This window comes from Novosphingobium sp. B 225 (assembly GCF_002198665.1).
Lineage (GTDB): Bacteria > Pseudomonadota > Alphaproteobacteria > Sphingomonadales > Sphingomonadaceae > Novosphingobium.
The window spans coordinates 57291-287976 of the sequence record NZ_MWLM01000064.1 but is presented as its reverse complement, the minus strand read 5'-3'; the positions used below and the strand labels follow the sequence as shown (position 1 = coordinate 287976).

The 230686-nt window shown below is 63.4% G+C and carries 196 protein-coding genes, 2 tRNA genes and 1 pseudogene (2 of these 199 only partly in view); 96 read left to right on the top strand and 103 right to left on the bottom strand.

What is annotated here, in order from left to right; all coding sequences use genetic code 11:
- The 8 genes and pseudogenes from MNBBLIKP_RS13750 to MNBBLIKP_RS13720 all read right to left on the bottom strand — a co-directional run.
- Positions 1-398: the 5' portion of a complex I 24 kDa subunit family protein gene (locus tag MNBBLIKP_RS13750; RefSeq protein ID WP_088310819.1), read on the bottom strand. The gene continues 271 nt to the left of window position 1, outside the view; only the first 398 of its 669 coding nucleotides appear in the window; its start codon is at positions 396-398; the stop codon falls past the left edge of the window.
- Positions 398-733: a nuclear transport factor 2 family protein gene (locus MNBBLIKP_RS13745; RefSeq protein WP_088310818.1), complete on the bottom strand. Its 336-nt coding sequence runs from the start codon at positions 731-733 to the stop codon at positions 398-400. The genes MNBBLIKP_RS13750 and MNBBLIKP_RS13745 overlap by 1 nt, the downstream gene beginning before the upstream one ends.
- Positions 726-854, bottom strand: coding sequence for a hypothetical protein (locus tag MNBBLIKP_RS18315; RefSeq protein ID WP_254913056.1), 129 nt, complete (start codon positions 852-854; stop codon positions 726-728). The genes MNBBLIKP_RS13745 and MNBBLIKP_RS18315 overlap by 8 nt, the downstream gene beginning before the upstream one ends.
- Positions 854-2065, bottom strand: a complete 1212-nt coding sequence (locus MNBBLIKP_RS13740; protein WP_088310817.1) for an NADH-quinone oxidoreductase subunit D — start codon at positions 2063-2065, stop codon at positions 854-856. The genes MNBBLIKP_RS18315 and MNBBLIKP_RS13740 overlap by 1 nt, the downstream gene beginning before the upstream one ends.
- 14 nt (positions 2066-2079) lie before the next feature.
- Positions 2080-2691, bottom strand: a pseudogene (locus tag MNBBLIKP_RS13735) (NADH-quinone oxidoreductase subunit C); the annotation flags it as partial.
- 106 nt (positions 2692-2797) lie between these two features.
- Complete coding sequence (locus MNBBLIKP_RS13730) at positions 2798-3355, bottom strand: NuoB/complex I 20 kDa subunit family protein (RefSeq protein WP_088310815.1); 558 nt, start codon at positions 3353-3355, stop codon at positions 2798-2800.
- A complete protein-coding gene (ndhC, locus tag MNBBLIKP_RS13725) occupies positions 3352-3726 on the bottom strand; it encodes an NADH-quinone oxidoreductase subunit A (RefSeq protein ID WP_088310814.1) in 375 nt (124 codons plus the stop codon). The genes MNBBLIKP_RS13730 and ndhC overlap by 4 nt, the downstream gene beginning before the upstream one ends.
- Positions 3727-4065: 339 nt before the next feature.
- Positions 4066-5499: a coniferyl aldehyde dehydrogenase gene (locus MNBBLIKP_RS13720; protein ID WP_088310813.1), complete on the bottom strand. Its 1434-nt coding sequence runs from the start codon at positions 5497-5499 to the stop codon at positions 4066-4068.
- A gap of 149 nt (positions 5500-5648) precedes the next feature.
- Here MNBBLIKP_RS13720 and MNBBLIKP_RS13715 point away from each other — a divergent pair, with 149 nt between their 5' ends.
- From MNBBLIKP_RS13715 to MNBBLIKP_RS13705, 3 genes are all read left to right on the top strand, one after another.
- Complete coding sequence (locus MNBBLIKP_RS13715; RefSeq protein ID WP_088310812.1) at positions 5649-6845, top strand: thiolase family protein; 1197 nt, start codon at positions 5649-5651, stop codon at positions 6843-6845.
- Positions 6846-6935: 90 nt separating this feature from the next.
- Positions 6936-7343: a hypothetical protein gene (locus MNBBLIKP_RS13710; RefSeq protein ID WP_088310811.1), complete on the top strand. Its 408-nt coding sequence runs from the start codon at positions 6936-6938 to the stop codon at positions 7341-7343.
- A 203-nt stretch (positions 7344-7546) separates the two neighbouring features.
- Positions 7547-7789, top strand: a complete 243-nt coding sequence (locus MNBBLIKP_RS13705) for a hypothetical protein (protein WP_088310810.1) — start codon at positions 7547-7549, stop codon at positions 7787-7789.
- A 24-nt stretch (positions 7790-7813) separates the two neighbouring features.
- Here MNBBLIKP_RS13705 and MNBBLIKP_RS13700 read toward each other — a convergent pair whose 3' ends face one another.
- A complete protein-coding gene (locus tag MNBBLIKP_RS13700; protein WP_088310809.1) occupies positions 7814-8287 on the bottom strand; it encodes an SH3 domain-containing protein in 474 nt (157 codons plus the stop codon).
- Positions 8288-8366: 79 nt separating this feature from the next.
- On the opposite strand from MNBBLIKP_RS13700, the gene MNBBLIKP_RS13695 reads away from it, so the two are divergent.
- From MNBBLIKP_RS13695 to MNBBLIKP_RS13685, 3 genes are all read left to right on the top strand, one after another.
- On the top strand, positions 8367-9386 hold the full coding sequence (locus MNBBLIKP_RS13695) for a 2-hydroxyacid dehydrogenase (RefSeq protein ID WP_088310808.1): 1020 nt from the start codon (positions 8367-8369) through the stop codon (positions 9384-9386).
- A 112-nt stretch (positions 9387-9498) separates the two neighbouring features.
- On the top strand, positions 9499-10803 hold the full coding sequence (locus MNBBLIKP_RS13690) for an ammonium transporter (protein ID WP_088310807.1): 1305 nt from the start codon (positions 9499-9501) through the stop codon (positions 10801-10803).
- Complete coding sequence (locus MNBBLIKP_RS13685; protein ID WP_176399778.1) at positions 10796-11302, top strand: DUF805 domain-containing protein; 507 nt, start codon at positions 10796-10798, stop codon at positions 11300-11302. Before MNBBLIKP_RS13690 ends, MNBBLIKP_RS13685 begins: the two co-directional genes overlap by 8 nt.
- On the opposite strand, the gene MNBBLIKP_RS13680 is transcribed toward MNBBLIKP_RS13685, so the two are convergent.
- From MNBBLIKP_RS13680 to MNBBLIKP_RS13650, 7 genes are all read right to left on the bottom strand, one after another.
- Positions 11299-11985 carry an esterase/lipase family protein gene (locus MNBBLIKP_RS13680; protein ID WP_088310805.1) on the bottom strand — a complete coding sequence of 229 codons (687 nt, stop codon included), beginning with the start codon at positions 11983-11985 and terminating at the stop codon, positions 11299-11301. The genes MNBBLIKP_RS13685 and MNBBLIKP_RS13680 overlap by 4 nt on opposite strands.
- Positions 11986-11998: 13 nt before the next feature.
- The gene (locus MNBBLIKP_RS13675; RefSeq protein ID WP_088310804.1) at positions 11999-13405 is read right to left on the bottom strand and encodes an NAD(P)H-dependent flavin oxidoreductase; all 1407 of its coding nucleotides are present in this window, start codon (positions 13403-13405) and stop codon (positions 11999-12001) included.
- Positions 13402-14115 carry a class I SAM-dependent methyltransferase gene (locus MNBBLIKP_RS13670; RefSeq protein WP_088310803.1) on the bottom strand — a complete coding sequence of 238 codons (714 nt, stop codon included), beginning with the start codon at positions 14113-14115 and terminating at the stop codon, positions 13402-13404. Before MNBBLIKP_RS13670 ends, MNBBLIKP_RS13675 begins: the two co-directional genes overlap by 4 nt.
- 17 nt (positions 14116-14132) lie before the next feature.
- On the bottom strand, positions 14133-15260 hold the full coding sequence (gene prfB, locus MNBBLIKP_RS13665) for a peptide chain release factor 2 (protein ID WP_088310802.1): 1128 nt from the start codon (positions 15258-15260) through the stop codon (positions 14133-14135).
- A 64-nt stretch (positions 15261-15324) separates the two neighbouring features.
- Positions 15325-15882, bottom strand: coding sequence for a peroxiredoxin (locus MNBBLIKP_RS13660; RefSeq protein WP_088310935.1), 558 nt, complete (start codon positions 15880-15882; stop codon positions 15325-15327).
- Positions 15883-15925: 43 nt separating this feature from the next.
- On the bottom strand, positions 15926-18487 hold the full coding sequence (locus tag MNBBLIKP_RS13655) for a penicillin-binding protein 1A (RefSeq protein ID WP_088310801.1): 2562 nt from the start codon (positions 18485-18487) through the stop codon (positions 15926-15928).
- Positions 18488-18523: 36 nt separating this feature from the next.
- Positions 18524-19405 (bottom strand): N-acetylmuramoyl-L-alanine amidase family protein, encoded by an 882-nt coding sequence (locus MNBBLIKP_RS13650; protein ID WP_088310800.1) that lies wholly within the window; start codon positions 19403-19405, stop codon positions 18524-18526.
- 494 nt (positions 19406-19899) lie between these two features.
- On the opposite strand from MNBBLIKP_RS13650, the gene MNBBLIKP_RS13645 reads away from it, so the two are divergent.
- The 3 genes from MNBBLIKP_RS13645 to MNBBLIKP_RS13635 all read left to right on the top strand — a co-directional run bounded on the left by MNBBLIKP_RS13645 (position 19900) and on the right by MNBBLIKP_RS13635 (position 24574).
- Complete coding sequence (locus MNBBLIKP_RS13645; RefSeq protein ID WP_088310799.1) at positions 19900-22602, top strand: Rne/Rng family ribonuclease; 2703 nt, start codon at positions 19900-19902, stop codon at positions 22600-22602.
- A gap of 10 nt (positions 22603-22612) precedes the next feature.
- The gene (locus tag MNBBLIKP_RS13640) at positions 22613-23593 is read left to right on the top strand and encodes an MBL fold metallo-hydrolase (RefSeq protein ID WP_088310798.1); all 981 of its coding nucleotides are present in this window, start codon (positions 22613-22615) and stop codon (positions 23591-23593) included.
- Between the two features lie 75 nt (positions 23594-23668).
- On the top strand, positions 23669-24574 hold the full coding sequence (locus MNBBLIKP_RS13635; RefSeq protein ID WP_088310797.1) for an SDR family NAD(P)-dependent oxidoreductase: 906 nt from the start codon (positions 23669-23671) through the stop codon (positions 24572-24574).
- A 6-nt stretch (positions 24575-24580) separates the two neighbouring features.
- On the opposite strand, the gene MNBBLIKP_RS13630 is transcribed toward MNBBLIKP_RS13635, so the two are convergent.
- Positions 24581-25213: a class I SAM-dependent methyltransferase gene (locus MNBBLIKP_RS13630; RefSeq protein WP_088310796.1), complete on the bottom strand. Its 633-nt coding sequence runs from the start codon at positions 25211-25213 to the stop codon at positions 24581-24583.
- Between the two features lie 321 nt (positions 25214-25534).
- Between MNBBLIKP_RS13630 and MNBBLIKP_RS13625 the strand changes: the two genes are divergently transcribed.
- The 5 genes from MNBBLIKP_RS13625 to zapE all read left to right on the top strand — a co-directional run bounded on the left by MNBBLIKP_RS13625 (position 25535) and on the right by zapE (position 30067).
- Entirely contained in the window at positions 25535-26989 is a 1455-nt protein-coding gene (locus tag MNBBLIKP_RS13625; RefSeq protein WP_088310795.1) for a carotenoid oxygenase family protein, read from the top strand.
- A gap of 87 nt (positions 26990-27076) precedes the next feature.
- Positions 27077-27601 (top strand): helix-turn-helix transcriptional regulator, encoded by a 525-nt coding sequence (locus MNBBLIKP_RS13620; RefSeq protein ID WP_088310794.1) that lies wholly within the window; start codon positions 27077-27079, stop codon positions 27599-27601.
- 98 nt (positions 27602-27699) lie between these two features.
- The gene (locus MNBBLIKP_RS13615) at positions 27700-28482 is read left to right on the top strand and encodes a succinate dehydrogenase iron-sulfur subunit (protein ID WP_088310793.1); all 783 of its coding nucleotides are present in this window, start codon (positions 27700-27702) and stop codon (positions 28480-28482) included.
- 2 nt (positions 28483-28484) lie between these two features.
- On the top strand, positions 28485-28949 hold the full coding sequence (locus MNBBLIKP_RS13610; protein WP_441339282.1) for a PaaI family thioesterase: 465 nt from the start codon (positions 28485-28487) through the stop codon (positions 28947-28949).
- Positions 28946-30067 carry a cell division protein ZapE gene (zapE, locus tag MNBBLIKP_RS13605; RefSeq protein WP_088310792.1) on the top strand — a complete coding sequence of 374 codons (1122 nt, stop codon included), beginning with the start codon at positions 28946-28948 and terminating at the stop codon, positions 30065-30067. Before MNBBLIKP_RS13610 ends, zapE begins: the two co-directional genes overlap by 4 nt.
- Here zapE and MNBBLIKP_RS13600 read toward each other — a convergent pair whose 3' ends face one another.
- A complete protein-coding gene (locus tag MNBBLIKP_RS13600) occupies positions 30068-32161 on the bottom strand; it encodes a TonB-dependent receptor (RefSeq protein WP_088310791.1) in 2094 nt (697 codons plus the stop codon). It abuts the gene before it with no gap.
- Between the two features lie 188 nt (positions 32162-32349).
- On the opposite strand from MNBBLIKP_RS13600, the gene MNBBLIKP_RS13595 reads away from it, so the two are divergent.
- Entirely contained in the window at positions 32350-33048 is a 699-nt protein-coding gene (locus MNBBLIKP_RS13595; RefSeq protein WP_088310790.1) for a pirin family protein, read from the top strand.
- Positions 33049-33322: 274 nt separating this feature from the next.
- Here the strand turns inward: MNBBLIKP_RS13595 and MNBBLIKP_RS13590 are convergent, their stop codons facing one another.
- The 13 genes from MNBBLIKP_RS13590 to MNBBLIKP_RS13530 all read right to left on the bottom strand — a co-directional run bounded on the left by MNBBLIKP_RS13590 (position 33323) and on the right by MNBBLIKP_RS13530 (position 51593).
- Positions 33323-35584, bottom strand: a complete 2262-nt coding sequence (locus MNBBLIKP_RS13590) for an EAL domain-containing protein (RefSeq protein ID WP_217896689.1) — start codon at positions 35582-35584, stop codon at positions 33323-33325.
- Positions 35585-35752: 168 nt separating this feature from the next.
- Entirely contained in the window at positions 35753-37648 is a 1896-nt protein-coding gene (locus MNBBLIKP_RS13585; RefSeq protein ID WP_088310788.1) for an XrtA/PEP-CTERM system amidotransferase, read from the bottom strand.
- Positions 37649-37659: 11 nt separating this feature from the next.
- Positions 37660-39216, bottom strand: a complete 1557-nt coding sequence (xrtA, locus tag MNBBLIKP_RS13580; RefSeq protein ID WP_088310787.1) for an exosortase A — start codon at positions 39214-39216, stop codon at positions 37660-37662.
- Positions 39206-40447 carry a TIGR03087 family PEP-CTERM/XrtA system glycosyltransferase gene (locus MNBBLIKP_RS13575; protein ID WP_088310786.1) on the bottom strand — a complete coding sequence of 414 codons (1242 nt, stop codon included), beginning with the start codon at positions 40445-40447 and terminating at the stop codon, positions 39206-39208. Before MNBBLIKP_RS13575 ends, xrtA begins: the two co-directional genes overlap by 11 nt.
- Positions 40444-41520, bottom strand: coding sequence for a FemAB family XrtA/PEP-CTERM system-associated protein (locus tag MNBBLIKP_RS13570; protein ID WP_088310785.1), 1077 nt, complete (start codon positions 41518-41520; stop codon positions 40444-40446). Before MNBBLIKP_RS13570 ends, MNBBLIKP_RS13575 begins: the two co-directional genes overlap by 4 nt.
- The gene (locus MNBBLIKP_RS13565) at positions 41517-42389 is read right to left on the bottom strand and encodes an XrtA system polysaccharide deacetylase (RefSeq protein ID WP_088310784.1); all 873 of its coding nucleotides are present in this window, start codon (positions 42387-42389) and stop codon (positions 41517-41519) included. Before MNBBLIKP_RS13565 ends, MNBBLIKP_RS13570 begins: the two co-directional genes overlap by 4 nt.
- A gap of 25 nt (positions 42390-42414) precedes the next feature.
- The gene (locus MNBBLIKP_RS13560; protein WP_088310783.1) at positions 42415-43608 is read right to left on the bottom strand and encodes an XrtA/PEP-CTERM system-associated ATPase; all 1194 of its coding nucleotides are present in this window, start codon (positions 43606-43608) and stop codon (positions 42415-42417) included.
- 20 nt (positions 43609-43628) lie between these two features.
- A complete protein-coding gene (locus tag MNBBLIKP_RS13555) occupies positions 43629-45374 on the bottom strand; it encodes a preprotein translocase subunit YajC (protein ID WP_088310782.1) in 1746 nt (581 codons plus the stop codon).
- A 2-nt stretch (positions 45375-45376) separates the two neighbouring features.
- Positions 45377-46471 (bottom strand): P-loop NTPase, encoded by a 1095-nt coding sequence (locus tag MNBBLIKP_RS13550; protein ID WP_088310781.1) that lies wholly within the window; start codon positions 46469-46471, stop codon positions 45377-45379.
- A 10-nt stretch (positions 46472-46481) separates the two neighbouring features.
- Positions 46482-48008, bottom strand: a complete 1527-nt coding sequence (locus MNBBLIKP_RS13545; RefSeq protein ID WP_088310780.1) for an XrtA system polysaccharide chain length determinant — start codon at positions 48006-48008, stop codon at positions 46482-46484.
- A gap of 22 nt (positions 48009-48030) precedes the next feature.
- Entirely contained in the window at positions 48031-48675 is a 645-nt protein-coding gene (locus tag MNBBLIKP_RS13540) for an XrtA/PEP-CTERM system exopolysaccharide export protein (protein WP_088310779.1), read from the bottom strand.
- 183 nt (positions 48676-48858) lie between these two features.
- Entirely contained in the window at positions 48859-50085 is a 1227-nt protein-coding gene (locus MNBBLIKP_RS13535; RefSeq protein ID WP_088310778.1) for a pyridoxal-dependent decarboxylase, exosortase A system-associated, read from the bottom strand.
- Positions 50082-51593, bottom strand: a complete 1512-nt coding sequence (locus tag MNBBLIKP_RS13530) for an AMP-binding protein (RefSeq protein WP_088310777.1) — start codon at positions 51591-51593, stop codon at positions 50082-50084. The genes MNBBLIKP_RS13535 and MNBBLIKP_RS13530 overlap by 4 nt, the downstream gene beginning before the upstream one ends.
- Positions 51594-51627: 34 nt before the next feature.
- Here MNBBLIKP_RS13530 and MNBBLIKP_RS13525 point away from each other — a divergent pair, with 34 nt between their 5' ends.
- The 4 genes from MNBBLIKP_RS13525 to MNBBLIKP_RS13510 are packed head-to-tail and all read left to right on the top strand — an operon-like array spanning position 51628 to position 54443.
- Positions 51628-52641: a GNAT family N-acetyltransferase gene (locus MNBBLIKP_RS13525; protein ID WP_088310776.1), complete on the top strand. Its 1014-nt coding sequence runs from the start codon at positions 51628-51630 to the stop codon at positions 52639-52641.
- A gap of 43 nt (positions 52642-52684) precedes the next feature.
- Entirely contained in the window at positions 52685-52948 is a 264-nt protein-coding gene (locus tag MNBBLIKP_RS13520) for an acyl carrier protein (RefSeq protein WP_088310775.1), read from the top strand.
- Positions 52945-53625: a hypothetical protein gene (locus MNBBLIKP_RS13515; protein ID WP_088310774.1), complete on the top strand. Its 681-nt coding sequence runs from the start codon at positions 52945-52947 to the stop codon at positions 53623-53625. Before MNBBLIKP_RS13520 ends, MNBBLIKP_RS13515 begins: the two co-directional genes overlap by 4 nt.
- Positions 53622-54443, top strand: a complete 822-nt coding sequence (locus MNBBLIKP_RS13510) for a hydrolase 1, exosortase A system-associated (RefSeq protein ID WP_088310773.1) — start codon at positions 53622-53624, stop codon at positions 54441-54443. The genes MNBBLIKP_RS13515 and MNBBLIKP_RS13510 overlap by 4 nt, the downstream gene beginning before the upstream one ends.
- A 115-nt stretch (positions 54444-54558) precedes the next feature.
- Here MNBBLIKP_RS13510 and trxB read toward each other — a convergent pair whose 3' ends face one another.
- Positions 54559-55509, bottom strand: coding sequence for a thioredoxin-disulfide reductase (gene trxB, locus MNBBLIKP_RS13505; protein ID WP_088310933.1), 951 nt, complete (start codon positions 55507-55509; stop codon positions 54559-54561).
- Between the two features lie 174 nt (positions 55510-55683).
- On the opposite strand from trxB, the gene MNBBLIKP_RS13500 reads away from it, so the two are divergent.
- Positions 55684-56406: a hypothetical protein gene (locus tag MNBBLIKP_RS13500; RefSeq protein WP_088310772.1), complete on the top strand. Its 723-nt coding sequence runs from the start codon at positions 55684-55686 to the stop codon at positions 56404-56406.
- A gap of 43 nt (positions 56407-56449) precedes the next feature.
- Positions 56450-57322 (top strand): alpha/beta fold hydrolase, encoded by an 873-nt coding sequence (locus MNBBLIKP_RS13495; RefSeq protein WP_088310771.1) that lies wholly within the window; start codon positions 56450-56452, stop codon positions 57320-57322.
- A 172-nt stretch (positions 57323-57494) separates the two neighbouring features.
- On the opposite strand, the gene MNBBLIKP_RS13490 is transcribed toward MNBBLIKP_RS13495, so the two are convergent.
- Both MNBBLIKP_RS13490 and MNBBLIKP_RS13485 read right to left on the bottom strand, forming a co-directional pair.
- Positions 57495-58271: a tyrosine-protein phosphatase gene (locus MNBBLIKP_RS13490; RefSeq protein WP_088310770.1), complete on the bottom strand. Its 777-nt coding sequence runs from the start codon at positions 58269-58271 to the stop codon at positions 57495-57497.
- A 49-nt stretch (positions 58272-58320) separates the two neighbouring features.
- Positions 58321-59187, bottom strand: a complete 867-nt coding sequence (locus tag MNBBLIKP_RS13485) for a LysR substrate-binding domain-containing protein (protein WP_441339281.1) — start codon at positions 59185-59187, stop codon at positions 58321-58323.
- 315 nt (positions 59188-59502) lie between these two features.
- Here MNBBLIKP_RS13485 and MNBBLIKP_RS13480 point away from each other — a divergent pair, with 315 nt between their 5' ends.
- The 7 genes from MNBBLIKP_RS13480 (at position 59503) to MNBBLIKP_RS13450 (ending at position 68376) form a co-directional block, all read left to right on the top strand.
- Complete coding sequence (locus tag MNBBLIKP_RS13480) at positions 59503-60762, top strand: PLP-dependent transferase (protein ID WP_088310768.1); 1260 nt, start codon at positions 59503-59505, stop codon at positions 60760-60762.
- Entirely contained in the window at positions 60759-62216 is a 1458-nt protein-coding gene (locus tag MNBBLIKP_RS13475) for an NAD(P)/FAD-dependent oxidoreductase (RefSeq protein WP_088310767.1), read from the top strand. Before MNBBLIKP_RS13480 ends, MNBBLIKP_RS13475 begins: the two co-directional genes overlap by 4 nt.
- On the top strand, positions 62213-63337 hold the full coding sequence (locus MNBBLIKP_RS13470) for an NAD(P)/FAD-dependent oxidoreductase (RefSeq protein WP_088310766.1): 1125 nt from the start codon (positions 62213-62215) through the stop codon (positions 63335-63337). Before MNBBLIKP_RS13475 ends, MNBBLIKP_RS13470 begins: the two co-directional genes overlap by 4 nt.
- 94 nt (positions 63338-63431) lie before the next feature.
- The gene (locus MNBBLIKP_RS13465) at positions 63432-64688 is read left to right on the top strand and encodes a sarcosine oxidase subunit beta family protein (RefSeq protein ID WP_088310932.1); all 1257 of its coding nucleotides are present in this window, start codon (positions 63432-63434) and stop codon (positions 64686-64688) included.
- 217 nt (positions 64689-64905) lie between these two features.
- A complete protein-coding gene (locus MNBBLIKP_RS13460) occupies positions 64906-65169 on the top strand; it encodes a sarcosine oxidase subunit delta (RefSeq protein ID WP_088310765.1) in 264 nt (87 codons plus the stop codon).
- Positions 65133-67916 carry a 2Fe-2S iron-sulfur cluster-binding protein gene (locus MNBBLIKP_RS13455; protein WP_088310764.1) on the top strand — a complete coding sequence of 928 codons (2784 nt, stop codon included), beginning with the start codon at positions 65133-65135 and terminating at the stop codon, positions 67914-67916. The genes MNBBLIKP_RS13460 and MNBBLIKP_RS13455 overlap by 37 nt, the downstream gene beginning before the upstream one ends.
- On the top strand, positions 67909-68376 hold the full coding sequence (locus MNBBLIKP_RS13450) for a hypothetical protein (RefSeq protein ID WP_176399776.1): 468 nt from the start codon (positions 67909-67911) through the stop codon (positions 68374-68376). Before MNBBLIKP_RS13455 ends, MNBBLIKP_RS13450 begins: the two co-directional genes overlap by 8 nt.
- On the opposite strand, the gene MNBBLIKP_RS13445 is transcribed toward MNBBLIKP_RS13450, so the two are convergent.
- The 9 genes from MNBBLIKP_RS13445 to MNBBLIKP_RS13405 all read right to left on the bottom strand — a co-directional run bounded on the left by MNBBLIKP_RS13445 (position 68351) and on the right by MNBBLIKP_RS13405 (position 79160).
- Positions 68351-68863: a sarcosine oxidase subunit gamma gene (locus tag MNBBLIKP_RS13445; RefSeq protein WP_088310762.1), complete on the bottom strand. Its 513-nt coding sequence runs from the start codon at positions 68861-68863 to the stop codon at positions 68351-68353. The two genes, MNBBLIKP_RS13450 and MNBBLIKP_RS13445, sit on opposite strands and share 26 nt — an antisense overlap.
- Complete coding sequence (locus MNBBLIKP_RS13440) at positions 68856-71717, bottom strand: 2Fe-2S iron-sulfur cluster-binding protein (protein WP_088310761.1); 2862 nt, start codon at positions 71715-71717, stop codon at positions 68856-68858. Before MNBBLIKP_RS13440 ends, MNBBLIKP_RS13445 begins: the two co-directional genes overlap by 8 nt.
- Positions 71714-71986 carry a sarcosine oxidase subunit delta gene (locus tag MNBBLIKP_RS13435; RefSeq protein ID WP_088310760.1) on the bottom strand — a complete coding sequence of 91 codons (273 nt, stop codon included), beginning with the start codon at positions 71984-71986 and terminating at the stop codon, positions 71714-71716. Before MNBBLIKP_RS13435 ends, MNBBLIKP_RS13440 begins: the two co-directional genes overlap by 4 nt.
- 1 nt (position 71987) lies before the next feature.
- Entirely contained in the window at positions 71988-73241 is a 1254-nt protein-coding gene (locus tag MNBBLIKP_RS13430; protein ID WP_088310759.1) for a sarcosine oxidase subunit beta family protein, read from the bottom strand.
- Positions 73238-73603 (bottom strand): cupin domain-containing protein, encoded by a 366-nt coding sequence (locus tag MNBBLIKP_RS13425; RefSeq protein WP_088310758.1) that lies wholly within the window; start codon positions 73601-73603, stop codon positions 73238-73240. The genes MNBBLIKP_RS13430 and MNBBLIKP_RS13425 overlap by 4 nt, the downstream gene beginning before the upstream one ends.
- A 4-nt stretch (positions 73604-73607) precedes the next feature.
- Positions 73608-76115 carry a GcvT family protein gene (locus tag MNBBLIKP_RS13420; protein ID WP_088310757.1) on the bottom strand — a complete coding sequence of 836 codons (2508 nt, stop codon included), beginning with the start codon at positions 76113-76115 and terminating at the stop codon, positions 73608-73610.
- 140 nt (positions 76116-76255) lie between these two features.
- Positions 76256-77293, bottom strand: a complete 1038-nt coding sequence (locus tag MNBBLIKP_RS13415; RefSeq protein ID WP_088310756.1) for an alcohol dehydrogenase family protein — start codon at positions 77291-77293, stop codon at positions 76256-76258.
- Between the two features lie 29 nt (positions 77294-77322).
- The gene (locus MNBBLIKP_RS13410) at positions 77323-78033 is read right to left on the bottom strand and encodes a class II aldolase/adducin family protein (protein WP_088310755.1); all 711 of its coding nucleotides are present in this window, start codon (positions 78031-78033) and stop codon (positions 77323-77325) included.
- A complete protein-coding gene (locus tag MNBBLIKP_RS13405; protein WP_088310754.1) occupies positions 78030-79160 on the bottom strand; it encodes a TauD/TfdA family dioxygenase in 1131 nt (376 codons plus the stop codon). The genes MNBBLIKP_RS13410 and MNBBLIKP_RS13405 overlap by 4 nt, the downstream gene beginning before the upstream one ends.
- A gap of 180 nt (positions 79161-79340) precedes the next feature.
- On the opposite strand from MNBBLIKP_RS13405, the gene MNBBLIKP_RS13400 reads away from it, so the two are divergent.
- The 3 genes from MNBBLIKP_RS13400 to MNBBLIKP_RS13390 are packed head-to-tail and all read left to right on the top strand — an operon-like array spanning position 79341 to position 82587.
- Positions 79341-80102 carry an SDR family NAD(P)-dependent oxidoreductase gene (locus tag MNBBLIKP_RS13400; protein ID WP_088310931.1) on the top strand — a complete coding sequence of 254 codons (762 nt, stop codon included), beginning with the start codon at positions 79341-79343 and terminating at the stop codon, positions 80100-80102.
- A 29-nt stretch (positions 80103-80131) separates the two neighbouring features.
- The gene (locus MNBBLIKP_RS13395; protein WP_088310753.1) at positions 80132-81085 is read left to right on the top strand and encodes an NAD(P)-dependent oxidoreductase; all 954 of its coding nucleotides are present in this window, start codon (positions 80132-80134) and stop codon (positions 81083-81085) included.
- A complete protein-coding gene (locus tag MNBBLIKP_RS13390) occupies positions 81082-82587 on the top strand; it encodes an aldehyde dehydrogenase family protein (protein WP_254913055.1) in 1506 nt (501 codons plus the stop codon). The genes MNBBLIKP_RS13395 and MNBBLIKP_RS13390 overlap by 4 nt, the downstream gene beginning before the upstream one ends.
- Position 82588: 1 nt before the next feature.
- On the opposite strand, the gene MNBBLIKP_RS13385 is transcribed toward MNBBLIKP_RS13390, so the two are convergent.
- The 6 genes from MNBBLIKP_RS13385 to MNBBLIKP_RS13360 form a co-directional block, all read right to left on the bottom strand.
- Positions 82589-84208 (bottom strand): GMC family oxidoreductase, encoded by a 1620-nt coding sequence (locus MNBBLIKP_RS13385; RefSeq protein ID WP_088310752.1) that lies wholly within the window; start codon positions 84206-84208, stop codon positions 82589-82591.
- Positions 84208-85395 (bottom strand): mandelate racemase/muconate lactonizing enzyme family protein, encoded by a 1188-nt coding sequence (locus tag MNBBLIKP_RS13380; protein WP_088310751.1) that lies wholly within the window; start codon positions 85393-85395, stop codon positions 84208-84210. The genes MNBBLIKP_RS13385 and MNBBLIKP_RS13380 overlap by 1 nt, the downstream gene beginning before the upstream one ends.
- The gene (locus MNBBLIKP_RS13375; RefSeq protein WP_088310750.1) at positions 85392-86825 is read right to left on the bottom strand and encodes an aldehyde dehydrogenase family protein; all 1434 of its coding nucleotides are present in this window, start codon (positions 86823-86825) and stop codon (positions 85392-85394) included. Before MNBBLIKP_RS13375 ends, MNBBLIKP_RS13380 begins: the two co-directional genes overlap by 4 nt.
- Positions 86818-88122, bottom strand: coding sequence for a spinster family MFS transporter (locus tag MNBBLIKP_RS13370; RefSeq protein WP_088310749.1), 1305 nt, complete (start codon positions 88120-88122; stop codon positions 86818-86820). Before MNBBLIKP_RS13370 ends, MNBBLIKP_RS13375 begins: the two co-directional genes overlap by 8 nt.
- Before the next feature lie 11 nt (positions 88123-88133).
- A complete protein-coding gene (locus MNBBLIKP_RS13365; RefSeq protein WP_088310748.1) occupies positions 88134-90158 on the bottom strand; it encodes a tetratricopeptide repeat-containing sulfotransferase family protein in 2025 nt (674 codons plus the stop codon).
- A 142-nt stretch (positions 90159-90300) separates the two neighbouring features.
- On the bottom strand, positions 90301-93078 hold the full coding sequence (locus MNBBLIKP_RS13360) for a TonB-dependent receptor (RefSeq protein ID WP_140420607.1): 2778 nt from the start codon (positions 93076-93078) through the stop codon (positions 90301-90303).
- Between the two features lie 310 nt (positions 93079-93388).
- Between MNBBLIKP_RS13360 and MNBBLIKP_RS13355 the strand changes: the two genes are divergently transcribed.
- The 7 genes from MNBBLIKP_RS13355 to MNBBLIKP_RS13325 are packed head-to-tail and all read left to right on the top strand — an operon-like array spanning position 93389 to position 101276.
- Positions 93389-93886 (top strand): prolyl-tRNA synthetase associated domain-containing protein, encoded by a 498-nt coding sequence (locus tag MNBBLIKP_RS13355; protein WP_088310746.1) that lies wholly within the window; start codon positions 93389-93391, stop codon positions 93884-93886.
- Positions 93883-95259 (top strand): L-serine ammonia-lyase, encoded by a 1377-nt coding sequence (locus MNBBLIKP_RS13350; protein ID WP_088310745.1) that lies wholly within the window; start codon positions 93883-93885, stop codon positions 95257-95259. The genes MNBBLIKP_RS13355 and MNBBLIKP_RS13350 overlap by 4 nt, the downstream gene beginning before the upstream one ends.
- Before the next feature lie 57 nt (positions 95260-95316).
- On the top strand, positions 95317-96231 hold the full coding sequence (locus tag MNBBLIKP_RS13345; protein WP_088310744.1) for a LysR family transcriptional regulator: 915 nt from the start codon (positions 95317-95319) through the stop codon (positions 96229-96231).
- A gap of 46 nt (positions 96232-96277) precedes the next feature.
- A complete protein-coding gene (locus MNBBLIKP_RS13340) occupies positions 96278-96700 on the top strand; it encodes an NAD(P)H-dependent oxidoreductase subunit E (RefSeq protein WP_088310743.1) in 423 nt (140 codons plus the stop codon).
- Positions 96697-98220, top strand: coding sequence for an NADH-ubiquinone oxidoreductase-F iron-sulfur binding region domain-containing protein (locus MNBBLIKP_RS13335; protein WP_088310742.1), 1524 nt, complete (start codon positions 96697-96699; stop codon positions 98218-98220). Before MNBBLIKP_RS13340 ends, MNBBLIKP_RS13335 begins: the two co-directional genes overlap by 4 nt.
- On the top strand, positions 98220-101063 hold the full coding sequence (gene fdhF / locus MNBBLIKP_RS13330) for a formate dehydrogenase subunit alpha (RefSeq protein WP_088310741.1): 2844 nt from the start codon (positions 98220-98222) through the stop codon (positions 101061-101063). Before MNBBLIKP_RS13335 ends, fdhF begins: the two co-directional genes overlap by 1 nt.
- A 6-nt stretch (positions 101064-101069) precedes the next feature.
- Positions 101070-101276 (top strand): formate dehydrogenase subunit delta, encoded by a 207-nt coding sequence (locus tag MNBBLIKP_RS13325; RefSeq protein WP_254913054.1) that lies wholly within the window; start codon positions 101070-101072, stop codon positions 101274-101276.
- On the opposite strand, the gene MNBBLIKP_RS13320 is transcribed toward MNBBLIKP_RS13325, so the two are convergent.
- Positions 101273-102259 (bottom strand): GlxA family transcriptional regulator, encoded by a 987-nt coding sequence (locus MNBBLIKP_RS13320; protein WP_217896688.1) that lies wholly within the window; start codon positions 102257-102259, stop codon positions 101273-101275. The genes MNBBLIKP_RS13325 and MNBBLIKP_RS13320 overlap by 4 nt on opposite strands.
- Positions 102260-102392: 133 nt before the next feature.
- Here MNBBLIKP_RS13320 and MNBBLIKP_RS13315 point away from each other — a divergent pair, with 133 nt between their 5' ends.
- The 10 genes from MNBBLIKP_RS13315 to MNBBLIKP_RS13270 all read left to right on the top strand — a co-directional run bounded on the left by MNBBLIKP_RS13315 (position 102393) and on the right by MNBBLIKP_RS13270 (position 113239).
- The gene (locus tag MNBBLIKP_RS13315; protein WP_088310740.1) at positions 102393-103079 is read left to right on the top strand and encodes a corrinoid protein; all 687 of its coding nucleotides are present in this window, start codon (positions 102393-102395) and stop codon (positions 103077-103079) included.
- Positions 103079-103792 (top strand): DUF1638 domain-containing protein, encoded by a 714-nt coding sequence (locus MNBBLIKP_RS13310; protein ID WP_088310739.1) that lies wholly within the window; start codon positions 103079-103081, stop codon positions 103790-103792. The genes MNBBLIKP_RS13315 and MNBBLIKP_RS13310 overlap by 1 nt, the downstream gene beginning before the upstream one ends.
- Positions 103785-104225, top strand: coding sequence for a methylenetetrahydrofolate reductase C-terminal domain-containing protein (locus MNBBLIKP_RS13305; RefSeq protein WP_088310738.1), 441 nt, complete (start codon positions 103785-103787; stop codon positions 104223-104225). The genes MNBBLIKP_RS13310 and MNBBLIKP_RS13305 overlap by 8 nt, the downstream gene beginning before the upstream one ends.
- Positions 104218-105249 carry a methylenetetrahydrofolate reductase gene (locus MNBBLIKP_RS13300; protein ID WP_088310737.1) on the top strand — a complete coding sequence of 344 codons (1032 nt, stop codon included), beginning with the start codon at positions 104218-104220 and terminating at the stop codon, positions 105247-105249. The genes MNBBLIKP_RS13305 and MNBBLIKP_RS13300 overlap by 8 nt, the downstream gene beginning before the upstream one ends.
- An 8-nt stretch (positions 105250-105257) precedes the next feature.
- Positions 105258-106163, top strand: coding sequence for a dihydropteroate synthase (locus tag MNBBLIKP_RS13295; protein WP_088310736.1), 906 nt, complete (start codon positions 105258-105260; stop codon positions 106161-106163).
- Positions 106156-106563, top strand: coding sequence for a GFA family protein (locus MNBBLIKP_RS13290; protein WP_176399774.1), 408 nt, complete (start codon positions 106156-106158; stop codon positions 106561-106563). Before MNBBLIKP_RS13295 ends, MNBBLIKP_RS13290 begins: the two co-directional genes overlap by 8 nt.
- Positions 106563-108533 carry an ASKHA domain-containing protein gene (locus MNBBLIKP_RS13285; protein WP_088310734.1) on the top strand — a complete coding sequence of 657 codons (1971 nt, stop codon included), beginning with the start codon at positions 106563-106565 and terminating at the stop codon, positions 108531-108533. Before MNBBLIKP_RS13290 ends, MNBBLIKP_RS13285 begins: the two co-directional genes overlap by 1 nt.
- Before the next feature lies 1 nt (position 108534).
- Positions 108535-110070 (top strand): trimethylamine methyltransferase family protein, encoded by a 1536-nt coding sequence (locus MNBBLIKP_RS13280; protein ID WP_088310733.1) that lies wholly within the window; start codon positions 108535-108537, stop codon positions 110068-110070.
- Positions 110071-110280: 210 nt separating this feature from the next.
- Positions 110281-111135, top strand: coding sequence for a bifunctional 5,10-methylenetetrahydrofolate dehydrogenase/5,10-methenyltetrahydrofolate cyclohydrolase (locus MNBBLIKP_RS13275; RefSeq protein ID WP_088310732.1), 855 nt, complete (start codon positions 110281-110283; stop codon positions 111133-111135).
- Positions 111136-111673: 538 nt separating this feature from the next.
- Positions 111674-113239, top strand: a complete 1566-nt coding sequence (locus MNBBLIKP_RS13270; RefSeq protein ID WP_088310731.1) for a BCCT family transporter — start codon at positions 111674-111676, stop codon at positions 113237-113239.
- Here MNBBLIKP_RS13270 and MNBBLIKP_RS13265 read toward each other — a convergent pair whose 3' ends face one another.
- Both MNBBLIKP_RS13265 and MNBBLIKP_RS13260 read right to left on the bottom strand, forming a co-directional pair.
- On the bottom strand, positions 113240-114859 hold the full coding sequence (locus MNBBLIKP_RS13265) for an APC family permease (protein ID WP_254913052.1): 1620 nt from the start codon (positions 114857-114859) through the stop codon (positions 113240-113242). It abuts the gene before it with no gap.
- 83 nt (positions 114860-114942) lie between these two features.
- Positions 114943-117390: a TonB-dependent receptor gene (locus MNBBLIKP_RS13260; RefSeq protein ID WP_254913051.1), complete on the bottom strand. Its 2448-nt coding sequence runs from the start codon at positions 117388-117390 to the stop codon at positions 114943-114945.
- Between the two features lie 354 nt (positions 117391-117744).
- On the opposite strand from MNBBLIKP_RS13260, the gene betB reads away from it, so the two are divergent.
- The 7 genes from betB to MNBBLIKP_RS13225 all read left to right on the top strand — a co-directional run bounded on the left by betB (position 117745) and on the right by MNBBLIKP_RS13225 (position 127910).
- Positions 117745-119775: a betaine-aldehyde dehydrogenase gene (gene betB / locus MNBBLIKP_RS13255; RefSeq protein ID WP_217896687.1), complete on the top strand. Its 2031-nt coding sequence runs from the start codon at positions 117745-117747 to the stop codon at positions 119773-119775.
- Positions 119762-121429, top strand: coding sequence for a choline dehydrogenase (gene betA, locus MNBBLIKP_RS13250; protein WP_088310727.1), 1668 nt, complete (start codon positions 119762-119764; stop codon positions 121427-121429). The genes betB and betA overlap by 14 nt, the downstream gene beginning before the upstream one ends.
- 38 nt (positions 121430-121467) lie before the next feature.
- On the top strand, positions 121468-122790 hold the full coding sequence (locus MNBBLIKP_RS13245) for an FAD-dependent oxidoreductase (RefSeq protein ID WP_217896686.1): 1323 nt from the start codon (positions 121468-121470) through the stop codon (positions 122788-122790).
- Positions 122791-122822: 32 nt separating this feature from the next.
- On the top strand, positions 122823-123230 hold the full coding sequence (locus MNBBLIKP_RS13240) for a GlcG/HbpS family heme-binding protein (RefSeq protein ID WP_088310725.1): 408 nt from the start codon (positions 122823-122825) through the stop codon (positions 123228-123230).
- Positions 123231-123330: 100 nt separating this feature from the next.
- Positions 123331-124314, top strand: a complete 984-nt coding sequence (locus tag MNBBLIKP_RS13235) for a LysR family transcriptional regulator (protein WP_140420606.1) — start codon at positions 123331-123333, stop codon at positions 124312-124314.
- A gap of 183 nt (positions 124315-124497) precedes the next feature.
- Positions 124498-126198, top strand: a complete 1701-nt coding sequence (locus tag MNBBLIKP_RS13230) for a formate--tetrahydrofolate ligase (RefSeq protein ID WP_088310723.1) — start codon at positions 124498-124500, stop codon at positions 126196-126198.
- A 128-nt stretch (positions 126199-126326) separates the two neighbouring features.
- Entirely contained in the window at positions 126327-127910 is a 1584-nt protein-coding gene (locus MNBBLIKP_RS13225) for a trimethylamine methyltransferase family protein (RefSeq protein ID WP_088310722.1), read from the top strand.
- Here the strand turns inward: MNBBLIKP_RS13225 and MNBBLIKP_RS13220 are convergent.
- Both MNBBLIKP_RS13220 and MNBBLIKP_RS13215 read right to left on the bottom strand, forming a co-directional pair.
- Positions 127904-129265 (bottom strand): peptide MFS transporter, encoded by a 1362-nt coding sequence (locus MNBBLIKP_RS13220; RefSeq protein ID WP_088310721.1) that lies wholly within the window; start codon positions 129263-129265, stop codon positions 127904-127906. The two genes, MNBBLIKP_RS13225 and MNBBLIKP_RS13220, sit on opposite strands and share 7 nt — an antisense overlap.
- A 67-nt stretch (positions 129266-129332) precedes the next feature.
- Positions 129333-130583, bottom strand: coding sequence for an MFS transporter (locus MNBBLIKP_RS13215; protein ID WP_254913050.1), 1251 nt, complete (start codon positions 130581-130583; stop codon positions 129333-129335).
- Between the two features lie 162 nt (positions 130584-130745).
- On the opposite strand from MNBBLIKP_RS13215, the gene MNBBLIKP_RS13210 reads away from it, so the two are divergent.
- A complete protein-coding gene (locus MNBBLIKP_RS13210; RefSeq protein ID WP_088310926.1) occupies positions 130746-131852 on the top strand; it encodes a TauD/TfdA family dioxygenase in 1107 nt (368 codons plus the stop codon).
- Between the two features lie 41 nt (positions 131853-131893).
- On the opposite strand, the gene MNBBLIKP_RS13205 is transcribed toward MNBBLIKP_RS13210, so the two are convergent.
- Genes MNBBLIKP_RS13205 through MNBBLIKP_RS13190 form a run of 4 tightly spaced genes read right to left on the bottom strand, consistent with a single transcriptional unit; the run spans position 131894 to position 136519 of the window.
- Positions 131894-132673 carry an enoyl-CoA hydratase-related protein gene (locus MNBBLIKP_RS13205; RefSeq protein ID WP_088310720.1) on the bottom strand — a complete coding sequence of 260 codons (780 nt, stop codon included), beginning with the start codon at positions 132671-132673 and terminating at the stop codon, positions 131894-131896.
- A gap of 5 nt (positions 132674-132678) precedes the next feature.
- Positions 132679-134763 (bottom strand): acetate--CoA ligase family protein, encoded by a 2085-nt coding sequence (locus MNBBLIKP_RS13200; protein WP_088310719.1) that lies wholly within the window; start codon positions 134761-134763, stop codon positions 132679-132681.
- Positions 134760-135911: an acyl-CoA dehydrogenase family protein gene (locus MNBBLIKP_RS13195; RefSeq protein ID WP_088310718.1), complete on the bottom strand. Its 1152-nt coding sequence runs from the start codon at positions 135909-135911 to the stop codon at positions 134760-134762. The genes MNBBLIKP_RS13200 and MNBBLIKP_RS13195 overlap by 4 nt, the downstream gene beginning before the upstream one ends.
- A complete protein-coding gene (locus MNBBLIKP_RS13190; RefSeq protein WP_217896685.1) occupies positions 135911-136519 on the bottom strand; it encodes a thioesterase family protein in 609 nt (202 codons plus the stop codon). Before MNBBLIKP_RS13190 ends, MNBBLIKP_RS13195 begins: the two co-directional genes overlap by 1 nt.
- Before the next feature lie 267 nt (positions 136520-136786).
- Here MNBBLIKP_RS13190 and MNBBLIKP_RS13185 point away from each other — a divergent pair, with 267 nt between their 5' ends.
- Positions 136787-139258 (top strand): TonB-dependent receptor, encoded by a 2472-nt coding sequence (locus MNBBLIKP_RS13185; protein WP_088310717.1) that lies wholly within the window; start codon positions 136787-136789, stop codon positions 139256-139258.
- 158 nt (positions 139259-139416) lie between these two features.
- Positions 139417-141375, top strand: a complete 1959-nt coding sequence (locus MNBBLIKP_RS13180) for a tetratricopeptide repeat-containing sulfotransferase family protein (RefSeq protein WP_254913049.1) — start codon at positions 139417-139419, stop codon at positions 141373-141375.
- 32 nt (positions 141376-141407) lie between these two features.
- Here the strand turns inward: MNBBLIKP_RS13180 and MNBBLIKP_RS13175 are convergent, their stop codons facing one another.
- From MNBBLIKP_RS13175 to MNBBLIKP_RS13160, 4 genes are read right to left on the bottom strand one after another with little or no spacing between them, the layout of a single operon-like run.
- On the bottom strand, positions 141408-142451 hold the full coding sequence (locus MNBBLIKP_RS13175) for an alpha/beta fold hydrolase (protein ID WP_140420605.1): 1044 nt from the start codon (positions 142449-142451) through the stop codon (positions 141408-141410).
- Entirely contained in the window at positions 142448-143857 is a 1410-nt protein-coding gene (locus MNBBLIKP_RS13170; RefSeq protein WP_088310715.1) for a purine-cytosine permease family protein, read from the bottom strand. Before MNBBLIKP_RS13170 ends, MNBBLIKP_RS13175 begins: the two co-directional genes overlap by 4 nt.
- 35 nt (positions 143858-143892) lie before the next feature.
- The gene (locus MNBBLIKP_RS13165; protein ID WP_088310714.1) at positions 143893-145365 is read right to left on the bottom strand and encodes a carnitine 3-dehydrogenase; all 1473 of its coding nucleotides are present in this window, start codon (positions 145363-145365) and stop codon (positions 143893-143895) included.
- A gap of 11 nt (positions 145366-145376) precedes the next feature.
- Positions 145377-146267, bottom strand: coding sequence for a 3-keto-5-aminohexanoate cleavage protein (locus tag MNBBLIKP_RS13160; protein ID WP_088310713.1), 891 nt, complete (start codon positions 146265-146267; stop codon positions 145377-145379).
- 104 nt (positions 146268-146371) lie between these two features.
- Here MNBBLIKP_RS13160 and MNBBLIKP_RS13155 point away from each other — a divergent pair, with 104 nt between their 5' ends.
- The gene (locus MNBBLIKP_RS13155) at positions 146372-147322 is read left to right on the top strand and encodes a GlxA family transcriptional regulator (protein WP_088310712.1); all 951 of its coding nucleotides are present in this window, start codon (positions 146372-146374) and stop codon (positions 147320-147322) included.
- A gap of 9 nt (positions 147323-147331) precedes the next feature.
- On the opposite strand, the gene MNBBLIKP_RS13150 is transcribed toward MNBBLIKP_RS13155, so the two are convergent.
- From MNBBLIKP_RS13150 to rfbF, 16 genes are all read right to left on the bottom strand, one after another.
- Positions 147332-148234: a homocysteine S-methyltransferase family protein gene (locus MNBBLIKP_RS13150; protein WP_088310711.1), complete on the bottom strand. Its 903-nt coding sequence runs from the start codon at positions 148232-148234 to the stop codon at positions 147332-147334.
- A gap of 38 nt (positions 148235-148272) precedes the next feature.
- On the bottom strand, positions 148273-149874 hold the full coding sequence (locus MNBBLIKP_RS13145; RefSeq protein WP_088310710.1) for an ArnT family glycosyltransferase: 1602 nt from the start codon (positions 149872-149874) through the stop codon (positions 148273-148275).
- Positions 149875-149981: 107 nt separating this feature from the next.
- Positions 149982-151019 carry an oxidoreductase gene (locus MNBBLIKP_RS13140; RefSeq protein WP_088310709.1) on the bottom strand — a complete coding sequence of 346 codons (1038 nt, stop codon included), beginning with the start codon at positions 151017-151019 and terminating at the stop codon, positions 149982-149984.
- 13 nt (positions 151020-151032) lie between these two features.
- Positions 151033-151929, bottom strand: a complete 897-nt coding sequence (locus MNBBLIKP_RS13135; RefSeq protein WP_088310708.1) for an SDR family oxidoreductase — start codon at positions 151927-151929, stop codon at positions 151033-151035.
- A 150-nt stretch (positions 151930-152079) separates the two neighbouring features.
- Positions 152080-153426, bottom strand: coding sequence for a glycosyltransferase family 87 protein (locus tag MNBBLIKP_RS13130; RefSeq protein WP_140420604.1), 1347 nt, complete (start codon positions 153424-153426; stop codon positions 152080-152082).
- A gap of 10 nt (positions 153427-153436) precedes the next feature.
- Positions 153437-153829 (bottom strand): GtrA family protein, encoded by a 393-nt coding sequence (locus MNBBLIKP_RS13125; protein ID WP_088310706.1) that lies wholly within the window; start codon positions 153827-153829, stop codon positions 153437-153439.
- A gap of 1 nt (position 153830) precedes the next feature.
- The gene (locus MNBBLIKP_RS13120) at positions 153831-154793 is read right to left on the bottom strand and encodes a glycosyltransferase family 2 protein (RefSeq protein ID WP_254913047.1); all 963 of its coding nucleotides are present in this window, start codon (positions 154791-154793) and stop codon (positions 153831-153833) included.
- Positions 154786-155877: a hypothetical protein gene (locus MNBBLIKP_RS13115; RefSeq protein WP_088310704.1), complete on the bottom strand. Its 1092-nt coding sequence runs from the start codon at positions 155875-155877 to the stop codon at positions 154786-154788. Before MNBBLIKP_RS13115 ends, MNBBLIKP_RS13120 begins: the two co-directional genes overlap by 8 nt.
- A gap of 8 nt (positions 155878-155885) precedes the next feature.
- Positions 155886-157811, bottom strand: coding sequence for an SLBB domain-containing protein (locus tag MNBBLIKP_RS13110; RefSeq protein WP_088310703.1), 1926 nt, complete (start codon positions 157809-157811; stop codon positions 155886-155888).
- A gap of 154 nt (positions 157812-157965) precedes the next feature.
- Complete coding sequence (locus tag MNBBLIKP_RS13105) at positions 157966-158631, bottom strand: HAD family hydrolase (protein WP_176399773.1); 666 nt, start codon at positions 158629-158631, stop codon at positions 157966-157968.
- A complete protein-coding gene (locus MNBBLIKP_RS13100; RefSeq protein ID WP_088310701.1) occupies positions 158628-160484 on the bottom strand; it encodes a thiamine pyrophosphate-binding protein in 1857 nt (618 codons plus the stop codon). The genes MNBBLIKP_RS13105 and MNBBLIKP_RS13100 overlap by 4 nt, the downstream gene beginning before the upstream one ends.
- A gap of 2 nt (positions 160485-160486) precedes the next feature.
- Positions 160487-161257 (bottom strand): aldolase/citrate lyase family protein, encoded by a 771-nt coding sequence (locus MNBBLIKP_RS13095; protein ID WP_217896684.1) that lies wholly within the window; start codon positions 161255-161257, stop codon positions 160487-160489.
- 85 nt (positions 161258-161342) lie between these two features.
- Entirely contained in the window at positions 161343-162293 is a 951-nt protein-coding gene (locus MNBBLIKP_RS13090) for an NAD-dependent epimerase/dehydratase family protein (protein ID WP_088310700.1), read from the bottom strand.
- Between the two features lie 18 nt (positions 162294-162311).
- Positions 162312-163670, bottom strand: coding sequence for a lipopolysaccharide biosynthesis protein RfbH (rfbH, locus tag MNBBLIKP_RS13085; protein ID WP_088310699.1), 1359 nt, complete (start codon positions 163668-163670; stop codon positions 162312-162314).
- On the bottom strand, positions 163667-164755 hold the full coding sequence (rfbG, locus tag MNBBLIKP_RS13080) for a CDP-glucose 4,6-dehydratase (protein ID WP_088310698.1): 1089 nt from the start codon (positions 164753-164755) through the stop codon (positions 163667-163669). The genes rfbH and rfbG overlap by 4 nt, the downstream gene beginning before the upstream one ends.
- Positions 164746-165543, bottom strand: a complete 798-nt coding sequence (gene rfbF / locus MNBBLIKP_RS13075; protein WP_441339280.1) for a glucose-1-phosphate cytidylyltransferase — start codon at positions 165541-165543, stop codon at positions 164746-164748. The genes rfbG and rfbF overlap by 10 nt, the downstream gene beginning before the upstream one ends.
- A gap of 402 nt (positions 165544-165945) precedes the next feature.
- Here rfbF and MNBBLIKP_RS13070 point away from each other — a divergent pair, with 402 nt between their 5' ends.
- Complete coding sequence (locus tag MNBBLIKP_RS13070; protein ID WP_088310697.1) at positions 165946-167274, top strand: HD-GYP domain-containing protein; 1329 nt, start codon at positions 165946-165948, stop codon at positions 167272-167274.
- A gap of 15 nt (positions 167275-167289) precedes the next feature.
- Here MNBBLIKP_RS13070 and MNBBLIKP_RS13065 read toward each other — a convergent pair whose 3' ends face one another.
- Entirely contained in the window at positions 167290-169176 is a 1887-nt protein-coding gene (locus tag MNBBLIKP_RS13065; RefSeq protein WP_088310696.1) for a CocE/NonD family hydrolase, read from the bottom strand.
- A gap of 96 nt (positions 169177-169272) precedes the next feature.
- Between MNBBLIKP_RS13065 and MNBBLIKP_RS13060 the strand changes: the two genes are divergently transcribed.
- The 9 genes from MNBBLIKP_RS13060 (at position 169273) to grxD (ending at position 175129) form a co-directional block, all read left to right on the top strand.
- Positions 169273-170250: a quinone oxidoreductase family protein gene (locus tag MNBBLIKP_RS13060; RefSeq protein WP_088310695.1), complete on the top strand. Its 978-nt coding sequence runs from the start codon at positions 169273-169275 to the stop codon at positions 170248-170250.
- A gap of 514 nt (positions 170251-170764) precedes the next feature.
- Positions 170765-171238 carry a DUF5063 domain-containing protein gene (locus MNBBLIKP_RS13055; protein ID WP_176399771.1) on the top strand — a complete coding sequence of 158 codons (474 nt, stop codon included), beginning with the start codon at positions 170765-170767 and terminating at the stop codon, positions 171236-171238.
- Between the two features lie 650 nt (positions 171239-171888).
- Complete coding sequence (locus MNBBLIKP_RS13050; protein ID WP_088310693.1) at positions 171889-172071, top strand: hypothetical protein; 183 nt, start codon at positions 171889-171891, stop codon at positions 172069-172071.
- On the top strand, positions 172071-172673 hold the full coding sequence (gene leuD, locus MNBBLIKP_RS13045; protein ID WP_088310692.1) for a 3-isopropylmalate dehydratase small subunit: 603 nt from the start codon (positions 172071-172073) through the stop codon (positions 172671-172673). Before MNBBLIKP_RS13050 ends, leuD begins: the two co-directional genes overlap by 1 nt.
- On the top strand, positions 172670-173668 hold the full coding sequence (locus MNBBLIKP_RS13040; protein ID WP_088310691.1) for an NADPH:quinone oxidoreductase family protein: 999 nt from the start codon (positions 172670-172672) through the stop codon (positions 173666-173668). Before leuD ends, MNBBLIKP_RS13040 begins: the two co-directional genes overlap by 4 nt.
- A gap of 38 nt (positions 173669-173706) precedes the next feature.
- Positions 173707-174195, top strand: a complete 489-nt coding sequence (locus MNBBLIKP_RS13035; protein ID WP_088310690.1) for a cytochrome c — start codon at positions 173707-173709, stop codon at positions 174193-174195.
- 30 nt (positions 174196-174225) lie between these two features.
- Positions 174226-174549, top strand: a complete 324-nt coding sequence (locus MNBBLIKP_RS13030; protein WP_088310689.1) for a DUF1476 domain-containing protein — start codon at positions 174226-174228, stop codon at positions 174547-174549.
- On the top strand, positions 174549-174782 hold the full coding sequence (locus MNBBLIKP_RS13025; RefSeq protein WP_088310688.1) for a BolA family protein: 234 nt from the start codon (positions 174549-174551) through the stop codon (positions 174780-174782). The genes MNBBLIKP_RS13030 and MNBBLIKP_RS13025 overlap by 1 nt, the downstream gene beginning before the upstream one ends.
- Before the next feature lie 23 nt (positions 174783-174805).
- Entirely contained in the window at positions 174806-175129 is a 324-nt protein-coding gene (grxD, locus tag MNBBLIKP_RS13020; RefSeq protein WP_088310687.1) for a Grx4 family monothiol glutaredoxin, read from the top strand.
- On the opposite strand, the gene MNBBLIKP_RS18310 is transcribed toward grxD, so the two are convergent.
- Positions 175113-175445 (bottom strand): EAL domain-containing protein, encoded by a 333-nt coding sequence (locus tag MNBBLIKP_RS18310; RefSeq protein ID WP_254913061.1) that lies wholly within the window; start codon positions 175443-175445, stop codon positions 175113-175115. The two genes, grxD and MNBBLIKP_RS18310, sit on opposite strands and share 17 nt — an antisense overlap.
- A gap of 15 nt (positions 175446-175460) precedes the next feature.
- On the opposite strand from MNBBLIKP_RS18310, the gene MNBBLIKP_RS18305 reads away from it, so the two are divergent.
- Positions 175461-175586: a hypothetical protein gene (locus tag MNBBLIKP_RS18305; RefSeq protein WP_254913064.1), complete on the top strand. Its 126-nt coding sequence runs from the start codon at positions 175461-175463 to the stop codon at positions 175584-175586.
- A gap of 525 nt (positions 175587-176111) precedes the next feature.
- On the top strand, positions 176112-176912 hold the full coding sequence (locus tag MNBBLIKP_RS13010; protein WP_176399769.1) for an NUDIX hydrolase: 801 nt from the start codon (positions 176112-176114) through the stop codon (positions 176910-176912).
- 381 nt (positions 176913-177293) lie between these two features.
- Here MNBBLIKP_RS13010 and MNBBLIKP_RS13005 read toward each other — a convergent pair.
- Positions 177294-177370: transfer RNA gene (locus tag MNBBLIKP_RS13005), tRNA-Arg, on the bottom strand.
- Positions 177371-177431: 61 nt separating this feature from the next.
- On the opposite strand from MNBBLIKP_RS13005, the gene MNBBLIKP_RS13000 reads away from it, so the two are divergent.
- Complete coding sequence (locus MNBBLIKP_RS13000; protein ID WP_088310685.1) at positions 177432-178154, top strand: queuosine precursor transporter; 723 nt, start codon at positions 177432-177434, stop codon at positions 178152-178154.
- A gap of 38 nt (positions 178155-178192) precedes the next feature.
- On the opposite strand, the gene MNBBLIKP_RS12995 is transcribed toward MNBBLIKP_RS13000, so the two are convergent.
- Together MNBBLIKP_RS12995 and MNBBLIKP_RS18090 are read right to left on the bottom strand one after the other, a co-directional pair.
- A complete protein-coding gene (locus MNBBLIKP_RS12995) occupies positions 178193-178411 on the bottom strand; it encodes a PspC domain-containing protein (protein ID WP_088310684.1) in 219 nt (72 codons plus the stop codon).
- Positions 178408-178560, bottom strand: a complete 153-nt coding sequence (locus MNBBLIKP_RS18090; protein ID WP_176399768.1) for a hypothetical protein — start codon at positions 178558-178560, stop codon at positions 178408-178410. The genes MNBBLIKP_RS12995 and MNBBLIKP_RS18090 overlap by 4 nt, the downstream gene beginning before the upstream one ends.
- A 220-nt stretch (positions 178561-178780) precedes the next feature.
- On the opposite strand from MNBBLIKP_RS18090, the gene recF reads away from it, so the two are divergent.
- On the top strand, positions 178781-179854 hold the full coding sequence (recF, locus tag MNBBLIKP_RS12990; RefSeq protein ID WP_088310683.1) for a DNA replication/repair protein RecF: 1074 nt from the start codon (positions 178781-178783) through the stop codon (positions 179852-179854).
- A 126-nt stretch (positions 179855-179980) separates the two neighbouring features.
- On the opposite strand, the gene MNBBLIKP_RS12985 is transcribed toward recF, so the two are convergent.
- Positions 179981-180522: arylesterase (locus MNBBLIKP_RS12985; RefSeq protein WP_369678919.1), on the bottom strand; the 542-nt coding region annotated here is incomplete at its 3' end.
- A 208-nt stretch (positions 180523-180730) separates the two neighbouring features.
- On the opposite strand from MNBBLIKP_RS12985, the gene MNBBLIKP_RS12980 reads away from it, so the two are divergent.
- Both MNBBLIKP_RS12980 and MNBBLIKP_RS12975 read left to right on the top strand, forming a co-directional pair.
- Entirely contained in the window at positions 180731-181420 is a 690-nt protein-coding gene (locus MNBBLIKP_RS12980) for an ABC transporter ATP-binding protein (protein WP_254913043.1), read from the top strand.
- Entirely contained in the window at positions 181417-183933 is a 2517-nt protein-coding gene (locus tag MNBBLIKP_RS12975) for an ABC transporter permease (protein ID WP_088310680.1), read from the top strand. The genes MNBBLIKP_RS12980 and MNBBLIKP_RS12975 overlap by 4 nt, the downstream gene beginning before the upstream one ends.
- A gap of 40 nt (positions 183934-183973) precedes the next feature.
- On the opposite strand, the gene MNBBLIKP_RS12970 is transcribed toward MNBBLIKP_RS12975, so the two are convergent.
- Complete coding sequence (locus MNBBLIKP_RS12970; protein ID WP_140420603.1) at positions 183974-184747, bottom strand: hypothetical protein; 774 nt, start codon at positions 184745-184747, stop codon at positions 183974-183976.
- A gap of 352 nt (positions 184748-185099) precedes the next feature.
- On the bottom strand, positions 185100-187634 hold the full coding sequence (locus tag MNBBLIKP_RS12965; RefSeq protein ID WP_254913042.1) for a TonB-dependent receptor: 2535 nt from the start codon (positions 187632-187634) through the stop codon (positions 185100-185102).
- Between the two features lie 234 nt (positions 187635-187868).
- Between MNBBLIKP_RS12965 and typA the strand changes: the two genes are divergently transcribed.
- From typA to MNBBLIKP_RS12945, 4 genes are all read left to right on the top strand, one after another.
- Positions 187869-189701, top strand: a complete 1833-nt coding sequence (gene typA / locus MNBBLIKP_RS12960) for a translational GTPase TypA (protein WP_088310678.1) — start codon at positions 187869-187871, stop codon at positions 189699-189701.
- Positions 189702-189893: 192 nt separating this feature from the next.
- Positions 189894-194126, top strand: a complete 4233-nt coding sequence (locus tag MNBBLIKP_RS12955; RefSeq protein ID WP_088310677.1) for an SIR2 family protein — start codon at positions 189894-189896, stop codon at positions 194124-194126.
- 415 nt (positions 194127-194541) lie between these two features.
- On the top strand, positions 194542-194967 hold the full coding sequence (locus MNBBLIKP_RS12950) for a hypothetical protein (protein WP_088310676.1): 426 nt from the start codon (positions 194542-194544) through the stop codon (positions 194965-194967).
- Between the two features lie 92 nt (positions 194968-195059).
- Positions 195060-196220 carry a glycosyltransferase family 4 protein gene (locus MNBBLIKP_RS12945; RefSeq protein ID WP_088310675.1) on the top strand — a complete coding sequence of 387 codons (1161 nt, stop codon included), beginning with the start codon at positions 195060-195062 and terminating at the stop codon, positions 196218-196220.
- Between the two features lies 1 nt (position 196221).
- Here the strand turns inward: MNBBLIKP_RS12945 and MNBBLIKP_RS12940 are convergent, their stop codons facing one another.
- From MNBBLIKP_RS12940 to MNBBLIKP_RS12930, 3 genes are all read right to left on the bottom strand, one after another.
- Positions 196222-196638 (bottom strand): hypothetical protein, encoded by a 417-nt coding sequence (locus tag MNBBLIKP_RS12940; protein WP_140420602.1) that lies wholly within the window; start codon positions 196636-196638, stop codon positions 196222-196224.
- A 74-nt stretch (positions 196639-196712) separates the two neighbouring features.
- Positions 196713-197030 (bottom strand): DUF2218 domain-containing protein, encoded by a 318-nt coding sequence (locus MNBBLIKP_RS12935; protein ID WP_088310673.1) that lies wholly within the window; start codon positions 197028-197030, stop codon positions 196713-196715.
- Positions 197027-197644, bottom strand: a complete 618-nt coding sequence (locus MNBBLIKP_RS12930) for a PadR family transcriptional regulator (protein ID WP_088310672.1) — start codon at positions 197642-197644, stop codon at positions 197027-197029. Before MNBBLIKP_RS12930 ends, MNBBLIKP_RS12935 begins: the two co-directional genes overlap by 4 nt.
- A 99-nt stretch (positions 197645-197743) precedes the next feature.
- Here MNBBLIKP_RS12930 and MNBBLIKP_RS12925 point away from each other — a divergent pair, with 99 nt between their 5' ends.
- The 5 genes from MNBBLIKP_RS12925 (at position 197744) to MNBBLIKP_RS12905 (ending at position 202886) form a co-directional block, all read left to right on the top strand.
- Entirely contained in the window at positions 197744-199069 is a 1326-nt protein-coding gene (locus tag MNBBLIKP_RS12925; protein ID WP_088310671.1) for a replication-associated recombination protein A, read from the top strand.
- A 2-nt stretch (positions 199070-199071) separates the two neighbouring features.
- Positions 199072-199842 (top strand): hypothetical protein, encoded by a 771-nt coding sequence (locus MNBBLIKP_RS12920; RefSeq protein WP_088310670.1) that lies wholly within the window; start codon positions 199072-199074, stop codon positions 199840-199842.
- Positions 199839-200705 carry a hypothetical protein gene (locus MNBBLIKP_RS12915; RefSeq protein WP_254913041.1) on the top strand — a complete coding sequence of 289 codons (867 nt, stop codon included), beginning with the start codon at positions 199839-199841 and terminating at the stop codon, positions 200703-200705. Before MNBBLIKP_RS12920 ends, MNBBLIKP_RS12915 begins: the two co-directional genes overlap by 4 nt.
- A gap of 24 nt (positions 200706-200729) precedes the next feature.
- Positions 200730-200805: transfer RNA gene (locus tag MNBBLIKP_RS12910), tRNA-Thr, on the top strand.
- Positions 200806-200858: 53 nt separating this feature from the next.
- Positions 200859-202886, top strand: coding sequence for an NADPH-dependent 2,4-dienoyl-CoA reductase (locus tag MNBBLIKP_RS12905; RefSeq protein ID WP_176399767.1), 2028 nt, complete (start codon positions 200859-200861; stop codon positions 202884-202886).
- 10 nt (positions 202887-202896) lie between these two features.
- Here MNBBLIKP_RS12905 and MNBBLIKP_RS12900 read toward each other — a convergent pair whose 3' ends face one another.
- Together MNBBLIKP_RS12900 and MNBBLIKP_RS12895 are read right to left on the bottom strand one after the other, a co-directional pair.
- Positions 202897-203439, bottom strand: coding sequence for a DUF3237 domain-containing protein (locus MNBBLIKP_RS12900; protein ID WP_088310667.1), 543 nt, complete (start codon positions 203437-203439; stop codon positions 202897-202899).
- Between the two features lie 11 nt (positions 203440-203450).
- The gene (locus MNBBLIKP_RS12895; RefSeq protein WP_088310666.1) at positions 203451-204848 is read right to left on the bottom strand and encodes an aldehyde dehydrogenase; all 1398 of its coding nucleotides are present in this window, start codon (positions 204846-204848) and stop codon (positions 203451-203453) included.
- A gap of 130 nt (positions 204849-204978) precedes the next feature.
- Between MNBBLIKP_RS12895 and MNBBLIKP_RS12890 the strand changes: the two genes are divergently transcribed.
- Genes MNBBLIKP_RS12890 through MNBBLIKP_RS12880 form a run of 3 tightly spaced genes read left to right on the top strand, consistent with a single transcriptional unit; the run spans position 204979 to position 208807 of the window.
- Positions 204979-206403 (top strand): hypothetical protein, encoded by a 1425-nt coding sequence (locus tag MNBBLIKP_RS12890; protein ID WP_088310665.1) that lies wholly within the window; start codon positions 204979-204981, stop codon positions 206401-206403.
- Positions 206400-207860 (top strand): acyl-CoA reductase, encoded by a 1461-nt coding sequence (locus MNBBLIKP_RS12885; RefSeq protein ID WP_088310664.1) that lies wholly within the window; start codon positions 206400-206402, stop codon positions 207858-207860. The genes MNBBLIKP_RS12890 and MNBBLIKP_RS12885 overlap by 4 nt, the downstream gene beginning before the upstream one ends.
- Positions 207857-208807 carry a helix-turn-helix transcriptional regulator gene (locus tag MNBBLIKP_RS12880; protein WP_088310663.1) on the top strand — a complete coding sequence of 317 codons (951 nt, stop codon included), beginning with the start codon at positions 207857-207859 and terminating at the stop codon, positions 208805-208807. Before MNBBLIKP_RS12885 ends, MNBBLIKP_RS12880 begins: the two co-directional genes overlap by 4 nt.
- On the opposite strand, the gene MNBBLIKP_RS12875 is transcribed toward MNBBLIKP_RS12880, so the two are convergent.
- Positions 208808-211093 carry an arylsulfatase gene (locus MNBBLIKP_RS12875; protein WP_254913040.1) on the bottom strand — a complete coding sequence of 762 codons (2286 nt, stop codon included), beginning with the start codon at positions 211091-211093 and terminating at the stop codon, positions 208808-208810.
- A gap of 204 nt (positions 211094-211297) precedes the next feature.
- Here MNBBLIKP_RS12875 and MNBBLIKP_RS12870 point away from each other — a divergent pair, with 204 nt between their 5' ends.
- The 4 genes from MNBBLIKP_RS12870 to MNBBLIKP_RS12855 all read left to right on the top strand — a co-directional run bounded on the left by MNBBLIKP_RS12870 (position 211298) and on the right by MNBBLIKP_RS12855 (position 215647).
- Entirely contained in the window at positions 211298-211909 is a 612-nt protein-coding gene (locus MNBBLIKP_RS12870) for a YceI family protein (RefSeq protein ID WP_176399766.1), read from the top strand.
- Positions 211910-211913: 4 nt separating this feature from the next.
- Positions 211914-213173, top strand: coding sequence for a YceI family protein (locus MNBBLIKP_RS12865; RefSeq protein WP_088310661.1), 1260 nt, complete (start codon positions 211914-211916; stop codon positions 213171-213173).
- Positions 213174-213259: 86 nt separating this feature from the next.
- On the top strand, positions 213260-214405 hold the full coding sequence (locus MNBBLIKP_RS12860; RefSeq protein ID WP_088310660.1) for an LLM class flavin-dependent oxidoreductase: 1146 nt from the start codon (positions 213260-213262) through the stop codon (positions 214403-214405).
- Positions 214406-214570: 165 nt separating this feature from the next.
- A complete protein-coding gene (locus tag MNBBLIKP_RS12855) occupies positions 214571-215647 on the top strand; it encodes a helix-turn-helix transcriptional regulator (RefSeq protein WP_088310659.1) in 1077 nt (358 codons plus the stop codon).
- On the opposite strand, the gene MNBBLIKP_RS12850 is transcribed toward MNBBLIKP_RS12855, so the two are convergent.
- Complete coding sequence (locus MNBBLIKP_RS12850; protein ID WP_088310658.1) at positions 215644-217113, bottom strand: flavin-containing monooxygenase; 1470 nt, start codon at positions 217111-217113, stop codon at positions 215644-215646. The genes MNBBLIKP_RS12855 and MNBBLIKP_RS12850 overlap by 4 nt on opposite strands.
- A gap of 135 nt (positions 217114-217248) precedes the next feature.
- On the opposite strand from MNBBLIKP_RS12850, the gene MNBBLIKP_RS12845 reads away from it, so the two are divergent.
- Both MNBBLIKP_RS12845 and MNBBLIKP_RS12840 read left to right on the top strand, forming a co-directional pair.
- Positions 217249-218019, top strand: a complete 771-nt coding sequence (locus tag MNBBLIKP_RS12845) for an SDR family NAD(P)-dependent oxidoreductase (RefSeq protein ID WP_088310919.1) — start codon at positions 217249-217251, stop codon at positions 218017-218019.
- The gene (locus MNBBLIKP_RS12840; RefSeq protein ID WP_254913039.1) at positions 218012-218569 is read left to right on the top strand and encodes a nuclear transport factor 2 family protein; all 558 of its coding nucleotides are present in this window, start codon (positions 218012-218014) and stop codon (positions 218567-218569) included. The genes MNBBLIKP_RS12845 and MNBBLIKP_RS12840 overlap by 8 nt, the downstream gene beginning before the upstream one ends.
- A 178-nt stretch (positions 218570-218747) precedes the next feature.
- On the opposite strand, the gene MNBBLIKP_RS12835 is transcribed toward MNBBLIKP_RS12840, so the two are convergent.
- Positions 218748-219176, bottom strand: a complete 429-nt coding sequence (locus MNBBLIKP_RS12835) for a nuclear transport factor 2 family protein (protein ID WP_088310657.1) — start codon at positions 219174-219176, stop codon at positions 218748-218750.
- Between the two features lie 123 nt (positions 219177-219299).
- Here MNBBLIKP_RS12835 and MNBBLIKP_RS12830 point away from each other — a divergent pair, with 123 nt between their 5' ends.
- The 3 genes from MNBBLIKP_RS12830 to MNBBLIKP_RS12820 are packed head-to-tail and all read left to right on the top strand — an operon-like array spanning position 219300 to position 222678.
- The gene (locus MNBBLIKP_RS12830; RefSeq protein WP_088310656.1) at positions 219300-220127 is read left to right on the top strand and encodes a sugar phosphate isomerase/epimerase family protein; all 828 of its coding nucleotides are present in this window, start codon (positions 219300-219302) and stop codon (positions 220125-220127) included.
- Positions 220124-222250, top strand: a complete 2127-nt coding sequence (locus tag MNBBLIKP_RS12825) for an oxidoreductase (RefSeq protein WP_088310655.1) — start codon at positions 220124-220126, stop codon at positions 222248-222250. Before MNBBLIKP_RS12830 ends, MNBBLIKP_RS12825 begins: the two co-directional genes overlap by 4 nt.
- Positions 222247-222678 (top strand): nuclear transport factor 2 family protein, encoded by a 432-nt coding sequence (locus tag MNBBLIKP_RS12820; RefSeq protein WP_088310654.1) that lies wholly within the window; start codon positions 222247-222249, stop codon positions 222676-222678. The genes MNBBLIKP_RS12825 and MNBBLIKP_RS12820 overlap by 4 nt, the downstream gene beginning before the upstream one ends.
- 155 nt (positions 222679-222833) lie before the next feature.
- Here MNBBLIKP_RS12820 and MNBBLIKP_RS12815 read toward each other — a convergent pair whose 3' ends face one another.
- The 9 genes from MNBBLIKP_RS12815 to MNBBLIKP_RS12775 form a co-directional block, all read right to left on the bottom strand.
- Positions 222834-224366, bottom strand: coding sequence for a FadD3 family acyl-CoA ligase (locus tag MNBBLIKP_RS12815; protein WP_088310653.1), 1533 nt, complete (start codon positions 224364-224366; stop codon positions 222834-222836).
- On the bottom strand, positions 224363-224737 hold the full coding sequence (locus MNBBLIKP_RS12810; RefSeq protein WP_088310652.1) for a nuclear transport factor 2 family protein: 375 nt from the start codon (positions 224735-224737) through the stop codon (positions 224363-224365). Before MNBBLIKP_RS12810 ends, MNBBLIKP_RS12815 begins: the two co-directional genes overlap by 4 nt.
- A gap of 1 nt (position 224738) precedes the next feature.
- A complete protein-coding gene (locus tag MNBBLIKP_RS12805; RefSeq protein WP_088310651.1) occupies positions 224739-225200 on the bottom strand; it encodes a MaoC family dehydratase in 462 nt (153 codons plus the stop codon).
- Positions 225201-225288: 88 nt separating this feature from the next.
- A complete protein-coding gene (locus MNBBLIKP_RS12800; protein ID WP_088310650.1) occupies positions 225289-226071 on the bottom strand; it encodes an SDR family oxidoreductase in 783 nt (260 codons plus the stop codon).
- A complete protein-coding gene (locus MNBBLIKP_RS12795; RefSeq protein WP_088310649.1) occupies positions 226068-227246 on the bottom strand; it encodes an acyl-CoA dehydrogenase family protein in 1179 nt (392 codons plus the stop codon). Before MNBBLIKP_RS12795 ends, MNBBLIKP_RS12800 begins: the two co-directional genes overlap by 4 nt.
- Positions 227243-228298, bottom strand: a complete 1056-nt coding sequence (locus MNBBLIKP_RS12790) for an acyl-CoA dehydrogenase family protein (protein ID WP_088310648.1) — start codon at positions 228296-228298, stop codon at positions 227243-227245. The genes MNBBLIKP_RS12795 and MNBBLIKP_RS12790 overlap by 4 nt, the downstream gene beginning before the upstream one ends.
- A complete protein-coding gene (locus tag MNBBLIKP_RS12785) occupies positions 228298-229203 on the bottom strand; it encodes an SDR family oxidoreductase (protein ID WP_088310647.1) in 906 nt (301 codons plus the stop codon). Before MNBBLIKP_RS12785 ends, MNBBLIKP_RS12790 begins: the two co-directional genes overlap by 1 nt.
- Positions 229203-230354 (bottom strand): acetyl-CoA C-acetyltransferase, encoded by a 1152-nt coding sequence (locus tag MNBBLIKP_RS12780; RefSeq protein WP_088310646.1) that lies wholly within the window; start codon positions 230352-230354, stop codon positions 229203-229205. Before MNBBLIKP_RS12780 ends, MNBBLIKP_RS12785 begins: the two co-directional genes overlap by 1 nt.
- An 8-nt stretch (positions 230355-230362) precedes the next feature.
- A protein-coding gene (locus MNBBLIKP_RS12775; RefSeq protein ID WP_088310645.1) for an acyl-CoA dehydrogenase family protein crosses the window boundary here: on the bottom strand, positions 230363-230686 show its 3' end. 657 nt of this gene lie beyond the right edge of the window; 324 of the gene's 981 nt are visible here — the last part of the coding sequence; the start codon falls outside the window, past its right edge; it ends in the stop codon at positions 230363-230365.

Here is a 230686-nt window from a genome sequence, read left to right as displayed (position 1 = left end):
TTGTGCATGCCCCGCGCCTTGCAGGCGGCCATGATGTCATCGCTGCCGCGCAGCATGCAGGGCGTGGTGCCGCAGACCTGCACGTGGAACCGGCCGACCGGCACCAGATTGTACATGGTGTAGAACGAGGCGACCTCGACCACGCGGATGATCGGCATGTCGAGGTACTTCGCGACATATTCCATCACCGGGATCGGCAGCCAGCCCTGGGTCTGGGTTTCCTCACCCACCTGGCGCTGGGCATAGTCGAGCAGCGCCATCACGGCCGAGCGCTGGCGCCCGGCAGGATAGCGCGCGATCGCCGCCTTGGCCTTGGTATCCCACGCCGCGTTGAAGGCAAAGCTGCCCCAGCGCGCGCGCAGTTCGGGGCTATCGGGTTCGAGATGACGATCAGCCATTAACGAATGAACTCCACGCGAGAGCACTTGTCGCCCTCGAACGAATAGACGGACATGACTTCGAACGGCTCGGAAGCGTTCGAGCGCCACACTTTTTCATGCAGCACGGCATAGTCGCCAAGGTGGTAGCCCTCGATGATCTCCGCACGGTTTTCCGGAAATTCCGCGAACATCGCCTTCAACCCGGCGCGCACGCCTTCCTTGCCATCGCGCAGCACCGCACCGCGATAGCTGGCTTCGCAGGCATCGTCGGTCATCAGCGCGACATAGGCGTCGGCATCCTGCGCGTTGTAGTGCGCGATCATCTGGGTGGCGATGGCGAGGCGGTCAGGCATTGCGCTTGCCTTTCCCAGGCACCTTGCGATCCGGCGGCGAATGGGCGCCATTAGAGATGAAGGCGAACAGAACGTGCAACGGCCAGGGCAAGCGCCGAGCCAAACTGACGAGTTTCATCATCACCGGTCACACTCCCCGAACACCACGTCGATCGCGCCGAGGATGGCGGTTGCGTCGGGGAGCATGTGGCCCTTGCACATGAAGTCCATCGCCTGAAGGTGGCTGAACGCGGTCGGGCGGATCTTGCAGCGGTACGGCTTGTTGCTGCCGTCGCTGACCAGATAGACGCCGAATTCACCCTTGGGGCTTTCGGTGGCGACATAGACTTCGCCAGCGGGCACGTGGAAGCCTTCGGTGTAGAGCTTGAAGTGGTGGATCAGGCTTTCCATCGACTGCTTCATTTCCGCGCGCTTGGGCGGCGAAACCTTGCGGTCGTCCGAAGCGACCGGGCCATCTGGCATTTCACGCAGGCACTGCTGGATTATCTTGGCGGATTGGCGCACTTCCTCCACCCGGACCATGAAGCGGTCATAGCAATCAGAGTTGGTGCCGACCGGGATTTCGAACTGCATCCGGTCATAGACGTCATAAGGCTGGCTCTTGCGCAGATCCCACGGGATGCCGGCGGCGCGGATCATCGGGCCGGAAAAGCCCCAGGCCAGCGCGTCTTCCTTGCTGACCTTGGCAATATCGACATTGCGCTGCTTGAAGATGCGGTTGTCGACCACCAGCGACATGGCGTCTTCGAACAGGGTCGGCATGCGCTTTTCCAGCCACACTCCGATATCGTCGAGCAGCGCCTGCGGGACGTCCTGATGGACCCCGCCGGGGCGGAACCACGCAGAGTGCATCCGCGCGCCGCTCGCACGTTCGAAGAAGTTGAGGCAGTCCTCGCGCACTTCGAACATCCACAGGTTCGGCGTCATCGCGCCGACATCCATCACGTGCGAACCCATGTTGAGCATGTGGTTGCAGATCCGGGTCAGCTCGGCAAACAGCACGCGCAGGTACTGGCCCCGCAGCGGCACTTCCAGATTGAGCAACTTTTCAATCGCCAGAACGTAGCTGTGCTCCATCCCGAGCGGCGAGCAATAGTCGAGCCGGTCGAAATAGGGCAGCGCCTGCAGGTAGGTCTTGTTTTCAATCAGCTTTTCGGTGCCGCGATGGAGCAGCCCGACGTGCGGATCGACCCGTTCGATGATTTCGCCATCGAGTTCCAGCACCATGCGCAGCACGCCGTGCGCCGCCGGGTGCTGAGGCCCGAAGTTGATCGTGTAGTTGGTGATGACTTCATCTCCGGTGGTCGGCGATTCTTCCAGGGTGAAGCTCACTTCTTGTCCCCTTCAGCTTTTTCGTCACCCGGCAGCACATAGTCCGCACCTTCCCACGGGCTCATGAAGTCGAACTGGCGCAGGTCCTGCGGCAGCTTGACCGGTTCATAGACCACGCGCTTGGCTTCCTCGGAATAGCGCAATTCAACATAGCCGGTCAGCGGGAAGTCCTTGCGGAAGGGGTGCCCTTCGAAGCCATAGTCGGTCAGGATCCGGCGGAGATCCGTGTTGCCTTCGAAAATCACGCCGTACATGTCGAACACTTCGCGCTCTAACCAGCCCGCGACCGGCCAGAGCGTGGTCACGGTCGGCACCGGAGTGCTTTCCGAGGCGGTGGTCTTGACGATCACGCGGTGGTTCTTTGTCACGCTGAGCAGCATGTAGACCACTTCGAAGCGTTCGGCCCGGTCGGGGTAATCGGCCCCGGCGATTTCCATCAGCTGCTGGTATTCGTGTTCATCGCGCAATTGCCGCAGCGCATTGGCGATTTCGGCGCGGGCCACGGTGAGTACGACTTCGCCGTGGGCCTCATGACCTGACACCAGCTTGCTGCCAAGCGCCTTGGTCAGCGCAGCGAGCACGCCCTCGTTCGAGGTGAAGCGGGGGGCGGAGTGGAGGACAGTCATTTGGAACCAACCTCCGTTCGTGTCGAGCGAAGTCGAGACACGCTGCGTCCAAGTGTCTCGACTTCGCTCGACACGAACGGCAAAGGGTGTGCAGGAAAATTCTGACTCATCGCTCAACCGTCCCGATCCGGCGGATCTTGCGCTGCAATTGCATCACGCCATAAAGCAGCGCTTCAGCCGTGGGGGGGCAGCCGGGCACATAAATGTCCACCGGCACGATCCGGTCACACCCGCGCACGACGCTGTAGCTGTAGTGGTAATAGCCGCCGCCATTGGCGCAGCTGCCCATCGAGATGACGTATTTGGGCTCTGACATCTGGTCATAGACCTTGCGCAGCGCCGGGGCCATCTTGTTGCACAGCGTGCCCGCCACGATCATCACATCCGATTGACGCGGAGAGGCGCGCGGGGCGACGCCGAAGCGTTCCATGTCGTACCGCGGCATGTTGACGTGGATCATCTCCACCGCGCAGCAGGCGAGGCCGAAGGTCATCCACCACAGGCTGCCGGTGCGCGCCCACTGAAACAGGTCTTCGGTGCTGGTGACGAGGAAGCCCTTGTCATGCACTTCGCTGTTAAGGTCGTTGAAAAAGCCCTGATCGGGCGGGACGATCCCCTGCCCCGACGAAATCGGCTGTCCGGCGCTGTTTACGAGCGTGCTCATTCCCAATCCAGCGCTCCCACTTTCCATGCATAGGCGAGGCCAATGGCCAGTTCCGCCAGGAATACCATCATTGCCAGCCAGCCGGCCCAGCCCACTTCCTTCAGGCTGACCGCCCAGGGAAACAGATAGGCCGCTTCCAGATCGAACACGATGAACAGGATCGCCACCAGATAGAAGCGTACGTCAAACTGGCTGCGCGGATCCTCAAACGCGGGGAAGCCGCATTCGTATTCGCTGTTCTTTTCCGCATTGGGCTGATGCGAACCCGTCAGGCGGGAAACCCCCATCGGCAGGAACACGAACAGCGATGACAGCGCGAACGCGATCCCCAAATAGATCAGGATCGGCAGGTATTGCGATAAATCGACCACGAACAGTGCCTTTCTGGGGCCGGAATCAGCCTTGCCAAGGGATGTGCGCGCCCTAGTCCCGGCAGGCCACGGGCGCAAGTGGGGGAAGCCCGCAATTCCGGTGAAATTTTCCTACAGGCCCGCGATCTGGTAAGACGATTCGCAGGTTCTTTCCAATTGTTGCGGCAGGCCGGCCAGACGGCAGGCTGCTACCCTTGTCCAGACCCCGGCCCAAGTCCGCTCGCCCATCGGTGGGTGACAAAGGTCACACAAGTGAAAACAGCGTTTTCGCGTGACCTTTGTGACCTTTGTGACCTTTGTGACCTTTGTGACCTTTGTGACCTTCGAAGGGCAGGTGCCCTACTTCTTCAGCTCGCGCTTCAGTGTGGCCTGAGTCTGCTTGCCATAGGGCGGCTTGAACCCGGACAGCTTGCCCACGTCCAGCCCGGCCTGACGATAGACCGCGCGGGCGTGGCTGAAGGTCTTGAACCCGTCCATCCCGTGGTAATTGCCCATGCCCGATGGTCCGACCCCGCCGAACGGCAGGTCTTCCATGGCGTTGTGGAACAGCACGTCGTTGACCGTGACCCCGCCCGAGATCGTCCGGCTCAGCACCTTCTGCTCCTCGACCTTGTCCTGCCCGAAGTAGTACAGCCCCAGCGGGCGGTCGTGGTCGTTCACATAATCGATCGCCTGATCGATCGAGTCATAGGTCATCACCGGCAGGATCGGACCAAAGATCTCTTCCTGCATCACTTTCATGTCCTCGGTGACGTTCCGGACTATGGTCAGCGGCATCTTGTTGCCATTGCTCGACTTGAAGTCCTCGCCCGCCGGGTTGACCTCGATCAGCTCGGCCCCCTTCTCTTTCGCGTCGGCCAGATAGCCCTGCAGCCGCTCAAAGTTCCGGCCGTTGACCACCGAGGTATAGTCATCGTTCGCCAGCAATGTGGGGTACATCGCCGCAACGCCCTTGCTGACGCTCTCGATCATTTCGCCTTCCTGATCCTTGGCGACCAGCAGGTAATCGGGGGCAAGGCAGATCTGCCCGGCGTTCATCATCTTGCCCATGGCGATCCGCTCACCGGCCTGGGCCTTGTTGGCGCTGCGGCCGATGAAGGTCGGGCTTTTGCCGCCCAGTTCCAGGGTCACCGGCACCAGATTGTCCGCCGCGGCGCGCATGATATGCTTGCCCACGCTGGTCGCCCCGGTGAAAATCAGGTGATCGAAGGCGAGCTTGCTGAACGCGGTGCCAACCTCGACCCCGCCGGTGAACACCGCCATTTCCGCTTCGGCGAAGTACTGCGGCACCAGTTCGGCAAACAGGTCGGCGACGCGCTCGGTGAATTCGCTCGGCTTGATCATCGCGCGGTTGCCGGCAGCCAGGATCCCGGCCATCGGCACCATGACCATGCCCACCGGGAAGTTCCACGGGGCGATCACTCCGACCACGCCCTTGGGCTGGTACATCACCTTGGCCTTGGCCCCGATCAGGCCAAGCGGGAACATCGGGCTGCGCTTGTCATCGCGGCTCCAGGCTTCGAAATGCTTGCGGGCATGCTTGAGCGCACTGACAGAAGGCATCACGTCGCTCATCAATGTCTGCTCGGTGCTGCGATGGCCAAAGTCCGCGCTGACCGCCTTGGCGAAGGCATCCTTGTGATCGACCAGCAGGGCAATCGCCCGATCGATCCGGTCACGCCGGACCGACATCGGTTCGGGCAAGGCAGCGGTAAAGGCAGCGCGCTGCGCATCAAGCACGGTCTGCAGGCGGGCAATTTCAGTATCGGACACGGCGTCCCCTCCGTTTTGATTTGCGACCTTGTTCCGCAGTTGCGTCCGCTTGGCAAGTCAAGCAGCGCGGCAACTGCGCGATTGCCAATGATGCAGTGCAGCATTATGCGTCGGCAGGACTCGCGCTTCCCTTACTGAAAGGCACTGTCATGGCCACGTTCTCCGCCGCCGATCCCGTCGTGATCCTGTCCTATGCCCGCACCCCGATGGGCGGCATGCAAGGCGCGCTGGCTGATGTTTCGGCGACCGACCTTGGTGCCACCGCGATCAAGGGTGCCGTGGCCCGCGCCGGGGTGGACGGGGCCGACGTAGAGCGTGTCTATATGGGCTGCGTGCTGCCCGCCGGGCTTGGTCAGGCCCCGGCCCGGCAGGCCACGATCAAGGCCGGGCTGCCCAAATCGGTCCAGGCGACCACGGTCAACAAGGTTTGCGGATCGGGTATGCAGACCCTGATCATGGGCGCAGAAGCGCTCGCTTCGGGCTCGATCGATCTGGTCGTTGCGGGCGGCATGGAAAGCATGACCAATGCGCCCTACTTGCTCAAAAAGCACCGCTCGGGCGCGCGGATCGGGCACGATACGGCCTATGACCACATGTTCCTTGACGGGCTGGAAGACGCCTATGAAGCCGGCCGCGCGATGGGCACTTTCGCGCAGGATACCGCAAATGCCTATCAACTGACGCGCGAGGCGCAGGACAGCTATTCGATCGAATCGCTGCGCCGCGCCCAGGCTGCGATCAGCGAAGGGGCTTTTGTTGACGAAGTGGTCCCGGTGACCGTGGTCAGCCGTGCGGGGGAAGTGGTGGTCGATACCGATGAGCAGCCCGGCAAGGGCCGCCCGGACAAGATCCCGACACTGAAGCCCGCCTTCGCCAAGGACGGCACGATCACCGCCGCCACCTCCAGCTCAATCAGCGACGGCGCTGCCGCGATGGTCCTGACCCGCCAGAGCGTTGCCACGGCCAAAGGCCTGACCCCGGTCGCCCGCGTGATCGCCATGGCCGCCCATGCGCAGGAACCCAAGGACTTCACTGTCGCCCCGGTCGGCGCGATCAACAAGGTGCTGGCCAAGGCCGGCTGGGCGATTGGCGATGTCGATCTGTTCGAAGTCAACGAAGCTTTCGCCTGCGTCGCGATGTTCGCGATGCACGACCTGGGCATCGATCATGGCAAGATCAACGTCCACGGCGGCGCAACCGCGCTGGGCCACCCGATCGGGGCGTCCGGTGCGCGGATCGTCACCACGCTGATCGCCGCGCTCAAGCGCCACGGCAAAACCAGGGGCATTGCCAGCCTGTGCATCGGCGGCGGCGAAGCGACTGCGGTGGCAGTTGAACTGGTCTGACGCCGCGCTTGTCGGGCACCGGTTGGGGTGATAACCTGCGTTTTGGCGCAAGCACGCCAAAACGCAGCCATAACAACAGGATGCCCGATCATGCGTAACAGCCTACTGATTGCCGCCCTTGCCGCGGCCACTGCCTTGTCCGGTTGCAGCAAATCCGCTGAGGAAGCCGCGCCCGCAGCCAGCGAAGCCGCGGCCAGCGATGCCGCTGCTCCCCAGGCCGCCGCGACCCTTGCCACGGGGACGTTTGAAGTGTTCGGTGCAGATGGCAAAGCGGTTGGATCAACCACGATCAATGCCGATGGCACCTATGTCGACGATGATGGCAAAGGCCACCGCGTCGCCGGGCTGGTCAAGCTGGTCGATGGCAAGACCTGCTTCGATCCGTCAGGCTCGGCCCCGGCGGAATGCTTTACCGACAGCGCTCCGGCAGCAGACGGCAGCTTCACCGCTACTGATGCCAAAGGCGCGGTGCTGACCATCCGGCCCAAGGCGAACTAGCGCCCGGCCCGCACCTGCCTGATCGTTCAGGGGGTGCGACAAATGGCGCAAATCCTGCGACAGTTTGAGACACGAATGCCAGTGAAACAGCCCGGCTGTTTCGCTGGCATTCATTTTTGCGGCCTTAATTCTGCTGCTGCGACCGGGCTCCCCCCTCCCTCGGCCCGGTCGCAAAATCGACATGACCCAGCAGGAGAACACCCATGAAGGCCAAGCTTATCGCCCTTGCAATCGTCGGCGGTCTGACTCTTCCGGTTGCCGCCCAGGCCCACACTACCCGCGCCGAGCTGCGCCGCGATCATGCCGCCGTCCAGCATGAAAAGCGCCAGCTGCACCGCGCCGTCGCCAACAAGAACTGGCATCGCGCCAAAGTGGAACGCCGTGAACTGGCCCGTGCCAAGCATGAATTGCGCGAAGACCGTCGCGACTTCCGCCGCACCCGTTAGAACGATCGGTGCCGGGCGAACCGATCAGGGTTCGCCCGCGCCCCACAGGCGGCTTTGCTCGACAAAGCCCTTGCGTTCCCCCACGGTGAACGCGCACCAGCCATTGCCGCACTCGCCCAGCCGGCCGGTTACCCCCGGCGCGAGCCGCCACAACAGCCTGGCCCCGCCATCGCCGCTTTCGCGCATGTCAGCCAGGCCTTTGCCCACTATATGACCGCCGCGCTGGCGGGTCAGGAAGCGCTGGTGGATCCAGCCCTGGGCCCCATCGGGATCCCGCACAAAGCGCCAGGCTTCCTTGAGCCGCAGAACCTTGAGCGGCAGATGCTGGCGGCGATAGACCCACAGGATATGATACTCTTCCCCCGGACCAACCCGCATGTTGACTTCATCGGGGCGGATCGAGGCCCAATAGGGTACTTTGGGGTCATCGGCTGCCCGCAGCGGCGCACAAAGCGCCAACGCGGCGAGCAGGACGGGCAATTTCAGGCGCAGTTGCATGAGTCGCTGTTACCCTTCGCACCCGCATCGGTTCAAGCCGCTTGACCGGCCCCCGGGCAAAGTCCTAGCGGATAAGCCAATGACCGTTGTCTCTGACACCCCCCTCGCCCGCCGCGTCCACGGCAAACCGCGCGTGGTCGTGACCCGTCACCTGATGCCGGCCGTAGAGGCGCGGATGCGGGAACTGTTCGACGCGGTGCTCAATCCCGCCGACTTGCCGCTGACCCGGTCAGACCTGATCGCCGCCATGCGCGAAGCAGACGTGCTGGTGCCCACCGTGACGGACCGGATCGACGCCGAAATGCTGGCCGAAGCCGGGGACCGGCTGGGCCTGATCGCCAATTTCGGGGCGGGAACCGAACATATTGACCTTGCCGCCGCCCGGTCCCGCAAGATTCTGGTCACCAATACCCCCGGGGTCTTTACCGACGATACTGCGGACCTGACGATGATGCTGATCCTGTCGGTCCCGCGCCGCTTGGGTGAAGGCAGCCGGCTGGTGCGCGATGGGCAATGGACCGGCTGGGCACCCTCGGCGCTGCTTGGCCGCTGCATCGGCGGCAAGCGGCTGGGGATTGTCGGCATGGGCCGGATCGGTCAGGCCGTGGCCCACCGGGCGCGGGCCTTTGGCATGGAAGTGGTCTATCACAACCGCCACCGCCTGCCCGCCAGCTTCGAAACCATGCTGGGCGCCCGCTATGAAGCCGATCTGGACCGGCTATTTGCCGAAGCGGACGTGCTGAGCCTGCATTGCCCGGCGGGCCCCGCCACACACCACGTGGTCAACACCGCGCGGCTCGCCATGATGAAGCAAGGCGCCTATCTGATCAACACCGCCCGTGGTGACCTGATTGACGAGGATGCGCTGATCAGCGCGCTGCAAAGCGGGCATCTGGGCGGGGCCGGGCTGGATGTCTATGCCCGCGAGCCCAAGGTTGATCCGCGGCTGATCGCGCTGCCCAATGTCATCACCCTGCCCCACCTTGGCAGCGCCACGCTGGAAGGGCGTGAGCATGCCGGGGAAAAGGTGATCGCCAATATCCGTTTCTGGGTCGATGGCCACCGCCCGCCCGATCAGGTGCTGGACGGCTGGGCATAATCCCGGATTGGCGCAACATCCGTTCGCGCTCCGGCTTGCCTAATATGCGATCATTGCTCTAAGCCGCCCGGCGAGGAATCGCCGCAAGAACGGCGTGGGGAGAAATCTACCGATGCGCAAACTGACCGCCCTTGGCCTGGCCGCCGTGGCCGCGCTGGCTCCGGCTGCCGCCCTTGCCCAGGACGCCGCCGTTGATGTGGCCGATACCGGCGATACCGCCTGGATCCTGATCTCGTCCGCGCTGGTGCTGATGATGACCATGCCAGGGCTGACGCTGTTCTATGGCGGGCTGGTGCGGGCCAAGAACTTTCTGGCCGTGCTGGTGCAGGTCGGCGCGATCGCCGCGGTGGCATCGATGATCTGGGTGATCTGCGGTTACACCATGGCTTTCGGCCACGTCACCAACGGCTGGCTGGGGGCGGGTAATGCCTGGATGCTGATCGATCTGGGCAATGTGCGCGAAGGGCTGACCGTTCCGGAAAGTTCGTTCGCGCTGTTCCAGCTAACCTTTGCCGCGATCACTCCGGCGCTGATGGCCGGTGCCTGGGTTGACCGTGCGCGGTTTGGCTGGGTTATCGCGTTTTGCGCGCTGTGGGGCCTGCTGGTCTATGCGCCGGTGGCGCACTGGGTCTGGGGCGGCGGCTGGCTGGCCAAGACCATGGGTACACTCGATTTTGCCGGCGGGATTGTGGTCCACACCACCGCGGGGATTTCCGCACTGGTCGCCGCCGCACTGCTCGGCAAGCGCCAGGGCTTTCCCCGCACGCTGATGCTGCCGCATGCGCCTTCGCTGACCATGGCAGGGGCAGCTTTGCTGTGGGTCGGCTGGTTCGGATTCAACGGCGGTTCGGCGCTGGCGGCAAACGACGATGCGGCGAGCGCGATCATCAACACGCACATGGGTGCCTGCGCGGCGGCGATGGTCTGGCTGCTGGTCGAACGGTTCACCGTGGGCAAGCCGACCAGCGTCGGTTTTGCGACCGGCGCGGTCGCGGGGCTGGCCACGATCACTCCGGCGGCGGGCTTTGTCTCGCCCGGTGCGGCTCTGCTGATCGGCGTGGTCGCGGCACTGGTCTGCTATCCGATGATCCAGATCGTCAAGGGCAAGCTCAAGATCGACGATTCGCTCGACGTATTCGCGGTCCATGGGGTGGGCGGCATGGTCGGCTCACTGCTGCTGGCGGTGTTCCTGTCGAGCGACCTTGGCGGCACCGGCTATGCCGAGGGCAAGACCATGATCTCGCAGTTGGCTGCACAGTTCATCGGCGTGGGCGTGGTCGCGGTCTGGTCGGCCGTCGCCACGGCGCTGATCGCCGTGCTGGTCAGCCTGGTCCTGCCGATGCGGGTCAGCGAAGACGACGAGCGTGAGGGGCTGGACCTGGCTAGCCATGGCGAACGGGCCTGGGAATTTGACTGAGCCGGAAGTGCAGGCCCGCGCGCCTGCCTATCCCGGCTTCATCCCCAGCCTGAAGCGCGTCCTGCGCGGAACGTTCCGCTTTTCCGGGCGGGCCCGCCGCACCGATCTGGCCGTCTATGCGGTGACCGCCTTGTGGCTCGTCCCGTTGCTGCTGTCATTGGGCGAACTGATCGCCGGACAGGATCTGCCGCGTGAAGCCGATCTGGGTCTTGGCGCTGTGCTTGCCCTGCCGTTCGCGTCGCTGTTCGTAAGGCGCTGCCACGATGGCGGGCGCAGCGGTCGCTGGGTGTGGTTATTGCTGCCCGGCCTGCTGCTGCCGCTGGTGCGGGGGATCATTGGCCTGAACGGCGGGATCGGGGCGAACCTGCAGCTGGACCGGCTGATCTGGCCGCTGGACTGGCTGGCAATCGCGACCAACCTTGGCGCAGTGGCGCTGTGCCTGATCCCGGGCAGTGCCGGAACCAACCGCTTTGGCGAGGATCCGCGCGAGACTGATTAGGCCAGGTGCTGTGCCAGCACTTGCCCGATCACCCGGATCGCCCGCGCAGATCGCGCGAAGTTGAGGTGGCGGCAATCGACCTCAACCTGCAGATCGCTTTCCCCTGCCAGCCCGCGCGCCGAGCTGGCGGACACGATCCCATCCCTGGCGGACCACAGCGCAATCGTGGTCACTGGCGGCTTGACCGGAATGTCGACTTGCAGCGGCGGGCGATCGACCGGATGGTCGTTGAGCAGCTCATAGATCCGCCAGGCATTGTTGGCGCGCGGATCGCCGGAAAAGGGGCTGCCCAGCGTCATCACCAGCCTGACCTCCGCAGGTGCCAGCTTGGCCACTTCGCGCGCGAAAATTCCGCCCAGGCTCCACCCGATCAGGCTGACCGGCTGACCATGCCGGTCGGCCAGAGAGCTGACCCGCAAGCACAAACGCTCCAACAGATCCGCCCGCGCGCCGTTGTTGCGACCCAGCTCCCAGCCATGCGCACGATAACCTGCGGCATTCAGCGAACGGCGCAACCGGACCGATGACATATCGGTGGTGAGATAGCCCGGCAGGACCATCACTGGGCGGCCCCCACCGGGCGGAACCGGCACCGCGCGCAGCAACGGGCTGGCCAGCAGCGCAGGTATCTGCAGCGCTTCCTGCGCCCACAATCCCAGGCTTGGCGGACCTGCTTCGCTCACCACCCGCAGCCGCTCAATCCCCGGTCAGGATCCGGTCGACCAGCTGCTTCACCGTGGGGGTGAAGTTGTTCGAATAGAACGGGTCGGTCTTGAAATTGAACGCCGCGTGGCCCGCGAACATCAGGTTCTCGTCTATCGGGCCGCCATGAGCGATTTCCTGCAAGGTCTTCTGGATGCAGAAGCTGCGCGGATCGGCGAGGTAGCCGGTCGAAAAATCGTCATGATCCTTCCACGCCGAAAACCCGCAGTGTGACAGGCAGCCCATGCATTCAGCCTGATCCTTGCGGATCAGCTCACGTTCTTCGGGAGTGACGAAGATCACCGTATCGTCGGGTGTGCGCAGCGCGCTGGTAAAGCCGGCATTGGCCCAGCCCCGCGCGCGTTCGCGATCCGCCGGAACAACCCAGAAGTTCTTGCCCTTGACGCCCACGTCCAGCTGCACAGTATGCTCACCCGCCTCAACCCGCGAATAGGGGATCTGCCGGTCCGAGCGTTCCTCAAGATTGCGCAGGAAGGGATTGCGCACCGCCGAGCTGTAGAAGCCAGTGGGGGAAAAGCGGTGGAGCAGGACATCGCCCGGTTCCAGCGTGCGCAAATGGTCTTTCCAGGGCTGCGGGATCGGGCTTTCCTGGGTCAACAGCGGGCGGGTGCCGAACTGGAACACGATCTGACCCAGTTCCGGATTGTCGATCCAGTCTTCCCAGTCACGCAGGAACCAAACGCCCCCGGCCATGACGATCGGCACGCTATCGGCAATCCCTTCGGCGCGCATGGTATCGCGCAGGGCCTTGACCCGGGGATAGGGATCCTGCGGCACGCGCGGATCCTCGGCGTTGGACAGGCCGTTGTGCCCGCCCGCCAGCCACGGGTCTTCATAGACCACCGCCGCCATCAGTTCGGCGACCTTGTGATAGGCCCGCTTCCACAGCGCGCGAAACGCGCGGGCAGAGCTGATGATCGGCAGGTAGTGGACGTTGAAGCGCGCCGCGATCTCGCTGAGCTTGTAGGGCATGCCTGCGCCGCAAGTGACGCCGGTGACCAGCCCCCGGGTGCGTTCCAGCACGCCTTCCAGAATCTGCTGTGCGCCGCCCATTTCCCACAGCACGTTGATATTGATCGCGCCATTGCCCCCGGCAATGTCATGCGCGCGCTGGACCTGTTCGACCCCGCCCCTGATCCCGAACTGGACCAATTGATCGTGCCGTTCCTTGCGGGTCAGCGCATCATAGATCTGGGGGACGATCTTGCCCTGGGGATCATAGCTGTCGGCATTGACCGCGCTGACCGTGCCGATGCCGCCCGCCGCCGCCCAGGCGCCAGAGCTGGCATGGTTGGAAACAGCCACACCCTTGCCGCCCTCAACCAGTGGCCACACTTCGCGACCACCATAGAGAATCGGCTTCAACCCCTTGAAACTCATTGCGTCCCCGTCTTTCCCTTGGCCGTATTGCACGGCTTGATCGCAGCAGGCTCCGGTCTCTCTCCGCTCGCCTCGAACTGCGCGTAATAGCCCTTCAGTTCGGGCTTACGGACAAATTCAGCCAAGCGAAAGCCCACCGCCTGAAATTCACAGAAAAGCAGCTCTGGCGGCATGCCATGCTGGTCGGTCGGCCGATCGGCATCGACCACGATCACTTGCCCGCCGGCGCGCAGTGCCGGGCGCAGCCGCCAGAGGAAGGCATAAGGTTCGCCGACTTCGTGGTACATGTGGACCAGAAAGATCCGGTCGAACGAATTGTCCGGCAGGCGCGGATCATCTGGCGTGCCGGTTTTGATCGAAACATTGTCGAGTCGATCACGCTCGACCCGCTGACCCAGCCGCTGGATCGCGCCCGGATCGATATCTTCGGCCAGCACCCGCCCCTTGGCACCCACGCGTTCGGCCAGGCGCACGGTGTAATAGCCCTCGCCCGCGCCGATATCGGCCACGGTGGTGCCTGCGCCGATCCGGGCCAGGTCCATCACGACCTTGGCTTCACCCAGATTGTCGCGCTGGTCTTCGCTGGCGAAATCGTTGCCGCCCAGCGCCGAAACCGGCCGCCAGGCGCGCGGGAACTGCCGCGAGGTTTCGGGCCGATCAGCGTCAGGAGTGGCCTGCTGACAGCCTGTCAGCGCCAGCACCAGTCCCATCGCGGCGGCCAGTGGCCTCAATCGACGTCCTCCACCTGCACCTTCTCGCCCGTCACGCGCTGCGCCAGCGCGGCGGCCATGAAAGGATCGAGTGCCCCGTCTAGCACATCGTCGGGCGAGGTCGAAGTGGTGCCAGTGCGCAAGTCCTTGACCAGCTGATACGGTTGGAGAACGTAGGAACGGATCTGGTGCCCCCAGCCGATTTCCGTCTTGGCCTGGTATTCCCCGCTCGCCTCCGCCTCGCGCTTGGCCAGCTCGGCTTCATAGAGCCGCGCTTTCAGCATGTTCATCGCGGTGGCGCGGTTCTTGTGCTGGCTGCGGTCATTCTGGCTGGCGGCGATGATCCCGGTCGGGATGTGGGTAATGCGCACCGCGGAATCGGTGGTGTTGACGTGCTGCCCGCCCGCCCCCGAAGCGCGGTAGGTATCGATCTTGAGGTCGGCCGGATTGATCTCGATGTCGATGTCATCGTCGATCACCGGATAGACCCAGACCGAACTGAAGCTGGTGTGGCGGCGCGCCGAACTGTCATAAGGGCTAATCCGGACCAGGCGGTGGACCCCGCTTTCGGTCTTGGCGTAACCATAGGCGTTTTCGCCCTTGATCAGCAGCGTCGCGCTTTTGATTCCGGCTTGTTCACCGGCGTGGTAATCGACCAGCTCAACCTTGTAGCCGTGCCGTTCCGCCCAGCGCGAATACATCCGCTGGAGCATTTCGGCCCAGTCCTGGCTCTCTGTCCCACCGGCCCCGGCGTGGACTTCAAGATAGGCGTCGTTGGCGTCGGCTTCGCCCGCCAGCAAGGCCTGCACCTTGTCAGCATCAGCGCGGTCAGCCAGTGCGGCCAGCGCGGCAAGGCCTTCGTTGACGGTGGCTTCATCGCCTTCCATCTCGCCCAGTTCGACATATTCGATCGCGTCGCCCATTTCCTGGGCGATCTGCTTCACCGTGCTGACCGAGGCATCCAGGCGGCGGCGTTCGCGCATGACGCTTTCCGCTTCCTTGGGATTGTCCCACAGCTTCGGGTCCTCGACCCGGGCGTTGAGTTCATCAAGGCGCCGCAGCGCGCGGTCCCACACAAGGAACTTGCGCACAAGTGCCAGCGCGGCTTCGATCCGATCAATATGGGCCTGCCCTTCGGCACGCATGGAAATTCTCCGCAAATCCGGGAGAACGGGCCCTAGCCGGATTGCCCCGAAAGTAAAGGGGCCCTCAGCCTCTTGGCTTGGCCTTCAGCGCACGAACTGCGGCAAGCGTCTGTTTGACATGGTCGCTATAGTCCATGTTCGAATAGACCAGCTTGATCCGCCCATCGCGGCCGATCACATAGCTGGTCCGCGATGTGATCGGCAGGACGGTGCCGTCAGGCTTCTTCAGCTGGACCTGATAGGCCTGGATGATCGCCGGGGTGGCGATGGCGACCGGAAACTTGTCACGGCAGTGCTCGGTCGAAAACTTCTTCTGGGTTTCCAGATCGTCTGCCGAAAGACCGATCACGGTGGCACCGGCCGATTGGAAATCACGCATCGCTTCGGCAAAGGCGTGCGCTTCGAGAGTGCAGCCCTGGGTAAAGCTTTTCGGGTAGAAATAGAGCACCACCGGCCCCTTGCGCAGCGCGGCGGCAAGGTTGAAGCCAAACGCCTTGCCCGCCAGCGCGCCCTGGGTGGCGAAATTCGGCGCGCGGGTGCCCAGCGGCAATTCAGCCTGGGTGGCTGCGGGAACGATCAGGGCGAAGGTTGCGGCGAGCGCGGCAAGCAGGGTGCGATTCATCTGCATCAGATGCGCCGAACCGCCCCTCTTGTCCAGCAGGCGGCTATTGGCTGATGATAGAGGTATCAGCGCTGATCGGAGGCGGCGCGTCATCGGCTTCGGTGCTGGCGGCCTCGCTGCTTTCAGCCTTCACTTTTGCCACCGAACCGCGCCGGATCGCGGCGATCAGCTGGTCACGCTGCGATGCCAGTTCATCCTGACGTGTGGTGCGCTTGGCTTCGCTATCCTGCTTGAAAGCTTCCCAGATCAGTGAGCTTTTGGGATCATCGCCGGGCGATCCGGCGAACACGCGCTTGCCGGTTACCCGGTCAACCTTGACCATATGCACCCCGGCCGGGGCTACGAACGGCACGTGGCTCCACCGGTCGCGGGTTTCCTGGACGAATTGCTTGAAGATCGGCGCGGCGAAAGTCCCGCCCTGGGCATAGCCGCCAAGCGAACGCGGCTGGTCATAGCCCAGATAGACCGCTCCGACGATGTCCTGCGATCCGCCTGCGAACCACACGTTGGTCGGGCCGGTGGTGGTCCCGGTCTTGCCGAACAGGGGCAGATCCAGATCCTTCAGCACAACCGCCGTCCCGCGGGTCACCACGCCTTCCAGCATGTGGACCACCTGATAGGCAGTGCGCGGATCCATCACCTGCTTGCCTCGCGCGGCGAGCCGCGGCATCGGCTTGCCATCCCATTCGGCCATATTGCATTTGTCGCAGCGGCGGCTGTCCGCCCGCCAGATCACCTTGCCGGTGCGATCCTGGACGAAATCAATCATGGTCGGTTCAAACTGCACCCCGTTGTTGGCCAGCGCGGAATAGGCGTTGGTCATCTGCAGCACGGTGGTTTCACCTGCCCCCAGCGCGAAAGCGAGGTACGGCGGATACTTGCCAATCCCGACCCGATTAATCGTATCGACCACATGGTCCATCCCGGCATCGTTGGCGATCCGCACCGTCATCAGGTTGCGGGACTGTTCCAGGCCCCAACGCATTGTGTGGTTGCCGCTGCCGCCACCGCCGCCGAAATTCTTGAAGCACTTCTGCCCGAATTTGGAGCCCTGATAGACGCAGAAAGTGCCGTCCAGCACTTCGCTTGCGGGGGTCATGCCGAAATCGAGGCCCGTGCCATAGACGAACGGCTTGATCGTCGATCCGGGCTGACGCATCGCCTGCGTGGCGCGGTTGAAGCTGCCCAACCCGGCATCGAACCCGCCCTGCATCGCCAGCACGCGGCCGCTATGCGGGCTCTGCACGACCATGCCGCCCGACACTTCGGGGATGATCTTGACCACCCAGGCATTGCCCTGCGGCGCGGCGGCGGTCACATCACCGGTGCGCAGCTGATCCGGCAGGCCGATCAGCGGAGCCTTGCTGCCATCAGCAAATCCAATCGTCGCCTGGTTGCCCGCGCGCTCAATCACCAGGCCGATCCGCCAGTTCTGATAATTGATTGATTTGTTCAGCGTCAGCAGCTGGCTCTGCCAGTTGTCCTTGTCGAGCTCGACATGCTCGATCGGGCCGTGCCACCCGCGCGCGCCGCCATAGCGCATGAAACCGCCGCGCAGCGCCGCTTGCGCCGCCTTCTGCAGTTGCGGATCAAGCGAAGTGCGCACCCACAGCCCGCCGGCATAGATGCTGTTCGGCCCGTCCTCGGCCTTTTCGCCATATTTGGCGATCAGGCGGCGGCGCACTTCCTCGACATAGTAGCCGACCGACGGATCATAGATCTCCGCGTGGCGCGGCTTGAGCCCGAGCGACTGAACCTTTGCCTGCCCCGCTTCGCCTGCCGAAATGTAGCCATTCTTGACCATCTGATCGAGCGCCCAGTTGCGCCGTTCCAGCGCCCGGACCGCGCCCTTTTCGCGGCCATAGGTTTCCGGTGCACGCGGCAGGATGGCCAGGAACGCAGCCTCATGCAGCTGCAGTTCGCCAACATCCTTGTCAAAATAGGCCCGCGCGGCGGCCTGTACGCCAAAGCTTTGCCGGCCAAGCGGAATTTCGTTGAGGTAGAGTTCAAGGATCTGCTGCTTGTTCAGCACGCTTTCGATCCGCCGCGCCAGGATCATTTCCTTGAACTTGCGGGTGATCGAATATTCGTTGCCGATCAGGATGTTCTTGGCAACCTGCTGGGTAATGGTCGACCCGCCCTTGGCGCGGGTCCCCGAACCCAATTTACCGACATAGTCCAGCACGGCCCCGGCCAGCCCGGTATAGTCCACCCCGCCATGGGTCCAGAAAGTCTTGTCCTCAGCCGAGAGATAGGCGTTGATCAGCGGCTTGGGCAAATCGACGAACCGCAGCTGCACCCGCCGTTCGCGGGCATAGGAATAGACAATCTCTCCATTCACGCCGCGCACCATGGTCGGCAGCGGCGGCTGATAGGTCAGCAGCGATTCGGCGGATGGCAGATTGCGGGTCACGAAGACCCACAGCAGCAGGTTGAACGCCACCAGCGCCGCCAGCAGATAACCGCCGATCCGGAACAGCTGGCTGGTCTGCCACTTGCCGCGCGCCCAGTCCCCCAGCGGGTGCTGCTTCAGCCAGGTCAGCACGCCGCCAGCCTCGCGGCGGATACGCAGGTGGACGGATTCTGGCGCGTCGGGATCGGTCATCACGGGCGCCGCACTAGCACGGGAAATCGCGTGTTCCTAGCCACCTGCACCGCCTTGTGAATGCCGCGCAAAGAAGGCGCGCACGGCATTGCCGACGATTGCGGCAAAGGTTGCGCGCCCTTGCGCAGATGAAAGCCGGGCCACGTCTGCGGGGTTGTTGATATAGCCGCTTTCAAACAGGACCGAGGCCAGATCGGGCGATTTCAGCACTGCAAACGCGGCGGATTGCTCGGACCTTTCGCGAAACGGCAGCCGCCCCTGCCCTTCGCGCAGGATCAGGCGGGCAAACTCTTCGGACCGGGCCTGGGTTTCGCGCTGCGACAGATCGACCAGGATTGCGCCAACGGCATCACTCTGTTCATCAATCCGCACGCCGTTGATCCGGTCTGCCGCGTTTTCGCGCGCGGCGATCTTTTCCGCCGCTTCATTGCTGCCTTTGGACGACAGGGTATAGACCGTCGCCCCGCTCGCCCCGCTGGCCGCCTCGGTGCTGTCGGCGTGGATCGAAATGAACAGGTCTGCGCCCAGTCGCCGCGCGATCGCTGAACGTTCAGGCAAGACCAGATAGGTATCGTCATCGCGGGTCATGGCGACACGCACGCCGCCTGCCTTCAGCAGATCGTCCCGCAGCGCCTTGGCGAGTGACAGGGTCAGATCTTTTTCGCGGAACGCCCCGGTGCCTGCCCCGGGATCCTTGCCACCGTGCCCCGCATCGATCACCACCAGCGGCCGTCCGGCATCGATCGGCCCCTGGATCTTAGGCAGTCCCAGCGCCGCATCGCCCTGGGGCAGATCAACCTTGATCACATAGTCATAGCCCCGCCCCGGCGCGCCAAAGGTGCGGTCCGCCGCAACCATCGCGGCGAACACCCCGATGGGGGCCAGAAACAACAGCAGGATGAGCAAGGCGCGACGCATTGGACCGCCTGCGTAGTTACCGCCGCGCCGATAGGCAATCCATTCGCTAACCGATGTCTATGGGTTCTTAGCAACTTGCCGCCGCTGCCAAGCAGTGCTAGCACCCCCTTCTACCGGGGCAATCCAAGCCTGCCATGCACTTATGCCGGCAGAGCAGAACAAGGCCTCCGGGGGAGAATTCCGGGCACAATCGCCCGGAGTCACACAGGTTGATGCTGGAATGAATAGTCTTTCGCCGTCCCATCTGTCGCAGCCCGAACGGGCCGTGGCAGTGCTGGCGGCCCCCGCGCGACACGCAAGGCCGCGCCTGTTCATTGCTGCAGACACGCACCACGCCGCCGTCGCGAATTTTCGCCCCGGCTTTTCCGATACTTCCGCTCGCACTGCCGGACCAGTTCCGGCCGCACGTGGATGTTCCGCACAGACCCGCGCCAGCCTGGCTGGTAACCGCTCTTTACAGACGGCACCCCGGCGGCGCGCACGGAGAATTTTAAATGAACCAGCGCATGCTAATCGATGCGCGCCACCAGGAAGAAACCCGGGTGGCGGTGCTCAAAGGCAACCGGATTGAAGAATTCGATTTTGAATCCGCCGAACACAAGCAAATCAAGGGTAACATCTACCTTGCCAAGGTAACCCGCGTCGAACCGTCGCTGCAGGCGGCATTCGTCGATTTCGGGGGCAATCGCCACGGCTTTCTGGCCTTCAGCGAAATCCATCCCGATTACTACCAGATCCCCAAGGAAGACCGTGAGGCCTTGCTGGCGGAAGAAGCCGCCCACGCCGAGGAAGAGGCTGCCCTGCGCGCCATCGCCGAGGGTGAGGAAGACTTCGTTGGCGACGACGAACTGGGCGAAAGCCTGGCCGATGACATGGCCGGAACCAGCCATGATCACCACGACGACGATTTCGGCGGCGTGACCGAGGTCGACACCGCCGAAAAGGACGAAGTCGCCACGATCGAGGACGGCCACGTCGAAGGTGCCTTTGATCATGACGGCGAAGAAGCCGCCGAAGGGGACAATGGCGAAGACGCGGGCAGCGATGACAATCGCCGCCGTGGCCGGGGCCGTCGCCGTCAGGGCGGCAACAAAGGTCACGCCAAGGAAGCCGACGAATTGCGCGCCAAGCGCATGGCGCTGCGCCGCCGTTACAAGATCCAGGACGTGATCCAGCGCCGCCAGGTGCTGCTGGTCCAGGTCGTCAAGGAAGAACGCGGCAACAAGGGCGCGGCGCTGACCACCTATCTCAGCCTCGCGGGTCGCTACTGCGTGCTGATGCCGAATTCGAGCCATGGCGGCGGGATCAGCCGCAAGATCAGCTCGGCCTCTGACCGCAAGCGGCTGAAGTCGATCATCTCGGAACTGGATCTGCCCAAGAGCATGGGCTGCATTGTCCGCACCGCCGGGCTTTCGCGCACCAAGACCGAGATCAAGCGTGACTTCGATTACCTTGCCCGGTTGTGGGACGAAATCCGCGAAAACACTCTGAAATCGGTCGCCCCGGCGCTGATCCATTCGGACAGCGACCTGATCAAGCGCGCGATCCGCGACATCTACAACCGCGACATCGAAGAAGTGGTGATCGAAGGCGAGCACGGCTACCGCGCCGCGCGTGACTTTATGAAGCTGCTGATGCCTAGCCACACCAAGAAGGTGAAGGCCTATGTCGATCCGGTGCCGCTGTTCCAGCGCTATGGCGCGGAAGACCAGCTGACGGCGATGTATGATCCGGTCGTCCAGCTGAAAAGCGGCGGCTATATCGTCATCAACCCGACCGAAGCCCTGGTTTCGATCGACATCAACTCGGGCCGTTCGACCAAGGAACACGGGATCGAGGCGACCGCGCTCAACACCAACCTCGAAGCCGCGCGCGAAATCGCCCGGCAGCTGCGCCTGCGCGATATGGCCGGGCTGGTGGTGATCGACTTTATCGACATGGAGTACAACTCCAACGTCCGTAAGGTCGAAAAGACGATGAAGGACGCGCTCAAGAACGATCGCGCCCGGATTCAGGTCGGCCGGATCTCCAGCTTCGGCCTGATGGAAATGAGCCGTCAGCGCCTTCGCACCGGCGTGCTCGAGGCGACCACCCGCGGCTGCCCGCACTGCGACGGCACCGGGCTGGTCCGCACTGCATCCAGCGCCGGCCTGTCCGCGCTGCGGCTGATCGAGGACGAGGCTGCCAAGGGCAAGGGCTCGATCATCTCGCTCTATGCCAGCACCGAAGCGGCAGTCTATCTGCTCAACGCCAAGCGTGCCGATCTCTCGGAAATCGAGGATCGCTATCACGTCCGCGTCGAAGTGCTGCCCGAAGGTGAGAACGAAGGCGCCAAGATGCGCGTCGGTTCGTCCGGCCCGCGCCCCGAATTCGCCCCGCGCTTCGAACCAATCACCTTTGCCGAGGAAGAGGATGACTTCGTCGAAGAGGACGAGGATGAATTCGAAACCGAGGCCGAACGCGAAGAACGCGAAGAACGCGGCGACGATGGCGAAGGCCGCGGCAAGCGCCGCCGCAAGCGTCGCCGCCGGGGCGGGCGTGATCGCGACGAGCGCGATGATCGCGGCGAGGCGCGCGAAGGCTCCGACGAAGGCGATGATGCCGGCGACGATGCCGATGAGGGCGAACGCGGCGAGGCTGAACGCAACGAAAGCGGTGAAGATGGCGAAGGACCGCGCAAGCGTCGCCGTCGTGGTCGCCGCCGGCGCGGTGGGCGTGGCCGCGGTGACGGCGAAGGCGAAGGCGGCAATGACGAACAGGCCGAAGCCGGTGACACTGATGGCGATGCCGAACCGGCCGGGACCGAAGCTCCCGCCACCGATGAAGCTCCGGCCAAGCCCAAGCGCGTCCGCAAGAAAAAGGCCGATGCCGATGCACCTGCCGAAGTGGTCGCCGTGGAAGTTCCGGCTGCTGATGCGGTGAGCGAAGAAGCCCCGGCCAAGCCCAAGCGCGTCCGCAAGAAGAAGGCCGATACCGAAGTAGCCGAAGCTCCGGCGGTGGAAGCACCTGTCGCTGAGGAAGCGCCTGTCGCTGAGGAAGCCCCGGCCAAGCCCAAGCGCGTGCGCAAGAAAAAGGCCGATGCCGAAGCTCCTGCGGAAGCAGTGGCGGAAGTCCCGGCGGACGACACCGCAGCTGATACCGACGCAGAAACTGGCCCCGCACGGCGCGGCTGGTGGCAGCGGACCTTTGGCGAATAAGACCTGCTGAATGCCTGAACCCGTCGCTGCTCCGGACCTGCGCCCTGCGCATCACCGGAGCGGCGGCGGGTTTCGCAATCCGCCCGGCAGCCCTCCGCGCCGGGCACGGCTGCGCCACTTCCTGAAATTCCTGCTGTGGGACATGCGGGTGGCCAAGCTGCCGCCGGTTCCCGCTGATCTGGCCCTGCCCGGCAAACCTGATCTTGCCGCATTGGTCGAAGGCGAATTGTGCTGGCTGGGCCATGCCTGTTTCGCGCTGCGGATCGGGGGCAAGTTGGTGCTGACAGATCCCTATCTCAGCCCGGTCGCCGGTCCGTTCGGACTGGGCCCCAAACGCTTCTTGCCCGCCGCGCTTGGTGCCGCCGAATTGCCCCGGTTCGACGCGATCGTGATCAGCCACAACCATTACGATCACATCGATACCAAAGCGCTACAGGCCTACCGCTGGCGTACGGAAACACCCGTCGTCTGCCCGCTGGGTGTCGGGGCCTTGCTGCGCCGGCAGGGTTACACCCAGATCACCGAGCTTGACTGGTGGCAGGATTGGTCGCTGGACGCTCTCACCGTCACCGCGCTGCCCGCCGTGCACTTTTCCGGGCGCGGGCCGTTTGATCGGGACAAGACCTTGTGGGCCAGCATGGCACTGACGGGCGGCGGGCGGAAGGTCTGGTTCGGGGGTGATACCGGCTATGGCGCGGTGTTCCGCGAAATAGGGCGCCGCGCTGGCCCGTTCGATCTCGCGCTGGTCGGCATCGGCGCCTACGAACCCCGCATCATCATGGAAGCCAGCCACACCACCCCGGAGGAGGCGGTCATGATCGCGCGAGACATCGGCGCGGCCAGGGCGCTGGGGATGCATTGGGGCAGCATCATGCTCACCCCGGAAGACCCGTTCGAGGCCCCAATCCGCTTTCGCCACGCCGCGCTGGAACAGCAATATGGCGAACAGAATGCCTGGATCCTGAAAGTGGGCGAAGTGCGTTCTTTCTAACAATCGGTAACAATGTCCTTGCGCAATCGGCCCCCTCCCGCCAAATTGCCGCCGGTCAATCTTTGGGAGAGCACCATGCAGGATTTCGCGGGCCAGGTGGCCTTCATCACCGGCGGCGCATCAGGCGCGGGACTGGGTCAGGCCAAGGTGTTTGGCCGCGCCGGGTGCAAGGTGGTGATCGCCGATATCCGCCAGGCCGCGATCGACAAGGCACTGACCGAACTGCGGGCCGAAGCGATCGAGGTCCACGGCATCGAGCTCGATATAACCGATCGCGCCGCCTACGCAGCAGCAGCCGACGAGGTAGAGCGAATCCACGGCCAGGCCCCCACCCTACTGTTCAACACTGCCGGCGTGAACAATTTCGGGCCGATCGAGAACACCACCTACGGCGATTTCGACTGGTTGATCGGGGTCAATCTGGGCGGGGTGGTCAACGGCATGATGACCTTCGTGCCGCGCATGATCGACAGCGGCAAGCCGTGCCACGTGGTCACGGTCGCTTCGCTTGGCGGGTTCACCGGATCGGCGTTGGCGGGCCCCTATTCCGCGGCCAAGGCAGCAGTGGTCAACCTGATGGAAGGGTACCGGCAGGGACTGGAGAAATACGGCATCGGCGTGTCGGTGGTCTGCCCGGCCAACATCAAGTCGAACATCGCCGAAGCCACCCTGACCCGCAGCGCCCAATATGGCGAGACCGGCTATGTCGAGGGGCCCGAGGCGATTGCCTCGCTCAATTCGATCTACCAGCACGGGATGGAACCCGAAGTGCTGGCCGCGCATGTCATGCAGGGGATCAGGGACAATGCGCTCTACATCATCCCCTACCCCGAAGTGAAAGACATGCTGGCCGGTCACTTCGCGCAGATCGTCGATGCGATCCCGCCGCTCGATACCGATCCAGAAGGCGCGCAGAAGCGCACCGAAGCGCTGATGGAATGGGCCCGGGGCGGCGCAAAGGTGTTCACGCCGGGGGCCTGAACCGGTCTAGCCGGTCTTCACCGCTTCACCCCATTCCATCCACCCGGCAAAGCGCGGCATTTTCGGGGCATAGCGCTGGCCCAGCACGTTCACGGCAAAACCCTGTTGCGCGACCGCACTGCTGACTGGACGGGTGAGGTGGCATCCACCCAGCACCTTCTTCCAATAAGGCTCGATCCGGGCCTGCCATTTCTGGACCCCGGGATCTGGTGCCTGTCCGTGCTCTGCATAAAGCAATCGTCCGCCGGGCTTCAGGATCCGCCGCAGCTCACGCAGGGTTTGCGCCGTGTCACAGACCGAGCACAGCGTGAAAGTACAGACCACTGTGTCAAAGCTTTCATCCTCAAACGGAATAGCCTCGCCAAATCCCTGACGCACGTCTGCCACCCAACCCTTCCTGGCCACGGCTTCACGGGTGTAGTCGAGGCCCTTGGCTGACGGATCCATGCCCGCGAATGACGTTACTTTTGCAGGATCATAGAGTTGCTGATTGATCCCGCCGCCGCAGCCAATCTCAAACACTTTACCACTCGCCAGCGGAACCACCTTTTCCCGCATCTTCATGATCGCCGGGCTGGAACAGGCGCACTGGATAAAGCGGGGCGCCAATTTTTCATCGTACCATTGCGCAAAACCCATGCTCGTCCCCTTCCCTGCCCCCGATTTTCGCGCCCATGTTGCCACAAAAATGGCCTGAGGGAAGCACGCATCGCGGATCGCCCAAACCAGGCATGACAGATGGCAGATGGCAGGCCGATTGTCCTGTCAGTCTGCTTGCCAGCGCCGCCGCCGGCCGGCCCACTCCTGCCACCGCCTTTCAGCAGATGGCCTCTGTCATGTCCCCGCCATCGGCATCGCTGCGTTCACCGCGATCGGATGCAAGGTTGATCGCGATCAAGGAGCGGACCTGCGAGCCATGCACAATGATAACAATTGTTATGAACGTGCTGAGAGGATTGTATGGCCCATTTCCCCGACTCCCCGCTGTTTTCCAGCGTTCTGCGCCTGATCCGGATGGAAGGTGATATCACCGATCTGGAAGTAGAAGGCGAAGTGCCTGCCCAGCTCAACGGCGCGTTCTATCGCGTCCACCCCGATCCGCAGTTCGCACCGAAATTTGCCGATGACCAGTTCTTCAACGGTGATGGCATGATCTCGATGTTCCGGTTTCATAATGGCCGCGTCGATTTCAAGCAGCGCTATGCCCAGACCGACAAATGGAAACTGGAACGCAACGCGGGCAAGGCGCTGTTCGGGGCCTATCGCAACCCTTTGACCGATGACGAAACAGTCAAAGGCCAGATCCGAGGCACCGCCAATACCAATGTACTGGTTCACGCCGGCAAGCTGTTCGCGATGAAGGAAGACAGCCCCTGCCTGCTGCTGGATCCCAACTCGCTGGAAACCGAGGGCTATACCGATTTCGGCGGAGATCTGGACATCCCCACTTTCACCGCCCACCCCAAGCTTGATCCAGATTCCGGCAATTTCTGCGGCTTTGGCTATTCGATCGCCGGACCGCTGACACGCGAGGCACGCTATTTCGAGATCGATCCGCAAGGGAAAGTGGTGCGTCAGGCCGATTTCCAGGTGCCCTATTACACGATGCTGCACGATTTCGCGATCACGGCGGACTATGCCGTTTTCAATGTCAGCCCCTACACGTCCGACTGGTCCGTGCTGGAACGCAACATGCCCCATTTTGTCTACCAGCGAGAGCTGCCGTTCTATCTGGGCGTGATGCGCCGCGATGGTGATGGCAGCGACATGCGCTGGTTCAAGCAGGAACCCAGTGTTTGCGGGTGCCACGTTATGAACGCGTTTCAGGACGGAACCAGTATCCATCTCGACCTGCCAGTCAGCAAGGTCACCTCACTGCCATTCTTTCCCGAGCTCGATCACCCCTGGAATCCCGAGGATTCGACCACCTGGCTCAGCCGCGTCACAGTCGATATGGCATCCAATTCGGACGAGATTACCAGCATCGCGCAGATCGGCGATGCACCCGGCGAATTCCCCCGGATTGATGACCGGATGGCGGGCAAACCCTATCGCCACGGCTGGCAGATTACCTATGATTTCGCCAAAACCTACAATGGCCCGCCGGGTCCGTTTGCAGGAGTGCTCAGCACGATCACCCATTACGATCTGGCCACAGGCAAGGAGACCAGCTGGTGGGCCGGCCCCGACAGCGCCTTTCAAGAGCCCTGCTTTATCCCGCGCGCACCGGATGCGGCCGAAGGCGATGGCTGGCTGGTGGCGCTGATTGACAATCACATCACCAACTATTCCGACCTATGCCTGTTTGAAGCCCTCAATCTTGCCAAAGGACCGGTTGCCAGGATCAAACTGCCGCTGCGCTTGCGCCAGGGGCTGCATGGCAACTGGGTTGATGGCGCACGGCTGGCGGCCTGAACCCGGCGCATGATAGTGGAACATACGGATCAAGTGATTGTCGGGCCACGGTTTCAGGGCTAGTCCTGAAACCGAGGCCTGATTCCCATGGCAACCCGATTGAGCGACCACGAGCCATTACCCCAGCTCACCACCAAGCAGCGTGAGGTGATGGCGCTTGTCGCGGACAATCGCACCAGCAAGGAAATTGCCGGGCTGCTGGGCATTTCCGAATCTGCCGTGAACCAGCGGATCGAAATGATCCGGACGCGCTTGGGCGGTATTCCGCGTGGTGAACTGGCCCGCCTTTACCGGCAGGAATTTGCCCGTAACCGCCAGATTTCCGGCACTTTTCCTCCGAACTGGCAGAAAATTCAGGTTCCCGAAAACGCCGAAACGGGCCAGACCGAAAGCGCGGAAAGTATCCCCGCAGTGGCTGTGTTCGGGTCGCAAACGGAAACCAGCCAAGGCGGGGATGGGTCGCAACTTTCCTCACCCTCGTACGTCCCGGGTGGGCCGGTTTGGCTCACCCGGGACCATCCATTGATGGGCTTCTTGCGCGCCGCAGCCATTGCGGTGATCGTCATCGCTGGCATGGTGATTGCGGCGCAAGTTACCCACATGATCAGTTGAGCGTGCTTTTCCCGCATAACCCCGCTTGCCCCCGCGCGCTGAATCGGTAAGGAGGGCCGCAAAGGGCGCTTCGCCCGGGCAGCGTATCAGGGACGGTCATGGCTTCATTCTCTCTCCCCGCGAACAGCAAGATCAACGGCAAAGGGCACCATCACGCCGCCGCCGGGGCCACGCGGGTCAAGAAGTTCACCGTCTATCGCTATGATCCCGACAGCGGTGAAAACCCGCGCTATGACACGTTCGAGATCGATCTGGACAATTGCGGGCCGATGGTGCTCGATGCGCTGATCAAGATGAAGTCGGAAATGGACCCGACACTGACCTTCCGCCGCTCGTGCCGCGAAGGGATCTGCGGGTCTTGCGCAATGAACATGAACGGCCGCAACGGCCTTGCCTGCACCATGGCGATCGAGGATCTTTCAGGCGACGTGCGGATCACTCCGCTGCCGCACATGGAAGTGATCAAGGACCTGGTTCCGGATTTCACCCATTTCTATGCCCAGTACGCTTCGATCCGGCCTTGGCTGCAAACGGTCAGCACCACCCCTTCGGGCAAGGAACGGCTGCAAAGCCCACAGCAGCGCGAAAAGCTGGACGGCCTGTACGAATGCATCCTGTGCGCCTGCTGCTCGACCAGCTGCCCGTCCTACTGGTGGAACAGTGACAAGTTCCTGGGCCCGGCGATCCTGCTGCAGGCCTATCGCTGGCTGGCCGACAGCCGCGACGAGATGACTGGTGAGCGGCTGGATGAGCTGGAAGATCCGTTCCGCCTGTACCGCTGCCACACGATCATGAACTGCGCCAATGTCTGCCCCAAGGGTCTGTCCCCGGCGCGTGCGATTGCCGAAATCAAGAAGATGCAGGCAGAACGGCACATCTGACCGTGGGCGAAACGCGCGGGTTTATCTACGAGCCGGACCCGGCCAACCCCGGCTGGTTCAAGTGGGAACTGGCCGATACCACCCGCTTCAACGCCCAGACGATGGGTTCGATGCTGGTCCGCGCCGATGCAGACGGTCGCTGCCGGCTGCGGATGTTTCCCGAACGCAAGCATTCCAACCTGCTCGATATGGTTCACGGCGCGGTCACTCTGGCTTTGATGGACATTTCCCTGTTCGCTGCGATGCGCACCCTGCTGGATGGCGATGCGGCCGGATCGGTCACCCTAGAACTGTCGAGCCAATTCATCGGCGCAGGCAAGCTGGGCGCACCACTTGATGCCGTGATTGAAGTGATGCGCGAAACCGGCAAGCTGGTGTTCATGCGCGGCACGGTGGTTCAGGGCGATGGTGACAGCCACCTCGTCGCCTCGTTCTCGGGGATCGTGCGCAAGCCGTCGCGCAAATGACGCGGATCATTGCCCGCTACGACGAACTGGTCGCAGCAGGTGAACTGCGCCCCGACCCGGAACAGCGCGCGGCGGCGGCGAAGCTGGATTTGTTGCAGCAGTGGCTAGAGACTCCGAGACCTAAGCGCCGTTGGTACACATACTGGATCGGCACACCTCCTACACCACCACCTGGTCGCGGCCTCTACTTGTGGGGCGGGGTCGGGCGCGGCAAATCGATGCTGATGGACTTGTTCCATGACTGTCTGGCCATCACGGAAAAGCGCCGCGCGCACTTCCACGCCTTCATGCTGGAAGTCCACGCGCGCCTGCGTGAAGCCCGCAAGAGCGAGAGCGGCGATCCGATCCCGCCCGTCGCCTCCGCGATTGCCGATGGGCTGCGAGTTCTGGCCTTCGACGAGATGGTGGTCAACAACAGCGCCGATGCGATGATCATGAGCCGGTTGTTCACCGCGCTGATCGAACGCCACGGCCTGGTGATCGTAACCACCAGCAACCGCGCGCCGTCAGAGCTCTACAAGGACGGGCTCAACCGCGAACACTTCCTGCCCTTCATCGCCCTGATTGAGCGCAAACTGGACGTGCTGGCGCTGAACGGCCCGGTCGATTACCGGCTTGAACGGCTGGCGGGGATGGATACCTGGCACACTCCGCTGGGCGATATGGCTACTGCGCAGGTGCGCGAAGCCTTCTTTCGCCTGACCGACTATCCGCCCGAGGACAGCGCCCACGTGCCCAGCGCCGAACTGGACGTGGGCGGCGGGCGGCTGTTGCATGTGCCCAAGAGCCTGAAGGGGGTGGCCGTGTTCAGCTTCAAGAAGCTGTGCGGCGAAGCGCGCGGGGCGCCGGATTACCTGACTGTGGCCCAGACCTATCACACCGTGATCCTGGTCGGCATTCCGTGCATGGGGCCTGAAAACCGCAACGAGGCCGCGCGCTTTGTCACGCTGATCGACGCGCTGTACGAACACAAGGTCAAGCTGCTGGCCGCCGCCGATGCCGAACCGGAAGACCTCTATGCCGCCGGGGATGGCCGCTTCGAATTTGGCCGCACGATCAGCCGCCTGATGGAAATGCAGAGCGCAGACTATCTCGCCGCCGGTCACGGCGAGCAATAGTCAGATCTCCAGCCGGGCGGTGAGGCGGATGTCGCGACCGGCCAGCGGGGCATAGTCCTTGAGGAAAGAGGCGTGGCGGCGGGCATTCACATCGAACAGGTTGTTCGCACTCAGGGTCAGGCTCAGGGGCCGCTCCTTGCCCCAGGGACGGAATACCAGTTCGGCATTGACCATCGTATAGCCCGGTATGCCCGTTTCGAACGGCGCGACCCGGCTCTGCCCGGTAACCCGCTCAACCTCGCCGCGCAGATCAAACATCGGCGACGATGCGGACAGCCCACCAAGCACCCGTAGTGCCGGAATGCGCGGCGCTGGACCATAGCCCGTGATGGTCGAATGGACAAAGTCAGCCAGGGCATCGGCCTTGATTGTCCATATCCCGGGGCGCAGCAGCACAGCGTCCCCTTGCACTTCAAACCCGTAGAGCCGCGCGTCGGCCTGGCTGATCTGATATTCCGGCAGACCATCTACGATCGCCCCGGTGCGCGCTTCATATATGAAGTTGCGGAACCAGGTGTAATAGGCCGACGCTTCCAGGTTATAATCCGACCCACTGCCACGCAGGATCAGTTCGGCACTGCGGGCCCGTTCCTTGCGCAGGCCCGGATCGCCCACTTCGAACGCCTCGGTCCCGGCATGCGGGCCATTGGCGAACAGCTCTTCCGCCGCCGGTGCGCGCTCGGCGCTCGACAAGTTGAGGCCCAGCATCCAACCCGGCGTCAGGGTATAGGCCGCGCCAAGCGAGCCGGAGAGCGAGTTGAACTGCCGCCCCCCATCCAGGAACTGCGGCTGCCCCGGCAGCGGCTTGGACGTAGCGCGGGTTCTTTCATAGCGGGCACCGGCTTCTAGCTTGAGCGGCCCGACGGTGTAGTTTTGAACTGTAAACAACCCCAGCTGCTGGGTATCGTTGCGCGGCAGGAAGGCTTCTTCACCCACCACGTTGAAGTCGCGCATCACGAATTGAGCGCCGCTGGCTCCCTGCCAACCGCCACGATCAGCCTGGCTCAATTCCAGCCGTGCTTCGATCCCCTTGCTGTAAAACGAAGTCCCGACCGCGCCATCAGGTTCCAGTTCGAAGTGGCTGTAGTTGCCATAGCCAAAACGGAAGGCAATATGCTGGAGGACCGACCCGCCAGTTTCCACTTCGGCACGCGCATCGATCCGATCTTGCCGCAACTTCAGTCGAGGGCCTTCCTGCCCCTGCCCCACTTGCGTTGCGAGCCGCACTGGAATGCCATAAGTGCTGTCATAGCGACTATAGGCCAAGCCGATATTCCCGCCTTCACCGATATAGGCCAGCCCTGCCCCCGCGGTCCATGTCCGACTCGCGCTGTTGGGCAGCTTGCCTTTGACCGCGGCATTGGCGGCGAAATCGATTTCAGGATCGGCATCGGGATCAAACGGCAACAAGCTCGATGCCAAGGCCTCAGCCCGGAGCGCCGGGGTCAATGCATAGCCCCCGATCCGCAGATCATCGGTTTTGAGGTAGCTGGCATCCGCATGGCCTACCCAGCCGCCGCCTAGCGGCACTTCAGCCGAAAGCCCGCCTGACCGCTCGTTCGCAGCCGAACCATAAGTCGCCATACCGCCCAGATGCAGCGCCTCATCCGGCACTTGTTCGGGAATGCGTCGATCGATCACGTTGACGACCCCGCCAATCGCGGAAGAGCCATACTGCAACGATTGCGGTCCGCGTAGCACTTCAATGCGCTGGGCCAGCAAGGGGTTGATCGCGCTGGCGTGGTCGGCCGAGGTATTCGACACGTCGATCGCGCCAATCCCGTTGCTCAGCACCCTCACCCGCTCACCCTGCAAACCGCGCAACACCGGGCGCGACGCACTGGGCCCGAATGAACTGGCCGAAACACCGGCGGTGTGCGCCAGCGTATCACCCAACGAGGGGCGGATCGCGGCGGTCAGGTTCTCGCCTCTCAGCACGGCCACGCCCGAAAGCGCATCCTGCCGCGAAACCTGGAGCGCGCCGGTTACCACGATCTCCTGATCATCGGCGGTATGGTAGTCAGCCTCTTGCGCCAAGGCCGGCTGGGCCAGAATCGAAACCAGGGCAGTGGAAATGAGCAGAGAGGGTCGCATTGGAACTCCAACAGGAAGCGAACAGGGCATCACCACCCCAGTGAATGGCGCTCTTAGCAGCAGGTATATAATGTTACAACATTACGTTTCAATAAACGATGCGATTCCCCGCAAGCCTTGAACCGTGCGTCGCATCCCCCATCTTTGGGCTATTCCGGCGTTCACACCCCGCCGAGGTGGAATAACCCATGATTGAAGTCAGGCCCTTCGCCAGCCTTGGCCATGCACAGCATGGCTGGCTGGATGCCACGCATCATTTCAGCTTTGCAGATTACCACGATCCGGCCCGCATGGGATGGGGCCGTCTGCGCGTGTGGAATGATGATGTGATCGCCCCGCAGAATGGATTTCCGCCGCATCCGCACCGCGACATGGAGATCATTACCTTCGTGCGTACCGGCGTGATTTCGCATCAGGACAGTCTGGGCAACAAGGGGCGCACAGCCGCAGGCAATGTTCAGGTCATGAGTGCTGGCACCGGCATCCGCCACAGCGAATACAATCTGGAGACTACCCCCACCACACTGTTCCAGATCTGGATACTGCCAGATGCGCCCGGCGGCGAATCAGGCTGGGGTCAGCGTGAATTCCCGCGAGCAGATCGTTTTGGCCGATGGACCGTGCTGGCAAGCAATAGGCCCGAAGCGGATCAGGCCCTTCCGATCCGCGCCGACGCCAATGTGCTGGCCGCATCGATCCCCGCCGGATCGCGGATCAGCCTGTCACCCGATCCCGCGCGCCATCAGTATCTGGTCGCCGCAAGTGGCCGCATCCTGGTCAATAGCATCTCTGCCACAGCGCGCGACGGGGTAGCGATCACCGGAGAAGCAACGCTGGTGGTTGAAGCGGCGGAAGATGCAGAAGTGGTGCTGGTTGATACGGCCTGATCGGCCAGAAACAGTGACTAGCGAACCAGACGAGGTCCAGACGCGCGAAGGGCTCGCAGTGGCTGCGAGCCCTTCTAGCACTACGCAATCGTTTATCCGGGTTATTAACCAACCCGATTCGGACCGTGCAGAGATTTCAACGAGTCCCCTTGCTTACGCAAGTCAACCCATTGAAATCAATGAAAAAGGTATGCCCAGACGCGAGAAAACATATCAGACTCCTGCGAGTGCGTGGAGCCCTGTATGTACTGCAAACAGTTTTGGTTAACAAGTTCTAAAGATTCACAGCCAGGCGTCCGGGTGTGCCAGCCTGGGACGTATCAAGCAGGTCAAGTAAGTCTTCAGGCCGCATCGGCCTGCCGATGTGATAGCCTTGCGCCAGATCACACTGCAGATCGCGCAGCACACCAAGCGTCACGATGTCCTCGATTCCCTCGGCTACGACTTCCTGACCAAGCGCATGGGCGAGGCCAATCACGCTTTCCACGATCAGCCGCTCGCGCTCGTCGGTGGTGATCGCCTGAATGAACCGGCGGTCGAGCTTGACCTCGTCACTGGGAATTTCGGCAAGATAGGCCAAACTTGCCTGCCCTGTGCCGAAATCGTCAATCGACAGGCGGAAACCCATGGCCCGCAGCGAAGCCAGATTGCGTTTGGCCTGCTCGCGATTGGTCATGCTGAAGGTTTCGGTCACTTCAAAAGTGATCAATCCGCAGTCTTCCAGCCTGGTTTCCCGCACGATGTCCGCAACCCGTTGAACCAGGGCGGGATGATCGACCATCCTGGCGGAGAGATTGACGCTGATCTGGAAAGGCCCCGCCACAGCGTTAAAATCGGCCAGCATGGCGATCGACTTTTCGAGAACCCAATAGGTAATTGCCTCGATCCGGCCGGCGCGTTCGGCTTGCAGGATGAAGGCGTCGGGCGGAATTACCCCGCGTTTCGGGTCATTCCAGCGAATCAGGGCTTCTGCACCGGAAAGCCGATTCGTGCGGAAATCGTATTGCGGCTGCAGGGCAAGCCAAATGTCGCCGTTGCGCAAACCTTCATCGATCCGGGCATGCAGCGACAGTTCCCATGAGCTTTCGGCCAGCCTCTGTTCGCCAAACTCTTCATAGAGCTTGCCCTTACCCTGTGCTTCCTGCGCGCTGGCAATCGCAGACTTGATCCGGCTCATCGGCTTGGCCTGGACGTTGCGATCGATCCCGAAATGCACATTGGTATCGAGCACGTGCCCACTGATCACCAGCGGGGAAGAAAACAACGCACGCAGACCTTCAAGGTGTTCAACCAAGCTATCGAGGGTTTGCGAATCCTCCAGCCAGACAAACAAGCCATTGTCATTGTCAAAGACCGCTCGGTCCCCGCCGCCAAATGACAGTCGGCGGGCTATTTGACGCGCGCAATCGCCGTGCAGCTCACGCGGCAGGCTGGCTAGAATCTGTTCGTACTGGTTGATCGAAACGGCAATCACATCTTTCGTCGGGGGGATGCCCCCGTCGGTCATCGCCGAGATGTTGGGCAGACCGGATGCGCTACTGGTCTGCTGCACCCGGTTGCGCCACTTATGGGAACTGCGCAGCGGCGCGTAAGCCAGGAAGGCGCAATAAGCCGGGCCGACCGAAATGATAACATTGGCTTCGCGCAGCACGCCGGGTAAAGCCAGCGAAACGGCAGCAAGCGCGCAATAGACAACCGCTCTGGCCTTCCAGTTGCGAACCCGTCTGGTTGCAAAGATCGTAACAAGCACCAAGGCAAGCAGCGGCAGCCAGCCTACATCCGATGGGTGACCCATCCGGAGGCCGTGGTACCCGGCGATGTCCACCAAGGCGGCTGGAACATCGCGGTGCCCGAAATAGCCCAGGACAGTATCCTGGTGCAGACTGGTATTCGTGATGAATACCCGCTTGCCGGTGAACGTTCCGGGACGCAGCCGTCCGGCCAGGACATCGCTGGCCGCCACAACTGGAACCGAATCAGGATCAAACCGGAAGTCCGGATAGATGTTCGCTGATGCGGGCAGCCTGGAATCGGCCGCAGAGACCGACGGATACTCCGCGATCTCGGTCCGGACACGGGCTTGGGCATGCTCTGCAAAGCCCAGGAAATTGACGGACCAGTTGGACACGGCAATCGGAGTTCCGGGGGGCGGCACGAACTTGTCAGTGATGACTGCAGAGTTGTTGAATTCAGCGTTGGGCTTGCTGCGCTTGACCAGCAAGACCTGCTTGCCTGCCTTTTTCAGCTCGGTGTTGAGCGCTGCATCGCCAGCCGGATCAAGATTGGCGCTACGCGGGCTGTCGAGATAGACCTGCTTGGCGCCATCATTGCGGACAAATTCAACCAACTTGGCCTGCAATCCGGTGGAAGATGACGCGGAACTGGCGGCGGCCAGATTACCATTGTCGAGTGACAGCAAGACAGTGCTGGTCGGGGCAGACTGGACCCGATTTTTGAACCACACATTCCAGTAGACATGGTCAAACGCCTGGAGCGACTGCGTCAGCACGCCCAGCAGAACGATGATCAAGGTCATCACCAGAGGAGATTTCAAATAGCTGCGCATCTACCCGTCTATGCTGTCGTTACCGATCAGCCCTAGCACCGCGATGGTTAAGGATGACTAAAGTAAGATACCTGCCCCGGGCGAAGACCGGCAGACTTGCGCGAGTCACGCATAGTCAAGCCGCTTTGGCAATTTTTCTCAGGAAATTCCAAGCTGTGCCAGAGACTTATCCAGCATAAGCAACTGCCATAGCATCCGCGAATGGTCAGCTCGGCCAGCGATGTGAGCTTCTGCCATGTCCGCCAGAACGCGGGAATCGAACCAACCGGTACGCGCCAGTGCAGTACTTGCCCCGATCCCGCGCGCAGCACTTGCAAGCGGGCCGCGGAACCATTGGGCAATCGGGGTCACAAAACCCTGTTTCTGCCGATAGAGGATCTCGTCCGGCAAATAGCGCTGCATGGTCTTCTTGAGCAGCCACTTGCCCTCGCCCCGCTTCAACCGCAGCGCTTCGGGCAAGGCGGCGGCAAATTCGACCAGGCGGTGATCGAGCAGCGGCTCGCGCGCTTCGAGGCTGACCGCCATGCTGGTGCGATCAACCTTGGTCAGGATATCGCCCGGCAGCCAGAACTTGATGTCGGCATATTGCGCCCGGTCAAGCCCGGAACGCGCCGGGGCGCGGCGCATCAGCTCTTCGAACGGTTGTTCGGCGCGGTAATCGCCGCGCAGGCGCAGGAACTCGACCGAATAGAGTGATTGCCTCAGTTCTGGCGGCAGCACACCAATCGCGCGGGCATAGCCCTGCTCGCTGGTCCCGGTGAGCGCCAGCAGGGTGGCCTTGGCGCGCAGCGGGCGCGGGGCCCAATCGGCCTTGGGATAGATCGCCCCCAACCCGCCCAGCAGCGGCCCGCGCAGCGCCTGCGGCATCAGGCCGCGCACCCGGTCTTCGCCATGCTGGAACTTGTGGCGGCGATAGCCGGCAAAAGCCTCGTCCGCGCCGTCGCCGGATAGCGCCACGGTCACCGTCTCGCGCGCCAGCTGGCACACCCGCCAGGTCGGCAAGGCCGAGGCATCGGCGAAAGGTTCGTCGAACATCGCCGCCAGCGTCTCGACATGCTCGAAATCGTCGGGCGAAACGGTGCGCGCGCGGTGATCGGTGGCGAAACGCCGCGCGATCTGTTCGGCATAGCTGGTCTCATCCAGCGCGCTGACATCGAACCCGATCGAGCAGGTCTTGACCGGCGAACCACTCGCCTCGGCCATCAGCGCAACTACGCTGGAGCTATCGACCCCGCCCGAAAGAAACGCCCCCAGCGGCACGTCCGAAACCATCCGCGAAGTAACCGCCTGACGCAGCAGGTGGAGCAATTCCGCCTCAAGGTCCGCCGCGCGCCCCTGCCGCCGTTCGGCGAAGGACACGTCCCACCACTGCACTGGCGCAGGCAGCGGCGCGTCATGGCGCAGCAATAGCGAATGACCAGCGGGCAGTTTGTGGACGCCCTGCAGAATCGAACGGTGATCGGGGACATAGCCCCAGGCGAGGTAATCCTCCACCGCCAGCGGATCGATCTCGCGCCGCAGCAGCGGGTGCGCGGTCAGGCCCTTGAGCTCTGAGGCGAAAGCAATACTGCCATCGCTGAGCGGGGCATAGAACAGCGGCTTCACGCCCATCCGGTCGCGCGCCAGGAACAGCGTCCGCTGGCCGAGGTCATAGATCGCGAAAGCGAACATGCCGTGGAGGCGCGGCAGGCAATCGGGGCCCCAGCGCTGCCACGCGGCCAGGATTACCTCGCTATCCCCATCGGTGTGGAATTCGGCCCCGCCGCCGCGCAGTTCTTCGCGCAGTTCGCGGAAATTGTAGATCTCGCCATTGAACACAAGCATGGCCCGGCCATCGGTGCTGGCCATCGGCTGGGGTGATCCGGCGACATCGATGATCGACAGGCGCAAATGCCCAAGGCCAACGCCCGGCGCTGTCCAGGTCCCCTGCCCATCCGGCCCGCGATGGGCCATGGCCGTGCACATCCGCTCCAACCGCGCCGGATCGACCGGCTTCGGAGTGGTCAGATGGAATATCCCGGCAATCCCACACATGGGTCCAGCGCCTAGCGAAGGCTGGCCATGCGGTCCATCCACGGCGCAAGTTCGCCGGTGGACAGCCGGAAGGCTTCAAGTGCGCGGGCCGGATCATGCCCGGGGCGGGCCTCGGCAGACAGGATCAGCATGGTCGTCGGCCGGGCGCGCAGCAACAGCCGGTCCGAGATATTGGTCAGCTTGAGCCGCGCGATGCTGCCGCCCAGCATGTCGCCGCTGCGGTACCACGTCTGAGCGATCCGCACGACTTTGCCTTGCGCGAGCAGCCGTTCAGAGCGCGCGGGCGGCGCCGGCGGACCATCGCCCTGCCACGACCAGTCACTGTCAGGCCGCAAGGTTCCTTCGCCAAACCCACCGGCTTCCTTGCCTTCATCCTGCGCCGAATAGAGCGCGACAAACACGTCCACTTCATTCCCCGCGGCATCGGCATAGCGGCCCAGCAATCGATGATCGGCCCCGCTCGCGCGCGGTTCCCACCAGACTTGCGGGCGGTAATCGACCCGCTGCCAGCCCGGCACTTCGGGCAGATATATCTGCTTCGGCAGCGGGGCAGAGAGCCCGTCTGCCGCACGGGCCCAGGCTTGTCCCCCCAGCACCAGCGCGCCGGTAATCAACAGGCCGCCAAGCACGGGAATACCCGATCTGGCCAGTCGGGCAAGGCGCGGGTCCGCATCAATCCGGGCCGCATCAATCATCGGATCATCGATCGCGCGGTCAAAAAAGCGCCATGACAGGCCCAGCACCGCCGCGATCACCACCGCGAAGAATATCCAGCCATAGATGATGTGATCGATCCCGGCGGCCTTTTCCACGCCGACATATTGCGCGGCAAAAATTGTCCCCCAGGCCCGCACCCCGTTCGCCAGGATCGGCGCGGCCAGGCACAGTGCCATAAAGGCAAGCCGCCGCCGCCAGGACTTGAAGCAAACATTGCAAACCAGCACACCCAGCGCGATCATCGCGATCAGGAACTTCACTCCCGAACAGGCCTCAGCCACTTCGAACAACCCGGCCGGGGTATCGATGAACACCCCGTCGATCTTGGCGGGAGTTCCACTCAAGTGAACCAGCGCGATCGTAATCTTGGCCGTGATCATCTGCAACAGAGGCACCAGTTCGTCCCCGAACGGCACCAGAAAGGCGCTGTAGCACAGCGGAAACCAAAGCCCTGCCCCCACTCGCGGCCCCAGTAGCAGCAGTGCAGTCGCAGGCAGCAGCGCAACCGCGCCGGTCTGGCGAAACAGGTCGAACCCGGCGAATGCGCCAAGGACCCAAACCAGCACGGCCCCGGCCACCAATACCAGCCCTGGCCACCAGGGATGCGGAGCAAGCTTGCGCAGTTCTGGCAAGCGCAGCCAGACCAGCCATCCCAGGATCGCAGGCACCAGCAGCACGTGGTTATAGGTCGAGCTATCCCACCACTGTGCGAACATCTTGCCCCAGTCCGCCGCAAACAGGGCGATCAGGGCAAGCCAGACACCGCCCAGCAACAACAGCGCGCGCCGCCACGGATCTGCGGCCAGCGCCGCCCGGGCTTCGCCCTCGGTCAGGATCGTTTCAGGCGGCATGGCGCGTTTTACTTGCGGGCCGCCCAAGCAGTTCGGGCAAAGGCGCGAGCATCGCGGCCCAGCTCATCTCGTCGACCACAAAGCGGCGGGCGCTATCACCGATACTGGCGCGCAGCTGTGGGCTGGCAGCCAGTTTGATCACCGCTTCGGCCAGTTCGGCATCACAATCGCAAACCAGAAAATCGCGCCCGTCCTGCGCCGCGATCCCCGTTGCCGCGCCGCTCGACAGGACCACAGGCAAGCGCATTGCCATGGCTTCCAGGACCTTGTTCTGAATGCCCCGGGCAATATCCAGCGGGACCAAGGCAAGATCGGCTCCGGCTAGCCAGCAACGGATATCTTCAACCGCACCCCAGACATGCACACCCTCTTGCCCGTCAAGCGCCATGAGAGCGGGGCCAGGATTGCGGCCGACGACGTGAAAGGTAGCGTCCGGGCAGGATTGCCGCACCAATGGCAGAATCGAGCGCGCAACGCGCAGCGCGGCATCGATATTTGGGGCATAGTCCATCTGACCGGTGAAGATCAGGCGTGGCCCCTGCTTGGCCAGCAGGCGCGGTTCAGGCAGCACGAGATCGGGGTCAAACGTGACTGCATCGATACCGTTACGCAAACCGCGCACGTCACAGCTTGCCCGATCTTCTGGTGAAAGCCGGGCCGCGAACAGCGCTGCTTCCTCTGGTGAAACGAGCAGGCTAACTTTGGCCCGGCGCGCCAGCTTCGCTTCTTCCGCGCGCAGCAGCCGGGCTTCGCGGGCATGGATCCAGCGCATCGGCCATGCCGATTTATCAGCATAGGCTTCGAACTTGGCGGAATCGACATCCACGAAATCAAACAGCACGCGGCCCTTGAAGCCAGCGGGAATATATTGCCCCATCTGACTGGAAAAGGCGACGATCGTGTCCACTGGCCGTTCCGCCAGGACGATCTGGACATAACGCGCCAGGTCAGGGTGGTAAAAAGCCGGTCCGCTTACCGGCTGGCCGGTAGCGAGCGCTTCCGCCCCAGCCCGCCAGAGCGGCTTGGTCCGGCTGACCAGACAATGACTAGTGGCGAGCTCCGCCAGTTCGGCCTCACAATCCATGTCCTTGGGATCATCGGCCAGGGTTGCCACGTGGACCGGGGCAAGCGCAGCCAGGCCCTTTAGCAGATGGTGCGAACGGATCTTGTCGCCACGGTCGGGCGGAAAGGGGATGCGGTGCGCCAGGAACAGGATTTCGCCGCCACTCACGCCAGCCCTCGCGCAATATGCGGGCCGATCAGGTTGGCGATTGGCAAGGGCAGCCGCTTCCACAGTTCGATCTTGGCCGAATTGCCAGCACTGGTCGGATCGGCATCGCGTGCCTCGGCGCCCGGCGCGGTCCACATGGCATAGCCCAGTGGTTCCGGCTCAAACCCCCAGTTGCGCTTGAAATCATAGGCCCCGCTGCCGGTCTTGGATCGGCCGAAATCGAACCGATCGCAGCCGCGCCAACGCGCATGGAGCATCAGTTCGTAATACATCCGGTCATTCGCCCGCAGCCGCCGCGCGGCAAAAGTGCCCCCGCCCCAATAGGGCATCACCGCGCCCTGGTGATACAGCGAAAGGACCGAGGCAACCGGTGCGCCCTGGTGCCAAACGGTCAGCACGTCCGCATCCCCGCCAAAGGCATCGAGCACTTCACCAAACAGGCTGCGCGGGAATACCGGAGTGCCCAGATTGCGCACGCTTTCAGCATAGACGGCATAGTGCGCGGCGCGGTCATCAATGTCGGACCCCACCGTCACCTGAAGGTCATTCGCCAGCCCCTTGCGCACTTCGGCGCGCTGTTTGCGGGGGATCGCGGTCAGTTGCGCATCGTCATCGGCGGCGAGCAGGGTGACGAAGCCGCAATGCGAATCGAACCGCACCTTCCAGCCCTCACGCCCTTTGGGCAGCGGGCCACCGCGCAGCTCTATCGACGGGCAGGAACGGCGCAGGGCCAGCTCTTCCGCCGCAGCAAACAAGGCTTTGGCATCGGCGGGCCGCGCAGCCAGCACGCCGCCACCAACCGCGAAACCGCTCGACACCAGCACCCGCCCGAACACCGGCGAATGGGCTTCGAGCAGCGGCAGGTAAGCGGCCAGTTCGCCGCGGCGTTCCAGCACCAGCGCCAAGGCCCGGTTGCCGGTGCCGCGCGCTACTGCGCTCAGCCAGGCAGGGCGATGAAAGGCGGTGCCATCGGACTGTTCAGCGACGAAAGCCTCAAGCCGCCGCGCCTCGTTGGGGTCGGTCAGGTCGAGCTGGCTTACGGCCAGAGTCGCCGGTTCGAACGGCGCGTTCATGCAGCCAGCTCCGTCGCCTGCGATGCTTCGCGCGTGGCGATCATGTCCATCCGGCCCCACTCGAAATCACCGATCAGCTGTTCCAGCTTGTCGGCCATTCCCGCGAGGTTGGTGTAGTGCCGCAGCTTTGATTTGATCGGCGCATTGGCTACCCGCGGCTGGCGCGGGTCGATTTCCCACGGGTGGAAATAGAATACGGCCGGGCGATGCTCCTGCCGATTGACCTGACGGATTGCCCAACGCGAAAAGGCATAGGGCAGCACGCGAAAGAACCCCCCACCCCCGGCGGCCAGCCGCTTTCCGGCGAACAGGGCCGTCGTGACCGGGATTTCCAGCATCCGCGACCACGGCAAAGGCCGAAAGGCGAACCGTGGAGCCTCGCGCCAGCCATAGTGATCGTGGACGATCGGGGCGACGCTGGAGGAATATTCAAAGCCCTGCTCGTGCAGCGCCATATAGGCCCAGGGCGTGCGGTGATCGATCGAGAAGCTGGGCGCGCGATAGCCGGTGATGCGGACCCCGCTAGCATCCTCCAGCACCTTGCGGCTGCGTTCCAGATCGCGTGCGAACAGCTGCTGGTCCATGGTGAAGACCCGGGCGTGGTCCCAGCCGTGGCTGGCCAATTCGTGCCCTTGCTCGACAATCCGGCGCATCAGCGGTCCGTGACGCTGGGCCACCCAGCCGAGCGTGAAGAACGTGGCCTTCACGTCCAGCCGGGCGAACATGTCCAGAATGGCCAGACAGTTGTTTTCCACCCGCGAATCGAGTGAATCCCAGTCCAGCTTGTCGATCACCCCTTCAAAGGCGCCGACCTGGAACCAGTCCTCGACATCGACCGACAGGCCGTTGACCACCGGAGCATGCGACATGCGACCTTCGCCCTTTCCGGTTGGATCAGGCGGCGGCGCGCTGGGCGTCGTCGCTCTCGATCCATTCGATCAGCATGGTCAGCGTCTGGCGGATGGTGACTTCCTGTTCGGCCATCTTGGCTTCCAGCGCGGCGAACTTGGCCTCAAGCGCGGCCATCGCGGCGGGAGCGGCCTGATCGGCCACCACCACCGGTGCGGCTTCGCGTTCATTCGCCAGTTCGATCACGGCCTGCTGAAGTTCCACGATCTGCGCGTCACGCTCGGCCAGCAGGGCATGGAGCTGGGACAGGGCGACAACCTCCACCGCCGGAGCGGCAGGGGCAGCAGCAAAAGCCTGCGGCGCGGGAGCGGCAACGGGGGCAAGCTCAGGCTCGGGCTTGCGCTCGGGGCGCTTGAGCTGAAGCGTGCCGTCCAGTTCCAGCTCTTCCAGCACCTGGCTCAGCATTGCGCCATCGATCCGGCTGCGCTGTTCGACCGCGCCCAGCATCATCAGGCGGTTGCAGATCTGGTTGATCCGGCGCGGAACCCCGCCCGAAACTTCGTACAGTTCGGTAAACACGCGCTGGTCGAACTGCGGATTGCCGGTCCAGCCGACGCATTTCAGGCGGTGTTCGATATAGGGCTGCACTTCGGCCAGATCCATCGCCTCAAGGTGATGGGCGGCGATCACGCGCTGGCGCAGCTGTTCCAGTTGCGGATGGTCCTGGATCATGTCGCGGAATTCCGGCTGGCCCAGCAGCAGGGTCTGGAGCAGCGGGTGCGCGCCCAGCTGGAAGTTGGACAGCATGCGCAGCTCTTCCAGCGCGTCAAAACCCAGGTTCTGGCTTTCGTCCACCACCAGCAGGCAGCGGCGGCCGGCGCGAGCCTCGTCATGCAGGAAGGCTTCGATCGCGCCGAGTGCGCTCGCCTTGTCATGCCCGTCAACGATCAGGCCGAAAGCCTGCGCGACGACATGGACCAGTTCCTCGGCATCGAGTTTGCTGGTGACGATCTGCGCCGCAGTCAACCGTGCCGGATCAATCGTTGCCATCAGGTGCGCGACCAGCGTGGACTTACCCGCGCCGACCTCGCCAGTGATCACCACAAAGCCTTCGCCCTGGGCCAGACCATACGACAGATAGGACAGCGCCTTGCGGTGGGTCAGGCTTTCAAAATAGAACGTCGGATCCGGCGTAAGCTGGAACGGCCGCCCGGTGAGCCCGTAAAAATCGTTGAACATCAGATTTGCTCCTTCAGGGCTCAGAACGAGTAGCGCACGCCAACCATGGCCTGGGTAGACCAGATGTCGTCGAGCTGTTCGCGGCTTACGCCATCGAGGCCAACCGCTGCGGTGGCTGACAGGTGGCTGGTGATCGAGCGGTAATAGGCCGCCGTTGCACCAACGCCGCGCATGTCGCCGATTGCGGCATCGCCGGGCTGGTACCAGTTGGCATAGACGTTGGTCGAGAAGCTCGACGCGCGGTCAATCCGGCCGCTCAGATAGGCGGAGAGCCAGTAGTTTTCGTCGATCACGCCATTGGCTGCCGCCAGCACCGTGCCCGGCGCGCCAATGAATTTGCGCCGGTCATACCCGCCCCCGATTCCGTACTGGATCCGGTCGCCCGCGTGGTTGTAGGATGCCATCACCCCGCGCGAACGGAACACCGAGCTGCGCACCGAGGCGAGCGCGGAACCGATACACGGGCTCTGCCCGCTGCCCACCGCCCCATCCGCGGCGACGCAGGTGTTGAGGTTGCCGTTGAACGGATTGCGCACCGCCTGGAACTGGGTCGGCGTGTTGGCCAACGCATTGTTGAGCTGACCGCCAAAGCCCGAGATCGTGTCATAGACCGATACGTTCATGCTGGTCCGGCTGTTGGGCGCATAGGCAAAGCTGCCGTAGTAAGTGGTCGAGCCATAGCGCCGCCCGACATGCGCCTCGAGCGCGGTCCGGCGGCTGGGACGCCACATCACGCCTGCATCCCAGATCAAGCCTTCAACATCATAGGCCATCTGGCGCGGCGAGGCATTATCGGTGACATACCGTCCATCCGTGCCCACCACCGCAGCGCCGGTGATCGGATCACGCACGGCATCCTTGCTGGAGATCTGGACCTTTTCCCAGCCCACGCCGCCAACCAGCGACAAGTCGTTGCCAAGCGGCAGCGTGGCGTCAGCCCTTGCGTGGAAATCCTCGACGCGCTGCTTGAGATTGGAAATGTCTTCACGGTTATAGCCCGCGCCCACACCCAGCCCGACCGGCAGCAGATCGCCTGCCTTGGTTCCGGCATGGATCGTCGCGTTGTGAACCACAGAGTCATCGAACAGATCGATCTGCGGCTGTCCGGCCGCAACCGGAATGACGTTGGGGCTTTCGACGCGGTTGTAGCCGATCCGGTAGGCCCCGTTGATCGCCACGTCCCCGGCGCGGGTGGTCAGAGTCGGTCCGGCATAGACCGAATAGATCTGAGTCACCGAATCCCCGAACGCCAGACCGCCGCTGGAAAGTGCGCCGTTGTTCTCCACCGCGTTGCGGGCAGCCATGGCCCCCGCGTCAATCTTCAGCGTCCCCGGTACCACGGCAGAGGAAACCCGCGCGATCCCGCTGACAGCGTTGCTGTCCTGGGCCTTGCTGCCCCAGCCAAACCGGCGTTCATAACGGACCGAGATCGACCCCTGGTTGTTGCGTCCGCCAAGCGCGGCATCGACCCCGGCGGCGAGCACTGAATAGGTCAGGGTTTCATTCCCCGGCTTCAGTTCGGCGAAGGCGACCTGCTGCGCTTCGATATAAGGCGTGATCTTGACCCGCTGCTTGCCCGAACGGCGCGGCGTATCGGCATCATCGCCTTCTTCGCCGGAGTCAGCCTCCTGACTGCCACGCGACGCGCTTGAGCCGCCACCGGTCATGTCGCCATAAGGCAGCGACTGGGCCTGGGCGAGCGAGGGCACAACTGCGGTCATCACCGCAGCAAACGAAAGCAGATTGCAAGCAAGGGGTGACTTCATGGTCAACCTCCATATCCATAGTAGGAGCCAAAGCGGCGACCGCTGGGGCTGAAGTGGACGGCATTCAAAAGCAGTTGGATGTTCGGACAGGCCGAAAGCAGCGATACCGCGTCTTCCAGCGAGCCCTGTCCGGTCTTGTCGCAGCGCGCGACCAGCACGGCCTGGCCGACATATTTGGCCAGTTCCGCAGCGGGTGATGCGGCGAGTGCTGGCGGGGAATCGAAAATCACGATCCGGTTCGGCGCACCCTGGGTCAGCCGGTCGAGCACGTCGCGGGTGCGATTGCTGGACAGGTATTCGGTGTCGGACGTGGTGGCATTGCCCGCGGGCAAGACCCACAGACCGGCAATGTCGGTGCCGATCACGCATTGGGCCACGTCGATGTCAGGATCGACCAGCGCGTCCATCAACCCCGGCCCGCCAGGCAGGCCCAGCATCGAGAGGACCGAAGGCTTGGCAAAGTCTGCATCGACCAACAGCACTTCGCTCTCCTTTTCAGCCGCAATCGCCAGCGCGAGATTGACCGAGGTAAAGCTTTTGCCCTCACCCGGATGCGGCGAGCAGATCAGGATCCGCTGTGCTTCCAGCCCCATGCCCTGCTGGCGCAGCTGCGAAGCATTGAGCAATAGCTGGCGCTTGACGATGCGGAACTCTTCGAGCAGCGCGGTCACGCTGCCTTCGGGCACAATCAAGCCCTGGTCGCGCAGATGCTGGCGGCGCACCGGATGACGATCTCCCCGGAATACGACCGGAGCCGCGCCTGGCTGCTGCACCGCCGGTACTTGCGCCGGGGCAGCGATCACTTCAGGCTCAACCACTTCGGGCACAGGTGCCGCAGGTGCAGGTGCGGCCGCAGCCGGTGCGTGCACGGGCTCAGGCGCAGCAGGGGCCTCGGCCACGGGCGTGACCACGGCTTCTTCCACCACTTCGTCAGCGCGGCGATAGCGGCGGCGCTTGGACACGGGCGGGACCAGTTCCTGCGGAATCGGCGCAGGCGCCAGCTTCACCAGGTCATAATTGCGCACCACGCGCTCGATCAGAGTCGATTTGGCGTCGGCGTTGTCGTCGGGGACGGGGATCTTGGTGTGTTCGGTCATGTCCGTCCTCTCACGCCACGCGGGCCCGCTGGAAGAATTCGATCGCCAGCAGCAGGACGAACAGGCCGCCCAGCACGCCCGACGAGGCGTAGAACATCTTCAGACGCTTGCGCTGCAAGGCGCGGCCGCTTTCGGTCAGCGTACGGCTGACCGCGCCGAGCACAGGCAGGCCGAGCGAGCGCTCAAGCTTGGACGTGGTGGCGAAAGTCGAGCGCAGCTGGCCAACCGCGAAAGCAGTGGCCGCACCGGCGCCAAGCCCCACCACCAGCACTGCGAACAACAGCAGCGGACGATTGGGCGCGACCGGCGAGCGCGGCGTGGTCGGCGGATCGATCACCTGGAACTTGATGGCCGAATGCTCGGTCTCCACTTGCCCGCGCAGGCGCAGTTCTTCGCGGTCCTGCAGGAGCTTGTCGTACTGCTGCTTGAGCACGTCGTAATCTCGGTTGATGCGCTGCTGTTCGGCGGCGACTTCCGGATTGCTGATCTGCTGGCTGGTGATCCGGGCAACATCCGATTGCAGGGCCGCGCGCCGGGCGCTGAGCGCCTGGACGTTGGCCTGACGCTCAGCCAGGATCGACTGGAGCGAGCTGTACGCCGGGTTGGGCGTTCCCACCGCTCCGCCGCCGCCTTCGGACGCGGCTGCACCGCGCAGGGCGTTGACCTGGTTCTTGGCGGCGATCACATCAGGATGGTTTTCAGTCAGCCCGCGCGAACGCATGGCCGAAAGCTGTGCCTGTGCTTCGGCCAGAGCGCCGCGCGCCCCGCCAACTGCGCCGGGCGCACCGGCGATGGTCTTGGGCGTGCCGGCCAGCTGGCCGTTGATCGAGGCAAGCGCGCTTTGCGCTGCCGCCAGATCGGCATCGATCCCGCGCATTTCGGCGCGGCTCTGTTCCAGCTTCTGCAGCACCGACAGGCCGCCCTGGGCCATGTCCGGATTCTGCGCTTCAAAGGCGAGCCGCTTCTGCTCGGCCGCTTCCAGTTCCTTCTGGCGCGTGGCAAGCTGCTGGTTCATGAAATCGAGCGACTGGCTCATTTCGCCGCGGTTGCCGGCCAGGTTTTCCTCGCGGAAGATGTCGATCATCTTCTGGACAATGTCCTGGGCAATCTTGGCATTGGCCGCGTCGCTGTTGCCGCCATCACCATAGGTCGCCGTGATCTCGAACAGGTTTTCCTGCGCGCTTTCGACCTTGATCTTCTTGCCCAGGCCCAGCACCGCGCCTTCCATCTGCTTGGGCGTGGTGATTTCCTCGCCGATGGACGTGCTGCGGATCACCTTTTCCAGGTTGATCGCACTGGTCAGCGTCTGGCGGACCCGGTCGATGTCACCCTTCTGGTTGCTCTTGATACCGATCTGCTGGGCCAGCACATCGTCCAGCTGAACGAAAATGCGCGCGCGCGATTCGTAGCTGTTGGGGACCATGGCTACCACCAGCCAGCCCAGCACGCTTACAGCCCAGGCCACCCCCAGCACGATCCAGCGGCGGTGCCAGACCGAATAGAGCGCCGAGCGCAATTCATCATAGATGTTGTTCATCGTCTGCCCCCGGGCCCCTTCCTCAGAACGAGCTTTCAGGGATGATGATCACGTCACCCGGCATCAGCATGACATTGGCCTTGCTTTCGCCCTTCTTGAGCAGATCACCCAGCCGCAGTGCGAATTCCTTTTGCCGTCCGGATTCCTTGTCGAACCGGATCAACCGCGCCTTGTTGCCGGCGGCATATTCGCTGAGGCCGCCCACCGCGATCATAGCGTCGAGCAGCGTCATATTGGCGCGGTAGGGGATCGAGGCAGGCTTGCCAGTGGCGCCGACCACCCGGACCTGCTGGCTGAAGGTGCCCGCAAACTTGTTCACGATCACCGAAACCAGCGGTTCCTGGATGTACTGCGAAAGCTGCAGGGTGATGTCGTCGGCCAGCATCTTTGGCGTCTTGCCCACGGCCGGCATATCAGTGATCAGCGGCGTGGTGATCCGCCCGTCGGGCCGAACCTGAACCTGCGCACCCAATTCCGGATTGCGCCAGACGAAGATCGTCAGTTCATCCAGCGGGCCGATCACATATTCCTCGCCCGGGCCTTCCTGCATCGCCACGAAGCTGGCGGGCGGCAGCTGCGGGCCGCTCGACACTCCGGCGCAGCCCGTCAGCGCCATGCTCAGCACAGCGCTGCCAGTCAGCAGTTTGGCGAAACGGTTGATCGGCATTCGGCGTTCCTTCACAGGTGCCGAGCCTTGCCCTGGGGTGCACATCCCACACGCAAGCCCGGCTATTCAGGCTGCGGTATCGGCAAAAAGGGTGAATATTGCGTTAGCCTTGACCGTAGATTCCCGGAGTCAGGCGGGAATTTTGGCCATGGTCCCGATCTGGGACAGGGTCAGCGGGTCTGGTTAAACCAGCATTTCCCGTGCCGGCCCCTGCCCCAGGAAATTGGCCGGAGAGGCACTGGCGCCATAGGCTCCGGCGCAGAATACCGCGACCAGATCGCCTGCTTCTGCACGCGGGAAATGGCCCTTGTCAGCCAGACGGTCGAGCGGGGTGCACAAACAGCCGACCACGCTCGCCTCTTCCTCTGGCTCCGCTGAAAAGCGCGATGCAATCGCCACCGGGTAGTTGCGGCGCACAACGGTGCCGAAATTGCCAGAAGCTGCCAACTGATGATGCAGCCCGCCATCGGTGACCAGATAGGTCTCGCCATGGCTGACCTTGCGGTCGACGATCCGGGTCAGATAGACCCCGGCTTCACCTACCAGATAGCGGCCCAGTTCGATGCAGAACTGTGTTTCCGCCAGTTCGGGGGGGAGCGCGGCGAACCCTTCGCCCAGGCGCGCGCCGACCAGTGCCAGGTCAACCGGCTCATCGCCCGGGAAATAGGGGATTCCCAGCCCGCCGCCCAGGTTGCAATGCGGCAGCGCCACGCCGCTTTCCTGTGCCAGCCGGGTTGCGAGGGCGAGCGTCTGCCCCTGAGTTTCGGCAATCGCTTCTGCCCCCAGCGCCTGACTGCCCGCAAAGATATGAAATCCGCGCCATTCCGCCCCGCTGGCGATGATCTGGCGGGCGAGTGCGGGCACGCGTTCGGCATCCACGCCAAACGGCTTGGCCCCGCCGCCCATCTTCATGCCCGAGCCCTTCAGGTCAAAATCCGGGTTGACCCGGATCGCCAGCCGCGGGGTGATCCCCAGCCGTTCGGCGATGGCCAGCGCGCGCGCGGCCTCACCTTCGGATTCAAGGTTAAGCGTTACTCCGGCGGCAATGGCCGCCTCCAGCTCCGCATCGCGCTTGCCCGGCCCGGCAAAGCTGACCCGCTTTGGGTCAATCCCGGCCGAGGTGACCATGGTGAGTTCCCCGCCCGAAGCGATGTCAAACCCATCGACCAGTCCGTCCATCGCCGCCAGAACCGGCCCGAACGGATTGGCTTTCACCGCATAGTGCAGCGCCAATCGCGATGGCATGGCTGCCCGCAGATCGGCCACGCGCCGGGCGATCAGATCGCGCGAATAGACGAACAGTGGCGTGCTGCCCGCCTCTGCCACCAGATCGGATGCCTTGCGTCCGGCAATCGCCAGTTCGCCATCCAGCGCGGTAAAACCGGGGGGGATCGGGCCGAGCGGCTTCATGCGGCAAGCTCCTGATACAGCCCTGTGCGATCGATCTTGCCATTGGGCGAAATCGGCATCGCGGTGCGCCAATGGATTTGTTTGGGTTGCATAAAATTCGGAAGTTCTTTCAGCAAGATACGCGGCAATTCGGCTTCGGCATCCACGGCACTCGTTGCCGCCCTCACCACCAGATGAACGGCATGGCCAAGCCGTGCATCGGGAATGCCCAAAGCTACCGCCTCGGCCACCAGCCCGCTGGCCAGCGCGGCCTCTTCTATTTCCTGCGGGCTGATCCGGTTGCCGGCACTCTTGATCATCGCATCGCGCCGCCCGGCGAAATAGAGCAAGCCATCCGCATCGCGCCGCACCCGGTCGCCCGACCAGACCGCAATGCCGCCATAATGCGACGCAGCAGGGGCTGGTTTGAAGCGTTCGGCAGTGCGCTCTGCATCCTGCCAGTACCCCTGCGCCACCAGCGGGCCGCAGTGGACCAGTTCGCCTTCTTCGCCGTCCGCCGCGATCTGCCCGGCATCGTTCACCACCAGAATCTCGGCGTGGGGGATTGCCTTGCCCATCGAGGTCGGATGGCTGTCAATCAAAGCCGGATCGAGGAAGGTCGAACGGAACGCTTCGGTCAGCCCATACATCGCAAACAGACGCGCCTGCGGGAACTGCGCGCGAAGACGCTTGACGAGGCCCGGGGTCAGGGCCCCGCCCGAATTGGTCAGTCTCCGCAACTTTGCCGCAACATCTGCAGGCCAGTCGAGCTCGGCCAGTTGCACCCACAGCGGGGGCACGCAGGCAAGCGTAGTGACGTCATGGCGCTGAATGGCCTTCACCACATCGCGCGGGGTCAGATAGTCGAGCGGGACGACACTTCCCCCCGCAAACCAGTGCGACAGCAGCTGATTTTGCCCATAGTCGAACGACAGCGGCAGCACTGCCAAGGCGCGGTCATCGGCCTTGAGTTCAAGATAGGTCGCAACGCTTTGCGCCCCCAGCCACATGTTTGCGTGGCTCAGCATCACCCCCTTGGGGCGGCCGGTGGAGCCGCTGGTATAGAGAATCGCAGCAAGCTCATCCGGATCGACTGCGGACGGGGGCAGCAGCGGCCCCTCCATCGGTTCGCCTTCGCCCAGCACCGCGCAGCCCACGGGCAGGTCTCCGGGCTCCAGCGAGGTCAGCCGCGCCGGGGTGCCGATCAGCAGACTTGCCTCGCTGTCCGCAAGGATATGTGCCACTTGCGCGCGCTTCAGCAGCGGGTTGATCGGGACGTGGACCAGCCCCGCCCGGGCTGCGGCGAGCGGCATCAGGCAGGTCAGCGCACCTTTTGCTGCCCAGGTCGCGACCCGCGCACCGCGCTGGGGCACTTGCCCGCTGAGCCAGCCCGCCATGGCAGCGACACGATCCCTTAAGTCCTTGTAGCTATAGGTCCCCTCGCGCAGCACCAGTGCAGGGGCCTGATCCTCACCCCGCAGCGCGAGATGGTCCAGCGGACAGATCGCGGTGGAGAACGGGTCAGGCAAGCGGCAGGTGCTCCGGCAAGGGGGTTGAAATCAGTTGATCAGCGTCACCTATCACGATGATCTTAAAGAAGTGCAAGCCGATGCACCACTGGCCGCGCTGCTCAGCGCGCCCAGTGCCCGCTCGCCGTTTGACCGGCTGGAATGGTGGCAGGGCTTGACCACAATCTGCGACCTGTTCCCGCTGATCGCAGTGATCCATCACGGCAATGAGCGGGGCGTCATGCCGCTGCTGCGCAAGGCGCGTCAGGTCCATTGCCTGACCAATTGGTACAATTTCCGCGTCAGCCCGCTGTTCAGCGCAGGCGCAGATCAGGCTGCAATGCTGGCTGAACTGGCCAGCGACCTTCCGGGCCAGACCCCGCATCTGGTGCTGTCCCCGTTGCCTGACGAAAACGGTGAGACCACGGCTTTGGCCAAGGCGCTGCGTCAGGCCGGATGGGTGACTTTCGTCGAGCAATGCGACGTCAATCACATCCTGCCGGTTCAAGGCCGCACTTATGCCGAATACCTCGCCGGACGTCCCGGTCAGGTCCGCACCACCCTGAAACGCAAGGCCAGCAAGGTCGAGATCCGGATCGAAACCGCGTTCAACCCCGATAGCTGGGCCGCCTACGAAACAATTTATGCGCAAAGCTGGAAAGGCGAGGAAGGCAGTCCTGCGTTCCTGCGCCGCTTTGCCGAGCAGGAAGGCAAGGCCGGGCGCTTGCGGCTGGGGCTGGCACTCGCAGATGGCGAACCGGTCGCTGCGCAGTTCTGGACGGTTGAGCATGGCACCGCTTTCATTCACAAGCTGGCCCATACCGAAGCCAGCAAGCCGCTTTCCCCCGGCACCACCCTCACCGCCGCACTGTTCGAGCAGGTAATCGACCGCGACCACGTCGATCTGGTCGATTTCGGCACTGGCAATGATCCCTACAAGCGCGACTGGATGGAGCAGCTTCGTCCGCGCTACCGGATCGAAGCCTTCCGCCCCCGCTGGCCCGGAACCTGGCCCGCAATCGCCCGCAAGGCACTGCGCCGCCTTGTGCCGAGCCGCGCGCATGGCTAGAGGCCCCACAAAGGCCCGGCCGCCGCGCGATCAGGAATTCACAATGCGTTCGAAGACCGACAAGCAACTCCGCAAGATACTTACCGAAGTTCTGGGCCTGAAGCCCGGGCAGGCGGATCATTTCGAACTGGATACCGGACTGTTCGGCCATCTGCCCGAACTCGATTCGATGGCCGTGGCCGGCCTGTTGACCGAAATGGAAGACCGGCTGGACATCATCATCGAAGATGACGAGGTGGATGGTGAGCTGCTGGAAACCTACGGCGCCTTGCTCGCCTTTGCCGAAGGCAAGCGCGGGGACGCGTGAAGCCGGCCAGCTATCCCTTTGCCCTGCCCCATTGCGGCCTCGCGCAGGAATATGCGCTGAGCTTTGATGTGGCGCGCGAACGGCGGGTGCTGGTGATCCCAGCCCTGTTCGATGAAGGCCACAAATTGCGCCGCCTGTGCGTGGAAGTGATGCGCCGGCTTGATGCCAGCGGGATCGACAGCATGCTGCCCGATCTGCCCGGCACCGGCGAAAGCGAACAGGAACTGTCCGCAATCGCACTGGAGGATTGGGCCAGCGCGATGTCGGCGGCGGCCAACACTTTTGGCGCAACCCACGTTCTGGCAGTGCGCGGTGGCGGGTTGCTGCTGCCTGAGGGGCTGCCCGGCTGGCACTATGGCCCGGTCAAAGGCGCCAGCCAGCTGCGCACCTTGCTTCGCGCCCGCACTCTTGCCGCACGCGAAGCCGGGCGTGAGGAAAGCGTCGATACTCTGCTGACCGAAGCGCAGGAACGCGGGATCGAATTGGCCGGATACCGCCTGTCCGCCGCGATGACAGCGGGCTTGCAGGCTGCCCTGCCCGTCCCGCGCATGGGGGTGCAGGTGATCGAACAGGACATGCTGGGTGGCAGCCCACTGTGGCTGCGTGCCGAGCCTGATGACGATGCCGATCAGGCCGACGCCCTGGCCGCTGTAATTGCGATGGGGATCAAGGCATGACCCGCCGCCATTTCACTTTCGGCTGCGATGGCGAAACGCTGGTCGGTTCGCTCGACACCGCGCCCGCGACCACCGGGCTGCTGATCGTCAGCGGCGGGAATGAGACACGCAGCGGTCCGTGGGACAGCCAAACCCAGATCGCGGCCAAGATTGCCGCAGCAGGCTTTCCCGTGCTGCGGTTCGACCGGCGCGGGGTGGGCGACAGTTCGGGCGAAAACGGCACTTTCACCACCAGCGCGCCCGATATCGCCGCCGCATTGCAAGCCTTCCGCGCGCATGTGCCGACGTTGAAGCGCATCGTCGCTTTCGGCAATTGCGATGGGGCCAGCGCGCTGATGCTGGCGCAAGGCGCGGGACTCGACGCTCTGGTGCTGGCCAACCCCTGGACGTTCGAGCCCGAGCCCGAGCCCGAGCAAGCACCAGAAGCCGAAGCCGAGCCGGAACCCACGCCGATGCCGCCATCGGTGCTGCGCCGCCACTACCTCAAACGGCTGACCGATCCGCGCGCCGTGTGGCGGCTGCTGACCGGCAAGGTCGAAGTCCGCAAAATGGCCTCATCGCTGGTCGATGCGGTCAAAAGCGATGCCCCGCCCAGTTCGCTGGCACAGCAGATGGCCGAGGGATTGGCGGCGTTTCCGGGACCGGCCACGATCCTGCTGGCCGAAAACGACCGCACCGCACAGGCTTTTCTAGCCAACTGGGACAAGCACGACGCAAGGCTGCGCAAGTGCCCGGAGGCAAGCCATTCGTTTGTTGAACCGCAAGCGCGGATCTGGCTGCAAGGGCAGCTTCTGGCGGCGCTGCGGGGCCTGTCCTAACTCAATCACCACAGTCCGTTCGTGTCGAGCGCAGTCGAGACACGCCAACCCTGAGCGAGGTGTCTCGACTTCGCTCGACACGAACGGATGGTGGCTGAATTGGGGTGGAAATATCCTACCCCCGCGCCAGAAACTCGCGTTCCGCCACGAACCGTTCCGCATCCAGCGCGGCCATGCAGCCCGTTCCGGCAGCCGTCACGGCCTGACGATAGGTGTGATCCATCACGTCCCCGCAGGCGAACACGCCGGGGATCGCGGTTTTGGGAGTGCCGGGCTGGACCACCAGATAGCCGCCCGCATCGACTTCCAGCTTACCCTTGAACAGTTCGGTCGAAGGCGCATGGCCGATCGCAACGAAAGCGCCGTCGCACGGCTCGACCGAGCTTTCCCCGGTCACCGTGTCCTTCAGCGCCACGCCGGTCAGGCCCGTATCCCCGCCAACAAAGTGATCGACCGCCTTGTTCCACAGCACCTTGATGTTGGGATGCGCCAGCAGCCGGTCCTGCAGGATCTTTTCGCTGCGCAATGTGTCACGGCGGTGGATCAGGGTGACGTCCTGCGAATGGTTGGTGAGGTACAGCGCCTCTTCCACGGCGGTATTGCCCCCGCCGATCACGACGACTTTCTTGCCGCGATAGAAGAACCCGTCGCATGTCGCGCAAGCCGAAACACCCTTGCCCGACAGTTCCTGTTCGCCCGGCACACCCAGCCACTTGGCCGCCGCGCCGGTGGCAATCACCAGCGTTTCGCCTTCATAGACATCGCCGCTGTCCCCGATCGCGCGGAACGGCGGGCCGGACAGATCCACTTCGGTGATCGTGTCCCACAGCATCCGCGTGCCGACGTGTTCGGCCTGGGCCTGCATTTCCTGCATCAGCCACGGACCCTGGATCACATCGCGAAAGCCAGGATAGTTCTCCACATCGGTAGTGATGGTCAGTTGTCCGCCCGGTTGCAGACCCTGCACCACGATCGGCTGCAATCCGGCGCGCGCGCCATAGATCGCGGCGGAAAGCCCGGCCGGGCCGGAACCGATGATCAGCATGCGGGTGGTGTGGGTGGTCATCGTGGAGCTACCTTGAACTGGGCTGATATATGCCGCAGCCAGATAGGGTTCCGTGCCGCGATTGGCCAGAGCGCGCAGACGATTTTCCAGCGCTTTTGCCCCTGACAAGTGCCCCGCACACCCCGCTTGCAAGAGCAACTTGTCCGCATTAGCGCACAGGAAACGGAGGGCAGAGTGAAACAGACTATCAAGGCCGCACTGCTGACCCTTGCCTTGCTCGCGCCGACTGCAGCCTGGGCGGCGCCCGGCCTGGGCGGCGAAATCTATGGCGCCACTGTTTCGCCCGGCGAATTTGAGCTGGAAAGCCGGTATGATGCTCTCGCCGGCGGACCTGATGATGGCGAGGACATGCTCAAGCTGGAAATGGGCTATGGCCTGTCAAAGCGCTTGCGGGTTGGCTTGCAGGGTGAATTTGAACGGGAGCCGGGCGGACCGCGCAAGGCGGAAGAACTTGGGATCGAGGCGATCTATACCTTGGGGCGGGTCGGCGGAATCGATCTGGCGCTGTACGGTGAATATGCGATCGGACTGGACGGCCCGGACAAATTGGAAACCAAGCTGCTGCTGCAACACCGCCCCGGCCCGTTCGACCTGCGGTTAAACCTGATCGCCGAAAAGGAGCTGGTCAGCGGGGCCAGGATCGAACTGTCTTATGCGGCACAAGCCGATGTGGCCGTGGCCGGTGACTTGCGGGTGGGCGTTCAGGCCTTTGGCGATCTCGGCACGTTTGACCGGGTCTTCCCCGCAGCAGGACACATGGTCGGCCCGGTGATCAGCACCGAAGTGGAAGGGCTGGGGCCCGAATTGCAGCTTGAGGCGGGCTATCTGTTTGCGCTGGGCACCACGCGGCAGGATACCAAAGGGCAATTCCGGCTGGCGCTGGAGCTTGAGTTCTGAACCCCGATTGACCTGACGGGACGAGGCGAGCAAAGCACTTTCCATGATGATGCACGGCCCTACCTCGAACAGCTTTATCTCCCAGCGGCTGCGGCTGCACTATGTCGATTGGGGCAATCCCGATGCTCCGCCGCTGATCCTGCAGCACGGCGGGCGCGACCATTGCCGCAGCTGGGACTGGGTGGCCGAAGAACTGGCCAGGGACTGGCACGTGATCGCGCCGGACCTGCGCGGACACGGGGACAGCGCCTGGGTGCCTGATGGCAATTACGACATGAACGCTTTCGTTTATGATTTTGCCCAGCTGGTCCACACCCTCGGCTATGATCAGGTAACGATTGTCGCTCATTCGCTCGGCGGGAACATTTCCAGTCGCTTTACCGGACTTTACCCGGAAAAGGTCAGGAAGTTTGTGAATATTGAGGGGCTTGGCCCTTCCCCCGCGGTCCGGGCCGAACGCGAGGCGGCGGGCTATGCCAACCGGTTCCGCGACTGGATCGAAGGCCGCCGCAAGGCATCTGGCCGCGCCCCGCGCCGCTATCCCACGATCGAAGCAGCCTTTGCCCGGATGAAAGAGGAAAACAGCTTCCTCACCGACGAACAGGCCCGCCACCTGACCATCCACGGTGCCAGCCGGAACGAAGACGGGACCTGGAGCTGGAAGTTCGACCCCTATCTTAACGTCTGGCCCTTTGCCGACGTGCGCGAGGACTATACCGAGGAATTGTGGGGCGCGATCACCTGTCCGATGCTGCTGCTCTATGGCCTCGACAGCTGGGCATCGAGCCCGGCCAACGATGGCCGGCTGGCCGCCTTCAACAACAATCCGCAAGTGATCGAATTCGAAAATGCCGGGCACTGGCTGCACCATGACCAGTTCGACCGGTTCATGGCCGAGATCCGCGCGTTCCTCTGACCGGTTTGGATTTTCCTACATCGCGGCGATGTGGTAAGAGCGATACAGCTCTTTGAAATTGTGAGTTTTTTCCATCAAGGCCGCTGGCGGCACGTGTCCTGACGGGGCTCCGCACATTTCCTTCCCTGGACAGTGTCAACTGTGTCAACCTTGTGACCTTTGCTGGGGGCATTCAGGCGGTCAGGAACTTGCCCCGCAGCACCTCAACCCGCGCCGAATCGACCCCCAGCACTTCGGCCAGATAGGCCTCGACCGTCCCGTGCTCCGCCTTCACCGCAGCAAAGGCGGTTTCGAGATAGCCCGGCTCCACCCCCATCAGCGCACGGACCGTGGCATCGTCGATCGGGCCGTAGCGACCCCGGATCTGCTCGGCACCGGAAGCGATCCGGGCTTCGATATTGCCGGCCTGGTTGGTCAGCACGTAGTCTCCCAGCACGTCGTCCCAGTGGACCCCCAGCAGGTGCTGGAGCAAGGCCACGGCGAACCCGGTGCGGTCCTTGCCCGCGACGCAGTGGACCAGGCTCGATCCCTCACGCTGTTCCAGCGCCCGGAAATAGCGTTGCAGCATCGGCACCAGATTGGGGCGGAACGCAATCCCGGCGTAGAGCCGCGTCATCGCCGCGCGGGCCTCCTCGGCAGTCGGCGCGCCAGAAGCCGCTTCCATATGCAGCCCGGCGGTTTCGCCTTCGTGAAACAGCACTTCACCGGCAAACCCGGGATAGCGGCGGCACGGCTTGGCCTGACGCTCGCTGATCCCGCGCAGGTCGATCACAGTGCGGATGTGAAGCGGGCGGATCCGGTCCAGGTCCGCATCGGTCGCATCGCCGTGTTGGGCCGATCGCCACAACACGCCGCTGACCACACGGGCTCCATTGGCAGCAGCATAGCCGCCATAGTCACGGAAGTTGTGAATGCCTTCAAGCGGGAGGACGCGGGTTTGCTGGGTCATGCCCCGCCGCTTGGCAGGAACCGCGCCCCGGCGCAATCCTGCAGCGCGGTTACTCTGGCTTGTCGCGTTGGGCGGCGTAGCAGCCGATCAGCCAGCTGCGGAACACCGCGATCGCCGGGTCCGCCAGATCATCGGGGTTGAGTTTGAGGTAGTAGCCATAGCCATCCTCGATCACCGCATCGAACGGCATGACCAGTTCACCGGCGGCAAGCTCGCGGGCGAACATGTCGACATCGCCCAGGATCACCCCGCCCGAGACCGTGGCATACTTGCAGGCCGCGATCGAAGTGTCGAAGGCCAGCCCGCTGTCCAGCCGCAAGTCGATCCCCAGCTGATGGAGATAGGCACCCCACAGCAGTTCGCGCGGCTGGTTATCAAGCTTGAGATGCAGCAATTCCTGCCCGGCCAGGAACTCGCCCAGGCTCTTGCCCTGCGCGGCCTCGGCCGTGGCCGGCGAACAAAGCGGGGCGACCCGGACCATGCACAGCAGGTCAGTCACCATATCGTCCACATTGGGCCGGTCATAAACGATCGCCATGTCGATGTCGGCCTGCGGCAGTCCGGTCACGTGGGCACTCGATACGTCGATCCGGATTTCGGGATGTTCGCGGTGGAACTGGCCGAGGATCGGCATGAAGGTCTGCTGCAGCAGCGACGGCGGGACATGCAGCCGCACCGCGCGGCCGGGCATGCTGTCTTCGCAGATCGCCTTGATCGTCGCCTCGATCCGGTCGAGCGACTTGGCGACCACGCCCAGCAGTTCCTCCCCCGTGGGGGTCAGCGAAAGCTTGCCCGCGTCGCGTTCGAACAGTTGCTTGCCCAGCAGTTGTTCCAGCCCCGCTACATGGCGGCTCATCGCGCTTTGCGAAACCGACAGTGCCGCCGCGCCGCCGGTAAAGCTCAGCCGCTTGCCCACCGCTTCGAACGCACGCAGCGCGTTGAGTGGCAGCCAGCGGCGGTTGATTGAAGTCTTGCTGGCGATGATCCCTGTCCCTCATCCCGGCCGCCGCGCGGCTCCCGATTCCCGGCCGTGGCCATAGCCGAACATTTCCGCATGAGGCCATGCCAAATCGCAATTTTGCGCCGCGGGATGCGGCAGGCAAGAACAGATCAACGCAACCTGCCTGGAGATTCGCATGCCCGCCATCCGGGTTGCCATGCCCCGCCGCCCCGCCCTGTTCGGCTCTAACCCCTTGGCGCGGCGCACTGCATTGTGGCACGGTTCGCAGCCATGACTGACAAAGACCCAGCCCGCTTCCACCCTGAAACCCTTGCCGTCGCCTTTGGCTATGACCCGGCCAGCGCCCTGGGATCGGTCAAGGCGCCGATCTACATGACATCAACCTTCGTCTATCCTTCGGCGCAATATGCCAAGGATGTCCACGAAGCCTATTTCGACGGCACCGGCCCGCTGGTCGGGGAAAGCAACCACATCTATTCGCGGCTCGGCCATCCGGGTCTCGACATCCTCGAAGCCCGGCTGGCGGCAATCGACGGGATGGAGGCCGGGGCGGCGTTCAGCAGCGGGATGGCGGCGCATAGCTCCATCGCGCTGGCCTGGCTGACCCCGGGGGACAGCGTGCTCCACGGCCGCCCGATCTATGGCGGCGTTGACATGCTCTACAACGCGATCATGCCGCAGTTCGGCACCCATGCGTCGGTCTATCAGGACGGCACCGATGAAGATGGTGTGCGCGCCGCCGCGCGGGCGGCCATGGCGCAGGGGCCGCTCAAGCTGATCATCGCCGAAACCCCCGCCAACCCCACCGCCGCGATCGTCGATCTGGCACTGATGGTGCGGATCGCGGACGAAGTAGGCGAGTTGCAGGGGCACCGCCCGCTGGTAGTGGTCGATAACACGCTGCTTGGCCCCTTTGCCCAGCGCCCGGTAGATTTCGGGGTGGACCTGATCCTGACCTCGCTGACCAAGTATTGCGGCGGGCATTCGGACCTGCTGGCCGGGGGGATTACCGGGCGCAAGGAACTGATTGACCGGCTGCTGATGCTGCGCACCACCTGGGGCAACCACCTTGATCCCTATACCTCGTGGCTGGTGCTGCGTTCGCTCGAATCGGTCCACGTCCGCACCGAACGCGCCATGGCCAATGCGCGCGGCGTGGCGGAATTCCTGCAGAGTCATCCCAAGGTGGCGGGTGTCACCTATCTTGGCTTCCTGCCCGAAGGCAGCCGCGCGCGTGCGGTCTATGACCGGCAATGCCGCGCCGCCGGATCGACTTTCAGCTTCCACCTCCACGGCGGCGAAGCGGAAGCGTTCCGGATGCTCGACCGGCTGCGCCTGTTCAAGTTGGCGGTCAGCCTGGGCGGATCGGAAACGCTGATCTGCCATTCGGCAAGCACCACGCATTATGCGCTTTCTCCCCAGCAGCGGATGGAAGGCGGGATCACAGATGGCACCATGCGGCTGTCGGTTGGTCTGGAACACGTTGACGACCTGATCGCCGATCTGGCGCAGGCACTGGAGGCCGTATGACCGCGCGCAAGATCGATCCCCACGCGATCGACGGTAAATTTCCGGCCCCCACCACCCGCTATGCCGTAGTGGTAATTGGCGCGGGCGAGGCAGGCTGCGCGGCGGCCGTGGCGGCGGCGCAAGGTGGGGCATCTGTCCTGCTGGTCGATGAAAACCCGGTTTCGGGCAGTGCCATCGGCAATGACGTGCCCTGGTTCTTCGGCGCGCGGGCAACCACGGCGGTGGGCAATTCTGGCCGCATGATCGAAACGGTATTCACCAACATGCCCTGGCTGGAAGCGGCGATCGAGGCCGGGGTTGAGCTGCAACTGGGCGTCTGCGCCTGGGGTGTCTATCGCAACGGCCCGCTGGTCGGAAGCCTGCCCGGGCAGGTGGTTGGACTGGCCGATGCCGAGCGTTCATGGCTGGTCGGATTTGACCGGCTGGTGCTCGCCACCGGCGCGCGCGATCTCGCCCTGCCCTTCCCCGGCTGGAACCAGCCCGGCGTGATGGGCGCTGCGGCGCTGCGGATGCTGGTGGAGCGGTACGAGGCCTTTGCCGGTCGCCGTCTGGTGATCCTGGGCTCGCACGATCTCGGTCTTGAAACCGCGCTGCTCGCCCATGCCAAGGGGCTGGAAGTGGTCGCCGTACTCGAAGTGCGCGGTGCGCCGCAGGGCGATCCTGCACTGCTCGATCAGGTCAAAGCAGCGGGAATCGCGATCCAATGCGGGGTCCATCCGGTCGAAGTACAAGGCGGGATCGACGGGGTGGAGCGGCTGGTGCTTTCTGACGGCAGCACGCTGACTTGTGACAGTGTGGTCCTGGCGATCGGGCTAGTGCCGATGATCGAGCTGCACGATGCCCTGAACGGCGCGCGCACGTTTGATCCCATGCGCGGCGGGCACATCCCGCAGCCGGACGGCGCGATCAGCGCGGTCGGCCTGTGTGCAGGGCTGCCCGATACGGGGTTTGATCATGCCGCCTACCGGTTTGACTGGCTTGGCGCGCTGGGCGGAGCCTGCGGTGGCGATACGATTGTGTGCCAGTGCGAGGAAATGACTCTGGCCGATCTGACCGGCGTGCAGCCGCCGCGCTACCTTGATCGCCCGCCCGCCTTGCAGCAGCGCTCGCTAAAGACCTTGCTGGCTGATGGCCCGGCCAATCAGGATCAGATCAAGCGGCTGACCCGCACCGGCATGGGTCAGTGCCAGGGCCGCCGCTGCCGCGATGCGGTGGCGATGATCCTGGCGGTTGAGAGCGGAACCGAACTGTCCGCACTCCCCCTCGCCACTCACCGCGCCCCGGTTCGCCCCTTGCCACTGCGGATCATCGCCGACTGGGAGGAAAGCGAGGAAATGCGCACCGGGTGGGACGTGTGGATGGGCATCCCCACTCAATGGGTCCCCTATGCCGATATCGGCACACCTTATGAGGAAGAGAACCGGCGCGTGCTGGGCGGAGCCATGGCGCTATGAGCGCGCAGCGGATCGTGGTCGTCGGGGCGGGTGCCTCAGGCCTCTCTGCCGCGTGGTGGCTGGCGCGGGCCGGGGCCTCGGTGACGGTGCTCGACAAGGGCCTGGTCGGCTGGGAAGCATCGGGCCGCAACGGCGGCGGGTGTTCACATTACCAAAGCCCGCTGTTCAAGGAAGAGCAGCGGCTGTGGCCGCAAATGGACGAGCTGCTGGGCTATCCCACCGAATTCAGCCCCGAACGGATCGTCATGGCGGTGACCCCGCGCCAGCTGGAGCAGTACCATTACATCGCGCAGATGAATAACCGGCTGGGCCACCGCGTCGACCTGCTCGATGCGAGTCAGGTGCGCGAGGCAGTGCCGCTGGCGGGTGACAATTGCCTGGGCGGGATCCACTACCGCTTCGGCGGCCACGCCAACCCGCACCGCACGGTGCAGGCCTATGCCTGGGCCCTGCAGGATCTGGGCGGGCGGATCGTGCAGCATTCACCCGTCACCGGCTTTCAAACTGCGGGCGGCAAGGTGACAGCGGTGGAAAGCACCAGCGGCACCTATGAATGCGACGCGGTGGCGATCGCCGCCGGGCCGCAGACCGGCGCGCTCGCCGTGCAGCTCGGGATCGACCTGCCGCTCGCCGCCGCACGCGCGGAAATGATCGTGACCGAACCTGCGCCGATGATGAAGCTGGGCGGAGTGGACGGCAACGGGCTTTATGGCCGCCAGACCCTGCGCGGCAATCTTGCCTATGGCGGCGGCCCGCACGAATGGGTGGAATTCGGTGAACTTGGGCCAGCGACCAAGCCCAGCACGCCGCTCACCCGCAATCTCGCGCGGCGGCTGGCAGAGCTGCTGCCCGGCGCGGCGCACCTCAACGTGATCCGGTCGTGGGCCGGGGTGATCGAAATGACCCCCGATGGCCGCCCGGTGATCGACCGGCGTGAGAACGTGACGCTGTGCACCATGTCCGGGGTTGGCTTTGGCCTGTCCCCCGCCAGCGGCCACGCAATCAGCGATCTGGTGCTGAACGGGCGCTGCAGCTTCACTGATATCGACAAGCTGGGGCTTAGCCGGTTTGACGGGATCGAAGCGGACTGGCGCGAACAACGAGGTTGGTTGGCGCTATGAGCCACTCTCGTTCCCCGTTCGCATCAAGCGAAGTCGAGATGCCGCGCAATGATGTCTCGACTTCACTCGACATGAACGGCGTTGGGGAGTGACGGTGGCTAAGTATTCCGCCCTTTCTCTGCTGCGCGGCGCGTTCAACGGGCAAAGCCACTGGCAGCCCGCCTGGCGCCACCCTGATCCAAAGGCCAGCTATGACGTGGTGATCATCGGCGGCGGCGGGCACGGCCTCGCCACCGCGCATTACCTTGCCAAGAACCACGGCATCACCAATGTCGCTGTGCTGGAAAAGGGCTATATCGGCAGCGGCAACACCGGGCGCAACACGACCATCGTTCGCTCCAACTACCGGCTTGAGCCGCTGAGCCGGTTCTATGAATTCAGCCTCAAACTGTGGGAACAGCTCAGCGACGAGCTTAACTACAATGTCATGTTCTCACCGCGCGGCGCGCTGACGCTGGGGCATTCGGACGGCGATATGATCCGCCTCGCCGAAAAAGGCGATGCCATGGCCGTGCAGGGGATCGATGCCGAACTGCTGACCCGCGATCAGGTAATGAAGATCGAACCGTGCCTCGATTTTTCCCACGATGCGCGGTTCCCGATCGAGGGCGGGATGATCCAGTGGCGCGGCGGCACGGCCCGGCACGATGCCGTGGCCTGGGGCTTTGCCCGTAGCGCCGACAGCCAGGGCGTGGATATCATCCAGCAGTGCGAAGTGACCAGCATGGTGGTGGACGCGGGCCGCGTAGTGGGGGTCGAAACCTCGCGCGGGCGGATCAATGCCGGGATGGTCGCGATCTGCGCCGCCGGGCACAGCGGCCACGTCGCCGCCATGGCCGGGCTCAAGCTGCCGGTGGAAAGCCAGACCTTGCAGGCGATGGTCACCGAAGGGGTCAAGCCGATGGTCAACACCGTGGTGATGACCCAGAGCCTGCACTGCTACATCAGCCAGAGCGACAAGGGCGGGATCGTGTTTGGCGGCGATCCCGACAACTGGCCCAGCTATGCCCAGCGCGGCCATGCGGTGACGATGGAACTGGCGGTACAGCAAGGCCTGGCGCTGATCCCGGCGCTGTCGCGGCTGCGGATGCTGCGGACCTGGGCCGGGGTGACCGACATGAGCTTTGACGGGTCACCGATCATCGGCAGCACTCCGGTGGACGGTCTGTGGATCGATGGCGGCTGGTGCTATGGCGGGTTCAAGGCCACACCCGGTTCCGGCTATTTGTTTGCCGACACTTTGGCCAACCAGCGCCCCCATGAAATCATCGCGCCGTTCAGCCTTGACCGGTTTGAGCGCGGCTCGCCAGTCGATGAGAACGGCACCGGCCCGTTCCCGAACCATCGGTGATGGTCATGCTATCAACCAGCCCTATGCCCCTTCAGATCCTCCCCCTTTGGGGGAGGTGGCTCGCGCAGCGAGACGGAGGGGGGCTTAACCGGCAACGCCGCGTCAGCGGCTGCGCGCTACCGCGTGCAATCTTGCCAGCCCCCCTCCACCGCTACGCGGTTCCCCTCCTCCGTTGGGAGAGGATCATGCAACTCCATACGAACGGCGGATCGTCGCTATGCTGTTGATCCCCTGCCCCCACTGCGGAGACCGCGCCCAGGCCGAGTTCGCTTACGAGCGCACGGCTGATTCGGTCGTACCGCTCGACGCCGCACCCGACCAAGCCGTCGCGGCGCTGTTCACCCGCACCAACCCGCGCGGCATCGACGAAGAGATCTGGCGTCACACCTACGGCTGCGGCAGCTGGATGCTGATCCGCCGCGACCGGGTGAGCCACGCGATCGAATGGGTCAAGCCGATTGGCCCGGCGGTGCTGCCATGATCCGCTTCACTTTCGATGGCCGCGCCTTGACCGCCAAACCCGGTCAGACACTCGCCGCGGCCTTGCTCGATCACGGGATCAAGCTGGTTGGGCGCAGCTTCAAATATCACCGTCCGCGCGGGATCCTGTCGGCCGGGGTGGAAGAGCCCAATGCGCTGGTCACGGTCGGCACCGGCGGGCGGGCCGAACCCAATACGCGCGCAACAGATCTCTACGTCTATGACGGTATGGTCGCCACCAGCCAGAACCGCTGGCCCAGCCTGTCGAGTGACCTTGGCAGCGCGTTGCAACTGGTGGCAAAAGCCCTGCCTGCGGGGTTCTATTACAAGACCTTTTTCGGCCCGCCCAAGCTGTGGCTGTTCTACGAAAAGTTCATCCGCCGCGCTGCAGGACTGGGCCCTGCCCCGGTGGAAGCCGATCCTGACCGTTATGCCCAGCGCGCCGCGTTTTGCGACGTGCTGGTGGTGGGTGCTGGCCCCGCAGGACTGATCGCTGCACGCGATGCCGCGCGCGCGGGCAAGCGGGTGATCCTGGTCGAGCAGGACGCGGAACTCGCACCATCACTGCTGCGCGACCCGCAGGAGATCGAGGGTCAGCCCGGCAGTGTCTGGGCCGCCAGCGTTGCCGCCGAACTGCGTGCAAAAGGGGGCCGCGTGCTGACCCGGACCAGTGCCAGCGGGCTGTGGGATGACAATTTCATCTGCCTGTCCGAAAAGCTGGTTGAGCCCGGACAAGTGCCGCAAGGTGCCTTCACCCAGCGCTATTGGCACGTCCGCGCGGACGAAGTTGTGCTCGCCACCGGCACGCTCGAGCGCCCGCTGACCTTTGCGAACAATGACCGCCCCGGCGTGATGCTGAGCCAGGCGGTGCGGACCTATGTCAGCCGGTTTGGCGTGGTGCCGGGTCAGCGCGTGGTGGTGGCGACCAGCAATGATGACGCCTACCTGACCGCGACAGCGCTGCGCCAGGCCGGGGCAGAAGTGGTCGCCGTGCTCGACAGCCGCCCTTCCCCGGCCGGGCAGGACAGCGGCTTTGCCGTGTTAAACTGCGCCGCGCCGGTGTCTGCCGCGGGCGGCAAGCGCGGGGTCACCGGGGTGACAGCCCTGATCGACGGGGCTGAGCGCAGTTTCGCTTGCGATCTGATCGCCATGTCGGGCGGGTTCACCCCGGTGGTCCACTTGCACATGCAGGCCGGGGGCAAGCTCGATTGGGACGATGCGGCGCAGGCGTTCGTGCCCGGCGCGACGCGGCAAAACGTCCGCACGGTCGGCAGTGCCGCAGCCCCCGCCCCGGCGGAGACCTTCGGCGCACTCGGCCCGGCCAAGCAAGCCTTCGTCGATTTCCAGAACGATGTGACCGTGGCCGATCTCGATCTTGCCTGGCGCGAGGGATACCGCTCGGTTGAGCATCTCAAGCGCTATACCACACTGGGCATGGCGACCGATCAGGGCAAGACCAGCAACATGGCCGCGCTCGACCGGATCGCGCGGCGCGAGGGGATGGAGGTGCCGCAAGCCGGCCTCACCACGTTCCGCCCGCCTTATACCCCGGTATCGATGGGCGCACTGGTGGGTCTGGCAACCGGCGAGCACGCACAGCCAACGCGCCGCCCCGCGCTGTACGATCTGCACGCCGCGAAGCACCCGATCTGGCTCAACGCCGGTTACTGGAAACGCCCGCGCGCCTATCCGGTGGGCAGCGAAACGCTGGCCGAGGCGGGATTGCGCGAGGCACGCAGCGTGCGGCAGGCGGTGGGGCTGTGCGACGTGTCGACCCTCGCGAAGTTCGAAGTTCAGGGGCCGGATGCGGTCCAGTTCCTTGAACGCGTCTGCCAGACCACCGTCGGCAAACTGGCAGTCGGGCGCGGGCGCTATACTTTCATGGCGCGTGAAGATGGGCTGGTGTTCGATGATGGCACCGTCTGGCGGCTGGAGGACAACCGCTACCTGCTGACCAGTTCGACCGGCGGGGCGAGCCGGATGGCAACATGGCTGTCTTATGTGCGGAATTACCTTTGCGCGGACCTGAAAGTCTCGGTGGTTTGCGTGCAGGAACACTATGCCGCAATCGCCGTGGCCGGGCCGCAATCGTCAGCGGTGATGGCCGAACTGACCGGCGCGGAGGCCCCGCGTCATATGTCGGTCAGCGAAACCGGGATCGCGGGCGTGCCGGTACTGCTGATGGCGGCCAGCTTTTCCGGCGAACGCGCCTTCGAAGTCCATTTCGACGCGCGCCATGCTGAGGCGGTGTGGCGGGCGATCGAGGACAAAGTGCTGCAAGCGGGCGGCGCGCCCTATGGGATCGAGGCGATGGAATTGCTGCGGATCGAAAAGGGCCATCTGGTGGTCGGCCCTGACATCGACGGGCGGCTGACCGCGGACGAGCTGGGCCTGGGCAAGATGGTCAACAAGGCCGGGGGCTGGATCGGCGCGGCAACGTTGCACCGTCCGGACTTTGCCGATTCCATGCGCAAACAACTGGTCGGGATCGAAGCGGTGAACGGCGGATCGATCCCGGAAGGCGCGATGCTGGTCCGCAGGGTCGGAGAGCAGGCCGAAGGGCACGTGACGGCATCGGGACTGCGGATCATGGAAGGCGGTTCAATCGCGCTGGCGCACCTGATGGGCGGGCACATGCGCCACGGCGAGGAACTCTACGCCCATTCGCCGACCCGCAAGCAGACTGTGAAAGTCCGGGTCGGCTCACCCCACTTCTATGATCCCAGCGGGGAGCGCTATCGTGACTGACGTAGTGGTTGAACGCCTGGGCTTCGCGCCGCTGCAGCTGCTTGACTTGTGGGGTGATCCCGGCGGTGTTCAGCAGGTTCTCGGACACGCTCTGCCGCCCGTCGGCCGCGCTGAAGGTGGAGTGCTACGCACTGGGCCAACCAGCTGGCTGATCGAGGGCGAAGTCTCTGCCCTGAAGGCGGCAATTAGTGGAGACGGAGCAATTGCAGCGGTTGGCGGCGGGTTGTTGCGGGTCCGGCTGTCAGGTCCGAACTGGCGCAGTTTGCTGATGGAAGGCGGCTTGTTCGATTTCGAAAGCCCTGCCTTTACAACAGATTGCGTCGTCATCACCGTGATCGACCATGTCAGTGTGACGCTGCGGGTCGAAGGCCCGGACTCATGCCTTGCCTATGTCCCGGCCAGCCACGCGGCGGACCTGCTGCATTTCTGGCAGATCAGCGCAGGTGGCTTGCCGCAGTAGTCAGCGCGAGGTGCAGCCACGACGCAAAGCTGCGCCAAACGTCTACTTCAAAGCGGTCCTCACCTGTGCGCAGCAGCACGATTTCCACGCCTTCAAACACCGTCCGCCGCCCTTCACCAACGGTGAGCTTGCGCAAATCGCGCGGGCACCCGGCCTGCAAAACGTCAATCGCGCGTGGCCCTTCAAGCACCAGGGTCAGCGCCCGTTCGGAGATGTCGACTAAGGCCAGTGGCAGCCCGGCGCCGTCTGGCACTGCAGTCCCGGCAGGTGCGCGCAGCAGCCATTCGTCCGGGCCGAGGCAAAGCACATCTTCGCTGCTCCGGCCGATCTGCTCAGGCAATTTGCGCCCCAGCAACTTGCCCAGCGCCTTGGCATCGCGTGCGCGCAGTGAGCGCCGTTCCAGCGGCGTGCCCAGCGTGATCGTGACCCCGTCATACACTGCCGGATCAGCGGGAACCGGTGCGGTTCTGAGTGCCGCATCAACCATTGAGACGGCTCCCTTCCGCGTCATAGAACATCGGCTTCACCACTTTGGCAGTCAGGGTCTTGCCCGGCATCGGCACATAGATGGTCTCACCCATCCGGTCGAACCCGCCGGCGACCAGCGCCATGGCAATCGAACGACCCAGAGTGGCGCTCCAATAGCTGGAGGTGACGTGGCCGACCATCTTCATCGGCACCGGCTGGTTCGGATCGAGCACGATCTGCGCGCCTTCTTCCAGCACCACGGAGGGATCGTCGGTCAGCAGCCCGACCAGCTGCTTGCGACCGGAAGCAACGATATCGGGCCGCGCCATCGAGCGTTTGCCAACGAAGTCCGGCTTCTTCTTGCCCACCGCCCAATCAAGCCCGGCGTCAAAGGGAGTCACCGTGCCATCGGTATCCTGCCCGACGATGATGAAGCCCTTTTCGGCGCGCAACACGTGCATGGTTTCGGTGCCATAGGGAGTGATCCCGTGCGCCTGTCCGGCGGCCCAGACCGCCTCCCATACATGCCGCCCGTAAGCCGCGGGGACGTTGATTTCAAAGCCCAGTTCGCCGGTGAAGCTGACTCGGAACAGCCGCGTCGGCACCCCGCAGATCGTGCCTTCGCGCACCGCCATGTGCGGGAACGCTTCGGGCGAAAGGTCGATCCCCGCAACCAGCGGCGCAATCACATCGCGCGCCTTGGGGCCTTGCAGCGCGATCACGGCGTACTGCTCGGTCGTGCTGGTCAGCCAGACGTTCAGATCGGGCCATTCGGTCTGGAGGTAATCCTCCATCATGTTCAGCACGCGCGCCGCACCGCCGGTGGTGGTGGTCAGGTGGAACCGGTCCGGTGCCATCCGCGCGGACACGCCATCATCGGTGATGAAGCCGTCCTCTCGCAGCAACAGGCCATAGCGGCAGCGACCGGGTTCCAGCTGCTTCCACGGGTTGGTGTACATGCGGTTGAGGAATTCCGCGGCGTCCGGGCCGACCACCTCGATCTTGCCTAGGGTCGAGGCATCGAAAATGCCGACGCCCTCACGCACAGCCAGACATTCGCGGTTTACCGCCGCGTGCATGTCTTCCCCGGCCTTGGGGAAATAGCGCGCGCGCCGCCACTGCGCGACCAGTTCGAACACCGCGCCGTGTTCCTCGGCCCAGGGATCGATTCCGGTCTTGCGGACCGGCTGAAACAGCGCATCCTTGGCATGGCCCGCCAGTGCCCCGAAGGTCTGCGGGGTATAGGGCGGACGGAAGGTGGTGAGGCCGATTGCCTGAACCGGCCGGTCCAGCGCGCTGGAGGCCAGCTGCAGGGCATTGAGATTGCTGGTCTTGCCCTGATCAGTCGCCATGCCGTTGGTGGTATAGCGCTTGATATGCTCGACCGATTTCATCCCCTCGCGCACCGCGAGCGCGATGTCCTTGGCGGTCACATCGTTCTGGAAATCGACGAAGGCCTTGAACGTCGCGGGATCGCGCGGGCTGGGCAAGGCACCGATGTTGAGGCCCGAGCCAAAGCTCCACTTGCCCCCACAGGCGCCGACGCAGCGGCAGTTCTCGTTCGGCACATCGGGCAGATAAGCCCCCCAGTCATCCGACCAGGCGAGCTTGCCGAGCGAATGCGACCAGAGGTGGACCGAGGGGGTCCATCCGCCCGCCATCAGCACGGCATCGCAGGCCAGTTTCTGGCGCATCGAGCCATCGGCGCGGGACACTTCGATCCCCTTGACCGCTTGCCGACCCGCCACGCCGATTACCGCCGAACCGAGTTCGGTGCGGATGCCAAGCGCCTTGGCTTCGTCCACCAGCGCAGCAGCGACCGTTTCGCGCAAGTCGATGATTGCGGCAATCCGGACCCCGGCCTTGGCCATGGCCAGCGCATCTTTCCAGCCGCTGTCATGCACTGCCATCACCGCGACATTACGGCCCACAGCCACGCCAAAGCGGAACAGATAGGTCCGCGCGGCAGAGGCCAGCATCACGCCGGGCACATCGTTGCCTTCGAACACCAGCGGACGTTCGATCGCGCCCTGGGCCAGCACCACCTCGCCCGCGCGGATCCGCCACAGCTGCTCGCGCGCGCCGTGGCCAGGCTGCGCCAGATGGTCGGTCAGCCGCTCAACCGCGCCGATGAAGTTGTCGTGGTAATAGCCCAGCGCCGTCGTCCGCCGCAGCAACGTGACATTGGGGGCATTGGCCAGATCGCGCAGGCTGGTTTCGAGCCAGGCCGCCAGCGCCGGATCGGCCAGTGCCCCGCCGCCCAGCTCGTCATTTTCATCGATCAGGATCACGTGCTTGCGCGCCGCGCAGGCTTCCAGCGCGGCGTCGATCCCGGCGGGACCGGCCCCGACGATCAGCACGTCACAATAGGCGTAACAGGCCGAATAGGTGTCTGGATCAGCTTCGGTCGGAGCATCGCCAAGCCCGGCCATGCGGCGGATCGACGGCTCGTACAGCTTTTCCCAGAACGAGCGCGGCCACATGAAGGTCTTGTTGTAGAACCCGGCAGGAAAGAACCGCCCGAGCCGGTCGTTGATCGATCCGAAATCGGTCTGCAGCGACGGCCAGCGGTTCTGGCTGCGGGCGTTCAGCCCTTCGTAGAGCTCCACTGCAGGCGCGCGCAGGTTGGGCGTGTAGCGCCCGCCGCCGCGATCGACACTGACCAGCGCATTGGGCTCTTCCGCCCCTGCCCCCAGCAGCCCGCGCGGGCGGTGATACTTGAACGAGCGGCCGAACAGACTGACGCCATTGGCCAGCAGCGCGGACGCGAGGCTGTCTCCCGCAAAGCCCTGATAGCTTTTGCCGTCGAAAGTGAAATTGACCGGCGCGCCGCGGTTCACGCGGCCCATGCCGTCGAGGCGATAGGCGCTCATTTACGCGGCTCTCCCGCCTTGTAGGTCAGCTCGAACTTGTCCGTTACCGTATCGCGCACCGCATTGAAAAACCGCCCGCAACCATGGACATGCCGCCAGCGTTCGTTGTGGCGACCCCGTGGGTTGGCGCGGATGAACAGATAGCGTTCCCAATCCTCGTCGCTCAGCCCGCTCGGGTCGAGCGGGCGCGCGATGTGGGCTTCGCCGGCATAAGCGAATTCGAGCTCTGGCAGGGTCTCGTCGCAATAGGGGCAATGAATCAGGATCATCTTAGTGCGCCACCGCTGCTGCTGCCGCTTCGTCGATCAGGCGTCCGTTGCGGAACCGGTCGAGGTTGAAGGGGGCGTTGATCCAGTGCGGTTCGTCCCTGGCCATGGTATAGGCCAACAGGTCGCCCGCGCCGGGGGTTGCCTTGAAGCCGCCGGTGCCCCAGCCGCAATTGACGTAGAGCCCCGGCACCGGCGTCTTGCCCAGGATCGGTGAGCGATCGGGCGTGACGTCCACGATCCCGCCCCAGTTGCGCAGCATCCGCATCCGGCGGAACATCGGGAAAATCTCGCAGATCGCGGCCAGCGTGTGTTCGACGATGTGGAGCGCGCCGCGCTGCGAATAGGACACGTACTGGTCCGTCCCCGCGCCGATCACCAGCTCGCCCTTGTCCGACTGGCTGATATAGGCGTGGACCGTATTGGACATGACCACACAGGGGAACACCGGCTTGATCGGCTCGCTAACCAGCGCTTGCAGCGGATAGCTTTCGAGCGGGAAATCAAGCCCGGCCATCTGCATCACGACCGAGGTGTTGCCCGCCGCCGAAACACCGACCTTCTTCGAAGCGATGAACCCGCGCGTAGTTTCCACGCCCTCAATCGCGCCATTGGCGCCCCGGCGGATGCCAGTGACGGCGCAGTTCTGGATGATATCCACGCCCAGCGCCGAAGCCGCGCGGGCATAGCCCCAGGCCACGCTGTCGTGCCGCGCGGTCCCGCCGCGCCGCTGCAGCGCCGCGCCCAGCACGGGATGGCGGGCACCCGGATCGATGCTCAGCGGCGGGCAATATTCCTTGGCTTGCTCAGGCGTCAGCCATTCGTTGTCCACCCCGTTCAGGCGGTTGGCGTGGATGTGGCGCTGAAAGCTCTGCACGTCATGAACATTGTGCGCGAGCATCATCACACCGCGCTTCGAATACATCACGTTGAAGTTGAGATCCTGGCTGAGCCCGTCCCACAGCTTGACCGCGTGATCGTAAAGATGCGCGCTTTCATCGTAGAGATAGTTCGAGCGCACGATGGTGGTGTTGCGTCCGGTGTTGCCGCCGCCCAGCCAACCCTTTTCAATCACCGCGACATTGGTGATTCCGTACTTCTTGGCGAGGTAATAGGCCGCGCCCAGCCCGTGTCCGCCCGCGCCAACGATGATCGCATCGTAGCTCGCCTTAGGCTGCGCATCGGGCCACAGTTCGGGCCAGGTTTTGTGGTTGCCAAGCGCCTTGGCAAACAGGCTCATCGCGCTGAAACGGGTCATGCGCGGCTCCTTGCGTCAGAGGAATAGATCACCAGCGACAGCGAACCATCGGTGCAACTGGTCAGGTGCTGCGCCCCCACGGCGCGCACAATGAAATCACCCGGGCCATAGCTGCCCTCAGCATCACTAAAGGTGCCTTCCATGACGAAGATCTGCTCGATTTCATCATGGCTGTGGAGCGTGGAGGAAGCGCCCGGATCGCTTTTCATCAGCCAGGTCCGCACCCCGGCCTCGGCGTCCTCGACCAACGGCTTGACCCAGAAGCCCGGCGTGCCGCTGGGGCGCCAATCGCCGCCCGCGCGCAGCACGGCAGAGCCCGTGGCGGGCACTGTCAGCACATCTCCCCCCAGCGCCTCGAACATCCCCTCAGCTCCGCAGCGCGGTGTTTTCCGGATCGAACGGGCTGTCGGCAATGATCACAGCCTTGTGGCGCACGCCCAGAATCGCGATCTCAAGCTCGGTACCGACAGCGGCAAGGCTTGGCCGGACCATCGACAGTGCCAGGCTTTTGCCCACGCGCCAGCCATAGCCGCCCGAAGTGACCCGGCCGACCAGTTCGTCGCCCAGATAGATCGGTTCACTGCCGCGCGCATCCGCGTCGGTCACGCCCAGCACTTCCATCGTCACCAACTGGTTGGCAAGGCCTGCTTCCTTGCCGGCCAGCAGCCCGTCCTTGCCGTGGAAGCCGGGCTTCTTGAGGCTGATGAACCGGTCTAGCCCGCTTTCATAGGCGTTGTATTCCACCGACAGTTCGCGCGGGATCAGCTTGTAGCTCTTTTCCAGCGCCATCAGGGTCATCGCCTTGATCCCGAACGGCTTGATATCAAACTCCGCACCCGCTTCCATCAGCTTGTCGAAGATGTAGTTCTGCATCTCGATCGGGTGATGGATTTCCCAGCCCAGCTCGCCAATGAAGTTGACGCGCAGCGCATCGACCGGGGCCGCGCCGATGCTGATCCGCTGGCCGGTCAGCCAGGGGAACGCCTCGTTCGACAGGTCGGTGCGAGTAAGTTTCTTCAGCACATCGCGGCTGCGCGGCCCGGCCAGCACCAGCACGCCCATCGAAGTGGTGAGCCGTTCGAAGGTGACCGAACCGTCCTTGGGCAGCGCCTTCTTCAGGTAATCCTGATCGTGGCGTTCATATGCCCCGGCGGAAACCAGATAGTATTCCTGCGGAGCGGTCTTGTAGACGGTGAATTCGGCGCGCACCCCGCCCTTGGCGGTGAGCAGGTAGGACAGCGTAACGCGGCCGACCATCTTGGGCACGGCGTTGGTCAGCAGGCCGCTCAGCCACTCTTCCGCACCCGGACCGCTGATCCGGCACTTTGCGAAAGCGCTCATATCCTGCAGCCCGACCTTTTCGGTCACGTGGCGGCATTCATTGCCGACATGTTCGAAATAGTTCGAGCGGCGGAACGACCACTTTTCGCGGATCGGCTCTCCGTCCACATCGGGGTGGTTGTGGTTAAGCAGCACGTCCGGCCGGTCCAGATCGGCGTCGCTCAGCTCATAGCCCTTGGGCGCAAACCAGTTGGGCCGTTCCCACCCGAACACCGAACCGAACACCGCGCCCAGATCCTTCATCCGGCTGTAGCACGGCGTCTGGCGCAGCGGACGCGCACCTTCGCGTTCCTCGTCCGGGTAGTGAACGGTGAAGACCTTGGCATAGGCTTCTTCGTTCTTCTGGATCAGATAGCCTTCGCCGGCATAGTCACCAAAGCGGCGCGGATCGACGCCCATCATGTCGATGGTGGGTTCGCCATCGACAATCCAGTGCGCCAGCTGCCACCCGGCCCCGCCCGCGGCGGTGATCCCGAAGGAATGCCCTTCGTTGAGCCAGAAGTTCTTCTTGTCCCAGGCCGGGCCGACAATCGGCGAACCATCCGGGGTATAGGCGATCGCGCCGTTGTAAACTTTCTTCACACCGACTTCGCCGAACGCCGGAACGCGCGTGATCGCGGTTTCGATGTAGGGCATCAGCCGTTCCAGATCGTCAGGGAACAGCTCGTACTCGCTGTTTGCCGCCGGACCATCGACGTAGCACGCGGGCGCGCCGATTTCGTAGGGCCCAAGCAGCAGCCCACCGGCTTCCTCGCGCATGTACCAGCTGGAATCGCTTTCGCGCAGCACGCCCATTTCGGGCAGCCCCTTGGCGCGGCGCTCCATGATCAGCGGGTGCTGATCGGTAACGATGTACTGGTGCTCAACCGGCACCACCGGAATGTCGAGCCCGACCATGCGGCCGGTCTGGCGGGCGAAGTTGCCGCTGGCGGAAACCACGTGTTCGCAGGTGATATCGCCCTGATCGGTTTGGACCACCCATTCCCCGTTCGGCTTTTGCGTTATGCCGGTGACGGTGGTGTTGCGTTCAATCTTGGCGCCGCGCTGCCGGGCACCCTTGGCCAGCGCCTGGGTCAGGTCGGCAGGCTGGATATAGCCATCATCCGGGTGCTGGATCGCGCCGATGATCCCGGCGACATTGCACAGCGGCCAGACTTCCTGGACCTGCTCGGGCGTGAGGAACTTGACGTCGACCCCGATCGTCTTGGCCACCCCGGCGTAGTATTTGTATTCGTCAAACCGGTCCTGGGTGCGGGCCAGACGGATGTTGCTGACGTTGGAGAAGCCGACGTTGAGTTCGGTCTCTGCTTCAAGGCTGGGATAGAAATCGACCGAATACTGGTGAATCTTGCCGACCGAGTAGGACAGGTTGAACAGCGGCAGCAGCCCGGCCGCGTGCCAGGTGGAACCGCTGGTCAGTTCCTTGCGCTCAATCAGGACGCAGTCGCTCCAGCCCATTTTCGCGAGGTGATAGAGCGTGCTGACCCCCACCACGCCGCCACCGATAACCACTACTCTTGCCGTCGATTGCATTGCCTTGCGCTTCCTGCCTGTTGTCAGGGTCCCTATGTCAGCCAACGCCAAAGTAAAACAGGGCGCAAGCGGTCCGTCGGGGCGATATGGCGCATTTTAATGGTATGGATAAGTGCCATTCCGGCGCGCGGCGCTGCAGCCTAGGGGATCAGTACGATCTTGCCGACGTGGCGCTTTTCCAGGAACAGGCGCTGCGCCGCCTCGATCCATTCCAGCGGGAAAGTTTCGCACACCAAAGGCCGGATTTCGCCGCGTTCGATATAACCGACAAGATCGGCGAACACCCCTGGATCGAGCGCGGTGCAGCCGTACAGGGTCTGGTCCTTGAGGTAGAGGGTCCGCAGGTCAAGTTCGACCAGCGGGCCGGAAATCGCCCCCGAAGTGGCATACCGGCCGCGCGAACGCAGCGCGCGCAGCAGTTCGGGAAAGCTCTGTCCGCCGACCACGTCGATCACCACATCAAAGTCATTCTCGGCCAGCGGGGCATAGCGATCGAGCACCACGTCAGCGCCGATTGCTTGCACCGCCGCATGCTTCGACGTGCCGGCCAGCGCCGTGACATGCGCACCGCGGCGTTTGGCCAGTTGCACCGCGGCCGATCCCACCCCGCCCGAAGCGCCGGTTACCAGCACGCGCTCGCCAGTGCCAACGCCGCTGCGGTGGAGCAGGTTTTCGGCGGTGGAGTAGGCGCAGGGGAACGAAGCGAGTTCGGCATCGGACAGCGTCGATTCGATCCGGTAGCTATGCGCGGCGGGTGCCACCGCAAATTCAGCAAAGGCCCCGTCGCATTCCGATCCAAAGAAATCGGTTCGGCCATCGTCGCGGCGCAGCGCCGGTTCGACCAGCACGCGTTCGCCAATCCGCGCCGCGCTCACACCTTCGCCAACCGCCACGATCCGCCCGGCGGCGTCGATCCCCTGGATCCTGGGGAAAGTGAACTGCGCGCCGCTCCAGCCTTCACCTTCGGCTTCTTCAAAACCGCCGTTGCCGCCGGCCGAAGTCGCGCTGCGGACCGATTTGGAATACCAGCCGATCCGGGTGTTGATATCGGTGTTGTTGACCCCTGCCCCGCCAATCGCAATCAGCACTTCGCCCGCCTGCGGACAGGGAACCGGAGTGTCGACCCGGTACCGCAGCTGCTCAAACCCGCCGAACCCGACCAGTTCGACCGCACGCATTGTTGCAGGAATGCGCCCGGCCATTCCCGTTACGCCAAAGTGGACTTGAGGTGGCCGAAATGGGCATCGGCCATGCCGGCATAGGGTTCCCACCCTTGCGCGGTCTTTTCGGCCGTCGCATCGTCCAGCACTGCCAGCGGCTGACCGCTGGAATAGGCGAGCAACTGGGTCTGGGCCGCACGTTCGAAATAATACATGTCTTCAAATGCAGCAGCCACGCTGGCGCCGCTGCACAACAGGCCGTGGTTGCCCATCAACATGACCTTGTGATTGCCCAACGCCTTGGCCAGCCGCACGCCTTCCGCCGCATCATCGGCAATCCCGCCGAATTCCCGGTCAATTGCGACCCGGTTGAAAAAGCGGGCGGTGTTGTTGTCGAGCGGCTTCAGTTCGGGATCGGCCAGCATCGACAGCGCCGTCGCGTGGACCGGATGGCAGTGCAGCACGACCCGGGTTGCCGGGCTGAGCCGGTGGATCGTGCCGTGGATTGTCCAGGCCGAAGCATCGGGTGCATCCGGCCCCTCCATCACCGATGGATCATCGGCATCGAGCAGCAGCAGGTCATCCGGACGGATCGATTCAAAATGCTGCCAGCGTCGGTTGAGCAGGAATTTGCGCCCGTCCTCGGAAACTGCGGCGCTGAAGTGATTGCCCACCGATTCATGCCAGCCGAACCGCGCGGCAAGCCGGAAAGCGGCGGCCAGATCCTCACGCAGTTGAGCTTCGCTCGGCAGGCTCATTTGAACCGGCCCTCCCCGGCCAGGATGCGGTACGCGCTGCGCAGTTCGCCGCGATCAGCATAGCAGCCACGCAAGTAACGATCCCCGCTGGTGGCAGAATAGGCATCGCGCCCGTGAACGATCCGGTGGTTATCAAACACGATGCATTCGCCCGCGCGGATGTTGAACCGCATCAGGTACTTGTCGCGCTGCAACATTTGCCCAAACCGGCAAAACGCGGGGTAGAAAGCATCGAGATCCTGCTGCGGCATATCGAACACATCGGCCATATGCTGGCTGATCGTCACCCCCGAAACCGCGCCATTATCATCCAGTTCGATCACCCGCTGGTACGATCGCATGTCATAGGTGTCATGCTCGCAATAATAGGGCACGCGGGTTTCCGACAGGATCCGGAAATCCTCGGGCGCTTCGTAGCGTAGGTCTTCCGCCACGGCCACCCCATCCAGGAACAGGTTGTCCCCGCCTTCGACCGAATTGGCGCGGCAATGCAGGAACTGGATCCCCGGCGCGAGCTCTTCTGCCGGGGTATCGGTGTGCAGTTCCAGTGCCTTGGCGGTATAGGCCAGATTGCTGGGTTCGATGTGGGTGCGCACGTCAAAATATTCGCCAAAGAAAGTCGGGCGGACCAGGCCGATATGCTGGACCAGTTCGGTCAGCGCCTCGTCGCTGTCAGGCATGTCGGTAACGAAAGCCACGCCTTCGACTAGTACGGCCTTGAGCCAGCCTGCCAGTGCCGCCTTGTCTGCGCGCAGGCTGGCGAAGGGGACGCGGTGCAGCGTTGCATAGTGATCCGAATACCAGGGCTGGCGCGGCATATCGGCCGGATCGAACCGCGAGCCTGCAGCGCAGCTTTCCAGCCAGCTCAGCGGGTAGGTTGATACGTGGTCCTCCCCCGCCCATTCGATCACCAGCGCATCGCCAACGATGCGCGCAGCGCGCGGCGCGGGCGGTGTAGAGAGATGGAAAATGTCGAACACCCGTTCGCGCGTTTCGCGGTCGAACGAGGTGCTGCAATTGTCGCGCAGCCAGTAGTAATTGAAATAGGTATCGCCCCGGCCCGGCAGTGCCACGTCCAGGCCCTTTGCGGCCAACCGGATACCTTCACCTGCTTCGACGGTCGCCATCCCTGCGTCTCATTTCCTGCTTTATGTGATCCCAGCCGTCAGCAACGGCGCGCCGAGGCATAGCCTGTCAGTGGCCCGCCGCATTTGTGCCAAATCAGCTATCAAAAATTCTAATAGTGGCGATTAACGCCGCAACATTGCATGGACGCTGCGCGGGCGAAGAGCCAGCGGGAGATTGCAATGAAGACGGCTGTCGTCACCGGTGCGGCGCAGGGATTGGGGCAAGTAACGGCGCGCAAACTTGCCGCTGCTGGTTACCGCGTGGTGCTGACCGACTTGCAGCCGGTGGAAGCTGCCGCTGCGGCAATTGGCCCCGCCACAATTGCGATCAGCGGAGACGTTTCGGACGAAGCCTTTGTCACGGACCTTGCGGCACGGATTGCCAAGGATTGCGGCGGCGCACAGGTGCTGGTCAACAATGCCGGGATCAGCCTGATCCAGCCGGCCGAGGAAACCTCGCTTGATCAATGGCAACAGGTGATGGCGGTCAACCTGCAAGGCCCCTTCCTGCTCTGCCGCGCCTTTGGCCGTCAGATGCTGGCGGCAGGCACTGGCTCAATCGTCAACGTGGCCTCGGTCGCGGGGCTTGGCGGGGTGATCCATCGTTCAGCCTACAATACTTCGAAGCACGGGCTGATCGGCTTGACCCGGACCCTGGCCGGCGAATGGGGCGGACGCGGGGTCCGCGTCAACGCGGTTTGCCCCGGCTGGATCAAGACCGAAATGGACGTGAAGGACATGGGCTCGGGCGCCTATAGCGACACCGACATCGTCAACCGCGTGCCGATGGCGCGGTTCGCGCAGCCGGAAGACGTGGCCGAAGGCATCGCCTTCCTCGCCTCGGATGCGGCGGCTTTCATCAACGGGATCTGCCTGCCGGTCGATGGCGGGTGGACCGGAGACATCAGTTGGGACAGCCTGCGTCTGAAAACGCGGGCCTGACCGGAATATCGAACAGAGAGAGTGAAGACATGAAAATCGGATTTATCGGCCTGGGCAACGTTGGCGGCAAACTGGCCGGAAGCCTGATTCGCAACGGCCATGATGTGACCGTGCGTGATCTCAATCCTGAACTGATGGCGGAATTCACCGCGCGCGGTGCCAGCGCGGCGACCAGTCCGCGCGATCTGGGTGAAAAGTGCGACGTGATCGTCACCTGCCTGCCCAGCCCCGCCGCCAGCGCGGCCGTGGCCGAGGGTGCGGACGGCTTTCTGCAAGTGATGCGTCCGGGCCAGGTCTGGATGGAAATGAGCACCACCGATTACGAGGAAGTGATCCGGCTGGGCGCGCTGGTCGATGCCAAGGGTGCGCTGTTCATGGAATGCCCGGTTTCGGGCGGGTGCCACCGTGCTGATACCGGCAACATCTCGATCTTCGCGGGCGGCCCGCGCGAGGGCTTTGACCGGGTCCTGCCGCTGCTGAAATCGATGGGCCGCCGATTGCTCCACACCGGACCGCTGGGCACCGCTTCACAGCTCAAGGTGATGACCAATTACCTGTGCACCGTGCATCTAGTTGCGCTGGCCGAAGCGCTGACCACCTGCAAGGCCGCCGGGCTGGACATGAACACCACCTATGAAGCGATCCGCATTTCCTCGGGCAACAGCTTTGTCCATGAAACCGAAAGCCAGGTGATCCTGAACGGCAGCCGCGACATCAACTTCACCATGGATCTGGTCAGCAAGGACATCGGCCTGTTCGATGAAATCGCGCAGGAACACGGCGTTCCGGTGGAACTCTCCCCGCTGATCGTGCGCCTGTTCAAGGAATCCCGCGCGCAATACGGTGACCGGGAATTTTCGCCCAACATCATCCGCCGCTTCGAAGAACCGCTGGGTCTGAAAGTGCTGGGCAGCGGCTTCCCTGACCAGATGGTCGATGATGAACCCGAAGAGCCGGGTTACGAAGTGGTCCCCCGGCGGTGAGCGGAATTCCCAGCGATCTGGCCGGATGGCAGGCGCGCGCCGCTGAATTGCGGATCGACACCGGCCTGGTAATCGATGGCGCGCTTGTGCCTGCGTTCGGCGGCGCGGTTCATCCCGTGATCAATCCCGCCGATGGCAGCACGGTCGCCCAGGTTTCGTGCGGCGGAGCGGCCGATATTGACCGCGCTGTCGCCGCTGCGCGTGCCGCCTGGCAGGACGGCCGCTGGCGCCACATGTACCCGCGCGACCGCATGGCGATCATGCGTCGCTGGGCCGATCTGGTCGAGGAACACAGCGCCGAACTGGCCCTGCTTGAAACGCTGTCGATGGGCAAACCAATCACCGACGCGCTGACCATCGACTTGCCGGAAGTGGTTGTAACCCTGCGCTATTTCGGCGAGGCGATTGACAAGCTGCACGGCTCGGTCAGCACCAGCGCGCACGATGCGGTGCACCAGGTCGCGCGCGAACCGCTGGGAGTTGTCGGCGCGATCAGTCCGTGGAATTACCCGTTGCTGATGGCCGCGTGGAAGATTGCCCCAGCGCTCGCGGCAGGCAATTGCGTGGTGCTCAAACCCTCCGAACTGGCGCCGCTGTCCTCAATCCGACTGGCCCTGCTGTTCCTCGAAGCGGGCGGCCCGCCGGGGGTGTTCAACGTGGTCAATGGCACCGGGATCGACGCCGGGCAGGCGCTTGCCCTGCATCCCGATGTGGCCAAGATCAGCTTCACCGGCTCCACCAATGTCGGCAAGCAACTGCTTGTTTATGCTGGTCAATCAAACATGAAGCGGGTCGCGCTGGAAACCGGCGGCAAAAGCCCGCAGATCTTCATGCCTGATCTGCCCGATCTGGACCGTGCCGCCGAACATGCCGTACGCGGCATCTTCGACAACGCCGGCCAGGTCTGCAATGCCGGCTCGCGCCTGCTGGTTCATGCCGACATCGCCGAAGCGTTCACCGCCGCGTTCAAGCAGAAGGCGGCGGAACTTTACCAACCCGGGAACCCGCTTGATCCCGCCACCACGCTCGGCCCGCTGGTCTCGCGCGCCCAGCAGGACAAAGTGCTGCACTGGGTCAAGACCGGCACAACCGAAGGCGCGCGGCTGGAAATGGGCGGGACGCCCGATCCGGCCCGGCCGGATGGTGCCTATGTCCTGCCCGCGCTGTTCACCGGGGTAACGCCGCAGATGGCGATCGGGCGCGAGGAAGTGTTCGGACCGGTTGTCAGCCTGCTGACTTTTACCAGCGAGGACGAGGCGATCCGGATCGCCAACGATTCGATCTATGGTCTGGCAGCCTCGGTCTGGACGGCCGATCTGGCCCGCGCGCACCGGGTGGTGAAAGCGCTGGAAGCGGGCGTGGTCTGGGTGAACTGCTTTGGCGATGGTGACATGAACCAGCCGTTTGGCGGGTTCAAGCAATCGGGCAATACGCGCGACAAGTCATTGGAATCGCTGGCAGGCTACATGCAGTCAAAATCGGCCTGGATCAGTCTGGGCTGATTCAGGCCGGGCAGTCCTCAAGCACCATTGCAGCGCCCTTTTCAGCGACCATCACGGTCGGGGCATTGGTGTTGCCCGATGTGACCGTGGGAAAGATCGAGGCGTCAATCACGCGCAGCCCCGCCAGCCCATGCACGCGCAGCCGCGCGTCAACCACGCCTTGCGCCGGATCGGGGGCCATCCGGCAGGTCGAGGTGGGGTGATAGACCGTATCCGCGCGGGCCCGGAAATCCTCCAGCCACTGGTCGTCCGAAACCACCTCTGCGCCTGGCACCAGTTGCCCGGTAATGATCTCGGCCAGCGGCGCGGCTTCGGCAATACGGCGGATCAGGGCGATGCCCCGGCGGGCTTCATCGATGTCACTTTGCGTATCGAGGTAATTGGGCTGGATCAGCGGCGACAGCGCAGGATCGCTGCTGGCGATCTCCAGGGTGCCCCGACTGGTCGGGCGGCAGGCGTTGAACGACAGCAGGAACGCTGAAAACGGGTCAGGATTGGCCAGTCTCCGCTCGGATAGCGGGGTCTGGGTATAGCTGACCGGAGAGAAGTAGAGTTGCAGATCAACCCGCGGCGCGTTCGGCGTGCTGCGCACGAAGCCGCCTGCCTGGTTGACGCTCATCGACAATGGCCCGCCCCGGTTCAGGGCATAGTGCAGTGCCGCCTTGGCCTTGCCCCACAGCGGCCCAAGTTCATCATTCAACGTCGGCAATGCGCTGCGATGGAAATAGCTGACCGCCAGATGATCCTGCAGATTCTGGCCAACCGCCGTGTGGTCTGACCGGGTTTCAATCCCCAGCGCCGAAAGCAGTGCGCCAGGGCCGATCCCGGACAGTTGCAGCAGTTGCGGCGAATTGACCGCGCCGCCGCACAGGATCACCTCGCCCTGCGCGCGCGCCTGCCGGATCGTGCCGCGCTGGCGATACTCGATCCCGCTGGCCCTTCGCCCCTCGAACAAGATCCGTGTCGCAAGTGCATGTGTTTCAAGCACAATTTTCCCGCGTCGCAAGGCCGGGCGCAGATAGGCATTGGCGGTTGAGGCGCGGCGACCGTCACGGGTATTGATCTGGAAAATGCCCAGCCCTTCCCCCTCACTGCCGTTGAAATCCAGCGCCCGGGGCAATCCAAGGCTTGCCCCAGCAGCCACAAAACGGTGGCACAGAGGATGCACTTTATCAGAAATGTCGGTAACATGCTGCGGCCCGCCCTGCCCGCGCAGGCCCGGTTCGACGATGTCGCTGTCTTCGGCCTTGATGAAGTGGGGCAGCACATCCTCCCACCCCCACCCGGGATTGCCGAGAGCGCGCCAGTCATCGAAATCATGCGGCTGCCCGCGCACATGGACCATGGCGTTGATCGAGCCTGAACCGCCCACCACCTTGCCGCGCGGCCAATAGGAGCTGCGCCCGCCCAGCCCCGGCACGGGCTGTGTATCGTACATCCAGTTCACGTTGGGATCGAAGTAGGTCCGGCCATAGCCGATCGGCAGCTGGATCCAGACGTTGCGATCCGATCCTCCCGCCTCAAGCAGCAAGACCTTGTGCCGCCCACTCTCGGCCAGCCGACTGGCGACGACACAGCCTGCGGTGCCGGCACCCACGATGATATAGTCAAATTCGTCCATCAGCGCACGGGATGCTGGGTCATTTCGAGATGCAGCATGGTCCCGTTGTAGGGGTGCGCAAGCGCGACATCTTCGTTGATCTCCACTCCCAACCCTGGGGCATCGGGCGGGATCACATGCCCATCCTCGAACCGGATCGGAACCTTGAGAATCTGCGCGTGGAATCCGCTCCAATCCTCGATGCTTTCGAGGATCAAGAAATTCGGCGAACAGGCCGCAAGCTGGACATTCGCCGCGCCGACGATCGGCCCGCAATAGAGGTGCGGAGCGATCTGGACGTGACGGACCTCGGCCATTCCGGCGATCTTCTTGGCTTCGAGCAAACCACCTACCCGGCCCAGGTTCATCTGCAGAATTGCAGCCCCGCCGCAATCGAGCAAGCGGGCGAAATCGTACTTGGTGGCCAGCCGCTCACCCGTGGCGACAGGGATCGAGGTGGCTCGCGCGACCCGCGCGCTTTCTTCGGGCGCATCAGGCGGAACCGGTTCTTCCAGCCACAGCGGATCGTACTTCTCAAGCCGCTTGGCGAGCCGGATCGCCCCAGCGGCGGTCATCTGACCATGGGTGCCGAACAACAGATCGGCACGTGTGCCCACCGCCTCGCGCAGGCGCTTGCAGAACCGTTCAGACAGGTCGAGCGCTTCAAGCGAAAGTTGCCGCCCGTCGAAAGCCGAATAGGGCCCGGCCGGATCGAACTTGAGCGCGGTAAAGCCCATGTCGAGATAGGTCAGCGCACGTTCGGCGGCGAGATCCGGATCATGGTAGACGTCGGTCTGGTCGCCCGGGCGCGGATAGATATAGGTGTAAGCGCGCAGCCGTTCATGCACGCGGCCGCCCAGCAGCTTGTGCACTGGCTGCCCCGCCGCCTTGCCGACGATGTCCCAGCAGGCCATTTCCAGCGCGCTCAGCACACCCATCAGTGTCAGGTCGGGATGCTGGGTAAACCCGCTGGAATAGACCCGCCGCCACATCGCCTCGATGTCGTGCGGATCCTGCCCGGCCAGATAGCGGCCGAACACGTCCTCGATCATTTTCGCGACCAGATGCGGCTCGAACGGCACGCAATAAGCCTCGCCCACCCCGCTGATCCCGCAGGCCGTGGTCAGCTTGACGAACACAAAGTAACGCCCGCCGAAATGCGGCGGCGGATTGCCGACCACAAAGGTCTTGATGTCAGAAAGCTTCATGCGGCGCCGTATCCGTTGATAACCTTGAGTTCGACGAAATCATGGAGGCCCCATTCGCCCCATTCGCGGCCATTGCCGGATTGCTTGAACCCGCCAAAGGGAGAGCAATAATCCTGCCCGGTGCCGTTGAGGTGGACGCTGCCCGCGCGGATCTGACGGGCGATACGGCGGGCGCGGTCCATGTCCTGGCTCTGGACATAGGCAGCCAGGCCATAGGGCGTGTCATTGGCAATGCGCACGGCCTCAGCCTCGTCGGCAAAGGGGATCATCACCAGGACCGGGCCGAAGATCTCCTCGCGCGCCACGGTCATATCGTTGTGAACACCGGCAAAGATCGTCGGGCGGACATAGTATCCGCGATCGAACCCGTCTGCCCGGCCAGGACCGCCACAGACCAGTTGCGCGCCTTCATCAATCCCGGCCTGGATCAGTCTCTGGATCTTGTCGAACTGCGCCTTGCTGCTGACCGGTCCCAGATGCGCACCCGGCCTGGCCGGATCGCCCAGCACGGCGGCGGCCCCCACGCGGCCCGCGATTTCAACCGCGCGGGCATAAGCGCTTGCTTCCACCAGCATCCGGGTTGGAGCATTGCAGGACTGGCCGGTGTTGTTGAAGCAATGCAGCACGCCGCGCGTAACCGCCGCTTCCAGCGCATCATCATCAAATACCAGGTTGGGCGATTTTCCGCCCAGCTCCAGCGAGACTCGCTTGACCGTATCCGCAGCGGACTTGCTGACAATGATCCCCGCTGCAGTCGATCCGGTGAACGAGATCATGTCAACCTCGGGATGCGCGGTCAGCGTTGGACCAACGCTGGCCCCGGTGCCATGAACCAGATTGAACACCCCGGCCGGAAAACCTGCTTCATCCACGAATTCGGCAAACAGCTGCGCGGAAAGCGGGGCCATTTCACTCGGCTTGACCACCATGGTGCAGCCCGCGACCAGCGCCGGGCCGATCTTGGCAGCCAGTTGGTTGATCGGCCAATTCCACGGGGTGATCAGCACGCAGACGCCAACCGGTTCGTGAACCAGCAAGGCCCCTGTGCCAATCGGCCTTTCCCACTCCATCGCCCGCGCCGCGCGCAATGTCTCGGTCAGGTGGCCGGGACCGCATTCCGCCTGCGAATTGTGCGAAAGGTCATGCGGCGCGCCCATTTCGGTTGAGATCGCTGACACCATTGCATCATAGCGGCGCTGGAACACGGCGATCAGCCGCTCAACCAATGCCATACGCGCATCGAGCGGGGTCGTGCGCCAGCCCTCAAATGCCTCCCGCGCCGCGCGCACAGCAGCATCGGCTTCGGCGGGTCCGCACAACGCGACCCGGGCGCAGACTTGTTCAGTGGCCGGATTTACCGCCTCGTGCACACCATTGTCGCCGGGCAGAACCCATTGCCCGGCGATATAGGACAGCAAAGAATCAGACATACCCAACTGCTCGCTTCTGGTCGGCCTCGATGGTCTTCCCGGCGGCCCAATAGTGGTAGGCGGCCCAGAATCCGGTCGGAGCAAGAATCAACAAGGCTGTCCTGAGCGACGCCCCATCTGCCCCGCCCGGCCCGGCGAATGTATCGCTCAGAAAGCCGATCAAGGGCGGAATCACGACGAGGTTAAGGATGTTTGCGAACAGCAACGAGATCGCGACAAACATCGCCCGCATTTTCGACGGGGCCAGATTCTGGACCAGTGCGAAAGCCGGACCGATGTAGAAATAGATCGCGGGAATGAAGATCCACAGCATCAGGGTCGCGAGCGGAAGCGAGTGAGTGTAATAGGCGATGATCGATGGCACTGTCGCCAAAGCGGTGACCACGCTCAGCAATCTGGTGACCTGCTTCGGGCTTGCAAAACTTGGCTTGGTCAGGATCCATGCCGTCAGCAGCGAAGCCCCGATGCCCATCCACAGATGGATCGGACCGGTGATCGCCCCGGCCTCAGCCTCGTTGAGCTGGAAATTCCGTTGCAGGAACGGCGAGGTAAACCACATCAGCCCCCAGCCCCAAAAAGCCGAGAGCCCGCCGCCCATCATGCCGTGCAAGGCAGCTTTTTGCGTGCGCAGGAAGCGCAGCGTTTCCTTCAAGGTCGGCGTTTCCTCGCTCGACACCGCGTCAAGCCGGCCGCGTTCAGGCTCTTTGATCGTCAGCATGATGATCACGGCCAGCAGGACGCCCGGCACGCCGAGCACCAGGAAGGCCATATGCCAGCCATAGGCGTGGCTGATCGCACCGGCCATATCGGCCCCGAGCCATGCTCCGATCGGTGCGCCCAGCGCAAACAGGGTCATCGCCATCGGCCGGCGCGCAGCCGGAAAATAATCGGCCACGATCGAATTGCAGGGCGGTGTTCCGCCAGCCTCTCCGATACCCACGCCGATCCGCGCAAGCAGAAGTTGCCAGAAGGTCTTGGAAAGGCCGCACAGGGCCGTCGCCACCGACCATACGGTAATTGAAAAAGCCAGCAGATTGCGACGATTTTTCCGATCCGCTAGCCAGGACAAGGGGATGCCCATCGTCACATAGAACAACCCAAGTGAAACCCCGCCAACCAGCCCGATCCCGAAATCGGTAAGCTGCAGCTCAGCCTTGATCTGATCCTGCACCTGCGAGAAAACGTACCGGTCAGCGATGCTGATCGTATAGACCAGCATCATGATGAACAGGACGTACCAGCGTTCATAAACCGTCGATTTGTCATCGGCGGTTATCGGTCTTTCTGCCTGCATCATCCCATCCCCCTTCAAGTGTTCGCCAGCTTCGATCCCAGAACCGTACGGAGCGGATCCAGGTAGTCCGAGTAATTCTCCCACTGGTCGACGCCGCTTTGATAGATCGGTTGCCGCACCTGTTCCGAACTGGCCGTGCGCACGGCACGTTCGGTGCGGTGAAAATCGATGCACGCCTGTTCAAACGGCAGGCCCAGAAAATCGAGCAGCCGCCGGACCTGGTTTTCCAGATCAGAGACTACGTCTTCATATTGAACGCGCAGCGCCTTGCCGGGCAGCACCCGGTCCCAGTGATCCATCAGGCCCACATAGTCGCTGTAATAGTGGCCGATTTCCTCCAGCCCGTAAGTGAACTCCTGCCCTTCGGCGAACAGCTGCTTGAAGCCCGAGAAGCAGCAACCCATGGCACCGCGCCGGGCATCAATGATTCGGGCATTGGGCAGGATCAGGTGGATCAGCGCAATGTGCCGGAAATTGTTGGGCATCTTGTCGATAAACAAGCGCTTGCCCAGCTTGCGGTGGATCCTGGTATCGCGGATGAAATGCTCGCCAAACTGGGTCAGCGCGGCGCGGTCCAGTTCGGTCAGGTTGCGGGGATAATTCGCTTCCTCGTCGCGTCGGCGCGCGCCGTCCAGCCGGTGGGCCAGTGACAGGATGTTGGGCAGTTCCAGCGTGCCTTCAACCTCGCTGTGCGATGACAGGATCTGTTCGATCAAGGTCGATCCGGCGCGCGGCAGCCCCAGAATGAAGATCGGATCCGGCGCGGGGCAGCCGGCCCCCTTGAACTGCTCGAACAGCTCCGGCCCGCAATGGTCCTGCTGCAGTCCGATTTCCTTGGTGATCCGCCGCCAGTCATAACCCACTTCGTCACGCTTCAGGCGGTTGCCGCGTTCGTAATAGGCAAAGCTTTCGCCATATTCGCCGCGGTCTTCCAGCGCTTTGCCCAGCGCAAAGCAGAGGTGATAACGGTCCGCCAGCCCAGTTTCGCCGCGTTCTTCAAACGCCCGCATCTGCGCCAGTTCGCTGTCTTCAAAGCGATAGGTCTTGAGATTGGCCAGGCTCCAATAGGCGTCGCCAAAATCGGGTTTGACCTTGTACGCATCGCGGTAGGCCGCGATTGCTTCACCCTGCTGTCCGATCGTTTTCAGCGCATGGCCAACCGACAGGTGCAGCGTAGGATTGCGCGGCATCCGTTCCAGTTGCTGGCGATAGATCCCCAGCGCTTCGTCAAATTCGCCCACGGCCAGAACCTGGTTGGCATAGAGCAGATCGAACTGCCCCATGCCCGGTGCCTTTTGCCGCAGCGCCTTGGCCTGTTCCACCGCATCGCCGAATTTCTGGCGCTTGTTCAGCACGTTGACGTAGTCAAAATGGGCGTTGGTGTTCTGGGGTTCCAGCACCAGGCATGATTCCAGCAGAAACTCCGCCTCGTCATAGGAATTGAACTTCACACCGATTTCCGCGAGCAAACGCATCCCTTCGGTGTGATGGCCATGCTTTTGCAGAAAAGCCCGGCACAGGTTTTCGGCCATGCCCAAACGGTGTTCCTGGATCAACCGGATCACCGCTTGCAATTCATCCGGCAGGCTTTCCAGATAGGCGCACTGTGCCAGGGCAAATTCCGCCGCTTCGCTCTGACCGTTGGCCCGCTGCAATTCCGCAAGGGCGCGCCAGCTGGGGAGCAATCCGGTATTGAGTGCAACCGCATCCTGAAAGGCAGTCAGCGCTTCGGCATCGCGGCCCAGCGCGCGCAGGCACAGTGCGCGTTCCTGGTAGGCGCGGCCATAGCCGCTATCGAGTTCGATCAGCCGCGCGGCGGTGGCCAGTGCATCCAGCGGGCGGCGTGAGAAGCGCTGGATTGCGGCCAGCATGAACAAGGCTTCGCGGTGATCGCTGCGTAGTTTCAGAGCCTGCTGACAGTGTCCTTCGGCCTGCGGCAACTGGCCGCGCTGCAACGCCTGTCTGGCCGCGTCGACCAGCCGGTCGGCTTCCTCCGACTGGGCTGGTACAAGGGTATCGGTCTGTTGATTGGTCACCATGCGGTCAGTTTGGCTTGAGATCCGGCATTGTCCAACACGAAAGCGACTCTCCAAAAGAACGGGGGCAGCACCTTGCGGGCGCCACCCCCGATCCGACCCGAAGAGCCCGCCCCCCGTTCATGATGACGGGGGGCTATCACTCTCACATCTTGTACGAAACGCGCATACCGATGGTACGGGGGCGCGAAGTGGTCACGCGCTTTTCACCGTCGTTGGCGCTGGTGAACAACTGCGGCCGCTTGTCACCCAGGTTCTCACCGTAAATGGTGAGCGACCAGTTGTCCTTGCTGACCCCGATCGAGGCTTCGAAGGTGGTGTAGCTGGGCTGGTTGAACGAGTTCGGCTGAAGCTGGATCGGATCGCCTGGCTTGACGAACACGCCGTTAATTGTCGCATTTGCGGCGTTCGGGTTTGCTGCACTCGGGCAGGTTGCATAGGGCGAGTTGCAGCCGGTGTAGAGGATGTTGGTGTTGGCAATGTCTGACGTGATCGTCTTGCCGACATAGTGCATCCCCGCCGAGATAAACGGCTTGAGCCCGCCTTCCATCTCCCACTCATAGCGGAAGCGCAGGTTGCCCTGGAACTTCGGGCTAAGCGCCAGCGGGCTACCTGCGGGAACCAGCACACCTTGTGCGCAGAGCAAAGTGGCAATCGCATTGCCGGTGCAGCCGGTCAGCTTGGTGTCGTTGTACGAGAAGCCACTCGAAATGGTCAGACCCGCGCTGGGACGTGCGGTAATATCGCCTTCAAAGCCATAGATCCGCGCATTGGCCAGGTTGCTGACGAAGGTCTGGTTCGAGATGTTCTGGTCAAACGCCGCCATCTGGATGTCTTTCCATTCGATCTTGTAGGCCGCCACGTTGATTTGCAGCCGGCGATCGAGCAGGCCCAACTTGGCTCCGAGTTCGTAGTTCTTGACCTTGTCCGGAGCATAGGCACGGTTGGCCGCGCATGCCGCAGCATAGGCTGCCTGCGCCGCAACGCCGCCGTTGCAGCCCTTGCGGTTGAAGCCGCCCGGACGGAACCCTTCGGAGAAGGTGGCATAGATCAGCGAATCCGGAGTGATCTTGTAGGTCAGGTTGCCCTTGAAGATCACGCCCGAGTACTTGGCCGGGTTGATCCCGGCCAGGTTGGTCGAAAGCACCGCGCTGGCAGCAAGGCTGGTCGGCGCGACGGCCTTGGGCACATAGTTGCAGGTGGTGAGGCCAGTCGCCGGATCGGTGCTGACCGTGGCGCAAGTGGCACGCACCGTGCCGGAGAAGCTTGAGCTCGACCCGCCGTACATCGCCGCGCTTTCATCGTAGTACCGCGCGCCACCGGTGATGGTCAGCTTGTCGGGCACGATGTCGAACGAGGCTTCGCCGTAAAGTGCGAACTGGCGGTCACGGCGCAGGATCGTGTTGACGAACCCGGCCCCCGGCAGCACGCCGGCACCAATTTCCTTGTTGACCTGCGGATTTGGCGTCAGATCATAAATGAAGCCGGCGGCCGGCAGGACATAGTTCCACTGGGTAACGTCATAGATCTTGTTGAGATCGTAGAAACCGCCAACGGTTGCCCGCAGCCGGTTTTCGGCCGGAGTGGTGATGCGGAATTCCTGCGTCCAGCGCTTGTTGCGGTCATTGACCTTGTAGCTGTTGGCCGGGGAATAGCAGGTCTGACCCTGCGCCGCCGAAGTGGCATAACCGGCATAATAGACGCCGCGGTCGCAGTTGTAGAACGGCATATAGAGGCCGATGTTGGCGTACTTCGCGTAGTCAGCCTGCTGGACCGAATGGTGGTTCTGGTAGGACGAGGTGAAGATCATATCCAGGATACCCATGCGACCCTTGAGGGTCAGGGTAGACAGGCTGATCGTGTCCTTCAGAGTGTTCGGGCCATACTGCTGAACCTTGAGGTCACCCACCCCCGGCGCATAGTCAAACACGCCGTTGGTCTTGAGCTCTTGATAGAGCGTCATCGCTTCGATCGACCAGTCATCGTTGATGTGGAAATCAACCGTGGCGCGGCCGCCGTTGTAGTTGGCATCGTTGTAATTGTCTTCGATGAAGGCGTTGTTGCTGATCGACTGGCGCAGCGGCACCTTGAAGCCGCCGCTGGTTCCCGTCGCGGTGGCAACGCAGTTCACCTTGCCGACGCAGCTCTGGATCGCCTGGGTAACCAGCAGCGGGTTGCCGGTGGGCAGACGGCCCGGGCCACCCGCATCCCACGGCATGCGATAGGTACCGGCGACGTTGTCGATATAGCCGCCCTGGTGATCGCTGTAGAACGCCAGACGCAGGCCCAGCTTGTCCTTGACGATCGGCAGGTTGATAAAGCCTTCCGCACCAAAGCTGGCCGCACCGCCCTTGGTGGTGGCGGCCATCCCGGTGAAGCCGGCTTCGAATTCGTTGAGGTTCGGCTTGTTGGTGATGTAGCGGATCGCCCCGCCCATCGCGTTCGCGCCAAACAGCGTGCCCTGCGGGCCCGCCAGCACTTCGATGCGGTTGATGTCGGTTGGGTGAATGTCAAGGTTGCGGCCCGGGGTCGAAGCGGGGGCATCGTTGAGATAGAGCGCCACGTTGGGCTGCACGCCCGCCACGCCGAGGATCTGCGACCCGGCGGTGTCCGTCGACAGCCCGCGGATATAGACCGACGAAATGCCCGGACCACGCGAAGCGGTGCGGACCGAGGGCAGGTATTCAACCAGCTTTTCGAAGCTGGTGACGTTGAGCTGTTCAAGCTGCTTGGCACCAAGCGCCTGAATCGCGACCGGAATGCGGTTGGCCGATTCTTCGCGCCGCGTTGCGGTCACCACGATATCGTCCACGCCCAGCGACGTCTCGGCGCCACCGGCATCCTGAGCCCAGGCAGCACTGCCACCGGCCCCGAACATCGCCACTGCGGCGATCGCGCTTGAAATCTTGAGTGCTGCTTTCACTTAACCCCTCCCTAGAAACACCATGACGGCACGAGGTGACGGTACTGACCCTCAGTACCCCAACCCCCATTGTCAGGCCTCGGAACTTTCCGTCCCGCAACTCGGCACGACAAAGTCACCCATTATGCTGGGATCGGACAATGCCTTTTTTTCATGGCATCAAAACTCATTCCGATAGAAATCACGGGAATTGCAGCTCTCAATCAAACCTGCTTATGCTCGGCTCAGCGCATGGACCTTCGGCGTTGCCCCCCATAGCCCCTGCACGCGATGGCCACCTGGCCGCCACTCCAGACAGCAGATCCATAAAATGACCCGTGAATCCGAAATGTTGGGCATGCTCGAAGCCAATGGCATCGCCTGGTCGCTGCACGAGCACGAGGCGGTTTTTACCGTCGAGGAAAGCGCGCGGCTCCATGCGGAGATCGCCGGGGCCCACACCAAAAATCTGTTCCTGAAGGACGCTGGCGGCCAGTTCTGGGTCGTCACCGCGCCGCATGACGTCTCGATTGACCTCAAGGCGCTGCCCGCCGCGATCGGTTCGAAGAAAGTCAGCTTCGGCAAGGCCGAGGCGATGGAGGAACTGCTCGGCGTGGTCCCGGGTTCGGTTACCCCGCTCGCCGCGTTCAACGATACGGCGCAGGCGGTAACTTTCGTGGTCGACCACCGCCTGGCCGATGCGGACACGGTCAACGTCCACCCGCTGCGCAACACCGCCACACTGGGCCTGTCCGGCGCGGACCTGCAGGCCTTTCTGCGCCTGACCGGGCACGAACCGGTGGTTACCGAGCTTCCGGCCCGCGTATGAGCATCAGCCTGTTCGAACTGTTCAAGATCGGGATCGGTCCGTCGAGCTCGCACACCGTTGGCCCGATGGTTGCGGCGCGGCGGTTTGGAGACTGGATGGCACTGCAGCCGGAATTCGCGGCGGTGCGGCGGATCAAGGTTGAGCTCTATGGCTCGCTGGCGCTGACCGGCAAGGGCCACGCCACCGACAACGCCGTGATCCTGGGATTGGCGGGTGAAGCGCCCGCGACAGTTGATGTCGAAGCTGTCCCCCAGATCCTGACCCGGATCGCTGAAGCGAAGCAGATCGTGCTGGGCGGCCAAGCAGTCGCATTCGATCCAGCATGCGACATAGTTTTCTTCCAGCGCAAGCGGCTTCCCTATCACACCAATGCGATGGCTTTTGTCGCGCTTGATGGTGCGGGCGCAGAACTGGCGCGGCGGCTCTATTACTCGATCGGCGGCGGCTTCGTGGTTGATGAGGACGAGGCCGGCAGCAACGAGAACGCCGGGGTGGAGCGCTGCGCCCTGCCCTATGACTTTTCTTCGGGCACTGAACTGCTCGCACTGGGCGAAGCGAGCGGCAAGAGCTTTGCCGATCTGGAATTTGCCAACGAATGCGCCCGCCGCCCCGAAGCCGAAGTGCTGGCCGGGATCGATGGAATCGCTCAGGCGATGTCGGATTCGATCGACCGGGGCTGCCGCGAGACCGGAATACTTCCCGGCGGGCTCAATGTGCGCCGCCGCGCGCCATCGCTCGCCGCTGATCTGGCGGCCAACCATGGATCAAACCTGGGCGATCCACTCGCGATCCTGGACTGGATCAACTTGTGGGCCATGGCCGTCAATGAAGAAAACGCAGCTTGCGGGCGCGTTGTAACCGCCCCCACCAACGGTGCTGCGGGGATCATCCCGGCAGTGATGCGATTCCACGATCGCTGCTATCGCGGCACGGCGGAAACCCGCCGGACGTTCCTGCTTACGGCGGCGGCAATCGGCGCGCTTTACAAAAAGAACGCCTCAATTTCCGGGGCGGAAGTTGGATGCCAGGGCGAAGTCGGGGTGGCTTGCTCGATGGCAGCGGCAGGACTGGCAGCGGCGCTGGGCGCAACCAATGCCCAGGTCGAGAACGCCGCCGAAATCGGCATGGAGCACAACCTGGGCCTGACTTGCGATCCGGTGGGCGGGCTGGTGCAGATCCCTTGCATCGAACGCAACGCGATGGGCGCAGTCAAGGCGATCGACGCCGCGCGCCTCGCCATGCTGGGCGATGGCACGCATATGGTCAGCCTAGATAAAGTCATCGAAACGATGCGCCAGACCGGGCTCGACATGCGCGACAAGTACAAGGAAACCTCACTTGGCGGGCTCGCGGTCAACGTGCCGGCCTGCTGACTATTTCGGTCTTAACCTGTGTTGTGATAGACGAAGCCTCTCAAACAAGAGGTTCCGATGCAGCTCCAGCACTTGCGCTATTTCGTCGCCCTCGCCCGGGCGCGCCATTTTGCCGAAGCCGCCAATGCCTGCGGGGTGTCGCAGCCGACGCTGTCCGCCGGACTGGCGGCGCTTGAGCAGGAGCTTGGCAAGCGGCTGGTTGAGCGTGACCGCCGCTTCATCGGCCTGACAGCGCAGGGCGAGGCAATCCTGCCCTGGGCCGAACAGGCGCTGGGCGCGGTGCGCGGGCTGAGCCAGGCCGCCAGCGCCAGCACCCAGACACTTACGGGGGAGTTCCGGCTGCACGCCATTCCCGCCGCACTGGGGCTGGTCGGCCCGTTTGGTGAGGCGCTGCTGGCGGCCAATCCCGGCCTGACCCTGTCGATCCAGACTGGCACTTCACGTGAAATCGAGCAGAGCCTGCTGGTCAACGAGTTCGACGCTGGCCTGACCTATCTTGACCATGAACCGCCCGCCAACATGCTGACCGCCCCGTTGCATCTTGAACAGTACGCCTTCATCGCCCGGCGCGATCGCGGGTTCGATCAGCGCGAAAGCATCGGTTGGGAGGAGCTGGCCGAGCTGCCGATGTGCCTGCTGCACCAGGGCATGCAATATCGCCGGATCCTTGACCGCCAGTTCGCGATGCGCGGACTTTCGGTCAACCCTGTCGCAATCGCAGACAGTTATATCTCGCTGATTTCGCTGGTGCGCTCGGGAGCCTTCGTTTCGGTGGTGCCGGATGGCTATGCCCGGCTGATGCAGGGGATGGACTGGTGCCGGTTCTTGCCAATCGAGCCGGCGGCAGAACTTCGCCGGGTCGGTCTGGTTGTAGTCAATCGCGACCCCTTGGGAGCGATGGCCCGCGCCGGACTTACCGTGGCGCAGCGACTTGACCCGAGTACGTTGATAGATAAATTCTATCAAACATGACAAATTCCGATTTGACCAATGTAACAATCGGGAACAATCGGGCGCGATGGGAGCCACTGAACTAGACCGGATCATCGCCGCACATGCTGGCCGCAAGGGTGCCTTGCTGCCGATGCTGCATGACATCCAGCACGCCTTCGGCTGCGTCGATGCCGCTGCTGAACGAGCCATCGCCGAAGCACTGAACCTCAGCCGCGCGGAAGTGCATGGGGTAGTCAGCTTCTACCACGATTTCACACCCGCCCCCGATCCGCGCCCGGTCGTCGAACTGTGCCGCGCCGAAGCCTGCAAAGCGCGCGGGGTTGAGGCGCTGGTTGATGCGGCGGAAGCGGCCGCTGGCGAACGTGTGAACCTCAAGCCGGTCTATTGTCTCGGGCTGTGCTCGATGGGCCCCAGCGCGCGAGTGCGCGGCAAACTCTATGCCGGGCTCGACGAAGCCGAGCTGGTCAATCTGGTGAAAAGCGCATGACTCTGGTCCGAATTTCCGACGATGCGCTGGCTGTGGCGCTGGGCGCTGACGAGCTTGCCGATGCGTTCGCCAAGGCCGGTTGCACGGTTGAGCGCGTGTCGAGCTGGGGCATGCACTGGCTGGAACCGCTGGTCGAGATGGGCGGCATGGGCTTTGGACCGGTCAAGGCGGGCGATGTCGCCGCGATCCTAGACGGGACCAGCGCCAAGGCGATTGGCAAGATCGAAGATCACGCCTTCATCGCGGGCCAGCAGCGGCTGACCTTTGCCCGCGCCGGGCGCACTCGCCCGCTCAGCCTGGACGACTATGCCGCAACTGGCGGCTGGGCCGGACTGGATCGCGCCCGCGCGATGAGCGCGGAGGACGTGGTCGCCGAAGTGATCGAAAGCGGCCTGCGCGGCCGCGGCGGCGCGGGCTTTCCCGCCGGGATCAAGTGGCGCACCGTGCTGGAAGCCAAGCGCGCCGAGAAATACGTGGTCTGCAACGCTGACGAAGGCGACAGCGGCACTTTTGCCGACCGGATGCTGATGGAAGGCGATCCGTTCCAGTTGATCGAGGGTATGGCGATTGCCGCCCATGCCGTTGGCGCGCAGCAAGGCTACATCTACGTCCGCAGCGAATACCCGCACGCGATCGCCAAACTGGAAGCCGCGATTGCGCTGGCCGCCGCCAAGATCGCGCCGTTCACGCTGGAAGTGCGCGTTGGCGCCGGGGCCTATGTCTGCGGCGAGGAAACCAGCCTGCTCAACTCGATCGAGGGCAAGCGTGGCGAAGTGCGCGCCAAGCCGCCGCTGCCCGCGCTGGAAGGGCTGTTCGGCTGCCCGACGGTGGTCAACAACGTCCTCACCCTTGCCGCGATCCCGCACATCATGACCGAGGGCGGTTCGGGGCTTTACGCGCAGCTGGGGATCGACCGGTCCAAGGGGACCATGCCGATCCAGCTGGCGGGCAACATCAAGCACGGCGGGCTCTATGAAACCGCCTTCGGGATCACGCTGGACGCGCTGGTCAATCAGATCGGCGGCGGCACGGCGTCGGGCCGCCCGGTCAAGGCGGTGCAGGTTGGCGGGCCGCTGGGGGCCTACGTGCCGCCCAGCCAGTTCCACCTGCCGTTCGATTACGAAGCCTATGCCAAGGCCGATGCCCTGATCGGCCACGGCGGGATCAGCGTGTTTGACGACACGGCGGACATGGGCGCGATGGCGCGCTTTGCGTTTGAATTCTGCGCGGCGGAAAGCTGCGGCAAATGCACCCCCTGCCGGATCGGGAGCACGCGCGGGGTCGAACTGGTCGACCGGATCCGTTCGGGCGGCAAGGTGATGGCCGACGCGGTTGAGGCACTGCCGCAGATGCACAATGCCCGCAAGGCCGGTCGCAGCCGCGAGGAAGAGCTGACCCTGCTCGAAGACTTGTGCGAAACGATGCAGAGCGCCTCGCTTTGCGCGCTGGGCGGTTTCACGCCCTATCCGGTGATGTCTGCGCTGAAGCACTGGCCTGAAGACTTTGGAGGAGAAGCCTGATGGGCTACGAACGGCAGGCCGATTTCGGCACCCCTGAAGTGACCAGTGACATCGCCGTCACCCTGACGGTCGATGGCCGCGAAGTGACCGTGGCCGCCGGAACCAGCGTGATGCGCGCCGCCGGTCAGTGCGGCGGGGACATTCCCAGCCTTTGCGCGACTGACAGCGTCAAGGCCTTCGGCTCGTGCCGGATGTGCCTCGTCGAGATCGAAGGACGGCGCGGCACTCCGGCCAGCTGCACCACACCGGTCGAACCGGGCATGGTGGTCCACACCCAGACGCCGAAACTCGCCAAGCTGCGCCGTTCGGTGATGGAACTCTACATCTCCGACCACCCGCTCGATTGCCTGACCTGCAGCGCCAACAACGATTGCGAATTGCAGGATACCGCCGCGCAAGTTGGCCTGCGCGATGTGCGCTATGGCTATGATGGGGCGAACCATCTCGGAGCGGAAATCGACACCTCGAACCCCTATTTCGATTTCGACGCCAGCAAATGCATCGCCTGCTCGCGCTGCGTCCGCGCCTGTGACGAGGTTCAGGGCACCCTTGCCCTGACCATCGACGGGCGCGGCTTTGCCAGCAAGGTTTCGGCCGGTCAGACCGGTGACAATTTCCTCTCCAGCGAATGCGTCAGCTGCGGGGCCTGCGTGGCCGCCTGCCCGACTGCGACCTTGCAGGAAAAGGCGGTCAAGGAAATCGGCAAGCCCGAACGCGCCGTCGTCACCACCTGCGCCTATTGCGGCGTCGGCTGCACTTTCCGCGCCGAAATGAAGGGCGAACAGCTCGTCCGCATGGTGCCGTGGAAGGACGGCAAGGCCAACCGCGGCCACTCTTGCGTCAAGGGCCGCTTTGCCTGGGGCTATGCCAACCACCAGGACCGCATCACCAAGCCGATGATCCGGGACAGCATCGATGAGCCTTGGCGCGAAGTCAGCTGGGACGAGGCGCTGGGCTATACCGCCGGCAAGCTCAACAGCATCAAGGCGCAGTATGGCGCGCGAGCGCTGGGCGGGATCACATCCAGCCGCTGCACCAACGAGGAAGTCTGGCTGGTCCAGAAGCTGATCCGGTCGGGCTTTGGCAGCAACAACGTCGATACCTGTGCGCGGGTCTGCCACTCGCCCACCGGTTATGGCCTGTCCAAGACCTTTGGCACCAGCGCGGGCACGCAGGACTTTGACAGCGTGATGGACGCCGACGTGGTGATGGTGATCGGCGCCAATCCCACCGACGGCCACCCCGTGTTCGCCAGCCGACTCAAGCGGCGGCTGCGGCAAGGCGCGAAGCTGATCGTGATCGACCCGCGCCGGATCGACATGGTCCGCAGCCCGCATATCGAGGCGCAGCACCACCTGGCGCTGCAACCCGGCACCAATGTCGCGGTGCTGACCGCCATGGCCCACGTGATCGTTACCGAAGGCCTGGCCGCCGAACAGTTCATTCGCGAACGCTGCGACTGGGATGAGTATCAGGATTGGGCAGGCTTCGTGGCGCAGGATCGCCACAGCCCCGAAGCGCTTGAACCGGTCACCCGCGTTCCCGCCGAGACCTTGCGCGCCGCCGCGCGGCTTTTTGCCACGGGCGGAAACGGCGCGATCTATTACGGGCTGGGCGTGACCGAGCACAGCCAGGGCAGCTCGACCGTGATGAGCATCGCCAACCTCGCGATGGTCACCGGCAACATCGGCCGTCGCGGCGTAGGCGTGAACCCGCTGCGCGGGCAGAATAACGTTCAGGGCAGCTGCGACATGGGCAGCTTCCCGCACGAACTGCCCGGCTATCGCCACATCTCGGGCAAGGAAGTGCGCGACAGCTTCGAAGCGGACTGGGGCGTTGCGCTTGATCCCGAACCGGGCCTGCGCATTCCCAACATGCTTGACGCTGCAATCGATGGCAGCTTCCGCGCGATCTATATCCAGGGTGAGGATATTCTCCAGTCCGATCCCAACACCCACCACGTCGCAGCGGGCTTGAAGGCGATGGATCTGGTGATCGTCCACGACCTGTTCCTCAACGAAACGGCCAACTATGCTCACGTGTTCCTGCCGGGCAGCACGTTCCTGGAAAAGGACGGCACGTTCACCAATGCCGAACGCCGCATCCAGCTGGTGCGCAAGGTGATGGAACCCGCCAACGGTCTGCAGGACTGGGAAGTGACGCAGGAACTCGCGAAAGCGATGGGTCTGGGCTGGAATTACCAGCACCCCAGCGAAATCATGGACGAGGTCGCCCGCCTCACCCCGACTTTCGCCGGGGTCAGCCACGCCCGGCTCGATGCCGAAGGCTCGCTGCAATGGCCGGTCAATGAAAAGGCGCCCGATGGCAGCCCGATCATGCACGTCGATGGCTTTGTGCGCGGCAAGGGCAAATTCATGGTGACGGACTATGTCCCGACCGATGAAAAGACCGGCCCGCGTTATCCGCTGCTGCTGACCACCGGCCGCGTGCTGAGCCAGTACAATGTCGGCGCGCAGACCCGGCGCACCGGCAACAACGTCTGGCATCAGGAAGACCTGCTGGAAATGCACCCGCTCGATGCCGAGAACCGGGGACTGAAGGATGGTGACTGGACCCGTCTGGCCAGCCGCACCGGCGAAACCACCTTGCGCCTGACCGTGACTGACCGGGTTGCGCCAGGCGTGGTCTATACCACGTTCCACCACCCCGCGACGCAAGCCAACGTGGTCACCACGGAGTATTCCGACTGGGCCACCAACTGCCCAGAATACAAAGTGACTGCAGTGCAGGTCCTGCCCAGCAACGGGCCCAGCGAATGGCAGGAATCTTATGCCAGCTGGTCCGAAAAGAGCCGCCGGATCAAGCGCGTGGCGGCGGAGTAACCCCAAATGGATATCGAACGCCTGCGCTATATGGCCAACCAGATCGCCCGCAACCTTGCCCCTCAGGGTGAGGCTGCGGCGGTGGACGCAACCTTTCAGCACCTCCGCGATTTCTGGGACCCGCGCATGAAGGCCGGCATCCTTGGCGGAGAACGCGAAGGGCTTGATCCGATCGCCAAAGCGGCGGTGGAGCGGTTGGCCAGCCCGGCCTAACCCAAAAGCGCCGCCTTTTCGCGCTCCCGGCTGGGCGGGTGGCCGAACGTCTTGCCATATTCACTGGCAAAGTGCGCGGCCGAGGCGAAGCCGGTTGCCACGGCCACTTCCAGCATCGACAGCCCGGTTTGCTGCACCAGTTGCCGCGCGCGGTTCAACCGCAAGTCGCGGTAATAGCGGCCCGGGCCAGTGCCGAGTTCGGCGGCGAACAGCCGTTCCAGCTGACGGAGTGATAGCCCCGCGCGCTCAGCCAGATCGGCCAGCGGCAGCGGCGCTTCCAGGCTGGCCTCCATCGCCGCGATCGCATCAAGCAAGCGCGGATGACGCACGCCCGTGCGTTCGGACAGGTCAAGCCGCTGCGGCTGGGTGGGCTTGCGAGCCGAATGGTGCAGCATCTGGTCCGCCACCCGCGCAGCCAGTTCGCGGCCAAAATCCTGGGCGATGAAATGGATCATCAGGTCCAGCGGCGCGGTGCCGCCCGAACAGGTGAAACGGTTGCCATCGATTTCGAAAATGCTCTGCGTTACGTCCAGCGACGGATAGTTTTCCGCAAGTGAATCAAGGTCTTCCCAGTGTCCCGTGCAGCGCCGCCCATCGAGCAACCCGGTATCCGCAAGCACGATGCTGCCCGAACAGACACTGCCGATCAGGCAGTCCTGGCGCGAAAGCTTGCGCAGCAGCGCCGAGATACCCGGATTACGGTGATCATAGGCGTTTACGCCCGCACAGACCACCACGGCATCGACTGTTGCCCTGCCGGTCAGGGGCCCGTCCACTTGCACGATCGCTCCATTGCTGGCCCGAACGGGCTGGCCATCAGCACTTAGCGTGGTCCAGCGATAGAGCTCGCGCCCGTGCATCCGGTTCGCCGCGCGCAGCGGCTCGATCGCGGCGGTAAAGGGCATCATCGAAAAGTCCGGCACCAGCACAAAGCCAAAGCTGCGCGGCCATTTCAGCTGCGAACGATATGTTTCCTCAAGCACTCGCAATGCTTATTTGTCATGTCGGAAAAATGCAAGAATTTGTCGCTTTTCAGATATACCGTCATGGCCCGCAAGCGCATTATGCCAGTGCTAGCAATGCCCCGGCTGGGGCCGAAACCAATGAGGGGTGCCCATGTCCGACGGCGAAGAAATCATCCTGCGCGACCTTAGCGATGCTGATCTGGTCGAACAGATGAAGGACGACCTTTACGACGGCATGGCTGCCGAAGTCCACGAAGGCACCCAAATCCTGCTCGAACGTGGCTGGGACGCCAATGACGTGCTGTCAGAAGCCCTGGTGGAAGGCATGCGCATCGTCGGGATCGATTTCCGCGACGGCATCCTGTTCGTTCCCGAAGTGCTGCAATGCGCCGGTGCGATGAAGGGCGGGATGGAACTGCTCCGCCCGATTCTGGCCGCCAGCGACAGCAAAGCCAGCCTCGGCACCTATGTGATCGGCACGGTCAAGGGTGACATTCACGACATCGGCAAGAACCTGGTCGGCATGATGCTGGAAGGTGCAGGCTTTGAAGTGATCGACCTGGGGATCAACAACCCGGTCGACAACTATCTGGCCGCGATCGACAAGCACAACCCGGCGATCATGGGCATGTCGGCGCTGCTGACCACCACCATGCCCTATATGGGCGTGGTGATCGAAGAACTGGAAAAGCGCGGGATCCTCAAGAACCTGCCGGTGATGGTCGGCGGAGCCCCGCTCAACCAGGAATTCGCCGACGCGATCGGTGCGACCAGCTATGGCCGTGACGCTGCGGTCAGCGCGGAACTGGCCAAGGCGCTGGTCGGCAGAAACCGTTAATGAGCGACGCTGCGCGCCGGACCGGTGGCCGCCAGGCTAGGCTGGGCCGCCGGGCGCGGCCGCAGGAAGCTGAGGCGGCCCAGCCGGAATCGCTCGTCACCACCAGCGCCAATCCCGATGGGCCGGTGCTGGTCTTGGCCTGCGGCGCAATTGCCAATGAAATCATTGCCCTGCGCGAACAACTTGGCGTGACGGACGATGCCATGGTGCTGCATTGCCTGCCTGCGGAACTGCACAACCGCCCGGGCCAGATCGCGCCGCGCGTGGATGCCTTTCTGTCCGAGCATCGCCACAAGTATTCGCGAGTGATCCTGGGTTATGGCGATTGCGGCACCGGCGGCGCGCTCGACAAGGTGCTGGAACGGCATGAGGCGAACCGGCTGCCGCATGCGCACTGCTATGAATTCTTCGCCACGACGCCGCGCTTCAACCAGATCACCGATGCGGAGATCGGCAGCTATTTTGTGACTGATTTCCTGGTCCGGCATTTCGACCGGCTGGTGTGGGAAGGTTGCGGCCTCGATACCCGGCCCGAAATGCTCGAAACCTATTTCGGCAACTACCGCGACCTTGTGTACCTGGCCCAGACGGACAACCCGGATCTGCAGACCAAGGCGCAGGAAGCGGCGGCGCGGCTGGGCCTGAACTACGTCTATCACAAGGTCGGCTATGGCGATCTGGCCGAAGCGATCAGGGAGGCCGCCGATGTATAGGGTCCGGCTGTGGTCGGTGCGCCATTCGCGCAAGATGGAATGGCTCTACGCCACGTTCAATCCCATGGTGGTCAAGCTGCTGCGCGGAACAGTGAAAGTGTTCGGCAACAAGCTCGACAAGCCGATCACCGCTGTTGAAGCCGCCGCCAAAGGGTTCTTCTTCGATTGCAAGATGTGCGGCGATTGCGCGTTGTCCAAAACCGGCATGTCCTGCCCGATGAATTGCCCCAAGACGATCCGCAACGGCCCCTGCGGCGGGGTGCGCGAGAATGGTCACTGCGAAGTGAAGCCCGAAATGCGCTGCGTCTGGGTTGCGGCGTGGGACGGGGCTTCGCGGATGAAGGACGGCGATGCGATCAAGAATGTGAACTTCGCGGTCGATCACCGCGCCAAAGGCACCTCCTCGTGGTTGAAGATGGCCCGCGATGACTGACCGGGCGCAGTTTGACGAAGCCGGGCTCAACCCCGGCGATCCGCTGCCGATCCTGCCCGGCCATGTCTCGCACGGGCGGTTTGAACGCGTGCTGCGCGCCGGCCACTTCGCGATTTCGACCGAGATCGCCCCGCCCGACAGTGCCGATCCGGGCGAAGTATTGCGCCGCGCCGCGCTGTTTGACGGGCATGTCGATGCGATCAACGCCACCGACGGTTCGGGCGCGAATTGCCATATGTCGAGCCTGGGGGTCTGCGCGCTGCTGACGCGGGAAGGCTATTCGCCGATCATCCAGGTCAGTTGCCGTGATCGCAACCGCATCGCGATTCAGGGCGACCTGCTGGGCGCAGCGGCGCTGGGAGTCTGTTCGGTGCTGTGCCTGTCGGGCGATGACGTATCGGTAGGCGATCACCCCGAAGCCAAGCCGGTGTTCGATTTCGATTCGGTCTCATTGCTGCAAACGGTGAAGACTCTGCGCGATGAAAGCCGGTTCCTGTCGGGCCGTAAGCTCGATCTGCCGCCACAGCTGTTCATGGGCGCATCGATCAACCCCTTTGCCCCGCCCTATGCCAACCGCGTCGATCAGTTCGCCAAGAAAGTTGCCGCCGGGGCCGAATTCGTCCAGTCGCAGTATTGCTTTGATATCGAAATGGCGCGTGAATTCATGGCGCGGGCGCGGGATCTGGGCTTGCTTGAGCATTGCCACGTGTTGATGGGCGTGGGCGTGCTCGCCTCGGCCAAGACCGCCAAGTGGCTCAAGGGCGCAATCCCCGGGGTGCATATTCCGGACCAGATCATCCGTCGCCTCGAACAGGCCGAAAAGCCCAAGGCTGAAGGCCGGGCGATCGCGGTTGAGCTCATGCAGCAGCTCGCCGAGATCAAAGGTATGAGCGGCATTCACCTGATGGCCTACAAGCAGGAAGAATGGGTTGGCGATATCGTCGCCCGCTCCGGCGTGCTGCAAGGGCGCAAGCCCTGGGCCCCCAGCCATCTTCACCATTCCAAACAAACCGCCAACGCGTAAGGAAAGCCATGACCAGGACCGTCCTCAAGTCTGCCACCAAGGAAGTCGTGATCGGCTTTGACCAGCCCTTCGTGATGATCGGCGAACGCATCAACCCCACGGGCCGCAAGCTGCTCGCCGCCGAAATGAAGGAAGGCAATTACGACCGCGTGGTTGCCGATGCCCTCGCCCAGGTCGCGGCGGGTGCCCAGATGCTGGACGTCAATGCGGGTATCCCGCTGGCCGATGAACCGAAGATTCTGGCCGAGGTGATCCAGCTGGTCCAGTCGGTCACCGACGTGCCGCTGTGCATCGACAGCTCGATCATCGAAGCGCTGGAGGCAGGCCTTGCAGTCTATCAGGGCCGCGCGCTGGTCAATTCCACCACGGCCGAAAGCGAAGTGATGGAGCGGGTGCTGCCGTTGGTGAAGAAGTATGATGCGGCGGTGGTCGCGATCTCCAACGACGAGACCGGGATTTCCGAAGACCCGGATGTGCGCTTTGAAATTGCCAAGCTGATCGTCCAGCGTGCGCAGGATCACGGGATCAAGCCGTGCGACGTCGTCGTCGATCCGCTGGTCATGCCGATCGGCGCCATCAACAGCGCCGGGCGCGACGTGTTCCGCCTCGTCCGCCGTCTGCGCGAGGAGCTGGGCGTCAACACTACCTGCGGTGCCTCCAACATCGCCTTTGGCCTGCCGAACCGCCATGCGATCGGCAACAGCTTCCTGCCGATGGCGGCCGGCGCAGGCATGACCAGCGCGATCCTTAACCCGTGCCACGAAGGCGTGGTCGCCGCGATCAAGGCCGCCGATATTCTGAACGGGGTCGATCCCAACTGCGCCAACTGGATCAAGATGTTCCGCGAACCCGCCCCCGAAGGTGAAGGCCGCGGCGGGCGCGGTGGCCGCGAAGGGCGGCGGCGGCGTGGGTGAAGCCGTGCACCACGGCAAATGCCTGTGCGGCGCGGTGACCTACCGCGCGCGCGGGCTTGCCGACATCTGGTATTGCCACTGCACCCAGTGCCGCGCGCTGACCGGGCACTATCTGGCTGCGTGCCGGACCACGCATGACCGGTTGGACGTGGACGGCGACGTGGTCTGGGCGCGCCATTCGGGCACGTCCGAACATGCCCGCTGCGCCGCGTGCGGCAGCCTGTTGTTCTGGACCAACCGCCAGACCGACACGATCAGCGTCCTACCCGGATCGCTGGACAGCACCCAGGGCATTGCGGAACGCGGACACATCTACCTGAGCGAACGGGGCGGCTATTACGCGATCAGCGATGGCCTGCCGCAATTTGCCACCTATCCGGACGAGGGGCTGAGCGCCTGATGAGCGATACATCGCACAAGGTGATCTTCACCCCATCCGGCATCCGTGCCACCGCGAGCCATGGCCAGAGCGTCTATGATGTCGCGCTCGCTTCGGGCGTGGACATACTCTCGATCTGCGGCGGCAAGGGACTGTGCCGGCGCTGCCAGATTGAATTCGAGCCGGGTGACTATTCCAAATTCGGGGTCAAGGTCGAAGCCGACCACCTCTCTGGCTGGACCGACAGCGAAGAGAAAGCGGCCAGGCGCGGTGACCTTAAACCCGGCCGCCGCCTCGCCTGCCGGGCACAGGTGCTGGGTGATGTCGTGGTCGAGGTGCCCGGTGATGCGCGGCATCAGGTGTCGAGCATTTCCAAGGACAGCACCGGCTTTCAGACCGATCTCGATCCCGCAATCCGGCTCTACATGTGCAAGCTGCCCATACCCGAGCTTGATGACAATCCCAGCGACGGCGATGCCCTGGTCGAAGCGCTGCGCGGCTTCGGGGTTGAGACCCGGCTGGAACTGCGCCCGCTGACCAAGCTGCAGCCAATCCTGGCCCAGAACGAGCGTGAACTGATTGCGGTGGTGCGCGACGATGTCAGCGTGATCGACGTCTGGCCGCCCTCGCCGTTCGATGCCTATGGCGCGGCGATCGACATTGGCTCCACTTCGATCGCGCTCTATCTCTACGACCTTACCAACGGCGCGCTGGTCCATCAGGCATCGGCGATGAACCCGCAGATCCGCTATGGCGAAGATCTGATGAGCCGCGTCTCCTATGTGATGATGAACAAGGGCGGCGAGGAAAAGCTGACGGCGGAAATCCGCACCGCCATCGCCGGAATGCTGGAGGACGCACGGGCCAAGCTGGAGCTGGGACCGAACCAGATTCTCGAAGTCGTGCTGGTCGGCAACCCGATCATGCACCACCTGTTCCTGGGCATCAATCCGGTCGAACTGGGGCAGGCCCCGTTCACCCTGGCAGTGAAAGACTGGTTCGAGGCCCCTGCCCCGCTGTTCAATCTGGGCATTTCCGAAACCGCACGGGTGCAGCTGCTGCCGCTGGTTGGCGGGCATGTTGGTGCGGATACCACCGGGGCCTATCTGACCCAGCTCGATACCATGGCCGGGCGGTCGGTGCTGCTGGTCGACATTGGCACCAATGCCGAGATTGTGCTGAGCCATGGCGGGCGCGTCGCGGCCTGTTCATCGCCCACTGGCCCGGCGTTTGAAGGCGCGGAAATCAGCGCCGGGGTGCGCGCGACACCGGGCGCGATCGAGCGGGTGCGGATCGATCCCGTGACCAAGCAACCGCGCTTCAAGGTGATCGGCAGCGATGAATGGCTGAGCGACGATTCTGCCGACATTGCTGAAAAGCGCGTGGTCGGGATCTGCGGTTCGGGCATTTTCGAAGTGATGGTTGAACTGGCCAGCGCCGGACTGATCGAACCGGGCGGGCTGTTCCGTCCCGGCGAGGCACCGCACCGGTTCATTCAGGATGGGCAGAGCTGGAAATACCTGCTGCTCGACCGTCCGGAAAACCCGCTTTACATCAAGCAGACTGACGTCCGCGCAGTGCAGCTGGCCAAGGCAGCGCTGGCTGCGGGGGTGCAGCTGCTGGTCGATTACCTTGACTGTCCGGCATTTGACGAAGTGCTGCTGGCTGGCGCATTCGGCACCCATCTGGACAGTCAGTATGTGGCTGACATCGGGATCATCCCCAATGCCGCGGCCGCGCAGATCCGTTCAATCGGCAATGCCGCGGGCATGGGCGCGGCGATGGCGCTGTACAACCGGGCCGAAAAGGCGCGGATCATCGAAGCGGTAAAGCACATCATCAAAGTTGAGACTGCTACCGAACCCAAGTTCCAGGACTACTTCGTAGCCGCTATGCAATTCCCCACCGCACCCGCAACGCAAGGCGATTCCGCGACTGGCCGAGGCCGCCGCAGCCGCATGCGCGAACGCGGCAGACAAGAAGGACGTTAAGATGTCGAGAGAAGGACGCACCGGAGGCCGCCGTGGCCGCGCCGCCGCCAATGCTGCGGAACTGGCCCCGCGCGAAGCCTATATCACCCGCAAGATCCCGCCCTATTCGGTGCTGGGCGATGATGATCTGGCGCAGCTGGAACGTAACGCCGACACGATTCTGGAAGAGATCGGGATCGACATCAAGGATGACCCCGAAGCGATCGCGCTGTTCGTGGCCGCCGGCGCAACCGCAGATGGTGAGCGCGTGCGCTTTCCGCGCGGCCTGCTGCGCGGCATCGTGCAGAAAAGCGCGCCCCGGATCTTCACCCAGCATGCCCGCAACCCGGCCAACAACGTCCAGATCGGCGGCGACGCGCTGGTGCTGGTCCCGGCCTATGGCAGCCCGTTCGTTTACAGCCGCGAAGGTGGCCGCCGCTATGCCACGATCGAGGACTTCCGCAATTTCGTGAAGCTGGCCTACATGGCTGACAGCCTGCACCATTCGGGCGGCACGATCTGCGAGCCGGTCGACCTGCCGGTCAACAAGCGGCACTTCGACATGGTCTACAGTCATATCAAGTACAGCGACAAACCGTTCATGGGCTCGGTCACGCATCCCGAACGCGCCGAAGATTCGGTCGCCATGGCCAAGATCGTGTTCGGTGACGATTTCGTTGAAAACAACTGCGTGATGATCAACCTGATCAACGCCAATTCGCCGATGACCTTTGACGCGACCATGCTGGGTGCGCTCAAGGTCTATGCCCGGCACAACCAGGCGACCATGATCAGCCCGTTCATCGTCGCCGGAGCGATGAGCCCGGTGACGGTTGCAGCCGTGGCGGCGCAAAGCCTGGCCGAAGGGCTGTGCGGCATGGCGCTGGCCCAGCTGGTCCGCCCCGGCGCTCCGGTGATCTATGGCAACTTCGTGTCATCAATGTCGATGCAGTCTGGCGCGCCGACTTTCGGCACACCCGAAGCATCGCTGATCATCAACGTCGGCGCGGCGCTGGCCCGGCGGCTGGGCGTGCCGTTCCGCAGTGCCGGCGGCTTCAACGCTTCCAAGGTACCCGATGCACAGGCTGCTTATGAAAGCGCCAACACGCTGCAGCAGGGGCTGATGGCAGGCGTCAACTTCATGCTCCACACCGCTGGCTGGCTCGAAGGCGGGCTGGCGATGGGCTATGAAAAATTCGTGATGGACTGCGATCAGGCGGCGATGATGGCGATCTATGCCAAGGGTGTGGACATGAGCGCCAACGGTCAGGCGCTGGATGCCATGGCCGAGGTTGGTCCGGGCCAGCACTTCCTGGGCTGCAGCCACACCCAGGCCAACTTCAAGACCGCGTTCTACCGTTCGACCATTGCTGACAACAACAGCTATGAACAGTGGATCGAAGACGGCAAGCTGGATGCCGAGGAGCGGGCCGAGAAGCTCTACAAGAGCATGCTGGCCAGCTATGTCGCGCCCGAGCTTGATCCCGAAATCGACGCCAAATTGCTGGCCTATATGGAACAGCGCAAGGCCAGTTTCCCGGATTCGAACATCAGCTGAGGAAGCAGTCGGCCTCACCGAACCCTCTCTCTCCCCTTCCATCGTCACCCCGGGCTTGACCCGGGGTGACGATGGNCTCTCTCCCCTTCCATCGTCACCCCGGGCTTGACCCGGGGTCCAGCTGCCTGCCGCAGGCTTGCAGAAGAAACGCTGGATCCCGGGTCAAGCCGGATGGCGCAAACCGGGGCTATTCGCCTTGGAGGCAACCAGATGCACACCGAAGTAATTGACGGGCGGCGTCTCGCCCGCCAGGTAACCGACGCCGTCGCCGCCGAAGCCGCGCGCCTGCCGCGTCGGCCCGGCCTGGCGGTGATCATCGTCGGCGATGATCCGGCCAGCCATCTGTATGTGCGCAACAAGGTGCGCACCGCCGAACAGGTGGGCTTCAAATCGGAAACCGTCCGGCTTGACGCCGATACCAGCGAGGCGGACGTGCTCGCCCGGATCAACTGGCTCAATTCGCGCGATGACATTGACGGGATCCTGGTGCAGCTGCCGCTGCCCCCGCAGATGAACACGCTGCGGGTGATGGCCACGGTCGATCCGCGCAAAGACGTGGACGGGCTCCACGCGCTCAACGCCGGCAAGCTGACGCAGGGCAGCCTAGGGCTGATCCCCTGCACGCCGATGGGCTGCCTCAAAATCATCAAGTCGGTGATCCCTGACCTGACCGGCTGCCACGCCGTGGTAATCGGCGCATCCAACATAGTCGGCAAACCGATGGCAGCGCTGCTGCTGGAGGAAAACGCCACCGTTACCCAGACCCATATCCACACCCGCGACACGCAGTTCATCTGCCGCGGCGCGGACATTCTGGTCAGCGCGGTGGGCAAGCCGGGGCTGGTCCGCGGCAACTGGATCAAGCCGCGCGCGGTGGTGATCGATGTCGGCACCAGCCGGGTTGAACTGCCCGACGGATCGGTGGTGACCAGGGGTGACGTGGCCTTTGATGAAGCCATGGGCGTGGCCGGAGCAATCACGCCCGTGCCCGGCGGGGTCGGCCCGATGACCATTGCCTGCCTGATGGAAAACACCCTGATCGCGGCCAAGGCGCGGATGGGGTGATATTGGGGTTCAGGCAGAGGCGCAGAGGAAGCAAGGGAGGCGCAGAGGTTTAGTGCTGAGCCGCAGGCTCTCCTATCAATGCGGCGCTGCGTTTGGCGGCAAGGTCCGGCAGGAGAGCGGCTTCGCCGCAAGCGGAACTTCTTCGCGCCTCCCCTTCTTCCTCTGCGCCTCTGCGTGAACCAATCCACACGCGCCCCACGGCTCCAACCTTCCGGGCGAAAAACAACTTTCCTACACCCCCCGATTCGTGGCTTATGCTGTCCCATGCAGCCCCGCTTTGCCTGTCCCTCCCCCGCTCCCCAATTGTATCGAGCGTCACGCTGCGTCGCAGGACCGCCGCAAGGGAATTCGCTCAACTCACTGAAATACAACCAACACCTCGAAACCGGAGTTTTCCCCCAGGACAGTGTCAACCGTGTCAACCTGATGCTCTTTACCACCCCGGTCTGGAGCCGCGCTGATACCCTGCATAAATCGCGGGCATGGTCTGGCCAGCACCCCTTGCCCGGTCTAGCCTTGGCCCGAAGGGGAACGGGGAATGACTGACTGGGCTGATGCAATCGACACCGGGGACTATGGCAAATCCAGCCGCACGTTCCTGGGCATGCAGGTCGATCCGCTGGTGTTCTTCCCCACCGCGCTGCTTTCGCTGGCAGTGATCGTCTATTCGGTGCTGGCGCCGGAACAGTCGGCCAGCCTGTTCAATTCGATCCGCGTCGGGGCGACCACCCGGTTTGACTGGTTCTTCATGTCGGCGGGCAACCTGCTGCTGCTGTTCTGCGTGGCAGTCGCCGTGTCCCCGCTCGGGCGGATCCGGCTGGGGGGCAAAGGCGCGGCGCCAGACTATTCACGGATGAGCTGGTTTGCGATGCTGTTCGGCGCGGGCATGGGCATCGGGCTGGTGTTCTATGGGGTGTCCGAACCGGTCTCGCACTTCACGGCCGCCATGGCTGGTGGTCCAGCTGCGCCGCTGGGCGGGGCGGCGGGCGATGCGGCTGTCTCACGCGATCTGGCGATGGCCGCCACGATCTTTGACTGGGCCCTGCACCCCTGGGCGATTTTTGCGGTGACCGGGCTGGCGCTGGCGCTGTTCGCCTATGATTTCAACATGCCCCTGTCGATGCGGTCGGCCTTCTATCCCCTGTTCGGCAAGGCCGTGTGGGGCCGGCTGGGTGACGGGATCGAGGTGCTGGCAGTGTTCGCGACGATCTTCGGCCTGGCCACTTCACTTGGCCTTGGCGCGCAGCAGGCCATGGCCGGGGTGACTTTCCTTTATGGCATACCCAGCTCTCCCACCACGATCCTGGCCCTGATCGCGATCATGTCGGCGGTCACGTTCCTGTCGGTCCGCGGCGGGATTGATCGCGGGATCCGGATCCTGAGCGAGGCCAACATGTGGATGGCGCTGGCGCTGTTGCTGTTTGTGCTGCTGACCGGTTCGGCCATGGCCCTGCTTTCCGATCTGGTCCGCAACACGGTGAACTATCTGTGGTATCTGCCCGCGCTGTCCAACCCGGTGGGGCGGACCGACCAGGGCTTTTACCGCGACTGGTCGGTCTATTACTGGGCCTGGTGGATCAGCTGGGCACCCTTTGTCGGGATGTTCATGGCCCGGATTTCGCTGGGCCGGACCGTGCGCGAATTCATTGCCGGGGCCATGATTGCCCCCAGCCTGCTGGGAATCCTGTGGCTGACGATCTTCGGCGATGCCTCGATCGCCGGGATCCTTTCTGGTCAGGCCGCAAGCCTGCAGGGGGCGAGCCTGGAAACTCAGCTGTTCGAACTGCTGCGGACGCTGCCCTGGGCGCAGGTCACCTCGTTCGCGGCGATCGTGCTGATCCTGGTGTTCTTTGTCACCGGCTGGGATTCGGGCACGCTGGTGATCGATACCATGACCTCTGGCGGGCGCACCGACACGCCGCTGCGGCAGAAAGTGATCTGGCTGTTCGCGGTGGGCGGAATTGGCGTGGTCCTGCTGCTCAGCGGGGGGCTCAGCTCGCTGCAGGCCGGGTCGATCGCCACCGGCCTGCCGCTGGCGCTGGTGCTGCTGCTGATGTGCTGGGGGACGCTGAAAGGCCTGCTGGCGATCCACCGCCGGGCTTGATCAGACTGGCGGCTGAGCCCAGCTCGCAGCCAGCCAGACCAGCGCGACACAGGTCGCCAGCGCCAGATAGGGCAGCACACCCGCGCGCGGGGTAACTTCGGCCCGTTCAAACGGATCCTCGGCCGTGCCCTCGCTGACCGGAAACTTGCCCTTGTCCTGCACATAGTGGCGATAGGCAAAGACCGGCACGATCAACAGCACCGCCAGCAGCCCGTTGCGAAGGGTCCCCTCGCCCCAGACATCGGCCCCGGCCCCCATCCAGGCCATGTTGACGAAGCCCAATACTGCCCCCGTCGCCAGCAGCCAGGTTGGACAGCGATAGGGCCGGTTCCAGTCCTTGCGGTCGATCCGGTGGATCCACCCGGCCTGCAGGTTCAGGAAGTTGAACACGAAGTAGCAGACGTTGGAAATCATCAGCACCGCGAAGTAATCCGATGCCATCAACAGCAGCAGGTTGAAGCCCAGGTCAGTCCACATTGCCGCGGTCGGCGCGCCGTGCTCGTTGACCCGGCTGAGGTACTTGGGCAGCCAGCCGTCAGCCGAAGCCTGATACAACGTGCGCGATGAACCCATCATCGAGGTCATCACGATCAGCAGCAGGGCCAGCACCAGCATGACGATCAGCAGGTTGCCGATCAACGCCCCGCCGCCCACGATCCGGGCCAGCGCCTGCCCCACACCCGAGCCATCATAGATCGTCGGATCCAGCATGCCATCAAGCCCGAGCGAGGCCTGGAACGCCAGCGGCACCAGCGTGAAGATCGCGATGCACAGCAGCCCGGCCGCCAGGATCGCCTTGGCCGTATCACGCGCCGGATCGCGGAACTCGCGGGTATAACACACCGCAGTCTCGAACCCGTAGGTTGACCAGCCCGCCCCGAACATCGCCCCGGCCAGCAGGGTCAGCCCGGCAATATCCCAGGTCCCGAAACCCGGATTGCCCGCCGCATCACGCAGCATCGGCAGCAAGGGGAACAGGTTCTCGCGCGGCAGGTCTCCGGTCAGCAGCGGGACCAGCCCGACCAGCAGCAACGGCGAAAGGCAGATCAGCCCCAGCACTTTCTGGAAATTGGCCGCCCGCGCCGCGCCGTGGTGCTGCAATGCAAAAGTCAGCAGCAGAAAGCCGGCGGCAATCAGCGAGACCAAGTTGATCCTGAGATGCAGCCCATCGCGGACAAACCCGAGATCGAGCAAGTGCCACTGCCAGGTGCGGATCGCGGCATCCGGCGCGAACAGGCTGGCCATGACATAGCCCGCCCCCAGACTGGTCCCCAGCGCTAGCACCGGCGACCAGGCCAGCCAGTTGCACCACACCGATATCGGCGCGATGAACTTGCCATAGGGCAGCCACGCCGCCGCGCCATAGACCGACGCGCCGCCCGACTTGTTGGGATAGAGCCCGGCAATCTCGGCGTAGATGAAGCTTTGCAGGAAGCCCATCAGGATCGAAGCGATCCAGATCACCCAGCTGGGCTGGCCGATCATCGTCGCGATCCCGCCCATGGTCAGCAGCACGCCTGCCGGCACCCCGCTCGACGCCCAGAAGGCATCCTTCCAGTCAAGCTGACGGCGCAGCTGCAACTGCCCGGTCATGTCACTTGCTCCAGCCTGGCTCGCCACTCAGATCCCTCCCCCAAACGCGCCGGGCCCGCCCCCGGTTTGCCACCGGAGGCGAGCCCGCACCGCTGCGTTACCCTTCGGGCTCACTTGCCGAAGTTGTACCGCACACTCACGCCCCAGGTGCGGGGCTTGGCATAGACGCCCAGGGTGTCACCCCAATAGAGCGAGCCGTCAAAAGCGTAGACCCGGTAGGCCTTGTTGAACAGGTTGTTGACGAAGACCGAGATGTCGATCTTCTCATCCGCCGTGGTAAAGCCGACCCGCGCATTGGCCACGGCATAGCCCTTTTCCTGCTCGACCGGGGCGCACATCACGGTGAAGCACATGGAGCTCTGGAACAGCGCATCGCCCTGGATCGAGGCGGTGCCGCCGGCCAGATCGAATTCATACCGCGCCATTGCACTGCCCGAGAACTCGGGCGCCTGCGGCAGATTGTGGTCAACCACGCTCACCCCGTCAGGCAGCAACACGCCCTTGACCTTGCTGGTCTGGTAAGCACCCGACAGCTGCAGGGTCAGCCCCTTCATCGGGCGGGTCGAGAAGTCCGCTTCGATCCCGCTGACCTTGGCCGGAAGGTTGCGCACCACCTGGGTAAAGCCAACCTGCACAAAGGCCTGGTAGTTGCGGTAGTCATAGTGGAACGCGGCGAGGTTGAAGGTGGTCCCCGGCGCCAGCGTGGATTTCAGCCCCAGTTCGTAGGCATTGAGCGTTTCCGGCCGGTAGCCCAGGTTGTTGAGCGTATCGACCAGCGCCGAAGGGAACGGCGTGCCGGTGGAGAAAGTGAACCCGCCCGACTTCGACCCACGGTTGTAACTGGCATAGAGCAGCACGTTGTCAGCCGGTTTGTAGTCAATCTCGGCCTTGGCGGTGATCCCGTCAAAGGTGGGCTTGGCATCAGCCGGAGTGATCGTCACGCCCGAGGTGCCGCTGCCGTACTTCCACGTGGCCGGGGTATTGGTGCCGGTCAGGTCGGTATAGGATACCCCGCCCGGACCGAAGTGCAGCGACAGCGCCCAGGGCGCAAGAGTGTGCACCGCAGTGTAATCGCCTTCCTTGGCATCGCGCCAGTACCGCAGGCCGCCGATCAGCTTGAGCTTGTCGGTCAGTTCGTATTCGTCCTGCATGAAGACGGCGAAGCTTTCGGTGCGCTGGGTGAAGCTGACCGAGGGATCATAGGCGATGAACGGGACGGCGTACTTGGCCTTGTAATCGCCGTCGATGATCATCCCGAAGGCGCCCAGGGTGAAGAAGTTGCGGTCGCTGCTGCGCGACAGGCGCAGTTCCTGCGACACCTGGTTCACCGCCGCATCCTGGAAGAACACGGTGCCCGAAGCATAGCAGGTCAGGCTGGTGTTGGGCGCGGGGCACGGCGCGGTGGCGGGCGGCGTGACGTTTTCGACATAGGGGATTTCGGGCGGGCCATCGCCGCTTTCGATATAGAACTTCTTGAGGTGCTGGTAATCGGTGATCGAAACCAGATCGAACGAGCCCAGCTGCGCATCAAGCCGCAGCGTCGCGCCGAACATCTTGCGATCGACATAGGCCGCGCCGGTGCCCGCGGTCTTCCACGGGCTGCCGCCCTGTGACGCGGCGATCGAGGGGTTGAGGTACCCGTTGCCAGCCGTGCCGGTGCTGCCCCAATAGGCGCAGGTATCGGTCGGCGACATGAATTCGCCCTGGAACTGAGCATTGGGGCAAGCCGGGCCATAGTTATAGACGCCGGCCTGACGTTCCTTGTCGGCCTGCGAATAGCGCAGGGTCAGCTTGGCCTTGAAGCTGCTCGACGGTTCATAGGCAAATATCCCGCGCAGCGCCCAGTGGTTGTTCGCGCCGCGGTCCTTCTCGCCCGGGGTGATGTTCTGGATATAGCCATCATCCCGGTCATAGATGCCCGAAATGCGCGCGCTCAGCGTGTCGCTGAGCGGACCGGACAGCGCACCTTCGATGATGGTCTGGTTGTAACGGCCATAGCTCAGCTTGAGGAAGCCATCGAGCGTGTCGGTCGGCTGGCTGGAGACGAATTGCACTGCGCCGCCGGTGGCGTTGCGGCCAAACAGCGTGCCTTGCGGCCCGCGCAGCGCCTCTACCCGGGCGAGATCGAAGATCGGGAAGCTCGCCGTGGTGATCGAGCTGGCGTAGCTGTCATCCTGATATACCGCGACTGGCGGCTCCTGCTGGTCGCCATAGTCGTTCTGCGACACGCCGCGCATGTTGAACACGACCTGCGACGAGGAATAGGCGTTGTATTTGAGGTTGGGGATCGCGGAGACGATGTCGGTTGCATTGTTGATCGACCGGCGGGCGATTTCATCGCTGCCCAGCACCGAAATCGCGATGCCGACGTCCTGCAGCTTCTGCTCGCGCTTCTGCGCAGTCACCACGATGTCAGCAGGCTGGTCAGCCGCTTCCACTTCCGGAGCGGCCGATTGGGCCATCGCCCCCGTGCCGGTCAGCGCCGCGGCGACGATCGCCAGCGGAGCGCCCGTGCGCAGCAGGACCGAAAAACGTGATGTGTGATACCGAGTGGCCATAGAACCCTCCATTCCTTGGGGCGGCCCGCGGTCATTGCCGTTTGGGTCGCCGCCGATCGACCTCAGATGGCAAGAATGTAGCATATTGAACGCACGTGCAAGACGCTTGCCCCACTGAAAAACCGCGCTTTCGTCAGCAGGCTCGCCACACCTCGGCCCGCACTTGCCGGGTCGTTTGGCGCAGGAATGCGAGGATTTCTGCACAATTGCAGCGCATGGCTCGCGCGATACCCAGCCCCGATATGTTTCATTAATTGAGCTAATGATCTGGTTCAGTCATGCCAATTCCCATGGCAAGGTGCCGCAACGCCTGTTATTAAATCCGCGTTCAATGGGCTGAAGGGGATGATTGAGATGCGCCGCCGCGAACCGGAAGACCGCCGCGTCCAGTTGCTTCAGGCGGCGCTTGCCGCGCTGGCCGATACGGGCATCGAACAGTTCACCATGGCCGAAGTCGCCCGCCGCGCAGACGTATCCCCCGCGCTGGTGGTCCATTACTTTGGCGATCGGGACAAGCTGATCGAGGCGACGTTCCGCCAGCTGGTTGAGCGCGTAACCACCCGGCCCATGAAAGCCCTGACCGCCGGGGATGCGCCCGAGGAACGGCTGCGCGCCTTTGTGCTGGCCCACCTCAATCCCGGCGAACTCAGCTCCGAAGCATCGCGCGCCTGGCTTTCGTTCTGGGGGCTTGCACTCTACACCCCTGCTCTCGCCCGGCTGCAGCGCGTTCATCAGGAACGGATGATTTCCAACCTCAAGCACGAATTGCGCGCGCTGGTGGTGCCGGATGCAGTGAACCGCATCGCCGAAACCGTCGCCGCGCTGATCGACGGGTTCTGGTTGCGAGCGGCACTGGCCGGTGCATGGAAAAGCGATGTCGAGATTCCGGTCGAATGGATTTTCGACACGATTGAGCGCGATCTGGCGCAGGCCCGCTTGCCCCAATCCGGCTTGACCCAGTCCGGTCCTGCCGCTGCCGAAACCAGCTTTGACACGGTCAACCCCGCAACCGGCGCGGTGCTGGCAACGATCCGGATCGACGGCAAGGCAGAGGTCGACAAAGCCGTTGCCCGCGCCGCCGAGGCGCAGAAGCTGTGGGCGCGCACCACCGGGGCCGAACGCGGGCGGATTCTGAACCGCGCCGCTGCCCTGCTGGTCGAACGCAACGAGGACCTTGCCCGGCTCGAAACGCAGGACACTGGCAAACCAATTCAGGAAACCATCGCGGTAGACGTGCTTTCCGGCGCGGACTGCATCGAATATTTCGCCGGGATCGCCCGCACCATCGCGGGCGAGCACCACGATCTTGGCCCCGGCGCGTTTGGCTATACCCGGCGCGAGCCGCTGGGTGTGGTCGCCGGGATCGGGGCGTGGAACTATCCGATCCAGATCGCCTGCTGGAAAAGCGCCCCGGCGCTGGCCTGCGGCAATGCCATGCTGTTCAAGCCGGCCGAATTGACCCCCTTGACCGCGATCGAACTGGAAAAGGTTTACCGCGACGCGGGCCTGCCTGACGGCCTGTTCCAGGTGGTTCAGGGTAAGGCCGACACCGGCCGCCTGCTCAGCCGCCACCCCGGAATCGCCAAGGTCTCGCTCACGGGCGAAGTCGGCACCGGCAAGAAAGTGATGGCCGATGCCGCCGCGACGCTGAAAGTGGTCACGCTGGAACTGGGCGGCAAATCGGCGCTGATCGTGTTCGAGGACGCCAATCTGGACGAGGCGGTTTCGGGCGCGCTGCTCGCCAACTTCTATTCCGCCGGGGAAGTCTGCACCAACGGCACCCGCGTGTTCGTGCACCATACGGTGCGCGATGCTTTCCTCGCCAAGCTGAAAGCCCGGACCGAGGCGATGGTGATCGGCGATCCGCTGGACCCGGCCACGCAAATGGGCGCGCTGATCTCTCAGGCGCATATGAAAAAGGTGCTGGGCTATATCGAGCTGGGCCAGCAGCAGGGCGCCACCTTGCTGACCGGGGGCAAGCGCGCGATGGACGGGGCATTGGCGCAGGGCGCGTTCGTTCAGCCGACCATCTTCACCCACTGCCGCGACGACATGGCGATCGTGCGCGAGGAGATTTTCGGCCCGGTCATGTCGGTGCTGGATTTCAGCGACGAAGCCGAAGTGGTGGCGCGCGCCAACGATACCCAGCTGGGCCTGGCCGCCGGGATCTTCACCAACGACCTGACCCGCGCCCACCGCGTGATCGCTGCGTTGGAAGCCGGGACCTGCTGGATCAACACCTACAACATCACCCCGATCGAACTGCCGTTCGGCGGCAACAAGCAGAGCGGGCTGGGCCGCGAAAACGGCAAGGCGGCGATCGAATACTTCACCCAGCTGAAAAGCGTCTATGTGGCGATGGAGCCGATCGATGCCCCATACTGACCAGTTCGATTTCATCGTGGTCGGCGCGGGCTCTGCAGGCTGCGTGCTGGCTGACCGGCTGAGCGCCGACGGCCAGAACAAGGTGCTGCTGCTGGAAGCGGGCGGATCGGACCGTTCGATCTTCATCCAGATGCCCGCTGCGCTCGCCTATCCGATGAACACCAAGCGGTGGAACTGGGGTTACTACAGCGAGCCTGAGCCGCATTTGAATGGCCGCCGCCTGCACTGCCCGCGCGGGCTGGGTCTGGGCGGGTCAAGTTCGATCAACGGGCTGGTTTACGTGCGCGGCAATCCCTACGATTTCGAGCGCTGGCAGGATGAGGACGGCGCAACGGGCTGGGGCTATGCCGATGTCCTGCCCTATTTCAAACGCGCCGAGACCCGCGCCGAGGGCGGAAACGAATATCGCGGTGGGGATGGACCGCTGTCCACGACTTACGGCACGCTCAAGAACCCGCTCAACCAGGCCTGGCTCGATGCAGCGCAGCAGGCCGGTTACGATCTGACCGAGGACTACAACGGCTTCCGTCAGGAAGGGTTCGGGCGGATGGACATGACCGTGCGCAAGGGCACGCGCTGTTCCGCCGCCAAGGCCTATCTCTATCCCGCCCGCAAGCGATCCAACCTGACCGTGGTACAGCATGCGCTGGCCCGGCGCGTGCTGTTCGAAGGGACCCGCGCGGTGGGGATCGAGTATGAGCGTGGCGGCTCTGTCCATCAGGTCCGCGCCAGCCGCGAGGTGCTGTTGTCAGGCGGTTCGATCAACTCGGTGCAGCTGCTGAAGCTGTCCGGGATCGGCCCGGCAGAGGAACTCAAATCGCTGGGGATCGAGGTCCGCGCGGACCGGGCTGGGGTTGGTGCGAATCTGCAAGACCACCTCGAATTCTATTTCCAGATGGCCTGCACCAAGCCGGTCACGCTGTTCGGGCAGGCCAACTTGCTGGGCAAGGCTATGGTCGGGGCGGAATGGTTGTTCCTGCGGCGCGGGATCGGGGCGTCGAACCAGTTCGAAAGCTGCGGCTTCATCCGCAGCCGCGCCGGGATCAAATATCCGGACATCCAGTACCACTTCTTCCCGATGGCGATCAATTACGATGGCTCCTCCCTTGCCACCGAACACGGATTTCAGGCCCATGTCGGGCCGATGCGCTCGAAAAGCCGGGGCACGGTGACACTGCGCAGCAAGGACCCGCGCGAGCACCCGAAGATCCTGTTCAACTATATGAGCCATCCGGACGACTGGGCCGAAATGCGTTCCTGCGTGCGGCTGACCCGCGAGATTTTCCAGCAAGACGCCTTCGCCCCGTGGCGCGGCCGCGAGATTCAACCTGGGGCGGACTGCACCAGCGACGAAGCGATCGATGCCTTCATCGCCGATCACGTGGAAAGCGCGTTGCACCCGTCGTGCACCTGCAAGATGGGCGCGGCGGACGATCCCATGGCGGTGGTCGATCCAGAGCTGAAAGTGATCGGATTCGAAGGCCTGCGGGTGATCGATTCATCCGTCATGCCATCGATCACCACCGGCAACCTCAACGCGCCTTCGATCATGATCGGTGAAAAGGGCGCGGATCACGTGTTGGGCAAAGGCCTGCTGCCGCGCTCCAATGCCCCCTTCTATACCGCTCCGAACTGGGAAAGCGTGCAACGATGAAGCTGTCTATTTCCGAGCCCGCGCGCGAAATACCGGTCGTGCATCAGACCGATGTGCTGGTGATCGGTTCCGGCCCGGGTGGCCTCGCCGCCGCGCTCGCCTCTGCGCGCGCCGGGATCAAGACGACGCTGGTTGAACGCTATGGCTGCTTCGGTGGCAATATCACGCAAGTCGGCGTTGAAGGTTTCGCCTGGTATCGCCACCCGGCAACGATCGACAGCGAAGGGATCGGCCGCGAGTTCGAGGACCGGGCCAAAGCGATGGGCGCCGCCCTGCCCGAACCGCAATCGATCAGCCACGCGCTCGATGCCGAAGCGTTCAAATATGTCGCCGACCGGCTGGTGGTTGAAGCCGGGGTCGAACCGATGCTGCACCGCATGTTCGTTGCCCCGATCATGGAAGGGGACACCATTCGCGGCGTGATCGTGGAAAGCAAGGCCGGGCGCGAGGCGATCCTGGCAAGCCGGGTGATTGATGCCAGCGGCGATGCCGACGTGGCTCACCGCGCCGGTGCCCCCAGCCACATGCACCCCAAGGCCGAAATGATGTCGGTTTCGGTCATGTTCTCGATGTGCGGGGTGGACAAGGGCAAGTTCATCGATGCAGTCAAAGCCGATCCGCAAACCTATGCCGACTGGGCGAAAGACGGCGAATGGTCGGTGAAGACCTCAGGCAAAGAGGACGAAATGTTCTCGCCCTTCCTGCGCAAACCGTTTGTGGCCGCGCACAAGGCGGGGATTCTGCCGGATAATCTCAAGACCATTGCCGGCACCTGGGGCACGGTCAGCGATCAGGGCGACCTGACCTATCTCAACATGGTGCACATGACGCTCGACGGGACCAACCCCGACGACCTGACTCATGGCGAAATCGAAGGGCGTCGCCAGGCGATGCACGCCATCGAGGCCTTGCAGAAATTCATGCCCGGTTGCGAGACTGCCAAGCTGCGCAATTTCGGCATGACACTGGGCATCCGCGACACCCGCAAGATCGACGCAGCCTATAACCTGACGGAAGCTGACGTGATGCATCAGGGCCGGTTCGAGGATTCAATCGGGATCTTCCCGGAATTCATCGATGGCTATGGCCTGCTGATCATCCCGACCACCGGGCGCTATTTCCACGTGCCCTATCGCTCGATGCTGCCCAAGGGCGTGAAGAACCTGATCGTCACCGGGCGCACCATCGGTGGTGACAAGGTTAGCCATGCGGCGGTCCGCAACATGATGTGCTGCGCGGTTGCCGGGCAAGGCGCAGGTGTGGCTGCGGCGATCTCGATCAAGACCGGGCACGACTTCGATACTATCGATATCGGAGCGGTCCAGACCGAACTGCGCCGCCAGGGCGCGCGGATCGACTGACCTTCAAACCTCTCCAGCACAAGGACATCCCCATGCAGACCATCCCATCAATCGGCCTTGCCGAAGCCCGTCAGATCGCCAGTGCAGCCCGGACCAAGGCCGTGGCCGAAGGGTGGAACGTCGTTATCGCTGTGGTTGATGCGGCAGGCCATCTGATCCTGCTGGAACGCGCCGACGATACCCAGCTGGGATCGATCCAGGTTGCCCAGGACAAGGCACGCACCGCGCTGATGTTCCGGCGCCCCAGCAAGGCGCTGGAAGACGCAGTGAATGGCGAACGGCCCAACATGGCGGAATTGACCGGCGCGCTGCCGATCGAAGGCGGCCTGCCGCTGACCGTAAACGGCGCTTTTGTTGGCGCGATCGGCATTTCTGGAGTGCAATCCTTTCAGGACGGGATCATTGCCCAGGCCGGAGCAGAGGCACTCAACCCAGCCTGAGCCGCCCCGACAAACACGGCTTGAGTGCGCCGTCCGCGAATTGTATAAGCCTCGCTTATTATAACGCACTCTTCTGGTGCAGCGAGGAGAGATCGCGCGCATGAACGCTGTCATGAACAAGGGCCAGTTGCCATCTGGCTTTGAATTCCGTGCGCTGCAGGTGTTTGTCGTCACGGCCGAACAGGGCAGCATGACTCAGGCCGCCAAGGTCCTGGGGCTGACCCAGTCGGGCGTTTCGCAGATCATTGCCGGGCTGGAAGAAACGGTTGGGCGCCAGCTGTTCGACCGTTCGATCCGCCCGATTGTGCTGACCAAGGTTGGCCAGGTCCTGCTGCGCCAGGGGCAAAAGATCCTGGGCGATCTCAATTCCGCGTTCGTCGAAGCGACCGAAAGCGAAAGCGGCGAACTGGCTTCACTGTCTATCGCCATGCCAGAAAGTCTGGCCAATGTACTGGGTCCGCGGCTTTACCGCCGCAAGGGAGAGCTGGCCCGCAACTGGCGGATTTCAAACGGTTTGATGCCTGATCAGCGGGCCAAGTTCAACACCCACGCCGCTGACGTGATGATCACCGAGGAAAGCAACACCTCGGACATGCTGGATGTCGATCGCTACAACCTGTTCACTGAACCCTATGTGCTGATCTTCCCCAAGCAGTTCGCCGCCGCGCCCGAACTGGGGGCCCATCTGGCCGACAGTCCGTTCATCCGGTTTTCGCTGCGCAGTTCGATGGGCCGCCAGACCGAGGCGCAGCTTAACCGACTGCAGCTCAAATACCCGTCACATATAGAATTCGATTCGATCGTCGGTCATGCCACCGCAGTATCCTATGGCCTGGGTTGGGGGATCACCACGCCGCTCTGCCTGTTCCAGGTGCCCTGGGCGTTTGACGAACTGTCGATCCACCCGATCCTGCGGGGCAAGTTCGGTCGGCGGATGACCCTGCTGGCCCGCCAGCAAACCTTGGGCTCTGCGCCGCGTGTCATCGTGGACGAATGCCGTTCGATCCTGGAAGAAGAGGTGTTTCCCCAGCTTCTCACGCACCTTCCCTGGCTGGAGGGATCATTCAAGGTCGGCGAAGACTGAAGCGCCGCGATGGCCGTGCGATATTACCGCAAGTTATGGTCCCGATCATTTTCCGCAAGTGGCTTGTGCAAAGGCCTTACTTGGCGGAAATCGACCGCGCCGGAATCCAGCGAAAGCTGAACCCACCGGTCGCTATTCACTCTGATTTTGAGAGGCAAGGGCCTGCGCGCTCTTGAAAAGGGGATGCAAGAAAACGAACTGCCACCGCCGGGCGCCCCGGACATCGAAATCGCCCGTGCCGCCAAGATGGCACCGATTCTTCCATTGGCGCAGGACCGCCTGGGCATCGCGCCCGAAGCTCTGGTCCCCTATGGCCACTTCAAGGCCAAGGTCAGCCTGGAATATATTGCCGCACTGAAGGAGCGCCCGCGCGGCAAGCTGGTGCTGGTCACCGCGATCACCCCCACCCCGGCAGGCGAAGGCAAAACCACCACCTCGGTCGGCCTCAACGACGGGCTCAACCTGATCGGCGTCAAGTCGATCGTCTGCCTGCGTGAACCCTCGCTTGGCCCGTGCTTCGGCATGAAGGGCGGCGCGGCGGGCGGCGGACGCGCGCAAGTGATCCCGATGGAGGACATCAATCTCCACTTCAACGGCGATTTCCATGCTATCGCTTCGGCGCATGCGCTGCTCGCCGCGCTGCTCGACAACCACCTGCAATGGGGTAACGAGCTCAACATCGATCCGCGCCGGGTGGTCTGGCGCCGCGCGGTCGACATGAACGACCGCGCACTGCGTAACATCACGGTCGGTCTTGGCGGGGTCACTCACGGCGTGCCGCGTGAAACCGGGTTCGACATTATCGTCGCCTCGGAAATCATGGCGATCCTGTGTCTCGCGACGGACCTGGCCGACCTCACTCGCCGCCTGGGCGACATCATCGTCGCGCGGACCTATGCCAAGCAGCCGGTCACCGCGCGCGACCTCAAGGCCGATGGGGCGATGGCAGTGCTGCTGCGCGATGCGATGCAGCCCAACCTGGTCCAGTCGATCGAACACAACCCGGCCTTCATCCACGGTGGGCCGTTTGCCAACATCGCCCACGGCTGCAACTCGGTCATGGCGACCGACACTGCTCTGCGGCTGGCCGACGTGGTGGTGACCGAAGCCGGGTTCGGTGCCGATCTGGGCGCGGAAAAGTTCCTCGACATCAAGTGCCGTCATTCGGGCCTGCGCCCCGATGCGGTAGTGCTGGTGGCTACGGTGCGCGCGCTCAAGATGCAGGGCGGCGTGGCCAAGGACGATCTGGGCACACCCGATGTCGCGGCGCTGGAACGCGGCGCGGTCAACCTGGAGCGACATATCCAGAACCTGCAGAAGTTCGGCCTGACTCCGGTGGTGGCGATCAACCACTTCATCAAGGACAGCGCCGAAGAAGTCGACGCATTGAAGGCCGTTTGCGCCAAGTACGGCGCCCGCGTCGCGCTGGCCAAACACTGGGCCGAAGGCGGCGCCGGGGCCGAGGAACTGGCCCGTCAGGTCAAGGCTCAGCTTGATGAAGGCTCGCCCGAGATCAAGCTGCTCTATCCCGATGACATGCCGCTGGCCGACAAGATCGCCACCGTCGCGCGCGAAATCTACCGCGCCGACGGGATCTCGCTGTCAAGCTCGGCCGCCAGCAATCTCAAGGAATACGAAAAGCTGGGCTACGGCAATCTGCCGGTCTGCATCGCCAAGACGCAGTACAGCTTCAGCACCGATCCGGGCAAGATCGGCGCGGCGACTGGCCACACGCTGGAAGTGCGCGAAGTGCGGCTGTCGGCGGGCGCGGGATTCGTGGTCGCGGTCTGCGGCGATATCATGACCATGCCTGGCCTGCCCAAGCGCCCGGCATCGAATGAGATCTATCTCGACGAAGCCGGCAATATCGTCGGGCTGGCCTGATCGCAGCCGAATGACAAAAGGCCGCAGGACATCGTTCCTGCGGCCTTTCTCATGCCCACCATCCGCTTCATGGCGGCATGATGTTTTTACATGCCGTGTGCCTGCCGCTTTGGATTAAGCCTTGCGGTATGGATACGCTCACCAGCTCTGAAGCCGCCCCCTCCTCCACCACTGGCCGCCGCAGCGGCGGACGCGATGCCAAGCGGGCGGCGCGGCTTGGCGCGCATACCGCCAATGCCCCCTACATCAGCCGCCGCCTGCCTTATGTCGACTTGCTTGACGAAGAAGGGCTGGCACTGATCGAGGAAAATGCCGAAGTCATCCTGTCCGAAATCGGCTGCGAATTTCGCGACGATCCCGAAGCGCTGGAAATCTGGAGAGCCGCCGGGGCCGAAGTGACCGGCGAACTGGTGCGGATGCCGCGCGGCATGTGCCGCCAGCTGATCCAGGACCACGCCCCGCGCGAATTCACCCATCAGGCCCGCAATCCGGCGCGCAGCACAATCATTGGAGGCAAGCGCACCGTGTTTGCCCCCACCGCCGGGCCGCCGTTCGTGCGCTGTCTCGACAAAGGGCGGCGCTATGGCACGATCGAGGATTTCCGCAATTTCGCCAAGCTGACCCAGGCCTCGCCCTGGCTGCACAGCTCGGCCACCGCGATGTGCGAACCGGTCGACCTGCCGGTGAACAAGCGCCATTTTGACATGTTCTATGGCAACGCCAAGCATACCGACAAGCCGTTCTTCAGCGCGGTTTCGGCCCCCAGCCGGTCGGATGACTGCATCGAAATGGCGCAGATCCTGTTCGGTGATCGCTGGATCAATCCCGAAACCGGTGAACCTCACACCTGCCTGATGGGGGTGATGAACGGCAACAGCCCGCTGACTTTCGATGCCACCATGCTTGGCGCGGCCAAGGCGCTGGCACGCTCCAATCAGGGCGTGCTGGTGACCCCGTTCATCATGGCCGGCGCCATGGCCCCTACTGGCCTGGCGGGCGCAATTGCGGTGACGCTGGCCGAGGCAATGGCTGGCATGGCATTTCTGCAGCTGGTCAAGCCCGGCGCGCCGGTGATCTTCGGCAGCTTCGTTACCACGCTGTCGATGCAAAGCGGTGCTCCGACTTATGGCACGCCCGAAACATCGCTGATGAAAAGCGCACTGATCACGCTGGCCCGCCGCCTTGGCGTCCCTTCGCGCACCGGTGGAAGCCTGTGTGCTTCAAAGATCGCCGATGCGCAGGCCGCTTATGAAAGTGCGCAGACGCTGCAAACCACGGTGCTTGGCGGGGCAAACTTCGTGCTGCAATCGGCCGGCTGGCTGGAAGGCGGGCTGGTCACCGGTTATGAAAAGTTCATGATGGACTGCGACCAGCTGGGCATGATGCACAAGCTGCTCGCGGGCTATGACCTGACCGAAAACGGCCAAGCAATGGACGCCATTCGCGAGGTTGGCCCTGGCAAGCACTTCTTCGGCTGCGCCCACACCCAGGCCAATTTCGAAACTGCCTTCTATCGCTCACCGCTGGCCGACTATGCCAGCTGGGAACAGTGGGAAAGCGAAGGCAGCCAGGACATCCAGCAGCGCGCCAATACCGCCTGGAAAAAGACGCTGGCCGAACACGAGGATCCCCCGCTGGACCCCGCCGTGGACGAAGAACTGCAGGCCTATATCACCAAACGCAAAGGCCAGATGCCCGACGCCAATTACTGAGCGGTTGAGGTTTCAAGCCCGCGCATCAGCCATTTGCGCAAGGTCAGGATCACCACTGCCCCGGCCAGCGCGATGGCGGCGTCTATCGTCCAGAACATCGCCGGGCTGAGCTTGTCATAGGAACTTCCGACCCAGCCCATCAGGGTATGGCCAATGAAGGGTGACAGGAATGCGACGCCCATCAGGGTTGATGTCACCGCGGGCGGTGCGGACTTGCTGACCAAGGCCAGAGTTGTGGGCCAGTAATACATCCAGGCCAGCCCCATCAGCAGGTATCCGCCCAGCGCCCAGCCGATCCCGACACTGCCTGGGGCGGCGGCATCGAGGCTGCCGAACGCAAACATCAAGGCTGCCAGGCCCACCAGCGCCGCGCCGATCCCGATCTTGGTGACGCTGCTGGGTTCACTACCGCTGCGGGCCTGTCGGCTCCAGAATGCGATCAGCAAGGGAGCGACCAGGATCGCCCCCAGCGAATCCGCCGAGGCAAACCAGCTTGACGGGACCAGCCCCAGACCTGTCGCCAGGTTGACATGCTGGTCCACCCACAGGATCCCGATGCTCCAGACCATGGGGTAGGCGATCTCTGCCGGGATGGTCAGCGCCACCACGGCCAGCAGGAACCACACCTGCCGCCGTTCTGCGGTGGTCAGGGGCGGCGCCTTGGTCCGTTCGCGCGCTACGGGCCGCTGTTCCGGCAAGTATCGCTGGCCAAATGCATAGGTCACCAATGCCACTAGCATCAGCACGGCCGCCAGCGCGAACCCGGCGTGCCAGCCATACAGCGCCGCCAACAGCCCGGTTGCCAGCGGGCCGGTTGCCGCGCCGATGTTGATCCCGGTTGAAAAGATCGTGAAGCCCCGCGCCCGCAGCGATTCCGCCTCGCGCGGATAGAGCGTGCCGACCTGGGCGGAAATGTTGCCCTTAAGGAACCCCGACCCCAGGATCAGCAGCAGCAGGGCGATCAGGAAGGTCGAATAGAACGACATGGCGAGATGGCCCGCGCTCATCAACAGCACGCCAATCATGACCGTGCGCTTTGCCCCCAGCAGCCGGTCCGCAACCCAGCCGCCGACGATCGGGGTGAAATAGACGAGTCCCGCATACCAGCCATAGACAATCGAGGCGAAAGCCAGGTCCGACATGGCCCCGCGAAATTCGAACAGCCCGCGCATTGCACCAAGTCCGATGACGCTTTCGACATTCCCGGGCAGCAGCAGGTCCTTGACCATGTAAAGGGTCAGCAATGCGGACATTCCGTAGAATGAGAACCGTTCCCACATCTCGGTAAAGGCAAGGATATAGAGGCCCTTGGGATGGCCTGCGATCGAGCCTGCCTTGTCCATTTCGCCAGTCATTCCAGTCCCTTCCTCACATCCCGAATTTCGTTCTTGCCCCCCGGTCGGGACAAGTTCGCAACCTGCGTCAATGGCCGTCAAGCCTGCGCGCTACAGGCATGGCCATGATGATGGCCAACAAACAGATCACGCCCCCAATCGGACCGATCAGGGTGTAGCCGCCAAATAACTGGGCGATGCCGCCTGCCGCCAGCGAGCCCACGCTTTGCGCCAGCAGCCATGATCCCGTAGTCATCACCGCCAGGCGCCCGCTGTCATCGTGGGCATAGGTCAGTCCCAACAGCAAGGGATAGGTCAGGAACCAGCTGACCATGAAGGCCACGAATGCGGCAGCAAAGGCCGCTTCGCCCTGCACCGTGGTCAGCAAGGCGCAGGTCAGCCCGCAAGTACCGAGCGCAGCGGCCAACGGCCAGAAACGCGGCAGGCGGTTGATGATCAAGGCAAGACCCGCATTGCCCAACGCGCTCGCCAGTACGGCCATGCTCTGGTATATCCCAAATTGGGTTGCCGGAATGCCAATTGCATGGGCGGTGCGCTCGATAAACGGCCAGATCGCCAGCGATCCAAAGGCAAACAGCGCCATCGCCGCGATGATCTGCAACCCGGCTGTTCCGATCGGACGATTGGGAGTCGCGTCTTGCCCGTCAGGGCTGGCGTCTTTTCCGCCCGGCAACAACAGGGTCATCATGCCCAGCACCACAGCCAGACCGGCCAGAGCCAGGAACATTCCCGTGACCCCATGCGCAGCGCCAATCCTTGGCACGGCAATCGCCACGAACGTGTAAAGCACGGTCTGAAAGGCGATCCCCAGCGAGATCCAGCGTGCCGGATGGTCGGCCCGACCCGCAGCCAGATTTACCGCACTGTTCATCATTCCAAAACCGAACCCGGTGCCGATCCGGCCCAGAAACAGCAAAGCATAGTCGCCCGCGAAAGCGGAACCGGCCTGCGACACGGCCACCAGCACGGTGGCCAGCAGCGCCAGCAGCCGCGCGTCCATTGCCCGTGCCCGCGGAGCTACCAGGAACATCGCCGCTGCATAACTCAGCGTTTCGGCCATATTCCATGCGCCCATCTGCAACGGCGAAAAGCCAAAGCGTTCGATCAGGCCGCCGACCAGATAGGTGGTGAAATTGTTGCCGATATGCGCCGCCGCCGTGGCCGCGCCGATCCCGATCAGCGTAAATGCGAACGGGCTTGGCTGGCGGGCTGGAGCCCGGTTTGCACTGCTGTCCAGAATGTCTCTCCCCGGCAGCGGGATGGCATGATTTCGGCAGTCTGGCAACGCGCCAGAACGCCCCTTGTCGAGACCGGCCAAGCGATCTAGCCTCTGCCCGATGGATCTGGATTGCAAAAGTTTTGGGCTTGGCCGGCGCGGCAGCGGTGCGCCCTATGGCAAGACCCAGCAGTGGTGGCCGCCGCCGCGCGGCTGATCCTTGTTTCGCACATCCCGAAATTCCTGAATCGCACTGGAATTCCCATGACTGTATCTGGACTTGAGGTCCGTGCAGACGCGCTTGGCGTGATCTGGACGGACAATTCGCGCACGACCTATCCCACGATCTGGTTGCGCGACAACTGCCCTGCCGGGCTGCATCCGCAAACGCACGAGCGCCTGCTTGACCTGCTTTCGCTCGATCCCTCGCCGCAATTGCTTTCCGCGGAAATTTCGGGGGAGCATGTCAGACTGATCTATGCCGACAGCCATGTGAGCCTGATGCCGTTGACACTGCTCGCTGCCAATCAGCCCGGCCTGCCCGCCATCGATCCTGCCGCTATCACCCCCCAGCTCTGGCATGCCAACCTTACCCCGGCTGGCATTCCGCGCTTCCATGCAGACGCGGTGCTGGCGGACGATAGCGCATTGCGTGACTGGATGGTGCAAACCGCCAGTTACGGGCTGTCGATCGTCGATCGCCTCGAGGACCGGCATGGCGCCGGGGTTGAAGTGGCGCAGCGGGTCGGGTTCCTGCGTGAGACCAATTTTGGCACGACCTTTGAAGTGATCAGCATGCCCGATCCCAACAATCTGGCCTACACTTCGGTCGCGCTGCCCCTGCACACCGATCTGCCCAATCAGGAAGTTCCGCCAGGCTTCCAGTTTCTGCATTGTATCGCCAACGAATCAAGCGGCGGGGGTTCTGTCTTTGCTGATGGTTTTGCCCTGGCCCAGGATTTGCGGGACGAAGATCCCGCCGCGTTCCAGCTGCTGGCCGAAGTGCCAATCCCTTTCCGGTTCCACGATCAGACTGCCGACATCCGGGTGCGGGCCCCGGTCATCACGCTCGACCGGTCAGGCGAACTCAGCGAGATCCGCTATAACGCGCATATTGCCGCGATATTCGATATGCCAGCAGAGATCATGCCAGACTATTATCGGGCTTACCGTGCTTATATGACGAAGACCCGGGACGCGGCCTATCGGATTGAATTCAAACTGGCACCCGGCGAAATGGTGGTGTTCGACAACCGCCGGATCCTGCACGGACGTGAGGCGTTCGATCCATCGACCGGATTCCGGCACCTGCACGGCTGCTACGTCGATCGCGGCGAGTTCAATTCGCGCTTGCGCCTGCTCGCGCGTTAGAACCGCGCAGGGGCCGGTCCAAAAGTCCGGCTCCTGCTCACCTAGCGCCCTTGCCAGTGCGGTGTCCGCCCCTCGGCAAAGGCGCGCGGGCCTTCTAATGCGTCTTCGGAATCGAGCATCGCGCTGTAGCTGGGGATCGACCCGCTGCGCATCGTGCGATAGGCCGCCGCCACTTCCAGCCCTTCGGTCGCGCGAAGGATCTCGCGCGCGGCGCGAATCGCGAGCGGAGCGCCCTTGGCAATCTCCCGCGCGAGGTCCAGCGCCGTGTCCAGCAGCACATCGGGCTGGACAATCCGGCTGACCAGCCCGGCGGCCAGTGCCTCTTGCGCTTCAAGCCGCCGCCCGGTCAGGATCATTTCGCGCGCCAGTGCGGCAGGCAGAACTTTGGGCAGGCGCAGCAAGCCGCCCGAATCCGGCAGTATGCCCAGTTGCACTTCCGGCAACCAGAACCGCGCCTGCGTGCTCGCCACGATCAGATCCGCCGCCAGGGCCAGTTCAAACCCGCCCCCCACGGCCAGCCCGTTGACGGCCGCGATCACCGGCTTGGTCAGGTCAAAGTATTCGGTCAGCCCGGCGAAACCGCCCGGCCCGTGATCGGCATCGGCTGCCTCACCCTCATTCGCGGCATTGAGATCCCAACCGGCGGAAAAGAACCGCCCGGTCCCGGTTACGATCCCCACCCGCAGTGCCGGATCATCATTCAGTGCCCTGAATGCTGCGTAGAGTTGCAGACTGGTTGCCACATCGATGGCATTGGCCTTGGGTCGATCAAGCGTAATGACCAGAATTTCGCCATGGCGTGCGAGTGAGACGGCAGACATGCGGGCTATTCCTTGATCCTGATCAGCGCATCAACCGCCATGGCCCCCGCAGGCAAAGCCAGCAAGGGATTGACGTCCAGCTCTTCCAGACAATCGGCGTGCGCCATGGCAAATGCGGCAATGGCTTCGATGGCGGAAAGCAGCGCCACCATGTCGCAGCCCGGCCGGCCGCGATAGCCGGTCAGCACCGCGTCAAGCGGCAGGCGGGCCAGCGCGGCGGCAATTTCTGCACTGCTGGCAGGGAGCAGGACCTGTTCCACCTGGCGCAGCAGTTCGACAAAGATGCCTCCTGCCCCCAGGGTGAGGAACAGACCGAACTGCGGGTCGCGTCCGATGCCGACGATCAATTCGGCAATCGCCTCGCTGACCATTTCCTCGACCAGGAAGGTGTCTGATAGCCCGGCCATCCGCTGTGCTGCGTTGAGGAGCTCGGTGCGCGAGGTGATCCGCAGCGCCACCCCGCCCAGCTCGGTCTTGTGGGCCAAATCGCTGCCAACCGCTTTCAGCACCAAGGGAAAAGGCGCAGGCAGGCTGGACTGTTCATCGCCGCATAAAGCCTCCAATTCGGCCGGGTGGAGCAACTTGCCGCGCGGAACGGTCAGGCCTGCCGCCGCCAGTGCAGCCTTGCTGCGCACTTCATCCCAGACCACCGGATCGCCCAAAGCCTGCACCGGCAACTGCGGCAGCGGGGACGGAACCGGCTGAGCCCAAACCGCGCCGATCCGCGCCGCTGCGGCCACGGCCTGCAGCGCGGTGCCCAGCCCGGCGACCGGGGCAATTCCCGGTTCCAGCAGGCGCATCGCGACCGCTTCAGGCAGGTTCTCACCCAGCGAGCTGACCACCATCCGCACCGTGCCCGGCGCAGGCGGCGCGGCGCAGTGCGCGGCGATAAAGGCGTCCAGCGTAGTCTCCCAATCCATCGGCACGCAGCGATCAGCGCGCGGGAAATCCAGGATCAGGATCGATGCTTCGAACCCCGCATCGATCATTCCGGCAAAACAGGCGGTTTGGGCAGGCAGATCGCCCCAGATATAGGTGTGGTAATCCAGCGGGTTGGCAACCTGCACCCGGTCCCCCAGCACCACTTCGAGCCGGGCCTGCGTGGCAGACGGAAAGTCCGGCGTTTCCAGCCCGCAACGCTCAGCCAGATCCGCAGTCAGCGAAGCTTCGCCGCCCGAACAACTCGCGCTGGTGATCCGCCCGCCCGCAAGCGGCCCGGCAATGTGTAGCAGCTTCAGCGTTTCGAGGAAAGTCGCGGGATCGTGCGCGCGGGCCACGCCATAGCGCGCGAATAGTGCATCACACAGCGCATCGGCCCCGGCGAGCGAGCTGGTGTGCGACATGGTCAGCACAGCCCCTTTGGCAGAGGAACCGGTCTTGAGCGCCACGAGCGGCACTCCGGCAGCGCGGGCGGCGCAGCAAGCCGCCGAAAAGCGGGCGACCGAACCCAGCCCTTCCAGATGCAGGCCGATCGCGCTGACCCGGGGGTCTTCGATCAGCGCCTCGATCAGATCGGCCGGGGTCACATCGGCGCAGTTACCGACGCTGATGACGTAGCCGATCGGCAATCCGCGCGCCTGCATGGTGAAATTGAGTGCCAGATTGCCGCTCTGGCTGATGATTGCCACCCCGCGCCCGGCGGCAATCGGCAAACAGCCATGCTGATCCGGCCACAGCGCCACCCGGTCAAATGCGTTGAGCATACCGTAGCAATTGGGCCCGATCAGCGGCATGCCGGCGGCGGCCGCCAACAGGTCTGTCTGGCGCTGCCGCCCGTGTTCACCGGCTTCGGCAAAGTCAGAGGCATAGCAGATCGCCCCGCCCGCGCCGATGTTGGCCAGCTCTGCAGCAAGAGCAATGCTGGGATCTGCAGGCGCAGCCAGGAACACGGCGTCCGGAGCCTGTGGCAGCGCAGCCAGATCGGGCACGCACGGCACGCCCGCCATGCTTTCGCGCCGGGGATTGACCGGCCAGATCGCGCCATCAAACCCGAATGCCACGCTTTGCCGCACTGCTTCTTCTGCGGCCTTGCCGCCGACAAAGGCAATCGAGCGTGGCCGCAGCAGGCGGCCAAGCACAGGCTTGCTCATGCTTCGAGCGGGCGCAGCAGTGCGCGGCTGATGATGTGGCGCTGAATTTCGCTGGTCCCGTCCCAGATCCGTTCCACCCGGGCATCGCGCCAGAACCGTTCGATCGGCAATTCATCCATCAGACCCATACCCCCGAAGATCTGCAAGGCATTGTCGGTGATCCGCGCCAGGGCTTCCGAAGCAAACAGTTTGGCCATGGCTGCATCGGTATCGGTCATGCAGCCCTGATCGTCTTTCCACGCCGCGCGCAGCGTCAAGAGTTCTGCGGCTTCCAGCTCTGTCTTCATGTCCGCCAGCTTGAAGCCCGTGCCCTGAAACTTGCCAATCGCCTGGCCGAATTGTTTGCGGGTAGCCGCCCACTGGCTGGCCATTTCCAGTACACGCTGCCCCCGCCCGACCGAGGTGGTGGCAACCTGAAGCCGGGTCGAGCCAAGCCATTGGCCCATCAGATCAAAGCCTTTATCCAACTCCCCCAGCAGATTACGGGCCGGAATTCGGCAATCTTCGAACACCAGTTCGCACTGGTGGTAACCGCGATGACTGACGCATTTCGGCCCCCTGCGGCGGGTCAGACCGGGTGTGTCGAAATCGACCAGAAAGCAGCTGATCGAACGTTTCCCGCCGCCCAGCTCACCGGTTGCTGCACAGAGGATCACGTAGTCGGCCATATCGGCGTGGCTGATGAAATGTTTGGTCCCGTTGATCACGAAATCGCCGCCGTCACGCTTTGCGAAAGTGCGCATCGAGCGGACATCCGACCCGGCATCGGGTTCGGTCATGGCCAGGCAATCGTGACGGAGGCCCCGGATCGTTGGGAGCAGATATTCCTCTATCTGCCCTTCTGCACAGCCGCGCAGAATGTTGCTGGGCCGCGCAACCAGCATCTGCAGGCCATAGCTCGCCCTCCCCAGTTCGCGCTCCATCAGGGTGGTGTTGAATGTGCCCAATCCGCCGCCGCCCAGTTCGGCCGGCATGTTGACGGCATAGAGCCCCAGCTCGATCGCCTTGCGGCGAATGTCCTCGGCCAGATCGGCGGGAATATCGTCGGCCCGTTCAACCAGCACTTCGTGCGGATAGAGCTCCGCCTCGACGAATTTGCGGACGGTTTCGACCAGCATCTGCTGTTCGGAGGAGAGGGCAAAGTCCATTATCGGGGTTCCCGCCTGATCGCGATATTGCGGCCCGCCTGGGCCGGGACCGGCAGCGCCGCATGGGCTGCCAGCACCGCCTTGACGCGGGCGTGGAGCTCTGGCGGCATCGGCGCGGACCGGCCTGCCGCCAGATCGACATGCACCAGCATCTGTTCGCCCGTAGCGAGCAATTCGCCGCTATCCGCATTGTGCATCGCATGGAAGATGTGCAGCCGCCTGTCGTCGGCATCGAGAAGCTGGAGCGACAGGTTCAACCGGTCGCCCAGATGCGCTTCGGCCAGATTGAAGATCATCGTCTGGACGGTAAACAGCGAATGCCCCGCCGCCCGGTAGGCTTCATCAATGCCGATGAAACGGAAGAAGGCATCAGACTGGTCCCCGAAGGCGAGCAGATAGCAGCTTTCGCTCATATGCCCGTTGTAATCGACCCATTCGGCCGGCACCGTCGGGCTGATCAGGCGCAATGGCGCAGGCACAGCTGCAGCCGCATTCCACGCCGCCGCCGCGACCCCTTCCAAAGGAGTGCGAAACCCGTGTTCCGCAACCTCAGCGCTGTCCGTTCCGGTTCCCATCGTCAGCTCCGCAAAACCGCGCGCTGCTTGCATTCCCGGGCGCGGGCTTGGCAAGCGCAGGTCCGGTGACCCAAGCAACTAATGCTACCCATTACTGCCCCTAATGAGCGGCATTGCAGATTGACTTGCCACCACAGGGTGCCAACGTCATTTCAGAAGGTATTGAGTTGCCACAATTGGGCAACCTTGGTCTGTTACCGGCCATACCTCGCCCACGCAGAATTTTGAGGATCTGCGTTGGCATGACGTTTCAACCGTCCAGTCGGCGCACGCTGGCGGACAACGAACAGGGAGGCTTACATGAAGCGACATTTGCTGCTTTCGACAGCAATCACCGGCATGCTGATCGGCATGTCCGGGACCCAGGCTTTGGCGCAGGACGCTGCGGCTGACGCTGCGGAATCGGACAATGGCGGCATTGCCGACATCGTCGTCACCGCATCGCGTCGCGCCGAAAAGATGCAGGACGTGGCGATCACCGTCCAGGCACTTGGCGGCGATCAGCTCACCGAGCGCGGGATCACCAGCTTTGACCAGCTGCTGACTGAATTGCCGCAGGTTCACGCAGGTGGACGCGGTCCGGGGCAGAAGACGGTGTCGATTCGCGGCCTGTCGCTTTCACAGGTAGCAATCCAGACCTCGGCGGTGGCCGGAGCCAGCCCGAACGTCGCTATCTACCTTGACGATGCGTCGGTGGCCGTTCCGGGACGCAACCTTGACGTCTACGTGACCGACCTTGAACGCGTCGAAGTACTGGAAGGTCCGCAGGGCACGCTGTTTGGCGCGAGCGCGGAAGGCGGGGCGATCCGCTATATCACCAACAAGCCGAACCTGTCGAAGTTTCAGGCCGGCGTCTCGCTGAGCGGGGCTACCACGCCGGGCCATGCCTATAGCGGTTCGGCCAATGGCTATATCAACATCCCGATCATCGAAGACAAGCTGGCGATCCGTGCCACAGCCTTTGTTGACCGCCAGGGTGGCTTTATCGACAACGTCTATGGCACGTTCCAGATGCCACTGATCGGCCGCAACGCCGATGGCACCGTGGCCTTTGCCCTGCCTGCCACCGCGACCCGGCCGACGATCAACAACGCCGCCTATGCCCGCAACGATTTCAACCCCGCCACCTACACCGGCGGGCGTGTTTCGATGCGCTGGTCGCCGGCGCCGGACTGGACGGTGACCGTTCAGGACATGTACCAGGTGCTCGAAGCCGAAGGCGTGTTCCAGTTCGACCCGACGTTGGGCGATCTCAAGGTGATGCGCTTCTCGCCCGATACCAACCACGATGAATTCAACCAGCTGCAGTGGTCGGTCGAAGGCAAGCTGGGCGGGCTCGATCTGGTCTATACCGGCTCCTATCTGGACCGGAAGGTCGACCAGAAGTTCGACTATACCCGCTATTCCGCCGTCGGCCCGTTCGCGCCTTATTACATCTGCTCCTATCCGGGCTATGCCACCTGCGCCACGCCGCGGATGACCCATATCGACAAGTCGCGGTCGAACCGGTTCTCGCAGGAATTCCGGATCGCCACCCCGTCGGACAAGCGTCTGCGCGTGCAGGCCGGGGTCTATTATGACCGGTCGAAGGTCTTCGCCGACAACGTCTGGTACTATGAAGGCGCGGCGGTGCAGGGTTACAAGGGCCAGTATCCGGGCGGCACCGACCGGATCACCAACTACATCCGTCCGGATGGCGGGGTCTACTTCAACGACGCTGAACGCGGTGAAAGCCAGTTCGCGCTGTTCGGCGAAGGCAGCTTCGACATTACCGACAAGCTGACGCTGACTGCCGGGATCCGCTGGTACAACCAGGAAGTCTCGCTGCGCGGTTCGGTCAACTGCGGTGGCCACTTCAGCACAAAGGCCAGCGTACTGCCCAACGGTCATCCCTGCGGCAGTGGCAACTATGGCATTTCGCTGGCCGGCAAGAGCCCGAGCCACGAAAAGGGCACCACGCCCAAGGTGACGCTGAGCTACAAGCCGAACACCGACATGCTGTTCTACGCCACCTTCTCGGAAGGCTATCGCCCGGGCGGGTTCAACCGTCGCGGCGGGCCCAGCCGCGATCCAAAGTTCCCGATTCCCTACACCTATCAGTCTGATAGCGTGAAGAACTACGAAGTGGGCTGGAAGCTGCAGTTCGCCAACAACCGTCTGCGCTGGAACGGTTCGGCCTTCCTGATCGACTGGACCGGCATTCCGGTGTCGATCTATGCACCGTCGATCAGCAACTCCACTTTCGTGCTCAACGGGCCGAACGCGCGGGTCAAGGGGGTTACCACCGACCTCGTCTGGCGCGCCACGCAGGAACTGACGATCACCGGCAACCTGGCCTACAACGATTCGGAACTGACAGACTATGCCAGCACCCCGGCAGACTTCCGTGCGAAGACCGGCGGTGGTCCGCTTGATCTGACCTTCATGCCGCTGGGCAGCCCGCTGGCGCTGGCTCCACACTGGCAGGGCGGTCTGCGCATGCGCTATGAGCATGAAGCATCAACCGGCACGACCTTCTTTGGTCAGGTGGGCGGTCAGTTCGTCGGTACTTCGTGGACATCGACGATCAAGCCGCAGAACTTCAAGCTGCCCGGCTATGCCCAGTTCGATGCTTCGGCCGGGTTCAAGCGCGATGGCTGGAGCGCCGAACTGTTCGCTACCAACCTGACGGACAAGCGCGCCGTCAGCTACATTTCGAACAGTGATAACATCAACCTGCAATCGACGATCCGTCCGCGGACCATCGGCTTGCGGTTCAACTTCAACTACTGACCGGATCCGGGGCTAACCCGGTACCGCAGCAGTTAGAATACCGGTCCCGGCGGGTTGAACCAGTTCAACCCGCCGGGATCTTGTTTTCGGCACCCTTGTCCAGCCACGCGCTTGTGGCCATGGTGGCAGCCAGGATGAAGTCTGAAAGTTCACACGCCGTGCAAAACGATCCCCTGGTAGAGGCAAAGCTTGCGCTGGCTCGCGGCGATGTGGTTGCGGCCGGAGCCATGGCGGCAAAGCTGGTGGCGACGCGCGGCGATGATCCCGAAGTGCTCTATTTTGCGGCAGTGACCGCACGCATGCGCGGGGACCTGCCCGCCGCACACCGTTTGCTCGATCAACTGATTGAACGGGCGCCCTATCTGGGCCGGGCCTGGCAGGAACGTGGCCATTGCCACCGCCAGGCCGGCAACCGCGAACGGGCGATCGCCGCCTATGAACGCGCCACGGACCTCAATCCGCTCCTGACCGCATCGCTCAAGCTGCTTGTGGCCCATTACCAGCAGGCTGATCCGGCCAAGACTGGGGAGCTGATCGAAAAAATCCATGATGTCGAAGGGCATCCGCCTGAATTGCTGGCCGCGCTGTCAGCCTATTACGATCAGGACTATACTCTGGCCGAGGAACGGATCCGGGCCTACCTGATGAAGGCCCCCGCCGATCCGGTGGCGATGCGCCTGCTGGCCGAACTGGGCACCCGGCTGGGTGAATATGAGGATGCGGAATTCATCCTTGAGCGCTGCTGCCATCTCAACCCCGGTTTCCTGCCCGCCCGGTTCGATTACGCCGAAGTGCTAAGCAAGCGCTTCAAGTTTGAAACCGCTCTGACAGTGGCCGAAAAGCTGGTGGCGGCGGAACCGGCCAATCCGCAATTCCTCATGCAACGGGCCAATCTGATGCTGCACGTGGGCCGGACAGAGGATGCGGCTGACGAATATTCCCGGCTTCAGGCCAATGCCCCGGATCACACCACGGTCAGCCTGACTTATGGCCATGCGCTGAAAACCCTTGGCCGGATCGACGCGGCTGTTGCCGCCTATCGCCGCGCCTATACTGTGCGACCCGATTTCGGCGATGCCTATTGGAGCCTCGCCAATCTTAAAACCTACCGCTTCACCCCGGATGAAATCGAGGTGATGGTGGATGAAGAAGGCAAGCCGGGGATCGCGGTTGATGACCGCATCCACCTTTGCTTCGCGCTGGGCAAGGCCTTTGAAGACGCGCGCGAATATGCGCGTTCGTTCGAATATTACCAACGCGGCAATGCCCTGCGCCAGGGCGTGGCGCAGTACAAGCCGAACGCGATCACGCGCGAATTTGATCGACAGATCGAACATTGCGACGCCGCGCTGTTCGCGGACAAGGCTGGCGCAGGCTGCCCGGCGCCTGATCCGATCTTCATTCTGGGCCTGCCGCGCGCCGGATCAACCTTGCTGGAACAGATCCTTGCCTCGCACAGTCAGGTCGAGGGAACCACCGAGCTGCCCGACGTGATGGCTACAGCTTCGCGGCTCAGTGGGCGGCTCGCCGCCGATGCGCAGGAAATCTATCCGGCCAACCTGCGGGAATTGTCGGCCGAAAAGCTGGCCGAACTGGGCCAGGCCTATATCGATTCCACTCGCATCCACCGGGTGGAAGGTACGCCTTTCTTCATCGACAAAATGCCCAACAATTTCCGTCATATCGGCCTGATCCACCTGATGCTGCCCAATGCCCGGATCATCGACGCCCGGCGCGAACCGCTGGCCTGCGGGTTTTCGGTGTTCAAGCAGCTGTTCGCGCAAGGGCAGGACTTCTCCTACGATCTCGATCACATCGGTCGTTATTACACCGACTATGTCCGGTTGATGGATCACTGGGATGCCGTGCTGCCCGGCCGTGTGCTGAAAGTGCAGCATGAGGACGTGATCGAAGATCTGGAAGGTCAGGTACGCCGGATTCTTGATTATTGCGGTCTGCCGTTCGAGCAATCCTGCGTCGAATTCCATCGCACGGAGCGCGCGGTGCGCACCCCCAGCAGTGAACAGGTGCGCCGTCCGATCAACCGTGACGGGACCGAAGTGTGGAAGAATTTTGACCCCTGGCTGGGCCCGCTGAAAGCGGCGCTGGGCGCTTAGAGCCTGATGACATAAGGTTGATCCGACCTGATCTACCTTGTCCAGGCGCAGACCCCCAGCGTGCGACCGGACGGCAGCCGCGCTGGATCGACTGGTCCGGCGATCAGATGTGCCTTGCCTTTGTCACAAACCAGCGTGCGGTTCCCGTACCCCGCGACATCCAGCAGCAACTGGTCCCAGTGGCGATACTGCACATCGTGCCCTTCGCCGGGGTAGGTGCGATAGGTGACCTTGCCCTGCACCTGCCTGCCCCAGAATGCACCGTGGCTGGGCGGGACCAGCTTGTCCGCCGTGCCGTAATAGAAGAACGCCGGGGCCTTCAGCCCCTTGATCTGCGCGGGCGCATCACAGAACCGCTTGTATTCGCGCGCCACCCCGCGTGCATCACCCTTTTGTCCGGCGATGAAGAACGCGCGCGCGCCTTCATCCGCGGTGCGATCGTCAAACCCGCGGACATGGGCGGCAACGCCATCATCAGGCATGTCCCACCACACGCGCGGGGCCCCGATCTGCGGCGTAAGCTGGGCTTCCAGCGTGGCCTGATCGACCCCGCAGGCGGCCCCGCTCGCAGGCGAGGATGATACCGCCGCGAGCATGTGCCACGAAGCTATCCGTTCCGGCATGGCCGCAACCACGTGCCCGGCATAGGCCCCGCCCCCGGAAATCGCCGCCAGCGAGAACCTGCCAACCGCCAGCTTGTCCAGCACCAGCCGCACATCCGCCGTATAATCGGCAAACGTCCAGTCCGGATCATAGGCACTGTCGCCCAAGCCATTGCGCTCGACCGCAATGATCCGCACTTTCAGGCGGCGGCGCATGGTATCGAGGAATGCAACCAGTTCCGGCGCACGGCCGCTTGTGCCCACGCCGCCGATAAACAGCAGCGGCTTCCATCCGGCCTCGCCCGTATCGGTGAAATGAACCGTGCGGCCCGTGCCGGTCTTGACCGATTGCACCGGGGTGCCGATCGGATCGAACCGGTCAGGGAACACGATCGGCGCATCGGCAGTGGGCTTGGCCAATACCGGAGCGGGGGCCAGCGCGAGAGCGATCAGAGCGGCAGCGCGGGCGATCAACGCACCGGCTCCGTTTCAAGGTTGCGGTCCAGCACGGCGATCTGCTCCTGTTCGGCTTGCAAGTTAAGGTTTCGGCAGAGGTACAGGTAAACGCCGGCAGATACCGGCAATCCCACCAGCATTGAAATGTCCGCTCTCCCCAGCGCCGTGGCCACCGGTCCGGTGTAGAGCCCGGTCTTGAAGAACGGGATCATGGCCGCAAAGCCTACGGCATAAGATACCAATCCGCGCCAATTCCACTTGCCATATAGCCCATCGGCCATGAACATCGCCCGGATCGAATAACGCCCCTTCCGCACAAAGAAGAAGTCCACCAGGTTGATCGCGGTCCACGGGGTGAACAGATAGCCCAGCACGCCCAGGAACGCTTCGAACCCGTGCAACACGTTACCGCTGACCACCAGCGAAAGCGAGACTGCCGCCGTGAACACCGTGAACAGCGAAAGCACCCGCGCCTTTACACCCAGCTGCACCGAGGTCAGGCTGTCCATCACGCTCAGCAGGGTCAGCGAAGCGCCGTAGAAATTGAGCGAGGTGATCGTGATCAGGCCAAGGAAGCTGGTGACCAGCATGACCACGCCAAACCCGGGGAAGATCGCGTCCGAACTGTCCCGCAGCGCGGCGATGATTCCATCTGGCGTGGCGAAAGCGGCATAAGCGAAAGTGCCGACCAGCATCATCCAGGCCCCGCCCACGAAGGCCCCCCAGAACGTCCAGAAGAAGCTTTCGCGGATCCCGACGTCTTTCGGCAGGTAGCGCGAATAGTCCGAGACATAGATCGACCAGCTAAGCTGATAGGCGGCGGCAGCGAAGAATTGGACCAGGAAGGGAGTGGCCCGGAACTCACCGGGGGCGAGCAATTTGCCCAGATCGACAATCCCGAACGCGCCAACCGTATAGACCGCCAGCACCGCCAGCATGGCATAGGCCAGCCAGCGCTGGGCCAGGTGGATCAGATCATAGCCGATCACCGCCACAGCGACCGCCACCAGCGAGAACACGATCACGGTTGGCCCATGCGGGAACCCGGCCAGCTCCTTCAGCGTATCGGCGGCCAGCGTCTGATTGAGCGCGTTGAAGCCGATGTAGGTGACCAGCGCCACCACCCAGACCAGCAAGGCCCCCAGATAGCCGAACTGAGGGCGCGACTGGATCATCTGCGGCAAGCCCAGATGCGGCCCCTGGGTGCAATGGAAGGCCATCAGCACCGTACCCAGCGCGCAGCCGCCCAGGACCGCGATCGCCGACCAGAACAAGCTGAGCCCCGCCGCAACGCTGATCGCCCCGGTGGCCAGGGTCGCCAGATGAGCATCGCCGGTGAACCACACCGGCCAGAGGTGCCAGACCTTGCCATGGCGTTCTCTCAGGGGAACGTAATCGATCGAGCGGGTTTCTACCAAGGCCATCCGATATGCTCTCCCCTGCGCCGCGCCTGTCTGGCTTATCCCGGCATCCTGATCTGTCGTCCAAGCCCTTCCGGCAAGGGCAAATGTTCCTGCCCTTGGGCAAAGCCGCGCGCTTTTTCCTGCATGGCCTGCGGGGCCGGGGTCGATTTCTCGGCCTGGGCATCGACGTGGACCAGCATGTGTTCGGCCGTGGCAATCACCACCTTCTGCTTGAGGCTGGCCATTTCGTGGAACAGGTGCAAGCGTTTCCCATCGCAGGCCAGCACCCGGCTGCGAACTTCGACCGGCTCGCCCAGCCGCGCCTGGCCCAAATGCCGCAAATGACTTTCCACCGTGTACCACGAATGGCCACCCGCGACATATTCCGCTCCCGCACCGATCCGCGCCAGCACGACGTCGGTCGCATCGCCGAACAGCTTGAGATAGGCCCATTCCGTCAGATGTTCGTTATAGTCGATCCATTCGGGCTGGACCGGGGTGGCGATGGTCTGCAACCGCCCGTTGCCATCAACGGCGCCATCCGCCGCCACCTGACCGCCCAGCCGCTGCCGATGCGCCTTGGCCACTGCACCCGATGCGAAATCGTTGCGTTCCAGCGCGTGGGTCAGATCGACCAGGCAGTTGTCACGCAGCCGTTCATAGGTGCGCAGATCGACATTGCCGGCCTGCTCGTCGCTCTGCTGCGCCACCGTATCGATCAGCTCGTCAGTCAGTTTGGGGCCGATCAGTTTGGTCCAGGGCCATTCCATCGACGGGCCGAACTGATGCAGGAAATGCCGCATCCCGGCCTCCCCACCAGCCAGGCGATAAGTCAGGAAGGTGCCCATGAACGACCAGCGCATCCCCGCGCCAAACCGGATCGCGTCGTCGATCTCGCTCGCCGTGGCGATCCCGTCGTTGATCAGCCAGAGTGCCTCGCGCCAGACGGCCTCCAGCAGGCGGTCAGCGATGAACCCGTCGATTTCCTTGCGGACATGCAGCACTTTCATGCCGATCCGTTCATAGACGGCAGCCGCAATATCCTTGGTCGATTGGCTGGTCTGATCGCCGCCACAGACCTCGACCAAGGGGAGCAGATAGACCGGGTTGAACGGGTGCCCCACCACCAGCCGGTCAGGGCGGGCCATGCCAGACTGGAGCTTGGTCGGCAGCAGGCCAGAAGTTGACGAACCGATCACCGCATGGGCGGGCATCAGCCGGTCAACCTCAGCCAGTACCTTCTGCTTCAGATCCTCGCGCTCAGGCAGACTTTCCTGAATGAAGTCGGCGTCCTTGACCGCATCCTCCAGCGTCGCCGCGATGGTGAGCGTGCCTTCGGCCGGCAACGCCGCACCGAACAGACGGCCCAGCGCGCGGCGGGCATTGGCGACCACTTCCAGCGTCTTGCGCTCGATCTCCGGATCGGGGTCATAGACCGCCACGTCTATCCCATTGAGCAGGAACCGCGCGGCCCAGCCCGCCCCGATCACTCCGCCGCCGACAATCCCTGCCTTGCGAATGTCCGTCATCTGCCGCCCCTTCAGCGCTTGGTCAGCTTGAGCTTGGCGCGCACCTCGGCCGGGCCAAGCAGCCGCGCGCCCATGCCGGTCAGCACTTGCGCAGCGCGTTCGACCAACTGACCGTTACTGGCGAACTGCCCCTTGCCAAGGTAGAGGTTGTCTTCGAGGCCAACCCGGCAATTGCCCCCGGCCAGCGCCGCCATCGCCACGAACGGCAACTGGTTGCGGCTGATCGAAAACCCGCTGAACACCGAACCTGCCGGCAGCTGGTGGACCATCGCCATGGTGGTCAGCGGATCGTCCGGCGCGCCATAGGGGATGCCCATGCACAGCTGGATCATCACCGGATCGTCGAGCAGCCCGTCACGGATCATTTCCTTCACGAACACCAGATGCCCGGTATCGAACACTTCCAGTTCGGGCCGCACGCCCAGCCGCTGCACTTCGGCCGCCATGGTCCGCAGCATGCCGGGCGTGTTGGTCATCACGTAATCGGCTTCGGCGAAATTCATCGTCCCGCAATCGAGCGTGCAGATTTCCGGCAGCAGTTCCTGCACGTGGTTGAGCCGCTCCATCGGCCCGACCATGTCGGTCCCGGCGGGATCGAGTGGGAGGGGATGCTCGCCGGGACCGAACACGATGTCACCGCCCATCCCGGCGGTGAAGTTGATGATGACGTCGGTGTCGCTGGCGCGGATCCGGTCCTTCACTTCGCGGTAGAGCGCCACGTCGCGGCAGCCCTTGCCCGTTTCGGGATCGCGCACGTGGATATGTGCAATCGCCGCGCCAGCTTTCGCCGCCTCGATCGCGGCATTGGCAATCTGTTCGGGGGTGATCGGCAGATCAGGATGGATCCCCTGAGTGTTGCCCGATCCGGTTACGGCGCAAGTGATGAAGGGTTCGAAATTCATGGCGCTCTCCTTGCGGGGCAGCTTAACCGCGAATTCGCGCGATTAAATCACGTTATGCGCCAGATCATTGCATTTTACCCCGATTGATGGCTTTGTGCTGAACCATGCAGAATCTGGCTTTCCTGCTCTTGCCGGGCTTTTCCGCCATGGCCTTCTTCGCGGCGTTGGAGCCGCTGCGGATCGCGAATCGACTGGCCCTGCGCGAGCTGTATCGCTGGACGATCCATGCCCCGGGGGGTGATCATGCACTGGCTTCAAATGGGATGCAGCTTCGCGCCGAAGGCCCCCTGCCTGCAGCACCTGAGGCTCTGATCGTCTGCGCCGGGTTTGATCCCCTGGCCCAAGCCAAACCTGCCCTGCTTGGCCAGATCCGCCGCGCCTGGCGCGCGGGGTGCCAGATCGGCGCGATCGATACGGGGGCCTTCGTCCTGGCCGAAGCCGGTATCCTGGGGCGGGAGACGATCACCCTGCACTGGGAAGCCGCCGAAGAGTTCCGCCAGCGTCACCCCCACATTCCGGTTTCGGGCGAACTCTATGAACGTCACGCCCGGCTGTTCACTTGCGCAGGCGGAACCGCCGCGATGGATATGATGCTGGAAAGGATCGCCGCCAGCCATGGCATTGCCCTGGCCAACGCGGTGTCGGACCAGCTGATTCATGATCGCATCCGCCCCGCATCGGCCCCGCAGCGCCTGTCGCTGGCAGAGCAGGCTGGCCATGGAGGGCCCGATCTGCAACGCCTGATCGCGGCGATGGAACGCGGCATGCCGCAAGGACAAAGCCTAGCAATGGTCCTGGCCGAAGCAGGGGTCAGCCGCCGCAAGGCCGAACGGTTGTTCCTGGCCCGCACAGGCCGCCCGCCCGCGCGCTTTTACCGCGAACTGCGGATCCGCCAAGCTATCGGCCTGATGCGCAGCGCCCGCATGCCGGTACAGGAAGCCGCGCTGGCCGCAGGATTTTCATCGCAGCCGGTCTTTTCTCGGGCCTGCCGCCAGACTTTCGGCCAGAGCCCGCGCGAATTGCTGAATGCTTCCGGCTTGCCCGAACCGGCCTGATCGCCGGGATCAGGCGCAGTCCGCAGCAATCGCAGCGATATGTTCCGGGCCAATCCCGCAGCATCCGCCCACAATGCCCGCCCCGGCGCGCAGCCAGTTCCGCACCCACAGAAGGTATCGCTGCGGGTCCAGATCGTCGCGGATTGGTGAAATCGTCTCGTTCGCCGGTGCCGCTTCCGGTTCGCGCGGAAAGGCATTGGCATAGACCCCGATCAGCAGCTTGCCGCCTGCCCGGTCCCGCTCTGCCACCGCGCGGATCACCGCGGCTTCCATCACTTCGGGCTGGCTGCAGTTGAACAGCAAGGCCCGCGCGCCGCATTCCAGCGCCAGCGCAACCGCATCCTCAACCCGCTCACCCGATCGCAATTGCGCCAGATCGGCTGCATCATCGTCGGCGTCTTCCAGCGTGAAGGACAGCCACAGCGGCCGGCCATCGCCCGCCAGCATGTCTGCCACCACGCGGGCTTCCGCCGTGGCCGACAGGGTCTCCGCAAGCCACAGATCGACATGGCCGCTCAGCCCGTCAACCAGGGGCGCCAGCAACCGCGCGGCATCATCGCTCCGGAACAGATCGGGGCGATAGGATCCAAACAGCGGTGGCAGGCTGCCCGCCACCCGCACATGACCAGCCCCTGTCGCTGCAACCACAGCCCGCGCCATGCGCCCGGCGCGGTCGGCCAGCACCTTCGCCTCGCGCGCAAAACGCTCCTCGCCGATATGAAACGGGACCAATGCATAGCTGTTGGTGGTGATGACCCCGGCCCCCGCAGCAATATAGCTGGCGTGGACCGCCTGCACCGCCTCTGGCGCTTCGATCAGCGCCAAAGCGGACCATTCAGGCTGCCGGAACGGCGCACCGCTGCGAGCCAACTCTCGTCCCATGCCGCCATCAAGGATCAGAGGTTGCTTCATTTCAGTCCACTGGCTGGAGGGGGACACGGGCAGCAGCTCTAACGCTGCCTTGCATCCGGCATCGAGCCCGCCACGTCCTTGCGCTTCAGGATTGTCATCACCGGCCCCGAAGTGCGCCCCGGTTCGGGATGGATCACCTTTTCGACAGTCATGGACTGCAACAGCGTTTGATAGGCGCCATATTCCGCCGGGAAGCGATGCTGTTCCAGCCGATAGCGTTCCATTTCCATGATGATGGCGTAGTCTGCCCGGCAGGTGTCGCGCTTGCTTGCAGCAACGGTGCCATAATCGACATTCGATCGACTGCCGCGCGCCGCGTCCACCACCTTGTAATCGACCCGGCCCGTAATCATGCCCTTGGCATCGACGCATCCGGCATCGCCCATCGGGAACACGATCGTCCAGGGCGCATCGATCAGGTCAAACGCGAAATGCTCGATCATTACGGTGCTGCCGGGCGGTACATGCTGCCGCGCCCAATTTGTTGCAACCTGCCGCGTATCGTTCATCCGGGCCGTGGCATCGCTCCACGCGGGAATGGCCTGAACCAGCGCCACGGACATGACCATGCCGGTCGCGGCGGAACCGAAAAACGCCCCGGCGCTGCGTTGGCGAACAAGCTCTACCAGCCGCGCTGCGGCCAGACCGCCCGCAATCGCCAGCAGCGGCAGCATTGGCAGGACCCAGCGTTCCCACCGCAGCCCGTGGAGGCAGATCATCGCGCCATAGACGATCAGCACCGGCAGAATGACCCGGCCGACCCCGCGTTGCCGCGCCATCAGCACCAGACCGGCGGCGGCCATGATCAGACCGGGCAGGCCCAGGGCTTTCCACAAGGGACCAGATAAATACCACCACATGTTGCCGAACAGGCCTTCGCCGGTCGCCCCCAGATGCTGCGTGCGCGCTTCCCCGCCAAGGTTGCGCAGCACCGTGCCGAAATCGAGCACGAGATAGGGCGATACCAGCACCAGAAAGACCGGAGCGAGCAGCAGAAACAGTGCGAAGGGTTTCAATTGCTGTTTCAGCGGGCTCTGGCTCTCGCTGAAGCGAACCCATTGCGCCCCGACAACCGCGATTGCCGCGATCCCGAACGGCCATTTGCTGGCCATCGCCAGCGCCACGCCAAGTGCCGCCCAGACATAGTCCGCCCGGCGTCCGTCGCGGGCGATGCGCAGCGCCGCGGCCACTGTCATCAGCACAAACACCGTGCCGACCACATCTGACCGGATGATCTGCGAATAGTGGATATGCACCGTGCTGCAGGCCAGCAGCAGCGCCGCGAACAGACCGGCCAGATCACCCGCCAGGGATCGCGCCAGTCGCCAGGTCTGCCACACGGTTACCAGGCTGAACGCCGCCATGGCCATTCGCCCGGGCAGCATCACGATCCCCGGATCGGCATAGATCGCGTTCATGAAGGCAGCCGGTCCGGAATACTGGCCGAACAGGAAACCCAGCCCAAACGACGATGCGTTGACCAGCGCGAGCACATACATGGTGATCGTCGCCGGATGGCCGAACCACCCCGGATTAAGGGTCGGCCCGGTCAGCATCCGCGTCGCACCAAGTTCGAAAATCAGCTCATCGGGATCGTTGAGCGCAGGCAAGCCAAAGCCGATCCCGTGCAGGCGCAGCATTGCTGCAAGCAGCAGGATTACCCCGATACCGATGCCCGGCCAGCCTGGAATCCAGCGCTTCAGCTTACTGCTCCGGCAGCCAATGGCACATCTTGTCGATTTGAGGATCAGACAAGCGTTGAGCGCATTGAATCGTTGAAGGGAACCAATTCGGCACCACTGCGCATCCGGTCCGCCAGATCAGGATTGGCGATGAAAGCCCTGCCCCAGGTAATGGCATCAACCATCCCGCTGGCCAGTTCGCCTTCGGCCTGTTCCTGCGTCAGCGAGGCACCGGAAACGATCACGCCGTTGAACAGCGGGCGGATCTTGCGGACCATCCGGCCCGAGGTTTCGAAATAGTCGGACGCAGCGCAGCTGACATCCAGCGCGCCAAGGCCCAGCTGGCCCAGCGCCGGGATCAGGTGGCCCAACATATCGTCCAGATCCGGCCATTCATAGATCCCGCCCATGAAGCGCGAGGGCGAAATGCGCGCCATAACCTGACGCGCTGGCACGGCTTTGGTCACGGCCTCAACCAGTTCAAGCGTGAAGCGGCAGCGGTTTTCAACCGAACCGCCATAGCTGTCGGTGCGATCGTTGACATGCCCGTCAAGGAACTGATCGGGCAGGTAACCGTGGCCGGTGTGCAGCTCAACCGCGTCAAACCCGGCGTCGAGCGCGCGCTTGGCGGCATCGGCGAACAGGGCATAGACGCCCGGCATTTCATCCGCCGCCAGAGCGCGCGGCTCGCCATAGGGCTTGTCGTTCTGGCGGTTGTGGCCTGCGGCGGCGACCGAGGTGGAGCTGACCGGCGCGTCGCCGGTGAAATCGGCGTGCGAAATGCGTCCCATGTGCCACAACTGGCAGGCAATCGCACCGCCAGCAGCATGGACCGCATCCACCACCGGACGCCACGCTTTGGCCTGCTGATCGTTCGCGATATAGGGTGCGTTGGCCCAGCCATCGCCGCTGCGATCAATGATCGTACCTTCGGTCAGGATCAGCCCTGCACCGCCCAGTGCCCGGCGCTCGTAATACTGGACCATGGCTTCGGTTGCACAGCGGTTCTCGTCAGCGAAACTGCGGCTCATCGCCGACATGACCACGCGGTTGCGCAGCGGGATAAAGGCGGGTGCGGCCAGCGGCTGGAAAAGCTCTTGCATGGGTCAGTATCTCTCAGTTGAAGCGGTATTGTGCGAAGAAAGGGTGGCGCAGATAGGCGTGCAAAGTGGAGCGCCAGTCGCGCTGCAGATCAAGGTGTTCCGTTTTCAGTCTGGCACAGCTCAGCACGGCGCGATCCGGCCGGCGGCCTAGTTCGTTTGCAGACACGCTTGCTGCATCCACCGAAACAATCGACAGCCGGTCCTGCCAGCCCAGGGCATAGACAATCTCTTGCGCCAGTTCTGCGAAACTGGCTTCGCCGTGGCATGCCATCTGGTAGCGCCCCCGGCATCCCGCCAGCATCATCTGCAGCGAATTGAAGGCCAGATCGCGCGTCCAGGTAGGCTGCCAGACCCGGTCTCCGACGCGAAACTCTGTCTCGCCGCGCTCGATCGCCGCGCGCATAGCCGGGATGATCCGCCCGACAAAGTTCTTGTCGGCCGCTTCACCGCCAAAGAAGCCCGCCATGACGACGATCAGGGCGTCTTCGCCAAAGGCGTCCTCGATGCGGTGCTGCGCTTCCAGCTTCAGCTCACCATAGAGCGCTAAAGGCCGCTGGGCTTCTTCCTCAGGGATTGGATTCTGGCGGCCGTCGTGGGTCAGAAAGGACTGCGGATAGAACATCCGCGCGCCTGCTGCCTTGGCAAGAGCAATCGCATTCTCGGTGCCGTCGACGATGATCGCGCGCGCCGCGTCGGGATCGCGGGCGCAACCTTCGACATTGACCATCGCGGCGCAGTGCACCAGCCAACCGTCCGCCGCCTTGTCAGCCGCAGCCATCATGGCCGCCGGATCGCGCACATCGAGTTCAGTCTTGCCGGGGGCATAGACACTCAGCCCTGGAAACGCAGCGATCTCCGCCGCGAAATCTCCCCCCAACATACCCTGTCCGCCGGTAACGAGATAGCGCATGCGCCCGTGTAATCCTTATTCCGATCAAGTGCGTGGCGCACCTACAGGATTCGCCAACTAGGTGGCAAATTGATTTTCGCCAGACCCACCGGACTGAGCGTTTGTTCTGCCCGGCTTAAGCTGAACCTGGCGATGCGGCCGAATTGCACTTTACGCTTTCGGCCCCGCTTGCCTGAACCGGCGAGAAGGAAGGTGGGCATTTTCGGCCATCTCCTTCCAAAGATCGTGCAAGGTCGTCAGTGCGAGTGCCCAGGCGATAGTCATGTTGATCAGGGGCCGGACGAATGGTCCCAGCGTTACATGCCGGCTGACCAGAGCCGTGCTATCCCGGAAATATAGTTCAGTGACCGATTCCGGCAGCGTATCGATCGGGAAATCGAACGGGAATGCCATCACATAGCAGGCCACAATCGCCCACTTCCGACCAAAGCCACGCCACGGCTCCATCAGCACGAACAGCATGAAGCACACAATGGTGTAGCCGCCCGGCTCGCTGGTGAGGATCGCTGCCAGAGTGCCAAGAGCAATCGCACGCGAGCTGGTAAATGCCTCTGGCCGATACCAGATCGCCAAGGCGGCCAGCATGATCAAAACCTGGGTGAAACGGGTCAAAAGCGGGATCAGCACCATCAGCCGGTCAACCCAGACCGAACCGATGATCTGGGACATCGGGAAAGTGCCGGTTTCGAGCACTGAATAGAGCGGCTGGTAAGTCGCCGTGTACCAAACGTCGAGAATCTGGGTCGCACCAATGCCCGAGAAGTCCCGGACATTGGTGAATATCTCCATCGGCGTACCCTGTCCGAATGCGGCATAGCTGAGGAGGTAGATCACGATGGTAGCCAGCAGTGCCCCTTCGACCCAGCGCCAGCGCCGCTTGAGCAGCAGCGGGATAACCGAGGCAACGAGATAGATCTTGAAGTTGATAGCCAGCCCGGCAAACACCCACCGCAACCTTGCCGAAGCCAGCAATGGCCCGAAGGCCAGGAGAAGACAGGTGAAACCGGCCAAAATCAGATTGCCTCGCTCAAGAGCGTTCAGCATCGGCGCTCCCATGGCCACGCAGATAGTCCGCGGGAGGGCTGTTTCGGGCGCGAGTTTGCGAAAGGTTCGCCAGGTCAGGTAGATATTGGCCGCAAAGATGACCGCCATCATGACCAGGCCAAGCCAGTCGCAATCGCGCGCAACCAAGCCCGCGCTTGATTCAAGCGCCCGAGATGCGGGATAGCAGCGATCAATCCCTAGATATCTGAGGAATACGAACGACAGCGGAAGATAGACTGTCTTCCACGCGTCATAGGCACCTTCACGGCGCGACCAGAATGCCGGATTGAACCAGTCCGCAAAAGTATCCGACGGTTCATAGAAGAACGGCGGTGGCAGAAAACCGTAGCGCAGCAGATGGATGCCGGAATATAGAATCCCGCCCAGAATTATTACGGCCAGCAAGTGCTCCACCCACCGGCTCGGCAACCTGGCTGTTCCCGGCACGCTCATCCCGGATCCGTTACGCCCCGGCCGGGGCACGGAAGACCAGCCGCTTCAGTATGAAGTAATTGATCAACGAAACCGCAATGGTCGATGCCAGCCCGGCGCCATAGGGCGAGGGAATGAACTTCAACGCCAGCCACAGACCAGCGAGACCCAGAAAATACGTGCCGATATAGGATACTGCAAACGATGCCTTGCTCGATTCCTGACCAGCAAAAGCGAACCGGCTGTACGTGAAGTAATTAAACAGCACACCCAGGACGTGGCCCACCAACTGGGCGACATAGACCTGCAAACCAAGCCAAACCAGCAGCGCAAACAGGATGTATCCGAACGATACGTTGATCGCCCCGGCCGCATAGTAGCGCAAAAGCTGCCACCACTCCTCCTTGCGCCGCCAGTCAAACATCTCAGTTATCCGGCGGGAAATTGACCCGCTCCTTCTCCAGCACCAGGGCCTGATTGCGCGTTCGTTCAGAGATCAGCTTGATCTGGACGCCGATCAGCCCAAGGAACAGGAACAACAGGCAGAACTGCCCTTCCAGCGCCGCGGCCAGCAGCCAAAGCTGGACCGACCGGCCAAAGAAGGCCGCGAACAGCGCCCCGCCAAGACAGAAAGCTGTCAGCAGGCCCATGAAGAACGCGACATAAAGCGGTGCCCGTAGCAGGTTTTTTGACGAACCAGCCAGCCCGTTCAGGGCGAAATCAAGCAGAGTGAAAAAGTTGTTGTTCGATTTCCCGCCAGATCGCGGCGGCCGGCGGTAGCCGATGGTCTTGATCTCATATCCGGTTTCGACCAGTAGCCCGCGAAAGAACGGTTCCGGCTCATTCATGGCGCGGATCGCATCAACCACCTTGCGGTCATACAAGCCAAAACCGGTCGCATTCGGGATCGCCTGATAATCGCCAAAGCTCTTCTGCAGCTTGTAGGAAAGCTCGCGGAAGAACCGCAGCACAGGGCCGGTCTTTTCGCCTTCGCGCACCCCAAGGACAATCGGCACGCCTTCACGCCAGGTCTTGACGAATTCGGGCAACAGTTCAGGCGAGTCCTGAAAATCCGCGCACATTCCGACCACGGCTTCGCCGCGCGCGGAGAAAATCCCGTGGGTCGGCGATCGCATCTGGCCAAAATTGCGGCTGTTGACGATCAGGCGGATACGCGGATCTTCAGCGCACATCGCGCGCACCACTTCCACGGTGCGGTCCGAAGATTCGTTGTCGATGAAAATGATGTCGAACGAACGGGTCACCGGCTCAAGCTGAGCGATGACGGCCTTGGCAATCAGCGGGGCGTTTTCTTCTTCATTCCGGCAAGGAATGACCACCGAAATTTCGGGCAGATCCTTGCCATCTGGCAGGCGGGCATCAGGCACGATCCAGCTCCATCAGCGCTTCACCGGGGGGCGGCCGCAGGCGATATGCCTCGATCGCCACCCACATCAAAAAGATTGCGATCGCCAGCGCCAGAGCGGGAAGCCACAGTTGCCGCTGCGTATCGACATGCGGCTGTTCAAGCACGCGCAGATTGGCATCAGACGTCAGATCTTCGACCGCCGTGCCCTGCAAGTACCGCATATAGCCGCTGTACAGCGATTTGGCCACCTCCAGCTCCCGTTCAAGCCGATACAACGAGCTCGAATTCTGGACCAGTTCGCCAACGCCCTGGTTCTGGTTTGGCGTGGTTGACCGGGCCTGCGCAAGCTGCGAGCGCAAGGCGCCAAGTTCGGCAACCATTTGCTGCACGGTCAGGTTGTTGTCAGTGTAAACTTGGCGGGCGGTGGCGAGCTGAATTTCCTTCGCCCGGATCGTCCCTTCAAGCATCGGGATCCGATCACCGATAGCGAGCATCGCCGATCGAGGTTCTGCATAGCGGTTGCGCAACCGAAAGTCATCGTAGGCGGACTGGGCCAGTACCAATTTATCCGACGCCTCGGTGACAAGCTTTTGCAGCACGTCCCGTTTGTATGCGGTTTGACGGCGGCTGATCTGGGCCAGCTCTACCTGGACTGCCCGCTGATACGCTGCCACAATTTCCTTGGCCAGGTCTGCATCGGGATCCTGCATCTCAATCGTAATGATCCCGCCGCGCAGCGACCGAATGTCAACGCGTTTGGTCAGGTATCGCTGCAAGGCAATCCGACCTTCGGATTTGACCCGATCCTTGAGGCTGGTCTTGTCGATCACATCATCGCGAACGGCAACGCTGTGGCCCACTCGCAAGGCAACTTCCACGGCGGCCTGGTTGCCAAAAACGCTGCTTAGCCCGCCCAGCTGGCCAAGCGTTCCACCCAGCCCCATTGAATCCCGATCCGTCGGTGTAAACGAACTGGTCGCCAGATACCGTTCCGGGAAGAACGCCAGGGCGGCAAAGATCAGGGTCGCGACGCCGAATACCAGCGCACGCCAGCGAAACCGGGAAAAGAACTGCAGATGCGCGATCTGGCCGACAATGCTCATCCGCGGGGTCAATTGATTGAATTCACGGCCGCTGCCGTGACCCCCAGTTGGAAGATCACCGAAGTGATATCGCGAATGCGCTGCCAGATGTCGGACTTCGTTGTGCGAAGTGGTACAAAGACAACATCGCCAGGCAGGGCTCTGGTTTTCATCAAACCACCCTTGCGGGTCACCACATCGCCGTTGGCCCGAACCACGAAGATCCGCTTTGAATCGCCCACGTTCTGCAGTCCGCCAGCGCGACCGATGTAATCCTTCAGCAGCATTGGCTGGCCGTCGATCAGGAACGATCCGGGCCGGAAAACAGCGCCGAACACACCCACTGTTGTCGGACGTGTCGGCACGATCAGGTGATCATTGCGTTCAAGCAGAAGGTCGCCGGGAAGTGTTGCAGCGCCGGGTTCCATCTTCATGACCACCCGGCCGTCCGGTTCCCGCTTGCGCAGCAGCGCCAGGACTTCCTTCGCGCTGGCCATTTCCGCGGCGATGCGGCTGTCACTTACCGAATTGCTGGTCGCCAGCGGCGCCGAAGCGAGCGAGAATTCCAGTTGCTCAACCGCTTCCCCAAAACTGGCACGCTGCTGTTCGCGGACCGACTGGCGTACGAGCCTGGAACCGAACACATAGCCCCGCTCCGTAACCCCGCCCGCCATATCCAGAACGGTGCTGAGCGGCGTGTTGGGACCAACGTAGTAATTTCCGGGGCGGTTCACTTCACCTTCTACGCGCACCAGAACCGATTGCCGCACGACCGGTTGAACCAGACTTCCGCGCGAGAGAATATGAAGAATATCGCCACCTTTGGCCACATAGCTGGACGCTTCGGCGCGGGGAACCTCGATAGGACCGCGGCCGTTCAGATCACTTGTCCGATACAGCATTGTGCGATCCGGATCGCCGAGCACGTTGGGACCACCGGCCAGGGCCAGAGCCTGGGCTAAAGTTTCTCCGGGTTTCAATTCATAGATTGCTTCATCCTGCACGCTGCCCAGCACGGCAACCTGCTCACCGGCGGCGGGGATGAACAGCACGTCTTCGTTGTGCAAAACTTCATCCCCCACCCGGCTGCCGCCGCGCAACAACTTGTACAGATCGAAATCCGCAACCTCACGGCCATTGCGATACAGCTTTACCGACCGGAAGCTGCCGCCAGCAGAGGGTCCCCCGGCCTGCATGACCGCGTTGACCAAGGTTGACAGACTGCCAACGTTGAACGCCCCGGGATTGTTCGCAAATCCGGTAACGTAGACCCGAATTCCGCGCAGAGATTTGATCGCCACGCTGACATCGAAATAACGGTATTCGCGCCCGATCGCACCGATCACCTTGGTCCGCAGATCGCGATACAGCACCCCGGCCAGGCGGATCGACCCAACGCTGGGAAGGAAAATGTTCCCATTCGAATCAATCTCACGCTCAACCGTCCCGCCAACGGAGCCTGTCAGATACAGGATCACGGTATCCCCGACATTGAGCCGATACTCTGGGGGCACGGTTGCAGTTGCGGGGACAGCGAAGTCGCGACTGGCAGGTAGCAGCAAATCGGTTCCGTAACGCGGCACCGGATGATCGGCCACACCATTGACGAAGTTTTCGAACTCACCAGGCTTTGGCGGGTCGCGCAGCAGCAACTTGCGGCTCAGTACATTGTCCTGATCCCTGGCCCGCTCCTCAATCGGAGGCTGCTTGTCTCCGCCATTGGGGCCAAGCGCGGTGGGCTGAAACACGCTGGAGGCGACAGGACTGATATCACTGGCGTTTTCGGTATCGCGCGACGTTGCTTCGCCGTCAGTCGCCCCGGTCGGCAATGGCACCGGCGACCCGCTGGGGATGGACTGAGCGAAAGCGGCGTTATTGGCGATGATCCCCGTTGCCAGAAGGCAGGCGCCGCATAGGGACAGAGCTGCGCGACCGAACAGCTTGTACGTGGACATCTAGATCATTCCCATAACGAATTCAGTGTTTTGCGAGCCGTCAATTGCCGATCGTCTCACGGTTTCCTGACTGTTGTTGAAGCCACCTTACCGCACGGCATGGTGAAAGGAAACCAAATCGCCGCGCAGCTTCGCAAACCACAGCAACCGGTGATCAGGCCATTTCTGCGGCCAGCCTGATCTGCGCAAGTTCCTGGACCAATTGATCGAAATGGTCATGCGCCAGGCCGATGGTCGGCTCCCAACCGGCTTCGGCATAACCATAGGTCATGAAATGGAACGGCATCCCCGCCTGTTCCGCCACGGCGTGGTCCAGTTCGCTGTCCCCGACAAAGATGCAGTCAGTTACCGCAATGCCCAGGTCAGCCAGGGTCTTTTCGAGCAAGTCTGGTGCCGGTTTGGGGTTGAGCGGGGCCATTCCGCCCACGACGACCGAAAAATGATCAGCCAAGCCGGTGTCCGCAAGGACCTTTTCACAGAGCGCTTGCGGCTTGTTCGAGCAGATCGCCATGGTGAAGCCGCAGTCCCGCAACTTTGCCAACCCATCGAACACCCCATCGAACAGCGAGGAGTCCGGCGTCATGATCTGGGTGTAGCGGGCCCGGAATTCGGCCAGCTCCTGTGCCGGATTGCCGCAATGGTCGCCAAGCAAGGTTGCGACCATCAGTTCGCCACCGCGGCTCATCAACGGACGGGCAACATCGGGATCGATCGAGAGCGATACACCGCGATCCCTGAGCATGCCTTCAAGGATCGTGATACAGATCGCGCAGCTGTCAACCAGCGTCCCGTCCAGATCGAAGATGATCGCCTTGCTCACCGCAAGGTACCGCAGGGTGCCAAAGCCGCTTCCAGTTCCTCATCGGACAGGAACGGGATGAGGTCTTCGAGCGGCGACGAAACCATCGAACCGTCCTCAAGCCTCCGCGATGACAGCTTGGGCGCGAACTGTTGCTGCTTGTCGATCATCACTTCGCACAGGTGGGGGCCATCGCCCGCCAGGGCCGCCCGCACCGCGCCGGGCAGATCGGCATCGCGGCCCACCTGCGAAGAAGGGATCCCGAACCCGCCCGCCAGGCGCGTGAATTCAGGGAAAGTCAGCCCGCTGTCCGGCCCGCACCCGACGATATTATCAGCAAAGTGGTTCTGCTGCGCCTGCCGGATCGAATGATAGCCGTCATTGTTGAGCACAAAGATCTTAACCGGCAGCCCAAGACCAGCGATGGTCTGCAATTCCTGCAGGTTCATCATGATGCTGCCGTCGCCGGCCAGACAGATGATGCGCTTTACGTCGGCAGCAAACCAGGCCCCGATCGCTGCGGGCAAGTCATAGCCCATCGAAGCGCAGCCCGAATTGGTGTAAAGGCGCTGACCACGCTTGATTCCGGCCGCCTGGAACACGGTGACACAGGCCGTGCCATCGCCGGTCACGATGATTTCGCCCTCTTCCAGTTCGTTGAACAGAAGCTGCGCGAAGACATAGGGATTGATCGGCCCGGTTTCCGAGGCATATTCCGGCAAGACCACCGGATACTGCGCACACCGCTCCCGGCTCCGCGCCAGATAGGCGGCGCGGTGGTCAGGGCGATCGGTGGCAGGAAGATCGAGCTCTGCTGCGGTCGCAAAGAAGTCGCGCAGGTCAGCATGGATCGGCCTGTGCAAGGACAGGGTCGGCTTTTCCAGCTCGGCGCGATCGACATCGACCATCGCCACCTTGGCGTTGCGCGCAAAGCTCTGCCAGTTGTAGCTCACCTGGCGAATGTTGCAGCGGCAACCCAGGACCAGCACATAGTCGGCCGACTGGACCGCGAAATTGCCACCACGATCGCCAACCGAGCCAGGCCGCCCGACGAACAGCGGATGCTCGTTTTCCATGACGTCGTGGGCATTCCACCCCGTCACCACCGGAACTCCCAGACGCTCGACGAACGCGAGGAACTCGGCGTGCATGCCGGACAGGCGAATGCCGGATCCAGACAGCACCACAGGCCGCTCCGCAGCGCAGAGCTCCGCCAGCATGGCGGTTACTTCATCGCGCAGGGCAGTGCCGGTCAAGGTGCCCAGTTCAGCCGCTGTGTTCGGCACTTCGCCATGCCCGTCATCTTGCGCGGGGTCATAGGCTTCAAGCAGATCGGGATCGACCGGAGCCGCCTGAACATCGATCGGCACATCGATCCACACCGGACCCGGGCGACCGCGCCGGGCAAGGTGGATCGCCTTTTCAGTCACCTTGCGGACATCGGCCGGGTTATCCAGCACCACCGCATATTTGGTGATCCCGCGAACCATCGGGACAATGTCCACTTCCTGATCGCCCAGCTGCCGCAGCGGCACGTCAAAATTGAACGCGCAAGTCTCACGCTTGACCTGGCCGGAAACCACCACCATCGGAATGGAATCGACATAGGCGCCGTAAACGCCGTTCAGGGCATTGACACCGCCAGGTCCGGTTGTGACGTTGACCACCGCAGGGCGCCCCGACAGACGCCCATAGCTTTCCGCAGCGATGGCAGCGCTTTGTTCGTGATGGGTAAAGACCTTGCGCAGGTCTTTCTGCCGCCCGAACGCGTCATTAAGGTGCATTGCCCCCCCGCCCGTAAGCATGAAGCACTCAGTGACTCCATGCTGGGCGAGGATGCTGGCGATCACGTCGGCAACCCGAACCTTGGCCATGCTTAGGAAGCCTTGGCGTTCTGACGGGCTTCCATCATCGCAATGCGCGCTTCGTCTTCAGCGGCAATGGTGCGATAGTAATCGCGCTTGTTCTTGAGCCACAGCAGCTCGAACTCAATCGCGAGTTCCATGCCCTGGCGCGCTTCTTCACCGTCGAGAACGGCAGCATCGAAAATGACCTTGCGCGTTTCAAAGCGATCAAGCCGGATCGCCCGCACCCGGCGGAGCGGATCGATCGAATCCGGGCTGACCCCGCCACCGACGACCAGATCAAGATTGTGCTTCTTGGCCACTTCGGCAACGCCGCAGACATATCCGACCATTTCATCGGAATTCACGAAATCCCGCGAATGGCCCATCGAGCCGGCGAAATCGACACGGCCGAAAACCATCCCGGTCTGCCCCTTGGCCGCCAGTTCGCCAAGCTCCTGAATCTGGTCATAGGTGCCGCGCGTTTCCACATTGAAGAGGAAATCCGTGTCTTCCTTTTCATCAGCCGGATAGAACTTGTCCTTCCCGGCAATGAACTTCGACAGCGCGTAGGGCGTTTCCACCATCGGTGCGATGATGTAATTGGCACCATACTGGCGGCATTCGATCAGGTCACGGATCGCTTCGCAGCCGCCGATCTTGATCGCGACCTTCAGGTCCGCCCGATGGGCGATTTCAAGCAAGCGCAGCAATTCGTCTACGCGGGTTCCCTCTGCTTCGAACTCAGCCTTTACCGCAACAACGCCATAGTTGGCACCGGCACGCTTAAGGATTTCAAGCATCTGTTTTTCGTAAGTGTTCAACTTGTTCTCCTCTTGCAAGGGCTAGCCTTGGCCCCCCCCGCACTCCAAATTGCCATTTCTGGGCTTAATTCCGGGTCACAGAAGCGCCTTCCAACTCGCGAATCCACTCAACTGTGTCCCGTATCTGTTGTCGCATGCCGGTTGGGCTAACTGCCAACTTCATGCAAATGATGCAAGTCTCCTGCGCAATACCCAAGTAATCTGAACGACTTGAGTAGTCGATTGGCGGCCGCTCGACAGTTATCGAACCACCCACCTCTTCTGACACCACTTGCGCAATGCCGCTCATTTCCACGACTTGCGCTCCGCACAGATCAATTGGACCGGGCTCACCCAGTCCGTGGCGCGCGGCGCGCAAGATGATCCTGGACAAGTCCTCAACGTGCAGAAAGCTGCGGAACACCGGCTGCGTGGCCTTGATGGCAATGTGGCCCTGTCCCAGCGCCTGGAGCGCAAACGCTGAAACAGCATAGGCTTCAAGCTTGTTGATATGCGGTCCGGCAATGTTGAAAATCCGGCCGCACAAGGCTGGCACACCGAATTTTTCCGCCCAGGCAAGAAAGCGGGCTTCCTGCTCCAGTTTGGCCAGGCCATAGGGATGTTTGTCGAGCCCGGCTTCAGCCAGGCTTGCCGCGCCCGATGACGCAACGAACAGACTGGCCGGCGCACAGCCGGAAATCGCGTCGAGCACGGCATCGTCGATCCCGCGATTGATCCGGTGAAATTCCTCTTCACCCACAACCGCAACCTTGTCTTTCGTCAGGTAGGCAAGGTGGATGACATGGGCGTCTGCTACATCTTCCGCCGAAATCGTCGCGAGGTTCCGGATCGGCAGAGTAACCCCGTCACCGATCGCAATGGAACCATCGCTCGATCCAAACAGCCGGACTTCCTGACCGGGCGCAAGCGCATCCCGATCACCCTTGCGGTGCAACTGCGCCAGCAGCGCCCGCCCGATCCACCCGGTAGGACCCGTGATGACGATCGGTTTGGGAGAGAAAGTCGTTTCAGGCATGACGCAGGAACCCGGCCCTTAGCCCTTCTTGCCCGCAACGAATGCGGCGATGGTTTCAGCCATATAGGCCAGATGGCTTTCGCCAAGTCCGGGGAACAGGCCGATCCAGAAGGTGTGGGTCGTGGTCAGATCCGCATTGGGCAGATCGCCAACAACCTTGTAGTTCCGACCCTTCATATAGGGTTGGCGCAGCAGGTTGCCGCCGAACAGCAAGCGCGTACCGATCTTCTTGTCGTTGAGGTGCTCAAGCAGTTCCTCACGATTGATGCCGCTTTCCGGCCTGATCGTGATGGGATAGCCGAACCACGAAGGTTCGCTATTGGGCGTTGCCTGCGGCAGGATGAACACGTCTTCCAGCGGGCGCAGCAGCTCAGTCAGGCCGGCAAAGTTGCGCGCGCGGGCGGCAATGAAATCTTCCAGCCGGTCCAGCTGCCCCAGCCCGACCGCAGCCTGCATGTCGGTGATCTTCAGATTGTAGCCAAGGTGGCTGTAGGTGTACTTGTGGTCATAGCCATAAGGCAGCGAGCCAAGCTTGCGGCAGAAGCGCTTGCCGCAGGTATTGTCTTCACCCGGTGCGCACCAGCAATCACGGCCCCAATCGCGCATCGATTCCATCACGCGCTTGAGCCGCGGCTTGTCGGTGAACACTGCCCCGCCTTCACCCATCGTGATATGATGCGCCGGATAGAAGCTCAGCGTCCCCATATCCCCGAAGGTGCCGACATTGTGGCCATCATACTTCGCGCCGAGGGCATCGCAGCAATCTTCGACCACCATCAGGTCATACTTCTTGGCCACGCGCATCACTTCCGCCAGGTCAAACGGATTGCCCAGCGTGTGCGCGACCATGATCAAGCGGGTCCGGTCTGTAACCGCTGCCTCGATCATTTCGGGCCTGATATTGTAGGTTGGAATATCAACATCGACGAAAACCGGTACGATTCCATACTGTAACGCAGGATTAACCGTGGTCGGGAAGCCGGTGGCGACGGTGATCATTTCGTCACCCGGCTTCAGCGCATCCCCGCGCAGATAATGGCTGGTCAGCGTCGAGAACGCGATCAGGTTGGCCGATGAACCCGAATTGACGGTGATGGCATGCTTCACGCCAATCCGCTTGGCCAGCCGCTGTTCGAACTCTGCGTTGAAACGCCCGGTTGTCAGCCAGAAATCGAGGCAGCTTTCTGCAAGCAGCTGCATTTCCTTTTCGCCATAGACCTTGCCGGAAACCGGCACGGGGCTTTCACCAGGAATGAAGTCACGCTTGGCATGATGCAGCTTGGCATAGTCACCGACCAGATCGACGATCAGACGGCGGAATTCACCTTCAGAAAGTTGCGAGAGTTCAGCGGGGATTCCCGCGGCAGCACGGTTCATGAGGGGTCGCTTTCAGTCAGGGCCGCATCAAGCAGCGTCTTGTAGGTTTGCAGTTGCCCGCGAGTGATGGCCAGCGCATCGCCGCCCTGAGCGACCTGGCTGTGCCAGTCGACAATCCAGTCAATGGTTTGCCGCAGATCGAATGCCGGGCGCCAGCCAAGCTGTGCCCGGGCCTTGGAACAATCGAGCATGAGCAAGTTCGCTTCATGCGGCTGCGGGGCCGTGTCGAGTTCGAATGAACCGCGCCCCCAACGCTCGATCATCTTGTCAACAATCCAGCCCACCGGACGCGTATCCTGCGCCGCCGGGCCGAAATTCCAGGCCGATGCCGCCCAGTCGTGACCGGCGGCCAGATGCTGTGCGATCAGCAGATAGCCGCCCAGGGCCTCAAGCACATGCTGCCACGGCCGCACGGATCCGGGTGAACGGATATACACGCTGCGGTCATCGATGATCGCGCGGACAATGTCCGGCACCAGCCGGTCCTTGGCCCAATCCCCGCCGCCGATCACATTGCCTGCCCGCACCGACGCCAGCAGCGGCCCCTCGCCCGCGTGGAAGAAGGAATTGCGGTAGGACGAAATCACCAGCTCCGCTGCGCCCTTGCTCGCGCTGTAGGGATCATGGCCACCCATCGGATCGCTTTCGCGATAAGGCCAGACCCATTCGCGATTTTCATAGCACTTGTCGCTGGTCACCGCGACGATCGCTTCCAGGCCTTCGACCCGGCGGCAAGCGTCAAGCACGTGGGCCGTGCCCAGCACGTTGGTTGCAAAGGTTTCGCGCGGCTGATCATAAGACAGGCGCACCAGCGGCTGTGCCGCCAGGTGGAATACAGTCTGCGGGCGGACCCGCGCCACAACCTGGTCGACCAGATCGGCGTCGCGGATGTCGCCCTCAACATGATCGATCAGGCCATCAAGCCCGATCTGCGAAAACAGGCTCGGTTCTTCTGGCGCGAGCGCAAGACCGGCCACTTCGGCCCCCATCTCGCGCAGCCAGAGTGACAGCCATGCACCCTTGAAACCGGTGTGCCCGGTAACCAGAACGCGACGGCCGGCCCAATGTCCGGGATTTACCAGCATTTCCAGGGCGCACCCTTTTCCCAGAGTTCTTCCAGGTAGATCTTGTCACGCAGGGTATCCATCGGCTGCCAGAAGCCCTTGTGGTGATACCCGTGCAGTTCACCATCAACCGCCAGCCGTTCCATCGGCTCGCGCTCCCAGATCGTGGAAGGGCCTGCGACGTAATCGTCCAAAACGGAAGGATCGGCGACAAAGAAACCGCCGTTGATCAGGCCGCCATCGCCGGCCGGCTTCTCACGAAATCCAGCAATCCGGTCGCCTTCGAATTCGAGCGCGCCAAACCGGCCCGGAGGGGCAACGGCAGTAACGGTTGCCTTGCGCCCGTGGTCCTTGTGGAAGGCAACCAGTGCGCCGATGTCAATATCGGCAAGCCCGTCGCCATAGGTGAAGCAGAACGGCTCACCTTCATCCAGGTATTGACGCACCGCCTTAAGCCGTCCGCCGGTCATCGTTTCATCGCCGGTTTCCACCAGCGTGATCCGCCACCCTTCGTTCCAGTTCCGATGGACTTCCATCGAATTCCGGTCGAGGTCGATCGTCACGTCCGCGGTGTGCAGGAAGTAATTGGCGAAGTACTCTTTAATGAGGTACCCCTTGTATCCCAGGCAAATCACAAAGTCCTTGATCCCGTGCCCGGAATATATTTTCATGATATGCCAGAGAATTGGTTTTCCGCCAATTTCTACCATCGGTTTGGGGCGGACCGAAGTCTCCTCACCCAATCTCGTGCCAAGACCGCCAGCTAAGATAACAGCTTTCATTGAGACCTTCTCGACGCCGTCAAACATACAGGGAAAACGCAAGCTTCAGAATTGACAGAAATATTTCAACAACGATTCCTGAACCAGCGCCTGATCGGCTCTATGGGGGCACTCCCCGCAAGTCAAGTTGCGCGAAACCAGAAACCTCGCAGGTTTGGACCGGTTGCAAATAGCAATGAACAAAACCGTTGGTAAATAACGAATGTTAGCGTTCAACTGGCGAACATTAGCTGCAACGCAACAAAGGCGCCTTGAACTGCCGAATCCGGCATGATCGGTTCAGTGGTTGCACCGCCGGTGCTGTCGCCCGGTCCAACCTGACCTCGGTTGGTCAAGTCTGGTCCGCTTTGGCCTGCCAAGGCTGGCCATCCCGGTTGCATGCGTATTTACCCCTAGCCAGCGCTTACCCGATCGCAGGCCGCCAGCCCTATGCCCGCTGGACGGCAAACAAACAGGGTTAGCAGGCGCAACATGTTGAAAAAGATCGCTCCCTCCCAGGTTGAACTTGGCATGTTCGTGCACAAGCTGGAAGGCAGCTGGCTGAAGCATCCGTTCTGGAAATCGCGGTTTCTGCTGGAAGACAGCGAAACCCTGACCGATCTGCGTGACAGCGAAATCGATGCCGTGGTGATCGACGTTTCCAAAGGCCGTGACGTTGCACCGCGCCATTCGGGCGAGGCCGGGCAGGCTCCGGTCCGGCGCGTCTTCAGTCCCCCAACCCAGGGCCCTGCGCCGCGCCGTCGGCAACTGGTCAATCAAGAAGACAAACCCGATTTCGCTTCGACCGCGCGCACCGGCATGGCCCGCGAATTCGGCATGGCGCAGTCAGTGGCCAAACGCGGTGAGAAGCTGGTCAGCAAGGTGTTCCTGAGCAGCCGCCTGGGCAAGGCGGTGGACGCCAGCGAAGTCGAGCCAGTCATTTCAGATATCTTCGCATCGGTGCAGCGCAACCCCCATGCCTTCAACGGCCTGATGCGATGCAAGCGCGACAACCAGTTCATCTACCAGCACTCGCTGGCGGTCAGCGCCCTGATGATTTCGCTGGGCAAGGCGATGAAGCTGGGGCCGGCGATGATCCGCAATGCCGGGATGGCGGGGCTGTTGCTTGATGTGGGGATCGGCCACCTCCCGCTCAATCTGGAGGAATGCAACGGCGACTACCGCGAATTTGGTGATGCGTTGCTGCTGAACCATACCACGCTGGGCTATGACTACCTCAAGATGGGCGGCGGCATTCCGGATGATGTGGCGCTGGTCGCGCTGCAGCACCACGAGCGGATGGACGGCAGTGGCTATCCGCACGGAATCAAGGGTGAGGACATCTCCGTCCTCTCGCGCATGGCGGCGATCTGCGACACTTATGACATGCTGGTCACCGATTCCAGCCGCAAGCGCGGGCTGGACCCGGCCACCGCGGTGGTCGAACTGTCCGAAATGCACGGCAAATTCGATCCGGCGATCCTGGCGGCCTTTGTCGAAGCGGTTGGCGCCTATCCGATCGGATCGGTGGTGCGGCTCGCATCGGACCGGCTGGCGCTGGTGGTCGATCAGGACCCTGCCGATCACCGCCAGCCGCGCGTACGGACGTTCTTTTCGATCGCCCTTCGCAAGATGATCCAGCCCGAGGACATCCAGCTGGCGCACTGCTTCGGGCGCGACAGCATTTCCGGCCTGGCCGATCCGGAAGCCTATGGCATCCGCGACTTTGCCAAGCTGCGCCTGCGGCTGTTCACCGCGGCGAGCAAGGCTGCGGGGTAAGGCGCAGCCTTCCCTTCAATCCGCCACCACCGGCAGCCATACCGCACTCGCATCGCTCCCGCCCCAGCGCACGGTCTGGGTCGCTTTCTTGTAGGCAGATGCGGGCGCGTCAAAGATCGACGGCACCCAGGTCTGCGGGTTGCGATCATAGAGCGGGTAAAGGCTGGACTGCACCTGCACCATGATCCGGTGGCCGGGCTGGAACACATGGTTCACATGCGGCAGCGACCAGCCAAACCGGTATGTCTGGCCCGGGCTGAGCGGCATCGGCTTGTTGAAGCCGTGGACATAGCGGCCCCGGAATATCTCGATCCCCACCCCCAGCTGGAAACCGGCCATGGCTGGGTTTGCGCTGTTTTCTTCCGGGCCGACGTCGATCAGTTTGACCACCCAGTCACTGTCCTGCCCGCTGGTCGATGCGTGCAGATCGACCCGCGGCGCACCCTTGATATGGACCGGCTTGTCGAGCACCGGGGTGACATAGCTCAGCACGTCCGGCCGCCCATCGGTAAAGCGCTGGTCCTGCACCAGCCAGGTCCGCCACTGGTCCCCGTCCATCCGGATCGGGCGCGGCAGGAACGGCACCGGCTTGGCCGGATCGGACACATAGTCATCCGCGCCTGCCTGGGCCGGGCGGGTAAAGGACAGGCCGAACTGGTCGGTCAGATAGAGCGGCTGCTCGCTACCGGCCGGCCACTTGGCATCAACTTCCCACCGGTTTGAACCGGTCGCATAAGTAACCGCCGCAGGCATCGGCGCGCACGGTTTCGCATCGGACTTCACGCGGCAATCGATGAACGGCTTGATCCAGTTCAGACGGAATTGCAGCGCCGTATCGCCTTCGAACTTCAGCGGCCCAAGCACCGATCCTTCATAGTTCGCGCCCGAATGCCGCCACGGCCCGATCCCGAGCATGATCGGCGCGTCAGGCTGCGCGGCCTTGACCGCCTTGAACACGGCAGGCGCGCCGTAAGAGTCCTCCTGGTCCCACTGCCCCAGCATCACCAGCGTCGGCACGGTCAGCTTGCGCTTGGCCAGCAACTTGTCGACGGCCTGTTCCTGCCAGTATTCGTCATAGGCCGGGTGCTCCATCATCTTGCGCACCACCGGCAGGTTCTCGATCCCCCAGCGCCGCGCATAGCCCGCGCTCGATCCGGCTTTCAGGTAGCTGACATATTCATCCCCCGTGCCCATCGGCACCGATCCGCCGCCCTTTTCCACCATCTGGCCCAGCGCGAAATCAAAGCCAAAGGTGCGGAACGCGCCGTTGTGGAACCAGTCATCCCCCATCCAGCCATCGACCATCGGTGATTGCGGCACGGCGGCCTTCAGCGCCGGATGCGGATCGATCAGGCTCATCAGGGTGGTAAAGCCCAGATAGGATGATCCGATCGTCGCCACCCGCCCATTGCTCTCCGGCACGTTCTTCACCAGCCAGTCGATCGTGTCATAAGCATCGGTGGCGTGATCGACCTTGGTCTGGTTGAGCGGCCCGCGCAAAGGCCGGGTCATGACATAGTCCCCCTTGGACTTATGCATGCCGCGAATGTCCTGATAGACGCGGATATAGCCATCATTGACGAACGGCGCGTCCATCACCGGCAGGATCTCTTCAATCGCCTGGCTGCGATTGCGGCTGGTTGCGGCAGTGGCGTTATAGGGCGTGCGGCTGAGCAGCATCGGCCCGCCCATGGTGCCCTTGCGCATCACGATCACCGTGAACAGCTTGGTCCCGTCGCGCATCGGCACCATCACTTCACGGCGGATGTAATCGGCCTGCGGGCGCACCCAGTCATAGCTGGCAGCCTTGTCGCTCGCCATCGGATCGAGCGGGGCGGGTGCAGTCTGGCCCATCAATGGCAGGGCGGCAGCGATCAGCAGGGCGGCGGTCAGTTTACGCATAGGGGCTCCTGAAAGGGATATTTCCAAGGCTAGCAGCTTTGTTGCGCTTGAGAAGGCGGGGCGCACCGCTATTCTGCGAACAACAAGGAGAACACCATGCGCGCGACCCAGGCCTATTTCGAGCAGACCGGCGGCCCCGAAGTGATCCAGTGGCGCGAGGTGGATCTGCCTGCGCCCGGCCCCGGACAAGTGCTGATCCGGCACGAGGCGGTGGGATTGAACTTCATCGATACCTACCTGCGCACCGGGCTTTATCCCACGCCGCTCCCCGGCGGGCTCGGCTTTGAAGCGGCCGGCGTGATCGAGGCGGTGGGCGAAGGGGTGACCCACCTGACCCCCGGCATGCGCGCGGCCAGCTTTGGCGGGGCGCCCGGCGCCTATGCCACCGCGCGGCTGGTCAAGGCGGCAGACTTGCTGCCCCTGCCCGACACCATCGACAGCCAGACCGCCGCTGCCGTGCTGCTAAAAGGCGCGACCGTGGAAATGCTGGCCGAACGCTGCGCCCCGGTCGCGCCGGGCGAATGGGCGCTGGTTCCTGCGGCGGCGGGGGGCGTCGGGCAATTGCTGCTGCAATGGCTGAAAGCACGCGGGGTGCGCGTGATCGGCACGGTCGGCAGCGCAGACAAAGTGGCGACCGCGCGCGAATGCGGGGCAGAGGAAGTGTTCCTCTCCGACGATCCGGACCTCGTCGCCAAGGTCCGCGAAGCAACCGACGGCAAGAAAGTCCGCGCCAGCTATGACGGGGTCGGCGCGGCCAGCTGGCAGACCTCGCTCGACTGCGTGGGTCCGCGCGGGATCATCGCCAGCTTCGGCAATGCCAGCGGCCCGGTGACCGGGGTGGGCCTGCGCGAACTGCAGATCCGCGGCTCGCTGTTTGTCACCCGGCCCGGGGTCTATGACTATTACCGCGACCCAGCCGAAGCGGCGGCAGGCGCGGCCAAGCTGTGGCAGATGATCGCATCGGGCGCGGTCAAAGTCAGCGTCGGGCAAACCTATCCCTTGCTTCAGGCCGCACAGGCCCACCGCGATCTGGAAGCGAGGCTGACGACCGGATCGACGCTGCTGCTGCCGTGACTATTTCGCATGGCTGAATTTCCGGGCGCGGCTTGGGCTGCATAGGGTTCATTGTGCGGTTTTCGTTTTTAGTACGCTTTTCGGCTTAATTTCATTATTTTACGCTTTGAAAAGCGGACTTGCGCTACGCGCGACCTGGCAGATATGCAGCGCTTTTAACGAAAGCGCGGTTGCTTTTGGGGGCGTTGGATGGGCGCACTCTGCCAAAGGATGATTGGGGAGAACTGTCGTTCAACAAATACCCGAACGTCAAAAGCAGATCCGTCATGCTGAACTTGTTTCAGCATCCATGGTTCGGCTGCTTCCGAAGCCAAGGGGAAGGGCCGCAAAGCGGCGGCTTGCGCCATCCATAGGGCGGGACTTGGCGGCACGATGGATCCTGAAACAAGTTCAGGATGACGGTATCAGAGATGTCAGCTTTGCTTGCGCGCATGGAAGCAGCGCTGCGACCGAAATGTTGGGGAAAGCGGACATGCCTCTCGACAGCATGCTAGATTCATCGGCATTGTCGAGCATGGCCATCAACGACCAGATCGCGAACGTCGAAAGCTCGTGCCGAGCGTATCTCGACTTGCTGCGCTCTGCTCCTGCTGACCCTCGAGAACGCCAATTGCTATTGGCTACCGCGCTTGATCACCTTTGCGCGGCCTACAATCAAACTTCTGATGTCGAACCTGACTCAACAGACGTCGATGCACCCCGAACCGACATGAAACAGTTTGGAGGGCAGGCTGCTTCATCCTTTCCGGAACTTGGCTTCTACCCTCAGGTGCACCCGTTGGAGGGGTTTGAGCAAGAGATCGGGCAAGGATGGGGATTAGACGACCTAACAGACATTGCATCGGACCTGGCTGAGGTGCTTTGGTTTCTAGATCAGCGCCGAGTTAACGACGCAATTTGGCAATTCCGCTGGGGATACGAGAACCATTGGGGCCACCATTTGCACAACCTCAGACGATACCTCCACAACCTGCTCTACTGGGGCTGACGTCCGCTTTCGGAGCGGTGAGCACACAGTCGCAACGGTAAGATTGGGGTGGAAAGCTGACAAAGCCTACGAGGGCGCATCTACCTGACGTATCGGAATCACCACATTCTTTCCGACTAAATGCCGTTTCACTCTAAGCTCTCGGGACAGACAAAGAGCCCATTCACGTTGGGCTGGCTTGCCCGTCGCCGTGCATTTCACAAGTGAGCCCGCTCTGCTGACTCTGCATGTAAGACCCACGCCGTCTGTTAGATCCACGTCCGTTTGCTTTGGCGCACACGCCGCGACGGTTTCTGATGACGGGGGAGAGACCCAATCCTTGGCCTTAATGCGTATGGGTGCGTTTGACGATGCGCCGATCAAGACCAGCGCAGGCACCGTGAAGACAAGCATTTTCGACCGCAGGGTCATCATGCTGCCAATATGTCTTGATTGCCCTACGTCCGCAATCGGGTCGTGACCGGAACGGCCGGTTCAGCGGGTAGGTTGGGGATAGCTGCCGCCTGAAAGCAACATCGCCTTTTCATCCAGCCCCTTCTTTCGTCACTCGCGTAGCGACACACGTGGCTCGCCACGCGGGTGACGGGGCTGCGGCACTTTTTGCGCACCGGACCCTTGAACCTGCGGCCCGTGATCCGCATAGGGAAAGGATGAGCGACACTTCTGACAAGCCCGACAAGGGCGACAAGAACAACTGGACCGGCAAGGCCGCGCTGGCGGGTGCGGCGATCGGGTCGGCCGCGCTGGCCGCCGCGCTGCTCTATGCCTCGCGCCGCAAGGACAAGAAGGCCAGGCCAGACCCATCTTCCAGCCGGACGCCGGAGACCGATTGATGGAACCGCTGCGCGAAGTGCAAGGCCGTGCGATTCCGTTCGGCCGCAAGAACATCGATACCGATGTGATCATTCCGGCCAAGTGGCTGAAGACCATCACCCGCGAAGGGATGGGCCGGGGCGCGTTTGAAACGCTGCGCGAAGATCCCGACAACCTGTTCGATTCGGCCGAATTCAAAGGCTCGCCGATCCTGATCGCGGGTGACAATTTCGGCTGCGGGTCCAGCCGTGAACATGCCGCCTGGGCCTTGCTCGATCTGGGCATCACCGCCGTGATCGCGCCCAGCTTTTCGGACATCTTCTCGGGCAACGCCTTCAAGAACGGCATCCTCACGGTGGTCCTGCCGCAAGAAGCGGTTGACCGGCTGATGGAAGTGGCACGGACCGACCCGATTACGGTCGATCTGGAACATCAGGTGGTGACCACCCCGTTCCAGGACCGCTTTCCGTTTGAGATCGACCCATTCCGCAAGGACTGCCTGCTGGGCGGCCTTGACGAAGTGGGTCTGACCCTGGCGCGCGGCGACGCTATCGCCGCCTATGAAAACAGGAACCGGGGCGAATTGCCCTGGCTTGCCAATGGAACGGGAGTAGCCGCATGAAAGCCCTTCGCACCCACGCCCCAGGCGGCCCGGAAACGCTGACCCTGGACGAGGTTGAAAGCCCCCAGCCCGGCCCCGGTCAGGTGCGGGTCAAGGTCAAGGCCTGCTCGGTCAACTTCCCTGACGTGCTGATGATTCAGGACCTTTACCAGTTCAAGCCGCAGCGGCCCTTTTCGCCCGGCGGTGAAGCCAGCGGGATCATCGATGCCGTGGGTGATGGGGTAACCCAGTACAAGGTGGGTGACCGGGTGATCGCCAGCACCGGTAACGGCGGCATGGCCGAAGAGATCGTGGTCGATGCCGCGCGGCTGTGGTCGCTGCCCGATGGGGTCAGCTTTGAAACCGGCGCAGCGCTGATCATGACCTATGGCACCAACATGCACGGGCTGCTCGATCGCGGCAAGCTCAAGGCCGGGGAAACCATGCTGGTGCTGGGCGCGGCGGGCGGCGTCGGGCTGTCGGCGGTGGAACTGGGCAAGGCCTATGGCGCGAGGGTGATCGCGGCGGTTTCCAGTGAAGAAAAGGGCGCGGTCGCGCGGGAACACGGCGCGGACGAAGTGGTGGTCTATCCGATGGGCCCGCTCAGCAAGGACGAATCCAAGGCGCTGGCCGAAGCGTTCAAGGCCGCTTGCGGGCCGAACGGCGCCGATGTGGTCTATGACATCATCGGCGGCGACTATTCCGAACCCGCGCTGCGCTCAATCGCGTGGGAAGGCCGGTTCTGCGTGGTCGGCTTCACCGCGGGCATCCCCAAGCTGCCGCTCAACCTGACCCTGCTGAAAAGCTGTGACGTCTGCGGCGTGTTCTGGGGGGCCTGGGTGGCGCGTGAACCGGCGGCCAATGCCGCGCATATCGCGACCTTGTTCGACCTGCTCAAAGCGGGCAAGATCAACCCGCGCGTATCCGCGACGTTCCCGCTTGAACGCGGCGGCGAAGCGATCGCGCTGCTTGCCAGCCGCAAGGCTGTGGGCAAGGTCGTGGTGACCATGGCCTGACCGGCATCAGGCCGGCGGCACAAACGGGAGATACGGGTATGAAGATCATGGCGATCGCGGCGCTGGCAGCGCTGGGCGCAACCGCAATTGCCGTGCAGGCCAAACCGGCCCCCGCCCCTGCCTCCGCCGGGCCCAGCGCGGCCCAACTGGTTGCCGCACGTCAGGCCGCGATGGCCATGTCGGCCACTTCGGTCAACATGCTAAAAGGGGGCAGCGCCAACGGCATGCCGCTGAAAAGCCTGGCCTTCCCCGCCAACAGTCTGGCTAAATGGGCCGTGGCCATGCCGGCCATGTTTGCCAACAGCACCAAAGGCCAGCCTAGCCGCGCCAGGCCAGAAGTTTGGACCAACAAAGCCGATTTCGCCGCCAAGGCCGATGCCATGGCCCAGGCGACCAAGGCGCTCGCCGCCGCCGCCGCTGCGGAAGACAAGGATGCCTTCGCCTCGGCCCTTGCTTCTACCGGCGCGGCGTGTAAGGGCTGCCACGATTCCTATCAGGCGCCGCCTCCGCCCAAACCGGCGGGCTGAGCGCCGCAGCACGCAAGCCAAGGGACCAACATGACCGATTTCAATGACCGCGAACGCGCCGAGGAAGCCAAGTTCGCGCATGACGAAGAAATGCACTTTCGTATCCACGCCCGCCGCAACCGGCTGCTGGGCCAGTGGGCGGCCGAACGCATGGGCCTGTCTGCGGTCGAAGCTGAATCCTATGCCAAAAGCGTGGTTCAGGCCGATTTCGAAGAAGCCGGCGACGAAGACGTGATCCGCAAGCTGCTGGGCGATCTGGTTTCGGCCGGACAGACCGTCAGCGAAGCCGATATCCGCGCGGCAATGGATGCCAAGGCGATCGAAGCCAAGCGCATGCTGATGGGCGAAGGCTGATGCCAATGCCCGCGGCAGAGATCGTGGCCCTGATCAAGGCTGGGCTGCCCGATGCCGAAGTGACGATGACCGACCTGGCCGGTGACAACAACCATTGGGCCGCGCATGTCGTGTCCAGCCTGTTTGCCGGCAAGCCGCGCGTGGCCCAGCACAAGCTGGTCTATGCCGCGATCGGTGAACGCATGGGCGGCGAACTTCATGCCTTGCAACTGACCACCGCCGTCCCCAACTGAGGGACCGAGGAGTTAACCCGACCATGTCCGACGCCCAGACCCGCATTGCCGAAATCGTCAGCACCAATCCGGTCGTGCTGTTCATGAAGGGCACGCCGCTGTTCCCGCAGTGCGGTTTTTCCAGCCGCGCGATCGCGATCCTCGATCACCTGGGGGTCCAGTACGAAAGCGTTGACGTGCTGCAGGACATGGAAGTGCGCCAGGGGATCAAGCAGTTCTCTGACTGGCCAACCATCCCGCAGCTGTACATCAAGGGCGAATTCGTTGGCGGCAGCGACATCATGATGGAAATGTTCGAAGCGGGCGAACTGCACGAACTGGTGGCCGACCTCAGCCCCGCGAATTGACCGCGCGGCGGGGCACGGCCCCGCCCAGCAAGTCGCTTTCGATTTGCGCGGCCGAAACCGGCCGGCCGATCAGATAGCCCTGGAACACCTGGCATCCGCTGGCGAGCAACTGTTTGCGCTGGCGTTCGATCTCTACCCCTTCGCCAATCACTTCCAGCCCAAAGCTGCGCGCCAGTTTGACGACCGCGTCAACCAGCCCGTCCGCCCCTTCGCTTTCGCCCAGACTGGCAACGAAGCTGCGATCGATCTTGATCTTGTCCACGGCAAAGCGCTGCAACAGGCTGAGGCTGGAATAGCCGGTGCCGAAATCGCCAATGCGAACAGCAGCAGCATGCCGCTCAACGTCATGGCGCTGATCGGCCCCGGCAAGCGGTGCTTGCGGCGGTCGCCCTGTCTGATGGCCCTGAATGGCAACGGCGCCAGCCCCCGGCTGCGCGCTTTCAACCCGGCGGCATAGCGCGTGCGATCCAAGGAAACGGAAAGCCGGCCTAGGGTCAGGACCAATTAACCGCGCCTTCGAGGCGGCAGAATGGCGAACATATCGGACGTAAGTTCCCGCCGGGAAGGCTGGTTGCCTTTCCAAGGGGATTTGTGTCCGAGATGAAAGCCATTCTGCCGTCCCGCAGGGATTTGGCCAGAATGGCCCAGCGCTTCGTCANCCTGAGCCATTCTGACTCAAACCTCGAAGGCGCGGTTAATAGGTCCTGACCCTAGGCACTTTTGCAGATGTTTGGGGAAGTTCTCGGGGAGGCGGGACCGCGGAGACCAGGAGGCGGCCCCGCCTCATTCGAGACTACTTGGGGGTACCAGAAACTATGCACCGACCGTGCCAAACTCAAAAACTGGATAAATTTCCGTCATTTGTGAAACCTGCTCACTGCGAGTTGCCGCGCAAATGTAAAAAGTTCCGACAGGGCAGCCGTGGATTGGGTCCGATTTTGCGCTTGGCAAAGCGGGCCGGCTCTCCCACTCTGTGCGCAAGATGGATGTAAAAGACATATTTGACACTGGCGGCGAAGCCCCGCCGGCCACGCCCGCCGCTACGCTGGTGATCTTTCGCAACGATCCGGCTGGCGGCGCGCCGCAGCTGCTGATGGTGGAACGCTCTGCCGCGATGTCCTTTGCCGGGGGTGCGGCGGTTTTTCCGGGCGGACGGGTCGACGATGCGGACCGCGAACTTGCCCTGGCTCTGGGGGCCTCCGATGATGAGGCCCGCGATGAACTGGCGGCGCGGATCGCGGCGGTGCGCGAAACGCTGGAGGAAACCGGACTGGTGCTGGGCATCCATCAACGCCCCACCCTGGGCGAGGCGCGCCGCGCCCGCGCACTGTTGCTGGATGGCGGTGAACTGGCCCCGGTGCTGACCGCAATGGGCTGGGAGCTTGATCTGGAAGCGCTGGTGCCGTTCGCGCGCTGGCGCCCCAAGCACCGCGAAGTGCGGGTGTTCGATACCCGCTTTTACCTTGCCAATCTGGGCACCGGCGCGGTCGATCTGCTGGTCGATGCAACCGAGAACACCCATTTGTTCTGGTCCAGTGCCCAGGGCGCGCTGGACCTGGCCGAACAGGGCAAGATCAAGGTGATCTTCCCGACCCGCCGCAACCTGGAACGGCTGGCCCTGTTCCAGTCGTTTGATGATGCGCTGGCGCATGTCTCGGTATTCCCCAGCACGATGATCACGCCTTTCATGGAAGTGCGCGATGGAGAGCCATGGCTGATGATCGCGGGCGAAACCGGTTATCCGGTACTGGGCGAGAAGCTGGAAAGCGCGGCACGCGGGTAAGAAAAGACCCCCTCATGCTCAATCGCACGAGGGGGCTGTAGGTGCCGATGGCAGAAGGGCCGCCACCGGTCGGGTCGCAATTTCTCGCTACGGGGATTCGCTGGGTAAATACTGTGACGGATGTCACATCTTTCGCCCGATGCGCTGAAAAACCTGATTTTGTTGCCGCAGAACCACAAATGCTCGGTCCGGGTGGTGCTGCTATGCGCATGCACGAGAAATAAAATTACCAGACGGAGCAGCAAAGGATTGGCGCGCCCGGCAGGATTGTCGCCGCCGCTGCGCGTCGCCGCCGTCTCCGCCCCTGCGGGGCTTCGACTCCGAATGTTCGAACCTTTGGGGACCCGCCAAAACCCGCCACCCCTGCGGGGCGGCAGGTTTTGGCGCGCCCGGCAGGATTCGAACCTGCGACCACCAGCTTAGAAGGCAGGTGCTCTATCCAGCTGAGCTACGGGCGCGCGCGGGGGCTCTCATAGGCGGGGATTGCGCGGGCTGTAAACGGGGTTAGGCTGCGCCGCCATGACCAACCCACTTTCCCGCCTTGATGGCCAGGCCGGCGCGCGGCGCCATTTCCGCTATTTTGACTATCTGATGGCGGCATTCGTTGCGATCCTGCTGCTGTCCAACCTGATCGGGGCGAGCAAGCTGGCGACGCTGGGCGGCTATACCTTTGGCGCCGGGATCCTATTTTTCCCGCTGAGCTATGTGCTGGGTGACGTGCTGACCGAGGTTTACGGCTATGCCAATGCCCGCCGCTGTGTGTGGGCCGGGTTTGCCGCGCTGATCTTCATGGCCTTCATGAGCACAATCGTCGTTGCCATGCCCCCGGCCGATGGCTGGGGCGGACAGGCCGCCTATGAAAGCGTGTTCGGCAGCACCTGGCGGATCGTCGCGGCATCGGTGCTGGCGTTCTGGGCCGGGGAATTCGTCAATTCGTTCGTGCTGGCACGGATGAAGATCCTGACCGGCGGCAAGCATCTGTGGAGCCGCACGATCGGTTCAACCGTATTCGGGCAGGCAGTGGACAGCGCGATTTTCTATCCGGTCGCGTTCCTGGGCACCTGGTCGAACGAGCAGGTGCTGACCGTAATGGTGACGAACTGGCTGCTGAAGGTCACCTGGGAAGTGGTGCTGACCCCGGTGACTTACGCAGTGGTCGGCTGGTTCAAGTCACGCGAAGGGGTGGACGTTTTTGACGAAGGCACCGATTTTTCGCCCTTTGCCAAGGCGGATGCGGTTTAGGCCCCGCCCGAAGACGGGGCCTCACCGGTTATCAGACCTCAGTCCGCGATGAGGCCAATCGCCAGGTAGATCAGCAGCAGCGAACCGAAGCCGAAGATCGTTCCGAGCGCGAAGGCGATACGGACCAAAGTGACGTCCCAGCCAAAGAACTGGGCGATGCCCGAGCAGACGCCCATGAACTTGCCGTTGGCCTTGTCGAGGCGGAAGCCGCGCTGCGAGGGGGTGTTGTTGCCACCCATGTGATCGACCGGGCTCATGCCACGACACTCACATAGGCGCCGGCGAACTGGCTGTGGGCCTGACCGGCCTGCGGGGTCTGGACGGTGGTGCCGATCGAAGCGACCGAGAGCACCAGAGCGAGGGCGGCGGCAGCGGCCTTCTGGCTGAAAGTGTTGAGAGCAAGCATGGTTGGTTCCTTTCCTGAATGTTGGTTCGCAGAGGGTTCTGCGGATGCCACAGTGATTGCAGGGACCGTGCCAGTTTCGAAAAACCCCGAAAATCCAAGCTTTCGTCGCGATGAACGGGAATTGCACCATTGGTTCATTCCCAATATTTGGTGATTTTTCCCAACTTTCAGGATTGGCCTTTCGCGTGACTTCAGCGTGCGGCGGCCCTATCGCGGTGCCATGGCGCTGACGCGGCTCACCCTCACCCACTATCGCAACCATGCGGACAGCCGCCTGGACGGCGCGCGGCAGTTCAACCTGCTGGTGGGGGAGAACGGCGCGGGCAAGACCAACGTGCTGGAGGCACTCTCGCTGCTCGCCCCCGGCCGCGGGCTGCGCCGCGCGGCGCTGACCGATATTCCCGGCCACGGCGGCGACGGCGGCTTTGCGGTGAGTGCCGAGCTGGACAGCGAAGTGCAGCTGGGCACCGGAGTCAGGGCCGACCGGCCCGGCCGCCGTGTGGTCCAGGTTAACGGAGCCGATGCCCCGGCGTTGCGGCTGGGCGAATGGCTCTCGCTCGGCTGGCTGACCCCGGCGATGGACCGCCTGTTCGCCGAAGGGGCCGGCGCGCGGCGGCGGTTTCTGGACCGGCTGGTGCTGGCGCTCGAACCGGCCCATGCCCGCAATGCCAGCCGCCTCGAAGGCGCGCTGCGCGAACGCAACCGGCTGCTGGGCGAAGCGGTGGAGCCTGACCCCACCTGGCTCGATGCGCTGGAAGGCCAGCTGGCCGAAGCTGGCGCATTGGTGGCGCAGGCGCGCGCGCGGCTGGTGGCGCGGCTGTCAGAAGCGCTGGCCGTGCTGCCCGAAGCGCCCTTTGCCCGGCCGCTGCTGGCCTATCAGCCCGGCGGGCCGCTCGATCCCGACGCGCTGGCCGCGGCCCTGCGCGAAAACCGCCGCCGTGATCGCGCCGCTCAGCGCACCCTGGCCGGCCCGCACCGCGACGAGCTCTCGGTCATCATGGCCGGGAAGGATCAGCCCGCCGCCGAATGTTCGACCGGCGAACAGAAAGCCATGCTGATCGCGATCACGCTGGCCCACGCCGGACTGCTCGATCCCGACCGCCCCGGCCTGCTGCTGCTCGATGAAGTCGCCGCGCATCTTGATCCGGTCCGCCGCGCGGCGCTGTTTGACCGGCTGCGGCGCGGCACCGCGCAAGTCTGGCTGACCGGCACCGAACTGCCTCCGTTCGAGGCGATTGCCGGGGAAGCGGCAGTGTGGCGGGTCAGTGACGGGGCGGTAGAGCGGTTGGGTTAAATTACCCCTCCGTCAGCGCTTCGCGCTGCCACCTCCCCATTTGTGCTTTGCAAAAATGGAGAGGGATAAGACGCGGCGGAAAATCCCTCTCCATTTTTCCCGCAGGGACAAATGGGGAGGTGGCANTCCGTCAGCCCTGCCACTTGCTCCACCGTCGCCGCCACCATCAGGTCGATGCCCTGCACGGTCGGGTGGATATGGTCTTGCTGGATCAGTTCGGGCTTGCCCATCACCGGCTGGAGGAAGAACGGCACCAGCGCAGCCTTGTGCTGTTTCGCCAGCGCGGGATAGATCGCATCGAACCGGGTCCGGTATTCCGGCCCCAGATTGGGCGGGGCCAGCATGCCCATCAGCACTGCGGGAATCTTGCGCTGATCCAATTTGGTCAGGATCGCGTCAAGGTTGGCGCGGGTCTGTTCGGGCGGCAGGCCGCGCAGCAGATCATTGCCGCCCAGGCTGATCAGCACCAGCGCAGGGGGCTGTTTCTGGCTGTTGAGCGTGAAGTCCAGCCGCGCGAGGCCGCCCGCGGTGGTATCGCCCGAAACCCCGGCGTTCATGATCTGCGCATTGATCCCGCGCGCCCGCAGCGCTTTTTCCAGATGCGCGGGATAGCTTTGCCCCGGTTCCAGACCATAGCCCGCGAACAGGCTGTCCCCCAGCGCCACCATCGGCACCGCGGGGCCCATCACCGGCAGTTCGGCACTGGGCGGGCCCGCGCTGTCACTGGCAGGAGCAGCCGGGGCAGACCCTTGCCCGCAGGCCGCAAGCAAGGCTGTCATCGCCAGAGCCAGACCCAGGGGGGTTGCAACTGCGGCCTTGTGCTTCCATCTCATGCCTGAAATCTCCTTGCCCTCCCAGCTAAGGCCTCTTGCCCGCGTGACAAGCCCCCTTCCGGCGATCACCGCCACCCAGCTCACCCTTTCCCTTGGCAGTGGTGACCATCAGGTCGAAATCCTGCGCGGGATCGATCTGATCGTGCCGCAAGGGCAGACGCTTGCCCTGCTCGGCCCTTCAGGCTCGGGCAAAAGCAGCCTGATGGCCGTGCTGTCCGGGCTGGAGCGCGCCAGCGGCGGCGCGCTGCAAGTGGCCGGGGCTGATTTTGCCGCGCTTACCGAAGACGAACTGGCCGCCGCGCGCCGGGGCCGGATCGGGATCGTGCTGCAGGCGTTCCACTTGCTGCCGACCATGACCGCGCTGGAAAACGTGATGACCCCGCTCGAACTGGCCGGCCTGCCCGATGCCCGCACCCGCGCCGCGGCAGAGCTGGAGGCGGTCGGGCTGGGCCACCGGCTGACCCATTATCCGGCGCAGCTTTCCGGCGGCGAGCAGCAACGCGTTGCCATCGCCCGCGCGCTGGCCGCGCGGCCCATGCTGGTCTTCGCGGATGAGCCGACCGGCAACCTTGATCACGCCACGGGTGAAACGATCATCGACCTGCTGTTTGCCCGCCGCGCTGAAACCGGGGCGACGCTGGTGATCATCACCCACGATCCGGAACTGGCCGCGCGGTGCCAGCGGGTCATCACGCTGGCGGATGGCCGGATCGTGAGCGACAACGCCGCATGACCCTTCCCTGGTCCACGGCCTGGCGCATTGCCCGGCGCGATCTGTCCGCGCGGTTCCGGGGGCTGCGGCTGTTGCTGGCCTGCCTGTTCCTGGGCGTCGGCGCGCTGGCGGCGATCGGCACTTTGACCGGGGCGATCGAACGCGAGCTGAAAGGGCGCGGACAATCGATCCTGGGCGGAGACGTGCAGATCGAAGTCTGGCAGCGGCTGGCCAGCGCCGAAGAGCGTCAGGCCTTTGCCGCGCTGGGCAAGCTGTCTGGCGGGGTCCGGCTGCAGGCCATGGCTACCCATGGCGCGCTGGCATCCCCGGTTGAACTCAAGGCGGTGGACGCCGCCTGGCCGCTGGTCGGGCGGCTTGCATTGGACGATGGCCGTCAGGTCGGTGCTCCGGCCCAGGGGCAAGCCTGGCTTTCTCCCGATGCCGCCGCGCGGCTGGGGGTAAAGCGCGGCGACAGCTTTGCAATTGGCGGCCAGCCCCTGACTGTCAGCGGGATCATCGCCAGCGAACCAGACCGCTTGTCCGAAGGCTTTGCGCTGGGCCCGCCGGTGATCGTGGCGGAAAGCTTTCCGGCCAGCGCCGGGCTGACCCAGCCGGGGGCGATGTTCCGCGCGCGCTATCGCGTGCTGCTGCCCCCGGGCGGAGAGCCGGTGGCGGCAATCGATGCGCTGAAGGCGCGCTACCCCGCCGCCGGGTTCAGCTATCGCCAGCGCGACAAGGCCGCCCCGGGGGCCGAACGCTTTGTCACGCGGATGGGCGAATTTCTGGTGCTGGTTGGCCTGGCCGCGCTGGTCATCGCCGGGATCGGGATTGGCGGCGGCGTGTCGAGCTATCTTGAAGCACGGCGCGGCAGCATTGCGACGTTCAAGGTGCTGGGCGCAACCAGCGGCGATATTGCGCGGATCTATCTGCTGCAGATCGCCAGCGCGGCCGCGCTGGGTGCGGGCCTGGGGCTGGTCGCGGGCGTGATGGTAACGCCGCTGTTCGCCATGGCGCTGGGCCAGCTGCTGCCGGTTGCACCGGGTCTGGTGCTGGACTGGGCGGCACTGGCACAGGCCAGCGCCTATGGCCTGCTGGTTGCGCTGGTCTTTGCCGCGCCGCCACTGCTGGCGGCCCGGCGGTTCCCGGCCATGGCCCTGTTCCGGGCACGAGTCAGCCCGCTGGGCGGCGCGGCGCGTGAAGCGCTGGTGCCGGTGGGACTGGGCGTGGTGGCGATTGCCGCGCTGGCCATGGCAACGGCAGCGCAGCCGATGGTCAGCGCATTGTTTCTGGCAGGCGCCGCAGCGCTGCTGGGTCTGCTGGGCGCACTAGGCTGGTCGATCCGCTGGGCGGCGCAGCGCGCACCGCGTCCGCGCAGCCCGCTGCTGCGGCTGGCATTGGCCAACCTGCACCGCCCTTCGGTGCAGACCGGGGCGCTGGTGACGGCGCTGGGGTTTGGCCTGTCCGCGTTTGTGCTGCTGGCAGCGGTGCAATCAAGCCTGGACGCCAATATCGCTGCGCGGGTGCCGCAAAAGGCGCCGGACTATTTCGTGCTCGACGTTCCCAAGGACCGCGCCGAAGCCTTCAAGCAAAGCGTCGCCGCGGCCGAACCCGGTGCGCGGATGCGGCTGGTCCCGGCCATGCGCGGGGCAATCCTGGCCTATGGACCAGAGCAGACGATGACCCGTGTGGCCGATCTGAAAGTGATCCCGGATGAAGCCTGGGCGCTGCGCGGCGAACGCGGGCTGACCTATTCCGAAGATCTGCCCGAAGGCAATTCGATCACCGCCGGAAAATGGTGGCCGCGCGGCTATGCCGGCGAACCGCTGGTTTCGATTGATGAGCGGCTGGCTACGTCGCTGGACCTCAAATTGGGGGACATGGTGACAATCGGCCTGCTGGGGGTGGAACGCACCGCCCGGATCGCTTCGCTGCGGCGGATCGATTGGGATACGATGGGCTTCAACTATGTGCTGGTCTATTCACCCAACGCCATTTCCGATGCGCCGCACAATATGGCGGCAACGATCAATTTGCGGGCGGGATCGGACAAGACTGGCTTGCTGCAAACCCTGATCCGTCAGTTCCCCTCCAGCTCGGTGATCGAGGTTGGCGGGGTGCTGAAACAGGCGCGTGAGCTGCTTGGGCAAGTCTCCACCGCGATCCTGGCTGCCGCATCGGTTGCGGTGCTGGCGGGGATAGCGGTGCTGCTGGGCGCAATCGCTGCGGCGCGGGCAAGCCGGCTTTACGACAATGTGATCTTGCGCGTGCTGGGGGCTAGCCGGCGGCAATTGCTGCTGCTGCAGCTGGCCGAATATGGCCTGCTGGCGCTGCTGCTGGCAGGCGTTTCGCTGGCCTTGGGCAGCGGGCTTGCCTGGCTGGTGGTGGTCCAGCTGTTCGAATTTGAATGGCTGCCCGCCTGGGGCACCGTGCTGGCCGTGCTGGGCGCAGGACTGGCCATGGTGATCGCTTTTGCACTGGCCGGTTCGGTGCCGCTGCTGCGGGCGAAACCGGCGCAGGCGCTGCGCGAATTGTGACGCGGCGGGGGCCCGCTGGTGCGAGCCCCCGACCGGTCAATCAGGCAAAGGTCTGATCAAGGTTGGTTGCGCTGTCCCCCGCCAGTTCGGCATGGATCGCCGCCTGCAAGGCCGCACCGAAGATCGCGAAGATGATCCCGGCCACCAGCATCAGCAAAAATGTCAGCCCCATCCCGGCGAAACTGGGCGCTCCACCGCTCTGGATCGTCTGGTTCAGCTCGGCAAACGATCCCATGGCCGGGGCAATCGCCAGCCCGGCCACAATGACCACCATGACGATCATGACAATGTTGATCAGGATGATCTTGAACACATTGCCCGCAGTAAGCGACCAGGTGCGCGAAATGACGGTAATCGGATTGCCGATCCGTTCCACCGCCGCAACCGGCAGCAGCACCACCAGACGGCTGAACATATAGATTGCGGCGGCAAGCATCGCCAGACCGACCACCAATCCTCCGGCACTGCCCAAAGCCGCAACCAATGCGGCGGAAATCAAACCGATCACCATGGCGCCGATCACATAGCCGATACCCAAAAGCACGATGACCCCCAGCATTGTCGGTGCCGAGCGCAATCCGTCCTTCAGCGCATCCCCGAACGTGGGTTGCTGCAAGGGCGATGCGGCAGAAGTCATTGCGCCGTATTGGGCCATGATCACGAGCAGATAGGCCAGGTAGAACAGGATCACCCCGATGATCATTCCTGCACCAAGCCCGGCCCCCGGCGACTGTTGCGGGTCTGCCCCGGCGAACCCGGACAGCACCGCTGACCCGATCATCAAACCGAATACCGCGAACAGCGCGAGCTGCATTCCAAAGTACACCCCCCAGATCCCGAGCAACGCGCCGAAGCGTTCCTTCACAATCCGGAATGTTTCGGAAAAAACTCTTTTGCCACTGAGCACCATAGCCACCCCCTGTCTCAATCCAACAGCGGCGAAAGGCACCACAAATGGCGCAGATTGGCAAATGAAAAGGCAGCGAGGACTTTCTGGCGATTTTCCCCCGACTTGGGGGAAGTACCGCAGCGTGGCGAGATCAGGGGCAGCCGCGATAGCGACTGTGCGCTGCTCCGCGCGATCTTGCCAGCCCGCCTCCACCATTCTGCGGACGGTCCCCCTCCCCCGCCAAGGGAGGATCAGTGTGAGGGCGGCTAACCCGTTGCTACCACTTGAACCGCACCGATCCGCCCCAGGTGCGCGGCTGGTTAGGATAGCCCGAGATCGAACCGGGCTGCGCGACCGAATCGAACAGCGACAGCAGGTAGCGGTCATTGGTCAGGTTGCGGCCCCAGACTGACAGTTCCAGCCCGCTGGCCATGGCATAGGTCAGCGAGGCGTTCACTTCGCTGACTTCGCGCTTGAACGGACGGGCGGCATCAAAGGCAGGCTGATAGCTGACCACCTGCCCCAGGGCATTGCGCTGAATGAACCCGGGCAGTCCTTCGACAATCGCGACCGGGCTTTCATAATGCCAGTCGCCGCTGACAATCACGCGCGATCCATCGGCGAAGGCATGGTTCCAGCTTGCCCCGATCGTGCTCGACAATGCGGGAATGCCGGCCGGGCGAGTGCCGGTCGCATTGCCCAGCGCGGACTGGACAAAGCTCTCATAACGCGGATCGAGATAGACCAGCGACAGGTTGAGGTTGAGCTTGCTGCCAGCCTTCATCGTGCCGTCAAATTCCACCCCGCGCGTGCTCTGCTTGCCGGCATTGGCCAGCGCAAAGCCGGTGCCGGTGAACGTGTTGGACTGGAAGCCCGCGATGGTCTGCTTGAAAAAGGTCAGGTTGGCGCTGGCGATCCCGAACTTCGTCTTGATCCCCAGTTCCAGCACCCGCGCATCTTCCGGCCCGGCAAAGCGCGAACCGGTGGTGAGGTTGTTCACCAGCAGCCCGGCCCCGGCCAGCGCGGCATAGTCCGACGCGAGCGGGCGGCTATCGCGTGACAGGTTGAACGAGCTGGCCTTGTAACCCGTGGCATAGGAGAAATAGGTATTGACGCTGTCGGTCACCTGCCAGGCCAGCCGCCCGGTCCATGACCAGTCGCCGTCGCGGGTCTGGCCGCTTTCCACCGCATTGGGGAAATTGCGGAACGGCGGCAGGAACTGCAGCGGGCGCAGCGCCAGCAGCGGATTGAGCGAGGGGTTGGTCGATCCGCCGCCCAGCGCAACCAGATTGAGGCCCGAGAAGACATCGGTGCTGGTGACGGCCGAAGTCACGTCCTTGGCATCGTGGGTATAGTTCGCGCCAATCGTCAGCGTGACGTTGTGGAGCGGCTTGAAATCGAGATTGCCGAATACCGACCACGCCTTGTCATGCATCTGGAAGCTGTCGAACAGCCCCTGCCCCGGCGCAAAGAAAGTACCCGGCGCAAGCGGCACGACCAGCGATTCCAGCGCGCCCACGCCTCCGCCTGAAAGCAGGTTCGCATAAGGCCGGAACGCCTTGCCATAAGTCAGCGCGTTGCCACTGGTGACCTTTTCGTCAAAGAAATAGGCCCCGGCCATGGCATTGAAAAAGTCCATGAACCCGGCCGAAGCGCGCAGTTCCTGGGTAAACGTACCGATGTCGAGCGTGCCCGCGTTCTGCCCGATCAGATCGGCACTGGTGAAGTCCGAATCCTGATTGGTGCGGCTCTTGCTCTTGCGGTAAGCCGTGATCGAGGTCAGCTTGAGCGGGCCGACGGTATAGTCGGCCTGACCCGAAATGCCCCAGTTCTCGATTTCATTGCTGCTGGCGAAATTGGAGTAAACCACCCCGCCGAACGGATCGCTGGCCGCGTTGACCTTGCCGCCCAGCGCTTCAACCGCGCTGGTCGCGGCAGAGCGGCGCAGGTTGACCACCGCGCAGCAGGCTTCGTCGATCTTGTCATAGTCCGCGATCAGCCGCAGCTTGAGCTGGCTGCTCGGCTCGATCCTGAGCTGCCCGCGCAAGAACCAGCGATTGCGTTCATTGGTGCGCCCGCCATAGCCCTGGTCCTGCACCATGCCATCGCGCTGGTTGATCCCGGCAGACAGGCTGGCGGCGATATTTTCCATCACCGGGCCGGTGACATAGCCCTTGAGCACTTTGGCGTCATGGTTGCCATAGCTGGCCTCGACCGAGCCGTGGAACTTGAAGGCCGGTTCCTTGGTGACCAGGCTGATCACCCCGGCGCTGGCGTTCTTGCCGAACAGCGTGCTCTGCGGGCCGCGCAGCACTTCGACGCGGGCTACATCGGGCAAATCGCCGATCTGCGCGCCGGTGCGGCTGCGATAGACCCCGTCGACGAACACCCCGACCGAAGGTTCGATCCCGGCGTTGTTGGCCCCGTTGCCAAAGCCGCGGATGATGAAATTGGTATTGGCGCTGCTTTGCAGCTGGGTCACCCGCAGCGCCGGAACCAGCGTTTGCAGATCCTTGAGATCGCGCACCGCCGCGCGTTCGATCGCATCGGCCGTGGCAACCGAAACCGCTACCGGCACGTTCTGCAGGGTCTGTTCGCGCTTGGTCGCGGTAACGACGATCTCGTTACCGTATTCCTCGGCGGGGGTCGCGCCTTCATCGGCAGGAGGCGCGGCTTCGGCCTCTTCCTCGATCGGTTGTTCGGCGATTTCCTGCGCAAACCCGGCAGTCGGAGCAGCAAAGGCAGCCAGGGCAATCCCCAGCATCAGGCGAAGGCGCAGCGATCCGGCACCCTTGGCGTCAAGCGAAGTCATCGATTGGTTCCTGCATAGATAACCATGGCGGCTTGCCCGCCTTGGCGCGCCAGATAGGGGCCTGCGCGGTGCCTAGCAATCGGCGATGACCAAAATGTGTCCGCCGGAACCAGCCTGTTGCAGTGCGGGCACAGTCAGCGCACTTGCCCCAGAGCCCCGCTTGGGCTAGGGGCGCGGCGCATATTGCGGTGCAACACGCGCCGCCCGCCCCTCTCTCTATCCGAAGGCCCCACGATGTCCGCCCCCCTTCCTTTGCGCAATATTGCGATCATTGCGCACGTTGACCACGGCAAGACCACCCTGGTCGACCAGCTGTTCCGCCAGTCCGGCACCTTCCGTGACAATCAGCGCATCGAAGAACGCGCGATGGATTCGAACGACCTGGAAAAGGAACGCGGGATCACGATTCTGGCCAAGTGCACCAGCGTCGAATGGGAAGGCACGCGGATCAACATCGTCGACACCCCCGGCCACGCCGACTTCGGCGGTGAGGTGGAGCGGATCCTGTCCATGGTCGACGGCGTGATCCTGCTGGTCGACAGCAGCGAAGGCGCGATGCCGCAGACCAAATTCGTCACTGGCAAGGCGCTGGCGCTGGGCCTTCGCCCGATCGTGGTGGTCAACAAGGTCGACCGTCCGGACGAACGCATCCAGGAAGTGCTCGACGAAGTGTTCGATCTGTTCGTCAGCCTCGATGCCAGCGATGAACAGTGCGATTTCCCCGTGCTCTACGCCTCGGGCCGCAATGGCTATGCCAACGAAGATCCCAGCATGCGCGAAGGCACGCTGACCCCGCTGTTCAAGAAGATCGTCGAACACGTCCCCGCCCCGGAAGCCGATGTCGACGGGCCGTTCAAATTCCTCGTCACCCTGCTCGATCGCGACAACTTCCTTGGCCGCATCCTGACCGGCAAGGTCCAGTCGGGCACGGTCAAGGTCAATTCGCCGATCCACGCGCTCGATAACGATGGCAAGCTGGTGGAAACCGGCCGCGCCAGCAAGCTGATGGCCTTCCGCGGGCTGGAACGCGTTCCGGTGGACGAAGCCCGCGCAGGCGACATCATCTCGATCGCCGGGATGACCGACGCGACCGTATCCAACACCATCGCCGATCCCAGCGTGACCGAACCGCTCCACGCCCAGCCGATCGACCCGCCCACGCTGTCGATGCGCTTTGCCGTGAATGACAGCCCGATGGCCGGCCGCGAAGGCACCAAGGTGACCAGCCGCATGATCCGCGACCGTCTGGAGCGCGAAGCCGAAAGCAACGTCGCGATCAAGGTGACCGAATCTGCCGACAAGGACAGCTTCGAAGTCGCCGGGCGCGGCGAATTGCAGCTGGGCGTGCTGATCGAAACCATGCGCCGCGAAGGGTTTGAACTGGGCATCAGCCGCCCCCGCGTGCTCTATGGCCAGGACGACAAGGGCGCCCGCACCGAACCCTACGAAACCGTGGTGATCGACGTGGACGACGAACACTCGGGCACCGTCATTGACAAGATGGCGCTGCGCAAGGCGGAAATGACCGACATGCGCCCCAGCGGCGGCGGCAAGACCCGGATCACCTTCACTGCCCCCAGCCGCGGCCTGATCGGCTATCACGGCGAATTCCTGTCCGACACGCGCGGCACCGGGATCATGAACCGCCTGTTTGACAAATACGGCCCCTACAAAGGCCAGATCGAAGGCCGCGCCAACGGCGTGCTGATCTCCAACTGCGCGGGCGAAGCAGTGGGCTATGCGCTCAACATGCTGGAAGAACGCGGCAGCCTGTTCGTGCGCCCGCAGGACAAGATCTATGAAGGCATGATCATCGGCGAAAACGCCAAGCCTGACGATCTGGAAGTCAACCCGGCCAAGTCCAAGCAGCTGACCAACTTCCGCTCCACCGGCAAGGACGACGCCATCCGCCTCACCCCGCCCCGGATCATGACGCTGGAACAGGCCATCGCCTATATCGACGACGACGAAATGGTCGAAGTCACGCCCAAGTCGATCCGCCTGCGCAAGGCCCTGCTCGATCCGCATGAGCGCAAGAAGGCCGGGCGCAAGAAGGAAGCGGCGTAAGCAGCACACTCCCCCTCCTCTTCAGAGGAGGGGCTTTAGTCGGCTCGCAAGTCTTCGTCCCCGCGCCCTTTGGGCACAGCCCGCTGACGCAGCGGCAGAGTTGCGCAGAAATCTGCACTGCAGTGTGATGAATCACACCGCAGCGCGGTGCGCAATGTACTAGACTTCCCCGGGACCAACCCGGGGGGTGGGATGACCACGTCAAAAGTCTATCAAGACAATACGCGCCGCAACCGCGCGTTGCAGGAATTCGTCGATGCGCTCCATGGTGGACGGATGGTCGCGATAACTGGCGCGATGACCACCGGACGACTTGGTTATCCAGACTGGTCGGTGCTTATCAAGTCAATCCTCTTGATTGCAAAAGGCCTTGCACAGAATTATCGCCGTGCATTGTCCGGCAACTGCCTGGCCCCGCTGCATATTCTGGACAGCATCAGCACCGAAGCCGGGGCAATTCACCATTGGCTCACCAATCCCAAGTCGCGCGGCTATGCTCCTGACCAACGCGGCCAGATCTGGGAACTGGCCAAACGCTTCGCAGCGTTTGACCGGGCCATGCGGCGTGTCGGGATCGACACCCGGCTGCATGGTGCTCCAACTGACAATGCCGAACGTGAGTTCGAGCGTCGAATCGCCGCGATTTTCCTTCGCCGGGGGCTGACGCGTTCGGACGAAAAGGGACGCGAGATTGTAAGACTGATCATCGGGCGCCTGGGTATTCGCCGGATCGCCACGCTGAACTATGATTTTGAGCTGGAACGGGCCTTGATGCTGCTGCCGGGTGAACAGCAGCAGCTTGAAGATGCCGAGGTTGCCTCGGCCAGAACTTATCCGCGAAGCCTGACCAGCCGCTTCTTCGCAAATCGCCATCTCGCGAAAACCAACGATTTCACCAGCATGGTCGGCAAGCCCGGTTCTGGCGCAGAGATAGAAGAGCAGCCGTTTGGCCGCTGGACGCGGATCCTGCCCAATGGTTCGACTGTGATCAGCGATGTCATGGATCGCGAACGACCGGACCGGCTGTTCGAATTCGCAGTCGGCTCGGCCAAGATCCAGCGCCACATAATGCACCTGCATGGTCGCGCCGACCTGCCGCAATCAATGGTGGCGAACTTGCGCGACTATGACCAGCTCTATCGCCGCTACGATATGAATCGCGAACCGTTTGATCACGGCTTGATGACCCTGATCGCCGGCAACCCGATCCTGTTCCTTGGGCTGGGCATGACCGAGCAGGAAATCAACAACCACCTGCAGTTCTTCGTTGGCAACGCCCCGCTGCGCCAGGCGGCACCCTTGTTCGTGATCTGGAACCGCACAGCGCCACTGCAAAGCTATGATAAGTCCCACGCGGGTTGGGAAAATTACAAGCACATGATGCGTCAAGATTTCCTCGAACGGCTTGGCGTGCAAGTGCTGTTCGACGATGAACTCGACATCGAAGGCCTGTGCATCGCCGACCGGGCCAAGTTCATCAAAGCGAAAGACAAATGGGGCGCTCTCGCCCGCTCGCTTGAAACTGTCGAGCACCTGGGCGAACGGATCGATCTGGGCGATACCTATTTCAACCCAAGTCTGCGGGCACCGCAAAACGGCTTCAAAGACGCGCCAAACGGGGGTGGCAATTGGACAATGTGGGGCGTTACCGCGCGCTCCGGCGGTTCGCAGGAAGCTGATGCCAAGTTCGAAGTGGACTACAAGCCGCGGCTTGGTCACCCAGAGCAGAACCGCTCCAGCGCGCCGATCATAGCCATTACCGGCAGACGCGGCATCGGCCGCGGCCAGTTTTCGCGTGAATTGATGAAACCGGACAACTGGCAATTCGAAACCGGCAAACGGCCGCCGCAGGAAGACCGCCTGCTGATCAACGCGGCTTTCGCCTATGACAGCGACAGCGTGCTGTCCGGGATTGCCCGCTTTCTGGAAGCCCGCAAAAAGCCTTCGACCGGCTTCTGGAACAGACCCGTACCAGTTCAGCAGGATCGACGGGCAACGCTGTTCAACCAGGACGAAGGGGCGCGCGAACAGTTGTTTCGCGAGATCGGCAACAGCGAGGCCAAGTGGAAACCATGCCTGATCGTCATCAATGGCGCGGAACGGTTCTTTGGCAAGCTTGGCGAACCAATCAGTGCCGGGCTGGATTTCTTCCTGCGTGAACTCAAGCGGCGCGGCACCGATGCCGGGATCAGGGTAATTCTGCTGAGCAGCGACCGCATCCTGGCCTATTGCAAGGCACTGGATATTCCCGCTTTTCCACTCCACTGTGATGAGCCGGATGAGTTTGATGGGGCTGAAGAACCGGCAAACGTCGACAAACTGGTTCGCGGACTCAAATCGCGCCACTTGCGGCACATCCGGCTCGCGTTCTGGAAAGCGCTCGGAGACAAGGAGTACCTTGCATCTTCCGATCTGATCGATCTGATCAGAGCCTGCAAGATCGATCCGTCGCGCGTGGCGATCAAGTTCCTCGAAGCGCATCTCGATCCGGCCTGCCTGAAGCAGGTCTGCGATCATCCGCGCGCGGCGATCGAGGTCCTGCGGGTCAAGAGCTTCATCGGTCGGCCAGTCGAGGCGGTAGTCCTTGCCTATGTTCCCCGGGTAAGGCGGGCGATCGATCCGACGGGACGGCGCGGCGCAGAGTGGTCTGCCAACGCATTACGCGCGCTGGTGAAAAAGCTTTGCGATTTGGGGCTGATCCTAAGGCTCGATCCACACTATGACGATCCCGACCGGGCACTGGCGGAAGAAGACGCGCTGCGCGCGCCAATCGCCCTGCACCGCGCGATCGCCACCTACTTCCGCGACCTGCACGGGGCACCAGTCAATGATGCCAAGCTGGCATCCAGCTTCAACCTGTCGCTGTTCATGAGCGACAATGACGGGGTCAGCGCCCCGGGTCCGGAAATCCACGCCGAGCTGGGCCATCTGGTCGATCTGTTCTGCGGCGTTTGGCACGATATCGATTCGGTTCATGGCGATGCCGATTGGCCTGGGAAGTCGGAAGTCGCGCCTGACCTTGACTATCCGAAGCCTGATGACCCAATCCACCGCATTTTCATGCACTTAGATGATCGGTCTGCGGCCTCTGCGGGATCGCAATTAGTCCGGCGCGCCACGCGCGATGCTGCCGCCTGTTTGCGCGCGGCCTTCTCGCTGGTCCGCAGTTACTATTCGACCAGTGCACTATTGCGGTTTGAACATGCGCTTGAGGGAGAGGATGATAGTCGGCAGGGTGCGCTGACCGAACATGCCAAGCGGCTTGATCGCCTTGCGAAGGCATTTCGCCGCAATGCCGCAGCACGCGCATGCTTCGAAGAGCGGCAAGCCAGTTTCGTGGGACCTGCTCCCTTCTACGCAGACGAGTTGATCTGGCTGTGCAACGAACGCGCCGTGGTGGCACTGACCCAGGGAGACCTGCCGGGCGCACGGAGCGCGCTGGCCGATATTCGCCAATTGCTGGACCAGGAGCCTCCTGAAAAACAGCGTAGCCGGGGGTGGCGGCGGATTGCCATCAACCGCGTCTCCGTTCTGATCGAACGCGGCCGGCTGGGTCAGGCAAACGAACTGCTCGACCAGATTGAAGCGGACATCGATGAGGACCCGTGGGAGAACGAACGTCCGCCCGTGAATGGTGGCGGAAGCCTCCACAGTCGCGCAGCCCGGATCAGGCACGAACTGCAGAGCTTGCGGGAAACCATCGGATACGACGATCAGCCCTTCCTGGGCGATCCCGGCAAGTCGCGCGAAGAATGCTTCATTCTGGCAATGGTCACGGGTTACCGCGGAGTGGTCGCGCATTTCCGCAGCGATCCCGCGCGGGCCGAGGCCGACTATCTTATGGCTATCGCCATGTTGCAGGTCCTCGGCGAGCACCGCGCCGGGGCGCACTTCCAGCGGCACTATGCGCGCCTGCTGCAGCTGCAACGGCGGGCAGTCGAGGCGATGACGCAGATCGAGGCCAGCGCGGCGACTGCAAAGAATTCGCAGCAGTTCGACCTTTGGCACCGTTGCATGATCGTGCGGGCCAACCTGCTGCTGGAACGTCAGAATGGGCCAATTGAAACCAGAAGAGCGCTTGATCTGATCCGCAACGCCCGTGACTATGCGACCGACACTGATTGCCACAGGATCAGGATCGAAGCCAATTCCAGCATCGCACGGCACGTGCGGCATTCGGGCAATTATGGAACTGCATTGCGCCACATTGCCGACGCACTGGCAATTGCCAGCCGTTATCGCCACAGCCTGATGATGACTTCGTTGCGGATCGAACTTGGCAAGATTCTGGAAGACCGGGGGGATCCCAAATCAGGCCGCAGTTATATCAGGCAGGCCATCGAAATTGCCGCTGCCAAGGGACACAGCGAAAGCCTCGAGCGAATTGGCATGGGCCGCGAATCGCGAAGCCCCCGCTACTTCTGAAATCCATTTTCCTACATCGCCCCGGTCTGTCATCCTGACGTCTGCTCTTTGACATTGTTGGTTTCGCGTGGTGCCCCGGCGCGGGGGCGGGAAAATTGTTTGCGTGGGGGGAAAGCTTGCCCTGCGGATGTGTTTCATCAACTAACTCTGAAAATATCGTTTTATTTCAATGTCAGCAGCACGGCATAGCGGGCGAGGAAGCAGGTTCCGGGGCGCTCCAATACGCGCCAGGGTGGCAAATTGGCCGCTGGGCAGCGTCAGTGGGGCAATTTTGGTTCATGTTGATCGCCAGAAATCTGAACAAAGGCTGCAAGTGTTGCACCGAATCCGTTCAGGCAGCGGGGGGCAAAAGCAGTTCCAAGGCGGCGAATCGCAAGGGCATCGGGCCCGAGGCGCCGCACCGGAGTTTCCAGCGATGCGCATCCTCAGCCTCAAGAAGACCATGCTCGGCACTGCCCTGATCGCCACCGCGCTGGCCAGCGCCACCCCGGCCATGGCCAATGACGGCCGCTATCGCCGTGGCGGTGATGGTGACACTGCCGGAGCCGCCGTGGTTGGCGGGATCATCGGCCTCGCCATCGGCGCGCTGATCGCCTCGGGTGGCAAGAACAAGCACAACCGCTGCGACGGTGACCGCTATGACGAACGCCGTTGCTACAACCAGCGTTACGAAGGTGCCCAGAACGGCGGCGGGTATTACAACGGCTATCCGCAGCAGGGCGGCTATTACAGCAACGATGGCGGGTACTACGCCCAGAACGGCAACTACAACAATGGCGGTCGCGGCTATTACGAAGGGCGCCGCCGCCGCCATGAAGACCGCGGTTACTACGGTTACTGATCCGGGGTTTCCGGCCTCTCCCGAAGGACGCCCGGGGCAGCAATGCTCCGGGCGTCTGGCCTGTCGGGCCAGGATCGGCTAGGGCACGGCGGATGCAGACCAGCGACCTTCGCATTGCGCTCTTCAGCGGCAATTACAATTACGTCCGCGACGGGGCGAATCAGGCGCTTAACCGGCTGGTCGAATACCTGTTGCGCCAGGGCGCGCAGGTCAGGGTCTATTCCCCGACCGTGGACGAACCCGCGTTTGAGCCGCAGGGCGAACTGATCAGCATGCCAAGCTTTGCGATCCCGGGCCGGCCGGAATACCGCTTTCCCTTCGCGCTCAGCCCCCGGGTGCGGCGCGATCTGGCGGCGTTTCAGCCCAATGTGGTTCATGTCGCCTCGCCCGACATCGCTTCGCATCGCGCGGTTACCTGGGCGCGGCGGCGGGGGCTGCCGGCGTTGTCATCGGTCCACACCCGGTTCGAAACCTACTTTCGCTACTACAACCTGGCCTGGTTCGAACCGGTGATGGTAGCGATATTGCGCCGCTTCTACCGCCGGTGTGACGCGCTGGTGGTGCCAAGCGAGAGCATGGCCCAGGTGCTGCGCGAGCAGCGGATGAACTATGATATCGACATCTGGTCACGCGGGGTGGACCGCGAACTGTTCGATCCTTCCCTCCGCAGCATGGAATGGCGCCGCAGCATGGGGCTGCAGGATGACGATGTCGTGGTTGGCTTTCACAGCCGGCTGGTGATGGAAAAGGGGCTCGACGTGTTCTCCGACACGATCGACGAATTGCGCCGCCGCAATGCCCGGTTTCGGGTGCTGATCGTGGGCGATGGCCCGGCCCGGCCCTGGCTGGAAGCGCGGCTGCCCGAGGCGGTGTTCGCCGGGTTCATGGCGGGCAAGGATCTGGGCAAGGCGGTCGCCTCGATGGACGTATTGTTCTTTCCATCGACCACCGAAACCTTCGGCAATGTCAGCCTTGAAGCCATGGCGAGCGGCCTGCCGGTGGTTGCGGCGGCGGCTACGGGGAGCCAGAACCTGGTCGGCAATGGCAAGTCCGGACGGCTGATCACCCCCGGCGCGGTGCGGCAATTTGCCGAGGCGCTGCGCGGCTATATCGACGATGCCGACTTGCGCGCCCGGCACGGCGCAGCGGGCGAACTGCGCGCCCGCGATTTCAGCTGGGACCAGATCAACCAGGTCGTCGCCGATACCTATCTCCGGCTGATCCGGCAAAAGGCAGCGGCGACGAAACGCTGAACTAGCGCAGCAGACCCTGGGAAGCAGCGCGGCGGCTGTACCACCACAGGAACAGGATCACGACCAGGATCATGACCGGTTCTGCCGGGGTCAGGACCCCCGCCATCGCCTGCGCCGCATAGCTGACCAGCGCGCCCAGGATCGAAATCAGGAAAGCGGTCACCGCGTGGCGCTTGCGCAGCAGCATCAGCACCGATCCCGCGAACGAACCCCAGATACCAAAGGCCCAGCCCGCATGCGCCCAGACCGGCATGGCAGCCAAATAGGCCAGCATTTCCGGCGGCGCGCCTGCCGTGACGGAAGTGTCACCCAGATTGGCCATCGTATAGAGATAGGCACCAAAGCTGTTCCACAGCATGCCCAGAACCGCGACAACCCAATAACTGCCGGGCACAGCCCTGCCAGTCTGTCCTTCCATGCTCCCAACTCCCCTTGTTATCCGGTGGATGCCGTAGGGTTAACACGGATATGGGCAGAGACCAAATTGCGGGTTCAGGCCCAGTCGATCGCCACGGGAGCCTCGCGGAAGGCGAAGCGATCCAGGTGGCGGACCAATGCGCCTTTCAGCCCTTCCAGCTGGCCCGGCTCGCTGGCGTCAATTCGGCATAGCAGCGCGGCGGGCTCGGCAGTGAAAGTCACCACCGCGTCCCCCGCCCAGCTGCTGCCACGCGCATCACGAGGGAAAGTGACTTTGCCCTGCTGGGCGTCAAATTCGACCGCGAGGTTGTGTGACCAGTGCTTGCAGAGCTGCTGCAGGTACTTAGAGCCGTGGGCGGTGGCGAGCCGCCCTTCCGATGCCACCGCACTCACAGTCGTTCAACCTTGCGGGCCGCCTCGTCGAGGATCTCGGCGATCTGGTGCATGGTCTCGCGGTCAAATTCGCCCTCCATCGCGCGGTTGCGCACCGCAGCGGCCAGATTGCCCAGCGCACGGCGGATCGGGGGGGAGCCGTGGCGATCCTCGCGGTCGGCCATGCCTTTCAGCCGCTCGACCAGCGCCTTGAATTCGTCAATCCGCTCATCCAGTTCCTTGCGGCCCACATCGGTTGCGGCATAGGCCTTGCGGCTGCCTTCGCCGGGCGCTTCCTCGACCATGCCTTCGTCGGTCAGCAGGCTGAGCGTGGGATAGACCACCCCCGGGCTGGGCGCATAGTTGCCGCCGGTCAGTTCCTCGATCCCCTTGATCAGTTCATAGCCGTGGCGCGGCTGCTCGGCGATCAGGGCCAGCAGCACCAGCCGCAGTTCGCCCGATCCGAACACCCGGCTGCGCCCGCGCGGTCCGCGCCGGCCGCCAAAGTCTTCACCGAACGGGCCGTCAAAGCCCCGGCCCCGGCCATGCCGTCCGCCAAACATCATCGCGACCAGCGGCATCCCGCCCCGCCCGCGACCAAAGCGGCCTTCGCGGCCGCATCCGTGCATTTTCATGTGTCTTTGTCCTTTCATGATGTCTCTAAGATATATCTTTGATCGAACTTTTCAAGCCCCCTGTGCATTTTTCCGCCAGACAGCTTAGACACGCAGCCGATGTCCGACCTGTTTCCGGCCGATTCTGTCCCCTCCCCCGCGACCGAAGCCGCGCGCGCCGATGCGCCGCTGGCTGACCGGCTGCGGCCATTGCAACTGGGCGAAGTGATCGGACAGGATCACCTGACCGGACCCGAAGGCGCGATCGGGCGGATGGTGGCGGCAGGCAAACTGTCGAGCATGATCCTGTGGGGCCCGCCCGGCACCGGCAAGACCAGCATTGCCCGGCTGCTGGCCGATGCGGTGGGGATGCGGTTCATCGCGGTCAGCGCGGTGTTTTCGGGCGTGGCCGACCTCAAGAAAGCCTTTGCCGAGGCTGAGCTGGCGGCCAAGGCCGGGCAACGCACCTTGTTGTTCGTGGACGAAATTCACCGCTTCAACCGCGCCCAGCAGGACGGGTTCCTGCCGTTCGTCGAACGCGGCACGGTCACGCTGGTCGGCGCGACGACCGAGAACCCCAGCTTCGCGCTCAACGCCGCCTTACTCAGCCGGGCGGCGGTGCTGATCCTGAACCGGCTTGACGAAACGGCACTCGATACCCTGCTGACCCGGGCGGAGGAGCTGGCAGGCCCCCTTCCCCTGACCGCCGATGCCCGCGCTGCGCTGGTGGCCAGCGCGGACGGCGACGGGCGATTCCTGCTCAATCAGGCCGAAACGCTCTACAATGCGCAAATCCCGGAACCGCTTGACCCGGCGGGGCTGGGCAAATTTCTGCAGCGCCGGGTGGCCGTCTATGACAAGGACCGCGACGGGCATTACAACCTGATTTCCGCGCTGCACAAAGCGCTGCGCGGCTCCGATCCGCAGGCCGCGCTCTATTACATGGCGCGGATGCTGACAGCGGGGGAAGAGCCGCTTTATGTCCTGCGGCGGCTGGTACGCTTCGCCAGCGAGGACATCGGCCTGGCTGATCCGCAAGCGCTGGTGCAGTGCCTTGCCGCCAAGGACGCCTATCAGTTCCTGGGCAGTCCCGAAGGCGAACTGGCGATCGTTCAGGCCTGCCTCTACCTTGCCACCGCCCCCAAATCGAACGCGGCCTATGCAGCGCAGAAGGCGGCATGGAAAAGCGCCCGCGAAACCGGCAGCCTGGCCCCGCCCGCCAATATCCTCAACGCGCCAACCAAGCTGATGAAGGACATCGGTTACGGCAAGGACTATGCCTATGACCACGAGGCCGAGGACGGTTTTTCCGGCGCGAATTACTGGCCCGACGGGATGGAGCCGCAAAGCTATTACCAACCAGTCGAACGCGGGTTTGAGCGCGAGGTGCTGAAGCGGCTGGAATGGTGGGACAAAAAGCGGCGGGAACGGCGCGGAGAGGAATGACGATGCGAAGCCTGTTGGTGACTTTGCCAATGCTGCTGGCTGCGTGTGGCAGCGCGGGCGAACCTGCTGCCGAAGCAAGCGGTGCAGCAGTGGCGACCGCACCAGTGGCCGCATCATCACCTACTGCCGCCCCGGCCAAACCCGCACGCCACGAACTGAGCGCCTGCCCCAAATTGGTCCGCGACGATGAAAACGGCCTGCTGGAACGCAAGGCTCCGCTGGCTGTGCCCAAGGCCCTGGCTGAACTGGTGGCGGCAGACATGAACCAGTTCGCCGTCACCACCTTGGGCGGAGGGACCGGCTGCATCGACGTGCGCTGGATGGAAGCGATCGGCACCCCCACTCTGAGCAAAGACCAGCGCTTCCTCTCGTTCGGTTGGAACGGATACGAAGCCTTTGGTTTCATCGTATTTGACCGGGCGGGCAAAGGCGCGTCGTTCGAAACTGGCGACACGCCGGTCTGGTCCGCATCGCGCCAGCATTTCGCTGCGATCGACCTGAGCGAATCGGGTTTTGGCGGGCTCAATGCCTTTGGCGTGTGGGAAGTGACGGCAGGTGCGACACAGGAATTGAGCGCCCAGTCCGATGGTCTGCCATCGGGTGACTGGCGCGTTGATGGCTGGCAGGGCGATAGCTGCGTGGCAATATCGCTGGTGCCGAGCGAGCGCATGCCATCTGATGCAGGCCGGCTGGCCAGGGCCGCGCGCGATCCGTGGTACGCCGCTGCCGCCAAAGGCTGGAAGCTGCAGCCCGGATCATGCCCCAAGGCGTGACGCGCTTTCAGCATTTCGCTGCCATTGACTGGTCCGGCGCGGCGGGGGAGCGGCATCGGGGAATCGCGGTGGCGCTATGCAGTCAGGATGGGGCAGCGCCGCAACTGGTCCGCCCCGGCCATCGCTGGTCGCGCCGCGAAGTGCTCGATTGGCTGCTGGAGGAACTGCCCGCCGATACGCTGGTCGGGTTCGATATGGGCATCTCGCTCGCTTTTGCAGATTGCGGTGCGTTCTTCCCCGGGTGGAGCGAAAGTCCGGCCAATGCCAGGGACTTGTGGGCCAAGATCGATGCTCTGTGCGAACTTGATCCGCACCTTGCTGCAACCAGCTTTGTCGACCATGCCGAAGCCGCGCGCCATTTCCGCCGTCATGGCGGGCGCGAGGGGGAACATTTTGGCGGCGGGCGCGGGCGGCTGCGGGTGACCGAGCGCGCGCAGGAAGCCATGGGGTGCAAGCCGTACTCAAATTTCAATCTGGTCGGCGCGGCGCAAGTCGGCAAATCGAGCCTGACCGGGATGCGGGTGCTGCACCGGCTGGCGGGCCACTTGCCGGTCTGGCCGGTCGATCCTTTGCCCCAAAGCGGCGCGGTGGTGGTCGAAATCTACACTACGCTGGCTGCCATGGCCGCCGGACGGTCGGCCAACAAAAGCAAGATGCGCAGCTATGATGAACTCAACGCCGCATTGCAGGTGCTGGGCGCGCCGTTGGTCCCCGGCAGCGGCCCGATTGCCGATCACGCCAGCGATGCCTTGCTCACCGCCGCCTGGCTGCGCGGCGCGGCGCATGATCTGGCGCTGTGGAACCCGCCCGCCCTGACCCGCGAAATTGCGCAAACGGAGGGCTGGACCTTTGGCGCGCAGTGAAGCAAAGGGACGCTGCACGACGGGGCCGGCTTAGCTCAGTTGGTAGAGCACCTGATTTGTAATCAGGGGGCCACGGGTTCGAATCCTGTAGCCGGCACCAGTCCTGCAGCGCACCTGCATAACAGGGCGCCCCGGATGAGGATTCCACCTGCCATGACCACCCGTTATCCGCACGTCTTCTCACCGCTGAAAGTCGGGCATACGCAGATCAAGAACCGTATCTTGATGGGTTCGATGCACACCGGGCTGGAAGACCTGCCCGACGCCGGGGAGCGCATGGCGGCCTATTTCGCGGAGCGGGCCCGCGGCGGGGTGGGGATGATCATCACCGGCGGGATTGGCCCGCACCCCACGGCGGGCATGGGCGCCAAGCTGCTGGGGCCAGACGATGTCGCGGTGCACCGGCAAGTGACCGATGCGGTCCATGCCGCCGCCAGCGATGTGAAGATCTGCATGCAGATCCTCCACACCGGATCGCTGGCGGGCACGCCGGACTGCGTCGCGCCTTCCCCGGTCAAGTCACGGATCGCGCGGTTCCAGCCCAATGAGCTGACCGAAGAAGGGATCGCCGAACAGATCGCTGCTTTCGCCAACTGCGCCGCCCTGGCCAAGCAGGCGGGCTATGACGGGGTCGAGATTATCGGTTCGGCCGGCTATCTGATTTCCACCTTCCTGGTCGAAAAGACCAACCAGCGCAGCGACCGCTGGGGCGGATCGTGGGAAAACCGGATGCGCTTTCCGGTCGAGGTGGTCCGCGCGGTGCGCACGGCTGTGGGGGCGGACTTCATCTTCGTGTTCCGCATTTCGGCGATGGACATGCTGCAGGGCGGCATGGCCTGGGACGAAGTGGTGAGCCTGGCCAAGGCACTGCAGGCCGAGGGGGTGGACGTGATTTCCACGCACTTCTGCTGGCACGAAAGCTTTGTCCCCACGATCGCCACCATGGTCCCGCGCGCGGCCTTTGCCAGGGTTACCGGGCGGCTGCGGCGCGAGTTGTCGATCCCGGTGATCACCAGCAACCGCATCAATATGCCGCAAGTGGCCGAGGACGTGTTGGCGCGCGGCGATGCCGACATCGTATCGATGGCGCGGCCGATGCTGGCCGATCCCGATCTCGTCAACAAGGCGCGCGAGGGCCGCGAGGATGAGATCAATACCTGCATCGCCTGTAATCAGGCCTGCCTTGACCACACGTTTACCGGCAAGCTGACCAGCTGCCTGGTCAATGCCCGCGCCTGCCGCGAGGTGGACGTGGTGATCGCGCCAGCTGCTGCGCCAAAGCGGATCGCAGTGGTGGGAGCGGGTCCGGCTGGCCTCGCCTATGCCACCATTGCCGCCGAGCGCGGCCATGCCGTGACGCTGTTCGACGCCGCGAGCGAGATCGGCGGGCAGTTCAACCTGGCCAAGCGGATCCCCGGCAAGGAGGAATTCTACGAAACGCTGCGCTATTTCGGGCGGATGATCGAACTGCGCGGGGTAGACTTGCGGCTGAACACGCGGGTCGATGCGGCGATGCTCAAGGACATGGGCTTTGACGAGGTGGTGGTAGCCACCGGCATCGTGCCGCGCACCCCTGCGATTCCCGGGATCGATCACGCCAAAGTCGTGCGTTATATCGATGTGATCCGGGGCGAAGCCGAAGTCGGGCAGAAGGTCGCGATCATGGGCGCGGGCGGGATCGGGTTCGACGTGGCTGAACTGATCACCCATCAGGGCACCAGCGCCGCGCTCGACATCGATACCTTTGCGCGCGAATGGGGGGTCGATTTCCAGAACCACCCGCGCGGCGGGGTAACCGGGATCGAGCCGCAAGTGGCCAGCAATGGCCGCGAAGTGACGCTGCTGCAGCGCAAGGCCACTCCGGTTGGACAGGGCCTGGGCAAGACCACCGGCTGGACCCACCGCCTGACCCTGCAGCGGCGCGGGGTGAAGATGGTCTCAGGCGTCGATTATGTGAAGATCGACGACACGGGGCTGCACTGCACGATCGGCGGGGAGCCGGTGCTGCTGGAAGTCGACACGGTGGTGGTCTGCGCCGGGCAGGAACCGCTGCGCGGGCTTTATGACGATCTGGTCGCGCTGGGCCTGCCCGCGCAGCTGATCGGCGGAGCGTTCGAAGCGAGCGAGCTGGATGCCAAGCGCGCGATCCAGCAGGCGACCGAACTGGCGGTGGCGGCCTGAGCGCCGCCGCTCACTCCACCATATAGTAATCGATCACCACGTGATCGGGCCGACGGATGCCGCGCGCAACGAAAGCGTGGCGCTGCATCCAGTCCAGTTCGGGCGCGCCGACGCGGAAGTTCGGAGTGGTGCGGAAATAGTAGAGCGAGGGATCGACATCCTCCCCCTTGGCCAGGCGTTCCACCACTTCGGCGCTGGCCGTGCGCAGGCCCGGGTTGGTCACTTCTATCACCGCGCCCTGATCGGTCTTGACGAAGTATTTGGCCTCCACCTTGGTCAGCCCGCCGGGCAGGATGGTCTGCCAATCGCCCCCGCCGTCCAGCACTTTGCCGCGCAGACGCGGGCCATAGACTTCTCCGCCAGTCACCGCGATAAACCGCCGCCGCCCGCCTTCGGACTGGCCGACCTCGACCGCCGGATCAAGCGTAGCCCGGATCGAAAAGACATAGGTCAGCGTCGGCGCAGGCGCGGCGGCTCCGTTTGGCGCGTCGGCCCCGGCCATGGCGGCAACGGCTGCAAGGCCAAGTGCGGCTGCTGCGATCAACTTGTTCATGTCCTGGCTCCTCAGATCGGGAAGTGGCCGGGCAGCGTTTCCACCGTGATCCAGCGGGTCTCGGTGAAGCTGTCGATCCCCTGCTTGCCGCCGAACCGGCCATAGCCCGAAGCGCCAACCCCGCCGAACGGCATTTGCGCTTCGTCATGCACAGTCGGGCCGTTGACGTGGCAGATGCCGGACTGGATGCGCTTGGCGATGGTCAGACCCTTGGCGATGTCGCGGGTAAAGACGGCAGCGGACAGACCGTACTGGGTGTCATTGGCCAGTTCCACCGCATGATCGGCATCACGCGCGCGGATCATCGCCACTACTGGGCCAAAGCTCTCGTCGCGGTAAAGGTTCATCGCTGCGGTCACGCCATCGACCACGGTCGCGGGCATCACGACGCTCTCACCCTTGCCGCCCGCGATCACTTTGGCACCCTTTGCCTGGGCATCGTCGATCAGCGCGTTCACGTGGCTCACGGTCTTCTGATCGACCACTGCGCCCAGCGGGGTGTTGCCCTCTCGCGGATCACCGGCGGGCATGGAAGCGGCCTTGGCGGCGAAGCGTCTGGCGAATTCGTCCGCCACGCTTTCGACCACGACGATCCGCTCGGTGCTCATGCAAATCTGGCCCTGGTTCATGAAAGCGCCAAACGCCGCCGCCTTGACCGCTTCGTCAAGATCAGCGTCTTCCAGCACGATCAGCGGGGCCTTGCCGCCCAGTTCGAGCAGGCACGGCTTAAGCTGCTGCGCCGCACGAACTGCGATGATCCGGCCGACATTGGTGCTGCCGGTGAAGTTGATCCGCTTGACCTCAGGCGCGTCGATCAGCGCACCGACCACTTCGGCAGCATCTTCGGGCGCGTTGGTGACGACATTGACCACGCCTTCGGGAAAGCCCGCCTCGGCAAAGGCCTCGATGATCAGGGCGTGGGTGCGCGGGCAGGTTTCGCTGGCTTTCAGGATCACACTGTTGCCGCAGGCCAGCGGCACGGCGATCGCGCGCACGCCCAGAATGATCGGCGCGTTCCACGGGGCGATCCCCAGAATCACGCCAACCGGTTCCTTCAGCGCCATGGCCAGACAGCCGGGCTTGTCGCTGGGGATCACTTCGCCGGTGATCTGGGTGGTGATCGCCGCAGCTTCCCGTACCATCCCGGCAGCGAGCCCCAGGTTGAACATCGCCCAACCCGCGGTCGAGCCGGTTTCCGCCATCATCGCCGCGACGAAAGCATCCTGCTTGGCTTCGAGCGCAGCGGCAGCCTTCATCAGCACTGCGCGGCGGGCATTGGGCCCCTGCGCGGACCAGGCCGGAAACGCGGCGGCAGCGCGGGCCGCAATCGCGGGAATATTGCCCGCCTTCATCGCCTGCGCGGTCGAGGCAGCTTCGCCGGTAATCGGATTGATGCGCGTGAATTCCATATCGACTCTCCCGAATTGCTATAGAACATAGCAATGTGCAGTGCGGCGTCAATATGCGCGAGGCGTCATCCGTTTGCATGATGCGGCGCGGTCCGGTCCGTGCGAACTATCGGCCAAAGGAGAGAACCGCATGACCGATCTTGCTACCCAGCTGGCCGCCAATCCGCAAAGCTTCGTCCAGTGCGACTATGCCGCAGGTTTTGCCGTGAGCGCGCCGGAGCGAGACCAGGCCCAGCTTGAAGCAGCGCGCCAGCGTTTCGCCGCGCTGTCCCCCCGGATCGCACCACTGGGGCGGATGGCCGCGGAAAACGGGATCACCGAAATCAACTGCTGGCAGGACCTTGCTCCGCTGCTGTTCCCGCACACGGTGTACAAAAGCTATCCTTTGAGCTTCATCGAACAGGGCCGATTTGACCGGATGACCAAATGGCTCGGCTCGCTCACCACCACCGATCTGTCACGCGTGATCCTGGACGGCGTGGACACTATCGACGATTGGCTGCGCGCGCTGGAGGCAGGGAGTGACCTCGCCCCGATCCACACCTTTGGCACCAGCGGCAAATTGTCGATCCTGCCGCGCACCAAGGCGCAATTGGACCTGACCGTGCGGATCAACGCCAACTGCATCCGCGATTTTGCACCCGAATCAGGCGGCCAGAAGCGCGATCTTCTGGTCGATCACCTGCCGCTGATCTCACCTTCCTACCGCATGGGCGCCAGCTCGATCGCGCGGGGGATGAACCGGCAGGCGGAACTTTACGCCGGGGGGCAGGACAATGCCTTGTTCCTCTATCCCGACGCCTGGTTCAGCGCCGACGTGCTCTCACTCGCCGGGCGGCTACGCGCGGCCGAGGCGCGGGGCGAGGCCGGGAACCTGGCCCTCCCCGCCAGCCTGATCGCCCGCCGAAACGAATTCGCTGCGCGCGAGGCCAGTCGCGGTGCGGACATGGACCGGTTCTTTGACGAAGCGCTGCACCGCTTTGGCGGGCAGGACGTATTCCTGTTCGCGGTCTGGCCGATCCTGTTCGAATGGGCCGAGGAAGGGCTGAAGCGGGGGCTGAAAAACGTGTTCGGTCCCGGATCGATCCTGACCAGCGGCGGCGGCTCCAAGGGCAAGGTCATGCCCGCCGATTACAAGCAGCAGATCTTTGAATTCCTGGGGTTTGACCGCTGCCTCGAATTTTTCGGCATGACTGAACTGATGGCCAATGCCCCCAAGTGCGAACATGGCAACTTCCACTTCCCGCCGGTGGTGGTGCCGTTCCTGCTCGATCCCGATAGCGGCGCGATGCTGCCGCGCGACGGGCGGCGTACGGGGCGGCTGGCACTGCTGGATCTGCTGCCCGAAAGCTATTGGGGCGGGCTGGTTTCGGGTGACCGGGTTACCATGGCCGGGTTCGATGCGCCCTGCGCCTGCGGGCGGCACGGCCCTTATCTGGAACCCGACATCGCCCGGTTCAGCGACATCAAGGACGGCGATGACAAGATCAATTGCGCCGGCGCGCCCGAAGCGCATGACAAGGCGATTGACTTCCTGCTGGAGCAAAGCCGGTGAGCGCCGCGTTCAAGGTGCCGCTGCTGCTGCGCGGCGAAGTGATCGAGGCTGACTGGGTCGATTTCGGCGGACGGCGCGGCGGAGCGCAGTTTTCCGCGCCCGATCTCGCCGCCTACTTGCCGCGGCTGCCACTCACCAACCCCGCGTCGCTGGGTGAGCTTTATGCGCTGTCGCTGGATGAGATCATCGCCTTTCTGGGCCAGCTGGGTGAGCGGCTGGTGCTGGCCGAGAACCCCTATTTGCAGGAAGCCTTTGAACTGTCGCGGCAGACTTCGGGCCTGTCGGACCCGATCCTGCGCTATCACTATGATATGATCCCGGCCTATTTCCGCCCACAATCGGTGCGCGACATTGCCGAGCGAACGATCGGGGTAGACTATCTGGAAGGCTGGGTGCGCCAGCCCACCGCTGATCGCAACGCGCCGCCGGTATCGATCCGCGCGGTCGGTTCGCGCGCTGTCCACATCATCGCCGGGAACGTGCCAGTAGTGGGGGTAACCACGGTGATCCGCAACGCCATCACCCGCAGCGATGCCGTGATCAAGACCCCGTCGAACGATCCCCTGACCACCGCGGCAATCGTGCGGACGATGATCGGCATGGCCCCCGACCATCCGCTCACGCGCCACGTCTCAGTCGCATACTGGAAGGGCGGAGACGAACGGATCGAGGCCGCGCTTTATGACCCGCGCCGGATCGAAAAGATCGTGGCCTGGGGCGGGTTTGCCGGGATCAAACATCTGACGCAGTACCTGCAGCCGGGGCTGGACCTGATTGCGCTTGATCCCAAGCATTCCGGTTCGCTGATCGGGCGCGAGGCTTTTGCGGACGAAGCGACCTTGCAACATGTCGCGCGGCGGCTGGCGGTGGACATCGGGGCGATGAACCAGGAAGGCTGCGTCAACGCGCGGGTGGTCCACGTTGAAAGCGGCACCGATGCCGAGGGGATCGCCCGCGCCCGGCGGCTGGGCGAACTGACCTTTGCCGCGCTGCAAGCCTTGCCCCAGCACCTTTCCACCCCGCACAAAGCCTTTGACCGCGAATTAAAGGACGAGATTGACGCGCTGGCGTTCGTCGACGACGAATATACCGTGTTTGGTGGACGCCATAATGAGGGCGCGGTGATCGTCTCGCATTCAGCAGGTCCGGTCGATTTCGCGCGGCAGCTGGCCTGCCGGGTGGCGAATATTGTGCCGGTTGATACGGTCGAACAGGCAGTGCGCAGTGTGAACAGTTACACGCAAACGATTGGCATCTATCCCGAAAGCCTGAAGCAGCGGCTGCGCGATCAACTCGCCTGGCACGGCGCGCAGCGGCTGGTTTCGCTGGGCGGCGCGACGACGCTCAACCAGGCACCAGGGCCGCAGGACGGGATCGAGCCGCTGCGCCGGATGGTCAAATGGATCGTCGATGAAAGCGGGGATGAGGCCGCGCTTGAGGCGCAGGCTCTGACATGACAGACGACTGGCAGGCCCTGTCGCTCGCGCTGCTCGGCGGGTTCGCCGAACGGCCGATGTGGCAGGGCCTGTTGCGCGAACTGGCCCGGCGGTTCGGGGCAGACCACGTTCATCTCACTTTCGATCCACCCACCGGCGGCGGACCGGCAATGGCGTTCTCGCACGGCACGCCGGGGCTCGACGGACAGGTTCTTGCCCTGACCCTGACCGGCGCGGAACTGGGCTTGTGGCGCGGCAACCCGGCCTTCCCGCCAGAGGCGCAGCGGCGTCTGGACGCGCTGAAGCCGCTGCTCGATGCCGGCGTCGCGCTGCTGCTGGATCAGGCCGAAGTGCTGCGCGAACAAGGCATCCTGGGCGCGGCGGCAGAGGCCGGGGATCTCGCCGTGCTGGCGCTCGATCCGGCGGGGCAGCTACTCTACGCCAACCCGCTCGCCCGTGCGTTGCTCGCGCGCCAGGATGGGCTGTCGCTGCACCACGGCCGGATCGCCTGCACCGATCCGCGCACCACAGCGCGGCTGATCGAACTGGTGCGCCACTTTGCCGGAGAGCAGCGCGCCACTTCCACCCGCGGACTGTTCGCCCCGCTCGCCCTGCCCCGCGCCGATCACGGCGCGTCGCTGACCGTGCTGGTCCGCCCCGGCCCGGCTTACGAACCGGTCAACGAACCGCTCCAGCGCAGTGCGATTCTGATCGTGCGCGATCCCGCGCGCCGGTCCAGCCTGTCGCCCGAGACCCTGGCCGAACTGTTCGAACTGACCCCAGCGGAGGCCGCGCTGGCGAGCGAGCTGGCCAAGGGCCTGACGCTCGACGATGCCGCCGCTGCACTCGACATCAGCCGCAACACCGCGCGCAGTCAGTTGCAGGCCGTGTTCCGCAAGACCGGGGTCGCCCGGCAAAGTGAACTGGCGCTGCTGCTGCTGGGTTCGGTCGCCTCGCTCAGCGGATGATTACCGCAGCGTGATTGTCACGTCCTTCAGTTCACCGCCCTCGAACTTGTAACCCGGTGCGGCATCTTCCGGATAAAAACCGGCGGCAGAGCCCGTGTCCAACCCGACATCGAAGGTCTCGTTGATCGAGAACGCCCCAGGCGAGGTCAGCGGCAGATCGTCACTCCCCATTGGCTGACCATTGGCCAGCAGGCGCAGCGTGCCGCCTTTGCCATAACCGGGGCCAGATGAATCGAAGAGCACCTCAAGCCGGTTCTCACCCGCGGCCAGCGGCTGACCGACCAGGTTGACCGTCTTCACTTCAAAATTGCGATAGGTGAACACCGGGCGGCGCTGAGCATCGATGTAGAGCGACCAGCCGCCCGAACTGCCGCCCATCGTCGCGACCACCCCGCGGGTGGCCGCCCCGGCGGCCAGATTGGCCGTCATGGTCCAGGACCGGTTGAACGTGAAGGGCATGGCCTTTTCAGGAATGCCAATCGCGCCAGCATGATAGGTCATGCTTTTCACACCGGCTGACAGGCTGGGCAGGCCGTTATTCAAATTCTGGCCGCCCAGCGGCAGAACCTGGTTTGCCTCAGCCTCACGCATGAACAATGCTTTCAGCTCTTCAAGCTTCTGGGGTTCCTTGGCAGCAAGGTCCTTGGACTGCGAAAAGTCCTTGGTCAGGTCATAGAGTTCCCATTTGTCCTGATCAAACGGCGTGTTCTTGGTTGCATAGGCTTGCCATGGCAGCCGATCGTGCATCGCGCTGGCCATCCAGCCGCGGTCATAGATGGCGCGGTGGCCATAAATCTCGAAATACTGGGTGGTATGGCGTTCGGGTGCCTTTGGGTCCTGAAAGGAATAGACCAGGCTGGTACCGTTCATCGGCTTCTGCTTGATCCCGTTCACCTCTGACGGCGCGGCAATCCCGGCAGCTTCCAGGATCGTCGGGGTGATATCGTTGACATGGCCGAACTGGCTGCGCAGCCCGCCCTTGTCCTGGATTCCCTTCGGCCAGGAGACCACCATGGCATTGCGGGTACCGCCCAGATAACTGGCAACGGTCTTGGTCCACTGGAACGGGGCATTGGTCGCCCAGGCCCAGACGGAGTTATAGTGGGCATAGGCCTTCTCGCTGCCGATCCGGTCAATCCCGGCCGCCTTGGTGGCATCGCTTTCGGGCAGGCCCATCAGCTGACCCATATAGTTGAGGCTACCCCCCAGTCCGCCTTCGGCGCTCCCCCCATTGTCACCCACGATGTAGATGAACAGCGTGTTTTCATAGAGCCCATCAGCCTTGAGCTGCTTGACCAGCCGCCCGATCTGCTCGTCGGTATGGGCCAGGAACCCCGCATAGGCTTCCATCGTTCGGCTGGCGAATTTCTTCTGATCGGGAGTAAGGCTGTCCCACGCGGGCATCTGGGCCGGGCGCGGGGTCAGCCGGGTATCCTTGGGGATCACGCCCAGCTGCTTTTCCCGGGCAAAGGTTTCTTCCCGCAGCTTGTCCCAGCCCTGATCGAACTTGCCCTTGTACCGCTCGATATAGTCCTGCGGCACTTGCAGCGGGGCATGGGTTCCCCCCGTGGCGAGGTAGAGGAAAAACGGCTTTTGCGGCGTGACCGACTTCTGTGTGCGGATCCAGCCGATCGACTGGTCAACCAGATCGTTGGTCAGATGATAACCCTTGCCGGCCGGACGCATGATCGGGGTTGTGCCATCGAACAGGCTGGGCTCGAACTGGTCAGTCTCCCCGCCCTGAAAGCCATAGAACTTCTCAAACCCCTCACCGGTCGGCCAGCGATCGAACGGTCCGCTGGGGCTGAGTTCCCAGTCAGGGGTCTGGTGCCATTTCCCGATCATTGCGGTGGAATAGCCGTTCTGGCGCAACACTTCGGCGACCGTGGCCGTATCCTTGGTATGAAAGCCGGAATAGCCGGGGCGACTATCGGCGGAATTCATCACTGCCCCAATCCCGGTGGCATGAGCATTGCGGCCAGTCAGCAAGGCGCTGCGCGTGGGAGAACAGATCGCGGTGGTGTGAAAGCGGTTGTAACGCAGTCCGTCGCGCGCAAGTTCCTCCAGCGCCGGAGTCTGCGCCGCGCCGCCAAAGGTCGACGCAGCGCCAAATCCCACATCATCCAGCAGCACCAGCACCACGTTCGGCGCGCCAGCGGGGGCCTTGCGCTGCCATTCAGGTGAGGGCGCCGGCTGGGCCGCGCTTTGCGCCATGGCCATGCCCGGCCCGGCCAAAGCCAGCACCGTCACCATTGCCGTCATCGAGCGTCGCAGAACCTTGCGCATCCATCTTCTCCATCGCCAACTTTGCTTTGGCTGCAGACTAGGCCGGTGGGGTCGCGGGGCCAAGAACACAACCGGCCACAAATTCTGTATCAATGTGTATCAGTCGCGCAAAGATCGCCTTTGTCCGGCGCTAGAATGGCTGGACTTGCCAGTTTTGCGAATAACTCGCATTCTGTTCGGCGTCCCCCCAAGGAGTATGAATCTATGCGCCCCGTAACCCTGCTGATTGCCCCTGCGTTTGCCGTGGCAGCCCTGGCCGCCCCGCTGAGCGCGGTAAAGGAAACCGCCGATCCCGCCGCCGTACTGGCCGGAACCTATCTGGTGGACAACACCCATGCCACCGTGCTGGCGAAAGTCGATCACCTGGGCTTTTCGGTCAACACCGTGCGGTTCGATACGATCAACGGCGCGGTGAGCTATGATCCCGCCAAGCCCGAGGCAAGCACCGCCGATATCACGATTGACACCACGACGCTCAATTCCGGCTTCGCCAAGCGCGATGAACACCTGAAGAGCCCGATGTTCTTCAACACCGCCGCTTTCCCGAGCGCGACCTTCAAGGCTGACAAGCTGGTCAAGACCGGCGCAGATACCGCCGACCTGCCCGGCCAGCTGACTTTGCTGGGTGTGACCAAGCCGGTGACGCTGAAAGTAAAGTTTACCGGCTTCGGCAAAGGCATGGACGGTGCGCCGCGGATCGGATTTGCAGCCAAGGCGGCGATCAAGCGCAGCGATTTCGGGATGAAGGCCTTCGTTCCGGCGGTGGGCGACGATGTCGCGCTGGAAGTCGACCTCGAACTCGCCCGCAAGCCCTGACCGCATGACCAGTCCGGCCGAGACCCCGGCGCGCTATCACCGCGCCGCGATTGCCCTGCATTGGCTGATTGCCCTGGCGCTGGTTCTGCAACTGGCGCTGGGGTTCCGGCTGGAAAGCATCCCGCGCGGGACGCTGCAGTTTGATGCGTTCCAGTGGCACAAGACGCTGGGGATCAGCATTTTGCTGCTCAGCCTGGCCCGGCTGGCGCTGCGCTTTGCCCTGCCGCGTCCGGCAGAGGTTGGTTCCGGCCTGTCCTTGCTGGCCGCCCGGGCGACGCATGCCTTGTTCTATGTCGTGATGATCGGTGCCCCGCTGAGCGGCTGGGCACTGGTTTCCACTGCCAGGATCAAGCTGCCAACCATGCTGTTTGGCGTGGCCCCCTGGCCGCACCTGCCGTTGGGACCAGGGGCGCATGAACCGGCAGAGGTGGCGCATGCCGTGCTGGGCTGGCTGCTCCCGGCCCTGATTGCACTGCATGTTGGCGCGGCGCTGTGGCATCATCTGCAAAAGGATGAAGTGCTGGCGCGGATGATGCCAGCGGGGCGCAATCTCAACGCGGCGCTGGGGATAGCGGGCGTGCTGCTCGCAGGCGCGGCCTGGCTGGGCTTTGCCGGCCCCGTGCCCAACCTGTGGCGAAGCGCGGCATCGACAGAGCCAGTGGAAGAACCGAGCCAAGCAGCCTCTGAAGATGCGATTGCGGCGACCGAAAGCGCCGCAGCGGAACCGAGCGCAGCGGCCAGTGACAGTGCCGACGCCAAGGCCGCACTCAGCCCTGACTGGGCCGTGCAAGGCGGCAAGCTTGGCTGGAGCACAAACTGGTCGGGCAGTGCGATCCAGGGCAGCTTCAAGCGTTGGACAGCCCAGATCCGGTTCGATCCTGAAAACCTGGCGGACGCCCGGATCGCCGTCGACGTGGATCTGGCATCCAGCAGCAGCGGCGATTCTAGCCGCGATGAATCGATCCAGGGGGCGCAGTTTTTCAACACCGCCGCGCATCCGCGCGCAAAATTCGTCTCCAGCAAGGTAAGCAAGGCCGGAGCAGGCTATACTGCCGACGGAACCCTTGCGCTCAACGGCGTGTCCCGCCCGGCGCGGCTGCGCTTCACCGTCAAGATCGACGGCGACCGTGCAGTCGCCAGCGGCAACGCTTCGCTCAGCCGCCTGGCCTTCAACGTCGGCACGGATGAATGGCAGGCGACCGATCAGATTCCCGATGCGGTGGGCGTGAACTTTTCCGTGCAGGCGAAGCGCAAGGCGGAGTAATAACCCAATTGGGCTATGCAAGCCCCGCAGACTCGCGTTAGCCTCTCCCGCAGCCGGCCACAGCCGGAGCACGGGAGAGCTGCGCCATGAAATTCTCGATCATCTATGAAGCACAAATGGTCGATACCAGCCGCGCTAACGAAGCGGCAGTGTTCCACCAGATCGTCGATCAGGCGAAGTATGCCGAACAAATGGGCTTCGACTGTATCTGGTGCGTCGAACATACTGCGCTGACCCAGTATGCCCACATGTCCGCGCCCGAAACCGTGCTGGCCTTCATCGCCGGGGCGACCAGCCGGATTCATGTTGGCCACGGCGTCGTCTGCCTGCCCCCGGCGATGAACCACCCGGTCAAAGTGGCCGAGCGGATCGCGACGCTGGACGTGCTGTCAAAGGGCCGCCTGCACTTTGGCATGGGCAAAGGCGGCACCCAGCAGGAAGCGGGGACTTTCGGCTATGACCTCAATGAGCTGGGGCCGATGATCGATGAGGCGATGTATCTGGTCCCCAAGATCCTGAAGGAAGGCAAGGTCGAGCACGACGGGACCTATATCAAGATCCCCGCCCGGCCGATCCACCCCGCCCCCTATCAGGACCCGCACCCACCGCTGTACATGGCCTGCACGCGCGAGGCGACCTTGCTTCAGGCTGGTGGTCGCGGGATCGGGGCCTTGGTGCTGGGCTTTTCCGGGCCGGACGAAATTGCCAAGAAGAACGCGATCTACCGTGAGGCCTTTGCCACTCGCAAGGCCGAGGATCAGGTCGGTTACCGCCCGACCGAACACCTTGCGGCGCTGTGCGCCGCGACCGTGCTGGATGACCGCGAAAAGGCCCGCAAGATCGGGCTGCGCGGGCAGCGCTTTTTCGCGGAAAGCATCGCATACTGGTATCAGGGCGGCCCGCTGCCGACCGTGGACGAAGACCTGACCGCCGAAGACCACGCCAAGGTGCTGGAACAGGGCAAGCAGGCGACCATCGCCTATCTGTCTGAAGAGGCGATCCCGGTGGGGGACGAGCATTTGTCCAACTACACCATCGCGCAGGACGCCTATGGCACGCCCGACGATTGCATCCGCTATGTCCAGCGGCTGCAGGACGCCGGGGCCGACGAGATCCTGTTCATGTTCCAGATGGGCGGCATTCCGCACGACGTGATCATGGAAACGATCCGCAACATCGGTGAAAAAGTGATCCCGCACTTCCGGGCGAAACAGGCGGTGGCGGCGGAGTAACTCCTCCCCCGCCCCCACCCCCCTCTCCGTTCGTGTCGAGCGTAGTCGAGACACCGCACGCAGCGCTGGAGTGTCTCGACTACGCTCGACACGAACGGAGGTAGGGAGTTGGACAGTTAAAGAAGGAACTAGCCGCGCATAACCCAAATGGGCTAAAGTCCGGGGATGGACCCCCGGTTTTCAGACCTGCTCGCCCACCTCTATGACGGGATCGATGCCGAACGTCCGTGGGAAGCGTTCCTGAAGGCGCTGACCGGGTGGCTGGGGACCGCTTTCGCCACGCTGATCATCACTTCGCCCGGGCGGGCGCAGCCGGGGACATTCGTGACCCCCGGCGCCGATCCCCGATTCAGCGCCAGCTACATAGAAAGCTACTTCGCCAGTGATCCGTTTCAGGGCCTGCCCGAAGGCAAAGTCACCAGCTTTGGCGAGTTCATGGCCGGGCAAGACCCACAACGCTTCGCAGCCTACCGCGAATACCTCGCGCTGACCGGCGGGGAGCAGGTGCTGGGGGTGGATCTGCGCTTTTCCGGCCAGTTCGAAGCCCGGTTCCGCACTACCCGCACCCAGGACATGTCTGAATTCACCGCCGAAGACCGCGCGCGGTTTCAGGAGCTGGTCCCACACCTGCGGATCGCGGTCTCGCTGTTCGAAAAGCAGCAGTTCGCATGGGCCGAACACGCCCTGTTGCGCAGCGCCACTGACGGGCTGGGGTTGGCCTTGCTGGTGCTTGACCGGCAATGCCGCCTGGTCAGCAGCAATGCCCTGGCCGACCGCATTCTGAGCGAAGGCGAAGGGCTGCGCCGGGCCGGGGACGAAGTCCGCTTTGCCAGCGCCGCCTTGCGCAAGAAGATCGAGCATCTGCTCCAGTCGGGCGAGGCGGCAGACAGTGTCACCCGCTTTCGTGTCCCCCGCCCCGAACGTGGCGATCTGGTCGCGACCGCCCGTGCGATCGATCTGCCCGCGATTCACAGCGGCACCGGCGCGCTGGCGCTGTTCCTCGCGCGGCCGGGCAACGATCTGGTGCTGGAACCCGATACGATCCGCGAACTGCTGGGTGTGACTCCAGCCGAGGCAAAGCTGTGCGCGGTGCTGGCACAAGGCCATTCACTGGTCGAAGCCGCGCGGCGGCTGGGCGTGGCGCACAACACCGCCAAAGCCCAGCTCCGCTCGATCTTCGCCAAGACCCAGGTCCACCGGCAGGCGCAGCTGGTGAACCTGCTGGGCGCGCTGAGCGGTTAGGCCGCCAGTTCAAACTCGCTCAGCACCGGCTTGGTCATGGCTTCGGCAAATGCATCATAGGACCACGGCCAACTGGCGGGCACGCCCTCGCCGTCGAGATACCACGAGTTGCAGCCCGATCCGAAGATCGTGGTCTTGGCCGCGGCGATGCGGCGGGTTTCATAGTCCTCAAAGGCTTCTGCCCTGGGCTCTACCTTGCGCGCCGCGCCGCTGCGCAGCTGGTCGAGCAACTGGTCGATATATTCCCACTGCCGCTCGGCGATATCGATCAGCGAGAAATTGCCGACCGGGCCGGTCGGGCCGTTGAGCATGAACAGGTTAGGAAAGCCCGGCATGGTCATGGCGTAATGCGCGCGCGGGCGCACTGCCCAGAAATCATCAAGGCTGACCCCGCCCGCCCCGGTCACCACCGCTGGGCGGATGAACCGGTCGGCGCGGAAGCCGGTGGCGAGCACCAAGGTGTCGAGTTCGTGGAACGTGCCGTCCTTCATCCGCACGCCGGCCGGCTCGATCCGCTCAATCCCGCCGGTTTCGACGTAAACCGTCGGGTCCTGCACCTGCTCGTAATAGTTCCACGAATAGATCAGCCGCTTGCACGCCGCGCGGTAATTGGGGCGCAGTTTTTCCTTAAGCTCCGGATCACGGATCGAATTTTCGAGGTTCTGCAGGCAGGCGTCCTCGATCATCTTCATTTGCGGGCCGTCAATATCGGTGATCCCGTCAGTGAAGCGTTTGATCGCCCCGATGTATTCCTCGTTGTACCGGATCGCATCGATCAGCGCCGGGTCCTGACGGAACGCCGCGCGCTCATCATCGGTATAGGGGAACTGCGGCACCGGCATGACCCATTGCGGCGAGCGCTGGAAATGGACCAGCTTGTCCACTTTGCCCGCCAGCGCAGTGACGATCTGGATCCCGGTCGAACCGCACCCGATCAGCCCGACCCGCGCGCCTGCGATCGGCGCAGTGTCGTCCCAGCGGGCGGTGTGGAACGCCGGGCCCTTGAACGTATCGAGCCCCGCAATGTCCGGCAGCCTGGGGTGGTGCAGCACGCCCGAGGCAGCGATCACCACGTCAGCTTCCGCCGTCTCGCCATTGCCAAAGGTCAGTGTCCAAACGGCAGTGTCATCGTCGAACACGGCGGCGGTCACTTCATGCCCGAACCGGATCGAGGGCATGATCTCGTACTTGTCCGCAACGTGCTCGAAATAGGTCTGGATCTGCGCCCCGGTGGAATAGTACGCGTCCCATTCCGCCCAGGGTTCGAACGAATAGGTATAGGCATGCGCCGGCACGTCGCAGGTCAGCCCCGGATAGCGGTTCTCGCGCCAGGTGCCGCCCAGCTTGGCGGCTTTTTCATAGATCGTGAACGCCTCGCCGCGCTCCTTCAGCTTGATGCCCGCCAGGATCCCGGCCATCCCCGCACCGATGATTGCGTAACGCAGCTTGCGCGGTTCATTCGCCATTGTTCAATTCCTCTGCCGGTTGTCTTGTCAGAGGCGGAACTGACACAGCCAAAAAGCATCAACATCACCCGAAAGGGTTATGGCTATCACTCCGCGCTGTGGCACCTTGCCGTCAAGCAAGAACGGGAGAGTGCGATGGGTGAACGGTTTCCGGATGGGGCCTGCATGGTATTCGGCGGCAGCGGCGGGATCGGCCAGGGCGTGGCGCTGGAATTCGGCAAGGCGGGCAGCGATGTCGCGGTGTGCTATCGCTCCAAGCAGGACGTCGCCGAACGCACCGCCGCTGCAATTCGCGCGACCGGGGCAAGAGCCTCCACCCACCAGCTTGACGTTCGTGACCGCGCGGCGGTGGAAGCCGCCGTTGCCGCCGCCGCAGCTGAACATGGCCGGATCCATTCGATGGTCTGGGGCGCCGGGCCGCTGGTCGGCCAGACCCCGCTAGCCGAATGGAGCGACGAAGCATTCCGCAACGCGATGGAGATCGAAGCCTTCGGTTTCTTCACCGCCACCCGCGCGCTGATCCCGCACATGCGCGCGCACGGTGGGGGCAGCTTTGTCCACCTCGGCTCGGCCGGGCATGACTGGTTTCCCAAGCTCGACGGGCTCTCGGTGGTGCCCAAAGCCGCCAACGAAGCGCTGATCAAGGGCATCGCCAAGGAAGAAGGCGAACACAACATCCGCGCCAATTCAGTGCTGGTCGGCGTGATCGATGCCGGCATGTTCCACGAACTGTCCGAACAGGGCGTGTTTGGTGAAGAATGGATCGCCGAAACCCACAAGCTGCTGTGCCTGCGGCGTTGGGGCCAGCCGGAAGACATCGGCGCGGCGGCCGTGTTCTTTGCCTCCAATCAGGCCAATTACGTCACCGGGCAGACTATATCGGTCTCAGGCGGGTTCGGTGTCTGACACGCTGGAGCCGCGCGCGCTGGATTTGCAGCACTTGCTGGACCAGGCAGCGCTGGAACGATTGGTGCTGAGCTATTGCCACGGCATCGACCGCAGTGATCTGAAGCTGGTGCGCAGCCTCTATCACGACGATGCGGTGGACGATCACGGCGCGATGTTCTGCGGGTCACCGGATGAATACGTCGCCTGGCTGCCCGGCATGCTGGCGAACTGGCAGGCGACCCGCCACACGGTCAGCAACATGCTGTTCCTGATCGAGGGTGACACAGCCGAGGGCGAGCACCCCACCACCGCCTGGCACCGCACCACCGACGGCACCCGCGATCTGATTGCGCACGGGCGCTACCTCGACCGCTACGAACGCCGCGACGGCGTATGGAAATTCCAACGCCGCAATCTGGTGCTGGACTGGATGGAAGAGCGCGCCAATGCCCCCACTCCTGGCGACGGTGTGAATGATGGGGTTGAGCTGGGGCGAGGCGGGGCGGATGATCCGGTCTATGCCCGGCTCGGCCTGTTCGGGACGGATCGCAAGCGGCGGAACACCTGATTTTCGTCACCCTGAACTTGTTTCAGGGTCCATTTCGCCTCAACACCGGAGCATTGACTCCGAATGAAACCGACCGGTTTGCGTCTTTCCGGCCTGCTCCGGGCTTGCTGCACGATAGACCCTGAATCAAGTTCAGGGTGACGAGGTTGGGGTGAGTTAATTGCTCTCCCCCAACAGCCTAACCCCGCAAATGCTGCGACAAGTCGCCCTGCATGTCAAACAGGCTGTAATCCCGGCTGGCAAAGCGCCACACACCGTCCACCCGCGCAAAGGTATCATGATAACGCCCCGCTGCGATTATCTGCAGCGGCAGGGTCTCGGTCTGCTGCAGCACGGTGTAATATGATCGGCAGCTGGCCGCGCCTGCCGCTTCGTCAATCTCGATGATCGGGTTGGTGACGACATGTCTGGTGCGCGGGGTGCCACAAGGATGGATCATCACGCGCTCTTTCCAGACTTCGAGCAGCCCGGCGCTGTCGGTTTCATAGCCCTGCGCCAGAATGATCCGGGCGTGATCGAACAGTGCCGCCGTCCCTGCCAGATTACCTGCATCCATCAGTTCGGCGTAGCGATAGAGCAAATTCGTGATGGCGGTCTCGGCGTTCATGCTGGCCTCTCCGGGGTTCTTGGCACAATGTGTGCCGAACGGCAGGTCTGGCCGATTGCGGGGCCCGGGCCAAGGGCATAGTCAGGTTTAGCCGATGACGGCCAGGAGAGGAGACTGCCGCCGATGACCCCGCAGCAGCGCGTGCTCTATTCGGGATCGCAGCGGCTCTTGCCGGTGCAAGACCGGCTGGCCCACGCCCGCGCCGCCGGGTTCGATGCAGTTTCGATCTGGCCCAGTGATGTGCGCGATGCAGATCTGTCCGAATTGCGCGCTGCCGTGGCCGCTGCGGGCCTGACGGTGAGCGAGATGGAGGTACTCTGCTGCTGGCTGCCCGGTCAGGCCGAAGCGCCACCGTCGATGTGGGACATGCTGAAATGGCAGACGCCGGAACGGATGCTGCCGATGGCGCAGGCGCTGGGCGCCCACACCATTTCCGCCGCCGAACTGTTCGGCCTGCCGTTTCACGGCCCGGCCATGGCCGCGACCTTCAAGGCGCTGTGCCAGCGTGCCGCCGATCACGGGCTGCGCGTGGCGCTGGAATTCGTGCCATCGGGCGGGATCTTTGGCTTGGCTGAAGCCTGGGAGATTGTCGAACGTGCCGGGGCAAACAACGGCGGGCTGATGATCGACAGCTGCCATTTCCACACCAGCCAGTCCTCGCTCGATCTGCTGGCCAGCATTCCCGGCGACCGCATCTACAGCGTGCAACTGGCCGATGTGCCCGCCGATGCCGATGCGCAGATGGTCAACCGGATGCAGGACCGGCTGATGCCCGGCGCAGGCGTGATTGATTTTGCCGCGTTCATGCAGGCCCTGGCCGCCACTGGCACCACGGCTCCGACCGGCATCGAAATGTTCTCCGCCGCGCTAGATGCGCTGCCCCCCGCCGAAAGTGCGCGGCAATGCGCCGCAGCGCTCGATTTCTGTCTGTCCCAGGGAACCCAAACATGACCAGCAACCGCTATCCGCACCTGCTCTCCCCCGGCAGGATCGGCACGATGGAGCTGAAAAACCGCATCGCCGTGACCGCGATGGGGGTCAGCCTGTCAGAAGATGATGGCACAGTGGGTGAACGGCTGATCGCCTATCACGAGGAGCAGGCCAAGGGCGGGGTCGCCCTGATCATCTCTGGAGTCACCGGGGTCGCCTGGCCGCTCGGCTGCGTCGCCATGGGGCAGACGGCAATCTCGGACGACAAGTTCCTGCCGGGGCTGAAGGCGCTGACTGAACGGGTCCACCGCCACGGCGCGAAGATCGCCGCGCAGCTCCACCACGGCGGGCTGGTGGCGGGCTATTCGCACATGCGCTGGGGCCATCCGCTGTGGGCGCCGGGCTATCCCCCTGCCCCCAAGGGCAATTTCACCGACTATTTCCTGATGGAGGAACTGGCCGGGCTGTCCGGCATGAAAATGCCCGAGATCAAGGTGCTGGAACAGGCTGACATCGCCTTGGCGGTCAGCCAGTTTGCCGCCGGGGCACGCCGCGCCAAGGAAGCCGGGTTTGACGGGATCGAGCTGCATTCCGGGCACGGCTATCTGCTCAGTTCGTTCATTTCGCCCTACACCAATCAGCGCACTGATCAGTACGGCGGCAGCCGCGAAAACCGGATGCGCTTCCCGCTGGAAGTGATCCGCGCAATCCGGGCCGAAGTTGGGCCGGATTACCCGTTCTGGGTAAAGCTCGATTCGCGCGAAATCGGCAAGGCCGGGATCACGATCGAGGATGCCAAGGCCCACGCCAAAATGGTCGAGGAAGCGGGGGCGGATGCGATCACCGTCACCACCTATCACGAGACCGGCGACGGCGCGCTGCACAGCGAATCGCACACCCCGCATGTCGAAAGTTTCAACCTGTCGGCCACGGCAGAGTTGAAGAGGGCGGTTTCAATCCCGGTGCTGGGCTCGGGCCGGGTTGAACCCGAAGCGGCGGACAGCGGGATCAGCAAGGGCGAACTCGATTTCGTCGCGATGGGCCGCAAATTGCTGGCCGATCCGCATCTGCCCAACAAGCTGCTGGCGGGCCGCCCCGACAAAGTGCGACCCTGCGTCTATTGCTACACCTGCATCAGCGCCATCTATATGGGCGGTTCAGCGCGCTGCGCGGTCAATCCGGAGCTGGGGTTCGAGGATCAGGCCCCCGCCCTGCCTGCCGCCACGCCCAAACATGTCGCGGTGATCGGCGGCGGCCCCGGCGGCATGGAAAGCGCGCGGCGATTGGCAGCGCTGGGGCACAAGGTGACACTGATCGAACAGAGCGACCGGCTGGGCGGCACGCTGCGCTTTGCCAGCCTGGCCTATCCTGCCAACGAACGCCTGCTCGACTGGTTGCGGCAGGAAGTGGAAGAAGCGCCAGTCACGGTTAAGCTCGGCACCACGGCGACCCCCGAATTGCTCCGCGCGCTGGGCGTGGACGAAGTGATCGTCGCCACTGGCGCGGTGCGCGGAATGCCCGAAATTCCGGGCGGCGAACTGCCGCACGTATTCTCGGGCGATGACATGCGCGGGATGATGCTGGGCGAAAGCAGCGACGAGATCAAACGCAAGACCGGGCTGTTCACGCGCCTTGCCACCAAAGTCGGCGCGGCGACGGGGGCGACTGCCAACCTGGCGCTGGTGCGCAAGGCGACCCACGCGTGGATGCCGCTGGGGGACAATATCGCGATCATCGGCGGCGAGCTGGTCGGGATCGAACTGGCCGAATTCCTGAGCGAGCGTGGGCGCAAAGTGCACGTGATCGAAGAAGCACCGCGACTGGGCAAAGGGCTGACGCTGGTGCGGCGGATGCGGATTTTGTCGGAACTGGCCGAGCACGGCGTCGGCCTGCACGGCGGGGCCAGGGACGTTGCCATCACCAAGGAAGCGATCAGCTTCGCCGACGCCAAGGGCGCAGTGCAGACCATCCCCGCCGACAACGTGATCGTCGCCAAGGGCGCGGTGGGCGACCTGACGCTGGCGGACAGCTTGCAGGCCGCAGGCTTTACCGTCCACCCGATCGGCGATGCCACCGGGGTCGGTTATATCGAAGGCGCGATGGCCGGGGCGCTGGCAGCGGTGAAGGCGGTGGCTGGAACGTGAGCCTGGACCTGCTGCTGGCCGAACGCGACATCGCCCGCGCGCTCATCCGGATGGCCCGGGCAATGGACGCGCGCGACTGGCCGGGGCTGCTGGCGGAACTGACCGAAGACGCCACCGGTGAACTCGGCACCGGCCCGCTGGCCAGCCCGGCAGAGATCGTCGCGCTGATCCGCCGCTATCTCGACCCCTGCGGGCCAACTCAGCACCTGCTCGGCAACCTGCTGGTCGAAGTCGACGGGAACGAGGCGACAAGCCGCTGCTACGTCAGCGACATGCACCTGGGCCCGCCGGGCAAGGAACACGTGACTTTCGCCACGCTGGGCGATTACCACGACCGCTGGCGGCGCGTGGACGGCCAGTGGAAGCTGTGCCACCGCACCAAGCTCAACCGCGCGCATGTAGGCAGTTTTGAGGTGTTCGGGGGGTAGCCCACCCGCTCCCACCATCAAACGCCGTCATCCTGAACTTGTTTCAGGATCCATCTTGCCGCAATCCCAGTTTCCCGCCGGCCAAAACTGAGCCAACCGCGAAATGGATCCTGAAACAAGTTCAGGATGACGAACAAGCGGTCGAACGGAAGCCCCTACCCTCTGAGCTCGGTCTTCAGCACCTTGCCGCTGGCGTTCCTTGGCAAATCCTCCACGAACACGACCGAACGCGGAACCTTGTAATTGGCCATATTTTCGCGCGACCAGGCGATCAGGTCCGTTTCGCTCGCCGCTGCACCGGGGCGCAGGACGACATAGGCCTTGCCCACTTCGCCCATCCGCTCATCCGGCACGCCCACCACGGCGACCATGGCAATGGCAGGATGTACCGAAAGCAGTTTCTCAACTTCGGCCGGATAGACGTTGAAACCGCCCGAAATATACAGGTCCTTCTTGCGGTCGGTGATGCGGACATAGCCGGCTTCGTCCATCGTTCCGACATCGCCGGTGTGGAGCCAGCCTGCCGTGTCGATGGCTTCGGCAGTGGCTGTGGGATCATCGAGATAGCCCAGCATTACCCCTTGCCCTCGCACCAGGATCTCACCGGTTTCACCGCGCGGCACTTCGTTGCCATTATCGTCGGCAATGATCACCTCGTTGCCGGGAATCGCCGCACCGCAGGTCTGGGCGATGGTCTCGGCGGGGTCACCCGGGCGGCAAGAGGTGATGTTGACGCATTCGGTCATGCCATAGGCGGTGATGATGTCCTTCATCCCCAGCTCGTCGCGGATCCGCTGGACCAGTACCGGCGGCACGGTGGCCGCGCCGGTGGTGCCGCCGCGCAGGCTGGAGGTGTCGATTGGCCGCTTGTCCTTTTCGGCCAGGATCATCTGGAACACGGTCGGCGGGCCGGGGAAGAAGTTGATCTTGAGCTTTTCGATCAGCGCGATCGCTTCGGCCACGTCGAACTGCGCCATCGGCACCATCACCGCGCCCGACAGCAGGCAGGCGACCCAGCCGACTTTCATCCCGAACGAGTGGAAGAACGGGTTGGCGATCAGGTAGCGTTCGCCGAATGAGAGCCCAGTGTTGCCGATCCAGACCCCGCATTGCGGCAGGACGCGGCCGTGGGTCATCAGCACGCCCTTTGGGCTGCCGGTGGTGCCGCTGGTGAACAGGATGTCACTGATCGTATCGGCGTCGATGGCCGCCAGCGCGCTATCTACCGCAGGATCGTCCGCGCCCTGGCCGCTGGCGAGGAACGCATCGAAATCGCGGTCCAGCATCACCGTTTCGCGCAGGTCCGGCAGATCCTCATCCACCAGCAGTGCCTGGTAATCGATGCCCAGAAAGTCGGTGACGGTGAACAGCAACCGCGCGTGGGTGCGGCGCAGGATGTCTCCCGCCTCACGCCCTTTGAGCCGGGTATTGAGTGTTACCACTGCTGCACCCAAGGTCATCGTCGCAATCGCAGCAACCACCCATTCGCGCCGGTTGGGCGCCCAGATAGCCACCCTGTCCCCCGGCCCCACCCCGCGCGCGATCAATGCCGCAGCGGCGGCGCGGCTGTGCTGCCACAGCTCGGCAAAGGTCCAGGTGACCTCGCCCTCGATCAGCGCCGTCGCCTCTGGCCAGCGCGCTGCGGCGGCCTGAGCAGCGTGGGGAATGGTCGGCGGGAGTCCGGTCATTTCGCGATCATGTTACCGGGGCCGAAGAAGGCCCGCATTTCGCGCACTTTGCCCTCCGCATTGAAGGCAAAAGTATCAATCACGTGGATTTCCATGTCCTTCCCGTCAAAGTGCAACGGCACGTGAAAGGCAAAGGCGGCATGCCCCTCGGCCAGGCGCACCGGGCCGTCCAGCACCAGCTTCGCGCCGGTCGCCATCGAGGCAACATAAAACGCGCGGATCTCTTCATGCCCGCGCTTGAGCGGGGTGCCGACCGGGTCCTCGACCACCGCATCCTCGGCAAAAATCGCCACGGCCATCTCAGGATCGCCTGCGTCGAACGCGGCGACATAGGCGTGGACGGCAGCGAGCATCTGTTCGGGTGTGGACATGTCAGGACTCCGGAAAATAGCGGCTGATGGTATCGACAACGCAGGCGGGCTTGTCGCTATGCTCGATCTCCACGGTCACGCGCACGACCGACTGGATCGCGCCTTTGACCTCTTCGACCGAGACGATCTCGCCCACCCCGCGAATGCGGCTGCCGACTTTCACGGGGCTGAGGAACCGTAACCGGTCCGCGCCGACGTTGACCGCGTGGGTGAACCCGCGCACTTCGATCAGGTCGGGCAGGAAGAAGTTGACCAGGCTCATTGTCAGATAGCCATGGGCGATGGTCCCGCCGAACGGGCCGTCCTTCGCGCGGTCGACATCGACGTGGATCCACTGGTGATCGCCGGTCACTTCGGCAAAGCCGTTGACGCGGTCCTGTTCAATGGCAAGCCAGTTGGTCGGGCCGAGTGCGGTGCCTTCCTGGCCGATCAAATCGCGGGGGCTCTCAAACACTTTTGTCATTCAAATTCTCCCGTTCGCATCGAGCGAAGTCGAGATGCCGCGCGCAGGTGTCTCGACTTCGCTCGACACGAACGGATGAGGAGCGTTTTCACGCCCGCTGGCTCGATACCGAAACGACCTCTCCGGTCATATAACTCGACAGGTCAGAGGCGAGGAACATCATCACGTTGGCCACTTCCCAAACTTCCGCCGGGCGGCCGAAGGCTTCCTTGCTCGACAGTTCGGCCAGAAGTTCATCCGTGGTCACTTTGGCCAGAAACGCGTGCATCGCGATCGATGGCGCGACGGCGTTGATCCGCACGCCATGTTCGGCGGCCTCAACCGCAGAGCAGCGGGTAAAGGCCATCACCCCGGCTTTGGCTGCAGCATAGTGCGCCTGTCCCTTTTGCGCGCGCCAGCCCAGCACCGAGGCGTTGTTGACCACCACGCCGCTTTGCTGCGCGTACATCGCGGGCAGGAAAGCCCGGCTCATCCGGAACACCGAATTAAGCGTGACGTCGAGCACACGGAACCACTGCTCATCGGTCATGTCGACCACATCGACTTCGCCGCCGAGGCCAGCATTGTTGATCAGCACGTCGATCCGGCCCAGCTCTTTCAGCGCGGCGGCGTGCAGCGCATCGACCTGGTCCTGACTGGTGACATCGCAAACCACGGTCGCGGGCCGGGCAAGACCGGTTTCCGCCGCGATCCGGTCCGCCGCTTCACCAAGACGGCGTTCATGGAAATCGCTGATCAGCACGGTCGCGCCTTCTTCCGCAGCGCGTTTGGCAGCGGAATAACCGATGCCCGTGCCGGCGGCGGCGGTGACCACCACGGTCTTGCCTTTCAGCAGGCCGCGGGGTTCGGGATAAGTCGGGATAAGGCTCACAAATCACCCCTCGGTTCGCGCGGCATGCCCAGACCGCGTTCGGCGATCAGGTTGCGCTGGATCTGGTTGGTGCCGCCATAGATTGTGTCGCTGCGGCTGAAGAGGAACAGGTTGGGCAGCATGCCCCACTCGTATTCGCTGCCCTCAGCCACTTCCCCGGCCTGCCCTAGCACGTCCATCGCCAGTTCGCCCAGGCTGCGCCGCCAGGTGGCCCACTGGATCTTGTAAGTCAGCGCCGCGCCGTCGATCTTGGAATGATCGGTGTTCGACAGCATCCGCAGCGCGCCGTAACGCATCAGCCGCAGGCCGATTTCTGCCTTGGCAATCCGCTGGCGGATCAGCGGATTGCTGGCCTGCCCGTTCGCCTTGGCCGCAGCGATGATCGCGTCGAGTTCATTGCGGAAGGCCATCTGCTGGCCCAGCGTGGAAACCCCCCGCTCAAACGCCAGCAGGCCCATGGCGATCTTCCAGCCATCGCCGACCGCGCCGATCAGGCTGTCCGCCGGGCAGCGCGCATCGGTGAAGAAGGTTTCGTTGAATTCGGCGTCGCCGTTGATCTGCTTGATCCCGCGGATCTCGATCCCGGGCTGCTTCACATCCATCATCAGGAACGACAGGCCCTTGGGGCCCTTCGATCCCTCTTCGGTGCGGGTGACGACGAAGATCCAGTCGGAAATGTGCGCCAGACTGGTCCAGATCTTCTGGCCATTCACCACCCACTCGCCGTCTTCCAGCCGCCCCTTGGTGCGGACCGAAGCGAGATCGGAGCCCGCGCCGGGTTCGGAAAAGCCCTGGCAGAAGATCGTCTGCCCGGCCGCGATCCCCGGCAGAAAGCGCGCCTTCTGCTGTTCGGTACCAAAGGTCAGGATGGTCGGCCCGGCCAGTTCGATGCCGATGTGATTAACCCGCCCCGGCACGCCCGCACGGGCATATTCTTCGGCAAAGATTACCTGCTGCGCGAGCGTCGCGTCGCGCCCGCCCCACTGGCTCGGCCAGCCGATGCACGACCATTTGTGCGCGGCGAGCTGTTGCTCCCATTCCTTGCGCCGTTCCGCCTTGGCGGTCAGCGTGGTGATGCCTTTGATGTCCTTGAATTCGCCGGCCATCTGGCCTTGCAGCCAGTCAGCACATTCGGCGCGGAACAGTTCTTCCTCAGGCGAGAAACCGAGCTTCATGCCGCTGCTCCCAAAATCATCGTGGCCACCTGTTCGCGGTGCCAATCGCCGTGGCCCAGCATCGACTGGAGCGCACGGGCGCGCTTGAAGTACAGGTGGGCATCGTGTTCCCAGGTAAAGCCGATCCCGCCGTGCAGCTGGATCATGTTGCCCGCGCACATGAAGGCAGTGTCGGCGGCAAAACTCTTGGCCGAATGCAAGGCAATGGCCGCTTCCTCTGCCCCCTCGTCGACTGCGCAGGCCGCCCAATAGACCGCGCTGCGGGCCTGTTCGATCTCGATCATCATGTCCGCCAGCCGGTGTTTGTAGGCCTGAAACGAACCGATCGCCCGCCCGAATTGCACCCGCTCCTTCGCATAACCGACTGTCAGGTCGAGCGAGGCCTGTGCTACGCCGAGGGCCTCGGCGGCGGTGACGATCCAGCCGGTCTGCGGCACCACGGCAAGCGCGGCGGCAGGATCGGCCAGCGCGTCGGCAGCAACGCCGTCGAACTGCAATGTTGCGAGAGGCCGGGTCTGATCCATCGTGACATGACTGGTCACAGACAGCCCAGGCGCATCGGCGCGCACCAGCCAGGCCTGGCCCGGCGCAACGATCACGAACAAGTCGGCAATGCCGCCATGGGGCACGCAGTCCATTGTGCCGCTGAGCTTGCCATCGGTGCAGGTCAGGCTGTGCGAGCCCTCGCACACCGCAATGGCCTCACCCGAAAGCAGCTTGGACAACCAATCGCCCTGCTGCGCCGCGCTGCCACCGGCAGCGATCGCCCGCGCGGCCATGGCGTGGCCCAACAAAGGCAAGGCCGCCACCTGGCCGCCGGCAGCTTCGGCCACAATTGCCAGTTCGACCATACCAAGGCCCGCGCCGCCCAGTTCTTCGGCAATGCCGATGCCCGCCAGGCCGAGTTCGGCGCAGAAGCTGGCCCACAGCGCGCGGTCGATCCCGTCAGTGGCCATGGCCGCCCGGGTGCGGAGGCTGGTGGCGTTTTCCGTGAAGAACTGCTTCACGGTTTCGGCGATCATCGCCTGTTCTTCGGTGAATGCGAAATGCATCACGCGGTCCCCCACACCTTGCGCGGCTGAACCCGCGCGGCGATCAGCTGTTCAACCGCCGCGCCAACCTCTGCCGGGGCCCATTGCGCCCCCTTGTCCACCACCGGGCCTTCGCGCCAGCCGTCTTCCAGCATGATCTTGCCGCCTTCGAGTTCGAACACGCAGCCGGTAACGTCCGCGCTTTCCGCGCTGCCGAGCCAGACCACGGTCGGGGCGATATTGGCCGGGTCCATCACGTCGAACTGCTGGCCTTCGGTCGCCATCTTGTCGGCAAAGGCCTGTTCGGTCATGCGGGTGCGGGCCGAGGGAGCGAGCGCATTGGCAGTGATGCCATAGCGACCCAGTTCCGCCGCCTGAACCAGCGTCAGCGATGCGATCCCGCCCTTTGCGGTTGAATAGGCCGCCTGTGCGATGCTGCCCTGCAGCCCTGCACCGGACGAGGTGTTGATGATCCGCGCATCAGGGTTCGCACCGCCCTTCTGCTTTTCCCGCCAATAGTTCACCGCATGACGGCTGAGGCAGAAATGCCCGCGCAAGTGGACGTGCATGGTCGCGTCCCATTCCTCTAGCGTGGCGGAAACGAACATCCGGTCGCGCACGATCCCGGCGTTGTTGACCACCACATGCAGGTCGCCAAACGCATCGAGCGCGCATTGGACGATCCGCCCGGCGGCATCCCAATCGGTAATGTCTTCGTAATTGGCCACGGCCTGCCCGCCAGCGGCCTTGATTTCCGCCACAACGCCGTCCGCCGCGCTGGTATCGCGCCCTTCCCCGCTGAGCGAGGTGCCGATGTCGTTGACCACCACGTTCGCGCCTTCCGCGCCAAAAGCCAGGGCATAGGCCCGGCCCAGCCCGCGCGCGGCCCCGGTGATGATGACAGTGCGTCCTTCGCAAATACCCATTACAACCTCTCGATAATCGTGACGTTGGCCTGCCCGCCGCCTTCGCACATGGTCTGCAGGCCATAGCGGCCGCCGGTGCGTTCCAGTGCGTTCAGCATGGTGGTCATCAGCCGTGCGCCAGTGGCGCCCAGCGGATGGCCCAGCGCGATCGCGCCGCCGTGAATGTTGACCTTCTCATGCGGAATGCCGAGCTGCTTCATCCAGGCCATCGGCACGCTGGCGAACGCCTCGTTGCATTCGAACAGATCGATGTCAGCCACACTCATCCCAGCCTTTTTCAAGGCATATTCGGTCGCCGGAATCGGCGCGGTCAGCATCCACACCGGATCGTCGGCCCGGACTGAGATGTGGTGGACGCGGGCGCGCGGTTTGAGGTTGTGTTCCTTCACCGCCCGTTCGCTGGCGACCAGCATCGCCGCCGCACCATCGCAGTTCTGGCTGGAAATCCCGGCGGTGATGATCCCGCCGTCCTGCACCGTGCGCAGACCGGCGAGGCCTTCAAGCGAAGTCGCCGGACGGATCGTCTCATCCATGGCCAGTTCCGCCATCGGCGCGATTTCGGCATCGAACCAGCCGTTGTCCTGCGCTGCCTGGGCGCGCTGGTGGCTGGCGACCGCAAATGCTTCCATTTCCGCGCGGGTCAGGCCCCACTTCGCCGCGATCATTTCCGCCGAATTGATCTGGTTGAGGATCCCGTCGCCATAGCGCGCGACCCAGCCGGGCGAGGTGTTGAACGGGTTGGAAAAGCCATAGGGTTCCGCCGCCAGCATCGCCGCCGAAATTGGAATCGCGTTCATCGCCTGCGATCCGCCCGCGACGACCAGATCCTGCGTCCCGCTCATCACGCCCTGCGCGGCAAAGTGCAGCGCCTGCTGGCTCGATCCGCACTGGCGGTCAATCGTCGTCCCCGGCACGTGCTGCGGCAGGCCCGCGACCAGCCAGACGGTGCGGCCGATGTCACCCGCCTGCGGGCCGATCGTGTCGCAGCAGCCCCAAACGACATCGTCCACCAGATTGGCGTCGATCCCGGTCCGCTCCACCAGCGCCTTGATCGGGTGCGCGCCAAGATCGGCGGGGTGGACCCCGGCAAGGCTGCCCTTCTTGCGCCCGATCGGGGTGCGCACAGCGTCGATGATATAGGCTTCAGCCATTGGTTTCCTCACGCAAAAGTGTGCTGCGGGCCGATCGGCAGGGCGCCGCCGAGCACCGCATCATCGACCCGCTTCAAGTGAAAGGCCCGATCCCCCCAGGCGCCGCACAGCGCCCAGCTGCGCTTCATCCAGAAGTGCAGATCGACCTCGTAGGTATAGCCCATGGCCCCGTGGACCTGGATCGCGGTTTCGGCGGTCAGCATCGCGGCATCGGTGGCTGCGACCTTCGCATGGCTGACGTGGACCGGGGCGCTTTCCAGCCCGTGCTCCAGCGCCGAGGCCGCGCGCCAGACCACCGGCTTGGCGAACTCGATCGCGACCGAGCAATTGGC

Excerpts from the sequence above, each read along its gene's own strand:
- MNBBLIKP_RS13635 (WP_088310797.1), top strand. The coding sequence starts at position 23,669 with ATGCAGGATTTCGCGGGCCAGGTGGCCTTCATCACCGGCGGCGCATCA.
- leuD (WP_088310692.1), top strand. The coding sequence starts at position 172,071 with ATGGAACCGCTGCGCGAAGTGCAAGGCCGTGCGATTCCGTTCGGCCGC.
- MNBBLIKP_RS13200 (WP_088310719.1), bottom strand. The coding sequence starts at position 134,763 with ATGAGCAAGCCTGTGCTTGGCCGCCTGCTGCGGCCACGCTCGATTGCC.
- MNBBLIKP_RS13455 (WP_088310764.1), top strand. The coding sequence starts at position 65,133 with ATGGGTCAAGCCGATTGGCCCGGCGGTGCTGCCATGATCCGCTTCACT.
- MNBBLIKP_RS12870 (WP_176399766.1), top strand. The coding sequence starts at position 211,298 with ATGCGCCCCGTAACCCTGCTGATTGCCCCTGCGTTTGCCGTGGCAGCC.
- MNBBLIKP_RS13400 (WP_088310931.1), top strand. The coding sequence starts at position 79,341 with ATGAAGACGGCTGTCGTCACCGGTGCGGCGCAGGGATTGGGGCAAGTA.
- MNBBLIKP_RS13345 (WP_088310744.1), top strand. The coding sequence starts at position 95,317 with ATGCAGCTCCAGCACTTGCGCTATTTCGTCGCCCTCGCCCGGGCGCGC.
- MNBBLIKP_RS13125 (WP_088310706.1), bottom strand. The coding sequence starts at position 153,829 with ATGTTTGACTGGCGGCGCAAGGAGGAGTGGTGGCAGCTTTTGCGCTAC.
- MNBBLIKP_RS13380 (WP_088310751.1), bottom strand. The coding sequence starts at position 85,395 with ATGAAGCTTTCTGACATCAAGACCTTTGTGGTCGGCAATCCGCCGCCG.
- betA (WP_088310727.1), top strand. The coding sequence starts at position 119,762 with ATGCCCCATACTGACCAGTTCGATTTCATCGTGGTCGGCGCGGGCTCT.
- MNBBLIKP_RS13555 (WP_088310782.1), bottom strand. The coding sequence starts at position 45,374 with ATGAAGTCACCCCTTGCTTGCAATCTGCTTTCGTTTGCTGCGGTGATG.
- MNBBLIKP_RS13650 (WP_088310800.1), bottom strand. The coding sequence starts at position 19,405 with ATGCGTCGCGCCTTGCTCATCCTGCTGTTGTTTCTGGCCCCCATCGGG.
- MNBBLIKP_RS13695 (WP_088310808.1), top strand. The coding sequence starts at position 8,367 with ATGACCGTTGTCTCTGACACCCCCCTCGCCCGCCGCGTCCACGGCAAA.
- MNBBLIKP_RS13460 (WP_088310765.1), top strand. The coding sequence starts at position 64,906 with ATGCTGTTGATCCCCTGCCCCCACTGCGGAGACCGCGCCCAGGCCGAG.
- MNBBLIKP_RS13145 (WP_088310710.1), bottom strand. The coding sequence starts at position 149,874 with ATGCTGCGCCTGCACGGGATCGGCTTTGGCTTGCCTGCGCTCAACGAT.
- MNBBLIKP_RS13060 (WP_088310695.1), top strand. The coding sequence starts at position 169,273 with ATGCGCGCGACCCAGGCCTATTTCGAGCAGACCGGCGGCCCCGAAGTG.
- MNBBLIKP_RS12825 (WP_088310655.1), top strand. The coding sequence starts at position 220,124 with ATGACCAGCAACCGCTATCCGCACCTGCTCTCCCCCGGCAGGATCGGC.
- MNBBLIKP_RS13595 (WP_088310790.1), top strand. The coding sequence starts at position 32,350 with ATGATTGAAGTCAGGCCCTTCGCCAGCCTTGGCCATGCACAGCATGGC.
- MNBBLIKP_RS13350 (WP_088310745.1), top strand. The coding sequence starts at position 93,883 with ATGAGCATCAGCCTGTTCGAACTGTTCAAGATCGGGATCGGTCCGTCG.
- MNBBLIKP_RS13285 (WP_088310734.1), top strand. The coding sequence starts at position 106,563 with ATGAGCGATACATCGCACAAGGTGATCTTCACCCCATCCGGCATCCGT.
- MNBBLIKP_RS13225 (WP_088310722.1), top strand. The coding sequence starts at position 126,327 with ATGGATACGCTCACCAGCTCTGAAGCCGCCCCCTCCTCCACCACTGGC.
- betB (WP_217896687.1), top strand. The coding sequence starts at position 117,745 with ATGCGCCGCCGCGAACCGGAAGACCGCCGCGTCCAGTTGCTTCAGGCG.
- MNBBLIKP_RS12925 (WP_088310671.1), top strand. The coding sequence starts at position 197,744 with ATGTCCGACCTGTTTCCGGCCGATTCTGTCCCCTCCCCCGCGACCGAA.
- rfbH (WP_088310699.1), bottom strand. The coding sequence starts at position 163,670 with ATGAACCGTGCTGCCGCGGGAATCCCCGCTGAACTCTCGCAACTTTCT.
- MNBBLIKP_RS13155 (WP_088310712.1), top strand. The coding sequence starts at position 146,372 with ATGCAGAATCTGGCTTTCCTGCTCTTGCCGGGCTTTTCCGCCATGGCC.
- MNBBLIKP_RS13170 (WP_088310715.1), bottom strand. The coding sequence starts at position 143,857 with ATGGCCTTGGTAGAAACCCGCTCGATCGATTACGTTCCCCTGAGAGAA.
- MNBBLIKP_RS13520 (WP_088310775.1), top strand. The coding sequence starts at position 52,685 with ATGCGTTCGAAGACCGACAAGCAACTCCGCAAGATACTTACCGAAGTT.
- MNBBLIKP_RS13690 (WP_088310807.1), top strand. The coding sequence starts at position 9,499 with ATGCGCAAACTGACCGCCCTTGGCCTGGCCGCCGTGGCCGCGCTGGCT.
- MNBBLIKP_RS13240 (WP_088310725.1), top strand. The coding sequence starts at position 122,823 with ATGCAGACCATCCCATCAATCGGCCTTGCCGAAGCCCGTCAGATCGCC.
- xrtA (WP_088310787.1), bottom strand. The coding sequence starts at position 39,216 with ATGCCGCCTGAAACGATCCTGACCGAGGGCGAAGCCCGGGCGGCGCTG.
- MNBBLIKP_RS13745 (WP_088310818.1), bottom strand. The coding sequence starts at position 733 with ATGCCTGACCGCCTCGCCATCGCCACCCAGATGATCGCGCACTACAAC.
- MNBBLIKP_RS13615 (WP_088310793.1), top strand. The coding sequence starts at position 27,700 with ATGGCTTCATTCTCTCTCCCCGCGAACAGCAAGATCAACGGCAAAGGG.
- MNBBLIKP_RS12850 (WP_088310658.1), bottom strand. The coding sequence starts at position 217,113 with ATGGCGAATGAACCGCGCAAGCTGCGTTACGCAATCATCGGTGCGGGG.
- MNBBLIKP_RS12835 (WP_088310657.1), bottom strand. The coding sequence starts at position 219,176 with ATGAACGCCGAGACCGCCATCACGAATTTGCTCTATCGCTACGCCGAA.
- MNBBLIKP_RS12950 (WP_088310676.1), top strand. The coding sequence starts at position 194,542 with ATGCGCATCCTCAGCCTCAAGAAGACCATGCTCGGCACTGCCCTGATC.
- MNBBLIKP_RS12995 (WP_088310684.1), bottom strand. The coding sequence starts at position 178,411 with ATGAGCCCGGTCGATCACATGGGTGGCAACAACACCCCCTCGCAGCGC.
- trxB (WP_088310933.1), bottom strand. The coding sequence starts at position 55,509 with ATGACCACCCACACCACCCGCATGCTGATCATCGGTTCCGGCCCGGCC.
- MNBBLIKP_RS13160 (WP_088310713.1), bottom strand. The coding sequence starts at position 146,267 with ATGAATTTCGAACCCTTCATCACTTGCGCCGTAACCGGATCGGGCAAC.
- MNBBLIKP_RS12940 (WP_140420602.1), bottom strand. The coding sequence starts at position 196,638 with ATGGAAGGACAGACTGGCAGGGCTGTGCCCGGCAGTTATTGGGTTGTC.
- MNBBLIKP_RS12945 (WP_088310675.1), top strand. The coding sequence starts at position 195,060 with ATGCAGACCAGCGACCTTCGCATTGCGCTCTTCAGCGGCAATTACAAT.
- recF (WP_088310683.1), top strand. The coding sequence starts at position 178,781 with ATGGCGCTGACGCGGCTCACCCTCACCCACTATCGCAACCATGCGGAC.
- MNBBLIKP_RS13440 (WP_088310761.1), bottom strand. The coding sequence starts at position 71,717 with ATGAGCGCCTATCGCCTCGACGGCATGGGCCGCGTGAACCGCGGCGCG.
- rfbG (WP_088310698.1), bottom strand. The coding sequence starts at position 164,755 with ATGCTGGTAAATCCCGGACATTGGGCCGGCCGTCGCGTTCTGGTTACC.
- MNBBLIKP_RS12785 (WP_088310647.1), bottom strand. The coding sequence starts at position 229,203 with ATGGGTATTTGCGAAGGACGCACTGTCATCATCACCGGGGCCGCGCGC.
- MNBBLIKP_RS13600 (WP_088310791.1), bottom strand. The coding sequence starts at position 32,161 with ATGCGACCCTCTCTGCTCATTTCCACTGCCCTGGTTTCGATTCTGGCC.
- MNBBLIKP_RS13480 (WP_088310768.1), top strand. The coding sequence starts at position 59,503 with ATGACTGACAAAGACCCAGCCCGCTTCCACCCTGAAACCCTTGCCGTC.
- MNBBLIKP_RS13270 (WP_088310731.1), top strand. The coding sequence starts at position 111,674 with ATGACTGACTGGGCTGATGCAATCGACACCGGGGACTATGGCAAATCC.
- MNBBLIKP_RS13195 (WP_088310718.1), bottom strand. The coding sequence starts at position 135,911 with ATGGACTTTGCCCTCTCCTCCGAACAGCAGATGCTGGTCGAAACCGTC.
- MNBBLIKP_RS13090 (WP_088310700.1), bottom strand. The coding sequence starts at position 162,293 with ATGCCTGAAACGACTTTCTCTCCCAAACCGATCGTCATCACGGGTCCT.
- MNBBLIKP_RS13430 (WP_088310759.1), bottom strand. The coding sequence starts at position 73,241 with ATGACCCGTTTCAGCGCGATGAGCCTGTTTGCCAAGGCGCTTGGCAAC.
- MNBBLIKP_RS13220 (WP_088310721.1), bottom strand. The coding sequence starts at position 129,265 with ATGACTGGCGAAATGGACAAGGCAGGCTCGATCGCAGGCCATCCCAAG.
- MNBBLIKP_RS12855 (WP_088310659.1), top strand. The coding sequence starts at position 214,571 with ATGGACCCCCGGTTTTCAGACCTGCTCGCCCACCTCTATGACGGGATC.
- MNBBLIKP_RS13435 (WP_088310760.1), bottom strand. The coding sequence starts at position 71,986 with ATGATCCTGATTCATTGCCCCTATTGCGACGAGACCCTGCCAGAGCTC.
- MNBBLIKP_RS13130 (WP_140420604.1), bottom strand. The coding sequence starts at position 153,426 with ATGAGCGTGCCGGGAACAGCCAGGTTGCCGAGCCGGTGGGTGGAGCAC.
- MNBBLIKP_RS13535 (WP_088310778.1), bottom strand. The coding sequence starts at position 50,085 with ATGAAGCCGCTCGGCCCGATCCCCCCCGGTTTTACCGCGCTGGATGGC.
- MNBBLIKP_RS13545 (WP_088310780.1), bottom strand. The coding sequence starts at position 48,008 with ATGAACAACATCTATGATGAATTGCGCTCGGCGCTCTATTCGGTCTGG.
- MNBBLIKP_RS13040 (WP_088310691.1), top strand. The coding sequence starts at position 172,670 with ATGAAAGCCCTTCGCACCCACGCCCCAGGCGGCCCGGAAACGCTGACC.
- MNBBLIKP_RS12930 (WP_088310672.1), bottom strand. The coding sequence starts at position 197,644 with ATGAAAATGCACGGATGCGGCCGCGAAGGCCGCTTTGGTCGCGGGCGG.
- MNBBLIKP_RS13260 (WP_254913051.1), bottom strand. The coding sequence starts at position 117,390 with ATGGCCACTCGGTATCACACATCACGTTTTTCGGTCCTGCTGCGCACG.
- MNBBLIKP_RS13405 (WP_088310754.1), bottom strand. The coding sequence starts at position 79,160 with ATGGCGACCGTCGAAGCAGGTGAAGGTATCCGGTTGGCCGCAAAGGGC.
- MNBBLIKP_RS13055 (WP_176399771.1), top strand. The coding sequence starts at position 170,765 with ATGGCCATCAACGACCAGATCGCGAACGTCGAAAGCTCGTGCCGAGCG.
- MNBBLIKP_RS13655 (WP_088310801.1), bottom strand. The coding sequence starts at position 18,487 with ATGACCGATCCCGACGCGCCAGAATCCGTCCACCTGCGTATCCGCCGC.
- MNBBLIKP_RS13000 (WP_088310685.1), top strand. The coding sequence starts at position 177,432 with ATGACCAACCCACTTTCCCGCCTTGATGGCCAGGCCGGCGCGCGGCGC.
- MNBBLIKP_RS13475 (WP_088310767.1), top strand. The coding sequence starts at position 60,759 with ATGACCGCGCGCAAGATCGATCCCCACGCGATCGACGGTAAATTTCCG.
- MNBBLIKP_RS13300 (WP_088310737.1), top strand. The coding sequence starts at position 104,218 with ATGACTGACCGGGCGCAGTTTGACGAAGCCGGGCTCAACCCCGGCGAT.
- MNBBLIKP_RS13660 (WP_088310935.1), bottom strand. The coding sequence starts at position 15,882 with ATGAATCGCACCCTGCTTGCCGCGCTCGCCGCAACCTTCGCCCTGATC.
- MNBBLIKP_RS13135 (WP_088310708.1), bottom strand. The coding sequence starts at position 151,929 with ATGCGCTATCTCGTTACCGGCGGACAGGGTATGTTGGGGGGAGATTTC.
- MNBBLIKP_RS12790 (WP_088310648.1), bottom strand. The coding sequence starts at position 228,298 with ATGCATTTCGCATTCACCGAAGAACAGGCGATGATCGCCGAAACCGTG.
- MNBBLIKP_RS13115 (WP_088310704.1), bottom strand. The coding sequence starts at position 155,877 with ATGAGCATTGTCGGCCAGATCGCGCATCTGCAGTTCTTTTCCCGGTTT.
- MNBBLIKP_RS13235 (WP_140420606.1), top strand. The coding sequence starts at position 123,331 with ATGAACGCTGTCATGAACAAGGGCCAGTTGCCATCTGGCTTTGAATTC.
- MNBBLIKP_RS13310 (WP_088310739.1), top strand. The coding sequence starts at position 103,079 with ATGAGCGACGCTGCGCGCCGGACCGGTGGCCGCCAGGCTAGGCTGGGC.
- MNBBLIKP_RS13445 (WP_088310762.1), bottom strand. The coding sequence starts at position 68,863 with ATGGTTGATGCGGCACTCAGAACCGCACCGGTTCCCGCTGATCCGGCA.
- MNBBLIKP_RS13395 (WP_088310753.1), top strand. The coding sequence starts at position 80,132 with ATGAAAATCGGATTTATCGGCCTGGGCAACGTTGGCGGCAAACTGGCC.
- MNBBLIKP_RS13370 (WP_088310749.1), bottom strand. The coding sequence starts at position 88,122 with ATGATGCAGGCAGAAAGACCGATAACCGCCGATGACAAATCGACGGTT.
- MNBBLIKP_RS12860 (WP_088310660.1), top strand. The coding sequence starts at position 213,260 with ATGAAATTCTCGATCATCTATGAAGCACAAATGGTCGATACCAGCCGC.
- zapE (WP_088310792.1), top strand. The coding sequence starts at position 28,946 with ATGACGCGGATCATTGCCCGCTACGACGAACTGGTCGCAGCAGGTGAA.
- MNBBLIKP_RS18305 (WP_254913064.1), top strand. The coding sequence starts at position 175,461 with ATGCCGCTCAACGTCATGGCGCTGATCGGCCCCGGCAAGCGGTGCTTG.
- MNBBLIKP_RS13150 (WP_088310711.1), bottom strand. The coding sequence starts at position 148,234 with ATGAAGCAACCTCTGATCCTTGATGGCGGCATGGGACGAGAGTTGGCT.
- MNBBLIKP_RS13010 (WP_176399769.1), top strand. The coding sequence starts at position 176,112 with ATGGATGTAAAAGACATATTTGACACTGGCGGCGAAGCCCCGCCGGCC.
- MNBBLIKP_RS13375 (WP_088310750.1), bottom strand. The coding sequence starts at position 86,825 with ATGTCTGATTCTTTGCTGTCCTATATCGCCGGGCAATGGGTTCTGCCC.
- MNBBLIKP_RS13305 (WP_088310738.1), top strand. The coding sequence starts at position 103,785 with ATGTATAGGGTCCGGCTGTGGTCGGTGCGCCATTCGCGCAAGATGGAA.
- MNBBLIKP_RS13210 (WP_088310926.1), top strand. The coding sequence starts at position 130,746 with ATGACTGTATCTGGACTTGAGGTCCGTGCAGACGCGCTTGGCGTGATC.
- MNBBLIKP_RS13280 (WP_088310733.1), top strand. The coding sequence starts at position 108,535 with ATGTCGAGAGAAGGACGCACCGGAGGCCGCCGTGGCCGCGCCGCCGCC.
- MNBBLIKP_RS13495 (WP_088310771.1), top strand. The coding sequence starts at position 56,450 with ATGATGATGCACGGCCCTACCTCGAACAGCTTTATCTCCCAGCGGCTG.
- MNBBLIKP_RS13730 (WP_088310815.1), bottom strand. The coding sequence starts at position 3,355 with ATGAGCACGCTCGTAAACAGCGCCGGACAGCCGATTTCGTCGGGGCAG.
- MNBBLIKP_RS12880 (WP_088310663.1), top strand. The coding sequence starts at position 207,857 with ATGACAGACGACTGGCAGGCCCTGTCGCTCGCGCTGCTCGGCGGGTTC.
- MNBBLIKP_RS13700 (WP_088310809.1), bottom strand. The coding sequence starts at position 8,287 with ATGCAACTGCGCCTGAAATTGCCCGTCCTGCTCGCCGCGTTGGCGCTT.
- MNBBLIKP_RS13570 (WP_088310785.1), bottom strand. The coding sequence starts at position 41,520 with ATGAACGCGCCGTTCGAACCGGCGACTCTGGCCGTAAGCCAGCTCGAC.
- MNBBLIKP_RS13425 (WP_088310758.1), bottom strand. The coding sequence starts at position 73,603 with ATGTTCGAGGCGCTGGGGGGAGATGTGCTGACAGTGCCCGCCACGGGC.
- MNBBLIKP_RS13140 (WP_088310709.1), bottom strand. The coding sequence starts at position 151,019 with ATGCAAGAGCTTTTCCAGCCGCTGGCCGCACCCGCCTTTATCCCGCTG.
- MNBBLIKP_RS12810 (WP_088310652.1), bottom strand. The coding sequence starts at position 224,737 with ATGTCCACACCCGAACAGATGCTCGCTGCCGTCCACGCCTATGTCGCC.
- MNBBLIKP_RS12780 (WP_088310646.1), bottom strand. The coding sequence starts at position 230,354 with ATGGCTGAAGCCTATATCATCGACGCTGTGCGCACCCCGATCGGGCGC.
- MNBBLIKP_RS13190 (WP_217896685.1), bottom strand. The coding sequence starts at position 136,519 with ATGCAAGCAGCGCGCGGTTTTGCGGAGCTGACGATGGGAACCGGAACG.
- MNBBLIKP_RS13510 (WP_088310773.1), top strand. The coding sequence starts at position 53,622 with ATGACCCGCCGCCATTTCACTTTCGGCTGCGATGGCGAAACGCTGGTC.
- MNBBLIKP_RS13100 (WP_088310701.1), bottom strand. The coding sequence starts at position 160,484 with ATGGCCAAGGTTCGGGTTGCCGACGTGATCGCCAGCATCCTCGCCCAG.
- MNBBLIKP_RS13640 (WP_088310798.1), top strand. The coding sequence starts at position 22,613 with ATGCCTGAACCCGTCGCTGCTCCGGACCTGCGCCCTGCGCATCACCGG.
- prfB (WP_088310802.1), bottom strand. The coding sequence starts at position 15,260 with ATGCGTGCCGAAGGGCAGGCCCATATTGATCGGATCGAAGCCGCGCTG.
- MNBBLIKP_RS13030 (WP_088310689.1), top strand. The coding sequence starts at position 174,226 with ATGACCGATTTCAATGACCGCGAACGCGCCGAGGAAGCCAAGTTCGCG.
- MNBBLIKP_RS13630 (WP_088310796.1), bottom strand. The coding sequence starts at position 25,213 with ATGGGTTTTGCGCAATGGTACGATGAAAAATTGGCGCCCCGCTTTATC.
- MNBBLIKP_RS12900 (WP_088310667.1), bottom strand. The coding sequence starts at position 203,439 with ATGAACAAGTTGATCGCAGCAGCCGCACTTGGCCTTGCAGCCGTTGCC.
- MNBBLIKP_RS13165 (WP_088310714.1), bottom strand. The coding sequence starts at position 145,365 with ATGACGGACATTCGCAAGGCAGGGATTGTCGGCGGCGGAGTGATCGGG.
- MNBBLIKP_RS13365 (WP_088310748.1), bottom strand. The coding sequence starts at position 90,158 with ATGGTGACCAATCAACAGACCGATACCCTTGTACCAGCCCAGTCGGAG.
- MNBBLIKP_RS13205 (WP_088310720.1), bottom strand. The coding sequence starts at position 132,673 with ATGTCTGCCGTCTCACTCGCACGCCATGGCGAAATTCTGGTCATTACG.
- MNBBLIKP_RS12830 (WP_088310656.1), top strand. The coding sequence starts at position 219,300 with ATGACCCCGCAGCAGCGCGTGCTCTATTCGGGATCGCAGCGGCTCTTG.
- MNBBLIKP_RS12815 (WP_088310653.1), bottom strand. The coding sequence starts at position 224,366 with ATGACCGGACTCCCGCCGACCATTCCCCACGCTGCTCAGGCCGCCGCA.
- MNBBLIKP_RS13035 (WP_088310690.1), top strand. The coding sequence starts at position 173,707 with ATGAAGATCATGGCGATCGCGGCGCTGGCAGCGCTGGGCGCAACCGCA.
- MNBBLIKP_RS13420 (WP_088310757.1), bottom strand. The coding sequence starts at position 76,115 with ATGCAATCGACGGCAAGAGTAGTGGTTATCGGTGGCGGCGTGGTGGGG.
- grxD (WP_088310687.1), top strand. The coding sequence starts at position 174,806 with ATGTCCGACGCCCAGACCCGCATTGCCGAAATCGTCAGCACCAATCCG.
- MNBBLIKP_RS12795 (WP_088310649.1), bottom strand. The coding sequence starts at position 227,246 with ATGAAGCTCGGTTTCTCGCCTGAGGAAGAACTGTTCCGCGCCGAATGT.
- MNBBLIKP_RS13590 (WP_217896689.1), bottom strand. The coding sequence starts at position 35,584 with ATGACCTTGATCATCGTTCTGCTGGGCGTGCTGACGCAGTCGCTCCAG.
- MNBBLIKP_RS13325 (WP_254913054.1), top strand. The coding sequence starts at position 101,070 with ATGGATATCGAACGCCTGCGCTATATGGCCAACCAGATCGCCCGCAAC.
- MNBBLIKP_RS13490 (WP_088310770.1), bottom strand. The coding sequence starts at position 58,271 with ATGACCCAGCAAACCCGCGTCCTCCCGCTTGAAGGCATTCACAACTTC.
- MNBBLIKP_RS13355 (WP_088310746.1), top strand. The coding sequence starts at position 93,389 with ATGACCCGTGAATCCGAAATGTTGGGCATGCTCGAAGCCAATGGCATC.
- MNBBLIKP_RS13230 (WP_088310723.1), top strand. The coding sequence starts at position 124,498 with ATGCAAGAAAACGAACTGCCACCGCCGGGCGCCCCGGACATCGAAATC.
- MNBBLIKP_RS13110 (WP_088310703.1), bottom strand. The coding sequence starts at position 157,811 with ATGTCCACGTACAAGCTGTTCGGTCGCGCAGCTCTGTCCCTATGCGGC.
- MNBBLIKP_RS12905 (WP_176399767.1), top strand. The coding sequence starts at position 200,859 with ATGACCACCCGTTATCCGCACGTCTTCTCACCGCTGAAAGTCGGGCAT.
- MNBBLIKP_RS13540 (WP_088310779.1), bottom strand. The coding sequence starts at position 48,675 with ATGCCGATCAACCGTTTCGCCAAACTGCTGACTGGCAGCGCTGTGCTG.
- MNBBLIKP_RS13185 (WP_088310717.1), top strand. The coding sequence starts at position 136,787 with ATGAAGCGACATTTGCTGCTTTCGACAGCAATCACCGGCATGCTGATC.
- MNBBLIKP_RS12965 (WP_254913042.1), bottom strand. The coding sequence starts at position 187,634 with ATGACTTCGCTTGACGCCAAGGGTGCCGGATCGCTGCGCCTTCGCCTG.
- MNBBLIKP_RS12970 (WP_140420603.1), bottom strand. The coding sequence starts at position 184,747 with ATGCAGCTCGCGCTGTTCGCGGTATTCGGTTTGATGATCGGGTCAGCG.
- fdhF (WP_088310741.1), top strand. The coding sequence starts at position 98,220 with ATGGGCTACGAACGGCAGGCCGATTTCGGCACCCCTGAAGTGACCAGT.
- MNBBLIKP_RS13025 (WP_088310688.1), top strand. The coding sequence starts at position 174,549 with ATGCCAATGCCCGCGGCAGAGATCGTGGCCCTGATCAAGGCTGGGCTG.
- MNBBLIKP_RS12895 (WP_088310666.1), bottom strand. The coding sequence starts at position 204,848 with ATGGAATTCACGCGCATCAATCCGATTACCGGCGAAGCTGCCTCGACC.
- MNBBLIKP_RS13675 (WP_088310804.1), bottom strand. The coding sequence starts at position 13,405 with ATGAGTTTCAAGGGGTTGAAGCCGATTCTCTATGGTGGTCGCGAAGTG.
- MNBBLIKP_RS13065 (WP_088310696.1), bottom strand. The coding sequence starts at position 169,176 with ATGCGTAAACTGACCGCCGCCCTGCTGATCGCTGCCGCCCTGCCATTG.
- MNBBLIKP_RS13385 (WP_088310752.1), bottom strand. The coding sequence starts at position 84,208 with ATGGACGAATTTGACTATATCATCGTGGGTGCCGGCACCGCAGGCTGT.
- MNBBLIKP_RS13585 (WP_088310788.1), bottom strand. The coding sequence starts at position 37,648 with ATGTGTGGGATTGCCGGGATATTCCATCTGACCACTCCGAAGCCGGTC.
- MNBBLIKP_RS12805 (WP_088310651.1), bottom strand. The coding sequence starts at position 225,200 with ATGACAAAAGTGTTTGAGAGCCCCCGCGATTTGATCGGCCAGGAAGGC.
- MNBBLIKP_RS13620 (WP_088310794.1), top strand. The coding sequence starts at position 27,077 with ATGGCAACCCGATTGAGCGACCACGAGCCATTACCCCAGCTCACCACC.
- MNBBLIKP_RS13295 (WP_088310736.1), top strand. The coding sequence starts at position 105,258 with ATGACCAGGACCGTCCTCAAGTCTGCCACCAAGGAAGTCGTGATCGGC.
- MNBBLIKP_RS13560 (WP_088310783.1), bottom strand. The coding sequence starts at position 43,608 with ATGTTCAACGATTTTTACGGGCTCACCGGGCGGCCGTTCCAGCTTACG.
- MNBBLIKP_RS13710 (WP_088310811.1), top strand. The coding sequence starts at position 6,936 with ATGCGTAACAGCCTACTGATTGCCGCCCTTGCCGCGGCCACTGCCTTG.
- MNBBLIKP_RS13645 (WP_088310799.1), top strand. The coding sequence starts at position 19,900 with ATGAACCAGCGCATGCTAATCGATGCGCGCCACCAGGAAGAAACCCGG.
- MNBBLIKP_RS13050 (WP_088310693.1), top strand. The coding sequence starts at position 171,889 with ATGAGCGACACTTCTGACAAGCCCGACAAGGGCGACAAGAACAACTGG.
- MNBBLIKP_RS12845 (WP_088310919.1), top strand. The coding sequence starts at position 217,249 with ATGGGTGAACGGTTTCCGGATGGGGCCTGCATGGTATTCGGCGGCAGC.
- typA (WP_088310678.1), top strand. The coding sequence starts at position 187,869 with ATGTCCGCCCCCCTTCCTTTGCGCAATATTGCGATCATTGCGCACGTT.
- MNBBLIKP_RS13415 (WP_088310756.1), bottom strand. The coding sequence starts at position 77,293 with ATGCGTGCGGTCGAACTGGTCGGGTTCGGCGGGTTTGAGCAGCTGCGG.
- MNBBLIKP_RS12955 (WP_088310677.1), top strand. The coding sequence starts at position 189,894 with ATGACCACGTCAAAAGTCTATCAAGACAATACGCGCCGCAACCGCGCG.
- MNBBLIKP_RS13335 (WP_088310742.1), top strand. The coding sequence starts at position 96,697 with ATGACTCTGGTCCGAATTTCCGACGATGCGCTGGCTGTGGCGCTGGGC.
- MNBBLIKP_RS18315 (WP_254913056.1), bottom strand. The coding sequence starts at position 854 with ATGATGAAACTCGTCAGTTTGGCTCGGCGCTTGCCCTGGCCGTTGCAC.
- MNBBLIKP_RS13625 (WP_088310795.1), top strand. The coding sequence starts at position 25,535 with ATGGCCCATTTCCCCGACTCCCCGCTGTTTTCCAGCGTTCTGCGCCTG.
- MNBBLIKP_RS12875 (WP_254913040.1), bottom strand. The coding sequence starts at position 211,093 with ATGCGCAAGGTTCTGCGACGCTCGATGACGGCAATGGTGACGGTGCTG.
- MNBBLIKP_RS13095 (WP_217896684.1), bottom strand. The coding sequence starts at position 161,257 with ATGCTTGAAATCCTTAAGCGTGCCGGTGCCAACTATGGCGTTGTTGCG.
- MNBBLIKP_RS13315 (WP_088310740.1), top strand. The coding sequence starts at position 102,393 with ATGTCCGACGGCGAAGAAATCATCCTGCGCGACCTTAGCGATGCTGAT.
- MNBBLIKP_RS13470 (WP_088310766.1), top strand. The coding sequence starts at position 62,213 with ATGAGCGCGCAGCGGATCGTGGTCGTCGGGGCGGGTGCCTCAGGCCTC.
- MNBBLIKP_RS13670 (WP_088310803.1), bottom strand. The coding sequence starts at position 14,115 with ATGGGACTGGTGCTGGCGCTGACAGGCTGTCAGCAGGCCACTCCTGAC.
- MNBBLIKP_RS13565 (WP_088310784.1), bottom strand. The coding sequence starts at position 42,389 with ATGTCGCATGCTCCGGTGGTCAACGGCCTGTCGGTCGATGTCGAGGAC.
- MNBBLIKP_RS13705 (WP_088310810.1), top strand. The coding sequence starts at position 7,547 with ATGAAGGCCAAGCTTATCGCCCTTGCAATCGTCGGCGGTCTGACTCTT.
- MNBBLIKP_RS13715 (WP_088310812.1), top strand. The coding sequence starts at position 5,649 with ATGGCCACGTTCTCCGCCGCCGATCCCGTCGTGATCCTGTCCTATGCC.
- MNBBLIKP_RS13340 (WP_088310743.1), top strand. The coding sequence starts at position 96,278 with ATGGGAGCCACTGAACTAGACCGGATCATCGCCGCACATGCTGGCCGC.
- MNBBLIKP_RS12920 (WP_088310670.1), top strand. The coding sequence starts at position 199,072 with ATGCGAAGCCTGTTGGTGACTTTGCCAATGCTGCTGGCTGCGTGTGGC.
- MNBBLIKP_RS18090 (WP_176399768.1), bottom strand. The coding sequence starts at position 178,560 with ATGCTTGCTCTCAACACTTTCAGCCAGAAGGCCGCTGCCGCCGCCCTC.
- MNBBLIKP_RS13550 (WP_088310781.1), bottom strand. The coding sequence starts at position 46,471 with ATGACCGAACACACCAAGATCCCCGTCCCCGACGACAACGCCGACGCC.
- MNBBLIKP_RS12975 (WP_088310680.1), top strand. The coding sequence starts at position 181,417 with ATGACCCTTCCCTGGTCCACGGCCTGGCGCATTGCCCGGCGCGATCTG.
- rfbF (WP_441339280.1), bottom strand. The coding sequence starts at position 165,543 with ATGTTTGACGGCGTCGAGAAGGTCTCAATGAAAGCTGTTATCTTAGCT.
- MNBBLIKP_RS12865 (WP_088310661.1), top strand. The coding sequence starts at position 211,914 with ATGACCAGTCCGGCCGAGACCCCGGCGCGCTATCACCGCGCCGCGATT.
- MNBBLIKP_RS12890 (WP_088310665.1), top strand. The coding sequence starts at position 204,979 with ATGACCGATCTTGCTACCCAGCTGGCCGCCAATCCGCAAAGCTTCGTC.
- MNBBLIKP_RS13070 (WP_088310697.1), top strand. The coding sequence starts at position 165,946 with ATGCCCGCTGGACGGCAAACAAACAGGGTTAGCAGGCGCAACATGTTG.
- MNBBLIKP_RS13410 (WP_088310755.1), bottom strand. The coding sequence starts at position 78,033 with ATGAGCCTGCCGAGCGAAGCTCAACTGCGTGAGGATCTGGCCGCCGCT.
- MNBBLIKP_RS13275 (WP_088310732.1), top strand. The coding sequence starts at position 110,281 with ATGCACACCGAAGTAATTGACGGGCGGCGTCTCGCCCGCCAGGTAACC.